The 230132-nt window shown below is 56.1% G+C and carries 216 protein-coding genes, 3 tRNA genes, 1 other RNA gene and 2 pseudogenes (2 of these 222 cut by a window edge); 143 read left to right on the top strand and 79 right to left on the bottom strand.

Annotation, left to right across the window (positions count from 1 at the left end):
• Positions 1 to 372, bottom strand: the 5' portion of a protein-coding gene (locus SK47_RS18250; RefSeq protein ID WP_003862452.1) for a DUF554 domain-containing protein. The gene continues 342 nt to the left of window position 1, outside the view; only the first 372 of its 714 coding nucleotides appear in the window; its start codon is at positions 370 to 372; the stop codon falls past the left edge of the window.
• 181 nt (positions 373 to 553) lie between these two features.
• Between SK47_RS18250 and SK47_RS18245 the strand changes: the two genes are divergently transcribed.
• On the top strand, positions 554 to 2689 hold the full coding sequence (locus tag SK47_RS18245) for an ornithine decarboxylase (RefSeq protein ID WP_032610279.1): 2136 nt from the start codon (positions 554 to 556) through the stop codon (positions 2687 to 2689).
• Between the two features lie 93 nt (positions 2690 to 2782).
• On the opposite strand, the gene SK47_RS18240 is transcribed toward SK47_RS18245, so the two are convergent.
• On the bottom strand, positions 2783 to 3475 hold the full coding sequence (locus tag SK47_RS18240; RefSeq protein ID WP_003862448.1) for a response regulator: 693 nt from the start codon (positions 3473 to 3475) through the stop codon (positions 2783 to 2785).
• Entirely contained in the window at positions 3465 to 5102 is a 1638-nt protein-coding gene (locus SK47_RS18235; RefSeq protein WP_003862446.1) for an ATP-binding protein, read from the bottom strand. Before SK47_RS18235 ends, SK47_RS18240 begins: the two co-directional genes overlap by 11 nt.
• Positions 5103 to 5447: 345 nt before the next feature.
• On the opposite strand from SK47_RS18235, the gene SK47_RS18230 reads away from it, so the two are divergent.
• Genes SK47_RS18230 through citG form a run of 8 tightly spaced genes read left to right on the top strand, consistent with a single transcriptional unit; the run spans position 5448 to position 12759 of the window.
• A complete protein-coding gene (locus tag SK47_RS18230; RefSeq protein WP_022651841.1) occupies positions 5448 to 6809 on the top strand; it encodes a 2-hydroxycarboxylate transporter family protein in 1362 nt (453 codons plus the stop codon).
• Positions 6810 to 6826: 17 nt separating this feature from the next.
• Entirely contained in the window at positions 6827 to 7690 is an 864-nt protein-coding gene (locus SK47_RS18225) for a fumarylacetoacetate hydrolase family protein (protein ID WP_023314832.1), read from the top strand.
• Between the two features lie 13 nt (positions 7691 to 7703).
• Entirely contained in the window at positions 7704 to 8726 is a 1023-nt protein-coding gene (gene citC, locus SK47_RS18220) for a [citrate (pro-3S)-lyase] ligase (protein ID WP_045337263.1), read from the top strand.
• Positions 8727 to 8742: 16 nt separating this feature from the next.
• Entirely contained in the window at positions 8743 to 9036 is a 294-nt protein-coding gene (citD, locus tag SK47_RS18215) for a citrate lyase acyl carrier protein (protein WP_003862439.1), read from the top strand.
• Positions 9033 to 9908 (top strand): citrate (pro-3S)-lyase subunit beta, encoded by an 876-nt coding sequence (citE, locus tag SK47_RS18210; protein ID WP_003862436.1) that lies wholly within the window; start codon positions 9033 to 9035, stop codon positions 9906 to 9908. Before citD ends, citE begins: the two co-directional genes overlap by 4 nt.
• A gap of 10 nt (positions 9909 to 9918) precedes the next feature.
• Positions 9919 to 11442, top strand: a complete 1524-nt coding sequence (gene citF / locus SK47_RS18205; RefSeq protein ID WP_003862435.1) for a citrate lyase subunit alpha — start codon at positions 9919 to 9921, stop codon at positions 11440 to 11442.
• Positions 11439 to 11978 (top strand): citrate lyase holo-[acyl-carrier protein] synthase, encoded by a 540-nt coding sequence (citX, locus tag SK47_RS18200; protein ID WP_003862433.1) that lies wholly within the window; start codon positions 11439 to 11441, stop codon positions 11976 to 11978. The genes citF and citX overlap by 4 nt, the downstream gene beginning before the upstream one ends.
• The gene (gene citG / locus SK47_RS18195; RefSeq protein ID WP_003862431.1) at positions 11956 to 12759 is read left to right on the top strand and encodes a triphosphoribosyl-dephospho-CoA synthase CitG; all 804 of its coding nucleotides are present in this window, start codon (positions 11956 to 11958) and stop codon (positions 12757 to 12759) included. Before citX ends, citG begins: the two co-directional genes overlap by 23 nt.
• A 79-nt stretch (positions 12760 to 12838) precedes the next feature.
• On the opposite strand, the gene SK47_RS18190 is transcribed toward citG, so the two are convergent.
• From SK47_RS18190 to mutY, 4 genes are all read right to left on the bottom strand, one after another.
• A complete protein-coding gene (locus SK47_RS18190; protein ID WP_003862429.1) occupies positions 12839 to 14095 on the bottom strand; it encodes a nucleoside permease in 1257 nt (418 codons plus the stop codon).
• A gap of 291 nt (positions 14096 to 14386) precedes the next feature.
• Entirely contained in the window at positions 14387 to 15463 is a 1077-nt protein-coding gene (gene mltC, locus SK47_RS18185) for a membrane-bound lytic murein transglycosylase MltC (protein ID WP_003862427.1), read from the bottom strand.
• A gap of 124 nt (positions 15464 to 15587) precedes the next feature.
• The gene (locus SK47_RS18180; protein ID WP_003862425.1) at positions 15588 to 15860 is read right to left on the bottom strand and encodes an oxidative damage protection protein; all 273 of its coding nucleotides are present in this window, start codon (positions 15858 to 15860) and stop codon (positions 15588 to 15590) included.
• Between the two features lie 26 nt (positions 15861 to 15886).
• Positions 15887 to 16939, bottom strand: coding sequence for an A/G-specific adenine glycosylase (gene mutY, locus SK47_RS18175; protein WP_023314826.1), 1053 nt, complete (start codon positions 16937 to 16939; stop codon positions 15887 to 15889).
• A 144-nt stretch (positions 16940 to 17083) separates the two neighbouring features.
• On the opposite strand from mutY, the gene trmB reads away from it, so the two are divergent.
• The 3 genes from trmB to SK47_RS18160 are packed head-to-tail and all read left to right on the top strand — an operon-like array spanning position 17084 to position 18903.
• Positions 17084 to 17803 (top strand): tRNA (guanosine(46)-N7)-methyltransferase TrmB, encoded by a 720-nt coding sequence (gene trmB / locus SK47_RS18170; protein WP_015571843.1) that lies wholly within the window; start codon positions 17084 to 17086, stop codon positions 17801 to 17803.
• Positions 17803 to 18129 (top strand): YggL family protein, encoded by a 327-nt coding sequence (locus tag SK47_RS18165; protein ID WP_003862421.1) that lies wholly within the window; start codon positions 17803 to 17805, stop codon positions 18127 to 18129. The genes trmB and SK47_RS18165 overlap by 1 nt, the downstream gene beginning before the upstream one ends.
• A 57-nt stretch (positions 18130 to 18186) precedes the next feature.
• Positions 18187 to 18903, top strand: coding sequence for a YggN family protein (locus SK47_RS18160; protein WP_003862419.1), 717 nt, complete (start codon positions 18187 to 18189; stop codon positions 18901 to 18903).
• A 221-nt stretch (positions 18904 to 19124) separates the two neighbouring features.
• Here the strand turns inward: SK47_RS18160 and hemW are convergent, their stop codons facing one another.
• The 5 genes from hemW to SK47_RS18135 are packed head-to-tail and all read right to left on the bottom strand — an operon-like array spanning position 19125 to position 22445.
• A complete protein-coding gene (gene hemW / locus SK47_RS18155; RefSeq protein ID WP_045895100.1) occupies positions 19125 to 20273 on the bottom strand; it encodes a radical SAM family heme chaperone HemW in 1149 nt (382 codons plus the stop codon).
• The gene (locus tag SK47_RS18150; RefSeq protein ID WP_022651831.1) at positions 20266 to 20859 is read right to left on the bottom strand and encodes an XTP/dITP diphosphatase; all 594 of its coding nucleotides are present in this window, start codon (positions 20857 to 20859) and stop codon (positions 20266 to 20268) included. The genes hemW and SK47_RS18150 overlap by 8 nt, the downstream gene beginning before the upstream one ends.
• Positions 20860 to 20862: 3 nt before the next feature.
• Entirely contained in the window at positions 20863 to 21159 is a 297-nt protein-coding gene (gene yggU / locus SK47_RS18145; protein ID WP_003860023.1) for a DUF167 family protein YggU, read from the bottom strand.
• On the bottom strand, positions 21156 to 21722 hold the full coding sequence (locus tag SK47_RS18140; RefSeq protein WP_003860024.1) for a YggT family protein: 567 nt from the start codon (positions 21720 to 21722) through the stop codon (positions 21156 to 21158). Before SK47_RS18140 ends, yggU begins: the two co-directional genes overlap by 4 nt.
• Before the next feature lie 21 nt (positions 21723 to 21743).
• A complete protein-coding gene (locus tag SK47_RS18135) occupies positions 21744 to 22445 on the bottom strand; it encodes a YggS family pyridoxal phosphate-dependent enzyme (protein WP_032610102.1) in 702 nt (233 codons plus the stop codon).
• Positions 22446 to 22462: 17 nt separating this feature from the next.
• Between SK47_RS18135 and SK47_RS18130 the strand changes: the two genes are divergently transcribed.
• Positions 22463 to 23443: a type IV pilus twitching motility protein PilT gene (locus SK47_RS18130; protein ID WP_045332866.1), complete on the top strand. Its 981-nt coding sequence runs from the start codon at positions 22463 to 22465 to the stop codon at positions 23441 to 23443.
• A gap of 10 nt (positions 23444 to 23453) precedes the next feature.
• Here the strand turns inward: SK47_RS18130 and ruvX are convergent, their stop codons facing one another.
• The 8 genes from ruvX to metK form a co-directional block, all read right to left on the bottom strand.
• Positions 23454 to 23870: a Holliday junction resolvase RuvX gene (ruvX, locus tag SK47_RS18125; protein ID WP_003860030.1), complete on the bottom strand. Its 417-nt coding sequence runs from the start codon at positions 23868 to 23870 to the stop codon at positions 23454 to 23456.
• Positions 23870 to 24430, bottom strand: coding sequence for a YqgE/AlgH family protein (locus SK47_RS18120; protein ID WP_003860031.1), 561 nt, complete (start codon positions 24428 to 24430; stop codon positions 23870 to 23872). The genes ruvX and SK47_RS18120 overlap by 1 nt, the downstream gene beginning before the upstream one ends.
• Before the next feature lie 74 nt (positions 24431 to 24504).
• A complete protein-coding gene (gene gshB / locus SK47_RS18115; RefSeq protein WP_003860032.1) occupies positions 24505 to 25452 on the bottom strand; it encodes a glutathione synthase in 948 nt (315 codons plus the stop codon).
• A 31-nt stretch (positions 25453 to 25483) separates the two neighbouring features.
• Positions 25484 to 26215 (bottom strand): 16S rRNA (uracil(1498)-N(3))-methyltransferase, encoded by a 732-nt coding sequence (gene rsmE / locus SK47_RS18110; protein WP_022651829.1) that lies wholly within the window; start codon positions 26213 to 26215, stop codon positions 25484 to 25486.
• Positions 26216 to 26266: 51 nt separating this feature from the next.
• Entirely contained in the window at positions 26267 to 26974 is a 708-nt protein-coding gene (gene endA, locus SK47_RS18105) for a deoxyribonuclease I (protein ID WP_022651828.1), read from the bottom strand.
• A 94-nt stretch (positions 26975 to 27068) separates the two neighbouring features.
• Positions 27069 to 27566: a SprT family zinc-dependent metalloprotease gene (locus SK47_RS18100; protein ID WP_003860035.1), complete on the bottom strand. Its 498-nt coding sequence runs from the start codon at positions 27564 to 27566 to the stop codon at positions 27069 to 27071.
• A gap of 58 nt (positions 27567 to 27624) precedes the next feature.
• A complete protein-coding gene (galP, locus tag SK47_RS18095) occupies positions 27625 to 29022 on the bottom strand; it encodes a galactose/proton symporter (protein WP_015571832.1) in 1398 nt (465 codons plus the stop codon).
• Between the two features lie 416 nt (positions 29023 to 29438).
• The gene (gene metK / locus SK47_RS18090) at positions 29439 to 30593 is read right to left on the bottom strand and encodes a methionine adenosyltransferase (protein ID WP_003860037.1); all 1155 of its coding nucleotides are present in this window, start codon (positions 30591 to 30593) and stop codon (positions 29439 to 29441) included.
• Between the two features lie 660 nt (positions 30594 to 31253).
• On the opposite strand from metK, the gene yqgB reads away from it, so the two are divergent.
• From yqgB to speB, 3 genes are all read left to right on the top strand, one after another.
• Positions 31254 to 31385: an acid stress response protein YqgB gene (yqgB, locus tag SK47_RS23440; protein WP_057979949.1), complete on the top strand. Its 132-nt coding sequence runs from the start codon at positions 31254 to 31256 to the stop codon at positions 31383 to 31385.
• An 8-nt stretch (positions 31386 to 31393) separates the two neighbouring features.
• Positions 31394 to 33370: a biosynthetic arginine decarboxylase gene (gene speA / locus SK47_RS18080; protein WP_017382922.1), complete on the top strand. Its 1977-nt coding sequence runs from the start codon at positions 31394 to 31396 to the stop codon at positions 33368 to 33370.
• A 209-nt stretch (positions 33371 to 33579) separates the two neighbouring features.
• On the top strand, positions 33580 to 34500 hold the full coding sequence (gene speB / locus SK47_RS18075) for an agmatinase (protein WP_017382921.1): 921 nt from the start codon (positions 33580 to 33582) through the stop codon (positions 34498 to 34500).
• A 3-nt stretch (positions 34501 to 34503) separates the two neighbouring features.
• Here the strand turns inward: speB and SK47_RS18070 are convergent, their stop codons facing one another.
• Positions 34504 to 35715 (bottom strand): MFS transporter, encoded by a 1212-nt coding sequence (locus tag SK47_RS18070; RefSeq protein WP_032610101.1) that lies wholly within the window; start codon positions 35713 to 35715, stop codon positions 34504 to 34506.
• Between the two features lie 415 nt (positions 35716 to 36130).
• On the opposite strand from SK47_RS18070, the gene SK47_RS18065 reads away from it, so the two are divergent.
• From SK47_RS18065 to SK47_RS18000, 14 genes are all read left to right on the top strand, one after another.
• Positions 36131 to 36454, top strand: coding sequence for a Rieske (2Fe-2S) protein (locus tag SK47_RS18065; protein WP_003860044.1), 324 nt, complete (start codon positions 36131 to 36133; stop codon positions 36452 to 36454).
• Positions 36451 to 36759: a recombinase-like helix-turn-helix domain-containing protein gene (locus SK47_RS18060; protein WP_022651826.1), complete on the top strand. Its 309-nt coding sequence runs from the start codon at positions 36451 to 36453 to the stop codon at positions 36757 to 36759. The genes SK47_RS18065 and SK47_RS18060 overlap by 4 nt, the downstream gene beginning before the upstream one ends.
• 10 nt (positions 36760 to 36769) lie before the next feature.
• A complete protein-coding gene (locus tag SK47_RS18055) occupies positions 36770 to 37792 on the top strand; it encodes an aromatic ring-hydroxylating oxygenase subunit alpha (protein ID WP_003860047.1) in 1023 nt (340 codons plus the stop codon).
• Positions 37792 to 38541, top strand: a complete 750-nt coding sequence (locus tag SK47_RS18050) for an SDR family oxidoreductase (protein ID WP_003860050.1) — start codon at positions 37792 to 37794, stop codon at positions 38539 to 38541. The genes SK47_RS18055 and SK47_RS18050 overlap by 1 nt, the downstream gene beginning before the upstream one ends.
• A 12-nt stretch (positions 38542 to 38553) precedes the next feature.
• Complete coding sequence (locus SK47_RS18045; RefSeq protein ID WP_003860053.1) at positions 38554 to 39342, top strand: IclR family transcriptional regulator; 789 nt, start codon at positions 38554 to 38556, stop codon at positions 39340 to 39342.
• Positions 39343 to 39420: 78 nt separating this feature from the next.
• The gene (locus tag SK47_RS18040) at positions 39421 to 40347 is read left to right on the top strand and encodes a VOC family protein (protein WP_003860055.1); all 927 of its coding nucleotides are present in this window, start codon (positions 39421 to 39423) and stop codon (positions 40345 to 40347) included.
• Entirely contained in the window at positions 40344 to 41531 is a 1188-nt protein-coding gene (locus tag SK47_RS18035; protein ID WP_045342421.1) for an NAD(P)/FAD-dependent oxidoreductase, read from the top strand. The genes SK47_RS18040 and SK47_RS18035 overlap by 4 nt, the downstream gene beginning before the upstream one ends.
• A gap of 25 nt (positions 41532 to 41556) precedes the next feature.
• A complete protein-coding gene (locus SK47_RS18030; protein WP_003860059.1) occupies positions 41557 to 42813 on the top strand; it encodes an MFS transporter in 1257 nt (418 codons plus the stop codon).
• A gap of 10 nt (positions 42814 to 42823) precedes the next feature.
• The gene (locus SK47_RS18025) at positions 42824 to 43354 is read left to right on the top strand and encodes a cupin domain-containing protein (RefSeq protein ID WP_003860061.1); all 531 of its coding nucleotides are present in this window, start codon (positions 42824 to 42826) and stop codon (positions 43352 to 43354) included.
• A gap of 9 nt (positions 43355 to 43363) precedes the next feature.
• Positions 43364 to 44134 carry an alpha/beta fold hydrolase gene (locus tag SK47_RS18020; protein ID WP_023314814.1) on the top strand — a complete coding sequence of 257 codons (771 nt, stop codon included), beginning with the start codon at positions 43364 to 43366 and terminating at the stop codon, positions 44132 to 44134.
• Positions 44118 to 44912, top strand: coding sequence for an SDR family oxidoreductase (locus SK47_RS18015; RefSeq protein ID WP_048244888.1), 795 nt, complete (start codon positions 44118 to 44120; stop codon positions 44910 to 44912). Before SK47_RS18020 ends, SK47_RS18015 begins: the two co-directional genes overlap by 17 nt.
• A gap of 9 nt (positions 44913 to 44921) precedes the next feature.
• The gene (locus SK47_RS18010) at positions 44922 to 45692 is read left to right on the top strand and encodes an aspartate dehydrogenase (RefSeq protein ID WP_048244887.1); all 771 of its coding nucleotides are present in this window, start codon (positions 44922 to 44924) and stop codon (positions 45690 to 45692) included.
• A gap of 9 nt (positions 45693 to 45701) precedes the next feature.
• On the top strand, positions 45702 to 47171 hold the full coding sequence (locus SK47_RS18005) for an aldehyde dehydrogenase (protein ID WP_045345623.1): 1470 nt from the start codon (positions 45702 to 45704) through the stop codon (positions 47169 to 47171).
• 13 nt (positions 47172 to 47184) lie between these two features.
• Entirely contained in the window at positions 47185 to 48825 is a 1641-nt protein-coding gene (locus tag SK47_RS18000; protein WP_022651819.1) for a thiamine pyrophosphate-binding protein, read from the top strand.
• Positions 48826 to 48870: 45 nt separating this feature from the next.
• Here SK47_RS18000 and SK47_RS17995 read toward each other — a convergent pair whose 3' ends face one another.
• Positions 48871 to 49629 carry a metalloprotease LoiP gene (locus SK47_RS17995; RefSeq protein ID WP_048244885.1) on the bottom strand — a complete coding sequence of 253 codons (759 nt, stop codon included), beginning with the start codon at positions 49627 to 49629 and terminating at the stop codon, positions 48871 to 48873.
• Between the two features lie 272 nt (positions 49630 to 49901).
• Here SK47_RS17995 and tkt point away from each other — a divergent pair, with 272 nt between their 5' ends.
• The 13 genes from tkt (at position 49902) to SK47_RS17930 (ending at position 63913) form a co-directional block, all read left to right on the top strand.
• The gene (tkt, locus tag SK47_RS17990) at positions 49902 to 51893 is read left to right on the top strand and encodes a transketolase (RefSeq protein ID WP_003860074.1); all 1992 of its coding nucleotides are present in this window, start codon (positions 49902 to 49904) and stop codon (positions 51891 to 51893) included.
• A 314-nt stretch (positions 51894 to 52207) separates the two neighbouring features.
• A complete protein-coding gene (gene cmtB / locus SK47_RS17985) occupies positions 52208 to 52651 on the top strand; it encodes a PTS mannitol transporter subunit IIA (RefSeq protein ID WP_045337278.1) in 444 nt (147 codons plus the stop codon).
• 27 nt (positions 52652 to 52678) lie between these two features.
• A complete protein-coding gene (locus SK47_RS17980) occupies positions 52679 to 54058 on the top strand; it encodes a PTS mannitol transporter subunit IICB (RefSeq protein WP_048244882.1) in 1380 nt (459 codons plus the stop codon).
• A 23-nt stretch (positions 54059 to 54081) separates the two neighbouring features.
• The gene (locus tag SK47_RS17975; protein WP_047654184.1) at positions 54082 to 55359 is read left to right on the top strand and encodes a zinc-binding dehydrogenase; all 1278 of its coding nucleotides are present in this window, start codon (positions 54082 to 54084) and stop codon (positions 55357 to 55359) included.
• The gene (gene glpX, locus SK47_RS17970; protein WP_047654183.1) at positions 55356 to 56327 is read left to right on the top strand and encodes a class II fructose-bisphosphatase; all 972 of its coding nucleotides are present in this window, start codon (positions 55356 to 55358) and stop codon (positions 56325 to 56327) included. Before SK47_RS17975 ends, glpX begins: the two co-directional genes overlap by 4 nt.
• Before the next feature lie 15 nt (positions 56328 to 56342).
• Positions 56343 to 56852, top strand: coding sequence for an MltR family transcriptional regulator (locus tag SK47_RS17965; RefSeq protein ID WP_045337282.1), 510 nt, complete (start codon positions 56343 to 56345; stop codon positions 56850 to 56852).
• Positions 56849 to 57559: a nucleoside/nucleotide kinase family protein gene (locus SK47_RS17960; protein ID WP_048244880.1), complete on the top strand. Its 711-nt coding sequence runs from the start codon at positions 56849 to 56851 to the stop codon at positions 57557 to 57559. The genes SK47_RS17965 and SK47_RS17960 overlap by 4 nt, the downstream gene beginning before the upstream one ends.
• Positions 57560 to 57852: 293 nt before the next feature.
• The gene (gene epd, locus SK47_RS17955; protein ID WP_003860076.1) at positions 57853 to 58872 is read left to right on the top strand and encodes an erythrose-4-phosphate dehydrogenase; all 1020 of its coding nucleotides are present in this window, start codon (positions 57853 to 57855) and stop codon (positions 58870 to 58872) included.
• A 49-nt stretch (positions 58873 to 58921) separates the two neighbouring features.
• Positions 58922 to 60085: a phosphoglycerate kinase gene (gene pgk, locus SK47_RS17950; protein WP_045350802.1), complete on the top strand. Its 1164-nt coding sequence runs from the start codon at positions 58922 to 58924 to the stop codon at positions 60083 to 60085.
• Positions 60086 to 60177: 92 nt separating this feature from the next.
• Complete coding sequence (gene fbaA / locus SK47_RS17945) at positions 60178 to 61257, top strand: class II fructose-bisphosphate aldolase (protein ID WP_003860079.1); 1080 nt, start codon at positions 60178 to 60180, stop codon at positions 61255 to 61257.
• A gap of 187 nt (positions 61258 to 61444) precedes the next feature.
• Entirely contained in the window at positions 61445 to 62299 is an 855-nt protein-coding gene (gene mscS / locus SK47_RS17940) for a small-conductance mechanosensitive channel MscS (protein WP_003860082.1), read from the top strand.
• 145 nt (positions 62300 to 62444) lie between these two features.
• Complete coding sequence (gene argO / locus SK47_RS17935) at positions 62445 to 63080, top strand: arginine exporter ArgO (protein ID WP_003860085.1); 636 nt, start codon at positions 62445 to 62447, stop codon at positions 63078 to 63080.
• Positions 63081 to 63172: 92 nt separating this feature from the next.
• Complete coding sequence (locus tag SK47_RS17930) at positions 63173 to 63913, top strand: oxidative stress defense protein (RefSeq protein WP_023314807.1); 741 nt, start codon at positions 63173 to 63175, stop codon at positions 63911 to 63913.
• 48 nt (positions 63914 to 63961) lie between these two features.
• On the opposite strand, the gene argP is transcribed toward SK47_RS17930, so the two are convergent.
• Positions 63962 to 64855 (bottom strand): DNA-binding transcriptional regulator ArgP, encoded by an 894-nt coding sequence (argP, locus tag SK47_RS17925; protein ID WP_003860089.1) that lies wholly within the window; start codon positions 64853 to 64855, stop codon positions 63962 to 63964.
• Positions 64856 to 64982: 127 nt separating this feature from the next.
• Here argP and rpiA point away from each other — a divergent pair, with 127 nt between their 5' ends.
• Positions 64983 to 65642 carry a ribose-5-phosphate isomerase RpiA gene (gene rpiA / locus SK47_RS17920; protein WP_003860091.1) on the top strand — a complete coding sequence of 220 codons (660 nt, stop codon included), beginning with the start codon at positions 64983 to 64985 and terminating at the stop codon, positions 65640 to 65642.
• A 266-nt stretch (positions 65643 to 65908) separates the two neighbouring features.
• Positions 65909 to 67141: a phosphoglycerate dehydrogenase gene (serA, locus tag SK47_RS17915; RefSeq protein ID WP_003860093.1), complete on the top strand. Its 1233-nt coding sequence runs from the start codon at positions 65909 to 65911 to the stop codon at positions 67139 to 67141.
• Positions 67142 to 67243: 102 nt separating this feature from the next.
• Here the strand turns inward: serA and SK47_RS17910 are convergent, their stop codons facing one another.
• The 3 genes from SK47_RS17910 to zapA form a co-directional block, all read right to left on the bottom strand.
• Positions 67244 to 67840: a 5-formyltetrahydrofolate cyclo-ligase gene (locus tag SK47_RS17910; protein WP_048244879.1), complete on the bottom strand. Its 597-nt coding sequence runs from the start codon at positions 67838 to 67840 to the stop codon at positions 67244 to 67246.
• A 24-nt stretch (positions 67841 to 67864) separates the two neighbouring features.
• Positions 67865 to 68048: non-coding RNA, 6S RNA (ssrS, locus tag SK47_RS23430), on the bottom strand.
• Positions 68049 to 68089: 41 nt separating this feature from the next.
• A complete protein-coding gene (gene zapA / locus SK47_RS17905) occupies positions 68090 to 68419 on the bottom strand; it encodes a cell division protein ZapA (protein ID WP_003860096.1) in 330 nt (109 codons plus the stop codon).
• 167 nt (positions 68420 to 68586) lie between these two features.
• Here zapA and SK47_RS17900 point away from each other — a divergent pair, with 167 nt between their 5' ends.
• The 8 genes from SK47_RS17900 to SK47_RS17865 all read left to right on the top strand — a co-directional run bounded on the left by SK47_RS17900 (position 68587) and on the right by SK47_RS17865 (position 78618).
• Complete coding sequence (locus SK47_RS17900; RefSeq protein ID WP_003860099.1) at positions 68587 to 69165, top strand: YecA/YgfB family protein; 579 nt, start codon at positions 68587 to 68589, stop codon at positions 69163 to 69165.
• Positions 69166 to 69196: 31 nt separating this feature from the next.
• Positions 69197 to 70510: a Xaa-Pro aminopeptidase gene (pepP, locus tag SK47_RS17895; RefSeq protein WP_086527952.1), complete on the top strand. Its 1314-nt coding sequence runs from the start codon at positions 69197 to 69199 to the stop codon at positions 70508 to 70510.
• A complete protein-coding gene (ubiH, locus tag SK47_RS17890; RefSeq protein ID WP_003860103.1) occupies positions 70507 to 71685 on the top strand; it encodes a 2-octaprenyl-6-methoxyphenyl hydroxylase in 1179 nt (392 codons plus the stop codon). The genes pepP and ubiH overlap by 4 nt, the downstream gene beginning before the upstream one ends.
• Before the next feature lie 12 nt (positions 71686 to 71697).
• On the top strand, positions 71698 to 72900 hold the full coding sequence (gene ubiI / locus SK47_RS17885) for an FAD-dependent 2-octaprenylphenol hydroxylase (RefSeq protein ID WP_048244877.1): 1203 nt from the start codon (positions 71698 to 71700) through the stop codon (positions 72898 to 72900).
• 397 nt (positions 72901 to 73297) lie between these two features.
• On the top strand, positions 73298 to 74392 hold the full coding sequence (gene gcvT, locus SK47_RS17880) for a glycine cleavage system aminomethyltransferase GcvT (RefSeq protein WP_003860107.1): 1095 nt from the start codon (positions 73298 to 73300) through the stop codon (positions 74390 to 74392).
• A 23-nt stretch (positions 74393 to 74415) separates the two neighbouring features.
• Positions 74416 to 74805 (top strand): glycine cleavage system protein GcvH, encoded by a 390-nt coding sequence (gcvH, locus tag SK47_RS17875; protein ID WP_006811885.1) that lies wholly within the window; start codon positions 74416 to 74418, stop codon positions 74803 to 74805.
• Positions 74806 to 74930: 125 nt separating this feature from the next.
• Entirely contained in the window at positions 74931 to 77804 is a 2874-nt protein-coding gene (gcvP, locus tag SK47_RS17870) for an aminomethyl-transferring glycine dehydrogenase (protein ID WP_047654181.1), read from the top strand.
• 70 nt (positions 77805 to 77874) lie between these two features.
• Positions 77875 to 78618, top strand: coding sequence for an SDR family oxidoreductase (locus SK47_RS17865; RefSeq protein WP_045342400.1), 744 nt, complete (start codon positions 77875 to 77877; stop codon positions 78616 to 78618).
• A gap of 2 nt (positions 78619 to 78620) precedes the next feature.
• Here the strand turns inward: SK47_RS17865 and SK47_RS17860 are convergent, their stop codons facing one another.
• The 6 genes from SK47_RS17860 to SK47_RS17835 form a co-directional block, all read right to left on the bottom strand.
• Positions 78621 to 79121, bottom strand: coding sequence for a protein disulfide oxidoreductase (locus SK47_RS17860; protein ID WP_003863422.1), 501 nt, complete (start codon positions 79119 to 79121; stop codon positions 78621 to 78623).
• Positions 79111 to 79713 (bottom strand): DsbA family protein, encoded by a 603-nt coding sequence (locus tag SK47_RS17855; protein ID WP_003863423.1) that lies wholly within the window; start codon positions 79711 to 79713, stop codon positions 79111 to 79113. Before SK47_RS17855 ends, SK47_RS17860 begins: the two co-directional genes overlap by 11 nt.
• Before the next feature lies 1 nt (position 79714).
• A complete protein-coding gene (locus tag SK47_RS17850; protein ID WP_047654180.1) occupies positions 79715 to 81724 on the bottom strand; it encodes a protein-disulfide reductase DsbD family protein in 2010 nt (669 codons plus the stop codon).
• 48 nt (positions 81725 to 81772) lie between these two features.
• The gene (locus SK47_RS17845) at positions 81773 to 82132 is read right to left on the bottom strand and encodes a hypothetical protein (RefSeq protein WP_003863427.1); all 360 of its coding nucleotides are present in this window, start codon (positions 82130 to 82132) and stop codon (positions 81773 to 81775) included.
• Positions 82133 to 82256: 124 nt separating this feature from the next.
• Positions 82257 to 83690, bottom strand: a complete 1434-nt coding sequence (bglA, locus tag SK47_RS17840; protein WP_003863430.1) for a 6-phospho-beta-glucosidase BglA — start codon at positions 83688 to 83690, stop codon at positions 82257 to 82259.
• A 116-nt stretch (positions 83691 to 83806) separates the two neighbouring features.
• A complete protein-coding gene (locus SK47_RS17835; protein WP_048244875.1) occupies positions 83807 to 84538 on the bottom strand; it encodes a MurR/RpiR family transcriptional regulator in 732 nt (243 codons plus the stop codon).
• Between the two features lie 266 nt (positions 84539 to 84804).
• On the opposite strand from SK47_RS17835, the gene SK47_RS17825 reads away from it, so the two are divergent.
• A complete protein-coding gene (locus SK47_RS17825) occupies positions 84805 to 85464 on the top strand; it encodes a PAQR family membrane homeostasis protein TrhA (RefSeq protein WP_003863433.1) in 660 nt (219 codons plus the stop codon).
• Between the two features lie 85 nt (positions 85465 to 85549).
• On the opposite strand, the gene ygfZ is transcribed toward SK47_RS17825, so the two are convergent.
• Positions 85550 to 86530 carry a tRNA-modifying protein YgfZ gene (gene ygfZ, locus SK47_RS17820; protein ID WP_003863435.1) on the bottom strand — a complete coding sequence of 327 codons (981 nt, stop codon included), beginning with the start codon at positions 86528 to 86530 and terminating at the stop codon, positions 85550 to 85552.
• Between the two features lie 294 nt (positions 86531 to 86824).
• On the opposite strand from ygfZ, the gene sdhE reads away from it, so the two are divergent.
• Both sdhE and SK47_RS17810 read left to right on the top strand, forming a co-directional pair.
• Positions 86825 to 87091 carry an FAD assembly factor SdhE gene (sdhE, locus tag SK47_RS17815; protein WP_003863437.1) on the top strand — a complete coding sequence of 89 codons (267 nt, stop codon included), beginning with the start codon at positions 86825 to 86827 and terminating at the stop codon, positions 87089 to 87091.
• The gene (locus tag SK47_RS17810) at positions 87072 to 87482 is read left to right on the top strand and encodes a protein YgfX (protein ID WP_003863439.1); all 411 of its coding nucleotides are present in this window, start codon (positions 87072 to 87074) and stop codon (positions 87480 to 87482) included. Before sdhE ends, SK47_RS17810 begins: the two co-directional genes overlap by 20 nt.
• A gap of 1 nt (position 87483) precedes the next feature.
• On the opposite strand, the gene fldB is transcribed toward SK47_RS17810, so the two are convergent.
• Positions 87484 to 88005: a flavodoxin FldB gene (fldB, locus tag SK47_RS17805; RefSeq protein WP_003863440.1), complete on the bottom strand. Its 522-nt coding sequence runs from the start codon at positions 88003 to 88005 to the stop codon at positions 87484 to 87486.
• A gap of 101 nt (positions 88006 to 88106) precedes the next feature.
• Between fldB and xerD the strand changes: the two genes are divergently transcribed.
• From xerD to lysS, 5 genes are all read left to right on the top strand, one after another.
• Positions 88107 to 89003, top strand: a complete 897-nt coding sequence (gene xerD / locus SK47_RS17800) for a site-specific tyrosine recombinase XerD (RefSeq protein WP_003863442.1) — start codon at positions 88107 to 88109, stop codon at positions 89001 to 89003.
• A gap of 28 nt (positions 89004 to 89031) precedes the next feature.
• Positions 89032 to 89745: a bifunctional protein-disulfide isomerase/oxidoreductase DsbC gene (gene dsbC, locus SK47_RS17795; protein ID WP_003863443.1), complete on the top strand. Its 714-nt coding sequence runs from the start codon at positions 89032 to 89034 to the stop codon at positions 89743 to 89745.
• Between the two features lie 5 nt (positions 89746 to 89750).
• Positions 89751 to 91484: a single-stranded-DNA-specific exonuclease RecJ gene (gene recJ, locus SK47_RS17790; RefSeq protein ID WP_047654179.1), complete on the top strand. Its 1734-nt coding sequence runs from the start codon at positions 89751 to 89753 to the stop codon at positions 91482 to 91484.
• Between the two features lie 90 nt (positions 91485 to 91574).
• Positions 91575 to 92673, top strand: a protein-coding gene (gene prfB, locus SK47_RS17780; RefSeq protein WP_096147815.1) for a peptide chain release factor 2 whose coding sequence is annotated in 2 segments (ribosomal slippage) — positions 91575 to 91649 and positions 91651 to 92673 — 1098 coding nt in all. Because the reading frame shifts where the segments join, the coding sequence is not laid out codon by codon here.
• 9 nt (positions 92674 to 92682) lie between these two features.
• Positions 92683 to 94200 (top strand): lysine--tRNA ligase, encoded by a 1518-nt coding sequence (gene lysS / locus SK47_RS17775; RefSeq protein ID WP_048244873.1) that lies wholly within the window; start codon positions 92683 to 92685, stop codon positions 94198 to 94200.
• A gap of 48 nt (positions 94201 to 94248) precedes the next feature.
• Here the strand turns inward: lysS and idi are convergent, their stop codons facing one another.
• A complete protein-coding gene (gene idi / locus SK47_RS17770; RefSeq protein WP_003863454.1) occupies positions 94249 to 94791 on the bottom strand; it encodes an isopentenyl-diphosphate Delta-isomerase in 543 nt (180 codons plus the stop codon).
• A 163-nt stretch (positions 94792 to 94954) separates the two neighbouring features.
• Between idi and actS the strand changes: the two genes are divergently transcribed.
• The 3 genes from actS (at position 94955) to SK47_RS17755 (ending at position 96684) form a co-directional block, all read left to right on the top strand.
• A complete protein-coding gene (gene actS / locus SK47_RS17765) occupies positions 94955 to 95695 on the top strand; it encodes an amidase activator ActS (protein ID WP_022651807.1) in 741 nt (246 codons plus the stop codon).
• Positions 95696 to 95775: 80 nt separating this feature from the next.
• Positions 95776 to 95849, top strand: a tRNA-Gly gene (locus SK47_RS17760).
• A 520-nt stretch (positions 95850 to 96369) separates the two neighbouring features.
• Positions 96370 to 96684 carry a hypothetical protein gene (locus SK47_RS17755; protein ID WP_003862882.1) on the top strand — a complete coding sequence of 105 codons (315 nt, stop codon included), beginning with the start codon at positions 96370 to 96372 and terminating at the stop codon, positions 96682 to 96684.
• On the opposite strand, the pseudogene SK47_RS17750 reads toward SK47_RS17755, so the two are convergent.
• Positions 96681 to 97490, bottom strand: a pseudogene (locus SK47_RS17750) (DUF4225 domain-containing protein). The gene SK47_RS17755 and the pseudogene SK47_RS17750 sit on opposite strands and share 4 nt — an antisense overlap.
• Before the next feature lie 412 nt (positions 97491 to 97902).
• Between SK47_RS17750 and SK47_RS24170 the strand changes: the two are divergent.
• The 5 genes from SK47_RS24170 (at position 97903) to SK47_RS17725 (ending at position 101778) form a co-directional block, all read left to right on the top strand.
• Complete coding sequence (locus SK47_RS24170; RefSeq protein WP_015571788.1) at positions 97903 to 98046, top strand: hypothetical protein; 144 nt, start codon at positions 97903 to 97905, stop codon at positions 98044 to 98046.
• Between the two features lie 259 nt (positions 98047 to 98305).
• On the top strand, positions 98306 to 98974 hold the full coding sequence (locus tag SK47_RS17740) for an isochorismatase family protein (protein WP_017382881.1): 669 nt from the start codon (positions 98306 to 98308) through the stop codon (positions 98972 to 98974).
• A gap of 223 nt (positions 98975 to 99197) precedes the next feature.
• Positions 99198 to 100373 (top strand): OmpP1/FadL family transporter, encoded by a 1176-nt coding sequence (locus SK47_RS17735; protein ID WP_023323708.1) that lies wholly within the window; start codon positions 99198 to 99200, stop codon positions 100371 to 100373.
• Positions 100374 to 100436: 63 nt separating this feature from the next.
• Positions 100437 to 101066, top strand: coding sequence for a winged helix-turn-helix transcriptional regulator (locus SK47_RS17730; RefSeq protein ID WP_003862875.1), 630 nt, complete (start codon positions 100437 to 100439; stop codon positions 101064 to 101066).
• 100 nt (positions 101067 to 101166) lie between these two features.
• Entirely contained in the window at positions 101167 to 101778 is a 612-nt protein-coding gene (locus tag SK47_RS17725; RefSeq protein WP_003862873.1) for an outer membrane beta-barrel protein, read from the top strand.
• A gap of 59 nt (positions 101779 to 101837) precedes the next feature.
• On the opposite strand, the gene SK47_RS17720 is transcribed toward SK47_RS17725, so the two are convergent.
• Positions 101838 to 102236 carry a hypothetical protein gene (locus SK47_RS17720; protein ID WP_023314790.1) on the bottom strand — a complete coding sequence of 133 codons (399 nt, stop codon included), beginning with the start codon at positions 102234 to 102236 and terminating at the stop codon, positions 101838 to 101840.
• A gap of 171 nt (positions 102237 to 102407) precedes the next feature.
• Here SK47_RS17720 and SK47_RS17715 point away from each other — a divergent pair.
• Positions 102408 to 104391, top strand: a pseudogene (locus SK47_RS17715) (alkyl/aryl-sulfatase).
• 33 nt (positions 104392 to 104424) lie between these two features.
• Here SK47_RS17715 and SK47_RS17710 read toward each other — a convergent pair.
• Complete coding sequence (locus SK47_RS17710) at positions 104425 to 105309, bottom strand: SDR family oxidoreductase (RefSeq protein ID WP_022651800.1); 885 nt, start codon at positions 105307 to 105309, stop codon at positions 104425 to 104427.
• Positions 105310 to 105370: 61 nt separating this feature from the next.
• Positions 105371 to 105760 carry a YdeI family stress tolerance OB fold protein gene (locus SK47_RS17705; protein WP_003862868.1) on the bottom strand — a complete coding sequence of 130 codons (390 nt, stop codon included), beginning with the start codon at positions 105758 to 105760 and terminating at the stop codon, positions 105371 to 105373.
• A gap of 139 nt (positions 105761 to 105899) precedes the next feature.
• Here SK47_RS17705 and SK47_RS17700 point away from each other — a divergent pair, with 139 nt between their 5' ends.
• Genes SK47_RS17700 through SK47_RS17685 form a run of 4 tightly spaced genes read left to right on the top strand, consistent with a single transcriptional unit; the run spans position 105900 to position 108391 of the window.
• On the top strand, positions 105900 to 106403 hold the full coding sequence (locus tag SK47_RS17700) for a hypothetical protein (protein WP_023323705.1): 504 nt from the start codon (positions 105900 to 105902) through the stop codon (positions 106401 to 106403).
• A 9-nt stretch (positions 106404 to 106412) separates the two neighbouring features.
• Positions 106413 to 106859, top strand: a complete 447-nt coding sequence (locus tag SK47_RS17695) for a DUF421 domain-containing protein (RefSeq protein WP_023323704.1) — start codon at positions 106413 to 106415, stop codon at positions 106857 to 106859.
• 10 nt (positions 106860 to 106869) lie between these two features.
• A complete protein-coding gene (locus SK47_RS17690) occupies positions 106870 to 107388 on the top strand; it encodes a 2-oxo-tetronate isomerase (protein WP_023323703.1) in 519 nt (172 codons plus the stop codon).
• 16 nt (positions 107389 to 107404) lie between these two features.
• Positions 107405 to 108391: an SDR family oxidoreductase gene (locus tag SK47_RS17685; protein WP_023323702.1), complete on the top strand. Its 987-nt coding sequence runs from the start codon at positions 107405 to 107407 to the stop codon at positions 108389 to 108391.
• Here SK47_RS17685 and SK47_RS17680 read toward each other — a convergent pair whose 3' ends face one another.
• The 7 genes from SK47_RS17680 to SK47_RS17650 form a co-directional block, all read right to left on the bottom strand.
• Entirely contained in the window at positions 108392 to 110017 is a 1626-nt protein-coding gene (locus SK47_RS17680; RefSeq protein WP_023323701.1) for an alpha-amylase family protein, read from the bottom strand.
• A gap of 8 nt (positions 110018 to 110025) precedes the next feature.
• Complete coding sequence (gene cydB / locus SK47_RS17675) at positions 110026 to 111036, bottom strand: cytochrome d ubiquinol oxidase subunit II (RefSeq protein ID WP_015571779.1); 1011 nt, start codon at positions 111034 to 111036, stop codon at positions 110026 to 110028.
• Complete coding sequence (locus SK47_RS17670) at positions 111036 to 112439, bottom strand: cytochrome ubiquinol oxidase subunit I (RefSeq protein ID WP_003862857.1); 1404 nt, start codon at positions 112437 to 112439, stop codon at positions 111036 to 111038. Before SK47_RS17670 ends, cydB begins: the two co-directional genes overlap by 1 nt.
• Before the next feature lie 70 nt (positions 112440 to 112509).
• Positions 112510 to 113382: a manganese catalase family protein gene (locus tag SK47_RS17665; RefSeq protein WP_048244869.1), complete on the bottom strand. Its 873-nt coding sequence runs from the start codon at positions 113380 to 113382 to the stop codon at positions 112510 to 112512.
• Positions 113383 to 113399: 17 nt separating this feature from the next.
• Positions 113400 to 113906, bottom strand: a complete 507-nt coding sequence (locus SK47_RS17660) for a ferritin-like domain-containing protein (RefSeq protein WP_003862853.1) — start codon at positions 113904 to 113906, stop codon at positions 113400 to 113402.
• 62 nt (positions 113907 to 113968) lie between these two features.
• Positions 113969 to 114466: a YciE/YciF ferroxidase family protein gene (locus tag SK47_RS17655; protein WP_003862851.1), complete on the bottom strand. Its 498-nt coding sequence runs from the start codon at positions 114464 to 114466 to the stop codon at positions 113969 to 113971.
• Positions 114467 to 114556: 90 nt separating this feature from the next.
• The gene (locus SK47_RS17650) at positions 114557 to 114745 is read right to left on the bottom strand and encodes a con-10 family general stress protein (RefSeq protein WP_022651794.1); all 189 of its coding nucleotides are present in this window, start codon (positions 114743 to 114745) and stop codon (positions 114557 to 114559) included.
• Between the two features lie 453 nt (positions 114746 to 115198).
• Between SK47_RS17650 and yjdI the strand changes: the two genes are divergently transcribed.
• Both yjdI and SK47_RS17640 read left to right on the top strand, forming a co-directional pair.
• Positions 115199 to 115429: a 4Fe-4S mono-cluster protein YjdI gene (yjdI, locus tag SK47_RS17645; RefSeq protein ID WP_003862849.1), complete on the top strand. Its 231-nt coding sequence runs from the start codon at positions 115199 to 115201 to the stop codon at positions 115427 to 115429.
• Between the two features lie 10 nt (positions 115430 to 115439).
• On the top strand, positions 115440 to 115712 hold the full coding sequence (locus tag SK47_RS17640) for a GNAT family N-acetyltransferase (protein ID WP_003862848.1): 273 nt from the start codon (positions 115440 to 115442) through the stop codon (positions 115710 to 115712).
• A 33-nt stretch (positions 115713 to 115745) separates the two neighbouring features.
• Here the strand turns inward: SK47_RS17640 and SK47_RS17635 are convergent, their stop codons facing one another.
• Both SK47_RS17635 and SK47_RS17630 read right to left on the bottom strand, forming a co-directional pair.
• Positions 115746 to 116975: an amino acid permease gene (locus SK47_RS17635; protein ID WP_048244867.1), complete on the bottom strand. Its 1230-nt coding sequence runs from the start codon at positions 116973 to 116975 to the stop codon at positions 115746 to 115748.
• Between the two features lie 115 nt (positions 116976 to 117090).
• Complete coding sequence (locus SK47_RS17630; RefSeq protein ID WP_022651793.1) at positions 117091 to 117555, bottom strand: multidrug/biocide efflux PACE transporter; 465 nt, start codon at positions 117553 to 117555, stop codon at positions 117091 to 117093.
• A 101-nt stretch (positions 117556 to 117656) separates the two neighbouring features.
• Between SK47_RS17630 and SK47_RS17625 the strand changes: the two genes are divergently transcribed.
• From SK47_RS17625 to SK47_RS17615, 3 genes are all read left to right on the top strand, one after another.
• On the top strand, positions 117657 to 118523 hold the full coding sequence (locus tag SK47_RS17625) for a LysR family transcriptional regulator (protein WP_003862845.1): 867 nt from the start codon (positions 117657 to 117659) through the stop codon (positions 118521 to 118523).
• Positions 118524 to 118615: 92 nt separating this feature from the next.
• Positions 118616 to 119794: an acetyl-CoA C-acetyltransferase gene (locus SK47_RS17620; RefSeq protein ID WP_003862843.1), complete on the top strand. Its 1179-nt coding sequence runs from the start codon at positions 118616 to 118618 to the stop codon at positions 119792 to 119794.
• 318 nt (positions 119795 to 120112) lie between these two features.
• Entirely contained in the window at positions 120113 to 120796 is a 684-nt protein-coding gene (locus SK47_RS17615; RefSeq protein WP_003862842.1) for an oligogalacturonate-specific porin KdgM family protein, read from the top strand.
• A 187-nt stretch (positions 120797 to 120983) separates the two neighbouring features.
• On the opposite strand, the gene SK47_RS17610 is transcribed toward SK47_RS17615, so the two are convergent.
• The gene (locus SK47_RS17610) at positions 120984 to 122159 is read right to left on the bottom strand and encodes an oligogalacturonate lyase family protein (protein ID WP_045332841.1); all 1176 of its coding nucleotides are present in this window, start codon (positions 122157 to 122159) and stop codon (positions 120984 to 120986) included.
• A 300-nt stretch (positions 122160 to 122459) separates the two neighbouring features.
• Between SK47_RS17610 and kduI the strand changes: the two genes are divergently transcribed.
• The 3 genes from kduI (at position 122460) to SK47_RS17595 (ending at position 125849) form a co-directional block, all read left to right on the top strand.
• Positions 122460 to 123296: a 5-dehydro-4-deoxy-D-glucuronate isomerase gene (kduI, locus tag SK47_RS17605; protein ID WP_003862837.1), complete on the top strand. Its 837-nt coding sequence runs from the start codon at positions 122460 to 122462 to the stop codon at positions 123294 to 123296.
• Between the two features lie 63 nt (positions 123297 to 123359).
• Positions 123360 to 124121, top strand: coding sequence for a 2-dehydro-3-deoxy-D-gluconate 5-dehydrogenase KduD (gene kduD, locus SK47_RS17600; protein ID WP_003862835.1), 762 nt, complete (start codon positions 123360 to 123362; stop codon positions 124119 to 124121).
• A gap of 312 nt (positions 124122 to 124433) precedes the next feature.
• Complete coding sequence (locus tag SK47_RS17595) at positions 124434 to 125849, top strand: arabinose-proton symporter AraE (protein ID WP_003862834.1); 1416 nt, start codon at positions 124434 to 124436, stop codon at positions 125847 to 125849.
• 82 nt (positions 125850 to 125931) lie between these two features.
• Here SK47_RS17595 and SK47_RS17590 read toward each other — a convergent pair whose 3' ends face one another.
• Genes SK47_RS17590 through SK47_RS17575 form a run of 4 tightly spaced genes read right to left on the bottom strand, consistent with a single transcriptional unit; the run spans position 125932 to position 130157 of the window.
• Positions 125932 to 127218 (bottom strand): ABC transporter substrate-binding protein, encoded by a 1287-nt coding sequence (locus SK47_RS17590; RefSeq protein ID WP_003862832.1) that lies wholly within the window; start codon positions 127216 to 127218, stop codon positions 125932 to 125934.
• 13 nt (positions 127219 to 127231) lie between these two features.
• Positions 127232 to 128359 (bottom strand): ABC transporter ATP-binding protein, encoded by a 1128-nt coding sequence (locus SK47_RS17585; protein WP_045332840.1) that lies wholly within the window; start codon positions 128357 to 128359, stop codon positions 127232 to 127234.
• Positions 128360 to 128371: 12 nt separating this feature from the next.
• On the bottom strand, positions 128372 to 129274 hold the full coding sequence (locus SK47_RS17580) for a carbohydrate ABC transporter permease (protein WP_003862827.1): 903 nt from the start codon (positions 129272 to 129274) through the stop codon (positions 128372 to 128374).
• The gene (locus tag SK47_RS17575) at positions 129267 to 130157 is read right to left on the bottom strand and encodes a carbohydrate ABC transporter permease (protein WP_003862825.1); all 891 of its coding nucleotides are present in this window, start codon (positions 130155 to 130157) and stop codon (positions 129267 to 129269) included. Before SK47_RS17575 ends, SK47_RS17580 begins: the two co-directional genes overlap by 8 nt.
• A gap of 544 nt (positions 130158 to 130701) precedes the next feature.
• Between SK47_RS17575 and wzz(fepE) the strand changes: the two genes are divergently transcribed.
• Positions 130702 to 131838, top strand: coding sequence for an LPS O-antigen length regulator Wzz(fepE) (gene wzz(fepE) / locus SK47_RS17570; protein ID WP_023314779.1), 1137 nt, complete (start codon positions 130702 to 130704; stop codon positions 131836 to 131838).
• A gap of 33 nt (positions 131839 to 131871) precedes the next feature.
• Here wzz(fepE) and SK47_RS17565 read toward each other — a convergent pair whose 3' ends face one another.
• The gene (locus tag SK47_RS17565; protein WP_003862821.1) at positions 131872 to 132195 is read right to left on the bottom strand and encodes a cupin domain-containing protein; all 324 of its coding nucleotides are present in this window, start codon (positions 132193 to 132195) and stop codon (positions 131872 to 131874) included.
• Positions 132196 to 132330: 135 nt separating this feature from the next.
• Between SK47_RS17565 and SK47_RS17560 the strand changes: the two genes are divergently transcribed.
• On the top strand, positions 132331 to 133023 hold the full coding sequence (locus tag SK47_RS17560) for an aspartate/glutamate racemase (protein ID WP_023323698.1): 693 nt from the start codon (positions 132331 to 132333) through the stop codon (positions 133021 to 133023).
• On the opposite strand, the gene SK47_RS17555 is transcribed toward SK47_RS17560, so the two are convergent.
• Entirely contained in the window at positions 133018 to 133944 is a 927-nt protein-coding gene (locus SK47_RS17555; RefSeq protein WP_023295367.1) for a LysR family transcriptional regulator, read from the bottom strand. The two genes, SK47_RS17560 and SK47_RS17555, sit on opposite strands and share 6 nt — an antisense overlap.
• Positions 133945 to 134064: 120 nt before the next feature.
• Here SK47_RS17555 and lysA point away from each other — a divergent pair, with 120 nt between their 5' ends.
• On the top strand, positions 134065 to 135327 hold the full coding sequence (gene lysA / locus SK47_RS17550; protein ID WP_048244864.1) for a diaminopimelate decarboxylase: 1263 nt from the start codon (positions 134065 to 134067) through the stop codon (positions 135325 to 135327).
• Here lysA and SK47_RS17545 read toward each other — a convergent pair.
• Complete coding sequence (locus tag SK47_RS17545; RefSeq protein ID WP_023314776.1) at positions 135297 to 136334, bottom strand: LacI family DNA-binding transcriptional regulator; 1038 nt, start codon at positions 136332 to 136334, stop codon at positions 135297 to 135299. The two genes, lysA and SK47_RS17545, sit on opposite strands and share 31 nt — an antisense overlap.
• A gap of 299 nt (positions 136335 to 136633) precedes the next feature.
• On the opposite strand from SK47_RS17545, the gene SK47_RS17540 reads away from it, so the two are divergent.
• The 4 genes from SK47_RS17540 to SK47_RS17525 all read left to right on the top strand — a co-directional run bounded on the left by SK47_RS17540 (position 136634) and on the right by SK47_RS17525 (position 140719).
• A complete protein-coding gene (locus SK47_RS17540; RefSeq protein ID WP_003862812.1) occupies positions 136634 to 137959 on the top strand; it encodes a PTS sugar transporter subunit IIC in 1326 nt (441 codons plus the stop codon).
• A 7-nt stretch (positions 137960 to 137966) separates the two neighbouring features.
• The gene (locus SK47_RS17535; protein ID WP_048244862.1) at positions 137967 to 139394 is read left to right on the top strand and encodes a glycoside hydrolase family 1 protein; all 1428 of its coding nucleotides are present in this window, start codon (positions 137967 to 137969) and stop codon (positions 139392 to 139394) included.
• Between the two features lie 78 nt (positions 139395 to 139472).
• Positions 139473 to 140246, top strand: a complete 774-nt coding sequence (locus SK47_RS17530; RefSeq protein WP_003862809.1) for a GntR family transcriptional regulator — start codon at positions 139473 to 139475, stop codon at positions 140244 to 140246.
• Positions 140243 to 140719, top strand: a complete 477-nt coding sequence (locus tag SK47_RS17525; protein WP_003862808.1) for a GNAT family N-acetyltransferase — start codon at positions 140243 to 140245, stop codon at positions 140717 to 140719. Before SK47_RS17530 ends, SK47_RS17525 begins: the two co-directional genes overlap by 4 nt.
• Here SK47_RS17525 and galR read toward each other — a convergent pair.
• Positions 140674 to 141696: an HTH-type transcriptional regulator GalR gene (galR, locus tag SK47_RS17520; protein ID WP_003862806.1), complete on the bottom strand. Its 1023-nt coding sequence runs from the start codon at positions 141694 to 141696 to the stop codon at positions 140674 to 140676. The two genes, SK47_RS17525 and galR, sit on opposite strands and share 46 nt — an antisense overlap.
• A 617-nt stretch (positions 141697 to 142313) precedes the next feature.
• Between galR and aas the strand changes: the two genes are divergently transcribed.
• Complete coding sequence (aas, locus tag SK47_RS17515) at positions 142314 to 144473, top strand: bifunctional acyl-ACP--phospholipid O-acyltransferase/long-chain-fatty-acid--ACP ligase (RefSeq protein WP_023314771.1); 2160 nt, start codon at positions 142314 to 142316, stop codon at positions 144471 to 144473.
• Positions 144466 to 145659: a lysophospholipid transporter LplT gene (lplT, locus tag SK47_RS17510; protein WP_003862801.1), complete on the top strand. Its 1194-nt coding sequence runs from the start codon at positions 144466 to 144468 to the stop codon at positions 145657 to 145659. Before aas ends, lplT begins: the two co-directional genes overlap by 8 nt.
• A 93-nt stretch (positions 145660 to 145752) precedes the next feature.
• Here the strand turns inward: lplT and SK47_RS17505 are convergent, their stop codons facing one another.
• From SK47_RS17505 to mutH, 3 genes are all read right to left on the bottom strand, one after another.
• Positions 145753 to 146793 carry an NADP(H)-dependent aldo-keto reductase gene (locus SK47_RS17505; protein WP_003862795.1) on the bottom strand — a complete coding sequence of 347 codons (1041 nt, stop codon included), beginning with the start codon at positions 146791 to 146793 and terminating at the stop codon, positions 145753 to 145755.
• A gap of 132 nt (positions 146794 to 146925) precedes the next feature.
• Positions 146926 to 147144, bottom strand: coding sequence for a YgdI/YgdR family lipoprotein (locus SK47_RS17500; protein WP_003862794.1), 219 nt, complete (start codon positions 147142 to 147144; stop codon positions 146926 to 146928).
• A gap of 128 nt (positions 147145 to 147272) precedes the next feature.
• Positions 147273 to 147965, bottom strand: coding sequence for a DNA mismatch repair endonuclease MutH (gene mutH, locus SK47_RS17495; RefSeq protein WP_003862792.1), 693 nt, complete (start codon positions 147963 to 147965; stop codon positions 147273 to 147275).
• Positions 147966 to 148648: 683 nt separating this feature from the next.
• Between mutH and rppH the strand changes: the two genes are divergently transcribed.
• The 12 genes from rppH (at position 148649) to recD (ending at position 167010) form a co-directional block, all read left to right on the top strand.
• Positions 148649 to 149179, top strand: a complete 531-nt coding sequence (gene rppH, locus SK47_RS17490) for an RNA pyrophosphohydrolase (protein ID WP_003862791.1) — start codon at positions 148649 to 148651, stop codon at positions 149177 to 149179.
• Positions 149180 to 149191: 12 nt separating this feature from the next.
• On the top strand, positions 149192 to 151438 hold the full coding sequence (gene ptsP / locus SK47_RS17485) for a phosphoenolpyruvate--protein phosphotransferase (protein ID WP_045894997.1): 2247 nt from the start codon (positions 149192 to 149194) through the stop codon (positions 151436 to 151438).
• Between the two features lie 227 nt (positions 151439 to 151665).
• Positions 151666 to 152541, top strand: a complete 876-nt coding sequence (gene lgt, locus SK47_RS17480) for a prolipoprotein diacylglyceryl transferase (protein ID WP_003862787.1) — start codon at positions 151666 to 151668, stop codon at positions 152539 to 152541.
• Between the two features lie 6 nt (positions 152542 to 152547).
• On the top strand, positions 152548 to 153342 hold the full coding sequence (thyA, locus tag SK47_RS17475; protein WP_023314769.1) for a thymidylate synthase: 795 nt from the start codon (positions 152548 to 152550) through the stop codon (positions 153340 to 153342).
• Positions 153343 to 153526: 184 nt separating this feature from the next.
• A complete protein-coding gene (locus SK47_RS17470; protein WP_023314768.1) occupies positions 153527 to 153991 on the top strand; it encodes a prepilin peptidase-dependent protein in 465 nt (154 codons plus the stop codon).
• Positions 153982 to 154542 (top strand): prepilin peptidase-dependent protein, encoded by a 561-nt coding sequence (locus tag SK47_RS17465; RefSeq protein ID WP_003862779.1) that lies wholly within the window; start codon positions 153982 to 153984, stop codon positions 154540 to 154542. The genes SK47_RS17470 and SK47_RS17465 overlap by 10 nt, the downstream gene beginning before the upstream one ends.
• Positions 154539 to 154937, top strand: coding sequence for a DUF2509 family protein (locus SK47_RS17460; RefSeq protein ID WP_003862778.1), 399 nt, complete (start codon positions 154539 to 154541; stop codon positions 154935 to 154937). Before SK47_RS17465 ends, SK47_RS17460 begins: the two co-directional genes overlap by 4 nt.
• Positions 154922 to 155245, top strand: a complete 324-nt coding sequence (locus tag SK47_RS17455; RefSeq protein ID WP_003862776.1) for a prepilin-type N-terminal cleavage/methylation domain-containing protein — start codon at positions 154922 to 154924, stop codon at positions 155243 to 155245. Before SK47_RS17460 ends, SK47_RS17455 begins: the two co-directional genes overlap by 16 nt.
• 12 nt (positions 155246 to 155257) lie before the next feature.
• Positions 155258 to 158632 (top strand): exodeoxyribonuclease V subunit gamma, encoded by a 3375-nt coding sequence (gene recC, locus SK47_RS17450; RefSeq protein WP_048244860.1) that lies wholly within the window; start codon positions 155258 to 155260, stop codon positions 158630 to 158632.
• A gap of 139 nt (positions 158633 to 158771) precedes the next feature.
• Entirely contained in the window at positions 158772 to 161654 is a 2883-nt protein-coding gene (ptrA, locus tag SK47_RS17445; RefSeq protein WP_032610060.1) for a pitrilysin, read from the top strand.
• Positions 161651 to 165193 (top strand): exodeoxyribonuclease V subunit beta, encoded by a 3543-nt coding sequence (recB, locus tag SK47_RS17440; protein ID WP_048244857.1) that lies wholly within the window; start codon positions 161651 to 161653, stop codon positions 165191 to 165193. Before ptrA ends, recB begins: the two co-directional genes overlap by 4 nt.
• Positions 165190 to 167010, top strand: coding sequence for an exodeoxyribonuclease V subunit alpha (gene recD / locus SK47_RS17435; RefSeq protein ID WP_023323692.1), 1821 nt, complete (start codon positions 165190 to 165192; stop codon positions 167008 to 167010). The genes recB and recD overlap by 4 nt, the downstream gene beginning before the upstream one ends.
• 33 nt (positions 167011 to 167043) lie before the next feature.
• Here the strand turns inward: recD and argA are convergent, their stop codons facing one another.
• Positions 167044 to 168375, bottom strand: a complete 1332-nt coding sequence (gene argA / locus SK47_RS17430) for an amino-acid N-acetyltransferase (protein ID WP_003862767.1) — start codon at positions 168373 to 168375, stop codon at positions 167044 to 167046.
• A 227-nt stretch (positions 168376 to 168602) separates the two neighbouring features.
• Here argA and amiC point away from each other — a divergent pair, with 227 nt between their 5' ends.
• Positions 168603 to 169856 carry an N-acetylmuramoyl-L-alanine amidase AmiC gene (gene amiC, locus SK47_RS17425; RefSeq protein ID WP_003862766.1) on the top strand — a complete coding sequence of 418 codons (1254 nt, stop codon included), beginning with the start codon at positions 168603 to 168605 and terminating at the stop codon, positions 169854 to 169856.
• An 89-nt stretch (positions 169857 to 169945) separates the two neighbouring features.
• Here amiC and SK47_RS17420 read toward each other — a convergent pair.
• Both SK47_RS17420 and SK47_RS17415 read right to left on the bottom strand, forming a co-directional pair.
• Positions 169946 to 170022 (bottom strand) — tRNA-Met (locus SK47_RS17420).
• Between the two features lie 171 nt (positions 170023 to 170193).
• Positions 170194 to 170270, bottom strand: a tRNA-Met gene (locus SK47_RS17415).
• 208 nt (positions 170271 to 170478) lie between these two features.
• Here SK47_RS17415 and mltA point away from each other — a divergent pair.
• Together mltA and tcdA are read left to right on the top strand one after the other, a co-directional pair.
• Positions 170479 to 171576 (top strand): murein transglycosylase A, encoded by a 1098-nt coding sequence (gene mltA, locus SK47_RS17410; RefSeq protein ID WP_003862765.1) that lies wholly within the window; start codon positions 170479 to 170481, stop codon positions 171574 to 171576.
• 75 nt (positions 171577 to 171651) lie between these two features.
• Entirely contained in the window at positions 171652 to 172458 is an 807-nt protein-coding gene (gene tcdA / locus SK47_RS17405; RefSeq protein WP_006811804.1) for a tRNA cyclic N6-threonylcarbamoyladenosine(37) synthase TcdA, read from the top strand.
• On the opposite strand, the gene csdE is transcribed toward tcdA, so the two are convergent.
• A complete protein-coding gene (gene csdE, locus SK47_RS17400; RefSeq protein WP_003862762.1) occupies positions 172449 to 172895 on the bottom strand; it encodes a cysteine desulfurase sulfur acceptor subunit CsdE in 447 nt (148 codons plus the stop codon). The genes tcdA and csdE overlap by 10 nt on opposite strands.
• Positions 172895 to 174100, bottom strand: a complete 1206-nt coding sequence (gene csdA / locus SK47_RS17395) for a cysteine desulfurase CsdA (protein ID WP_048244855.1) — start codon at positions 174098 to 174100, stop codon at positions 172895 to 172897. The genes csdE and csdA overlap by 1 nt, the downstream gene beginning before the upstream one ends.
• A 191-nt stretch (positions 174101 to 174291) precedes the next feature.
• On the opposite strand from csdA, the gene SK47_RS17390 reads away from it, so the two are divergent.
• The 4 genes from SK47_RS17390 to rlmM all read left to right on the top strand — a co-directional run bounded on the left by SK47_RS17390 (position 174292) and on the right by rlmM (position 177315).
• Positions 174292 to 174519 carry a YgdI/YgdR family lipoprotein gene (locus SK47_RS17390; protein ID WP_003862759.1) on the top strand — a complete coding sequence of 76 codons (228 nt, stop codon included), beginning with the start codon at positions 174292 to 174294 and terminating at the stop codon, positions 174517 to 174519.
• 350 nt (positions 174520 to 174869) lie between these two features.
• The gene (gene gcvA, locus SK47_RS17385; RefSeq protein WP_003862758.1) at positions 174870 to 175787 is read left to right on the top strand and encodes a glycine cleavage system transcriptional regulator GcvA; all 918 of its coding nucleotides are present in this window, start codon (positions 174870 to 174872) and stop codon (positions 175785 to 175787) included.
• 39 nt (positions 175788 to 175826) lie between these two features.
• On the top strand, positions 175827 to 176222 hold the full coding sequence (locus tag SK47_RS17380) for a DUF423 domain-containing protein (protein ID WP_003862756.1): 396 nt from the start codon (positions 175827 to 175829) through the stop codon (positions 176220 to 176222).
• Positions 176215 to 177315: a 23S rRNA (cytidine(2498)-2'-O)-methyltransferase RlmM gene (gene rlmM, locus SK47_RS17375; RefSeq protein WP_048244852.1), complete on the top strand. Its 1101-nt coding sequence runs from the start codon at positions 176215 to 176217 to the stop codon at positions 177313 to 177315. Before SK47_RS17380 ends, rlmM begins: the two co-directional genes overlap by 8 nt.
• 57 nt (positions 177316 to 177372) lie before the next feature.
• On the opposite strand, the gene xni is transcribed toward rlmM, so the two are convergent.
• The 5 genes from xni to queF all read right to left on the bottom strand — a co-directional run bounded on the left by xni (position 177373) and on the right by queF (position 183788).
• Positions 177373 to 178128, bottom strand: a complete 756-nt coding sequence (xni, locus tag SK47_RS17370; RefSeq protein ID WP_003862753.1) for a flap endonuclease Xni — start codon at positions 178126 to 178128, stop codon at positions 177373 to 177375.
• Between the two features lie 112 nt (positions 178129 to 178240).
• Positions 178241 to 179608, bottom strand: coding sequence for an L-serine ammonia-lyase (locus tag SK47_RS17365; RefSeq protein WP_003862751.1), 1368 nt, complete (start codon positions 179606 to 179608; stop codon positions 178241 to 178243).
• A 62-nt stretch (positions 179609 to 179670) separates the two neighbouring features.
• Positions 179671 to 180960, bottom strand: a complete 1290-nt coding sequence (locus SK47_RS17360; protein ID WP_003862749.1) for an HAAAP family serine/threonine permease — start codon at positions 180958 to 180960, stop codon at positions 179671 to 179673.
• A 504-nt stretch (positions 180961 to 181464) separates the two neighbouring features.
• Complete coding sequence (gene ppnN / locus SK47_RS17355; protein ID WP_003862748.1) at positions 181465 to 182829, bottom strand: nucleotide 5'-monophosphate nucleosidase PpnN; 1365 nt, start codon at positions 182827 to 182829, stop codon at positions 181465 to 181467.
• A 116-nt stretch (positions 182830 to 182945) separates the two neighbouring features.
• Positions 182946 to 183788, bottom strand: a complete 843-nt coding sequence (queF, locus tag SK47_RS17350; protein ID WP_023323687.1) for an NADPH-dependent 7-cyano-7-deazaguanine reductase QueF — start codon at positions 183786 to 183788, stop codon at positions 182946 to 182948.
• Positions 183789 to 183857: 69 nt separating this feature from the next.
• On the opposite strand from queF, the gene syd reads away from it, so the two are divergent.
• From syd to SK47_RS17305, 8 genes are all read left to right on the top strand, one after another.
• The gene (gene syd, locus SK47_RS17345) at positions 183858 to 184403 is read left to right on the top strand and encodes a SecY-interacting protein (protein ID WP_048244850.1); all 546 of its coding nucleotides are present in this window, start codon (positions 183858 to 183860) and stop codon (positions 184401 to 184403) included.
• Positions 184404 to 185034: 631 nt separating this feature from the next.
• A complete protein-coding gene (locus SK47_RS17335; protein ID WP_003862740.1) occupies positions 185035 to 185364 on the top strand; it encodes a YqcC family protein in 330 nt (109 codons plus the stop codon).
• On the top strand, positions 185361 to 186146 hold the full coding sequence (gene truC, locus SK47_RS17330; protein ID WP_045337384.1) for a tRNA pseudouridine(65) synthase TruC: 786 nt from the start codon (positions 185361 to 185363) through the stop codon (positions 186144 to 186146). Before SK47_RS17335 ends, truC begins: the two co-directional genes overlap by 4 nt.
• A 15-nt stretch (positions 186147 to 186161) precedes the next feature.
• Complete coding sequence (locus tag SK47_RS17325; RefSeq protein WP_048244848.1) at positions 186162 to 186611, top strand: flavodoxin; 450 nt, start codon at positions 186162 to 186164, stop codon at positions 186609 to 186611.
• Positions 186612 to 186919: 308 nt separating this feature from the next.
• Positions 186920 to 188275 (top strand): galactarate/glucarate/glycerate transporter GudP, encoded by a 1356-nt coding sequence (gudP, locus tag SK47_RS17320; protein ID WP_003862734.1) that lies wholly within the window; start codon positions 186920 to 186922, stop codon positions 188273 to 188275.
• Positions 188275 to 189615, top strand: a complete 1341-nt coding sequence (locus SK47_RS17315; protein WP_003862733.1) for an enolase C-terminal domain-like protein — start codon at positions 188275 to 188277, stop codon at positions 189613 to 189615. Before gudP ends, SK47_RS17315 begins: the two co-directional genes overlap by 1 nt.
• A gap of 15 nt (positions 189616 to 189630) precedes the next feature.
• Positions 189631 to 190968: a glucarate dehydratase gene (gudD, locus tag SK47_RS17310; RefSeq protein WP_048244846.1), complete on the top strand. Its 1338-nt coding sequence runs from the start codon at positions 189631 to 189633 to the stop codon at positions 190966 to 190968.
• A gap of 77 nt (positions 190969 to 191045) precedes the next feature.
• Entirely contained in the window at positions 191046 to 192191 is a 1146-nt protein-coding gene (locus SK47_RS17305; RefSeq protein WP_003862729.1) for a glycerate kinase, read from the top strand.
• Positions 192192 to 192241: 50 nt separating this feature from the next.
• Here the strand turns inward: SK47_RS17305 and barA are convergent, their stop codons facing one another.
• A complete protein-coding gene (barA, locus tag SK47_RS17300; protein WP_003862726.1) occupies positions 192242 to 195001 on the bottom strand; it encodes a two-component sensor histidine kinase BarA in 2760 nt (919 codons plus the stop codon).
• A gap of 57 nt (positions 195002 to 195058) precedes the next feature.
• Here barA and rlmD point away from each other — a divergent pair, with 57 nt between their 5' ends.
• The 5 genes from rlmD to eno all read left to right on the top strand — a co-directional run bounded on the left by rlmD (position 195059) and on the right by eno (position 202741).
• Complete coding sequence (gene rlmD, locus SK47_RS17295) at positions 195059 to 196357, top strand: 23S rRNA (uracil(1939)-C(5))-methyltransferase RlmD (RefSeq protein ID WP_048244844.1); 1299 nt, start codon at positions 195059 to 195061, stop codon at positions 196355 to 196357.
• 51 nt (positions 196358 to 196408) lie between these two features.
• On the top strand, positions 196409 to 198640 hold the full coding sequence (relA, locus tag SK47_RS17290; protein WP_003862722.1) for a GTP diphosphokinase: 2232 nt from the start codon (positions 196409 to 196411) through the stop codon (positions 198638 to 198640).
• 67 nt (positions 198641 to 198707) lie between these two features.
• Positions 198708 to 199499, top strand: a complete 792-nt coding sequence (gene mazG / locus SK47_RS17285; RefSeq protein ID WP_048244842.1) for a nucleoside triphosphate pyrophosphohydrolase — start codon at positions 198708 to 198710, stop codon at positions 199497 to 199499.
• Between the two features lie 223 nt (positions 199500 to 199722).
• The gene (pyrG, locus tag SK47_RS17280; RefSeq protein WP_003862718.1) at positions 199723 to 201360 is read left to right on the top strand and encodes a glutamine hydrolyzing CTP synthase; all 1638 of its coding nucleotides are present in this window, start codon (positions 199723 to 199725) and stop codon (positions 201358 to 201360) included.
• Positions 201361 to 201442: 82 nt separating this feature from the next.
• A complete protein-coding gene (gene eno / locus SK47_RS17275) occupies positions 201443 to 202741 on the top strand; it encodes a phosphopyruvate hydratase (RefSeq protein ID WP_006811784.1) in 1299 nt (432 codons plus the stop codon).
• A 52-nt stretch (positions 202742 to 202793) separates the two neighbouring features.
• Here the strand turns inward: eno and SK47_RS17270 are convergent, their stop codons facing one another.
• Positions 202794 to 203618, bottom strand: coding sequence for a MurR/RpiR family transcriptional regulator (locus tag SK47_RS17270; RefSeq protein WP_015571725.1), 825 nt, complete (start codon positions 203616 to 203618; stop codon positions 202794 to 202796).
• A gap of 166 nt (positions 203619 to 203784) precedes the next feature.
• Here SK47_RS17270 and SK47_RS17265 point away from each other — a divergent pair, with 166 nt between their 5' ends.
• Genes SK47_RS17265 through queE form a run of 3 tightly spaced genes read left to right on the top strand, consistent with a single transcriptional unit; the run spans position 203785 to position 206777 of the window.
• Positions 203785 to 205344: a maltose/glucose-specific PTS transporter subunit IIC gene (locus SK47_RS17265; RefSeq protein ID WP_048245104.1), complete on the top strand. Its 1560-nt coding sequence runs from the start codon at positions 203785 to 203787 to the stop codon at positions 205342 to 205344.
• Positions 205344 to 206051: an N-acetylmannosamine-6-phosphate 2-epimerase gene (locus SK47_RS17260; RefSeq protein WP_045343914.1), complete on the top strand. Its 708-nt coding sequence runs from the start codon at positions 205344 to 205346 to the stop codon at positions 206049 to 206051. Before SK47_RS17265 ends, SK47_RS17260 begins: the two co-directional genes overlap by 1 nt.
• 54 nt (positions 206052 to 206105) lie before the next feature.
• Positions 206106 to 206777 (top strand): 7-carboxy-7-deazaguanine synthase QueE, encoded by a 672-nt coding sequence (gene queE / locus SK47_RS17255; RefSeq protein WP_006811780.1) that lies wholly within the window; start codon positions 206106 to 206108, stop codon positions 206775 to 206777.
• Positions 206778 to 206794: 17 nt separating this feature from the next.
• On the opposite strand, the gene SK47_RS17250 is transcribed toward queE, so the two are convergent.
• Positions 206795 to 208192 (bottom strand): MFS transporter, encoded by a 1398-nt coding sequence (locus SK47_RS17250; RefSeq protein ID WP_045343916.1) that lies wholly within the window; start codon positions 208190 to 208192, stop codon positions 206795 to 206797.
• Between the two features lie 27 nt (positions 208193 to 208219).
• Complete coding sequence (locus SK47_RS17245; protein ID WP_023314746.1) at positions 208220 to 209389, bottom strand: M20 aminoacylase family protein; 1170 nt, start codon at positions 209387 to 209389, stop codon at positions 208220 to 208222.
• A 171-nt stretch (positions 209390 to 209560) separates the two neighbouring features.
• Between SK47_RS17245 and SK47_RS17240 the strand changes: the two genes are divergently transcribed.
• Entirely contained in the window at positions 209561 to 211915 is a 2355-nt protein-coding gene (locus SK47_RS17240; RefSeq protein WP_048244840.1) for a helix-turn-helix domain-containing protein, read from the top strand.
• Here SK47_RS17240 and queD read toward each other — a convergent pair.
• Positions 211900 to 212265, bottom strand: a complete 366-nt coding sequence (gene queD, locus SK47_RS17235; RefSeq protein WP_006811776.1) for a 6-carboxytetrahydropterin synthase QueD — start codon at positions 212263 to 212265, stop codon at positions 211900 to 211902. The two genes, SK47_RS17240 and queD, sit on opposite strands and share 16 nt — an antisense overlap.
• 303 nt (positions 212266 to 212568) lie before the next feature.
• Here queD and cysJ point away from each other — a divergent pair, with 303 nt between their 5' ends.
• Genes cysJ through cysH form a run of 3 tightly spaced genes read left to right on the top strand, consistent with a single transcriptional unit; the run spans position 212569 to position 216836 of the window.
• A complete protein-coding gene (cysJ, locus tag SK47_RS17230) occupies positions 212569 to 214374 on the top strand; it encodes an NADPH-dependent assimilatory sulfite reductase flavoprotein subunit (RefSeq protein WP_048244837.1) in 1806 nt (601 codons plus the stop codon).
• Positions 214374 to 216086 carry an assimilatory sulfite reductase (NADPH) hemoprotein subunit gene (cysI, locus tag SK47_RS17225; RefSeq protein WP_003862696.1) on the top strand — a complete coding sequence of 571 codons (1713 nt, stop codon included), beginning with the start codon at positions 214374 to 214376 and terminating at the stop codon, positions 216084 to 216086. Before cysJ ends, cysI begins: the two co-directional genes overlap by 1 nt.
• Positions 216087 to 216101: 15 nt before the next feature.
• Positions 216102 to 216836, top strand: coding sequence for a phosphoadenosine phosphosulfate reductase (gene cysH, locus SK47_RS17220; protein ID WP_003862694.1), 735 nt, complete (start codon positions 216102 to 216104; stop codon positions 216834 to 216836).
• Between the two features lie 543 nt (positions 216837 to 217379).
• On the opposite strand, the gene SK47_RS17215 is transcribed toward cysH, so the two are convergent.
• Positions 217380 to 218423 (bottom strand): aminopeptidase, encoded by a 1044-nt coding sequence (locus SK47_RS17215; RefSeq protein ID WP_023314743.1) that lies wholly within the window; start codon positions 218421 to 218423, stop codon positions 217380 to 217382.
• Positions 218424 to 218660: 237 nt separating this feature from the next.
• Here SK47_RS17215 and cysG point away from each other — a divergent pair, with 237 nt between their 5' ends.
• The 11 genes from cysG to SK47_RS17160 all read left to right on the top strand — a co-directional run bounded on the left by cysG (position 218661) and on the right by SK47_RS17160 (position 227369).
• Entirely contained in the window at positions 218661 to 220019 is a 1359-nt protein-coding gene (gene cysG, locus SK47_RS17210) for a siroheme synthase CysG (RefSeq protein ID WP_048244835.1), read from the top strand.
• 9 nt (positions 220020 to 220028) lie between these two features.
• The gene (gene cysD / locus SK47_RS17205) at positions 220029 to 220937 is read left to right on the top strand and encodes a sulfate adenylyltransferase subunit CysD (protein WP_006811770.1); all 909 of its coding nucleotides are present in this window, start codon (positions 220029 to 220031) and stop codon (positions 220935 to 220937) included.
• Between the two features lie 9 nt (positions 220938 to 220946).
• On the top strand, positions 220947 to 222371 hold the full coding sequence (gene cysN, locus SK47_RS17200) for a sulfate adenylyltransferase subunit CysN (RefSeq protein ID WP_045331308.1): 1425 nt from the start codon (positions 220947 to 220949) through the stop codon (positions 222369 to 222371).
• On the top strand, positions 222371 to 222976 hold the full coding sequence (gene cysC, locus SK47_RS17195) for an adenylyl-sulfate kinase (RefSeq protein ID WP_022651775.1): 606 nt from the start codon (positions 222371 to 222373) through the stop codon (positions 222974 to 222976). Before cysN ends, cysC begins: the two co-directional genes overlap by 1 nt.
• 58 nt (positions 222977 to 223034) lie before the next feature.
• The gene (locus tag SK47_RS17190) at positions 223035 to 223361 is read left to right on the top strand and encodes a DUF3561 family protein (RefSeq protein ID WP_006811767.1); all 327 of its coding nucleotides are present in this window, start codon (positions 223035 to 223037) and stop codon (positions 223359 to 223361) included.
• A 79-nt stretch (positions 223362 to 223440) separates the two neighbouring features.
• Positions 223441 to 223752: a cell division protein FtsB gene (gene ftsB, locus SK47_RS17185; protein ID WP_003862095.1), complete on the top strand. Its 312-nt coding sequence runs from the start codon at positions 223441 to 223443 to the stop codon at positions 223750 to 223752.
• A 19-nt stretch (positions 223753 to 223771) separates the two neighbouring features.
• Positions 223772 to 224482, top strand: coding sequence for a 2-C-methyl-D-erythritol 4-phosphate cytidylyltransferase (gene ispD / locus SK47_RS17180; protein WP_022651774.1), 711 nt, complete (start codon positions 223772 to 223774; stop codon positions 224480 to 224482).
• Positions 224482 to 224961: a 2-C-methyl-D-erythritol 2,4-cyclodiphosphate synthase gene (gene ispF, locus SK47_RS17175; protein ID WP_003862097.1), complete on the top strand. Its 480-nt coding sequence runs from the start codon at positions 224482 to 224484 to the stop codon at positions 224959 to 224961. Before ispD ends, ispF begins: the two co-directional genes overlap by 1 nt.
• Positions 224958 to 226007: a tRNA pseudouridine(13) synthase TruD gene (gene truD / locus SK47_RS17170; protein ID WP_048209531.1), complete on the top strand. Its 1050-nt coding sequence runs from the start codon at positions 224958 to 224960 to the stop codon at positions 226005 to 226007. The genes ispF and truD overlap by 4 nt, the downstream gene beginning before the upstream one ends.
• Positions 225988 to 226749 carry a 5'/3'-nucleotidase SurE gene (surE, locus tag SK47_RS17165; RefSeq protein WP_017382816.1) on the top strand — a complete coding sequence of 254 codons (762 nt, stop codon included), beginning with the start codon at positions 225988 to 225990 and terminating at the stop codon, positions 226747 to 226749. Before truD ends, surE begins: the two co-directional genes overlap by 20 nt.
• Positions 226743 to 227369, top strand: a complete 627-nt coding sequence (locus SK47_RS17160) for a protein-L-isoaspartate(D-aspartate) O-methyltransferase (RefSeq protein WP_015571709.1) — start codon at positions 226743 to 226745, stop codon at positions 227367 to 227369. Before surE ends, SK47_RS17160 begins: the two co-directional genes overlap by 7 nt.
• 94 nt (positions 227370 to 227463) lie before the next feature.
• Here SK47_RS17160 and SK47_RS24500 read toward each other — a convergent pair whose 3' ends face one another.
• Positions 227464 to 227595 (bottom strand): peptidase, encoded by a 132-nt coding sequence (locus SK47_RS24500; RefSeq protein WP_306173474.1) that lies wholly within the window; start codon positions 227593 to 227595, stop codon positions 227464 to 227466.
• Here SK47_RS24500 and nlpD point away from each other — a divergent pair.
• Together nlpD and rpoS are read left to right on the top strand one after the other, a co-directional pair.
• Positions 227537 to 228610 (top strand): murein hydrolase activator NlpD, encoded by a 1074-nt coding sequence (nlpD, locus tag SK47_RS17155; RefSeq protein WP_306173475.1) that lies wholly within the window; start codon positions 227537 to 227539, stop codon positions 228608 to 228610. The genes SK47_RS24500 and nlpD overlap by 59 nt on opposite strands.
• Positions 228611 to 228669: 59 nt before the next feature.
• The gene (gene rpoS, locus SK47_RS17150) at positions 228670 to 229662 is read left to right on the top strand and encodes an RNA polymerase sigma factor RpoS (RefSeq protein WP_013098493.1); all 993 of its coding nucleotides are present in this window, start codon (positions 228670 to 228672) and stop codon (positions 229660 to 229662) included.
• A 50-nt stretch (positions 229663 to 229712) separates the two neighbouring features.
• Here rpoS and SK47_RS17145 read toward each other — a convergent pair whose 3' ends face one another.
• Positions 229713 to 230090, bottom strand: coding sequence for a DUF4440 domain-containing protein (locus SK47_RS17145; protein ID WP_023314738.1), 378 nt, complete (start codon positions 230088 to 230090; stop codon positions 229713 to 229715).
• A protein-coding gene (locus SK47_RS17140) for an MFS transporter (RefSeq protein WP_048244833.1) crosses the window boundary here: on the bottom strand, positions 230087 to 230132 show its 3' portion. Its footprint extends 1157 nt past the window's final position; only the last 46 of its 1203 coding nucleotides appear in the window; the start codon falls outside the window, past its right edge — the gene reads right to left on this strand; the stop codon is at positions 230087 to 230089. The genes SK47_RS17145 and SK47_RS17140 overlap by 4 nt, the downstream gene beginning before the upstream one ends.

Below are 230132 nucleotides of genomic sequence, written 5' to 3'. Positions count from 1 at the left end.
ACCGAATATCCCCGTGCCGCTGGCGCAGAACAGAATAATGATCGCAACGTAGTTCTGAATAAACGACTCGTGCGTGCCGTGCTTCGCCTTGCCCGGTCGGGCAATCAGATTTTTGGCTTTGCCTACCGCGTGATTGATGCCCTTTTCCAGATAGCAAAATTCGCCGATCAGTGCCCCGAGCAGCGTCGCCAGTACCATCACCGGCAGGTTGGCGCATTTCACCACTAAAAGGATACCAATCCCTAACGACGCCAGGCCAAAAATGGAGGGCATGGAGACGCGAATACGCTCCGGCAACCGCTGGCTTAATACTGCCCCAAGTACACCGCCCAGCAATACGGCTCCCGCATTGATAAAGGGTCCAATTACCACGTTTAACTCCTGTTATTTAAGCACTGGCATTGCATCATTATGGCACGTTCGTCCCTGATTACGCTTAGCTTTGGGAGGCGTAACGCATACTGATTCCTTCTTGCACCTGAAAATAAAAGGTGACATGATTGCGCGAATTTTCTCCTTCCTGTCTCACCGTTCGGTGAGGGTATTTGCGCCTATGAAAACCATGAAAATTGCCGTCAGCCGCGAGCTGGTATCCAAAGTTTCTACGCATCGCGAAAAGGTTATGTTGGATAACACTGATTTCACCGATGTGGCGGCAGTCGTCATTACGGTTGTTGAAAGCTACAGCGGCATTCTCGCGTTGCTGAAGCGTACGGGCTTTCAGCTACCGGTATTTATGTTCTCAACAGAGCCAGGAGAGGTGCCAGAGGGTGTCACGGCGATCATCTCGGGCAAAGCACAGGAATTGCTGGAACTGGAATCTGCCGCCTGCCGGTATGAAGAGAACCTGCTGCCACCCTTTTTTGACACCCTGAGCCAGTATGTGGCGATGGGAAACAGCACCTTTGCCTGTCCGGGTCACCAGCACGGCGCCTTTTTCAAAAAACACCCGGCGGGGCGGCAGTTTTACGACTTCTTCGGTGAAAACGTGTTTCGTGCCGATATGTGCAATGCCGACGTGAAGCTCGGTGATTTGCTGATCCACGAAGGTTCTGCCAAGCACGCGCAAAAGTTCGCGGCGAAAGTGTTCAACGCGGATAAAACCTACTTCGTGCTGAACGGCACGTCGGCGGCCAATAAAGTGGTGACCAATGCGCTGCTGACTCGTGGCGATCTGGTGCTGTTCGATCGTAACAACCACAAGTCCAACCATCATGGGGCGCTGATCCAGACCGGGGCAACGCCTGTCTATCTTGAGGCAGCCCGTAATCCGTTTGGTTTTATCGGCGGGATTGATGAGCACTGCTTTGATGAGGCCTGGCTGCGGGAACTGATCCGTGACGTCGCGCCGCAGAAAGCCGCCGAGGCGCGCCCGTTCCGTCTGGCGATCATTCAGCTCGGCACCTACGATGGCACGATCTACAACGCCCGTCAGGTGATCGACAATATCGGGCACCTTTGCGACTACATCCTCTTTGACTCCGCCTGGGTCGGCTACGAGCAATTTATCCCGATGATGGCGGAAACGTCTCCGCTTCTGCTGGAACTGAACGAGAACGATCCGGGAATTTTCGTGACCCAGTCGGTCCACAAGCAGCAGGCCGGGTTCTCACAAACGTCGCAGATCCATAAAAAGGATAACCATATTCGCGGTCAGTCGCGCTTCTGCCCGCACAAGCGGCTGAACAACGCGTTCATGCTGCATGCCTCCACCAGCCCGTTTTACCCGCTGTTTGCGGCGCTGGACGTGAACGCCAAGATCCACGAGGGCGAAAGCGGACGCAGGCTGTGGGCGGAGTGTGTCGAGTTGGGCATTGAAGCGCGCAAGGCCATCATCGCTAACTGCCATATGATCAAACCGTTTATCCCACCGGTGGTGGCGGGGCGGCCATGGCAGGATCACCCCACGCAGGCCATCGCCAGCGAACGTCGCTTCTTTAGTTTTGAACCGGGTGCAAAATGGCACGGTTTTGAAGGCTATGCCCGCGAGCAGTATTTCGTCGATCCGTGCAAGCTGCTGCTGACCACGCCGGGCATTGATGCTGAAACAGGGCACTATACCGATTTCGGCATTCCGGCGACCATTCTCGCCCACTACCTGCGCGAGAACGGCATTGTGCCGGAGAAGTGCGATCTCAACTCCATCCTGTTCCTGCTGACGCCAGCCGAGAGCGCGGAGAAGCTGATGCAGCTGGTGGCGATGCTGGGGCAGTTTGAACAGCATATTGAAGACGACACACCGCTCGCGGATGTGCTTCCTACCATCTATCAGAAATACCCGGTGCGTTACCGCGACTATACGATCCGCCAGCTATGCCAGGAGATGCACGATCTCTACGTCAGCTTTAACGTGAAGGATTTACAGAAGGCGATGTTCCGTCAGGAGAGCCTGCCTGCCGTGGTGATGAACCCCCAGGATGCCAACCAGGAGTACATTCGCGGGAACGTCGAACTGGTGCGTATTCGTGACGCCGAAGGACGCATTGCCGCCGAAGGTGCGCTGCCATACCCGCCGGGCGTGCTGTGCGTGGTGCCGGGGGAAGTCTGGGGTGGAGCAGTACAGCGCTACTTCCTGGCACTGGAAGAGGGCATTAATATGCTGCCGGGTTTCTCCCCAGAGTTGCAGGGCGTTTACAGCGAGAAGGATGCGGACGGGATCAAGCGGCTGTATGGGTACGTATTGAAGTAGGGACCCTCACCCTCTCCCCAAAGGGGAGAGGGGATTGCACGGAGCCGTCTTTTCACCCTCGCCCCTTTGGGGAGAGGGCCGGGGTGAGGGGAGTTAAGTCGCACTACGCCTGTACATCCTTCTCGGATGTCCAATCTTACCGTACAGCATCTCCACCGTCAGAAAACCCACCTCCACGCAGTGTTCCAGATAGCGCCGGGTGGTGGTTTTACTCAGGCCCGTCTCGCTCACCACCTCATCCACCGTAAAACAGTGCGCCGCCTTGTTGTTAAACAGCATTTGCACCCGCGCCAGCGTGTTCTCCTCTATCCCTTTGCTGCCGTTGTCCAGACGATAGTTTTTCGCCTGTAACTGATAGAGTGAATCCACGTTCTGCTGGTCGACAATCTTCCAGACGCGCTGCTGTTCGGCAAACTGCACAAAACGCTCCAGCGACTGGCTGAGCCGCTTCCAGGAGACCGGCTTAAGGATATAGTCGAACGCGCCGTTACGAATGGCCTGGCTACAGGTGTCCATATCGCTGGCGGCGGTGATGAAAATCACCGAGCAGTTGGCGCGGGTGAGCATCGGGTTGCTGATAAGGGTGATGCCTTTGCCGTCCGGCAGGTAGTTATCCAGCAGCATCAGCTTCGGCTGTTTGCTCTCCAGTTGTACCTGCGCGTCGGCCAGCGACGCGGCAATCCCCACCAGCCTCAGACGCGGATGTTTACCGATAAGCTCCGCATGCAGTTGCGCCAGTTCGTTCTCGTCTTCAACAATCAGTACGTCGATAAGTTCATGTTGCATAGTCGGTATCTTCCAGTTCCTGTACGGGGTGCCGGGCCGTTCCCGTGGCGGGAATAAACAGTGAGAAAATGGCACCGCGTGGGGTGTTATCGGCAACTTCAATTGCACCGCCAGCCTGTGTGACATAGCTTTCAATCAGATACAGGCCAATACCATGATCGCCGCGCGTTTTGGTGGTGATGCCGCGCTCAAAGATCCGGTCGCGGATCTCCGGTGTGATGCCGACGCCCTGGTCGGCGACTTCAATAATCAGTTCCTGCTCGTTCAGCTTTATCAGCACGTCCACCGGGGCATGCGGGAGCGGTGCGCGCTGGGTCGCTTCAATGGCGTTATCCAGCAAGTTCCCGATGATCGAGATAAGTTCCGATTCGAGCAGCGGCAGGAACGGTTTATCCACCCGGCAGGCCGGATCGAAACTCAGCTCAACGCCTTTTTCACGCGCGCGGGCGGCCTTTCCAAGCAGCAAACCACACAGCGTCGGAGAGCTAAAGCGGGACGAGATAAAGTCCAGCAGCTCCTGAGCGTGTTCCGACTGCGCCTGTATGTAGCGAATTGCCTCGTCATAACGGCCCATATGCAGCAGGCCGGACAGCGTAGTCATGCGGTTCAGCTGTTCATGGCGCATGATGCGCAGGTTATCAACGTAGCGCTTCACCTGGCTGAGCTGGGCGCTGAGCGAGTCGATCTCGTTGCGATCGCGAAAGGTGATCACCCAGCCCTGCAATGCATCTTCCAGCATTATCCGCACCCGGCTGGCAATGACCGTGAGATCGTTAAAGCGACAGATCTCATCGTGGGTGTCTTTCGCAAGCATGGTTTGCGCGTTGAAGAACGGGACGGGCGCGATCACCTGGCTGATGAGTTGACCCCGCAGTTCGCGGGCGGGCTGGCGTAAGCCTAATAATTTACGCGCCGCCTGGTTGATCACCTCAATGCGGAGATCGTCATCGATGGCAATCACCCCTTCATAAATGGATTCCATCATCGCCTTTTGCTGGCGCACCAGCAGGCCGATTTCGCGCGGCTCCAGAGAGAATATCTGCTTCTTGATGCTGCGGGTGAAGAACCAGGAGAAAATAAACAGGGCGATAAGCAGCAGCACGGCGGCAATCAGGATATTAACCACCTTGCTGACGGTGATGGTGTCCAGATAGCTTGTGAGATAGCCTACCGAAACAATCCCCACCACCTGCCCGGCATCATTAAAAATGGGCGCTTTGCTGCGCAGTGAAATGCCTAACCCGCCCTTGCGGATGGTGATGGTACTTTTGCCGTGTAATACCTCGTCGTTATCTCCGCCAACCAGCGTTTTGCCTACCCGGTCGGCAAACACGGAGTGGAAAAGATGCAGCCCCTTATTGTCACCAATCACAATAAAACTGGCGTCGCTGCGGGCGGCTATTTTCTGCATAAAGTCATGGATGCCCTGGATATCCTTTTGTTCGACTTCTTTTCGCAGGGTTGGAATAAGCGCAATTTCTTCAGCCTGTATTTTTGCGCGCGCGCTCATTTCCTGATAAAGCTGCCTGCCGACATCGACATAATAATATCCGCCCAGTAATGCGAACAGCACTGAGAAAAAGGCGACCAGCGAAATAAACAGCTTGATCTGAAACGATACTTTCATAACTATCACGCGAGATATCAACAGGTCGGCTGAATATATCATCTTTTAAGGCCAGGATGCCCGCTTTGCCGAAAACTTGTGATCCCTTGCACAGCGTAGCCTGTAAAAGATTTTTCCGAAAGTCTCATCCTCTTAAGGTTAAATGAATAAATGTTATTTCTTTGTTCAGTTAAGAAAAGAAACCATAAAAACCACGGCAATAAATAAGGCATAAATCACATTAAATAAAAGAAACCATTAAAACCATAGCGTCCATTAAAACTTCGCTTTTAATATGCCATCCCTCACATAAAGTAAGCCTTTGTGACTCTAAGCTGAACACACAAAATAACTAAGGGGCTTATTATGAGCACAACTGACGATTCATTCTCTGTTACCCACGACCCGATTGATATTCAGCGGCCATCGCTCAAAGAGCGCTGGTGGCATATTATGGATACCTGGAAAATCGGCATTATACCTCTGCCGCTGTTCGTTCTGGCGGGCGCGCTGATTGCGATTGATTGCCTGGGCGGAAAACTACCGAGCGACATTGTGGTCATGGTGGCCACGCTGGCCTTCTTCGGCTTTGCCTGCGGTGAATTCGGTAAACGCCTGCCGATTGTCGGCAAGCTCGGCGCGGCGGCAATTTGCGCCACCTTTATCCCTTCCGCGCTGGTCTATTACGGCCTGCTGCCGGATGTAGTAGTGGAATCCACCACTAAGTTCTATAAATCCACCAACATTCTTTATCTCTATATCTGCTGCATTATCGTCGGCAGCATCATGAGTATGAACCGCACCGTGCTGATCCAGGGCTTCCTGCGCATCTTCTTCCCGATGCTGTGCGGTGAAATCGTCGGCATGATTGTCGGCATGGGTGTTGGGCTGGCGCTGGGCCTCGAGCCGTTCCAGATCTTCTTCTTTATCATTCTGCCGATCATGGCGGGCGGCGTCGGGGAAGGGGCAATCCCGCTTTCCATCGGCTATGCCACCCTGTTGCATATGGATCAGGGCGTGGCGCTCGGCCGCGTACTGCCGATGGTGATGCTCGGCGGCCTGACGGCGATCATTATCTCCGGTTGCCTCAACCAGCTCGGGAAACGCTACCCGCACCTGACCGGTGAAGGCCAGCTGATGCCGAATCGCGCCAATGCCGATGCCACTGTCTCTCAGCCTGCGTTCTCCGGCAAAGCGGACGTGACGACGATCGCCTCCGGCGCGCTGCTGGCGGTGCTGCTGTACATGCTGGGCATGCTCGGCCACAAGCTGATCGGTCTGCCAGCGCCGGTGGGCATGCTGTTTATGGCGGTGCTGGTGAAGCTCTGCAACGGTGCCTCTCCGCGTCTGCTGGAGGGCTCTCAGGTGGTTTACAAATTCTTCCAGACCTCTGTGACCTACCCGATTCTCTTTGCCGTTGGCGTAGCCATCACCCCATGGCATGAACTGGTGGCCGCCTTCACGCTGACCAACCTGCTGGTGATTATCAGCACCGTCTCCGCGCTGGTGGCAACCGGGTTCTTCGTCGGCAAAAAGATTGGTATGCACCCGATTGATGTCGCCATCGTCTCCTGCTGCCAGAGCGGCCAGGGCGGTACTGGTGACGTGGCGATCCTGACCGCAGGCAACCGCATGAGCCTGATGCCGTTCGCCCAGATTGCTACCCGTATCGGCGGGGCGATTAACGTCTCCATCTCTCTGCTGATTCTGGGCAACTTCCTCGTTTAAGTTTTCAGGAAAGAACAATGAAACTCGCAAGCTTTTTATACCAGGGAAAACGCAGCTACGGCATCGTTCAGGCCGACGGCGTGATTGATTTAGGCCGCCGCCTCGGCGACCGCTATGGCGACCTTAAAGCGCTGTTGCAGGGGAACGGGCTGGCGCAGGCCACCCGATTCCTGAACGACGCGGTGGACGTGCCGCTGAACGCCATCACCTTCTTACCGGTGATTGTCCAGCCGGAAAAAATCCTCTGCGTGGGCATGAACTATGCCGACAAGCGCAAGGAGTTTGACCAGCACAACCCGGCCCCGACGCTGTTTGTCCGCTTCCCGGACTCACAGACCGGCCACAACGAGCCGGTGCTGAAGCCGCGCCACTCCAGCGAATTCGACTACGAAGGCGAGCTGGCGGTGATCATCGGCAAAGGCGGGGAGAACATCAGCCGCGACGACGCCCTTCGCCATGTGGCGGGCTACAGCTGCTACATGGACGGCTCCGCCCGCGACTGGCAGCACACCTGGTTCACCGCCGGGAAAAACTGGCGGCAGACCGGGGCGTTCGGCCCGTGGATGGCGACGGCGGATGAGATCCCCGATCCGCACCAACTGGCAATCCGCACCTGGCTGAACGGCCGCATGGTGCAGGAAGACAACACCAGCAGCATGATCCACAAGGTGGCGGAGCTGATCGAGTACATCAGCACCTTCACCCGCTTAAGTCCTGGCGATGTGATCATCACCGGATCCCCAGGTGGGGTGGGTAAAAAGCGTAACCCGCCGCTGTTTATGAAAGAGGGGGATCGCATTGAGGTGGAGATCGAGCATATCGGTCATCTCAGCAACGTGATCGTGGAAGCGCCAGCCGTCGGGCTTGCGGCAGCACATTAAGTAAGGCGGCAGCATGCAATCGCAACCCATCGATTTTCGCCACACGCTGGTGGCGAAACACCCGGAACGCTTAAGCCAGATCCGCTACCTGCTGGCAGACAGCGGCCTTGGCCTGGACAACGACATCACGCTGTTTGTCGAAGCCTGGTCCGGCGCGCAGCTGGTGGGTTGCGCCGGGCTGGCTGCCAACGTCATCAAATGCGTGGCGGTCAACGAGCAGCTTCGTGGGGAAAACCTCAGCGCGCGTCTGCTGGCAGAGGTGGAAAATGCGGCGCTGGAGCGCGGCCATTTTCACCTCTTCCTCTGCACCCGTCCGTGCAATAAGGAGCGCTTTGGCCGCAGCGGTTTCTGGCCGATTGCCCAGAGCGGGAACAACGCGGTGCTAATGGAGAACACCCCGCAGGGGATCGCGCGCTACTGCCGTACCTTAAGCCGGATGCGAAGGGGCGGGGAAAAAATTGGTGCCATTGTGATGAACGCCAACCCATTCACCCTCGGCCACCGTCATCTGGTGGAGCAGGCGGCGGCGCAGTGCGATGCCCTGCATCTGTTTGTGGTGCGTGAAGACGCCTCGTTCTTCCCGTTCAGCGCGCGCCTTGAGATGGTGCGCGCGGGCGTGGCGCATCTGCCGAACGTGGTGGTGCATGAAGGCTCGCAGTACATCATCTCCCGCGCCACGTTTCCGGCCTACTTCCTGAAGGAGACCGGCAAAGTGCAGCAGGCGTGGAGCGAGATCGACGTGCTGATCTTCCGGGACTTCATCGCCCCGGCGCTGGGCATCACGCACCGCTTCATCGGCTCGGAGCCGTTCTGCGATATCACCCGCCAGTACAACCAGACGCTGCACGACCTGCTGGCCTCGCATATCGAGGTGGTTGAAATGCCGCGCATCAAGGCCACCGGTAACGCCATATCGGCGTCCGAAGTGCGCCGCTTACTGAAGACACAGCAGTTTTCCCGGATCCGGGAGATTGTCCCGGACTCCACCTTCGCGCACCTCGAAACGCATTACCGTGCGAGTGCCGAAGTCGCTTAACTACCAGGAATTTATCATGAAAATTGTAAGGGAGGCGCTGGCCGGAACGCAGGAGTCCAGCGACCTGATGGTGAAAATCGCCCCCGCTCACGGTGAGCTGGAGATCGTCATCCACAGCGAAGTGATTAAGCAGTTTGGCGAGCAGATTCGCCAGGTGGTCAACGACACATTGCGCGCCATGAACGTGCACCAGGGATTAATCATTATTGAAGACAAAGGGGCGCTGGACTGTGTTATTCGTGCCCGCCTGCAAAGCGCGCTGATGCGTGCCGCCGATGAACAGGCCATCAACTGGGAGGCGCTGAAATGAGCAAACTCCGCCGCAGTATGCTGTTCCTGCCAGGCGCCAATGCCGCCATGCTCTCTACCGCCTTTATCTACCGTCCCGACTCCATCATGTTTGACCTTGAGGACGCCGTGGCCCTGCGCGAGAAAGACACCGCACGCATGCTGGTGTTCCACGCGTTGCAGCACCCGATGTATCAGGATATCGAAACCGTGGTGCGCATTAACCCGCTGAGCACGCCGTTTGGCCTGCTGGATCTGGAAGCCGCCGTGCGCGCGGGCGTGGACGTGATACGCCTGCCGAAAACCGACACCCCGGACGATATTTACGAGCTGGAAGGCCACCTCGAGCGTATCGAGCAGGCGTGCGGCCGCGAGGTGGGTTCCACCCGCGTGATGGCGGCGATTGAATCGGCCATTGGCGTCATCAACGCCGTGGCGATTGCCCGCAGCTCTCCGCGCCTCATCGGCATTGCGCTGGCCGCCTTTGACTACGTGATGGACATGCAGACCGAGCGCGGCGACGGCACCGAGCTGTTCTACGCCCGCTGCGCCGTGCTGCACGCCGCCCGCGCGGCAGGCATCGACGCCTTCGACGTGGTGTGGTCAGACGTTAACGATGAAGCCGGGTTCCTGCGCGAGGTCGACCTGATCCGCAAGATGGGCTTTAACGGCAAATCGCTGATTAACCCGCGCCAGATAGACCTGCTGCACAACGCCTACGCCCCGACACGGGAAGAAGTGGAACACGCGAAACGGGTGATTGAGGCGGCAGAAGAGGGCGAGCGTAACGGCCTGGGCGTGGTGTCGCTCAACGGCAAAATGGTGGATGCACCGATTATTAACCACGCGCAGGTGGTGCTGGAGCGCGCGGCGGCCTCCGGCGTGCGTCGGTAAGGATGACATAATGAATCAGACAGAACTTCTCCATATGAATTTCCCCCATCTGCGGGATCTGAAACCCTTTGATACCGCCCACAGCGCGACGCCGTGGCTGGCGGACAGCGAGGCGAAGCACAGCCGCAAGCTCTGCGCCTCTATTGAAGAGGCGGTTAAGCGCTGCGGCTTGCAGGACGGGATGACCATCTCCTTCCACCACGCCTTTCGCGAAGGCGACCGGGTGATCAACACCGTCGTGGCGCTGCTGGCGCGGATGGGCTTCAAAAATCTGACCCTGGCTTCCAGCTCGCTGATGACCTGCAACGACGCGCTGATCGAGCATATCGAAAGCGGCGTCATCACCCGGATTTACACCTCCGGCATGCGCGGCAGGCTGGCGGATGCCATCTCTCACGGGCTGATGGACGAGCCGGTACAAATTCACTCCCACGGCGGGCGCGTGAAGCTACTCCAGGACGGCGAACTGAACATCGACGTGGCGTTTCTCGGCGTGCCGTGCAGCGATGAGTTTGGCAACGCCAACGGCACGCACGGTAAATCATGCTGCGGCTCGCTGGGCTACGCGATGGTGGACGCGCAGTTTGCCCGTAAGGTGGTGCTGCTGACCGAAGCGCTGGTGCCGTTCCCCAATATGCCCGCCAGCCTGGTGCAGGATCAGGTGGACTACATCGTGCAGGTGGAGAGCGTGGGCGACCCGGCGAAAATCAGCGTCGGCGCAGCGCGCGTCACCAGCAACCCGCGCGAGCTGATGATCGCCCGCTATGCGGCGGACGTGATTGAACACTCCGGCTACTTCAAACCGGGCTTCTCGATGCAGACCGGCTCCGGCGCGGCGGCCACGGCCTGCACTCGCTTTATGGAAGAGAAGATGGAGCGCAGCGGCGTGAAGGCGCGCTTTGCGCTCGGCGGCATCACCGGCAGCCTGGTGGATCTGCACGAGAAGGGGCTCATCGAAAAGCTGCTCGACACTCAGTGCTTTGACGGCCAGGCAGCGGCCTCGCTGGCGCGCAACCCGAACCACGTGGAGATCTCCACCAACGTCTACGCCAACCCCGGCAGCAAGGCGGCAAGCTGCGACCAGCTCGACGTGGTGATCCTCAGCGCTCTGGAAATCGACGTCGACTTTAACGTCAATGTCATCACCGGCTCCGATGGCGTGATGCGTGGCGCATCCGGCGGACACTGCGACGTGGCGGCGGCAGCCAACCTGACCATTGTGGTCGCGCCGCTGCTGCGAAGCCGCATCCCGACCGTCGTGAAGCGCGTTACCACTCGCCTCACGCCGGGGGAGAGCATTGACGTGCTGGTCACCGACCACGGTATTGCGGTCAACCCGGCGCGCCCGGAGATCCGCGAACGACTCATGGAAGCAGGGATGAAGGTTGTAGATATCAACGCGCTGTATGAGCGAGCGATTTCGTTGACAGGCGTACCGAAACCGATTGAGTTCACCGACAAAATCGTCGGGGTGATCCGCTACCGCGACGGCAGCGTGATCGACACTGTGCGACAGGTGAAGGAGGAAGTATGACTTTAGCGACACCCGTGCGGGCGGGTGTCAGCCTGGAGGAACTGCTGGCGGCGAAAGAGCGCCGCGCAGCCCGTCAGGCTGACTGGCTTACGCACTATCAACAACCGGTGATCTCCCTCACGCTGGTCACGCCCGGGGAAATCAAAGACAGCCTGCGCTACCGCAACACCATGGGGGTGGCGTTACAGATGTGCGACCAGCTGCTGTGGGAAAACCGCTGGCAGGTGCTGGACCGCCTGGTGCTCTGGCTACCCACCGGACCTGAAGCATTGTGGTGCGTCGCGCATCCGGCGGCGGAAATCAAAGCGCACTGTGCAGAACTGGAGCAGACGCACCCGCTCGGCAGACTGTGGGATCTGGACGTGATCTGCCCTGAAAACGGCCTCGTGGGCCGTCAGTCGCTGGGTTCACACCTCAGACGCTGTCTGATTTGCGACGAGCCCGCCCACGCGTGTTCCCGTTCGCGCCACCATCCCGTTGAGCAGGTGGTTTCCCGCGTGGAGAAGATGATCGATGACTGGTTTGCTCGCGACTAAACCGCGCCCGGTTGACGTGCCTGCGCTTGCCGAAGCGGCGCTGTGGCAGGAGCTGGAGCTGACGCCCAAGCCGGGGCTGGTGGACAGGCTCAATAACGGCTCGCATCGGGATATGGACCATGCCTTGTTTGTCCGCAGCATTATGGCGATTACGCCGTGGTTTGCCCGGTTTGCGGAACTGGGTGAAGCACATGCGGCCAAACCTGCCGATCGGCAGTTGCGGATTCTCCGCCCAATGGGAATGGCCTGCGAGCAGGCAATGTACGCCGCCACGGGCGGGGTAAATACCCACAAGGGCGGTATTTTTGCTCTTGGTTTGCTCTGCTTCGCCGCCGGTCGTGTGAAAAATATCTCTGCGGATAGCCTCTGTTGTGAGGTAAGTAACATCTGTCGCGGGCTGGTGGCGCGGGAGCTGGCCGGGCGCAGCGGGCAAGCAACGGCGGGGGAGCGGCAGTTTCAGCATTACGGCTTAACCGGGGCTCGAGGCGAGGCGGAGAGCGGCTTTGCGACGGTGCGTAAGGCGCTGGGGCAGTGGAACGGACAGTTGCTTCACGACCTGCTGTTGCGCCTGATGGCGGTCAATCAGGACAGTAATCTCGTGTCACGCGGCGGCATTCAGGGGCTGCGCTATGTTCAGGGCTACGCGCGTGAATTACTGGCAAGTGGCTGGGATCGCGAGGCGCTGCTTAAGATGGATAAGGCACTGATTGAACGAAACCTGAGTCCGGGCGGCAGCGCGGATTTGCTGTCGGTGGGGTGGGTGCTGTCTGCTATAAAATAGCCGGGTGGCGGCTTCGCCTTACCCGGCCTACGGTCTGGTTTTGTAAGCCCGGTAAGCGCAGCGCCACCGGGCACAACAATCAATGCGCGATCGGCTGCGCACCATTCGGCACGCGAACATGCTTGTACTTGAACAGCGCGATGAACGCGAAGAACAGCACCAGCGAGTACCCGGCGAAGATCAGCCACACCGGCTGCCAGTCTGTAATGCCGTTGGTGGTGTACATCTCAACCACTTTACCGCTTACCACGCCGCCCAGAATACAACCGAAGCCGTTGGTCATCATCAGGAACATGCCCTGCGCACTGGCGCGGATTTCAGGCTTCACCTCTTTTTCCACAAACACCGAGCCGGAGATGTTGAAGAAGTCGAAGGCACAGCCGTAAACAATCATCGACAGAACCAGCAGCACGGTGCCGAACGCGCTTGGGTCGCCATAGGCGAACAGACCGAAGCGCAACATCCAGGCGGCGATACTGATCAGCATGACGTTCTTGATGCCGTAGCGGCTCAGGAAGAACGGGATGGTCAGGATGAACAGCGTCTCGGAGATCTGCGAGATGGACATCATCACCGACGCGTGTTCGACGATAAAGCTCCCGGCAAACAGCGGATCGTTATCGAAGCTGTGCAGGAAGGTATTACCGAACATGTTGGTGATTTGCAGTTCCGCGCCCAGCAGCATGGAGAAGATAAAGAAGATCGCCATGCGCTTGTTTTTAAACAGTGCGAAAGCGTCCAGGCCAAGCATGGTGCTCCAGCTCTGGTTTTTCTGCTGGTTAGACACCGGAATGGTGGGCAGCGTCAGGGTGAACAGCGCCAGCAGCACGGAGAGCGCGGCACCAATATACAGCTGCATATGGCTCAGCTCGAAGCCCGCGAAGCTCACGCCCCACATCGCCATGATAAAGCCGATGGTGCCCCAGATACGGATAGGCGGGAAGTCGGTGACGATATCCAGTCCGGCAGATTTCAGGCGGTAGTAGGAGATGGTGTTGATCAGGCCAAGCGTTGGCATATACGCCAGCGAGTTAAGCAGGATCACCATAAACATCGCCCCCGGCGTGGTCACTTCGGCCGCCATAAACAGCGTCCCCGCACCCACCAGATGGCAAAGCATGTATAGCCATTTCGCACTTAACCATTTATCCGCCACGATACCGAGCAGCGTTGGCATGAAAACAGCCGCAATGCCCAGCGAGCTGTAAACGGCACCGATCGACGCACCATCGAACTTGAGCGTCACAAACATATAGGAGCCGAGTGTAGTCAGCCAGCTACCCCACAGGCAGAACTGCAGAAACGACAAGATTTTAAGCTGCAGCTTAAGGTTCATGTTACTTTCCTCACAAGTGAGCGGGAGATATGTTGTTATAGGAACATTCAGGGTTGTTATTTGATGCAATTCTATCAGTTGGCAACGTTATGTTTTGTTACCTCCCGCAAAAAAATGCAATCCACATTAATTTGCAGTCTGGATTGTGATGCAAATAGCATTTTCGTATGGGTGGGGTGGATGAGTGCGGCCTGATGCCCCCTCACCCTAACCCTCTCCCCAAAGGGGAGAGGGAACTTGAACACCCTCTCCCCTTTGGGGAGAGGGCAGGGTGAGGGGTGGTGTTGGTTTTTAGCGGCGACGATAGTTCTTCTGCGCCGTATTCACCTTATACAGATAGCGGCGGGATTCCGCAGACGGGTGGCGGGTGGTGAGGGTAGCGTACACATCCCCCGGCGCCATGCTGTTGATGATGTTCGCGGCCTGCACTTTGTCATTCGAGAAGACGCGCAGCACGCTGCCCGCCCCGCCGTTGTAGGCGGTGATCACCGCATAGCGACGTGAGGTTGGGTTATCAATCCCGCCGAGATAGACATTGTTCAGCATCGCCAGATAGGCCGTGCCGGTATCAATGTTGCTCTGCGGGTCAAACAGGTAGCTGCGGCTCGGCGTGCCGGATTTCCCCTGCGCGCGGAACACGTCTTTACCGGCGCTGTGCTGCACAACCTGCATCAGCCCCAGCGCGTCGGAACGGCTTACCGCGTAGGGGTTGAACGAGGACTCGGTCTGCATAATCGCCAGGATCAGCGACTCATCCACGCCATACTTACGCGACGCCTGACGCACCATGCCCAGATACTTATGCGCACGCTTGTCGAGGTGGTTCGGCACCAGGTTGATGGTGACGCTGTAGATCACTTTCAGGCCGTTGGTACGGCTTTTCAGGCGCGTTTGCAGCAGATAGTCGGCAAATTTCGTGGCGCGGCCTTCCCAGCGGATCGGCTGACCGGTCTGGTCAACGACCTGGCCATACAGGAACGGCTCTTTGGAGATGGTGATGTCATCGGCATCAGAGTAGAGGTCGATAGACCCCGGATCGTCGCCCATCAGCAGGGTTTTAATGATGGCCTGACGTAAATGCGCCGCAGGTTCAGTCCCCGCGATGGTTTCAACCGTAATCGTACCGTCATCAAAGTTGATGTGGCTACGGGTCTGATAGGCGTCGGTGTACTTAACGTAGTCCTTCGGTCCGGCAATAAGAACTTCGTTAAATCCCCATATGTTCTCGATGTTGTGGGCAAACTGCCCCATCAAAATGTCAAAACCGTTGGTGTCCTTGACCCAGGCTTCGTTGTATTCATCGCCTTTTTTGGAAGAACAAGACACAAGCAACGGCGCAACAAGGGCTAGCGCTAAAAGTTTTTTCATCATTCCGGGAGTGCGTGTTGTGTTTGCTTTGGGGTTGCTGTTGCCGGGCGGCGCTGCGCTTACCCGGCCTACATAACCGTAGGCCCGTGCAAGCGCAGCGCCGCCGGGCAGCAGCTGCGCGTTATTATTTTTCCGGTGGCGTATAGCCTTCGATGTGGACGTCTTTACCCTCGAACAGGAAGTTCACCATCTCCTGTTCCAGCAGTTTGCGGTGTTCCGGGTTCATCATGCTGAGCTTTTTCTCGTTGATCAGCATGGTCTGTTTTTTCTGCCACTGTCCCCAGGCTTCTTTGGAGATCTCGTTGTAAATGCGCTTACCCAGGTCGCCCGGGTAGAGCTGGAAATCCTGGCCTTCAGCGTCGCGCTGTAGGAAAGTACAAAAAATGGTTCTGGCCATACTCATTCCTCTTTGTCTTGCCGATGCTAAACCATTGCACCGACACGTAATTGCTGTAACAGGCGCTCCACGGGAGCCGCCAGCCCGACTGATGGCGGTTGCGCTAAGTTATACCAGAGAGCGGTGCCTTCATCCATGCACGACGTGAATGAGGACACGGGAAGCCACATCGGCACAATGTCCAGATGGAAATGGCTGAAGGTATGACGGAACGCGTTGAGTTGCGTCAGGGTTTCGGCCGCAATGCCGCGCTGTTCAAGCCATGCCCGAAGCGAGGCTTCATCCTCAAACTGTGGGAAGCAGTATAGACCACCCCACAGGCCACTCGGCGGGCGCTGAGCGAGAAACACCTCGTCGCCATGCTGCATCAGCAGCATGTACCCGGTGCGTTCAGGCAGCGTCTGCTTCGGTTTTTTCCCCGGATACTGCGCCCAGGTGTGGTTCGCATAGGCCACGCAGAGGTTGTTTACCGGGCAGAGTTCGCACTTCGGTTTTGAACGGGTACAGACCATCGCGCCCAGATCCATCATCGCCTGGTTAAAACGCTCCACCCCTTTCGCCGGAGTGACCGCTTCACTTATCTCCCACAGGCGTTTCTCAACCTCTTTCTTACCCGGCCAGCCATCTACGGCGTAGCAGCGTGCGAGCACGCGCTTGACGTTGCCGTCGAGAATAGGGAAATGTTTGCCTAAAGAGAGGGAGAGAATGGCGCCTGCGGTCGAACGCCCGACGCCGGGCAAATCCGCCACCTCGTCGAAGGTTTCCGGGAATTTACCATTGTGGCGCGTCGCGACCTGCTGTGCGGCCTTGTGCAGGTTGCGCGCGCGGGCGTAATAGCCAAGCCCGGTCCACAGGTGCAGCACCTCGTCCAACGGGGCGTTCGCCAGATCGGTGACTGTCGGGAAGCGCGCCATAAAACGCTCGAAGTAAGGAATGACCGTCGCGACCTGCGTTTGTTGCAACATCACCTCGGAGAGCCATACTTTGTACGGCGTTTTTTCAATTTGCCAGGGCAGGGTTTTACGCCCGTATTTGTCGTACCAGTCCAGCACCTGGGCTGAAAATTGAGAGGCTTGCATGGTCATCGATTCGCTTAATCAGGGACGCAGATTGCAGCACAGCGTCAATCTGCTGTAAACCGGATCTTTCCCATGCTTGCATAGAAGCCTTAACTTTGGATAATGCCCGTTTCCCGAACATTCTCACAAGCAGACAACTCTTTTATGAAAAACGACGTCATTTCACCGGAATTTGATGAAAACGGTCGCCCGCTGCGCCGTATTCGCAGCTTTGTCCGCCGTCAGGGGCGCCTGACAAAAGGGCAGCAACACGCGCTGGACAACTACTGGCCGGTGATGGGCGTTGAGTTCAGCGAGCAACCGCTCGACTTCACCGACCTGTTTGGCCGCGACGCGCCAGTGACCCTGGAGATCGGCTTTGGTATGGGCACCTCGCTGGTCACTATGGCGAAAGCGCGCCCGGAGCAGAACTTCCTCGGTATTGAAGTACATTCGCCGGGCGTCGGCGCATGCCTGGCAACGGCCCATGAAGAGGGCGTTGAGAACCTGCGCGTCATGTGTCACGACGCGGTGGAAGTGCTGCACAAAATGATTCCTGACAATTCTTTGAACATGGTTCAGCTCTTTTTCCCTGACCCATGGCACAAAGCGCGTCATAATAAACGCCGTATCGTTCAGGCACCGTTTGCCGAGCTGGTGAAAAGTAAGCTCAAGCTGGGCGGCGTTTTCCACATGGCAACCGACTGGGAACCTTATGCGGAACATATGCTGGAAGTGATGTCGTCCCTGGACGGGTATAAAAATCAGTCTGAAAGCAACGACTACGTACCGCGTCCGGATTCACGTCCGGTGACAAAATTTGAACAGCGTGGCCATCGTCTTGGTCACGGCGTATGGGACTTAATGTTCGAGAGGGTGAAATAATGGCAAAGAATCGTAGCCGTCGTCTGCGTAAAAAGATGCACATCGAAGAATTCCAGGAAGTGGGTTTCTCCGTTGCCTGGCGTTTCCCGGAAGGCACCAGCGTTGAGCAGATCGATCAGGACGTTGATGCGTTCATCAACGAGGTGATCGAGCCAAACAAGCTGGCCTTCGACGGTAGCGGCTATCTGGCGTGGGAAGGTCTGATTTGCACCCAGGAAGTGGGGAAATGCACCGAAGAGCATCAGGCGCTGGTACGCAAATGGCTTGAAGACCACAAACTGGAAGATGTCCGCGTTAGCGAACTTTTCGACGTTTGGTGGGACTAATAAAGCAAGAACGGGGCCAGCATTAGCTGGCCCATTTTGTCTGAGGGAGTGTTTAAGATGCGCAAAACGTTGCTGGCTGTTGCTTTACTGGCAATCGGATCCACCGCCCATGCGGAGTATAAATGTAGCGTCACCCCGCGTGATGACGTGGTGCTGAGTCCGCAAACCGTGCAGGTTAAGGGCGAGAATGGCAATCTGGTGATTACGCCGGATGGCAACGTGACCTTTAACGGCAAACCGCAAAACCTGACGGCCGCCCAGCGCGAGCAGGCGATGGACTACCAGGCCGAGTTGCGTACCGCGCTGCCCTGGATCAACGATGGCGCGCTGACCCGCGTTGAAAAGAGCCGCGTGGCGCTGGATAAAATCATCACCAAAGAGGTGGGGGAGAGCAGCAATATGCGCACCCGCCTGACGAAGCTGGATAAGCAGCTGAAAGAGCAGATGAACCGTATTATCGAGACGCGCTCTGATGGCCTGACGTTCCACTATAAGGCGATCGATCAGGTGCGTGCCGACGGTCAGCAGCTGGTGAACCAGGCGATGGGCGGCATTCTCCAGGACAGCATCAACGAGATGGGCGCCAAAGCGGTGCTGAAGGGTGGCGGTAATCCTTTGCAGGGTGTACTGGGTAGTCTGGGCGGACTGCAAACCTCGATTCAGAACGAGTGGAAGAATCAGGAAGCCGATTTCCAGCAGTTCGGCAAAGACGTGTGTAAACGCGTGGTGTCGCTGGAAGACAGCCGGAAGGCGCTGGTGGGGACGCTGAAGTAAGATCTCTGCGCGCTGGGCCCCTCACCCTGACCCTCTCCCCATGGGAGGGTGTAATCGTTCCCTCTCCCTGTGGGAGAGGGTTAGGGTGAGGGCATCAGGCATTGCAATCGTTGCAAAATAGCCATCAGCACCTGCTCTTCATTAGCCCTGAATTCATTTTTCCGTCCCCACACTCTGCCAGCCTTTCCCTCAGCCAGCAGAACGGGATGTAAAATTCTGAATCAGCCTTCAGGATTTTCAGCGAGGAACAACTCAAGAAGGGAGTTCAGGAACAGCTTGCCGTGCTCGGTGATCTGCCAGGACACATCACACTCGGTCAGATACCCCTGCGCCAGCGCCTCGTCAATCTGCGGGCGAATCACTGACTCCGACAACCCGGTGTAGAGCGCAAACTCCGCGCGCGGAGCGGCTTCCAGCAGACGGAAGCGGTTCATAAAGAACTCAAACGGCTTATCCACCGCCTCGACGTCGTGCTGACGCTCCAGGTAGCGGCCTTCCATATACCCGCGTGGATGACGCGTTTTGGCGGTACGCAGAATGCGTCCGTCCGGGAAGGTCACCTTGCCGTGCGCACCGCAGCCAATTCCGAGATAGTCGCCAAAACGCCAGTAGTTCAGATTGTGCTGACACTGATAGCCCGGCTTCGCATACGCCGACGTTTCGTATTGCTGATATCCCGCCGCGGTCAAAAGCTGGTGGCCCTGCTCGAAGATATCCCACAGCGCGTCGTCGTCCGGCAGCACCGGCGGGCGCGAACCAAACAGGGTGTTCGGTTCAATGGTCAACTGATACCACGACAGATGCGGCGGGTTCAGTTCAATCGCCTGACGCAAATCGTCAAGCGCTTCTTCGAGCGACTGATCCGGCAGGCCGTGCATCAGGTCGAGGTTAAAGCTGCGCAGCCCAAGCCCCGTTGCCAGGTTTGCCGCGCGCTTTGCCTCTTCCGGGCCGTGAATGCGCCCCAGACGCTTCAGCTTTGGCTCGCTAAAGCTCTGCACGCCGATAGAGATACGGTTCACGCCCGCACGCTGGTACTCGACAAAACGGTCGGCCTCAACGGTGCCGGGGTTGGCTTCCATCGTAATTTCAGCATCCGCTGCCAGGTTCAGGCGTGCGCGCACACCGTCCAGCAGCGTCTGCATCGCCGGGCCTGAAAGCAGGCTCGGCGTACCGCCACCAATAAAAATGGTCTTCACTTCACGTCCCTGTGCGTACGGTACATCGGCATCCAGATCGGCCAGCAGATGCGCGACGTAATCATCGTGCGGCACTTCACCCTTCAGCGCGTGCGAGTTGAAATCACAGTACGGACATTTCTGCACGCACCATGGGATGTGAATATAAAGACTCAGAGGCGGCAAATTAGCCATTACGCAGTGCTTCCAGTAACAGTTTCAGGGCGCGTCCACGGTGGGAGATCGCGCTTTTCTCTTCGCGGGTGAGTTCCGCAGCGGTTTTGCCCTCGGTCGGGACAAAGAAAATCGGGTCGTAACCAAAGCCGCCGTTGCCCGCCGCTTCACGGGTGATCACGCCCGGCCAGCTGCCGTGACAGACAATCGGCGTGGGATCTTCCGCGTGACGCATGTAGACCAACACGCAGTGGAACTGCGCGGTACGCTGTTCGTCAGGAACGTCTTTCAGGGCCACAAGCAGCTTTTCCAGGTTCTGCTGGTCGGTGGCGTCCGGCCCGGAATAGCGGGCGGAGTAAATCCCCGGCGCACCGCCCAGAAAATCCACGGCCAGACCGGAATCATCGGCAATCGCGGGCAGTCCGGTTACCTGCGCCGCATGGCGCGCTTTCAGAATGGCGTTTTCGATAAACGTCAGGCCGGTCTCTTCGGCGGAGTCCACGCCCAGCTCGGTCTGAGCCACCACGTCCAGCCCAAAATCATTTAATAGCGAGGCCAGCTCGCGCACTTTACCGGCGTTACCGGTGGCGAGAACAACTTTCTGCATGGTTTAGTCCTGTTCTGTCAGAGCCGCGACTTCCGTCGGGATAGATTGCGGGTTAAGGATTTTTACCTGTTTATGCCGGCCAAGTTCACCTTTCTCAATGATGACCTGGCTTTTAGCGACGCGAAACTGTTTAGCCAGATATTTGGTCAGATGCGCATTCGCCTGGCCGTCAACCGGCGGGGCCGTGATGGCGACTTTTAGCTCGTCGCCATGCAGCCCAACAATACTGTCGCGGCTGGCTTTCGGCTGAATGTACAGCCGTAAAACCAGCCCGTCGGCGCAGGGGCTAACTGCACTCATAACGCCATCCACAGCCCCGGCAGCAGCATATTACCCGTCGCCTGTAACAGTTCCGCGATACCCATATTCAGCACGTACAGCAGCAGAACGAGAAGCATCGGTGAGAAGTCGATTCCGCCCATCGCAGGCAGCAGGCTACGAATTGGACGCAGCAACGGTTCTGTCAGCTGAATCAACGCGTACTCCACCGGGCTACGGCCCCGGCTTACCCAGCTCATGATCGCCATCACCAGCAGGACCCAGAAGATCAGCGAGCCGACGGTTTTAACCAGGATCAGAACGGCTGAAATCCAGATAATCGGCTGGAAAGTGATGACCATAAACAGCACGATCGCTTTGATAACGCTCAGAATAAACGCCATCAGCAGAGATGAACTGTCAATCGGCCCCATTGCCGGAATGATGCGGCGAAGCGGCCCCACAATGGGCTGCGTGATTTTCACGATAAATTGTGAGAATGGATTGTAAAAATCACAACGGGCCCACTGCATCCAGACGCGCAACAGCAGCGCCATCGTATACAGTTCAATGACCGTTGAAAGCAGGAAAGTCAACGTCTTCATGGCGTTCCTCAGGTTTCCTTATTATTGGGGGTAATCGCGCGCACCGAAAATTGCTGTGCCGATGCGCACCATGGTGCTGCCTGCCGCGATGGCGGCTTCCATATCATCCGACATGCCCAGAGAAAGCGTGTCTACCGTGTCATAGCGCGCTTTAAGCGCCTCAAATGCTACAGCCATTTGCTGTGCTACGGCAAACTGCCTTTCATAACTTGACTCTGGCGCCGGGATAGCCATCAGCCCGCGCAGGGTTAAGCGCGGCAGCGCCGCCACGTCCGCCGCCAGCGCATCCAGTTCGCTCAGCGTAATGCCGGACTTGCTGTTTTCATCGCTGATGTTGATTTGAATTAGCACGTTAAGCGCTGGCATCTCAATAGGGCGCTGGTCGCTCAAACGGGTAGCGATACGCAGACGATCGATGGTGTGACACCAGTCGAAGTGCTCTGCTACCAGACGGCTTTTGTTCGACTGTAGCGGACCGATAAAGTGCCATTGCAGGTCTGCATTTCCCCGTTCCCGGAAAGCGAGAATCTTATCTACGCCTTCCTGCACATAGTTTTCACCAAAGGCACGATGACCGGCGGCTATCGCTTCTGCGATGGCGCTCGCAGGCTTGGTTTTGCTGACTGCAAGCAACGTAATTTCTTCTGGAGCACGGCCGCAACGTGTTGCCGCGGCTGAGATTTTGTCCCGGACCTGTGCCAGGTTATGCGCAATGTCGTTCATTTTCCGAGGAGTAGTCTATGGATGTGGAAGAAATTGTGGCCCTTAGTGTAAAGCATAACGTCTCCGATCTACACCTGTGCAGTGATTCACCTCCGCGCTGGCGCAGGTCAGGCCGTCTTGAACCTGCGCCGTTTCCGCCCCCGGATGTGGAGGCGTTATTAAAAGCGTGGCTCAACGATGAACAGCAGGGCGCCTGGTGGGCAAATGGGCAGGTTGATTTTGCCGTTACCCTCGCAGACCGTCAGCGCCTGCGCGGCAGTGCGTTTAAGCATATGCACGGCGTTTCGATCGCGCTGCGCCTGTTGCCGCTGACGTGCCCGCAGCTCTCTGCGTTAGGCGTGCCGCGCGCGATCCCGGAGCTTTTGTCCAATGACAATGGCCTGATTCTGGTCACCGGCGCCACCGGCAGTGGGAAATCGACCACCCTGGCCGCGATGGTCGATTTCCTCAATCACCAGACGGACGGGCATATTCTGACCCTTGAAGATCCGGTGGAGTTTATGTACCAGAGTGAACGTTGCCTGATCCAGCAGCGGGAGATAGGCCTGCACAGCCCGTCCTTTGCCGAGGCCCTGCGCAGCGCGCTGCGTGAAGATCCGGATGTGATTCTGCTTGGTGAGCTGCGCGACAGCGAGACGATACGCCTGGCGCTGACGGCGGCGGAAACCGGCCATCTGGTGTTGGCCACGCTGCACACGCGCGGTGCGGCGCAGGCGATCGAGCGCCTGGTCGATACCTTTCCGGCGCAGGAGAAAGATCCGGTGCGTAATCAACTGGCGGGAAGCCTGCGTGCGGTTCTGGCGCAGAAGCTGCGTCAGGATGTCCAGGGCGGGCGCGTGGCGCTGTATGAGCTACTGGTGAATACGTCGGCGGCGGCAAACCTGATCCGCGAAGGCAAAACCTGGCAACTGCCGGGCATTATTCAAACGGGGCAGCAGGCGGGGATGCAGAACTTTGAGCAGAGTCTGGCGGAGCGACGGGCGCAGGGGCGGCTGTAGGCCCCGGCGCTCAGTAACCCTGGTCGAAATAGCTTTCGAGGATAATGACGGCTGAAGCTGAATCCACGCTGCCTTTGTTCAACGCCCGGAAGCCACCGTGCTCGAACAGGCCAGCGCGTGCCTCGACGGTGCTCAAACGTTCATCGTGCAGCTTAACGGAGACACCAAAGCGGCCATGGATTTTGTTCGCGAACTTGCGCGCGCGGGCGGTAAGCGGCTGCTCGGTGCCGTCCATGTTCAGCGGCAGACCGACAATCACGTCGTCCGGCTGCCACTCTTTGAGCAAGCGCTCAATAAGGTTCCAGTCCGGCGTGCCGTCGTTAGCTTTCAGCGCAGTGAGCGGGCGAGCGGTGCCGGTGATCCGTTGACCCACAGCGACGCCGATGCTTTTGGTGCCGAAGTCGAAGGCGAGAAGGGTGCCGCTCATTACGCGTGCCCCGCAACGCCAGGCATGGTCAGAATATCAATGCCAATCAGTTTTGCCGCGTCACGCCAGCGATCGGCGATAGGGGTTTTAAACAGGATATTCATATCCGCAGGGGCCGTCAGCCAGGCGTTATCCAGAATTTCTTGTTCCAGCTGCCCTTTTTCCCAGGAGGCGTAACCGAGCGCAACCAGCACCTCAGAAGGCTGACTGGCAGTGCCCAGCGTTTCAAGCACATCGCGAGAGGTGGTGACGACGGTGTTATCGGAGATACGAATGCTGGACGAGAAAACCGGCGGGGTATGCAGGATAAAACCACGATCTTCTGCAAGCGGGCCGCCGAGCATCACCGGTTTATCGAGACGGATTTCCGGCAGCCGCGCTTCAGCAGGGATTTTCAGCTTGTCCAGAATCCCTTCAACCTGAAGGTTTTCCAGCGGCTTATTGATGATAATCCCCATCGCGCCGTCTTCGTTGTATTCACAAATATAGACCACGGCGCGGCGGAAAATCGGATCCTGGAGAGCAGGCATGGCAATAAGAAAGTGATGCTGTAAATTCATTGTCAGAGGTACTGTTTCCTGGTTTAAAAAGCGACAGCGCCCAGTATGGGGATAAACACAGGCGCTGTCACAGGTTATTTCTGTAAACGTTTTTCGATAGCGTCCATCAGCATTCCGGTGATCGAGATCGGGAATTCCGCTTCGATTTCACGAATGCAGGTTGGGCTAGTGACGTTCACTTCGGTCAGACGATCGCCGATGATATCGAGGCCAACGAAGATCAGGCCTTTGGCTTTAAGCGTAGGGCCGACGCGGCGGGCAATTTCCCAGTCGCTTTCGCTTAACGGACGCGGTTCGCCACGGCCGCCAGCCGCCAGGTTGCCACGGGTTTCCCCTCCCTGCGGGATACGCGCCAGGCAGTAAGGCACCGGCTCGCCGTCTACGACCAGCACACGCTTGTCGCCGTCTTTAATGGCTGGCAGATAGTTCTGTGCCATACAGTAGCGGGTTCCCAGCTCGGTCAGCGTTTCGGCAATCACGCCAATGTTCGGATCGCCTTCTTTCACCCGGAAGATCGACGCGCCGCCCATGCCGTCCAGCGGTTTCATGATGATGTCGCCGTGCTTCTGCCAGAATTCTTTCAGCTGCGTTTTGCTGCGGGTGACGAGCGTTTCCGGCGTCAGGTCAGAGAACCATGCGGTATAGAGCTTCTCGTTGCAGTCGCGCAGGCTCTGCGGCTTGTTGACGATCAGCGTGCCTTTCTCTTCGGCACGCTCAAGGATATAGGTGGAATAAATGTATTCGGTGTCGAACGGCGGATCTTTACGCATCAGGATGACGTTGAGGTCGGCCAGGGCAATATCCTGCTCGGTACCGAATTCGTACCATTTTTCGTAGTTCTGCTCGACGTTAACGATGCGGGTGCGTGCGCGGGCTTCACCGTTGATCAGGTAAAGATCGTTCATCTCCATGTAGTGGAGTTCATAGCCGCGACGCTGCGCTTCCAGCAGCATAGCGAAGCTGGAGTCTTTCTTGATGTTAATGTTTGCGATGGGGTCCATCACGATGCCGAGCTTAATCATCTTCTTCTCCGGTTATGGGTCAGGCTTTGCTTCAACCCAGATCGCCAAATCGCACCTGTAGCGCGGTAATGGCGGTGAGTGCCGTTGTCTCAGTGCGCAGAACGCGAGGTCCCAACAGAATATCAGTAAACTGGTAACGCGCCGTCATGGCAATTTCGTCAGCCGACAGGCCGCCTTCCGGGCCAATCAGCAGGCGTACACGCTCAACGGGCAGCGGCAGCGTATTGATGCTGGCGCTGGCGCGCGGATGAAGATTGAGCTTAAGCCCGCTTTCCTCTTCTGCACACCAGTCCTCCAGATCCATCGCCGGGCGGATCTCCGGGATACGATTGCGGCCGCTCTGTTCGCAGGCCGCAATGGCAATTTTTTGCCACTGCTGGATCTTTTTGTTCAGACGTTCCGCATCCAGTTTAACGCCGCAGCGCTCAGAAAAAAGTGGCGTAATGAGGCTTACACCCAGTTCAATGGATTTCTGAACGGTGAACTCCATCTTTTCCCCACGCGACATCACCTGGCCCAGGTGAATGTGCAGCGGCGATTCCCGGTCATCCACGTCGCCACGCAGCACCTTCACGTGCACGCTTTTTTTATCGGCGCGCGTAATTTCAGCGTCGAAAACCTGATTAGAGCCGTCAAAGAGCTGAATCGCCTGGCCTGCACCCATGCGCAGCACGCGACCTACATGGTTTGCAGCATCATCAGACAGGGCGATTTCGCCGCCTGGGGTAATCAGTTCAGGGTGATAGATGCGAGGGATGCGCATAGTCAGAAATTCCATGTGTCATGCGATATAAGCGAATTGCCGTAGTGTAGGTTAGCTCTTTTGCGCCTGGCAAGCCCGCTGGACGTAAGGGTTGTGATTCCCCTGGACTTTGGCGATACGTTCGTCGCGCTGGCATTCCCAGTCCGTCACCGGGTAGAGCTTGTCCCAGGCATTGAAGAGCTGCGTCTGCTGGCGGGAAAGTTTGAGATCGTAGCGGTCGCGCATATAGAAATAAGTGCGGGCGATGCTACCGCGCGCGCGGGCAGGCGGTTCGGCGACTTTCTCTTTGAAATCGACCTTCATGGCGCACTGGCCGTACTGGCCTTCGCCACCGTTCCACTGGCTGTACATGAAGTTTCCGCGGTCGCCATTGACCTCACCCACGGCGGGTTGCAGGTTGTGCATATCGCTTTCCATCTGGCGGTAGACCGGATCTTTTGCGCAATTTTTACGTCCACCGTCCTGCCAGCACTGGCGCTGGTGGCCAAACTGCCAGGCCGGAACGACGTGTTCCCATTCGATTCGGCTGGCGCGGTTCTCGTTCTTGCGCACCTTATAGCCGCAGGATCCCAGATCCACGACCCCTTTCTTACCCTGCCAGTTAATTTTACAGCCGCAGTAGAAATCACCCGGTACGTCGGCGTTAATCTTTACGCCTGCGGTTTTTGCCTGAGAGAAACTGTGAATACCGTCGGCCAGAGCATGGCCGGAGAGCGCTGTCGCCAGAAAAGCGACCGCGAGAGAAACATTACGGGACATCTTACACTCCGTGTCAAAACGAGCCCGCAACGTAACGAATGTTGTTCCCGTATGCAATCAGTCAGATCAGGAAAGTTCCTGAAAGTTCGCGTGATTATTCCGCAACCAGCGGTTCGCCGCATTTAACGCAGCGGTAGGTCGCCTCGCCCCGCACTACGCGGTTATGGCGGCGGACGGTAAGCTGGTGCTGCTGGCACTGGCAGCGGTAGGGGAAGGTATTGCGGCGTACCGATTCCAGCTCGAACTGATGGGTGCGACGGGCCGGAACGCCGAGCACCGCCTCCATCATCCACTTCCACTCTTTGCCGTGCGGCGCGACGCGGCCAAAGTGCTTCCACACCAGCAGATGCGCCAGCTCGTGCGGCACCACTTCTTCGATAAACGCCTGCTGATTTTCCATCATCAACACCGGGTTGAGGCGGATCTCATACGATTCCAGCCAGGCGGTACCTGCCGCGGTGCCACGCTGCTGATAGACCAGCTTCGGTTCAGGATAATTGCGGCCGAGCTTCAGGTTGGCCTGGGCGAGTTTTTCCCGCAGGCTGCGCATAACGGCTTGCTGAATGGCGATGGGGAGACGGGGTGCTTTCATAGGGGCAGAGCATAAAGCGGGAAGCGGGGAGGCGCAAGAGGCGCCTCCCGCAGGAGGATCAGTCGTGTGCGCCGATTTCGCGCAGAGGACGACCTTTCATCAGGTTACGTTCAATGTGTTCCAGTGAAACATGTTTGGTTTCAGGAACCAGCCAGATAGTGAGAACAATAAAGAAAAGGTTCAGACCGGCGTAGACCCAGAAGGTGTTGGCATTACCCAGAGTATTAAGCATGGTCAGGAACGTTGCGCCGACGATCATGTTGGCAATCCAGTTGGTCGCGGTAGAGCAGGTGATGCCAAAATCACGTCCTTTCAGCGGCTGGATCTCAGAGCACAGCACCCAAATCAGCGGACCGGCGCTCATCGCAAACCCAATGATAAACATCAGCAGCATCGCCACGGCGAAGTACTGTGCCGTTGGGGAGTGAATGCCCATGTGCATCATGGTACCCAGCACGCCCATCCCGACGGCCATCACCAGGAAGCCCAGCGTCAGGGTTGGCTTACGTCCCCAGCGGTCCACCAGACCGATAGCGATAAAGGTCGCCAGCACGTTGGTCAGGCCAACGATCACGGTGCCCCACATCTGCTCGGTGGTGTTGGTGTAGCCCGCCAGTTCGAAGATTTTCGGCGCGTAATACATGATGACGTTCATCCCGGTGAACTGTTGCATGATCTGTAACAGCACGCCGAGGAACACCGCGCGGCGGAAGTTGCTGTTCTCTTTGAACAGCGCCCAGCCGGACTGTTTGACCTTCAGGCTTTCGCGGATCTCTTCCAGCTCGTTTTTGGCTTCGGCGCTGGTATCACGCAGGCGTAAGAGCACGCGTTCGGCATCATGGAAGCGGCGTTTGGCGGCGAACCAGCGCGGACTGTCCGGCAGGAAGAAGACGCCAATCAGCAGCAGGATGGCAGGAATGATGATGACGCCCAGCATCCAGCGCCATGCGCCGCTGTAGCTGAATGCGGTATCGGAGAGATAAGCCCCCAGAATACCGATAGTGATCATCAGCTGATACATGGAAATCATGCTGCCGCGGATTTTTTCCGGAGCGATTTCAGACAGGTACAGCGGGGCAGTATAAGACGCCACGCCCACTGCCAGACCGAGCAGCACGCGGGAGATGATCAGCACTTCAACATTAGGCGCAGCGGCAGAGAACAGTGAGCCGGCAACGAACAGGATCGCGCCAATCATCAGGCTCTTTTTACGCCCGAGCTTAAAGGAGAGCCAGCCGCTGCCGACCGCGCCGACGGCGGCACCGAACATCATGGAGCTAACCACCCATTCCTGAGTGTGTGCGCTAATCTGGAACTCATCGGTGATGAAAGGTAATGCACCGGCAATTACGCCAATATCCAGGCCAAAGAGTAATCCTGCCAGAGCGGCGAGGAAGCAGACGAAGAACGTCATTGCCTTATTGGACGTACGCCCCTGTTTATTATTGTCAGGCATTATGCCCTCCAGTTGGGTTATCAGTTTTTACGATATAAAGAGTAGGTGAGCGGCTCATAAAAATATGTGAGTCAAATCACAACGGTGTAATCGGTTACACTGGCTTGTAACCGTAAAAATAATTAAAGCTTTGAAAATATAGAGGTAAATTAATTGATGTGCATCGCGTTTGCACAAATTTCAGACTTAACTGAAAGGGAATGTAACAGCAGAAGAAATGCGATCATGCAAAGAGAATATTCTGAAAGCGGGGTATAGAGAGTGAGGTGTAAACGGTTCCAAACATTGTCGGGTGGCTGCTGCGCCTTACCCGGCCTACAAAAACTCACTACCCGTAGGTCGGGTAAGGCATAGCCGCCACCCGACATAAAAAAGGCCAGCACAAAGGCTGGCCTGTTTAAGCTGCTGGCAGTCGATTATTTCAGACCGGCAGCATCACGCAGCAGGGCGGCTTTGTCGGTTTTTTCCCATGGGAAATGTTCGCGACCAAAGTGACCGTACGCTGCGGTTTCCTGGTAGATTGGGTGCAGCAGATCCAGCATCTGAATCAGACCGTATGGACGCAGGTCGAAGAACTCACGCACCAGCAGGGTCAGCTGTTCAGAAGGCACTTTTTCAGTACCGAAGGTTTCCACCATGATGGAGGTTGGCTCAGCCACGCCGATGGCGTAGGAAACCTGAATTTCACAGCGGTCAGCCAGACCGGCAGCAACGATGTTTTTCGCCACATAACGTGCAGCGTACGCGGCAGAACGGTCAACTTTAGACGGATCTTTACCGGAGAATGCGCCGCCGCCGTGACGTGCCATGCCGCCGTAGGTATCTACGATGATTTTACGACCGGTCAGACCGCAGTCACCCATTGGGCCGCCGATAACAAAGCGTCCGGTTGGGTTGATGAAGAATTTGGTCGCAGAGCTCAGCCATTCAGTTGGCAGAACCGGCTTGATGATCTCTTCCATCACCGCTTCTTGCAGGGATTTCTGGTCAATCTCTTCAGCATGCTGCGTGGAAAGAACCACGGCATCAATACCGACGATTTTCCCGTCGTCATACTGGAAGGTCACCTGGCTTTTCGCATCCGGACGCAGCCACGGCAGGGTGCCGTTTTTACGTACTTCAGCCTGACGCTGCACCAGACGGTGTGCGTAGGTCACCGGCGCTGGCATCAGCACGTCGGTTTCGTTGGTTGCGTAGCCGAACATCAGGCCCTGGTCGCCCGCGCCCTGTTCCAGCGGATCGGCACGGTCAACGCCCTGGTTGATGTCCGGAGACTGTTTGCCAATCGCGCTCAGTACGGCGCAGGAGTTGGCATCAAAGCCCATATCAGAATGTACATAGCCGATCTCACGCACCGTGTTACGGGTGATCTCTTCGATATCAACCCATGCGCTGGTGGTGATCTCACCGCCAACCAGAACCATGCCGGTTTTGACATAGGTTTCACACGCTACGCGCGCCTTTGGATCCTGCGCGAGGATCGCATCCAGCACCGCATCGGAGATTTGGTCAGCAATTTTATCAGGATGTCCTTCTGATACGGACTCGGACGTAAACAGGTGTTTTGCCATGTTTTATTTCACCTAAGAGGAATTTGGTTAGCTCAAGCTGCTGTGTGGAATAGCCATAGGAGATAATTCTACCAAGGCCTACAGGATTTTGACACTGGCAGTCTGAGTGTTAATCGGTATGGATGGATTAACATCTGGACGTCTATTTTAGGTCACTTCTTCACCCGATTTCCAGTTTTTTTTGACTCACCTCTCATTGCGTTGAAAACACGGCTGGAAATTTTTCCTGACGACGCTGGCAACCTGCGCATTTTTGTTTTGCTTTTTAGCGACCTTCTCGGTATAAAACGCGGCGCGCGGCTCATATAAAATAAGCGCTCGATGAACACATCGTGTCGCCACTTCCAGCCGGGTTAAGCAGTGAACTTTTAGCTTTGGCTTGTGGTCCGTTTCAGCAGAGGCGGCCGTGGAGGTGATACCAGATAATGAACCATCGTTTTCCGCTCATTCAGCGCAGCCGTTCTGGCGCGCATTTGATTCCCACCCGCACTTCTGGTCTAAACACCTGCCGATGTTATACCCATCTCGGTGCTTCTCAGGATTCCAGAGCCGGTCACGCTTTGTGAAAACTGAACAAGGGCGCTCTTGTTAATACAGGAGTTTTCTCGTGGTTTCGCCGAACCTTGTCATACAGAGTTCGGATACGTGTTTTACAATGATATGAATAAGAAACCGGTCGCACGGTCTGGATTTCAGCATACTCTGCTGGGAAATGGAGCCGTTAATGGGTTGTTATCGCCGTATAACGCTGCGATAGTAGTCAACTGTTTTACACTTAATACAAAGAGTTGAGGTTCGCTATGTCTGACGACATGTCTTCGCTTTCGCCTTCGTCAGCAGGCGAACAGGGTGTACTACGTTCTATGCAGGAGGTTGCGATGAGCTCCCAGGAAGCCAGCAAGATGCTGCGCACTTACAATATTGCCTGGTGGGGCAATAACTACTACGACGTTAACGAGCTGGGCCACATCAGTGTCTGCCCGGATCCGGACGTCCCGGAAGCGCGCGTGGATCTCGCTAAACTGGTGAAAACCCGTGAAGCGCAGGGTCAGCGCTTGCCTGCACTGTTCTGCTTCCCGCAGATCCTGCAACATCGCCTGCGTTCTATTAACGCCGCGTTCAAACGCGCGCGGGAATCGTATGGTTATAACGGCGACTATTTCCTCGTTTACCCGATCAAGGTCAACCAGCACCGTCGCGTGATTGAGTCCCTGATCCACTCCGGCGAGCCGCTGGGCCTGGAAGCAGGCTCTAAAGCGGAGCTGATGGCGGTTCTGGCGCACGCGGGCATGACCCGGTCGGTGATCGTCTGTAACGGCTATAAAGATCGCGAATACATTCGTCTGGCGCTGATTGGCGAGAAGATGGGCCACAAGGTCTATCTGGTGATCGAGAAGATGACCGAAATCGCGATCGTGCTGGAAGAGGCCGAGCGTCTGAACGTGATCCCGCGCCTTGGCGTGCGTGCGCGACTGGCGTCGCAGGGTTCCGGTAAATGGCAGTCTTCCGGCGGTGAAAAATCCAAGTTCGGCCTCGCGGCGAACCAGGTGCTTCAGCTGGTGGAAATTCTGCGCGAGCGCGGTCGTCTGGACAGCATTCAGCTGCTGCACTTCCACCTCGGCTCGCAGATGGCCAACATTCGCGACATCGCCACCGGCGTGCGTGAATCGGCACGTTTCTACGTTGAGCTGCATAAGCTCGGCGTGAATATTCAGTGCTTTGACGTGGGCGGCGGCCTGGGCGTGGACTACGAAGGGACCCGCTCGCAGTCTGACTGTTCGGTAAACTATGGCCTGAACGAATATGCCAACAACATCATCTGGGCGATTGGCGATGCCTGCGAAGAGCACGGCCTGCCGCACCCGACGGTGATCACCGAATCCGGCCGCGCGGTCACGGCGCACCATACGGTACTGGTCTCTAACATCATTGGCGTTGAGCGTAGCGAAATCACCGAAGCCACGCCTCCGGCAGACGATGCCCCACGTTCCCTGCAAAGCATGTGGGAAACCTGGCAGGAGATGCACGAGCCGGGCACGCGTCGTTCCCTGCGCGAATGGCTGCACGACAGCCAGATGGACCTGCACGATATTCACGTCGGCTACTCGTCAGGCACATTCAGCCTGCAAGAGCGCGCGTGGGCCGAGCAGCTCTACCTGAATATGTGCCACGAAGTGCAGAAACAGCTCGACCCGAGCAACCGCGCGCACCGTCCGATTATCGACGAGTTGCAGGAGCGTATGGCGGACAAAATGTACGTCAACTTCTCCCTGTTCCAGTCGATGCCGGATGCCTGGGGTATCGACCAGCTGTTCCCGGTTCTGCCGCTGGAAGGGCTGAACCACGCCCCGGAACGCCGCGCCGTGCTGCTGGACATCACCTGTGACTCTGACGGCGCGATTGACCATTACGTCGACGGCGACGGTATTGCGACCACTATGCCAATGCCGGAGTACGATCCGGAGAACCCACCAATGCTGGGCTTCTTTATGGTGGGGGCGTATCAGGAGATCCTCGGCAACATGCACAACCTGTTCGGTGATACCGAAGCGGTTGACGTGTTTGTCTTCCCTGACGGCAGCGTGGAGGTTGAGCTGTCCGACGAAGGGGACACCGTGGCGGACATGCTCGAATACGTTCAGCTGGATCCGAAAAAACTGCTCACCCAGTTCCGCGATCAGGTGAAAAACACCGGTCTGGACGACGCGTTACAGCAGCAGTTCCTGGAAGAGTTTGAAGCGGGTCTGTACGGGTACACCTACCTGGAAGATGAGTAGGTAAACTCCCTCTCCCGGTGGGAGAGGGGCGGGGTGAGGGCAACAGACCGCACAATGCCCTATACTCACTTGAACCCGTATGAATTAACGGCGATAATTCGCCCCAATTAGCGATTTACGAATCAATCCCTTCCTCGTCGGGTTTAACGACGCGGAGGGGATTTTTTTTCATCTGTTTTTAATGTATCGACTTTATAAGAGGTCAGGACATGAGCACTTTAGGTCATCAGTACGATAACTCTCTGGTATCTAACGCGTTTGGTTTTTTACGCCTTCCGATGAACTTCCAGCCGTACGACAGCGATGCGGACTGGGTGATCACCGGCGTACCGTTCGACATGGCAACGTCCGGTCGCGCGGGTGGTCGTCATGGTCCGGCGGCGATCCGTCAGGTTTCCACTAACCTGGCCTGGGAGCACAACCGCTTCCCGTGGAACTTCGACATGCGCGAGCGCCTGAACGTGGTGGACTGCGGCGATCTGGTGTACGCCTTCGGCGACGCGCGTGAGATGAGCGAAAAATTGCAGGCGCACGCCGAGAAGCTGCTGGCGGCCGGTAAACGCATGCTCTCCTTCGGCGGTGACCACTTCGTGACCCTGCCGCTGCTGCGCGCCCACGCGAAGCACTTCGGCAAAATGGCGCTGGTGCACTTCGATGCGCACACCGACACCTACGCGAACGGCTGCGAGTTCGACCACGGCACCATGTTCTACACCGCGCCGAAGGAAGGCCTGATCGATCCGAACCACTCCGTGCAGATCGGCATCCGCACCGAGTTCGACAAAGACAACGGCTTCACCGTACTCGACGCGGGCCAGGTGAACGATCGCGGCGTGGACGATATTCTGGCTCAGGTTAAGCAGATCGTCGGCGACATGCCTGTCTATCTGACCTTCGACATCGACTGCCTGGATCCGGCATTCGCACCGGGTACCGGTACGCCGGTGATCGGCGGCCTGACATCAGACCGCGCCATCAAGCTGGTGCGCGGCCTGAAGGATCTGAACATCGTCGGGATGGACGTGGTGGAAGTGGCTCCGGCCTATGACCAGTCCGAGATCACCGCGCTGGCCGCGGCGACCCTGGCGCTGGAAATGCTCTATATCCAGGCGGCGAAAAAAGGCGAATAAGCCTTACGCGCTGATTGCTGCTGCGCGCCGCATGCGCAGCAGCAACATTCCCCCGGCAAGCAGGGTGACAACCTGCGAGACGACCAGCACCGAAAAGCCTGAACTGACCGACCCCACCGATCTCATCACCATCCCCATCAGCAGCGGAATAAACGCCGCGCAGATATTGCCGATCCCATTGATTATGCCGTAAGCGCTGCCCACCGCTTCCCGCGCGGCGTGATGCTGGATCACCGCCGGAATAGCCGCCCCCTGTAGCCCCCAGAAGACATTAGCCGAAAGCATAAACAGCGCCAGCCAGGCAGGCTGATGGCTGAGCATCAGCGCGACCACGGACAGCGCCGTCATCGCCCCACCCGCCACAAACAGCATCGGTGCCTGTTCCGGACGCATTTTGTCGAGCAGCACGCCGCCCAGAAACTTTGACCCCAGGCTGAGCAGGAAGGGGATCGCCGCAAGCCAGCCCGTGGCATGCAGCGAGAAATGATGCTCGTCACGCAGCCACGCGGGCAGCCAGGCGCTGCTCCCCCAGAGATAGCTCAGGGTGGCGATTTCAACCACCATGATCCAGCCCAGCAGCGGCGTCTGCCAGGCCAGCGTGAAGGTGTGGACAAACCCCGGTTTTTTCGCGGTCGGGAGCTTGCGCGGCGCGGGCAGAAAACGCCAGATTAAGCTGCCCCCGAGGAGAAGGTTGATTGCCGCCAGTGCATAAAACGATCCGGCCCAGCCCAGATGCGACATCAGCCAGGTCACCAGCGGAAAGCCCACGGCCAGCCCGAGCGAGACGCCCAGCGCGGTCACGGCGTTGGGTTTACCGATCTCTTGCGCGCTAAAGTTATCGCTGATAAAGCGCGTTTTCAGCGAAAATAGCGGACCCTCCGCGATCCCCAGAATCACGCGGGCGATGAGCATTCCCGTCAGCGAGCCGAGCAAAGGTGAAGCCGCGCAGACCGCGGCCCAAATCGCAATGCTGCTTAATAATCCCTGCCGATAATGAAGTTTGCTTTCAATAACCGGCGTTAATAATAGAGCGGAAAAACCATAACCCAGAAGAAAGCAGGTCATGAGCAGGCCCTGTAACATTCTGTTTTCATTTAACTGAAAATGTTCGGCAAATTCCGGGTTTAAAATCATTACCGAGATATTTACCCGATCGACGTACGAAATAATAATGAGTAATAAAAGCGCAATCGTGCCTTGCCATCTTGCCGTCATCATGTCCGCCTTACGTTTTTTGTAACTTATATTTTTCATCAATGTGATTGTCACGGAGCTAAAATGGTTCACCTGTGAAACTCTTTGTTTAGTAAAGATAAATTAAAAATGAGTTTCACAGGTGAAACGCGAAAGAGGTGACGTTCATTTATTTTTAAAGAGTAAAAAGAAAGGAAGTCAATATCTTTTATTCAAAATAAGAGGCCATTAAAAAAACGTATTTCTCACGCTGCAATAATGAAAATTTCATATCGCTGCATTTTTTCGTGATCCCTTGCACACTTAGTTAATTAATTGCTGATAAATTAACAAATTCGTCACATTGTCGCTTGACGAAACATTCATCGCTTTTATATTGACCGTATTAAATAAGAAACAGAGTTTCATATATGAAACAAAAGCCTGGAGGATCGTGATGAGCTGGATAGGCGTATGTGACGCAGAGCAAGTACAGGAAGATTTCCCTTTTAGCGGCAACGTCGACGGTAAAGAGATCGGCGTTTACCTGATCGACGGTGAATATTACGCGCTGGAGGACGTATGCCCGCACGCCTATGCCCTGCTGAGTCAGGGCTTCGTGGAAGACGGCAAGGTGGAATGCCCGCTGCACGAGGCGGTATTCGACGTCAAAACCGGTCAGTGCCTGCACGGCCCCGGCGGGCGCAACCTCAACCGCTACCCGGTTCGGGTCTTTGAAAACCAGATTCAGATTACCTTCGTCGAGGAGACCGTGGCATGAGCGACACCCTGAACTTCAACCCGGCGCTGCCGGAAAGCCGCCAGTTTACCCCACCGGCAGAGGGCGGTAATGGCGCCATTCATAAGCCGGGTGATTACACCAACCTGATCTGGCAAACCCGCAGCCGCGAGCCGGAAAGCTGGGAAGTGAAGCTGATTGCGACGCTGGAAGATCTCTTCGAGCAGGGCGTTGAAACCTTGCCGGAGCTGGTAAGCGGGCTGAACGCGGTGCGCATGCACGACCAGCAGGGCGAGCCGTGGAGCGACGCCAGCTTCCAGGCATTCTTACAGGTTAACGGCTACTGAGGGCAACGCGATGACGACGACCGTACAACATTATCTGGATAAAGGCCTGCGTGGCCTCTGGTATCCGGTGCTGGCGAGCTGGGAAGTGCAGTCTGCGCCGGTGGGCATCACCCGCCTGGGCGAGCAGATTGTGGTCTGGCGCAATAAAGATGGCCAGGTGCAGGCGCTGGAGGACCGCTGCCCGCACCGCGGCGCGCGCCTGTCGATGGGCTGGAACCTCGGGGACCGCATTGCCTGCTGGTATCACGGCGTAGAGGTGGCGGGCAACGGCGAAGTGAAAGACGTGCCCGCCGTAGATAAATGTCCGCTGGTCGGCCAGCAGTGCGTACGCAGCTATAACGTGCAGGAGGCGCACGGCGCCATCTTCCTCTGGTTTGGCGTCACCGCGGACCAGCAGCCGGACGAGCTGACCTTCCCGGACGAGCTCGCCGATACGGACAGCTTCAGCAACTTCCTCTGCACCGCCGCGTGGAAATGCAATTACCAGTACGCGCTGGAAAACGTGATGGACCCGATGCACGGCACCTATCTGCACTCCTCGTCGCACTCGATGGCGGAAGGGGATCGCAAGGCCGACATGGTGCTCCAGCCGACCAAAACCGGTTTTATTTTCGAGAAGAAAGGGCAGAGCGGCGTCAATTTTGACTGGGTGGAGCTGGGCAACAGCGGCACCTGCTGGATGCGCCTCTCCATTCCGTACAAGAAGCGCTTCGGGCCGGGCGGCCACTTCTTTATCGTCGGCATGGTGGTGCCGGAAGATAACGACAACTGCCGCGTCTTCTTCTGGCGCATTCGCCGGGTGCAGGGCTGGCAGCGCGATATGTGGCGTTTCATGTACCGCAACCGTCTGGAAAAACTGCACTGGGAAGTGCTGGAGCAGGACCGCGTGGTGCTGGAAAGCCTGGCGCCAAACGCGCGCGATCATGAGTACCTGTATCAGCACGACGTCGGTCTTTCGCGCCTGCGCCGCATGATGCAAAAGGCCGCCAAAGAGCAGCTGGCGATGCGTGAAGCACAGCAGGGAGCCGCCTGATGAACGGGCTGCTGAGCGGCAAGCGCATCGTCATAACCGGCGCCGCGCGCGGGCTGGGCTTTCACTTTGCCAAAGCCTGCGCGGAGCAGGGCGCGGCGGTGGTGATGTGCGACATCCTGAAGGGCGAGCTGGCCGAAAGCGCCCACGCCCTGAGCGAGCGGGGCTATGCGATCGAACCGCACGTTATCGATCTGGCCGATCCACAGTCCATTGAGCAGGTGTTCAGCGCCATTGGCGAGCAGGGTCAGATCGATGGCCTGGTGAACAACGCGGCGATGGCGACGGGCGTCGGCGGCAAAAACATGCTCGATTACGATCCGGATCTCTGGGATCGGGTGATGAGCGTCAATGTCAAAGGCACCTGGCTGGTGACGCGCGCCGCCGTGCCACTGCTGCGTGAAGGGGCGGGCATTGTGAACGTGGCGTCCGACACCGCGCTGTGGGGCGCGCCGCGCCTGATGGCCTACGTCGCCAGCAAGGGGGCCGTCATTGCCATGACCCGATCAATGGCGCGCGAACTGGGTGAAAAGCGTATACGCATTAATGCCATCGCGCCGGGGTTAACCCGCGTCGAGGCGACGGAATATGTCCCCGCCGAACGGCATCAGCTCTACGAAAACGGACGCGCGTTAACCGGCGCGCAGCAGCCGGAAGATGTCACCGGCAGCGTGGTCTGGCTGCTAAGCGATCTGTCTCGGTTCATCACCGGACAGCTGATCCCGGTCAACGGCGGTTTTGTCTTTAACTAAGGTAGGGCGATGATGGCAAACGATCAGGAAGTGAAGTATCTGGTGCCGGGGCTGGAGCGCGGTTTACAGCTGCTGTTGGCCTTTGGCGAGCAGCATCGCGATCTGACTTTTGCCGAGCTGCACCGGCTGGTGGATATGCCGAAGGCGACCGCCTATCGCGTGGTGCAGACGCTGGAGTACATGGGCTTTCTGGAGCGCAACACGCGCACCAATACCTTTTCGCTGGGCATGAACGTGCTGCGTCTTGGCTTTGAGTACATCGCCTCGCTGGACGTGGCGCAGGTCGGCCAGCCGGTGATCGAGCAACTGCGCGACGTGAGCCAGTGCAGCAGCCATCTGGCGATCCGCGACGGGCGCGACATTATCTACATCGCCCGCGTCAGCGCCGCCGGGTCGCGTATCAACCAGGTCAGCATTGGTACCCGTCTGCCGGTGCACTGTACCTCGCTGGGCCGCATGCTGTTGACCGATATTTCCCGCGCTGATTTCGAACAGCTGTTCCCGCATGAGCGTCTGCCGGGCAACACGCCGGGGCAGCTTCACGACCGTGAAGCCCTGTGGCAGATGGTGCAGCAGGACAAAGCCCGCGGGTATGTCATCGGCGAATCCTTCTTCCGCCACGGCATCTCTTCTATCGTCTACCCGGTGTATGACCGAAGCGGCCGCGTGGCGGCGGTAGTCAGCATTCTGGTGCCGTCGGAGGAGATCCCGCAGAGCGACCGCGAGCGCCTGCAAAACGAGGTTCGCCTTGCGGCGGATAAAATTTCTGGCTTCTTAGGGTATCTATCACAGGCCAGTTAAATCAGTGAGTTAACGTCAGGCGCTTGACTGCGTCGGGCATGTTTTACGCCCAATCTGGGCCAGATGAGGCAACGAACGATGAGTGTAACCGGAATTGAAAAGCTGGAATTTGGTGTGGAAGACCTGACGCACTGCGCCAAATTTATGCGTGATTTTGGCCTGACGGGCGATGCCAGCGGCCAGCGTTTCACCACCCTGAGCGGCGCGCGCGTGGAGCTTAACCCGATCGACAGCCCCGACCTGCCGCCCGCGTTTGAAGCGGGCAACACCCTGCGCCGCATGACCTGGGCGGTTGCCGCACAGTCCGATCTCGACGCGCTGCGCCCGAAGCTGGCGCAGCAGCCCGGCTTTCGCGAAGTGGGCGACGCGCTGGAATGCCTCGATCCGAACGGCATGACGCTGCGCGTGCAGGTGACCCAGCAGACCGACGTGGAGCTTAACGTCGAGCCAATAAACCAGTGGGGCGACGCCCGCCGTATCGACACCCCCAGCCCGGTTTACGATCGCGCCCAGCCGATCAACGTGGGGCATGTGGTGTTCTTCGTGGAGGAGCTGGCGGCGGTGGAAAAATTCTACCGCGAGGTGCTCGGCTTCCAGGTCTCGGATCGCTATATCAACCGCGCCGTGTTCCTGCGCTGCGGCGTGCGTGGCGGCCATCACAACCTGTTCCTGCTGCAACTGCCGAACCGCAAGCGCGGCCTTAACCACGTGGCCTTCACCGTGCGCGACATCCACGAGGTGATCGGCGGCGGTATCGCGATGAATAAACATGACTGGAGCACCTTTATCGGACCGGGACGTCATCCGGTGTCGTCGGCGTACTTCTGGTACGTCAACAGCCCGACCGGCGGCGCGTTTGAGTATTACACCAACGATGATTACCTGACGGAAAACTGGCAGCCGCGCGAGCTGGAGCATTCCCTGGTCTCCTTCACCGAGTGGGCGGTGGAAGGCGGGATTGACCACGACACGCGCCGTCAGCAGAAAAAGCCGGAGGCGGTATGACATCGCGCATTGTCATTATCGGCGGCGGCCAGTCAGGCGGCTGGGCGGCGAAAACCCTGCGTGACGAGGGCTTCGACGGCGAGATTTGCGTGGTAGCGGAAGAGGAATGGGATTTCTACGAGCGGCCGCCGCTGTCAAAAGCGTCTCTGCTGGAACCGGACGCGGCGCTCCCAAGGCTGTTTACCGACGAGGTGCAGCAGGCGCTGGACCTGACCTGGTACCGACCGCTGCGCGCTGAATCTGTCGATCGCGATGAAAAAAAAGTCCTTCTTAGCAACGGCGAGCAGCTTAGTTACAACATCCTTTTAATCGCTACCGGCGGTCGGGCGCGCCTGCCTTCGCAGGCGTGGGCCAGCCATCCGCAGGTCTATACCCTGCGCCACTGGCAGGACGCGCAGCGCCTGAAAAGTCGCCTGATGGAAAGTCACAAACTCGCGATTATCGGCGGCGGCTGGATTGGCCTTGAGATTGCCGCTTCCGCGCGGAAAAGCGGCGTGGCGGTCACGCTGTTCGAGCAGCAGCCTGCGCTGTGCATGCGCTCGGTGAGCGGCGAGGTGTCGCAGCGCCTGGAGGCCATCCACCGCGAGCAGGGGGTGGAGATCCGTACCGGCTGCGGCGCGCTGGAGCTGGAGGACGACGGCGGCCTGCCGGTCGTCCACTGCGACGGCAACCGTGAAACCTTTGATGCAGTGGTGGTGGGGATCGGCGTCGATCTCAATCTGGAGCTGGCGCGTGACGCGGGGCTGAAAACCGGGCGCGGGATCGTGGTGGATGCCCAGGGACGCACCTCGGATCCGTTCATCTTTGCCGCAGGAGATGTCGCCCAGCACCATCACTACGGCTTGTGCATCCAGTCCTGGGCCTTCGCCCAGAATCAGGCGGTGGCGACGGCGAAAGCGATGCTCAATCCCGATGCGCCAGGTTATGACGACGCGCCGTGGCTGTGGTCGGATCAATACCAGCACAACATTCAGATCCTCGGCATTCCGCAGGCAGGCTGCCGAACGATATTGCGTGAAGAGGCGCTGTACTTCTCGCTGGACGACAACGGGCGGCTAACGCAGCTTGTGGCGTTCAACGATGCGCGCACCGTCAAGCTGGCGAAGCGCTGGATGGCGGCAGGGCGGGATCTGTCGGACGTACCGCTTGCCGACCCGACATTTTCACTGATGTCACTGCGATAGCTAACCCGCACCCGTAGGGGGAGAAATGACCACACTAGAGACTAACACCGCGCCGGTTGAGGCGAGCGGTGAGGGGACCCGCACGCCCGAAAAAGCGGTGCGCTGGGCCATCCCGCTGTCGCTGCTGGCCTGCGTGCTGCTGGCGTTTTTCGACAAAATCAGCATCGCGGCGCTCTTTTCAGATACCCATTTCCAGCAGGCGATGGGCATTGATTTCGACACCACGCGCCTCGGCATTCTGATGAGCGCTTTCCTGCTGAGCTACGGCTTCTCATCGGTGTTTTTAAGCGGTTTAGGCGACAAAATCGCGCCGCTGCGCCTGCTCACCGGGATGATGGCAGTGTGGTGCGTGCTGATGGTGGCGATGGGCTTTACCCATAACTACACGCTGATGATCGTCCTGCGTATTCTGCTGGGCGTGGCGGAAGGACCGCTGTTCCCGCTGGCCTTCGCCATTGTACGCCACAACTTCCCGCAGCATTTGCAGGCACGCGCCACCATGCTGTGGCTGCTGGGCACCCCGGTGGGCGCGGCGATTGGTTTCCCGCTCTCCCTCTGGCTGCTAAACACCTTTGGCTGGCAGAGCACTTTCTTTGTGATGGCCATGCTTACCGTGCCGGTGCTTATCTTTGTGCGCATTGGTCTGCGCGGTATCCGCCTGGAGGCAAAACCCGGTACCTCGCAGGCATCACAGGACGAGCGGCGCGCCGCACGGCGCGAGCTGTTTGTCAGCCCGCACTTCTGGATCATCTGCATCTTTAACATCGCTTTCCTGACCTACCTGTGGGGCATCAACGGCTGGTTGCCTGGCTACTTAATTAAGGGCAAAGGCATCCACCTGGAGCATGCGGGCTGGCTGTCGTCGATGCCGTTCATCGCCATGCTGGCAGGGGAAGTGATTGGCGCGTGGCTCTCTGACCGGGTCGATAAGCGCGCGGCGGCCTGCTTTATCTCGATGGCGGGGGCGGCGGTAGGCCTGGCGGCGGTGATGCACCTCGACACCCCGCTTGCCATCATTGCGGCGATGAGCTTCAGCACCTTTATGTGGGGCACCGGCGCACCCAACATTTTCGCCCTGCTGGCGAAGGCCACCCATCCCCGGGTGAGCGCCACGGCGGGCGGTATCTTCAACGGGCTGGGAAACTTTGCGGGCGCGCTGTCGCCGGCGGTGATGGGCGCGCTGATCGCCTTTACCCACAGCATGGATTCCGGGCTGATTTTTCTGGCGGTGATGGCGGCGGTGGGCTGCGTCCTGTTACTGCCGCTGCTGAGACGTTACTGAGGAGAGTGTCATGACTGATTCAATCGTAACCAACAAAACAGGCATCAAACCTGACCATCTGACGATGGAAGAGTGGGTCGAGTCGCGCATCGCGCGCTTCGAAGGCCGTAAATACGACTGGAACGCGCTGAAGTTCCAGGCCGATTTTGATCCGAAATATCGCCGGGCGCAGATGCGCTACATCGGCACCGGCGCAACCGGCGTGGCGAACGACACCAACACCGTGCAGGCGGACCATTTTACCTTCTCCACCATGGTGCTGCCGTCGAAGTGCGAAGGGCCGCTGCACCTGCACGACGACGTGGAAGAGGTGTTCTTCATGCTCAAGGGGCAGATCACGCTGATGATCCAGGACGGCGACAACTACACCGAAACCGTGCTGCGCGAGCGTGACCTGATCTCCGTTCCGCCGGGCATCTATCGCGGCCTGTTTAACCACGGCGAAGAAGAAGCGCTGATGTGCGTCATGCTGGGGACCAATAAGCCGGAAATCCCGACCTATCCGTCCGACCATCCGCTTTCCAAAGTGAAGCGGAACTAAGGGGGCATGATGACGGGTTTTCGTGAACAGGGAAGCGGCATTCCGCTGATGCTGCTGCACGGGATCAGCTCCGGCGCCGCCTCCTGGCACAAGCAGATGGCGCTGAACGGTTTTCGCGTGCTGGCGTGGGACATGCCGGGCTATGGCGAAAGCCCGATGCTGGCCGTAGCGCGGGCAAACGCGGGGGATTACGCCGACGCGCTGGCGGCCATGCTGGATCGCGCCGGTGTCTGGCAGGCAGTGCTGGTCGGCCATTCCCTGGGGGCGCTGGTGGCCAGCGCCTTCGCGGCAAAGTTCCCGGATCGCGTCATTCATCTGGTGCTGGCCGACGCGGCGCAGGGGTACGGCAATGCCGCGCCTGAGCAGCGGGAGCAGGTCTGGCGCAACCGCGAGCAGCAGATGGCGCTGGGGGGCGAAATCCTCGCCCAGACCCGCGCCCCGAAGCTGCTGCGCCCCGGCGCGCGCGCGGAAGATATCGCCACCGTCGCGGCGGGCATGCGGGTGCTGCGCCCGGAAGGCTACCTTGCCGCCTCGTGGATGCTGGCGCATGACGACATCCACGGCTGGCTGAAGCGTTATTCCGGCAGTTTTGAAGTCTGGTGCGGCGAGCAGGATGCCATCACCCAGCCGGAGCTGGTTCAGGGTCTGGCGCTGCGCTACGGCATGCCGTTTATCGCCATTCCGCAGGCCGGGCACGCCAGCTATCTCGATAACGGCGCGTTTTTCAACCAACAGCTTTTACGCATTAACGAAGAGGTGCGCGATGAATGCACAAATTGACGGGCGCGTAGCGGTAGTCACCGGCGGTTCTTCCGGCATTGGCTTTGAAACGCTGCGCCTGCTGCTGGGAGAAGGGGCGAAAGTCGCCTTCTGCGGCCGTGACGAGGACCGGCTCGCCAGCGCCCATGCGACGCTGCAAAACGAATTTCCCCACGGGGAGATTTTCGCTTTCCGCTGCGACGTGCTGAATGCCGACGAAGTTCAGGCCTTCGCGGATGCGGTGCAGGCGCGTTTTGGCGCGGCGGATATGCTGATCAACAACGCCGGGCAGGGCTACGTGGCGCACTTCCATGACACCCCGCGCGAGGCGTGGCTGCACGAAGCCGAACTCAAACTGTTCGGGGTGATTAACCCGGTGCAGGCGTTTCAGCCGCTGCTGGAACGGTCCGACATCGCCTCCATCACCTGCGTGAACTCCCTGCTGGCGCTTCAGCCGGAAGAGCACATGATCGCCACGTCGGCAGCCCGCGCCGCGCTGTTGAACATGACGCTGACGCTGTCGAAAGAGCTGGTGGGCAAGGGCATTCGCGTCAATTCCATACTGCTCGGCATGGTGGAATCCGGTCAGTGGCAGCGCCGCTTTGAACGCCGGGCGGACAAAAGCCAAAGCTGGCCGGAGTGGACGGCGGATATCGCGCGCAAGCGTGGCATTCCAATGGCGCGCCTCGGCAAGCCGCAGGAGCCCGCGCAGGCCCTGCTGTTCCTCGCCTCGCCGCTGGCCTCGTTTACCACCGGCGCGGCGCTGGACGTTTCCGGCGGCTTCTGCCGCCATCTGTAAGGACACATCATGAAAAAGGTAATGTTGATTGGTTTTGGCGCCATGGCGCAGGCGGTGATTGAGCGCCTGCCCGCCGGTGTGGCTATTGGCTGGATCGTGGCGCGCGCGTCTCACCATCCCGCCATTCACGACCAGTTTGGCGATGCGGTTGAGGCGCTGACGTCGCCGATGGCGTGCGCACAAACGCCGGATCTGGTGCTGGAATGCGCCAGCCAGCAGGCGGTGGCCCAGTACGGGGAAGAGATCCTGCGTCGCGGCTGGCATCTGGCCATCATTTCCACCGGCGCGCTGGCGGACAGCGCGCTGGAGCAGCGTCTGCTCGCCGCGGGCGGAAAACTGACCCTGCTTTCCGGTGCGGTGGCCGGTATCGACGGGCTGGCGGCGGCGAAAGAGGGCGGGCTTGAGCGCGTCACCTATCAGTCGCGCAAAAGCCCGGCCAGCTGGCGCGGCAGCTATGCCGAGCAGCTTATCGATCTGAATGCGGTGTCAGAGGCAAAGGTTTTCTTCGAGGGCAGCGCCCGCGAGGCGGCGCGCCTGTTCCCGGCGAACGCCAACGTGGCGGCGACCGTGGCGCTCGGCGGCGTCGGGATGGACGACACCCGCGTGCAACTGATGGTTGACCCGGCAACGAAACGTAACACCCACACGCTGCATGTCGAAGGATTATTCGGCGAGTTCCGTCTGGAACTGAGCGGACTGCCGCTGGCTTCTAATCCTAAAACCTCCACCCTGGCGGCACTGAGCGCGGTGCGCGCCTGCCGCGAGCTGGCCCTGAGCTGAGGAGTGACGATGGACGATCTGAAGATTTTTATCGGCGGCCAGTGGCGACGCGGCGGCGGCAACCCGATGCAGAGCCACTTTCCGGCAGACGGGTCGCTCAACGCGACGCTGAATGCCGCCAGTCTGGATGACCTGGAGGAGGCGGTAGCCGCCGGAGAGCGCGCCTGGCGCGATCCCGCATGGCGTAACAGTCTGCCGCACATGCGCGCGAAGATCCTGCATAAAGTTGCCGATCTTATTGAATCCCGCGTCGATGCGCTGGCGCAGATGCAGAGCCGTGATAACGGCAAGCCGCTGGCGGAAGCGCGCGGGCTGGTGATGAGCGCGGCGGGAACGGCGCGCTACTTTGCCGCCGCCTGCGAGCTGCTGGAAGGGGAACTTCCGACGCCGCGCCAGCCGGATCTGCTGACGCTGAGCTGCTACGAGCCCCTTGGCGTGGTGGCGGCCATCACGCCGTGGAACTCGCCGATTGCCAGCGAAATGCAGAAGGTCGCACCGGCGATTGCCGCCGGGAACGCGGTGATCCTCAAGCCCGCCGAAGCCACGCCGCTGATGGCGCTGGAGCTGGCGCGGATTTTTGAACAGGCCGGGCTGCCCGCCGGGCTGCTGAGTGTCCTGCCGGGCAAAGGCTCGGTGATTGGCGATGCGCTGGCGCGTCATCCTCGCGTGCGGAAAATTTCCTTTACCGGCGGCACCACCACGGGCCGTCATCTGGCGCACGTGGCGGCGGAAAAACTGATCCCGGCCTCGCTGGAACTGGGCGGCAAATCGCCGACCATCGTGCTGGAGGATGCCGATATCGAACAGGCCGCGCGCGGGATCTGCTACGGCATTTTCAGCTCGGCGGGGCAGGCGTGTATCGCCGGGTCGCGGCTGTTTATCCACGAGAGTATTTACGCCCCGCTGATGGCGAGGCTGCTGGAATTAACACGCGGGCTGCGCGTCGGACATCCGTTTACCGACGGCGTCCATGTAGGACCGCTGATCAACGAAAAACATCGCCAGAGCGTGATCCAGTACGTCGAACTGGCGAAGCGTGAAGGGGGCCGCGTGCTGTGCGGCGGCGAGATCCCCGCCGATCCCGCTCTGGTAAACGGCAGCTTCTTTCTGCCAACCATTATCGAAGGGCTGAGCAACAGCGCCCGCGCCTGTCAGGAAGAGATCTTCGGCCCGGTGCTGGTGGCGATGCCGTTTGGCGATGAAGCCACGCTTATCCACGAGGCGAACGACTCGGTGTACGGCCTGGCGGCGGGGATCTGGACGCGCGATACCGGTCGCGCCCTGCGTCTCAGCGAGCAGCTGGAGGCAGGCACGGTGTGGATCAACACCTACAAGGTTTTTGCGATTTCGACCCCGTTCGGGGGCTTTAAAGAGAGCGGTCTGGGCCGCGAGAAGGGTATCCAGGGGCTGAAAGCCTGGATGCAACAAAAGAGCATTTATCTGGCGACGGGTAACAGCGTCAACCACTGGTGCGACTGAGAAAGGGTGAGCAATGAGCGAAATGATAACCGTCGGCGACGCCATCGCCAGAACGCTGGAGCAGTATCAGGTTGAGGCCATCTACGGCGTCATCTCCATTCACAACCTGCCGATCGCGGATGCGGTTGGGCAGCGGGGCAATATCCGCTTTGTGCCCGCGCGCGGTGAAGCCGGTTCCGTCACCATGGCCGATGCTCACGGGCGCTTTTCCGGCCTCGGCGTGGCGCTGACAAGCACCGGCGCGGGGGCCGGGAACGCGGTAGGCGCGCTGGTGGAAGCCATGAATGCCTGCACGCCGCTGCTGCATTTAACCGGGCAGGTTGAGAAAGCCTGGCTGGACGCCGACACCGGGTTTATCCATGAAACCCGTGACCAGCTGACCTTCCTGAAGGCCAGCTCAAAACGGGCGTACCGCATCAGCAATGCGAATCAGGCGATAGCGATTCTGCATAAAGCCATCCAGGACGCGCAGACCCCGCCGTGCGGACCGGTCTCGGTGGAAATCCCGATTGATATTCAGAGCGCCAAAATTCCGCTGTCGCTGGTAACCGCTCCGATCAAACCGGTATCGGCTCCGGCCGTGGATACCGGAATGGTTGACGCGCTGTGGGCGCAGCTCAAACAGGCGAAACAGCCGCTGCTGTGGCTGGGCGGCGGGGCGCTGGGTAGCGCTGAGGCAGTGAAAAAACTGGCGGATGCGGGCATCACCGTGATTTCCAGCACCCACGCGCGCGGCGTGCTGCCGGACAACCACCGCGCCAGCCTTCGCGCGTTCCATAATTCGCCGTCGGTTGAGGCGCTGATTGCGCAGTGTGATTTTACGTTGGTGGCCGGTTCTCGCCTGCGCAGCAACGAAACCCGATCCTGGACGCTTGAGCTGCCTTCCCCGCGGGTGCAGCTCGATATCGACCCGGCGGCAGCAAGCCGTAACTATCTGATGGATAGCACGTTGATAGCCGATTGTTCCGCGCTGCTTGGCGCGCTGGCTGAAAAAGTGCAGGGCCGCGAGTGGGGCAACGCCCAGTGGGATACGCAGGTACAGCAGGCTGTCGGGCAAGCTGAGCAGGGGCTGCGCGAGCAGTGCGGCGCCTATGCGAAGCTTAACGACGCCATTGAGAAAGCCCTGCCGAAAGACGGCCTGCTGGTGCGCGATATCACCGTGTCCGGCAGCCTGTGGGGTAGCCGCCTGTTCAGGGCTAACGGTCCGCTGATGAATATTCACTCCCTCGCCGGGGCGATTGGCATGGGCCTGCCGATGGCTATCGGCACCGCGATTGCCAACCCACAGCGCAAGGTGGTGGGGCTGGTGGGCGACGGCGGCCTGAGCCTCAATTTAGGCGAACTGGCGACGCTGGCGCAGGAGAAAGCCAACGTGACGCTGCTGATCATGAACGACGGGGGCTACGGCGTAATGCGTGGTATTCAGGATAAATATTTTGGCGGGCGTCAGTATTATAACGCGCTGCATACGCCGGATTTTACCCTGCTGGCGCAGGCGATTGGTCTACAGGCCTGGAGCGTTGAGCAGGCCGAGGATTTTGACGCGGTGATGATGGAAGCGTTAGCGATGCCGGGGCCGTCGGTGGTAGAGGTGCGGATGGGGCAGATTGGCGCCCTTAAGTTTGCCGGGCCGCCACAGAAAACGCTGTACTGATTGAGTCTTGTTGCCCGGTAGCGCGGCGCGCACCGGGCCGGAGTATTATATAATACCGTCTGCCGCCATGCGGTCACGGATATGCTGCGCGCGTTCAACGGAGGCCGGGTGATCGTCAAACATGGAGCTTTGACGGCCTTCCTCCAGTTTCGCCAGTTTTTCGAAGCTGGTGGCTAAACCTGATGGGTTGATGCCGCGCTTGCGCAACAGATCGTAAGAATAGTCATCCGCTTCCGACTCCTGACGCTGGGAGAACTGGGAGTTAACCAGTTTCTCACCCACGTCGCCCAGCTGCGACTGGGACAGGCTGCCGACAATGCCGCCCGCAGAGGCCGCCGCTGCACGCACGGCATTGGTGCCCAGCGCAACCTGCATCCCTTTCTTCACGTGACCCAGAGCAACGTGACCCATTTCATGGCCGATGACCGCTTCCACTTCGTTGTCGGTCATCATGTCCATCAGGCCGCTGTATACGCGGATACAGCCGTTAGCCATCGCGAAGGCGTTGACGTCTTTCGCCATATACACCTTGTAGTTCACCGGCTGACCGTTAATGTTGTCGCCCAGCGCGGAAGCAATCTTGTTCAGACGCTGCGTGTAGGTGCTGTTTGCCGGGGCAAGCGTAGCTTTTCCATCCATATCCTTACAGGCCTCGTCGCTCAGCGCTTTCACCTGCGCATCGCTCAGTGAGTAGGCCTGAAAAGCTTCTGCGCCTGAGGTCATCAGGCCGTTAGAATCCATATTCTGACAGCCGCTTAGCAGGAGCGTTGTTCCCACAGCCAGCCCGATTGCACGCATTTTCATGATGTTGCTTCCGTACTCGTTAATCTGAATTAATTCCGAAAAATGCACCGTCAACGAAGCCGGTGTCGGGCTAAGTATAAGGAATATCTACAGGGGCGGGCGAGCAGATTGCGCAACATGCGAGCATGATCCAGAGATTTCTTAAGCAGCAAAAGAATGCTCCATGTACATGCCCTGCGGCTTGGGTTACATTGTTGGCACTTTTTTCCGGCGTAGCCCAAAACGCGCTGTCGTCAAGGGCATGGCCTTTAACAGTCCGATCTGGAGTTAAAATGTCCTCACGTAAAGAGCTTGCTAATGCTATTCGTGCGCTGAGCATGGACGCAGTACAGAAAGCCAAATCCGGCCACCCGGGCGCCCCTATGGGCATGGCTGACATCGCCGAAGTCCTGTGGCGTGATTTCCTGAACCATAACCCGCAGAACCCGGCATGGGCAGACCGCGACCGTTTCGTGCTGTCTAACGGCCACGGCTCTATGCTGATCTACAGCCTGCTGCACCTCACTGGCTACGATCTGCCAATCGAAGAGCTGAAAAACTTCCGTCAGCTGCACTCCAAAACTCCAGGTCATCCGGAAGTAGGCTACACCGCTGGCGTTGAAACCACTACCGGTCCGCTGGGTCAGGGCATCGCTAACGCCGTAGGTATGGCGATTGCAGAGAAGACCCTGGCGGCGCAGTTTAACCGTCCTGGCCACGACATCGTTGACCACTTCACCTACGCCTTCCTGGGCGACGGCTGCATGATGGAAGGCATTTCTCACGAAGTGTGCTCCCTGGCAGGCACCCTGAAGCTGGGTAAACTGGTTGCGTTCTACGACGACAACGGCATTTCCATCGACGGCCACGTTGAAGGCTGGTTCACTGACGACACCGCCGCACGTTTCGAAGCCTACGGCTGGCATGTTGTGCGCGGCGTTGATGGCCACGATGCTGACTCGATTAAACGTGCCGTAGAAGAAGCGCGCGCCGTGACCGACAAACCGTCCCTGCTGATGTGCAAAACCATCATCGGCTTCGGTTCTCCGAACAAAGCGGGCACTCACGACTCCCACGGCGCACCGCTGGGCGACGCGGAAATTGCACTGACCCGTGAAGCGCTGGGCTGGAAACACCCTGCCTTCGAAATCCCGTCTGAAATCTACGCTCAGTGGGATGCGAAAGAAGTGGGTCAGGCGAAAGAAGCGGCCTGGAACGAGAAGTTCGCGGCTTACGCGAAAGCCTTCCCACAGGAAGCGGCTGAGTTCACCCGTCGTATGAAAGGTGACATGCCGTCTGACTTCGACGCCAAAGCGAACGAGTTCATCGCGAAGTTGCAGGCGAACCCAGCCAAGATCGCCAGCCGTAAAGCATCTCAGAATGCGATCGAAGCGTTTGGCCCTCTGCTTCCAGAATTCCTCGGCGGCTCCGCTGACCTGGCGCCATCAAACCTGACCCTGTGGTCCGGATCTAAGCCAATCAACGAAGATACTGCCGGTAACTACATCCATTACGGTGTACGTGAGTTCGGTATGACTGCGATTGCCAACGGTATCGCTCTGCACGGTGGTTTCCTGCCGTACACTTCTACCTTCCTGATGTTTGTGGAATATGCACGTAACGCCGTGCGTATGGCTGCGCTGATGAAACAGCGTCAGGTGATGGTCTACACCCACGACTCCATCGGTCTGGGCGAAGATGGTCCAACTCACCAGCCAGTAGAGCAGGTGGCTTCCCTGCGCGTGACCCCGAACATGAGCACATGGCGTCCATGTGACCAGGTTGAATCTGCGGTGGCGTGGAAATACGGCGTTGAGCGTCAGGACGGTCCAACCGCGCTGATCCTCTCCCGTCAGAACCTGGCGCAGCAGGAGCGTACTCCAGAGCAGCTGGCGAACATCGCGCGCGGTGGTTACGTGCTGAAAGATTGCGCAGGCCAGCCTGAGCTGATCTTCATCGCGACCGGTTCTGAAGTTGAACTGGCCGTTGCCGCATGGGAAAAACTGACTGCCGAAGGCGTGAAAGCGCGTGTGGTTTCTATGCCTTCTACCGATGCGTTCGACAAGCAGGATGCCGCGTACCGCGAATCCGTACTGCCTAAAGCGGTCTCCGCTCGCGTGGCAGTGGAAGCGGGTATCGCAGACTACTGGTTCAAATACGTGGGTCTGAACGGCGCTATCGTCGGTATGACCACGTTTGGTGAGTCTGCGCCAGCTGAACAGCTGTTTGAAGAGTTCGGCTTCACCGTTGAGAACGTTGTCGCTAAGGCGAAAGAACTGCTGTAACTCTCCCAGTGATGCAAAACGGGTCGCTCAGGCGGCCCGTTTTTATTTTGGAGGTATTTTTTTTGGTGTTAACAACATATAATTGGTGATTCCCATCACAAATACGCAAAGTCATAATATGTTTAATTTGCAATGGATATCACATATATAGACTTGCTTTTTGATTTTTTGTTTTTAACGATCTGTTTTTGTTCGTTTTATTAAAATGTACTCTGACACGCTCGCTATTTTGTCTCCGTTTGATTTCATTTTCCCGCAGGCGTATTTTGTTTTTAGTGATACGTTGTACCCTAAAAATAAAATAAGGATGATATATGCGGTTAATTGATTATTTCCCTGAATCCTCAATATCAATAAAATCCGCAGCAAAGGACTGGCAGGAAGCCATTGATTTTTCCATGTCGTCTTTGCTGCAAAATCATTATATTAACGCTGATTATATTGAAGCAATTAAAACCTCGACGCTTACTAATGGCCCTTATTACATTCTCGCTCCGGGTGTGGCAATGCCTCATGCCCGTCCGGAGTGCGGTGCCTTAAAAACAGGTATGTCATTAACGCTTCTTAAACAGGAAGTGCAGTTTGCCGACGACGATGAGCCCGTAAAATTACTCATTGGTTTATCGGCGGCGGATGCGGATTCACATATCGGCGCTATCCAGGCATTAAGCGAATTATTATGTGAAGAAGACAGGCTGTCGGCGTTGTTAACCGCTAAGTCAGAAAAGCAGTTGGCGGATATTATCGCTCACGCATAATTATTCTCTCCTTTACAGGATATTATTATGGAACACAAGTCTGCTCGTGCAAAGGTCCAGGCTTTTGGGGGCTTTTTGACTGCAATGGTCATCCCGAATATTGGCGCTTTTATTGCCTGGGGATTTATTACCGCATTATTTATTCCAACCGGCTGGATGCCAAATGAGCATTTCGCCAAAATTGTTGGTCCGATGATCACCTATTTATTGCCGGTGATGATTGGCTCTACCGGCGGACACCTGGTTGGCGGCAAACGTGGGGCAGTGATGGGGGGGATCGGCACTATCGGCGTGATTATCGGCGCGGATATTCCTATGTTCCTCGGCTCAATGATCATGGGGCCACTCGGCGGTCTGGTAATTAAGCACATCGATCGGCTGCTGGATAAACGCATTCCCGCTGGTTTTGAGATGGTCATCAACAACTTCTCGCTGGGTATTGCGGGTATGCTCCTCTGCCTGCTGGGATTTGAAGTGATCGGTCCTGCGGTGTCGATTGCCAATAACTTTATTAAAGAATGTAGTGAATCACTGGTACATGCGGGCTACCTGCCGCTGTTGTCGTTGATTAACGAACCGGCAAAAATCCTGTTTTTAAATAACGCTATCGATCAGGGTGTTTATTATCCGCTGGGGATGCAGCAGGCTTCCGAGACGGGTAAATCCATCTTCTTTATGGTGGCCTCCAACCCCGGGCCGGGTTTAGGTCTGCTGCTGGCTTTTGCTTTTTTCGGCAAAGGAATGGCGAAGAAGTCAGCCCCCGGCGCGATGATCATTCACTTCCTGGGCGGCATTCATGAGCTCTATTTCCCTTACGTACTGATGAAACCGCTGACGCTGATTGCGATGATTGCTGGCGGCATGAGCGGGACGTGGGTGTTTAACCTGTTAGGCGGTGGTCTGGTGGCTGGCCCAAGTCCGGGTTCGATTTTCGCCTACCTCGCGTTAACGCCTAAAGGCGCATTCCTCGCCACGATTGCTGGCGTAACGACAGGCACGCTGGTCACCTTTGCGGTCGCCTCTTTTATCCTGAAGATGGATAAAAATAACGAAGCTGAAACGGAAGATACTTTCAATGATTCTGCCAACGCCGTAAAAGCCATGAAGCAGGAAGGCAAGTTTACTTACCAGGATGTTAAGCATATCGCTTTTGTCTGCGATGCCGGAATGGGCTCCAGCGCTATGGGCGCGACGACATTCCGGAAGCGTCTGGAAAAAGCCGGACAAAACATCGAAGTAAAACATTATGCCATCGAAAATGTGCCTGACGACGCGGACATTATTGTTACCCATGCCAGCCTGGAGGGGCGCGCTAAACGGGTCAGTGACAAACCGTTAGTGTTGATAAAAAACTATCTCGGCGATCCTAAGCTTGACGAGTTATTTAAGCATCTAACGGCGAATTAATCTATCTGGTTCCTGGAGTCATTATGAAAACGAAAGTGGCTGCCATTTATGGCAAGCAGGATGTTCGTATCCGCGAATTCGAACTGCCCGAAATAAGCGACAATGAACTGCTGGTGAGCGTAATTTCCGACAGCGTTTGTTTATCAACCTGGAAGGCGGCGAAATTAGGCAGTGAACATAAACGTGTGCCGGACGATCTGGAAAATCATCCGGTCATAACCGGACATGAATGTGCCGGGGTGATTGTTGAGGTCGGAAAAAACCTTACCGGGAAATTTAAAAAAGGTCAGCGCTTTGTTTTACAACCGGCAATGGGATTGCCGAGCGGTTATTCTGCTGGCTACAGCTATGAATATTTTGGCGGCAATGCGACGTATATGATTATTCCAGAAGTCGCAATTAATCTGGGCTGCGTTTTACCTTATCACGGCTCCTATTTTGCGGCGGCTTCGCTGGCGGAACCCATGTGCTGCATTATCGGCGCGTATAACGCCAATTATCATACGACACAATATGTCTATGAGCACCGGATGGGCGTGAAACCGGGAGGTAATATTGCGCTTCTGGCCTGCGCCGGGCCGATGGGAATTGGCGCTATTGATTATGCGATTAACGGCGGGATTCAGCCGTCGCGCGTTGTGGTGGTGGATATCGATGAGGCACGCCTTACGCAGGCGGAAAAACTCCTGCCGGTTGAGCTGGCGGCACAAAAGGGCATTGAGCTTATCTATGTTAATACCTCCGAACTGGAGAACCCTGCCGCTACGTTACGCGCATTAACTGACAATGCAGGCTTTGACGACGTGTTTGTCTATGCCGCGGTTCCGGCGGTCATTGAACTGGCAGACGATCTTCTCGCCGAGGACGGGTGCCTGAATTTCTTCGCCGGACCAACGGACAGCAATTTCAAGGTGCCGTTTAATTTTTACAACGTCCATTACAACAGTACCCACGTGGTGGGCACCTCCGGCGGCTCGACGGAGGACATGAAAGAGGCGATTGCGCTGAGTGCGACAGGCCAGCTCCAGCCGTCGTTTATGGTGACCCACATCGGCGGTCTGGATGCGGTGCCGCATACGGTACTCAATCTGCCGGACATTCCTGGGGGCAAGAAGCTTATCTATAACGGTGTCACCATGCCGTTAACGGCCATTGCCGATTTTGCCGAAAAGGGTAAAACCGATCCGCTTTTCCGGGAGCTGGCAAGGCTTGTGGAAGAGACTCACGGCATCTGGAATGAAAAAGCAGAGCGCTATCTGCTGGCGAAGTTTGGGGTGGATATTGGGGAGGCGGCCGCATGATGTCTCTGGCATGGCCGCTCTTTCGCGTCACGGAACAGGCGGCGCTGGCCGCCTGGCCGCAAACCGGGTGCGGCGATAAAAACCGAATCGACGGGCTGGCGGTAACCGCCATGCGCGAGGCGCTAAACGCGATAGCGATTCGCGGGCGTATCGTCATCGGTGAAGGTGAGATCGACCATGCGCCAATGCTGTGGATTGGCGAGGAGGTCGGAAGCGGCGTCGGCCTGGCGGTGGATATTGCCGTCGATCCCATTGAGGGGACCCGCATGGTGGCGATGGGACAAAGCAATGCGCTGGCAGTGATGGCGTTTGCGCCTGAGGGCAGCCTGTTTCATGCCCCTGATATGTACATGAAAAAACTGGTGGTTAACGCAGCGGCAACCGGGGCAATCAGCCTCGATCTCCCGCTGGCAGAAAACCTTCACAACGTTGCCCGGGCGCTGGGTAAGCCGCTGGAGCATCTGCGGATGGTAACGCTGGACAAACCGCGCCTGCATAATGCAATTGCCGAGGCAAGGCAGCTGGGCGTGAAAGTGTTCGCGCTGCCCGATGGCGACGTCGCCGCCAGCGTTCTGACCTGCTTACAGGATAATCCCTATGATCTGATGTACACCACAGGCGGCGCGCCGGAAGGGGTGATCTCTGCCTGCGCGGTGAAAGCGCTGGGTGGCGAAATGCAGGCGGAGCTGATCGATTTTTGTGAAGCGAAAGGGGAGAGTCCTGAGAACCGTCGGGTCGCCGTGCAGGAGCACCGTCGCTGTGCGGAGATGAAGGTGGAAGTCAATCGTATCTATACCCTTAGCGAACTGGTAAAGGGCAATGACATCCTGTTCAGCGCGACGGGCGTGACGGGTGGCGAACTGGTTAAAGGTATTCAACAGGTTGCGGAGGGTGTGCGCACGCAAACTTTACTGATCGGCGGCGCAGATCGAACGTGTAATATAATAGACTCTCTGCATTCACGGTGATTTATCGAGATACAAATGACGACGCTGACAGAAGACGACGTGCTTGAGCAACTGGATGCTCAGAATAACCTCCTCGCATTCATGACGACGGCACAGTCTTTTTTGCTCCAGGGCATTAAATGTTTTCTGCCGTCGCTGTTTGTCGATAACGATGAAGAGATCGTGGAATATGCAGTGAAGCCGTTACTCGCCCGGAGTGGGCCGCTTGATGACATCGACGTGGCGTTACGCCTGATCTATGCGCTGGGGAAAATGGAAAAATGGCTCTACGCCGACATTACGCATTTTTCACAGTTTTATCAGTATCTGAAAGAGCAGGATACCCTCCCTGGCTTCGCCGATGACATCACCTGGGATTTTATCAGCAACGTTAATTGCATCACCCGTAACGCGACGTTATTCAGCGCGCTGGAGTCGATGAAATTTGCTGACTTTGCCGCATGGTCTGAGGTGCGCTTTACCGCAATGATCAAGACGGCGCTCACCCTGGCGGTAACGACAATTTTAAAGGAACTTACGCCGTGAAAATTGGGCTAACGGTTAACGGGCTACATGTAGAAGCACATTATCCTGACGACGAAATTGAAAATGTTCATAAGCCTTTGCTGCGGCAACTGGCGAAACGGCATTTCGCCAGCGCCAGCAGACGTACGATTGTTTTTCTCAGCGCGCCGCCCGGGACGGGCAAATCCACGCTGACCGCCTTCTGGGAATTCCTCTCTCGTCAGATGGAGGGGATGCCGCCGATCCAGACGTTGCCGATGGATGGATTTCATCACTACAACGTCTGGCTGGAAGCGCATAACCTGCGCGCGTACAAAGGCGCCCCGGAAACCTTTGATGTCGACAGGCTGGCGCAACATCTGCGGCAGATAAAAGAGGGCGACAGTACCTGGCCGCAGTATGACCGACAAACGCACGATCCTGTCGAAGAGGCAATCGTGGTAACGGCCCCTGTCGTGATTGTTGAGGGTAACTGGCTGCTGCTTGATGACGAACGATGGCGAACGCTGATGGAATACTGCGATTTTTCATTGTTTATTCGCGCCCCCGCCGAAGCGTTACGTACGCGCCTGGTGGGACGTAAGCTGGCCGGCGGACTTTCTCAGGCCGACGCCGACGCGTTTTATGCGCGCACCGACGGGCCAAACGTGGAGCGTGTTTTGCGTCACAGCTGTCCTGCCAATGTGGAACTGATGATGTCGTCAAATGGCGAATACCGACTCGTCTGATCCTCCGCAGCTTTCAGTGGGAACACCGGTCGACCCGCCGCGTTTTTACGTGGCGGGATGGAAAGGGATTATTCCGGAAAAATGTGATGGAGATCAGATAAAATCGCTCTTAATCTGGACAGAGATTCCTTTTATTCCCCGATTCGCTTATTCTTGCTGAAGCGTTTCAGTCGATTAAATGTTCGACAATTGACCAATCAATCGCAGTTTGTGACAGCAAGGATTCCCCTTCGGGCGTCGCTGGATTACTCTTTCAGCCACCTCAAACTCAGGGATAGCTTTGCAGGAGATCTATGACCGTACGCGTAGCGATTAATGGCTTCGGTCGCATCGGGCGCAACGTGGTTCGTGCTTTATATGAATCCGGGCGTCGTGCGGAAATCACCGTGGTGGCAATCAATGAACTGGCGGATGCTGCGGGCATGGCACATTTGTTGAAATATGACACCAGCCACGGTCGCTTTGCCTGGGATGTTCGCCAGGAAAGGGAACAGCTGTTCGTCGGTGACGATGCCATCCGCGTGCTGCATGAGAACAGTATTGAAGGGCTGCCCTGGCGCGAACTGGGTGTGGATGTGGTGCTGGACTGTACCGGCGTGTACGGTAACCGTGAACATGGCGAAGCGCATCTGAATGCTGGCGCGAAAAAAGTGCTGTTCTCCCATCCCGGCAGTAACGACCTCGACGCCACCGTCGTGTTTGGTGTTAACCAGCACGAGCTGCACGCTGAACACCGCATTGTCTCCAACGCCTCCTGCACCACCAACTGCATTATTCCGGTCATTAAACTGTTAGACGATGCTTATGGCATTGAATCCGGCACCGTGACCACGATTCACTCCGCCATGCACGATCAGCAGGTAATCGACGCCTACCATCCGGATTTACGACGCACTCGCGCGGCGAGCCAGTCAATCATTCCGGTGGATACGAAACTGGCTGCCGGGATCACCCGTATTTTCCCGCAGTTTAACGACCGTTTTGAAGCGATTGCCGTGCGCGTTCCGACGATAAACGTCACCGCAATCGATCTTAGCGTGACGGTGAAAAAACCGGTAAAAGCCTGTGAAGTCAACCTGTTGCTGCAAAAAGCGGCACAGGGAGCATTTCATGGTATAGTTGACTATACGGAATTACCGTTGGTCTCAGTAGATTTTAACCACGACCCGCATAGCGCCATCGTGGATGGCACGCAGACGCGAGTCAGTGGTGCGCACCTCATCAAGACGCTGGTCTGGTGTGATAACGAATGGGGCTTTGCTAACCGAATGCTCGACACCACGTTAGCCATGGCCGCGAAAGGTTTCAGGTAGAGCGCACCTTGCGCTTGCAAAACTTTAAGAATCAACGAGAGGATTCACCATGTCTGTAATTAAGATGACCGATCTGGATCTGGCAGGTAAACGCGTTTTCATCCGTGCCGATCTGAACGTACCGGTTAAAGATGGCAAAGTGACCAGCGACGCGCGTATCCGTGCATCTCTGCCAACCATTGAACTGGCTCTGAAGCAGGGCGCTAAAGTGATGGTCACCTCCCACCTGGGCCGTCCAACTGAAGGCGAGTACAACGAAGAGTTCTCTCTGCTGCCGGTTGTTAATTACCTGAAAGACAAACTGTCCAGCCCGGTTCGCCTGGTGAAAGATTACCTGGACGGCGTGGAAGTTGCCGAAGGTGAGCTGGTTGTTCTGGAAAACGTTCGCTTCAACAAAGGCGAAAAGAAAGACGACGAAACCCTGTCCAAAAAATACGCTGCGCTGTGCGACGTATTCGTGATGGATGCATTCGGTACGGCTCACCGTGCGCAGGCATCTACCCACGGTATCGGTAAATTCGCAGACGTCGCCTGTGCAGGTCCGCTGCTGGCTGACGAACTGGAAGCGCTGGGTAAAGCACTGAAAGAACCTGCTCGTCCAATGGTCGCTATCGTTGGTGGTTCTAAAGTTTCTACCAAACTGACCGTACTGGATTCTCTGTCCAAAATCGCTGACCAGCTGATCGTTGGCGGTGGTATCGCGAACACCTTCGTTGCTGCGCAAGGCCACAACGTGGGTAAATCCCTGTACGAAGCGGATCTGGTTGACGAAGCCAAACGTCTGCTGGGTACCTGTGATATCCCGGTTCCAACTGACGTTCGCGTGGCAACCGAGTTCTCCGAAACTGCTACCGCAACCCTGAAATCTGTTAGCGACATCAAAGATGAAGAGCAGATTCTGGACCTGGGCGACGTTTCTGCACAGAAACTGGCTGAAATCCTGAAAAACGCAAAAACTATCCTGTGGAACGGTCCTGTCGGCGTGTTCGAATTCCCGAACTTCCGCAAAGGGACTGAGATCGTGGCTAACGCAATCGCAGACAGCGAAGCGTTCTCTATCGCAGGCGGTGGTGACACCCTGGCAGCAATCGACCTGTTCGGTATCGCTGACAAGATCTCCTACATCTCCACTGGTGGCGGCGCATTCCTCGAATTCGTGGAAGGCAAAGTTCTGCCAGCAGTAGCAATGCTCGAAGAGCGCGCTAAGAAGTAAGCCATTCAGGGGCAGGGAAACCTGCCCAATTTTCAGCGCGCTTATCAGAGCTCGCACCATTTCTAACGGCCGAAGATACAGGACTAAGCAACATGTCTAAAATTTTTGATTTCGTAAAACCTGGCGTTATCACTGGTGATGACGTACAGAAAGTGTTCCAGGTAGCTAAAGAAAACAACTTCGCTCTGCCAGCAGTTAACTGCGTGGGTACCGACTCCATCAACGCCGTACTGGAAACTGCTGCTAAAGTTAAAGCTCCAGTTATCGTTCAGTTCTCTAACGGCGGCGCTGCGTTCATCGCAGGTAAAGGCGTGAAAACTGACATTCCTCAGGGTGCTGCAATCCTGGGCGCTATCTCTGGCGCACATCACGTTCACCAGATGGCTGAGCACTACGGTGTTCCGGTTATCCTGCACACTGACCACTGCGCGAAAAAACTGCTGCCATGGATCGACGGTCTGCTGGACGCAGGCGAAAAACACTTCGCAGCAACCGGTAAGCCACTGTTCTCTTCTCACATGATCGACCTGTCCGAAGAGTCTCTGGAAGAAAACATCGAGATCTGCTCTAAGTACCTGGCGCGTATGTCCAAAATGGGCATGACCCTGGAAATCGAACTGGGTTGCACCGGCGGTGAAGAAGACGGTGTGGACAACAGCCACATGGACGCTTCTGCACTGTACACTCAGCCAGAAGACGTTGATTACGCTTACACCGAGCTGAGCAAAATCAGCCCACGCTTCACTATCGCAGCGTCCTTCGGTAACGTACACGGCGTATACAAACCAGGTAACGTGGTTCTGACCCCGACCATCCTGCGTGATTCTCAGGAATACGTGTCCAAAAAACACAACCTGCCGCACAACAGCCTGAACTTCGTCTTCCACGGCGGTTCCGGTTCTTCTGCTCAGGAAATCAAAGATTCCGTAAGCTACGGCGTAGTGAAAATGAATATCGATACCGACACCCAATGGGCAACTTGGGACGGTATCCTGCAATACTACAAAACCAACGAAGCTTACCTGCAAGGTCAGCTGGGCAACCCGAAAGGCGAAGACCAGCCGAACAAGAAATACTACGATCCACGCGTATGGCTGCGCGCTGCCCAGACTTCTATGATTACTCGTCTGGAGCAGGCATTCAAAGAACTGAACGCGGTTGACGTTCTGTAATTTGAGCTGTTCATAGCGTCAAGAAGGTCCGCATATGCGGGCCTTTTTTTATGCTTTTTCAATATCCTGCAATACCTGATTTTGTGATCTGTTTGGCAAAGCCGGTGCTTTTTGTTTACCCTTTACTGACCTGCCTGTCTCCATGGGGGATGGATTTTGTGTTTTGGTTTAACAAAAGGAAGAATAAATGGAACAACTTGATGTTGTAGACAGCATCAATAACGCGGGTAACTGGCTGGTGCGCAACCAGGCGCTACTGCTGAGCTACGCCGTGAATATTGTTGCCGCTATTGCCATCATCATTGTCGGGATGATCGTGGCGCGTATCGTTTCGAACGCTGTCAACCGGGTGATGGTCGCACGACACATTGATGCCACAGTCGCCGATTTCCTCTCCGCGCTGGTCCGTTACGGCATTATCGCCTTTACGCTGATTGCGGCGCTGGGGCGTGTCGGCGTGCAGACGGCATCCGTCATCGCTGTGCTCGGTGCTGCCGGTCTGGCCATTGGTCTGGCATTGCAGGGTTCGCTGTCTAACCTGGCGGCGGGCGTATTGCTGGTGACCTTCCGTCCGTTCCGTTCCGGTGAGTATGTGGATCTGGGCGGTATTGCCGGTACCGTGTTGCAGGTTCAGATTTTCTCCACGACCCTGCGTACCGTGGATGGTCGCATTGTGGTAGTCCCGAACGGGAAAATCATTGCGGGCAATATCATTAACTTCTCCCGCGAGCCGGTGCGTCGTAACGAGCTGATCATCAGCGTGGCGTACGACTCCGATATCGATCAGGTGAAGTCGCTGATCGCCAACATCATTGCCTCTGACGATCGCATTCTGAAGGACCGCGAGCAGACCGTTCGTCTGAACGAGCTGGGCGCGTCATCTATTAATTTTGTGGTGCGCATCTGGAGCAAAAGCAGCGATCTGCAAAACGTTTACTGGGATGTGCTGGAGCGCATCAAGCGTGATTTCGATGCCAACGGCATCAGCTTCCCGTACCCGCAGATGGACGTAAACGTCAAAAAAGTCAAAGAAGCAGAGTAACGTCTCCCGTAGGCCCGGTAAGCGTCAGCGACACCGGGCTTTTCTTTTATTAGCCCAGCTAATACCCAATTAATATTATCCATTTCCTCTAATGACGTTCCCGCAGTATAGTCTGCCTCCAGGACAACTCTGCGAGAATTACGTCATGTTATCTTATTATTTTCAGGGGCTTGCGTTAGGTGCGGCCATGATCCTTCCCCTTGGACCACAAAATGCGTTCGTGATGAACCAGGGCATTCGCCGCCAGTATCATCTGATGATTGCCCTGCTGTGTGCGGTGAGCGATCTGCTGCTGATTTGCGCCGGGATTTTTGGCGGCAGCGCCCTGTTGATGCAGTCGCCGTGGCTGCTGGCGCTGGTTACCTGGGGCGGCGTAGCGTTTCTGCTGTGGTACGGGTTTGGTGCCCTGAAAACGGCCATGAGCAGCAATCTTGAGCTGGCTAGCGCCGAAGTGATGAAGCAGGGGCGTTGGAAGATTATCGTCACCATGCTCGCCGTGACGTGGCTTAACCCGCACGTCTACCTTGATACCTTTGTGGTACTGGGCAGCCTGGGCGGACAGCTGGACGTTGAGCCGAAACGCTGGTTTGCGCTCGGTACGGTCAGCGCCTCCTTCCTCTGGTTCTTCGGTCTTGCGATCCTGGCGGCGTGGCTGGCGCCACGACTGCGTACCGCCAAAGCACAGCGCATTATCAATACCCTGGTGGGGCTGGTGATGTGGTTTATTGCCTTCCAGCTGGCGAAAGAGGGCATTCATCACGTACAGGGATTGTTCAACTAAGCGTTGTCTTATGGACATCTGGACAAGACCCGCTAAGCTTGCTGGCATGAGCCCTGTTAACAGGGCACTCTTCGCAACATGGAGGAATGACAGTGAAGTTTAAGGTGATGGCCCTGGCGGCATTAGTAAGTTTAGGTGCGGTGTCGGTGCAGGCGAATGAACTGCCAAACGGCCCGCACATTGTCACTTCAGGCACGGCAAGTGTGGATGCGGTACCGGATGTTGCAACCCTGGCAATTGAAGTGAACGTGGCGGCGAAAGATGCTGCTTCCGCCAAGAAACAGGCAGACGATCGTGTTGCGCAATACCTCTCTTTCCTGGAACAGAACGGTGTCGCGAAAAAAGACATCAGCTCTGCGAACCTGCGTACCCAACCGGATTACGACTACCAGAACGGCAAAAGCATCCTGAAAGGCTATCGCGCCGTGCGTACTGTGGAAGTGACTGTACGCCAGCTTGATAAGCTCAACGGATTGCTGGATGGTGCGCTGAAGGCAGGGCTGAACGAAATTCGTTCCGTCTCGCTGGGCGTTGCGCAACCGGAGAAATATAAAGACGAAGCGCGTAAAGCGGCGATAGATGATGCCATTCATCAGGCGCAGCAGCTGGCTTCCGGCTTCAAGACCAAGCTCGGTCCGGTTTACAGCGTGCGCTACCACGTTTCAAACTACCAGCCAAGCCCGATGGTGCGGATGATGAAGGCGGACGCCGCGCCGGTTTCTGCTCAGGAAACCTACGAGCAGCCAACCATTCAGTTCGACGATCAGGTTGATGTGGTGTTCCAGCTGGAGCCGACTGAAACTCAGCAAACTGAGGCGGCTAAGGCGCAGTAGTTTGCCCTCACCCTAACCCTCTCCCACAGGGAGAGGGAATTCAAGCGATTAATCCTGTCTCAACACCTTATGCCCAAACGCCAGCAGCGCGTCGGTGACGTTGCGCATCATGCGGCTTTCCGGGGCAAAACGGTGCCAGTATAGCATCCGGCGCTGATACAGCCCCGGGGTTAAATCAATCAGCTCACCGCTTTTCAACTCTTTCTCAATCTGCAAATGCGGGATCATGCAGCAGGTGGTGCCCTGACGCGCGAGCTGTACGAAGGCTTCGGACGAGTTAACGATATGACACGGCACGCTGCCCGGCGGCAAATCGAAGTTTTGTTGCAGGAAGGCCTGATGCATATCGTCCAGATGGTCGAACGCCACGGCCGGCGCTTTCAGCAGCGCTGCGCGGGTGACGCCGTTCGGGAAGTAGCGCTCCGCAAAGGCTTTTGAACCCACGAACAGGTAGTCCAGCGCGCCCAGCTGATCGACAAGACAGCTTGGCAGCGCCTGCGGCTGAATACTGACCGCCCCAACCACTTCGCCACGGCGCAGGCGTTCCTGAGTGCGGGTCTCGTCTTCAACCTGAAGGTTCAGGCGGATAGGGGAGTCGGCCAGCACCGGCGCAAGGGCTGGCAGCAGCCAGGTTGCCAGACTGTCGGCGTTCACCGCCAGCGACAGCAGCAGCGGCGTAGAGCCGGTTTGTTCATCGCCCAGCCATTCATCTTCCAGCAGTTCAACCTGACGCAGCAAGGCGAGGAGCTTTTGTCCTTGCTCCGTCGGACGCGGCGGTACGGTACGCACCAGCAGCGGCTGCCCGAACATGTTTTCAAGCTGTTTGATACGCTGTGATACGGCGGACTGGGTGATGCACAGCTTTTGCGCCGCGCGCTCAAAACCGCGTTCACGAATAACTGCATCAAGTGCCTGTAGTGTTCTGTAGTCCGGACGTTTCATTGCTCTGGCTGACTCCTTAATTTTGCTTAATCTGCACTATGACACAATTTTCCCTTCGTGGCAGACGAAATCCATTCGACGTGTTCTATAATGCGCCCTGAGTTTTCACACCACAGGCAAAACGATCATGACGCAGGATGAACTGAAAAAAGCAGTAGGATGGGCCGCTCTCCAGTACGTACAGCCGGGTACCATTGTCGGTGTTGGTACGGGGTCGACGGCGGCGCACTTTATCGATGCGCTGGGCACGATGAAGGGGCAGATCGAGGGCGCGGTTTCCAGCTCCGATGCTTCCACGGAAAAGCTGAAAAGCCTCGGCATCACCGTTTTCGACCTCAACGAAGTGGACCGTCTGGGCATTTACGTTGATGGCGCGGATGAAATCAACGGCCACATGCAGATGATCAAAGGCGGTGGCGCGGCGCTGACCCGCGAAAAAATCATCGCTTCCGTGGCGGATAAGTTCATCTGCATCGCGGACGCCTCCAAGCAGGTCGACATTCTGGGGAATTTCCCGCTGCCGGTCGAAGTGATCCCGATGGCGCGCAGCGCGGTTGCCCGTCAACTTGTGAAGCTGGGCGGTCGTCCGGAATACCGTCAGGGTGTGGTGACCGACAACGGCAACGTGATCCTCGACGTTCACGGCCTTGAGATCCTCGATGCCATTGCGCTGGAAAATGCGATCAACGGCATTCCAGGCGTTGTTACCGTAGGGTTATTTGCCAACCGTGGCGCGGATGTGGCGCTGATCGGCACCGCTGACGGCGTGAAAACCATCGTAAAATGATCTGACGGGGGGAACGCTCCCCCCGCTAAAAAAATTTTGAAAAGCTAAATTCGGTGACTTGTGTCACGTTTTTCCGCCTCTTTTGCCGATCCTGCCACGTTCGTAATTTTCCGCAGCATTTTCCTCTGCCATTTTGCTCTGTATGACTTTTCTTCAGAGTGCCGACGCAAACGTTCATATTGCTGCAATAGTTTTTTTTGATATGTTGGCTGCACGGGATTTATATCCAGCACAACATCAGTTCAGATAAAAACAGGGTCGGGTAAATGGCAAAGGTATCACTGGAGAAAGACAAGATTAAATTCCTGCTGGTCGAGGGCGTGCATCAAAAAGCAATCGATAGCCTTCGTGCGGCAGGTTACACCAACATCGAATTTCACAAAGGCGCGCTCGATACCGAAGAGCTGAAAGCGTCCATCCGTGATGCCCATTTCATTGGCCTGCGATCCCGTACCCAACTGACTGAAGACGTTATTGCTGCGGCGGAAAAGCTGGTGGCGATTGGCTGTTTCTGCATCGGCACCAACCAGGTTGATCTGAATGCCGCCGCAAAACGCGGTATCCCGGTCTTTAACGCGCCGTTCTCTAACACCCGTTCCGTGGCGGAGCTGGTAATTGGCGAGCTGCTGCTGCTGCTTCGCGGCATTCCGGAGGCTAACGCCAAAGCGCACCGCGGCGTGTGGAATAAGCTGGCTGCGGGCTCCTACGAAGCCCGTGGGAAAAAGCTCGGGATTATCGGTTACGGCCATATCGGTACGCAGCTCGGTATTCTGGCGGAATCTCTCGGTATGCATGTCTATTTTTACGATATCGAAAGCAAGCTGCCGTTAGGCAATGCCACCCAGGTTCAACACCTGTCTGACCTGCTGAATATGAGCGACGTGGTAAGCCTGCACGTGCCGGAAAATGCGTCCACCAAAAACATGATGGGCGCAGAAGAGCTGGCGCTGATGAAGCCGGGCTCTCTGCTGATCAACGCCGCGCGCGGTACCGTAGTTGACATTCCTGCACTGTGCGACGCGCTGAAGCGTAAACATCTGGCGGGTGCGGCGATTGACGTGTTCCCGACGGAACCGGCCACTAACAGCGATCCGTTCACCTCTCCGCTGTGCGAGTTCGACAACGTGATCCTGACGCCGCACATCGGCGGTTCTACTCAGGAAGCGCAGGAGAATATCGGCCTGGAAGTGGCGGGTAAACTGAGCAAATATTCCGACAACGGTTCAACGCTCTCTGCGGTGAACTTCCCGGAGGTGTCTCTGCCGCTGCACGGTGGGCGTCGTCTGCTGCACATCCACGAAAACCGTCCTGGCGTGCTGACCGCCATCAACCAGATCTTTGCCGAGCAGGGCGTTAACATTGCTGCGCAGTATCTGCAAACTAACTCGCAGATGGGTTATGTGGTTATTGATATTGAAGCGGATGAAGACATCGCCGAGAAAGCATTGCAGAGCATGAAGGCCATTCCGGGGACGATTCGCGCGCGTCTGCTGTACTGATGGTGCGGTCTGTGGTGTCGGGTGGCGCTTACGCTTACCCGACCTACAATGTTCGAGGATTTATGTAGGCCGGGTAAGGCGTAGCCGCCACCCGGCTTTATCCTACCAGACCCATATTTTGCTGGGCGTCACCACCGCCGGTAACGGCACATCCCATTTCTCCACCGGCAACGCCTCCACGCCCTGGCAATCATGCGCGTAGCCTACCGGCTGCAATTCGTACTGCTGCCAGTTTTGTAGCGTCCTGTCGTAGAACCCCCCGCCCATGCCTAATCGCTGGCCCTGCTCGTCAAACGCCACCAGCGGCGTAATCAGCACATCCAGTTCAGATAGCGGCAGCACGTCGCGCACGTCGAGTTTGGGTTCGGTGATTTTCAGACGATTTACCACCAGCTCGCTGTGCGGATGGTAGTGCAGAAACAGCAGATTGCCCGGGCTAAAGGGATGTAGCACCGGCAGATAAACTTTTTTCCCGGCGCGCCAGAGCTGGTCGATAAGCGGTTGGGTATCCAGCTCACCATCAAACGAGAGAAACAGGGCGACGGTGTTTGCCATCACCACAGGCGGATAGGCCATCATGCGGGCGGCGGCCTGCTGGGCAAAATGTGCCTGTTGCTCGGCGCTTAAGGCGCGACGACGCTGGCGAATAAGCTGACGGATGTCCTGGCGTGAAGCAGAAACTTCAGGGAATTGAGTCATGGTAGTCGGTAGAAGAAAAGAGAGGGAATCTCCGAGATGCCGCCGCAGGCTGTAACCCTTGAACCCTTGGTTCAAGGTGAATGTGTCGTCATAGTTTTAAGGCTTCTCGGACGGACCGAGCATGCTCACCAACCATGGAGCGCCACATTCTTGTGGTATGAAATATCGGCTCAGGGGACTGGCCCGCTTGCGAACATCTCAGAGAAATTTTGTCTTCACAGTTACTCTACCATAGTCAACTGAGAAGTGTTATTCAAACTTTGGTCCCGGTCTTTCGGGACTGCGACCTTGATCAAGCAATGCCTGTTCTATGGTCTGCTGGAGCATTTTAATGCGCTGCTCCATGCTTGCCGCGTAATCGCGGGTCTTCGCTTTTTCCTGAGTCAGTTCATAGCTGATGTTCAACGCGGCGATGAAAACCAGCTGCTCAGTATTTGTGACTCTAGTGCGTTCTTTTAGATCTTGCAACCGCTGATTCAAATCGTCCGCAGCCTGATTCAAGGCATCCCTTTGTTCAGGCGGACAATTCACTCGCAGTGAACGGCCAAAAATCTGGAGATCGACGGGTTGTGCAGACATGCCACCTTCCTGCTGATTGACTGCGCTGCCTTCGCTTACTGCCCCGGGGGCTGCGAAGGGGCGACACTATAGCTACCCTGATGTGAAGATACAAGCCCTTTTCTGGTATCACCAGGGTCCAAAGTGGTAGCATATCATGAATATCCTCCCTTTGATGACGAATGCGTATGTCTATACAGAACGAAATGCCTGGTTACAAGGATTTAAACCAGTTACTGAACCAGCAGGGAGTCGGTCTGACCCCTGCCGAAATGCACGGTCTGATCAGCGGCATACTGTGCGGCGGAAACAGCGACAGCTCATGGCAGCCGCTGATCCACGACCTCACCAACGAAGGGCTGGCGTTTGGCCACGAACTGGCGGAAGCGCTGCGTAAAATGCACGCCGCAACCAGCGATTCCCTGGAAGACGATGGCTTTCTTTTTCAGCTTTATCTGCCTGAAGGCGACGATGTCAGCGTCTTCGATCGCGCCGATGCGCTCGCGGGTTGGGTAAACCACTATCTTCTTGGCCTGGGCGTAACCCAGCCTAAACTGGATAAAGTGACCGGCGAAGCGGGTGAAGCGATCGACGATCTGCGTAATATCGCCCAGCTCGGCTACGATGAAGACGAAGACCAGGAAGAGCTGGAAATGTCTCTCGAAGAGATTATCGAGTACGTGCGCGTGGCGTCTCTGCTGTGCCACGACAACTTTACGCGCTCGCAGCCGACCGCGCCGGAAGTTCGCAAGCCAACATTACACTAAGAAAAATAACGCACAGGAGGGTGTCATGGTTATCTCCAGTCAAGAGTATTCTCGCCGTCGTCAGGCGCTGCTGGCAAAAATGCAGCCGGGAAGCGCTGCCCTGATTTTCGCCGCGCCGGAAGTGACGCGCAGCGCCGACAGCGAATACCCCTATCGCCAGAGCAGTGATTTCTGGTACTTCACCGGGTTTAACGAGCCGGAAGCGGTACTGGTGCTGATTAAAAGCAATGACACCCACAACCACAGCGTGATTTTTAACCGCGTGCGCGATCTGACCGCGGAAATCTGGTTTGGCCGCCGCTTAGGGCAGGAGGCGGCGCCGGAAAAACTGGGCGTGGACCGTGCGCTGGCCTACAGCGAAATCAACCAGCAGCTTTACCAACTGCTGAATGGCCTGGACGTGCTCTATCACGCGCAGGGCGAATACGCGTATGCGGATGACATTGTCTTCACCGCGCTGGATAAGCTGCGTAAAGGCTCACGTCAGAATTTGTCTGCACCCGCCACCCTGACGGACTGGCGTCCGATGGTGCATGAGATGCGTCTGTTTAAGTCTGAAGAAGAGCTGAACGTGATGCGCCGCGCGGGCGAAATCAGCGCCCTGGCGCATACCCGCGCCATGGAAAAGTGCCGTCCCGGTATGTTCGAGTACCAGCTTGAAGGCGAAATTCACCATGAATTTAACCGTCACGGCGCGCGCTTCCCGTCCTATAACACCATCGTAGGCGGCGGTGAAAACGGCTGCATTCTGCACTACACCGAAAACGAAAGTGAACTGCGCGACGGCGATCTGGTGCTGATTGACGCGGGCTGTGAATATCAGGGTTACGCGGGCGACATCACCCGTACCTTCCCGGTGAACGGTAAATTCACCACCGCGCAGCGTGAAATCTATGACATCGTGCTTGAGTCTCTGGAGACCGCGCTGACGCTGTTCCGCCCTGGCACCTCCATCCAGGAGGTTACGGGCGAGGTGGTGCGCATCATGATTACCGGGCTGGTGAAGCTCGGCATTTTGAAAGGCGATGTGGACACCCTTATAACCGAAAACGCCCATCGTCCGTACTTTATGCACGGCCTGAGCCACTGGCTGGGGCTGGATGTGCATGACGTCGGGGCATACGGTCCGGAACGTTCGCGCGTGCTGGAGCCAGGCATGGTGCTGACCGTTGAGCCTGGGCTGTACATCGCGCCGGATGCCGACGTGCCAGAACAGTACCGCGGGATCGGCATTCGTATTGAAGATGACATCGTCATCACCGAAACCGGTAACGAAAACCTGACCGCGACCGTGGTGAAAAAAGCCGACGACATCGAGGCGCTGATGGCGGCGGCACGCGTATGAGCGTGATCATCGTTGGCGGAGGCATGACCGGCGCTACTCTGGCGCTGGCCATTTCGCAGTTAACCAAAGGCCAGCTTCCGGTGCATCTTGTTGAGGCGGTTGCGCCGCAGGCGGCCGATCATCCCGGCTTCGATGCCCGCGCCATCGCGCTGGCCCAGGGAACCTGCCAGCAGCTTGCGCGCATTGGGATCTGGCAGGCGATAGCGGACTGCGCGACGGCCATCGGCACCGTTCACGTCAGCGATCGCGGCCACGCCGGGTTTGTGACGCTGGATGCCCACGATTACCGAATTGAGGCACTGGGGCAGGTCGTCGAGCTGCATGACGTGGGGCTGCGGCTGTTCCGTCTGTTACAGGATGCCCCTGGCGTCACGCTGCACTGTCCGGCGCGCGTCGCCAGCTTCAGCCGCCGTGACGAGGCCGTCAGCGTGACGCTGGACAACGGCACCACGCTGGAGGGGCAACTGCTGGTGGCGGCAGATGGTTCACGCTCCGCGATCGCCACGCAGTGCGGCGTCGAATGGCGCTCTGAACCCTATGGACAGGCGGCGGTCATCGCTAATGTCTCTACGGCTGGCGCGCATAACGGCAGGGCATTTGAGCGCTTCACGGAGCACGGCCCGCTGGCCATGCTGCCGATGTCGAACGGGCGCTGCTCGCTGGTATGGTGCCATGCGCAGGATCGGGCCGATGAGGTTCTCTCCTGGTCCGACGAACGTTTTTGTTCCGAGCTGCAAAAGGCCTTCGGCTGGCGGCTTGGGCGCATCACCCACGCCGGAAAACGCGTGGCCTATCCGCTTGCGCTGACGACCGCATCGCAGACTGTCTCCCATCGCGTCGCCCTGGTCGGCAACGCCGCGCAGACGCTACACCCCATCGCCGGGCAAGGCTTCAACCTTGGCCTCCGTGACGTGATGAGCCTGGCCGAGCTCCTGGCCCGGACGTGGAGCGAACAACAGGATTGTGGCGCATACTCAGTGCTGAGCCATTACCAGAAACGACGCCAGGCGGACAAAGCGGCGACCATTGGCGTCACCGACGGTTTAGTCCACCTGTTTGCCAATCGCTGGGCACCGCTGGTTGCGGGTCGCAACCTTGGGCTTATGGCGATGGAACTGTTCATTCCGGCACGTGACGTGCTGGCGCAGCGGACCCTGGGTTGGGTCGCGCGTTAAGGAGTATTGACCGTGCAAAATGTTGATGTCGCCATTGTGGGCGGCGGAATGGTAGGACTGGCGCTGGCTTGTGGTTTACAGGGCAGCGGCCTGCGCGTGGCCGTGCTTGAGCAAAAAGCGCCGCAGCCTGTGGCGCAGGATGCACCGCCAGAGCTTCGCGTCTCGGCGATCAATGCCGCCAGCGAAAAGCTACTGACGCACCTTGGCGTCTGGTCTGAAATCGTGGCGCTCCGTGCCAGTTGCTATCACGGGATGGAAGTGTGGGACAAAGACAGCTTTGGCCGTATCGCGTTTGACGATGAAAGCATGGGGTACAGCCACCTTGGACATATCGTTGAAAACGCGGTGATCCACCACGCGCTGTGGCAGAAAGCGCAGCAGTGCAGCGACGTCACGCTGATCGCACCGGCGAAACTTCATCAGGTGGCGTGGGGCGAAAACGACGCGTTTATCACTCTTGAAAGTGGCGATATGCTGACTGCGCGTCTGGTAGTGGGTGCCGACGGCGCTAATTCCTGGCTCCGTAACAAAGCGGATATTCCGCTGACTTTCTGGGATTACCGTCATCACGCGTTGGTGGCCACAATCCGCACCGAAGAGCCGCACGGCGGCGTGGCGCGCCAGATTTTCCATAATGACGGCATTCTGGCCTTCCTGCCGCTTGCCGATCCGCATCTCTGCTCCATCGTCTGGTCCTTAGAGCCGGAGAAAGCGCAGCAGATGCAGGAGGCGACGCCGGATGCCTTCAGTCAGGCGCTATGCGTGGCGTTTGATAACCGTCTGGGCCTGTGCGGGCTTGAAAGCGAACGCCAGACGTTTCCGTTAACCGGTCGCTACGCGCGTCAGTTTGCCGCGCACCGTCTGGCGCTGGTGGGGGATGCGGCGCATACCATTCATCCGCTGGCCGGGCAGGGAGTGAACCTCGGCTTTATGGACGCGGCTGAGCTGGTTGAAGAGCTGCGTCGCCTGCATCGGGAAGGCAAAGATATTGGTCAGCATCTGTATCTGCGTCGCTACGAGCGCAGCCGCAAACACAGTGCGGCTATGATGCTGGCGGGTATGCAGGGCTTCCGCGAGCTGTTTGCCGGAGCGAACCCGGCGAAAAAACTGCTGCGCGATATTGGCCTCAAACTGGCCGACACCCTTCCCGGCGTAAAACCGCAGCTTCTTCGTCAGGCAATGGGCCTCAACGATCTTCCCGACTGGTTACGTTAATCTCGATCCCCGTCACACTTTATTTTCCCGGCCTGCGCGTCGGGGAAATTCCCTCGTTTGAAATAATCTAATTTCACGTCATTTTTCGCATTAGAAAATCTAATCTTACTATTTTTATGTTACGGAAATTCGGCCCATTTTTCCGCATGAAATATCAGCATCTGCTAAATCCTGTTAGATCATTGTTAATTTTATGCGGGTTTAATCGCATTTTCCCAGTGAATAACTCTGTAGGCTTTTCAGCGATTTTTGGTCATAAGCTAATGTGATGACCCGTTTTACCTTATGGTTAACCGCCGGTTTCGGTGGTAAGTTCAGGTAAAAGAGAACGTTTGCGTCGGCCCCCGATCGCGAGGCCGACACCGGGTTTCACGGTGAATTTTTCAACGAGGAAAAGATGGCTCAACAGACTCCTTTGTACGAACAGCACGTGTTATGCGGTGCCCGCATGGTGGACTTCCACGGCTGGATGATGCCGCTGCACTACGGCTCGCAGATTGATGAGCACCACGCGGTGCGCACCGATGCCGGTATGTTCGACGTGTCTCATATGACGATTGTCGACCTGCGCGGTAGCCGCACCCGGGAGTTTTTGCGTTATCTGCTGGCAAACGACGTCGCCAAACTGAAGACGCCGGGCAAAGCGCTCTATACCGGTATGCTCAATGCCTCTGGCGGCGTGATTGACGACCTCATCGTCTACTACTTCACCGAAGATTTCTTCCGCCTCGTTGTAAACTCCGCCACCCGCGAAAAAGACCTCTCCTGGATTTCCCAACACGCTGAACCTTACGCCATTGACATCACTGTCCGTGACGATCTGTCGCTGATTGCCGTACAGGGGCCAAACGCCCAGGCGAAAGCCGCGTCTCTGTTTAGCGACGAGCAGCGCAAAGCCACCGAAGGCATGAAGCCATTCTTCGGCGTGCAGGCGGGGGATCTGTTTATCGCCACCACCGGCTACACCGGTGAAGCGGGCTATGAAATTGCCATGCCAAACGAGAAGGCCGCTGATTTCTGGCGTGCGCTGGTGGAGGCAGGTGTGAAGCCTGCGGGCCTGGGCGCGCGCGATACGCTGCGTCTGGAAGCGGGGATGAACCTCTACGGTCAGGAGATGGACGAAGGCGTCTCTCCGCTGGCCGCCAACATGGGCTGGACCATCGCATGGGAACCGGCTGACCGTGATTTTATTGGTCGTGAAGCGCTGGAGATGCAGCGCGAGAAGGGCACTGAACAGCTGGTAGGCCTGGTGATGAAAGAAAAAGGCGTGCTGCGCGGCGAGCTGCCGGTGCGCTTCACCGATGCCGATGGCAATCATCGCGAAGGCGTGATCACCAGCGGAACGTTCTCCCCGACGCTCGGCTACAGTATTGCCCTGGCACGCGTGCCGGCGGGGATTGGCGAAACGGCGGTGGTGCAGATCCGCAACCGCGAAATGCCGGTCAACGTGACCAAACCGATTTTTGTTCGCGCCGGTAAGCCGGTCGCCTAACTATTTTTATCAGGAGAACTTCAATGAGCAATGTGCCAGCAGAACTGAAATACAGCAAAGAACACGAGTGGCTGCGCAAAGAGGCGGACGGCACTTACACCGTTGGGATCACCGAGCACGCGCAGGAGCTGCTGGGCGACATGGTGTTTGTTGACCTGCCGGAAGTGGGCGCAACCGTGAGCGCAGGCGATGACTGTGCGGTGGCGGAATCCGTTAAAGCGGCCTCTGACATCTACGCCCCGGTAAGCGGTGAAATTGTTGCCGTGAACGACGCGCTCAGCGACTCCCCGGAGCTGGTGAACAGCGAACCGTATGAAGGCGGCTGGATCTTCAAGATCAAAGCCAGCGACGAAGCGCAGGTTGCCGCGCTGCTGGATGCGACCGCGTACGAAGCACTACTGGAAGACGAATAAGCCATTTCCCTCTCCCCTTTGGGGAGAGGGTAGGGTGAGGGGAACAGACGATACCCTCACCCCAGCCCTCTCCCTTAGGGAGAGGGAGAAAACACATTCACTGCACGTTTCAGGAATCATCGCTCATGACACAGACTTTAAGCCAGCTTGAAAACCGTGGCGCCTTCATTGAACGTCACATTGGGCCGGATGCTCAGCAACAGCAGGAGATGCTGAAGACAGTTGGCGCGGATTCATTAAACGCACTGATCGGCCAGATCGTGCCAAAGGACATCCAGCTTGCCACGCCGCCGCAGGTAGGCGAGTCCACGACGGAGTTCGCCGCGCTGGCGGAGCTTAAGGCCATCGCCAGCCTTAACAAGCGCTATAAGTCTTACATTGGCATGGGCTACACCAACGTGCAGTTACCGCCGGTGATCCTGCGTAACATGCTGGAAAACCCGGGCTGGTACACCGCTTATACCCCATATCAGCCAGAAGTCTCCCAGGGCCGTCTGGAAGCGCTGCTGAACTTCCAGCAGGTGACGCTGGATCTGACCGGTATGGATATCGCCTCTGCCTCGCTGCTGGATGAAGCCACCGCCGCCGCCGAAGCGATGGCGATGGCGAAGCGCGTGAGCAAACTGAAAAACGCCAACCGCTTCTTCGTCGCGGCGGACGTGCATCCCCAGACGCTGGACGTGGTGCGCACCCGTGCGGAAACCTTCGGCTTTGAGGTGATTGTCGACGACGCTGAAAAAGTGCTGGATCACCAGGACGTCTTCGGCGTGCTGTTGCAGCAGGTGGGCACCACCGGGGAAGTACACGACTACGGCGCACTGATCGCCGAGCTGAAATCCCGTAAGATTATTGTTAGCGTCGCCGCTGATTTTATGGCGCTGGTGCTGCTGACGGCGCCAGGTAAACAGGGCGCGGATATTGTCTTCGGCTCAGCCCAGCGTTTCGGCGTGCCGATGGGCTACGGCGGCCCGCACGCGGCGTTCTTTGGCGCGAAAGATGAATTTAAACGCTCCATGCCAGGCCGTATTATCGGCGTATCGAAAGATGCCGCCGGTAACACCGCGCTGCGCATGGCGATGCAAACCCGCGAGCAGCATATCCGCCGCGAGAAAGCGAACTCCAACATCTGTACCTCGCAGGTACTGCTGGCTAACATTGCCAGCCTGTACGCGGTGTTCCACGGTCCGGCTGGCCTGAAGCGCATTGCCAGCCGCATCCACCGTCTGGCCGATATCCTGGCCTGCGGTCTGCAACAGAAAGGTCTCAGACTGCGTCATGAACACTATTTCGACACCCTGTGCGTCGAGGTGGCAGACAAAGCGGCCGTGCTGGCGCGCGCCGAGGCAGCGCAAATCAACCTGCGCAGCGACATTCACAATGCGGTCGGCATTACGCTGGACGAAAGCACCACCCGTGACGATATCCTGACCCTGTTCAACGTATTGCTGGGTGACGCACACGGTCTGGACGTTGATACGCTCGACAAAGAGGTTGCGCTCGACAGCCGCTCCATTCAGGAAAGCATGCTGCGCGACGACGCGATCCTGACTCATCCGGTGTTCAACCGCTATCACAGCGAAACCGAGATGATGCGTTACATGCACTCACTGGAACGTAAAGATCTGGCGCTGAACCAGGCGATGATCCCGCTGGGCTCCTGCACCATGAAGCTGAACGCCGCGGCTGAGATGATCCCAATTACCTGGCCTGAATTCTCTGAGCTGCACCCGTTCTGCCCGGCTGAGCAGGCGGAAGGGTATCACATGATGATCAACCAGCTCTCCGACTGGCTGGTGAAGCTGACCGGGTACGACGCGCTCTGCATGCAGCCGAACTCCGGCGCGCAGGGTGAATACGCCGGTCTGCTGGCAATCCGTCACTATCACGAAAGCCGCAACGAAGGCCATCGCGATATCTGCCTGATCCCAAGCTCCGCCCACGGTACCAACCCGGCTTCTGCCCAGATGGCAGGAATGGAAGTGGTGGTTGTGGCGTGCGACAAAAACGGCAACATCGATCTGGCCGACCTGCGCGCGAAAGCCGAGCAGGCGGGCGACAAACTCTCCTGCATCATGGTGACCTACCCATCCACCCACGGCGTGTACGAAGAGACCATCCGTGAAGTGTGTGAAGTGGTGCATCAGTTCGGCGGCCAGGTTTACCTCGACGGCGCAAACATGAACGCCCAGGTGGGCATCACCTCTCCGGGCTTTATTGGCGCGGATGTGTCGCACCTGAACCTGCACAAAACGTTCTGCATTCCGCACGGCGGTGGCGGCCCGGGCATGGGTCCTATCGGCGTGAAGGCGCACCTGGCGCCGTTTGTCCCAGGCCACAGCGTGGTGCAGATTGAAGGCATGCTGACCCGTCAGGGCGCGGTCTCCGCGGCACCGTTCGGCAGCGCCTCTATCCTGCCAATCAGCTGGATGTACATCCGCATGATGGGCGCGGAAGGGCTGAAGCAGGCCAGCCAGGTAGCGATCCTTAACGCCAACTACATCGCAACGCGTCTGAAGGACGCCTATCCGGTGCTCTATACCGGCCGCGACGGTCGCGTGGCGCACGAATGCATCCTCGATATTCGTCCTCTGAAAGAAGAGACGGGCATCAGCGAGCTGGATATTGCCAAGCGCCTGATCGACTACGGCTTCCACGCGCCAACCATGTCCTTCCCGGTTGCGGGAACGCTGATGGTTGAGCCGACTGAATCTGAAAGCAAGGTGGAGCTGGATCGCTTTATCGACGCCATGCTGGCGATCCGCAGCGAAATCGACCGCGTGAAAGGCGGGGAGTGGACGCTGGAAGATAACCCGCTGGTTAACGCGCCGCATACCCAGAACGAACTGGTGGCAGAGTGGAACCACGGTTATACCCGCGAGCTGGCTGTCTTCCCGGCAGGTGTGGCAAACAAATACTGGCCAACCGTGAAACGTCTTGATGATGTTTACGGCGACCGTAACCTGTTCTGCTCCTGCGTACCGATGAGCGAATACCAGTAACGTTGTTCCTGTAGTAACGTAGGCCGGGTAAGGCGAAGCCGCCACCCGGCTTTTTTATTGGGAGAAAAGAATGGCAATTGCACTGGTCACCGGCGCCAGCCGGGGTATTGGTAAAGCCACCGCGCTACAGCTGGCAAGCGAAGGCTACACCGTTGCGGTGAATTTTCATCACAACATCAAAGCCGCGACAGAGGTCATTAATCAGATCGTGGACGCGGGCGGTAAAGCCTTTGCCGTGCGCGCGGACATCAGCGATGAGGCGCAGGTGATGGCGATGTTCGCCAGCCTCGATCGCGAAGGTGAGCCGCTCGCTGCACTGGTGAACAACGCCGGAATTTTGTTTGAACAATCCACCATCGAAAACCTCTCCGCTGAACGTATTAACCGCGTGCTGGCTACCAACGTCACCGGCTATTTTCTCTGCTGCCGTGAAGCGGTGAAGCGCATGTCGCATAAACACGGCGGCAAGGGCGGCGCGATTGTGAATGTCTCCTCGGCGGCATCACGGCTGGGCGCGCCGGGGGAATATGTGGATTATGCCGCCTCAAAAGGGGCGGTGGATTCCCTGACTACCGGCCTCGCGCTGGAGGTGGCGGCACAGGGCATTCGCGTTAACTGCGTGCGGCCAGGCCTGATTTATACCGATATTCACGCCTCCGGCGGCGAGCCGGGGCGTGTGGATCGGGTGAAGTCGATGTTACCGATGCAGCGTGGCGGTCAGCCGGAGGAGGTCGCCCAGGCCATTGCCTGGCTGCTGAGCGACAAAGCCTCCTATGTTACCGGTAGCTTCCTGGAGCTGGCTGGCGGGAAGTAACGCTAAGACGCCAGCCACAGCCGCAGGCGCATTCCCCAGCCGCTGGTCCAGCCGGTGGTGATCGACTTCACTTCGCCGTGAGAGATCACCACCAGCGTTGGCGTCACCTTAACGTCCCACTCACGCGCCAGTTCTCCGCTGGCGTCGTTGACCGTGGGCATCATCGCCTTCTTCTTCCTCATCCATGTTTCGAGCGTCGCGTTATCGCCCGAGCGCAGCGCAACCGACATCACGTTACCCCCGTCCGCGGCAAGCGCCGCCACCGACGGCGTGGTGTAGCGGCAAACGCCGCACCATGTCGCCCAGACGTAGACCAGCAGCGGTCGCTCCTTACTCATGGCGATAAGATCGACGGGCTGACCGTCGAGGGTGTGCAGTGCCGTCGCGGAGAAATTCTGCGGCAGCGCGGGCTGGCGGAAATAGTCCACCGCCAGGCTCACGGCTATGCCAATCAGCAGCCACACGCCCAGTTCGCGCAGCAGGCGCGGAAGCTTACTTGCCACGGACGTTTGCCAGCTGTTCTTTGACCAGCCCCTCCAGGTCGTCATACGGAATGGCGCCCGCCACCATCTGGTCGCCGATAATGGTCGCCGGGGTACCCTGAATATTCAGCACCTGCGCCAGGATGAGGTTCATCTTTAAGCTGTCCATGGTTTTATCATCCGTTTTAATGCCGTCCGTTCCGGTCTTGACCTTCGCGGCGGCGATGCTGGCGTCATCGTGATAGCCCTTTTTCATCATCAACCGCTGGTGCAGCGCCCAGAATTTATCCGGCGCCTGCTGCCACGTCGAGAGCGCCGCTTTCGCGGCATTTACCGAGCTTTGTCCCTTAAACGGCAGCAGTTTGACGATGAGCTGCACGTCGGGATTTTCCTGCACGATTTTCTCCAGCATTGGGTCGAACTGCTTGCAATACGGGCAGTTGTAGTCCGTGAAGGAGACGATGGTCAGCTTCGGCGATGCCGCGCCGGTTCGCGGGCTGTTGGTGTCGTTAAACAGCAGTTTTGCCAGCTGGTCGCTGGAAGCGTCATCTGACGGTGCGGCGAAACCGAACGTTGATAACGACAGCAGAAGTAAGGCTATTAAGGCTCTCATGTTATTTTCCTTTTGCATCGGACAGGGTGCTCAGCACCGCTTCGCGGCTTAACAACGCAGGCAGCACGTGGCCCTGCGGTAATCCCGGTCCGTAGATCTGGTTAAACGGCACGGCGGCGCTGCCGCGCGTGGTTAAGAACTGGCTGATGGTATCTGAGGGGCGGCTCCAGTCGCCGCGCAGGGCGACAACGTCCGGGGCGGAGAGCGCATCCTGCACGTCGTCGCGCAGCAGCACGTTGTATTTATTGGCTTTACAGGTCACGCACCAGTCGGCGGTCACGTCGACGAACACCCGTTTGTTCTCCGCCAGCGCGCGGGCAATGGCCTGCTCGCTGAGCGGTTGCCAGTGGATACGATCGCGGCGGGAACCCTCGCCGCCGGAGCCGGATACAAACGCGACTGCTCCGGCCACCACTACAGCTAATACCCCGGCGCGCAGTGCCGTTTGCCAGCGGTAGCGCCAGGCGGTGACCAGCAGCAGCGTAAGGATCAGGAGCACGCCCAGCGTGATGACGGGCAGGCTGCCAATGTGCACCGTCAGCAGGCTCAGCAGCCACAGCGATGAGCCGAGCATCATTATCCCCAGCACTACGCGTACGACGTTCATCCAGCGTCCCGGACGCGGCAACCGCTGGGCCAGCCCCGGCCAGGCCGCCACCAGCAGCCACGGCAGGCTCATGCCGATACCCATCGCCAGGAAGATCCCCCACAGCAGGGGAAGCGGCGCCGCCAGCGCGACCGAGACCGCCGTACCCAGGAACGGCGCGGTGCAGGGTGTCGCCAGCAGCGTGGCAAACGCGCCTTGCCAGAAATGACCCGCAAGCCCGTTACCGCCGCGCGTGGCGAGGAAGGTGCTGGCGCCGGAAGGGAGACGGATTTCAAGCAACCCCAGCAGGCTGGCGCTGAAAAGCACCATCACCATCGCCATCGCACCAATAAACCACGGGTTCTGGAACTGGATCCCCCAGCCGAGTGCCTGATTGCCTAAGCGTAAAACCGTCATCATCAGCGCCAGCGCGAGGAACGAGATCACGATCCCGGCTACCGACGCAAGAAACTGTCGGCGTACCTGACTCCGCGCCTGCCGTTCGGTTTGCATCAGCGTGCCCAGCTTCATGGCCAGCACGGGCAGTACGCAGGGCATGACGTTAAGGATCAGACCGCCCGCCAGCGCCATCAGCAGCACCCAGCCTAACGAGAGCGTCGGCGCGGCGTTCCCCGGCTGAATGCTCAGGCTGGACTCCTGCGCCTGCCCGCTAGCGGCCAGAACCAGCGACAGGGTTTTGCCGCTGAGGTTGGGCGCGGCCTCGCCCCAGCTGTCCGTCACGGGCACGGTGGCGACCAGCGAATCACCGCGCACGGTGAGGGCCGGTTTGCCGAAATCAACATCATCCATACCGTCGATAAACAGGGACGGCGCCTGCCAGCCTGCGTCACGCTGCGCCGTTACGGTCAGCTTGCCGGGGGCATAGGTGGCGTTAAGCGTTGAGGTCAACCCGCCGCTGAGCGGAAGGGTGCCCATGGCCCGACTGAAATCGTAATCAAAACCGGCGCCTGCGGATGCGGTCATGTTCAGTGAAAACGGGTAGTCGGTAAGAATACAGACGTTGCTACAGGTGGAGAGCGTAAGCACGCCGCTCAGGATCTTCGGGACGTCGCCCCGCAGGGTGATGGGAAAGCTGACATCGCCGTGATAGCCCTGCGTGGTGATACCCGCGACGTCGAAACGCTGCGGCACAGGCCAGCGCCATTTCGCCTCGACGGGCTGATGCCATTTAATCGCGGGTGCGACGCCCCCTTCGCCCGGCGAGCGCCAGTAGGTTTTCCAGCCTTTTTGCAGGGCGACGTCCAGAAGCAGGCGGGTTTCGCCAGTGCTTTCGGGTTGCGCACGCAGCCTGACGCTGGCGTGCTGATTATCGGCGGCGCGCAGCCAGCCGCTGTCGGCAGCCTGGCTGAGGGGCAGCCATAGCCAAAGCAGGCAGACCAGCAGTCGCCTGAATACAGTAAACATAAATTATCTCCGTAAATGATGAATTAACCTGAAGTAACAGGCGAAGGCTCATTCACGGAAGACGCATAATCGCAGATGCACCCTTAACCGGGGCGGGGAGATAACGCGGGGAGGCCACTGCCGTTCGCGGCGCGGCGGGCTGGCTGCCAGCAACGCCAGCAGCAGGGTGACGGCAATCAGGGCGCCTTCAAACAAAACAGGCGGGACCGACATCAGCGACTTGGCGCTAAGCTCACACGGGGTTACCGGTGCGTCGGTACTCTCCTGCCCCTGCTGGACAGACTGGCTCGTGGCGGTGACGTTCATGACAAGCGCGTGCATCCCGGCCATCCGCTGGGCGGTGCATATCAGCACCACCAGGCAGGCCAGGGCTACAAGCAGGATAGCGTTGCGTTGTCGCTTGATCATGTTCGCCTCAAATATTCAGGACGCCTATATTATCGGGCGAACATATTTTGGCAACGCAAAAGCTGTAAAGAAGTGTCTGGAAGATAAGCGGTTTGCCCTCTCCGCTTGCAGAGAGGGCGAGCCATTACAGCGTTTCGCCGTTGCTGGCAATGACGGTTTTATACCACTCAAAGCTCTTCTTACGGGAGCGGGACATGTCACCGGTACCGTCGTCGTGCTTGTTGACGTAGATAAAGCCGTAGCGCTTGCTGTACTGGCCGGTGGTGAAGGAGACGCAGTCAATGCAGCCCCACGGGGTATAGCCCATCAGATCCACGCCGTCCCAGGTCACGGCCTTCATCATCTCTTCCACGTGGGCGCGCAGGTAGTCGATGCGGTAGTCATCGTTGATGCTGCCGTCCTCTTCCACTTTGTCGTAGGCGCCGAAACCATTTTCGACGATAAACAGCGGCTTCTGATAACGTTCGTACAGTTCACAAAGCGAATAGCGCAGGCCTACCGGATCAATCTGCCAGCCCCAGTCGGACGCCTTGACGTGCGGGTTCGGCACGCTGCCCTCGAAGCCGGAAATGGCGTCACCGGTGCCGCCTTCCGCTTTGACCGCGTTGGTCATGTAGTAGCTGAAACCTAAGTAGTCGCAGGTGCCCTCACGCAGGATCTGCTCGTCGCCCGCTTCCATCCTGATGGAGAACCCACGGCGCTCCCACTCGTTCAGTACGTAAGACGGGTAGTAGCCGCGCAGCTGCACGTCGGTAAAGACGTAGCGCTCGCGCATGGATTCCTGAGCAAACATGACGTCCTCTGGCTTGCAGGAGTAAGGATAGAGCGCCACCATCGCCAGCATGCAGCCGACTTTCATCTCCGGGTTAATGCGGCGTGCGGCTTTCACCGCCAGCGCGCTGGCCACGAACTGGTGGTGCAGCACCTGGTACATGGTCTCTTCCGGATTGTCGTGCTCGGTATAGACCACGCCAGAGCAGCAGTAGCCGAACAGCGGTGCACGCCAGTTGCGCTGGTTGTTGATTTCGTTGAAGGTCATCCAGTATTTGACCTTATTTTTGTAGCGCTCAAATACCACTTCCGAGAAGCGCACAAAGAAATCGACCACTTTACGGTTGGTCCATCCGCCATATTCCTGAACGAGATGCAGCGGCATTTCAAAGTGGGAGAGGGTGATCACCGGCTCGATGTTGTACTTCAGCAGTTCATCGAACATGTCGTCGTAAAACTTCAGCCCCTCTTCGTTGGGCTGAGTTTCGTCGCCTTTCGGGAAGATGCGCGTCCAGGCGATGGAGGTACGGAAACATTTGAAGCCCATCTCGGCAAACAGCTTAATGTCTTCTTTGTAATGGCCATAGAAGTCGACGGCTTCGTGGTTCGGGTAATATTTGCCTTCAATCACTTCCTGCGTGATTTCACGCGGAACGCCGTGTGCGCCGCCGGTGAGCACGTCGCAGATGCTTGGCCCTTTGCCGCCTTTGTTCCAGCCGCCTTCAACCTGGTGCGCCGCCACCGCGCCGCCCCATAAAAAATCTTTCGGTAAGGTGAGTTTTTTCATCTTTGCTATTCTCAATTCAGGACTTATTGATTTCGAGTCTAGCAAAGCGGAATTAAATGTCACGATATAACAATTTGTGGAAATTGTAATTTGTCACATCAAAAAAACAAGATGTTTTATTCTGTTAATTTCTTCGCCAGTTTTCGGCCTAATGATTCCAGAATATAGATGACGGGAATTTGCGTGGTGATATCGTAAACGCCGCCAATACGCGTTTGCGGGACATGCCAGGAGAGGTTAAAGTCCGCCAGCTTTGCGAGACGAGAATGTTCATGGCTGGTGACGGAGAGCACTTTGCAGTGGTGCAGGCTGAACTGGCTGGCGAAGCGCAGGATCTCCTGGGTTTCGCCGGAGACGGAGAGTACAATGGCCAGCGCATTTTTAGCCATGTCGTTAGTGACCGGGAAATAAGGATCGTCGATATGGTTACTGAATTTGCCGATATTTGAAAAGAAACGTGCGCCATATTTTGCCAGCGATCCGGAGGTGCCCGCACCGACAAAAATAATTCGTTCAGATGATAAAATAATATCGACGGCTTTATCTAATAGCGCGTCAAACTCTTCGTTATTTACGCTTTTAAAGAAGCTGATAATTTCACTGGCACCAAAATTCGCCTGCTGCGGCTCGTTCTGCTCCAGATAGAGTTTAAAGCGCACCCGAAATTCCGAGTAACCATCGCAGTTGAGCTTGCGGCAGAAGCGCAGGATAGTGGTAGTGGAGACCCCAGCAGCATCCGCCAGCTCGCGGATGGTCATGTACATCACTTTATCGCGGTTCTTAATGACATAGTTGTAGACCATCATTTCCAGATTGTTGAGGCTGGCAATGGCGGAATGGCTGAACATACTCACAATGGCTAAACTCGCTGTCGGACACTATTCCTGAAGCATACCATGATGACGAAGGGCGGGAGACGGATTTATCTCCTTGATTACTCAGGTGTTAATGAAATCATTTACACCTGTGCGGTGGATTTATTTTTCATTACACTGATTTATAAGGATAAATCTTGATTATAGATTTATTTTAGCTAACAGGTGTTCACTGGAATCATTCTCAGTTAGCATAGACTGGCGATGAATAATCATCTTTTGTTTTCCCGGAGTTAAGTATGGTGAGCAGACCATTAATCGCACAGGGATATTCGCTGGCTGAGGAAGTAGCCAACAGTATAAGCCATGGCATTGGCCTGGTTTTTGGGATTGTCGGCTTAGTGTTATTGCTGGTACAGGCAGTGGATACCAACGCCAGCGCGATGGCCATTACCAGCTACAGCCTGTATGGCGGGAGTATGATCCTGCTTTTCCTTGCCTCAACGCTGTATCACGCGATTCCGCATCAACGGGCGAAGATATGGCTCAAGAAATTTGACCACTGCGCTATCTATCTTCTTATTGCGGGTACCTATACGCCGTTTTTGCTGGTGGGGCTCAACTCACCGCTGTCGCGTGGCCTGATGATTGTGATCTGGAGCCTGGCGCTGCTGGGGATCCTGTTTAAGCTGACCATTGCGCACCGGTTTAAAGTGTTGTCGCTGGTTACCTATCTGACAATGGGCTGGCTGTCGCTGATTGTGGTGTATCAGTTAGCCATTAAGCTGGCGGTGGGGGGCGTGACGCTTCTGGCGGTGGGCGGTGTGGTCTACTCGCTGGGCGTGATTTTCTACGTCTGCAAGCGTATTCCGTACAACCATGCCATCTGGCACGGCTTTGTGCTGGGCGGCAGCGTGTGTCACTTCCTGGCAATTTATCTGTATGTTGGGCAGGTGTAGTTTTTTTGTAAGGTGCGGTCTGATGCCCTCACCCCGACCCTCTCCCACAGGGAGAGGGTGAATATCAACACCGGGCGATACAGCATCAATCTTCCAGTGAATACGGCAGCGGCTCAATGCTGAGCGTGTTTGCATCATCACGCACGCGGAACACGCTGTCGGGCTCCATATCATTATTCATGACAACCTGCACCAGCAGGCGGCCATCATCGAGCTGGACGGCGGCTAACACGGTGCCGGTACGGCGCCAGTTTTCGCCCATCTTCATCTCAAGATCTTCACCCGCTTCCGGCACACGGCTGGCGTGACCAGCCAGCGTCCACAGGGCGCGTTTGTTCGCGCCGCGGAATTTCGCACGCGCCACCATTTCCTGACCGGTGTAGCAGCCCTTCTTAAAGCTGATACCACCCAGCGCCTGGATGTTTGTCGCCTGCGGGATAAACTGCGCGCTGTTTGCCGCGTCAATGACCGGCAGGCCCGCTTCGATGTTCAGCGCCAGCCACTGCTGGCTGTTGTTGAGCTGTGCTTCACCGCGCAGGGCGTCAGTGACGCGTTCCGCCGTTGCTTCGTCGGTTACCAGCAGGAAGCGCTCCGTCGGGTGCTCGAACCACAGAATGGAGGTCGCTCCCTCGCTGACCAGCTGTTTTTCAGCATCCGGTAGCTCGGCAAACAGGTTTTTCAGCGCTGCACGCGCCTGGAAACCCGCGACCCCCAGCAGAACGTGTTCATCGTCCGGGGCGATGGTGACTTTAGAAAAGACCGCGTATTTTTTTAGCTCTTTAAGCTGGGCGTCACGCAGGCTGCGGCGCTCAATAAAGGCGAATCCGTCCTGACGGCGGAACAGACGCAGGTTGCTCCACATTTTGCCTTTTGGATCGCAATGCGCGGCCAGCAGATGCTGGTGCTCAGTCAACTGCGCCACGTCCGCCGTGACCTGGCCTTGCAGGTATTTTTCACTGTCCGCACCGGTCAGTGTCGCCAGTGCCCAGTCATCAAGAGTAATCAGCGTCAGCGGCAGACGCGCAGAGGCGGCGGGCTGGCGAGGAGAAAATGGTGTAAATGCCATAGTGATGTCCTGAATTGCTTAACGCTTTGATAATACCTAATGGTAAAAGAGACTGTATTCAATGCAAGCGCTTTCAGCAGGCCATTCGTGCCATTACGCGGTTATACGTGGCGCTACGCAAAATAGTGTAATCCGCTGTCTTTATAAGGATTATTCAGGAAGCCTGCTCGAGGTTCGCAATATTCCAGTAAAGAAACGGTCAAAAACACGTTACACTAGCAGGTGTTCCCGGAGAGCAATAATGAATACCGAACGGGATACCGACTGTGCCAAACGTAATGCAGGAAACAGAACATGGATATTAACAACAAGGCCCGTATTCACTGGGCGTGCCGTCGCGGCATGCGTGAACTTGATATCTCCATCATGCCTTTCTTCGAGTATGAGTACGACAGCTTAAGCGATGACGATAAGCGCCTGTTTGTCCGTCTGCTTGAGTCTGACGATCCGGATTTATTCAACTGGCTGATGAATCACGGCAAGCCCGCCGACACCGAGTTGCAACGGATGGTGCAATTAATTCAAACACGGAATCAGGAACGTGGTCCTGTGGCAATCTGATCTTCGCGTCTCGTGGCGCTCACAGTGGATGTCCTTACTGCTCCACGGTCTGGTCGCGGCAATGGTGTTATTGGTGCCGTGGCCGCTAAGCTATACCCCTCTGTGGCTGCTTTTGCTGTCGTTTGTGGTGTTTGATAGCGTGCGCAGCCAGCGTCGAATCAACGCCCGTCAGGGTGAAATTAAGCTGCTGATGGATTCTCGCCTGCGCTGGCAGGGAAAAGAGTGGGAGATGATGGGGACGCCGTGGATGCTTAACACCGGGATGATGCTACGGCTGCGTCGGGTCGAGGACAACCGTCGCCAGCACCTGTGGCTGGCCGCAGACAGTATGGATCCCGCGGAGTGGCGGGATCTGCGCCGGCTAATCGTGCAACAGCCGACGCAGGAATAAATCAGCTAAACTGCTCGGCCATCTCACCCAGAATTTGTTCGCACCAGGTCTGGAGGCGCTCGTCGCTGAGATCGTACTGGTTGGTTTCATCCAGCGCGAGCCCGACAAACAGCTGGCCGTCGGCAATGACGGGTTTTGGGCTGGTGAACTCATAGCCTTCCGTAGGCCAGTAGCCGATAAACGTCGCGCCCTTTGGCGCCAGTTTGTCATGCAGCATGCCGAGCGCGTCGAGGAACCACTCCCCGTAGCCCAACTGGTCGCCCATGCCATACATCGCAATGATTTTGCCTTCAAAATTGACTGAATCGAGCTGATCCCAGATGGCTTCCCAGTCTTCCTGAATCTCACCAAAGTCCCAGGTAGGGATACCCAGAATCAGCACATCGTACTGCTCCATCAAGGCAACCGCGTCATCTTTCAGGTTATGCAACGTCACCAGTTCCGGGCCAATGATGTCACGAATTTTCTCCGCCGCCATTTCGGTGTAGCAGGTGCTGGAACCATAGAACAGACCAATATTCATCGCGTAACTATCTCAATTCTTGCTATGACTTTGCGCGTAGTGTACCAGAAACCGATGGCAATCAGGCATAATGGCCAGATTGCAGAACCAAAGGGGCTGATGTGGAAAAGGATCTCGCACTCATCGAACAGTTTCTCGACGCGCTGTGGCTGGAGAAAAACCTCGCTGAAAATACGCTCAGCGCCTATCGTCGGGATCTCACGCTGCTGGTCGAGTGGCTGGCGCATCGGGGGCTGACGCTTGAAAGCGCGCAAAGCGATGACCTGCAAGGGTTGCTGGCTGAGCGGATGGAAGGGGGGTACAAAGCCACCAGCTCCGCGCGTCTGCTGAGCGCCATGCGCCGCCTGTTCCAGCACCTGTACCGCGAGAAGATCCGCGCGGATGACCCCAGCGCACTGCTGGCATCGCCTAAACTGCCTCAGCGGCTGCCAAAAGATCTCAGCGAAGCACAAGTTGAGAGATTATTACAGTCGCCCGCAGTTGACCTTCCGCTGGAGTTACGCGATAAAGCCATGCTTGAACTATTGTATGCCACGGGCTTGCGCGTTTCCGAGCTGGTGGGCCTGACGATGAGCGATATCAGCCTGCGTCAGGGCGTGGTGCGCGTTATCGGTAAAGGGAACAAAGAAAGGCTGGTGCCGCTGGGTGAAGAGGCGGTCTACTGGCTGGAGACGTATCTGGAACACGGGCGTCCGTGGCTGCTGAACGGCGTCTCCATAGATGTATTGTTCCCGAGCCAGCGCGCGCAGCAGATGACGCGACAAACGTTCTGGCATCGCATTAAACATTACGCCACACTGGCGGGTATTGACAGTGAGAAGCTGTCGCCGCACGTTTTGCGTCACGCCTTCGCGACGCATCTGTTAAACCACGGCGCTGATTTACGCGTGGTGCAGATGTTGCTTGGACACAGCGATCTTTCAACGACGCAAATATACACCCATGTCGCGACGGAACGCCTGCGGCAGCTACACCAACAGCACCACCCTCGCGCGTGAGTGCCGACGAATTGTTACAGGAACATATATGAAAAAGTCTTTAGCGCTGTTCACCCTGCTGGCAGCTTCGGTTTCCGGTTTTGCCCATGCGGATGATGCCGCCATTAAACAGTCTCTGACGAAACTCGGCGTCGCCAGCAGCGAGATCCAGCCAGCGCCGGTGGCTGGCATGAAAACGGTGCTGACCAACAGCGGCGTGCTGTACGTGACCGAAGACGGTAAGCACATCATTCAGGGACCCATGTACGACGTGAGCGGCGCGCAGCCGGTGAACGTCACCAACCAGCTGCTGATGAAAAACCTGAACGCGCTCGAAAAAGAGATGATTGTCTACAAAGCGGCGCAGGAAAAGCACGTTATTACCGTCTTCACCGACATCACCTGCGGCTACTGCCACAAGCTGCATGAAGAGATGAAAGACTACAACGCGCTGGGCATTACCGTGCGTTACCTGGCTTTCCCACGCGCTGGCGTGCAGAGCCAGCCTGAGCAGGATATGAAAGCGATCTGGTGTGCGAAAGACCGCAACAAGGCCTTTGATGACGCGATGAACGGCAAAGGCGTGAAGCCCGCGTCCTGCGATATCGACATCGCTAACCATTACGCGCTGGGCGTACAGTTTGGCGTGAGCGGTACGCCAGCCATTGTGCTGAGTAACGGCTATGTGGTGCCGGGCTACCAGGGGCCAAAAGAGATGAAAGCGTTCCTCGACGAGCACCAGAAACAGATGGGTGGTAAATAATTCGCGTGAAAGCCCCGATAAAACTGCGCCGCCGCGATGCGGGTGAAACCGCGGATTTACCAGACACGCTTCCGCTGCTGCTAAAGCGGCTGTACGCCAGCCGTGGCGTGCGTACGGCAAGCGATCTTGAGCGCAGCGTCAAAGGCATGCTGCCCTGGCAAGCGCTGAGTGGCATCGAACAAGCGAGTGAAATGCTCTGCGACGCGTTCCGGGAAGGCACGCGGATTGTCGTGGTGGGCGATTTCGATGCCGACGGCGCAACCAGTACCGCGCTGAGCGTGCTCAGCCTGCGTGCGCTGGGCTGTGATAACGTGACTTACCTGGTGCCGAACCGGTTTGAAGACGGCTACGGCCTCAGCCCGGAAGTGGTCGATCAGGCCCATGCCCGTGGCGCACAGATGATCATGACCGTGGATAACGGGATCTCTTCTCATGCGGGGGTCGATCATGCCCATGCGCTGGGGATCCCGGTACTGGTCACCGATCACCACCTGCCAGGCGAAACTCTGCCTGCCGCCGAAGCCATCATTAACCCGAACCTGCGCGACTGCGATTTCCCGTCGAAATCGCTGGCCGGAGTAGGGGTGGCGTTTTATCTGATGCTGGCGTTACGCACGTTGCTGCGTGATAAGGGCTGGTTCGAATCGCGCGGGATTGCCGTGCCGAACCTCGCGGAGTATCTCGATCTGGTGGCGCTGGGAACCGTGGCGGACGTGGTGCCGCTCGATACCAATAACCGTATTCTCACCTGGCAGGGCTTAAGCCGCATTCGGGCAGGTAAATGCCGTCCGGGGATTAAGGCGCTGCTGGAAATTGCCAACCGCGATCCGCTGAAGCTCGCGGCAAGCGATTTGGGTTTTGCCCTCGGCCCACGCCTGAACGCGGCGGGGCGGCTGGACGATATGTCGGTTGGCGTCGCGCTGCTCCTGTGTGACAACATCGGCGAAGCGCGCGTGCTGGCCAGTGAGCTGGACGCACTCAACCAGACCCGTAAAGAGATTGAGCAGGGGATGCAGGCCGAAGCACTGACCCTGTGCGAAAAGCTGGAGCGCAGCGGTGACACCCTGCCGGGCGGGCTGGCGATGTATCACCCCGAATGGCACCAGGGCGTGGTGGGCATTCTGGCGTCGCGTATTAAAGAGCGTTTCCACCGCCCGGTGATCGCGTTCGCCCCCGCCGGGGACGGCACGCTGAAAGGCTCCGGTCGTTCCATTCAGGGGCTGCATATGCGCGATGCGCTGGAGCGTCTGGATACGCTGCATCCGAACCTGATGATTAAGTTCGGCGGTCACGCGATGGCGGCAGGCCTGTCGCTGGAAGAGGCGAAGTTCGACGAGTTCCAGCGTCTGTTTGGCGAACTGGTCACCGAGTGGATCGATCCGGCTCTGTTGCAGGGTGAAGTGGTTTCTGACGGTGAGCTTTCACCGGCTGAAATGACCATGGAGGTGGCGCAGATGCTGCGCGATGCCGGCCCGTGGGGGCAGATGTTTCCGGAGCCGCTTTTCGACGGACGTTTTCGTTTGTTGCAACAGCGCATCGTGGGCGAACGCCATCTCAAAGTGATGGTGGAACCGGTCGGCGGCGGACCGCTGCTCGACGGCATCGCCTTTAACGTTGATACCTCCATCTGGCCGGACAACGGCGTGCGCGAGGTTGAGCTGGCCTATAAGCTGGATATTAACGAGTTCCGTGGTAACCGCTCCCTTCAGCTCATCATCGACAATATCTGGCCAATTTAGCGTCAGTAATCTCTATAAAAAAGGGCGTGGATTCGGTACAATCCCGCTCTTATCACCGCATTTTGACAAGCTCATAAAAGAAAACAGACCATGTTTGAAATTAATCCGGTAAAAAACCGCATTCAGGACCTCACGGAGCGCTCTGACGTTCTTAGGGGGTATCTTTGACTACGATGCCAAGAAAGAGCGTCTCGAAGAAGTAAACGCCGAGCTGGAACAGCCGGACGTCTGGAACGAACCTGAGCGCGCGCAGGCGCTGGGTAAAGAGCGTTCTTCCCTCGAAGCCATCGTAGATACGCTGGATCAAATGGCGCAGGGTCTGGAAGATGTTTCTGGGCTGCTGGAGCTGGCTGTCGAAGCCGACGACGAAGAAACCTTTAACGAAGCCGTGGCAGAGCTCGACGTGCTGGAAGAGAAGCTGGCGCAGCTGGAATTCCGTCGCATGTTCTCCGGCGAATACGATAGCGCTGACTGCTATCTCGATATTCAGGCAGGTTCTGGCGGTACCGAAGCACAGGACTGGGCGAGCATGCTGATGCGCATGTACCTGCGCTGGGCGGAAGCGCGCGGTTTCAAAACCGAGATTATCGAAGAATCCGAAGGTGAAGTGGCGGGTATCAAATCCGTCACTATCAAGATTATTGGCGATTACGCCTACGGCTGGCTACGTACTGAAACCGGCGTTCACCGCCTGGTGCGTAAGAGCCCGTTCGATTCCGGCGGCCGTCGTCACACCTCCTTCAGCTCCGCGTTTGTCTACCCGGAAGTGGATGAAGATATCGATATCGACATCAACCCGGCGGACCTGCGTATCGACGTTTACCGCGCATCCGGCGCGGGTGGTCAGCACGTTAACCGTACGGAATCTGCGGTGCGTATTACCCACATTCCAACCGGGCTGGTAACACAGTGCCAGAACGACCGTTCCCAGCATAAGAACAAAGACCAGGCCATGAAGCAGATGAAAGCGAAGCTTTATGAGCTGGAGATGCAGAAGAAAAATGCTGAGAAGCAGGCGATGGAAGACAACAAGTCCGATATCGGCTGGGGCAGCCAGATCCGTTCTTACGTCCTTGATGACTCCCGCATCAAAGACCTGCGCACCGGGGTTGAAACCCGTAACACGCAGGCGGTGCTGGACGGCAGCCTGGACCAATTTATCGAAGCAAGTTTGAAAGCAGGGTTATGAGGAACCAACATGTCTGAACAACAAGCACAGGGCGCTGACGCGGTAGTCGATCTTAACAACGAACTGAAAAACCGCCGCGAGAAGCTGGCAGCGCTGCGCGAGCAGGGCGTGCCGTTCCCGAACGATTTTCGTCGTGACCACACCTCAGACCAACTGCACGCAGACTTCGACGGTAAAGAGAACGAAGAGCTGGAAGCGCTGAACGTTGAAGTGTCCGTGGCGGGCCGCATGATGACCCGTCGTATCATGGGTAAAGCGTCCTTCGTGACCTTACAGGACGTTGGCGGCCGCATTCAGCTGTACGTCTCTCGTGACGACCTGCCGGAAGGCATCTACAACGAGCAGTTCAAGAAGTGGGACCTGGGCGACATCCTGGGCGCTAAAGGTAAACTGTTCAAAACCAAGACCGGTGAACTGTCTATCCACTGCACCGAGCTGCGTCTTCTGACCAAAGCCCTGCGCCCGCTGCCGGACAAGTTCCACGGTTTGCAGGATCAGGAAGCGCGCTATCGTCAGCGTTACCTGGATCTCATCTCTAACGATGAATCCCGTAAGACCTTCAAAATTCGCTCCCAGATCATGGCCGGCATTCGCCAGTTCATGGTTAACCGCGACTTTATGGAAGTAGAAACCCCGATGATGCAGGTGATCCCAGGCGGAGCCTCCGCTCGTCCGTTCATCACCCATCACAACGCCCTGGACCTGGACATGTACCTGCGTATCGCGCCGGAACTGTACCTGAAGCGTCTGGTGGTCGGCGGTTTTGACCGCGTGTTTGAGATCAACCGTAACTTCCGTAACGAAGGTATCTCCGTACGTCATAACCCAGAGTTCACCATGATGGAACTCTATATGGCCTATGCGGATTACAAAGATCTGATCGAGCTGACCGAATCCCTGTTCCGCACCCTGGCGCAGGACATTCTGGGCACCACCCAGGTACCTTACGGTGAAGAGGTGTTCGACTTCGGCAAGCCGTTCGAAAAACTGACCATGCGCGAAGCGATCAAGAAATACCGTCCTGAAACCAATATGGCGGATCTGGATAACTTCGACTCTGCGAAAGCGATCGCTGAAAGCATCGGTATTAAGGTTGAGAAGAGCTGGGGTCTGGGCCGTATCGTCACCGAGATCTTCGAAGAAGTGGCCGAAGCGCACCTGATTCAGCCTACCTTCATCACCGAATACCCGGCGGAAGTGTCTCCGCTGGCGCGTCGTAATGACGAGAACCCGGAAATCACTGACCGCTTCGAATTCTTCATCGGGGGCCGCGAAATCGGTAACGGCTTTAGCGAGCTGAACGATGCAGAAGATCAGGCGCAGCGCTTCCAGGATCAGGTTAACGCGAAAGCGGCAGGCGATGACGAAGCGATGTTCTTCGACGAAGACTACGTGACCGCGCTGGAGCACGGCCTGCCGCCGACGGCTGGCCTGGGTATTGGTATCGACCGTATGGTGATGCTGTTCACCAACAGCCACACCATTCGCGACGTGATCCTGTTCCCGGCGATGCGTCCGGTGAAATAAGCCGTTAAGACGTAAAAAAAGCCCCGTGCGTTTATCGCCGGGGCTTTTTTATTGCGCCGCGAAGGCGCTGAGTTTTTCACGCGCAGTGTTCGCTTCTTGCACCATCCACGGGCTAAATGCCCACGGTGTGGCGTCCAGCGCGCGGAATAGCGCGTCCAGCTCCACCCACTGATACTCCATCACTTCATCGTCATTGATTGCGAGGGTATTCGTTACGCGGGCGGCATAGACCGGGCAGATTTCGTTTTCAACGATCCCTGACGGGTCGGCTTCACGGTAGCGGAACTCCGGGGCAATGGGGGTGATGTCTGTGATTTCGGCGCCGACTTCAAAGCGGCAGCGGCGGATAATCGCCTGCTCTGTCGCTTCGTCGGCCTGTGGATGACCGCAAACGGAGTTGGTCCATACGCCGGGCCAGGCTTTTTTACTTAAGGCGCGACGGGTGATCAGACATTCTCCGTTAGCGTTAAACAGCCATGAAGAGAAGGCCAGGTGTAGCGGGGTGTGTGACGTGTGCGCGGCGTACTTCTCCTGAGTGCCAATCACTTTTCCCTGGTCATTTACCAAAATAACGTGTTCTTGAATACTCATTGATGCTCCAGTGCCAAAATGCTTAATGGTTCAGCACCATCAGCGGAATTATTATACTGCATTCTTATGCGAACGGTTTGGCCCACAGAGCGGAAAAGGGCATGACCCGCATCAGTTTGGGCTGCTATCATAGTGCGCCATTCACGCTGACCGAGGAGCTGTTTTGTTTGCAGGAAGCCTGACGAGAAACCCGATCATTGCCGTTTTCTGCCTGACGCTGACGCTACTTGTAGCAGGATGCTCGGGGAGTAAATCTTCGGATATGGGCAGTTATTCCGGTGCAGTCTATACCGTTAAGCGCGGGGACACGCTCTACCGCATCTCACGCGCCACGGGAACCAGCGTGAAGGAACTGGCGCGCCTGAATAATATTTCTCCACCGTATACTATTGAGGTAGGGCAGAAGCTCAAGGTTAACGGCGGTTCTTCCTCAGGGAAAAAGTCCTCAACGCGTAAAACAGCCAAAGTCACGCCATCCTATCAGGTGCCTAAATCATCCTGGCCGCCGGTCGGTCAGCGCTGCTGGATCTGGCCTGCAAGCGGAAAAGTGGTTGCGCCGTACTCGCTCTCGGAAGGTGGCAATAAAGGTATTGATATCGCTGCCGCACGCGGTACACCGGTTTACGCTTCAGGGGCCGGGAAGGTGGTCTATGTCGGTAACCAGCTTCGTGGATACGGTAACCTGATCATGATTAAGCATGGTGAGGACTACATTACTGCTTATGCGCATAACGACACGATGCTGGTCAATAACGGGCAGAACGTGAAGGCGGGGCAGAAGATTGCGACTATGGGCAGTACCGGGACGGATACGGTGAAGCTGCACTTCCAGATCCGCTATAAGGCCACAGCCATCGATCCGCAGCGTTATCTTCCGGCGCAGGGCAGTAAGCCGAAGTGCTAAGTGATTATTTAATCGCCACTTAGTGGGGTAAAGGCTTGTATGAAGAGGCGTAAGGTCTATAATGCCTTACGCACCTCAAAGCGGGCGTAGTTCAATGGTAGAACGAGAGCTTCCCAAGCTCTATACGAGGGTTCGATTCCCTTCGCCCGCTCCAGTCTCCTCATAAATTAACAAGTTATAATTTATCAGTTAGTTACTTTGCTCCGCTTTAGCAGGTACAACTAAAACTACCCAATGTTCTATGCCCGTATCTGGCGTCGCGTGACAGGGTCTGTAGTTCAAGGAAACATATCATCCACGCTGGCGGTGGTTCCAGTTTCTTACCGCGACAGCACAACAACGAACTAAAAGCCGCATATCTGGCATAACTCCCGAAAACAGGTTTATGGTGATAACGTACCTACAAACGACATGTAGGATCTATCAGCGTTTCAGCCACGCTCCCGCAAGGGTACACGGTTATCCTGATAAGGTGTGATCCCTCTGACAGTCTGATGTTGTCGCCTAACGGCTCCACTTGTTGCTGTATCACCAACGGGGCTTTATGGCTTCTATTGTCTGAAATCTGATTCATTGGACAAACATCATGTGGATTGCTGTAAAGTTCATCAGTATGATTGCTTGCACAATCAGCGATTGGGAAAACACTTCTGGGAGATAAGGGACGAGACGATATGAAAGTGACTGATGAGGCTTTGTTACGTTCAGGGTTTACGCAGCCCGAATTGCAGAAGATAAAAAGCAACATTGAAAAATATGGAGGAACGCTTGGAGAGGCCATAAATGACCTCGCTAGGCGATTTGTTACCTTGGCGGGAGTGGTGGCTGTGTGTGCCTTAATCCTACTGCTACTTATCGTCTTCAGCTCACCTGATAGAGCAGTTGCATGGGGGCTGGCGATGATCTTTGGGGTTGCCATTATGTCCTTCGCGCAGCCGCCGGTAATTTCCTATAAATCCTGGCGTTACCGAAAAACTATCAAGGATTAACTGGTTCCATTTTCGGTTGTCAATAGATCGAAAATCACTTTTGCTTTAACACCATAACCGACAATCTTCATTGTTAGCTTAGGAGTGCTCATTGTGCTGACTTTGCGATAGTAATCGTGTGGAAGCCAGCGAAATAATCTCCAGGCTCCAGTTTTTCGAGCGAGTCCTACAATGCTGTACACACTGGCACCGAGAGTAACACCATTATAGAGAGCCAAGCCCTTGTTAGGATTAAATCCCATGAACTGGGCCGTATGCATCGCGGAGTCAGCAATGATACCTTGCGAGGGTTTATGTCCTTCTGGCTGATCAAAGTTGAGCACTTCTTTCGTTAATCCGTTCATTCCATCGGCAATCAGGACTGCCCCAGCCAGCATACCAATCGGCCCCATAGTGGATAACATCATAAAGCCACCAAAGAGAACCACGCCTGATAGCACCACGTTTACGGCGGATATAACATAACCGACGATTTTATTATTTTCCTTAACAAACTCGACCGTCGCGTAAAGCTGTGCGGCTCTGGTTCTTTACAGGCGTTCTTGTTCGTGTAGATTATCTGTTTCAGCACGCAGATTTTTGATGCATGCAATGCATTCTTCATCGGTTTTAGCTCGTCGTGCTGTTTCAAATTCTTTATCTACAACCTGTTTTATCTCTTCGACAAACTTGATACGTGTAAGACCATCTTGCAAATAGAATGCTGACAGCCGGTTTGCTGTTTCGACGAGTTTCCGGGCCTCTAGATTCACCATGGTATCTGACCATGTTCTGTTCCAGCCCCTGTTAAGCAACGCAATATCCATTAAAGACTCCTTCCCAAAATGTGTCTGGTCATTTTAGGTGCAATAAGGTCGAAGACCATAGGAAATACTTTCACAACCCACCCCCGTGGGTGTCCCGTCTCTTTATCCTCCCAGTTTACTTCCTCCTGCTTAAAATATCCCCGGCTCTATTATAGATCCGCTGAGTGGAACGATTAACCGCCTAATAATTTCACTGGATCTGCATGAAATATTCTGGTGTTGCCACTGCGTCACACCGCTTTGCTTACGCTGCAATTTGCCTCGCTTTATTGCAACAGGCACAAAGCTCTCTTTTCGTAGTAAAAAGCCTTCTTTTGCTAAACAAGGAATCACCCATGGCATAACACGCTAAGTTGCACATTTCCTATACCCTGGATACCCTGAGATTAATCCTAATAACTCAAGGGTGAGTATGGCTACCGGGAAGAGAAAGAACCAAAAGGAATCACCTGAAGAAGAGTTAGATCGCTTGCTGGATGAGCTTGAACTCACAGAGGAGCAACGGGAGTTTATCGAATCCATGCGGGAGGATAAGGGCGATCCCAGTAGTGAGTAACGCTTGCCTTCAGCCGAACGAATACGAATGGCCGCATAACGGCATTGTAAAGATTTTTTCTCCTCACGAGGGCTTTCCGTCAGCGTCGATGGCTCAGCGTACCGTGCCAGAAATTGTCCTGAAATGATGCGGTATTCAGACCGGATCGAACTACTATTCATTATGATTTATCAATGCATTATACCCTGACCATGTGCATGTAAAATCGCGGAGCCGGGAGAGTTGACGGCAATGTAAAAGAAATCATGAGGAAAGAAATATGGCTGCTACAAACGGTATGATTGATACTGATGACGCTGTAATTTTACTCATCGACCATCAGAGTGGCTTATTCAACACGGTACGTGATGTGCCTGTACCAGACCTTCGTAATTATGTGACAGCGATAGCCAAAGTTGCCACGCTTTTAAATATCCCGGTGATCACCACGGCCTCTGTTCCTGACGGTCCCAATGGCCCGCTCATCCCGGAAATTCACAAATATGCACCCCATGCCGTGTATGTTCCACGCACCGGGCAGATTAATACCTGGGATAATCCGGCGTTTGTGAAGGAAGTGGAAAAGACGGGCAGAAAGACCCTGATTATTGCCGGCACGCTCACCAGCGTCTGCATGGCGTTCCCTGCGGTTAGCGCTGTCCAGGAGGGGTATAAGGTTTACTGTGTTGTGGATGCCTCGGGGAACTGGTCCAAAATCGCGACCGATACCACCATCGCGCGCGTGGCTCAGGCGGGGGCGATCCCTACCGATACGTTTGCCATTGTCGCTGAATTAATGAGAACCTGGAACCGCGAGGAAGGTTCTCGCTTTGCTGAGATCCTGGCAGAGCATGTCTGTCCGGAATATAAGTGCCTGATTGAAAGTTTCGGCAAAGCTCAGGAAATTGCCAGAACGGGCCCGGAAACCAATCTGGAGCATTATAAGTAAGTCCTAATAAACCTGTATAAAAGTTGCTGGATTTTATCGTCCTGTACCTGAGCGTATTACAGGTGCAGGACGTAGCGGCGTCGTATTCCGGACGTCGCTGAATTGTCAGAGATATTAAGAGGGGCTGAACCGCGCATAATTTAAAATTAAACCCTCTTTCTTTTTACGTAATCAATCGCCCCTGTTATATCTGTCGGCAAATTTTTTATTTCCCGGACCACAGATGAAAACACGACTCCTCCTGTGCGCTGGCGTATTAGCTGCCTCCAGTGCCCATGCCAGCGCCCTCTATTTTTATGAAGCCGGCACCGAAGATACCGCGCTTGCCGGAGCAGGGCAGGCGGCTCGTGCGCAGGATGCCTCTACAATTATGACCAACCCGGCTGGCATGACGCGCTTACCGGATCATATGGTCACCGGTGGGTTACAGGTTATGGATGGCTCCATCGACAACCAGCTGGATAACGATGCCCATCAAAGCCCCGGCGATGTGATGAAAACCATCCCGAATGCCAGCGCCTTTTATAGCCAGAAGGTGACCGATAATCTTTATGCCGGGGTCGGGCTTTACGGTAATTACGGCCTGGGGATCGACTACGGTAGCTGGGCGGGCGACAGGTTGATTAAAAAGAGTACCATGGTAGCCATGACGCTCAGCCCCTCGCTGGCCTATAAGCTTAACGACCGTCTTTCGATTGGCGCGTCCGCCAACGTTAACTACGGTTACTTCTCGCTGACTCGCAGCGTTAACGATGATGACTACCAGCGACGCGATGAAGACCTGGCCATGAGCTATCGGCTTGGGCTGCTGATGCAGCTAACTGACCAGACCCGAGCCGGTATTACCTGGAACAGCGAAACGGACTTCAGCTTCAATATTGACGGCAACGCGCGTCTACAGAACGGCACCTACGACCTGCCGTTGTCGGCACAGATCAGCGCGCCGCAGCAAATCATGCTCAGTCTGGTGCATGATATTAACCCGCGGTGGTCGGTTATGGGCGATCTCGGCTGGCAGGACTGGAGCCAGTTCGGCGCGCCGCAAATCGTCGTCGGGGACCAGCAGCTGAACAACGTCAGCCGCCTGAAGGACACGTGGCACGGTGCGGTGGGCGTGCAGTATCGTCCAACGCCTCAGTGGCGACTGAATGCCGGTGTGGCGTTCGACAGCTCGCCGTATGAAAGCCAGAGCGATGTGGCCTTAACCTTACCTACCGGCGATGAGTGGCGATTTGGCACGGGGGCCCAGTATCAGATCACCCCGGCCAGCAATATTGGTATTGCCGTGTCGTATCTTCATATGCAGTCGTCGCATGTGAAATCGCCGGTGGCGTTTGCCGGAAGTTACGACCATCCTTATCTTTGGTTTGCCAGCGTCAACTACAGCTATCAGTTTTGATCGGCTAACCGCTTAAAATATATGGTCTATAATGGCAGATATTGAATGTCAGAAGGTTGTACCATGCATATTTTACCGCCTGTTCGACCCGAAAAATCCATCGAACGACTGACCGCTATCCTTGAGCCGATAGCGGAGAAAGTGCACGTTGTTCCGCGTAAGCGACTCACCTGGTTACGGAAGGGGAAACAGCAGATGTACCTCTTTCTGGAAGGGGAGTTATCCCTGCTGCGGGCCTCGGATGGACTGGTGGTAGTAACCGTTTACGAGCCGCATTTGTTTGGTATCGCAGAGATGATCCAGCCTACCCAGGGGCATCTTCTCCGTGCGGAAAGGGAGTCGACTATTTTACGTCTTGATGCGGACAAGGCGGCTGAGTTGTTTCGCGCCGAGGGCGTCTGGGAGGATGTCGCCGCGCTGCTTTCATACCATACGGCCTATTTAATATTTCGTGATGCACAGGTACTCCAGCAGCGTACCTATTCCGTTATTCGTAACCACCTTCAGGAAATGATTTTGCTCCCGGAAGAGACGCGTCTGCGTACCACGATTCTGGAATATATTCAGGATCGTACGCTGCTCTCTCGCAGCAGTATACTCAATGTATTATCCGCCCTTAAGCAGGGAGAATATATCTCCTTTAAGCGCGGCGGATACCTGCTTGAAGTCAGACATTTACCCGAATCATTCTAGCGGAAGTTTAAAATTAAACAGAAATGGAATTAACGCTGCCGTTAATTTTCTATATCGTTTGCTTTCTCAGATTTAACTTTATCAAGTAAACGGTATTTTTATGAAAAAGACAGTTATCGCATTAATTGTGGCTAATGTATTTACCGCCACTTCCGCCTTCGCCGCCGCGGATGCGGGCACCTGGTATAGCGGGGCGAAATTCGGCTGGTCTCACTATTTTGATACCAATATGGGTTCAAAAGCGTTTGAGAACACGCATTCCGATCACTTCGATTTTGACCATGATAATGTCGGCGGGGGTGTTTATACGGGTTATCAGATTACCCCATGGCTTGCGGTAGAAGGTGGTTATGATTATTTAGGCAACATGCAGATTAAAGGCCAGCATGGCGCAGGGGCGCAAATGAAGACGCAGGGCCTGCAACTGTCTCTGAAGGCCAGTTATGCCCTGACCAATGACTGGGATATTTACGGCCGTGCCGGCGCAATGGGCTATCGCGCTGAATCCGATGTAAGTGGTCACAATCGTTTTGAAACAGGTGTGCGCCCGCTTGCTGCCGTGGGTACTGAATACGCCTTCAATAAAAACTGGGCGGGCCGCCTGGAGTATCAGTGGGTAAGCAACGTGGGCAATGTTAACCAGATCGGCGTGAGCAGCGACCTGAGTTCCGTCACCGCAGGGCTTAGCTATCGCTTTGGTCAGTACGACTGATGTCCGTGATATGCCCATTAATAAAAACCCGGCTGCTTAAGTTGCCGGTTTTTTTGTTTTCAGCTGGTGAATAATGGTTCAAGAACGATATGAATATTTTGCAGGCCCGTGACATTATTATCTTTCAGGTATTGCTGGTTAACCATATCTAGCTGTTCCAGCTTGGTCAGCGAGGCATAGACGCGTTGAACGGCACTGTCCGCAACAAAAATTTCTTTTGCGGTGGTGTCCTGTAGATACTGTGATTTTACGCTGCGCGTTAGGGTCTCGATCTGCTGTTTATTTTCCTGATAAAGAGACGCGATATGCGATATCTGTACCTGCGGTGGTTTTTCCCCCGGCAACACCAGTGGAATTTGCAGATGATTAATTTTTTCAACATTGTCTGGTTGGGGAGAACTACAGGCTGTTAATGTGCTGAGGGTTAATACAGCGAAAAAGAACGGCAGGCTTTTCATCGAATCACTCCGGGGAAATAACTGGACTCAGCATTATCCCTGAAGGCCGCAGCGACGAAAGAATTAACTTATTTATTTATAAACGTTAATTTCATAGGTTAAAGATAAGCCTGGTGATAGCCTCCTTTCCCCCCATGTACCGCCAGCGTAAATATAACTCCTCGAGGAAGTATGAAATTTAAAACTCTCGTTAGTGCGATGGCCGTTGCTGGTCTGCTATTAGTCTCGTTGACCTCATTGCCTGTCCTGGCACAAAAGGAAGGGAAGGGAGCCACTGCCCATACGAAAGAGATGAATGATGCACTTTATGGTCAACTGCCCTTCTTTGATAAGACCGTTTTCCGAAATGCGCACAAAGGCTTTATTGCCCCGCTGCCAGCCGCGGTGATTAAAGACGAAAAAGGCGCCGTTATCTGGAACCCCCAGAAATACGCTTTTATCAAAGAAGGGCAAAAAGCGCCGGATACCGTCAACCCGAGCCTGTGGCGTCAGGCGCAGCTGAATAATATTGGCGGTCTGTTTGAGGTCACGGAAGGCGTCTACCAGATCCGCAACCTCGATCTGTCGAATATGACGATTATAGAGGGCAAAGAGGGGATCACGGTTATCGATCCGCTGGTGTCTGCGGAAACGGCCAAAGCGGGCATGGATCTTTACGTTCAACATCGTGGCAAACGCCCGGTTGTTGCCGTTATTTATACCCATAGTCATGTCGATCATTATGGCGGCGTGCGTGGCGTGGTCGATGAAGCGGGAGTGATGACCGGCAAAGTGAAAGTCTATGCTCCAGCAGGTTTTATGGAAGAGGCGGTATCGGAAAATATCATGGCCGGAAATGCCATGAGCCGCCGTGCCAGTTATATCTACGGAAACCTGTTAAAGGCCAATGTAAAAGGTCAGATAGGGGCGGGTCTGGGGACGACCACCTCAGCGGGGACGGTCACGCTTATCGCGCCCACTCACGCCATTACCAAAGACGGGCAGAAAGAGATCATCGACGGTCTCACCTATGATTTTATGCTGGCGCCGGGGTCGGAAGCGCCGTCTGAAATGCTCTGGTATGTGGAAGAGAAAAAACTGATTGAAGCAGCAGAGAACGTCACTCACACCCTGCACAATACTTATTCGCTGCGCGGGTCGAAGATACACGATCCGCTGGCATGGTCAAAATACATCAATAACGCTCTCGATCGTTGGGGGGGATAAAGCGGAAATTATTATCGCGCAGCACCACTGGCCCACATGGGGTAATAAGAAAGTGGTGAAGCTGATGAAAAGCCAGCGTGATATCTACCGCTATATCAACGACCAGACGCTCAGACTGGCGAATAAGGGGCTGACGAGGGATGAAATAGCCGCAAATTTCGCCCTGCCTTACGGACTGGCTAAATCCTGGGCAGGCCGTGGCTATTACGGCTCGGTAAGCAACAACGTCAAAGCCACCTATGTCTACTATCTTGGCTGGTTCGACGGCAATCCGGCGACGCTCGATGAACTGCCTCCGGTCGAGGCGGCGAAAAAGTATGTCGATTACATGGGCGGAGCCCGCGCGATCCTTGAAAAAGCTCGTGTCGATTATGCCCGGGGGAATTATCGCTGGGTGGCTCAGGTGGTCAGTAAAGTCGTTTATGCCGATCCGAATAATAAGGCAGCGCGCGAACTGGAAGCGGACGCGTTTGAACAGCTGGGATACCATGCGGAGTCAGGGCCGTGGCGTAACGCCTACCTCACCGGTGCGCAAGAGTTGCGTAACGGCGTGAAGATAAAGCCGACGCCCAAAACCGCCAGCCCGGATGCGGTCCGTGCCATGTCAACTGAGATGATTTTTGACTACCTCGGCGTTCACCTTAACGGCGTCAGAGCGGCGAATGCCAGAGGCATTTTTAACGTTGATTTAGGCCGCGAGGGCGGCAGGTATAAGCTGGAGCTGGAAAATGGCGTGCTGAACCATAGCGCCAACGCTTAGGCAGAAGATCCGGATGCAACCATTACGCTCAGCCGCGAAACGCTGAACAAAATCATCCTTAAGGAAACCACGCTGAAAAAGGCGCAACAGGCAGGAGAGGTGACGATCGTCGGCAACGCCGCGAAGGTGAACGAAATGCTGCGCTGCATGGAGAGCTTCGGCTTCTGGTTTCCTGTCGTCACCCCTTAAAAGTAAAAAAGGCTGCTTTCGCAGCCTTTTTCGTCAAATGACGCCGTCGCCGCCGTCTGAACACCAGACCTGCCCGGAGGTGTATGAACACTCATCCGAGGCCAGAGTGACATACAGCGGTGCGATCTCCACGGGCTGTCCCGGGCGTCCCAGAGGGGTACTCTCGCCAAAATGTTTCACTTTTTCCTGTGGCTGCCCACCGCTGGGCTGGAGCACGGTCCAGTAAGGTCCGGGCGCTACCGCGTTCACGCGGATCCCTTTCGGACCCAGCTGTTTCGCCAGCGCTTTGGTAAACACCGCGAGACAGGCTTTGGTCTGCGCATAGTCAAGCAGTACGGCGCTCGGTTTAACCGCCTGAACGGAGGAGGTGTTAATGATGGAAGCGGGAGCTTTCATGTGGCGCAACGCCGCCTTTGTGATCCAGAAAGGCGCATAGACGTTGGTCTTAAAGGTCGCGTCAAAATCTTCCGTAGTCAGTTCTTCCAGCGACTCACGATACTGCTGGCGGCCTGCGTTATTCACTAGGATATCCAGCCCGCCCAGTTTTGAGACGGCCTGCTCCACCAGGTTCTGACAAAAAGTTTCGTCGCGCACATCGCCCGGAAGCGCGACGGCGTTCCGTCCTTCCGCTTTAATCAGGGCGATGACTTCCGCTGCGTCTTCTTCCTCTTCCGGCAAATAGTTAATGGCGACATCTGCCCCTTCGCGGGCATAGGCAATGGCTACCGCGCGTCCGATGCCGGAATCGCCCCCGGTAATTAGCGCCTTCTTACCGGCAAGACGTCCATGCCCTTTGTAGCTCTTCTCGCCGTGGTCGGGTACGGGTTCCATTTCTGAGGACAGGCCCGGCGGCGTCTGGGGTTGCTCCGGGAAAGGTGGCGTTGGGTAAGCGTTCGTACGTTGTTCATTATCACTCATAGCTAACTCCTTGTTAGGGGTGAGATTTGATGGATAGTTACAGCGTTAACGCTTCGCTGAATTATTTTTGCAAGTGGCTGACCCGGACTACGGGTGGGGATGATTTTTTATCGAGCGAGCCGCTAATACTGATCATGTTGTCAGGTTCCACGGTTCTGTCGTCAAATACGGCTTTCGGGATAATAACGTCGATTTTCCCGGTTTTATCCTGGAATACGTATTTATCGCCATTGCCATCAATAAGATTGCCGCGCAGTGAAATAGAGGCGCCATCATGCATCTCTTTCGCCTGAGTAATGGTCATAATGCGCGCATCATCGGTACCACGATAACCGCTGTCCAGCGCATGCGGCGGTGGCGGCGCGTCACCCTTTTGTAACCCGCCGTTATTATCTGCCCAGGCAGTAGGGATAATTAATATTAACAAAGCTGAAATCACTGATAATTTCATCTGATATCCTTCATTTTGGATGTCTTGACTTATTAAGTATTGTTGCTATTTCTTTATGTGGCAAATGTGATAAGTCTTAAAAGCATTTTCACAGAGAAATCAAAAATTTCGGCAATTAAGCGAAACGGTGACGACTGCCATGGAACCAAAAAATGAAAAAGTGCCTGGGATAAAAGAGAGTTATCGTTTACTGACGTTTGAGTACGCATTTCGTCAGGTGGGTTTTATTGTGCTGTTAGCTATTATCGTGGCGGCAATTGCCGGGCTGTTTTCAAGCGGTGTGGTCAGTGACGTGGAGAAAACAAACGATGCAAAATCCCTGACCCTGAGCTATGAGCGCTTCGGTCGCCGCCAGACCGAATCGCGGATGGCGCTGACGTTTCCGGTGACGTCTGAGAGCAAATATACCCTCAGCCTGACCAGCGAAAGCAGCGACGCGTATGAGCCCGGCAGCGTCTGGCCACAACCGGACAGCATGTACAGCCGGGGGAATACCCTGTTTCTCGTCTACGATCGTTTACAACAGACCGATAAATTTACCGTTCTATTATTCATCACGCCGTCAAAAGCAGGGAAGTGGGCAAACAGCATCCGCGTAAACAACGAGCCAGATATCCGTTTCTGGCAGTTTATTTACCCCTAGGAGTCGAATATGGACATGGTTTTTCGTGCCCTGGCAATTTACCTGTTTCTGGTCATTGTGTTTAAAGTTGCCGGGCGGCGCGCCCTGTTACAAATGACCAGTTTTGACCTTATTTTGCTCTTAATTATCAGTGAGGCGACACAGCAGGCGCTGCTTGGCGAAGATTTTTCCATCACCGGTGCGATGATTACAATAACAACGCTGGTGGTGGTGGATATTATTTTTGGCCTCCTGAAAAAATATTTTTCCACTGTTGAGAATATTCTTGATGGCACGCCGGTGATATTGGTGGAGAACGGTGTCCCCCTTGCCGATAAACTGAAAAAGGTCGATGTATCCTGTGATGATATATTGGTATCAGCCCGCCAGAATCACGGTATTACAGAATTGAAGGAGATAAAATACGCTATTCTTGAGCGTAATGGTCATATTTCTATTATTCCTGACGAAAATTAAGGGCAACGCGATGAGCAATCTTATTCACGACAGTAACAACACCATCAGCGAGCTGACGAAAAAGCTCGCCACTCAGCTTACGGACAGAGGTTTGCGGTTAACTACCGCAGAGTCCTGTACCGGCGGCAATCTCGCGGTTGCGCTTTGTGCCGAAGAGAACACGGCGGAATTTTATGACGTTGGCATGGTGGTGTTCAGCGATGCGGCGAAGGAGAGGATCCTCGGCGTGCGGCACGAAACCATTGAGCGCTTCACCGCCGTCAGTGAACAAACGGTGACCGAGATGGCCGCTAAAATTCGCGAAATTGCCGAGGCGGATATTGGCCTTGCCATCAGCGGCTATGCGGGACCGGAAGGCGGAGACGATGGCACCGCAGCCGGTACGGTCTGCTTCGGCTGGAATATTCGCGGACAGACGGAAACCCGCACCGTGCTGTTTTCCGGTGAATGTCAGGATGTGGTGGATAAAGCGGTGCGTTATTCCTTGTCTGAACTGATCGAAATACTCTCCGGCTGGGATAACGTCTGAAACAAGGGGAAAGGCTATGGCTGTCATCGTTATTACCGGCGGTACGGCGGGCGTGGGGAAGGCCACGGCGCTGCACTTTGCCAAAGCGGGCTACGATGTGGGCATCATTGCCCGCGATGAGCAGAGCCTGCGCTCCACAGAAGAGGAGTTGCGCCGTTTCGGGATCAACGCCTGTGCCGTTCAGGCCGACGTGGCGGACAGCAAGGCGGTGACCGATGCTGCTAACGAGATTGAATACCGGCTTGGAGCCATCGATGTGTGGGTGAATAACGCCATGGGCGGGATGCTGGCGCCGTTTCGCACCATGTCGCCTGAGGAGTTTCGCCGCGTCACCGAGGTGACCTATCTGGGCTATGTTAACGGTACCCGCGCCGCGCTGGAGTTAATGACCCCACGCGATCGCGGAACGATTATTCAGGTTGGCTCCGCGCTGGCCTACCGCTCCATTCCCTTGCAGTCAGCCTACTGCGGGGCGAAGGCCGCGATCCGCGGGTTTACCGACGCCGTGCGCACCGAGCTGATGCATGAAAACAGCCGGGTGCAGATCGCAATGGTACAGATGCCGGGCCTCAATACGCCGCAGTTCGAGTGGGCGAGGAATACATTTGCCTGGGCGATGCGACCGGTTCCCCCCGTGTTTCAGCCGGAAGTGGCTGCCAGCGCGATTTTCAAGGTAGCGCAAAAACCGGTGCGGGAGCTGTGGGTGGGCAGCAGCACCGTCCAGTCGATTGTCGGGCAATTTCTTTTTCCCGGCTTTCTGGATCGGCTGATGGTTAAAAAGGCCTGGGAAGGGCAGATGACCGATACACTAAATGCGGATGACCGTCAGGACTATCTGGATCAGCCGGTTAACGATCTGCATAAAATCCACGGGCACTTCACCGACGAAGCAAAAGAGCGCGCCACCAGCGTTACCTCCGGCATGCCGGGGAAAGTGCTGCTCGGCTCCCTCGCCGTCACGGGTGCGATCGTGGCGCGTCTTCTGCTCTCGCGGAGACGATAATCAGCGCAGTGCGGTACGATCGGTCCAGAACCAGCGGTACCCATAGCCGCTGAGGTTAAGCGCGACGGTTTTGCCGCACACCAGCGCGTCGTTGTAGCGTTTGTCCGCCAGGCAGGCGGTCCAGGTCGCATGCCGGATCCCTCTGGCGGTAAAATTAACGGGCTTATCGCTAAAGTTAACGAAGGTCAGAATGCTGCGCGTGTCGGTTTCGTAATAGATCCCCAGCACCGCATCGCTGTCGATATTAATAAGACGAAACGGCGCGACGCCGATCTCAGGGAACTCCGAGCGCGTATTGGCGATATCGATAATGCAGTGCAGGAGTGAGTTGCGGTGCAACAGCGAATCCGCCACGTTGATTTTTTGATAGCGGTACGGGCCGCGGTCAATCATCGGGGCGATAAAAGTTTCCGGGTCGGCGTCTGAGAAACCGCCGCCTTGCGATCCGGCCCACTGCATCGGGGTGCGTACGGCGTAACGCTCCTCCAGTTCCAAATCATCTCCCATGCCAATCTCATCCCCGTAGCGCATGACCGGTACGCCCGGCAGCGAAAACAAGACCGCATGGCAAAAGGCCAGCCGCTTACGATCGCCATTAAGCATCGGCGCCAGACGGCGGCGGATACCTCGCTGATACACACTCATTTCTTCGTCAGGGGCAAAGGCATCAATGACGGTCTGCTTCGCTTTTTTTCCTATCCCTTCCAGATCCAGCTCATCATGATTGCGCAGCCAGTTGGCGAAGCAGCAGGAGTCAGGCGGCACAATCATCTTCTTCACCGCGTTGCGCAGCGGTCGTGCGCTTTTCTCCGCAAGGCTGACGTAGAAGTACTTATTGAGCCAGAAATTCAGCACCAGGTTGAGCCGGTCGTTCTGACCAAAATAATCTTTGTAGGCCTCGACCTCCACGTCGACTTCGCCGAGCAGGATCGCATCCGGGTTACGCTGCTCGATAAGACGGCGCAGATGCTCCAGGATCCACAGGCCGCGTTTTTCATCCCCACGTCCGGCCTGTTTTGTCAGGTGCGACGCCGCATCCAGGCGAAAGCCCGACACCCCGAGCTTTAGCCAGAAGATGATGATGTTCTCAACCTCCTTCAGCACCGCAGGGGAGGCCAGATTGAGATCCGGCTCGTGGTGATAAAACATATGCCGATAGTATTGCCCCGCCTCGTCGTCCCATGTCCAGATACTCTTCTCCACGCCGGGGAACATCGGCGGCGTATCGTCGTCGTCCGTGTCGGACCACAGGTAATAGTCACGATAGGGTGATTGAGGGTTGCGGCGGGCCTGTTGAAACCAGGGATGCGCATCCGAGGTATGCTGGATCAGCAGCTCAATAATGACCTGCATCCCCAGCTCCCGCGCCTGTTCAATAAAGGCGATGATATCGTTGAGCTTGCCGAAGCGGGGATCGACCTGCAAATGGTCGCTCACGTCATAGCCTTCATCGAGAAAAGGCGTGAGGTAAAACGGAGTGATCCAGATAACCGTCGCGCCCATCCGGCGGATGTAGCGTAGCTTCGCGGCGATTCCGGCGATGTCGCCACAGCCATCGCCGTTCAGATCGTAAAACAGGGCAGTATCTATCTGGTAAATAATGGCGCGTGTATGCCAGCCTGCCATAGTAATCCTTAGTGATAACCTTCGGTATCAGACACTTTGCCCCGGAAGACGTAATAGCTCCAGGCGGTATAAACCAGGATCACCGGGATGATTAACAGCGTGCCGATCAGCATAAACAGCTGGCTGGCAGGCGGCGCGGCGGCTTCCCACAGGGTGATGTGCGGCGGAATTATGTGTGGCCACAGGCTGATGCCCAGGCCGCTAAAGCCGAGGAAGATCAGGCCCAGCGTTAACAGGAACGGACGGGCATGGCTGTCGGGATTACGCGTCAGCCGCCAGATCCACAGGCTGAATACCGCCACAAGAACCGGAACCGGCAGGAACCAGAAGAAGTTAGGCAGAGTAAACCAGCGTTCGGCGACAAACTGCCAGCCGAGCGGGGTCCAGATACTTACCACCGCAATGACGGCAATCAGCGCCAGCAGAACGTGGCGGGTCAGCTCGCGCATCCGGTTTTGCAGCGCGCCTTCGCTTTTCATGATCAGCCACGTGGTGGCCAGCAGGGTATAGGCGACAATTAAGCCCAGCCCGCAGAACAGGTTAAACGGGGTGAACCAGTCCAGCGAGGAGCCCACAAAGCGACGCCCTTCCACGTCAAAGCCGTTGATCATCGCGCCAACCACGATCCCCTGGCTGAAGGTTGCGAGCAGGGAACCGCCAGCAAAAGAATAGTCCCAGAATTTGCGGTGGGAAGGGGTCGCCTTAAAGCGAAACTCAAATGCCACGCCGCGGAAAATAAGCCCGATCAGCATGGCCGTCAGCGGGATGGTCAGGGCATCGATTATTACCGCGTAGGCCAGCGGAAACGCGCCGAACAACCCTGCGCCGCCGAGAACCAGCCAGGTTTCATTTCCGTCCCAGACCGGGGCGACGCTGTTCACCATCACGTCGCGCTCTTTGGCATCACCCACAAAGCTGAACAGCATGCCGATACCGAGATCGAAACCGTCCATGATGATGTACATCAGCGTGGCGAAGACAATAATGGCAAACCAGATGACCGGGATATCGACGCCCATCAGATCTTCTCCTCTTCCGGAACAGACTCGGCGGCGGACAGCGGACGGGCAGGGGTGCCCGATGTATTAGACGTTAGCGTGCCCACAGGCTGCGGACCTTTTTTAATCAACCGGGCGAGATACACATATCCCACGCCAAATACCGAACAGTAGACCACGATAAAGGCCAGCAGGCTGATGCTCATCTGCAACGTGCTGTGCAGAGACACCGCATCTATCGTGCGCAGATAGCCGTAAACGACCCACGGCTGGCGGCCCACTTCGGTGGTGACCCACCCGGCGAGCAGCGCGAGTAATCCGGCAGGCCCCATACAGAGGGCAAACCAGTGGAATGGCCGTGAGTGATAGAGTCGACGGCGATAGCGCAGCCAGACGCTCAGTACGCCAAGGGTAATCATCAGCAGCCCCATGCCGACCATAATGCGGAAGGACCAGAAGACGATGAGCGAGTTAGGGCGGTCCTCTTTCGGGAAATCCTTCAGCGCCGGGACCTGTTTATCCAGGCTGTGCGTCAGGATCAGGCTGCCGAGCGCGGGAATTTCAAGCCCGTATTTGGTGCGTTCCTCTTCCATATCCGGTACGCCAAACAACAGCAGCGGGGTGGCCTCGCCGGGCGGGTTTTCCCAGTGGCCTTCAATCGCGGCGATTTTGGCAGGCTGGTGCTCAAGCGTATTCAGCCCGTGCATATCACCAACCACGGCCTGAATGGGCGCGACCAGCAGCGCCATCCACATGGCCATGGAGAACATCTTGCGGATCGCGGGCGTATCGTTACCGCGCAGCAGATGCCATGCCCCGGACGCGCCCACAAACAAGGCGCTGCACAGGAAGGCGGCGATGGACATATGGATCAGTCGGTAAGGGAATGAGGGGTTAAAGATAATGGCCAGCCAGTCTTCGGGAATGACCTGACCGTTCTGAATACTGAAGCCCTGCGGGGTGTGCATCCAGCTGTTAGAGGCGAGGATCCAGAAGGTGGACATCAGCGTGCCCAGCGCCACCATGCAGGTGGCAAAGAAGTGCAGGCCGGGGCCAACCTTGTTCCAGCCGAACAGCATCACGCCTAAGAAACCGGCTTCCAGGAAGAAGGCGGTTAAGACTTCATAGGTGAGCAAAGGGCCGGTTATGCTGCCCGCGAACTGGGAAAAGCCGCTCCAGTTAGTCCCAAACTGGTAAGCCATCACCAGCCCGGAAACCACGCCCATACCAAAGTTGACGGCGAAAATTTTTAGCCAGAAATGGTATAGCGAGCGCCAGACATCATTTTTTGTGCGAAGCCACATGCCTTCGAGAACCACCAGATAGCTCGCAAGCCCGATGGTGATCGCCGGGAAGAGAATATGAAAAGAGACGGTAAAGGCGAACTGTATCCTGGCCAGATGAAACGCATCAAGCTCGAACATGCTCCGTACCTCTGGAACTGATAGCGCACAAGGCATTGCCAGACAGCCTCAGGCTGCCTGGCAAAACCGGTTACGGTTTTTTCTTACCTGCGCCAAGCTCGGCACCGGTAAGCGGATCGGCGTTAGGGTCGGATTTCGTACGTGCGCACATCGCTTTGACCAGCGTTTCCTGCTCTGTCGTGAGCGTTACTCTTGCGCCGCCGTCACCGCCATCGACCGCTGGCTGAGGAGATTCCACGTAGTCGAAGTGCTTATCGCTGTTCCAGCTGCCGCGAACTTCTCCCCCCTCAGACATATTGTAGTACTTGTTGGTGTACTCTTCGATTGGTGGCAATTTACCCGGTGGGAAATTGTTACGGATCGACTGGAGCGCCTTCTCAAACGAGAGCTGGTGTGCTGCCTCACGCGTCATTAAAAACGCCAGCGCATCTTTAACACCCGGATCGTCCGTTACGTTAATAAGCCGTTCGTAGATAATTTTGGCGCGCGCCTCGGCCGCAATGTTAGAGCGCAGATCGGCGGTGGGCTCGCCAATAGTATCCACATACGCCGCCGTCCATGGTACGCCCCCGGAGTTGGTCAGTGGAGTACCACCGCCGTAGAGCAGGGAGGTGATATGACTGTCGTTGCCGTTCTCGGTCATGGAGCGGTACAATTCCGCTTCATTTTCAACGCCTTCCGCCAGTTCACCTTTCGCACCCTTATTCAGCATACCCACCAGGGTGCCGATGATTTCCAGGTGACTTAATTCTTCGGTCGCGATATCCATCAGCATATCTTTACGACCGGGATCGTCGTCGCTCAATCCTTGCGTAAAGTAACGACATGCCGCGGCAAGTTCGCCCTGTGGCCCGCCAAACTGCTCAAGCAGAAGATTGGCCAGGCCCGGATTCGGTTCGGCTACGCGTACCGTGTATTGCAGCTGTTTTACGTGTCGAAACATAGTTTCTCCCTCTTTCGTTATTTTTTCGCTTCAACACCGTCCGCATCGGAGCGCAGCAGGAACTGTTCCGTCGTCTGTGGAATATGCTGGAGCAGCCAGTCAGCCATCTGGCGCTCTTCTTCCAGAATGGACTCAATGGCAGGAATGGAGGCGGTATCGCCCGCTTGTTTGGCCGCAGCCAGCAGAGAGGTGTAGCAGGCAATTTCAAACTGCTCAAAAACGTAGCCGCTGATGGAGCCTTTAACAATTTCGTCGGAAGGGAACATGCCGCCAATGGACTGGCCGAGCGCCGCCATTTTGCTCATGGAATCTTTTATGACCGAACGGGAAATATCATTGCGGTCGAGAATTTCTTCCAGCACGGTAATTTGGTGTTTAGTCTCATTAACGTGTTGTTCAATTCGTGCACGTAAGTCGGGATAATTATCAATACGGCTGGCCATAGATTCCAGCATGGATTCGGCTTGCTTTTCCATCGCATGGGCATCGCGTAGCCAATCATGGTAGTGTTCTACATGATTCATAATTAACTCCTGTGATTTATTATCTGGTTAATTTTTGTTGCTGATGCTCATCAAATTAATATTTATCCTTTCTGGGCTTTTTGATTAATATTGCCGACAGCCAGATCGGTTAATTTGAGATCGGTTTCTTTTTCTTCTTCCAGCGTTTCGGCAAGAAGTTTAACGGCTTTTTTATAGCCTAATTGTTCAGCCAGGGTGGCCAGGGTGCCGTAGCTGGCAATCTCGTAATGCTCGACTTTTTGTGCTGCGGCAATTAATGCAGCGTCACGCACTTCATTTTTCTCAGTGCTCTCAATAACTTCGTTGGCTTCTTCAATTAAGCCTTCCATCGCAACGCATTTCATGCGCTTCAGTTTGAGGCCGGATTCCTGCTCAATAATCTGATCGATACGCTCGATTTGTCCCTGAGTCTCTTCGAGGTGGGCCGTGAACGCGGCACTCAACTTCTCGCTGGATGCGGCGCGAGCTAACTTGCTTAGAGCGCGGGTCAGCTGCTTCTCAGCGCTGTAGGTGTCTGATAACAGGTGAATAAATACATCTTCAACAGTTTTCATATTCATATTTTCGCTCCAGTGAAATAAAGGGAAGGTACTGCGAGCCGACGGGCCCGCAGCATGCTCTCGGTATATTTATAAGAGCTTTAAATAAGATCAGGAGTTATCAGATTTACGGCCTCCGCCGTGACTGTTCTGGCCCCCTTTCTTACCCGCTTCAGATGCGCGTTGCGGATCGTTTTTGAAATTACCGCCGCTGTGCTGGCCGCCTTTACGTCCAGCTTCTGATGCCTTTTCACGGTCTTCAGCGAAATTACCGGAACCACCACGATGTTGCTCTGCCATATATCAACCCTCATGTTGCGTTTATGTCAGGAGATACGATAAGTAATTCGTATCAGTTGTCGTTCAGGAATTAACATTAGTCGTTATGTGAGAAGAGTCAAATTTCATGTCTGGGTTGTTTTGCGGTAATTTTGCAGGTGTTCAGGAAATACCGCTTCGTTACGAACTTTAAAAACGGACGGTAAATCCACTGGTTAGGGAGAAATAAATCTGGATGTTGGGAGTTCGCTTAGCTAATAATCCTAATGTGAACGTGGCGTGAATTATTACAAGAGTTGACACAACGCAAAAATATATCGTCGCAACGGGTGCTTCTGTATTCGGAATAATCTTAAGTGCCTGGCGAAATAACGTGTTGAAAAGAAGGTGGCCAAACCTCGTTTTTGACGTGGTCAGGCGGATCGGCTGAGGGTATGCTTCTTTTGTCACCACAATAATTACAGAGGCAATATCATGGATCAGGAGCTACTGGATGCGGGGTACCGGGCCTACACCGGTGAGAAAATTGATGTTTACTTCAACACCGGGATCTGCAAACACTCGGGCAACTGCGTGCGCGGCAGCGCGGCGCTGTTCGACCTGAAGCGTAAACCATGGATCGCGCCGGATGAAGTAGATGCAGAAACGGTTGTGCGCGTAATTGATACCTGCCCGAGCGGTGCGCTGAAGTACCGCCAAAAATAAGTGAGGAACCATGGAAATTCTTGAAGGCCATAACAAGTTTTACGTCAACGACGCCGAAGGCAATCAGGTAGCGGAGATTGTCTTTGTCCCAACCGGCGAGCATCTGAGCATCATTGAGCACACCGATGTTGATCCAAGCCTGAAAGGGCAGGGTGTGGGTAAGCAGCTGGTGGCGAAGGTGGTAGAGAAGATGCGCGGGGAGAACCGTAAAATTATCCCGCTGTGTCCGTTTGCGAAGCATGAGTTTGATAATACGCGGGAGTATGACGATATTCGGGCGTAAAACAGATGCCCGGCATTGCGCCGGGCAGCACACTCAACCGACAAACATCACCGACACACACAGCACACCCACAATCAGCGTCAGCAGGTTACCGATGGAGCGGTACGGTTTTAACGACGGGATCAGGTACGTCGACAGCGTCGGCATGATGAACAGGATCATGGCGATAAGCGGACCGCTGATGGCGTAAATCATCGAGATCGCATTCGGGTTGATGCAGCAGACCGCAAAGGTAATCAGCGACACGCCGAGAATCGAAACCGCGCGGTTAAAGGCGCGGCTTTTCTTCACACCCACCTGATTCAGCGACGATTTCACAATTTCCGTTGCCCCTTCAATCACGCCAAAATAGGTGCCGAGGAACGATTTCGACATCGCAATAATCGCCACGATAATGCCGGAAATGCCCAGCCATGCCGGGGACGAAGGCATCATCGACAGCGCGGACAGGATCGTCACCCCTTCCTCTTTTGCCGCCATGATATACGACGGTGGAATCGAAAGCAGGCAGCTGAACACAAAGAACAGCACGCTGAGGCAGATGATCAGATACGCCACTTTCATGATTTTTTTGCATTTACCCATCGCCTCTTCACCGTATTTCTCGCGACGGTCCACGGCGAAAGTCGAGATGATCGGAGTATGGCTAAAAGCGAAAACCATCACCGGGATCGAAATCCACACCTGGTGCAACGTATGCTGGTCGAAGGCCATCTGGCTCGTCAGAAGCGACGGCTGCCAGCTGCCCGTCAGATACAGCGAGACAAACAGGAAATAGGCGATCAGCGGAAAAACAAGGAAACCCATCACCTTAATGGTGATGTGCCGCCCCATCAGGAAGATCAGATTCAAAATCAGCACCACGCCAAAACTCACCAGCATCCGCATGCCGGTATCCACCGTCATCCGTTTCGCCAGCTGTTCAGTGAGTGAGTTAGTTATCGCCACCGCATAAATCAGAACCACCACAAAGAAAGCCACAAAATAGAGCGTGGTGATCAGGTTGCCGATCTTTTTGCCGTAGTAATGGGAAACGGCACCGGTGATCCCTTCGTTGCCTTTCGTCTTCGACGACAGAATAAATTGCGCCAGCGCTTTATGCGGCCAGTAGGTTAAGGGATACGCCACAAGGGCGGTGATCAGCAGGACAATCGCGCCAGCAGAGCCGAGCTGAATGGGCAAGAACAGGGTTCCTGCGCCCACGGCAGTGCCGTAGAGGGCGAAACTCCAGAGAGTCTCTTCTTTTGACCAAATTTTCGACATTAGAGCAACGTATCAACTATAAAACGAACAAAAAGGAGTGCAATTTACCATAATTATGCGTTGAGGTCGCCGTTGCTTCGCAGGGGTGGGCCGGAGCAGGTCTCCGGCCGGAAGGTTATTCGCTTGCCAGGGCGCGGCGTTGCTGGCGGCGCTTGATGATTTTCTCCCGCAGGGTGTCGTACGCCCAATTGTAGAGCATGGTGTACGGCAGGAAGAACAGGAAGAAACCAATTTCCAGCGTAAAGGCCTGGAGCAGCGTCACGCCCAGCACGGCGGCAACGATGGTTACGCCAATCACAATAAAACCGCATTCAAAACCCAGCGCATGCAGGGCGCGCACTTTCGCCGTGCGCTTCACCCGCTGGACGGGCCAGAAACGGTCGAAGCCAAAGTTATAGATAATGTTCCAGAGCATTGCCGTGGTCGCCAGAATTATGGTGAGACCCCCCATCTCAACCACCGAGCGCTGCATTAGCCACGCGGCCGTCGGGGCGAGGATCGCCGTAGCAATGCCTTCAAAACAGACGGCATGGAAGATCCGCTCCGGCAATTTACGTTGGAGTGCATCCTGATGTTGCATATTTACCTCATATTGACGCCAGTATGGGCGTTGATGCGGTCTATTCTTATCGTTTAAGGTGATATATAAAAGATGGTATCCATCGATAAAGTAGATACATCATGCGTTATTCTCCCGAAGCACTGACCGCGTTTGTTGAAACTGTCGCCGCAGGTTCGTTTTCTGCTGCGGCACGGCGGCTGCGTAAAAGCCAGTCCACCATCAGCACCTCCATCGCCAACCTTGAAGCTGACCTTGGCTTTGAGCTGTTCGATCGCTCGGCGCGTCACCCGGTGTTGACCGCCCAGGGTGAACAGGTGCTGGGCTATGTCCAGTCGATACTCGCCGCCAGCGCGCGCCTGGATGAGCTGGCCGTATCCTTAACGGCGCAAACGGAGGCGCGTTTTACCTTTGTTCTCTCCGATACGCTTAACCCGGCCGTGCTGGAACAGATGATGAGCCAGTTCGACCAGCGTTTTCCGCACACGGAATTTGAGTGCCTGATTGGGGAAGAGGAGGACGTGATCGATCTGCTGCAAAAGGAGCGGGCGCAAATTGGCCTGACGGAAGCGCGCGACAGCTACCCGACCGATATTGGCGCGACCCGTCTGCCTATGCAGACAAGGATGGCTATTTACGTTTCTGCCGGACATCCTCTGGCAGGGCAACATGAGACGCAGGCGGACGAGCTGCATGGCTGGCGCGAGCTGCGGCTGAGTACCTATCTTGAACGGGAAGCGCCCCTTGCGCGCGGGCCGGTCTGGTCTGCGCCGAATTACCTGTTACTGCTGAGTATGGCGGTACAGGGCTTTGGCTGGTGCGCGTTACCCTGCGCGCTGGTCGACGAATTTGCCGCGTCGAAATCGCTGGTGCAGCTGAACGTGCCGGGCTGGCCGAGGTCGATTGCCATCGATCTGGTATGGAACAAACGAACCCCACCCGGCGTCGCCGGAAGCTGGCTGCGCCAGTACTTGCAGGACGCACGATAATCCTGTGACTAAACTCACTAATTTTAAACATTTGCGTCAATTGTTGATAACAATCCTCTACTATCGTCATGTCATTTTGCACAGAGGTCGTGATGAAAGATGTCGTTATAGTGGGTGCGTTACGTACGGCTATCGGCTGTTTTCAGGGAGCGCTTGCGCGTCACTCTGCGGTTGATCTCGGCAGCGTGGTGGTAAGAGCGCTGGTGGAACGCAGCGGGATTGCCGCACATGAAATTGATGAGGTGATCCTTGGCCAGGTGCTGACCGCTGGCGCGGGACAAAACCCTGCGCGCCAGGCAGCGCTGAAGGGCGGCCTGCCCAATACCGTTTCGGCAATTACCATCAACGACGTCTGTGGTTCAGGTTTGAAAGCGCTCCATCTTGCGACGCAGGCCATCCAGTGCGGTGAAGCGGACGTGGTTATTGCCGGCGGGCAGGAGAATATGAGCCGCGCCCCGCACGTCCTGACCGACAGCCGGACCGGCGCGCAGCTCGGGAACAGTCAGCTGCTTGACAGTCTGGTTCACGACGGGCTGTGGGACGCCTTCAACGACTACCATATGGGCGTAACGGCGGAAAACCTGGCGCGGGAATACGGTATCAGCCGCGAGCTTCAGGATGCATATGCCCTCAGCTCACAGCAAAAAGCGCGTGCAGCGATCGACTCCGGGCGTTTTCGCGATGAAATTGTCCCGGTCAGTACCCAGCGCCAGAACGGCGAAGCGCTCATCGTCGATACCGACGAGCAGCCGCGCACCGATGCCAGCGCAGAAGGGCTGGCAAAACTCGATCCGGCCTTTGAAACGCTCGGTTCTGTAACGGCAGGCAACGCCTCATCCATTAACGACGGTGCGGCGGCGGTGATGATGATGAGTGAAAGCAAAGCCCAGGAGCTGGCGCTGCCGGTGCTGGCGCGCATCAAAGCGTTTGCCAGCGTGGGTGTTGATCCTGCGTTAATGGGGATCGCCCCGGTCTATGCCACGCGCCGCTGCCTGGAGCGGGCGGGCTGGGAGCTGAGCGATGTGGATCTGATTGAGGTCAACGAAGCCTTTGCTGCACAGGCGATCTCGGTCGGGAAAATGCTGGAATGGGATCCGCTGCGGGTCAACGTCAACGGCGGTGCAATTGCGCTGGGTCATCCCATTGGCGCCTCCGGCTGCCGCATTCTGGTGTCGCTGGTCCACGAAATGAAAAAGCGTAACGCCCGAAAAGGGATCGCAACGCTCTGTATTGGCGGAGGGCAGGGGGTGGCCCTGGCTATCGAACGGTAGTTTCCCCTCTCTGTGCACAGAAAACCTCCCACGGGAGGTTTTTTTGTGTCCGCAGAATCCTTTTTTAACACTTCTGCGTTCTTTCTGAAGCCCGCAATAATTATTGCGCGGTTAATTATTTGCTTTGTGAAGTGCTTAATGTGATCTCCACCCTGAAATTTACGGTTAATGCCCTTTTTTTGTTGATGGGGTTCACGTCGATCTTTGCCAAAAAAAATGAAACAAATAATTTCGATCCTTGTCACTAAAATAACGGTGCATAAAAAATAAACTCAGGTTTCATAAAAACGAAACGTTATTTTAATTGAGGGTTTTTTCATGTTTAAGAAATCTCTGCTCCTTGCTTCCCTTATTAGTGCCTCTTTTGCGGCTAGCGCCGTTACCGTCGATCTGCGTCACGAATATATTGACAGCGGCTCGAATGCCGACCGTGTTGCCGTCTCGCACCGCTTTGATAATGGCTTCGGTTTTTCAGTCGAGGCGAAGTGGAAATCAGGCGGGGACAAGGCAGATCAGCCATTCGCGGATGTAGTGGGGAACGGTCACGAAGATCAGATTAGCTGGCGCTGGAAAGCGACAGACAATATCGCCCTGACCCCTGCGTTTACGATTGAAAGCACAGACAGTCGCACCATTTATAAACCGAATCTGCATGTGCAATATAGCTTCGATAATGGCTTCTACGTGGCTGCGCGTTACCGTTACGAATATACTCGCTACCCGTCAAGCTCAAATAAGGACGATGATAAAGTTAACCGAGGCGATGCGTGGGTCGGTTGGGTATTAGGTGACTGGCGTACCGAGCTGAACTATGTTTACGCGAAAAGTTCTGAAGGCGTGGCCCGAAATAATAATAAAGATTATTCCAACGAATATAACGCCAAGCTGGCCTACAAATGGGATAAAAACTGGGCACCGTATGTGGAGGTGGGGAACGTGGGGGTTAAAGACACGGACGAACGCCAGACCCGTTTCCGTTTAGGTGTGGCGTACTCCTTCTGATAATTCAGTTCCTTCGCTAAAAACCGCCGGGTGGCGCTAACGCTTACCCGGCCTACACATTCTTTCCAATCCATTTTTTCGTAGGCCGGGTAAGCGAAGCGCCACCCGGCAAAAAGCGCCGCGCAATCACCCAAAAAAAAGCCCTCCGAATCGGAGGGCAAGGCCAGTTACAGAAACACTAACTCATTCAGGCATGCAACATTTCAGGTTGCTCGGGGAGTTTCGCGATATAGAGGGCCGGTTTGCCGTCTTTATCGGAACTGTACAGCACCGCTTTTTCGTCCGGGGTGAAGGACGGATGCGGGTGGGTTACCTGGCGGCTGTTCGCCACCGTAGCCCATGAGGTGTCATGACGGGCGATGCGGTAATAAGATTTCTTCGCCACGTCAAAGGCATACAGATAAGGATCGTTATCAATGGTGTAGCCGCCGGTGTCTTTCACGTCAACAGGCGTACCGGAACCGTCGCCAACCAGCATGCTGCCGTCAACGTTGCTCATCAGATGCGAACAGGCGGGCATGTTCATTACCGCTTCATTCACGCCGGTGTCCGGGTTGAAGCGGGAGATGGTACGCCCTTGCTGACCTTTCAGATAAGAGACGTAGATCAGCGCGGACCCGTCCGGCACCCAAAATTCATGTGTACAGCTTTCACCTTCCGCGTGCGTTTTCACTTTCCGCACGTTGCTGCCATCTTCGTTGACCAGCCACATGCGGGCGTCGACCAGGTCGTGCGGCCCTTCATGACAGAAGGCCACGGTATTGTCATCGAACGGACGATAAATCGGATGTCCCAGCCAGATCTTCTCGTCATGAATGGTGGTGCTTTCACCCGTTTTCAGATCAACGCGCAGCAGGCGGCAGTGCGGCCCTTTGTGGAAGAAGTCGTGGAAAATTTTCCAGTCGTTGAGTGGCGTCCAGTCACATCTGGCAATCTCAATACCCACCAGTTTGGTGCAGTCGCTGTTCGCGACCCAGGTGCCGTAGCCGACCCACTCTTCCGGAACGCGGTACACTTCGCGCTCTGCCAGCGTCTGTAAATCCACCTCCAGCAGGGTGCGATCGTTCTTCACATAGTAGAGGGATTTATCGTCCGGAGAGAGGAACCCGCCAAAGGTATTATCGCCCGCGCCTTCGGTCAACTGTACCGCTTCGGCGTTTTTCAGATCCAACAGGTAATAGTTCCAGTGACCGTCGAACTCCCCGGCGAACAGCAGGTGGCTGCCATCGTTAAAGAAGCACTTCTGGTAAAAGTAGTTGCGATGACAGGTTACTTCCGGTGGGGTCAGGCGGGTGACTTCCACGCCTGTATCCGGATCGCGGCTGACCTCATAGTTCAGCTTGACCCGCATACCTTTAGCCATAATGCACTCCTTTGAACGCGTAATGTAGGTTGAAAACTAGGTGATAAATTATCAAAACGTTGTTTCATTATGTGTGACTGACAGCGCACTTTCTCATTTTCATTAACCAGATTGAGGGTCTTAAAGATTTATCGTGATCGAAACTCCATTTCTGGCATAAACAGGCAGAAAAAATGAAACGTTGTTTTAAATGCAATTGAAAACCCCGTTGTCAGGGGATAATATGTGTTCATCACGAAAACGGAACGTTGTTTCGTTATTTATCTTTGCCTTCGGGCACGATCAATTCTGGAGGTTTACGTGGACGTCAGACAAAGCATCCACAGTGCGCACGCTAAAATGCTGGATACTCAGGGGCTGCGCAGTGAGTTTTTAGTTGAGCAAGTGTTCGAAGCCGACAAGTACACCATGGTCTACAGCCATATTGACCGCATTATTGTGGGCGGGATTATGCCGGTGGCGAAAACCGTCTCCGTGGGCGGTGAAGTGGGCAAACAGCTGGGCGTGAGCTACTTCCTCGAACGCCGTGAACTGGGCGTGATTAACATCGGCGGGCCGGGCACCATTACCGTCGATGGCCAGTGCTACGAAATTGGTCACCGCGACGCGCTGTACGTCGGCAAAGGCGCGAAAGAGGTGGTGTTCGCCAGCATTGATGCCAGCAAACCGGCGAAGTTTTACTACAACTGCGCCCCGGCTCATACGACTTATCCAACCAAAAAAGTCACGCCAGCGGATGTTGCCCCGGTGACCCTTGGCGATAACCTCACCAGCAACCGTCGCACCATCAACAAATATTTTGTTCCGGATGTGCTGGAAACCTGCCAGCTCAGCATGGGGCTGACCGAGCTTGCGCCGGGCAACCTGTGGAACACCATGCCGTGCCATACCCACGAGCGCCGCATGGAAGTCTACTTCTATTTCAACATGGATGAAGACGCCTGCGTGTTCCACATGATGGGACAGCCGCAGGAGACGCGCCATATCGTTATGCACAACGAGCAGGCAGTCATTTCGCCGAGCTGGTCCATCCACTCTGGCGTGGGAACGAAAGCCTATACCTTTATCTGGGGGATGGTCGGTGAAAACCAGGTCTTTGATGACATGGACCACGTCGCTGTTAAGGATCTGCGCTAGTCGCAGGCAGTTAAGCATACATCTGCCTGTTGCTGACAGGCGCTGAACGATTAAGGAACAAACATGATTCTGGATGCATTTTCTCTGCAAGGTAAAGTGGCTGTGGTTTCCGGTTGTGACACCGGGCTGGGGCAGGGTATGGCGTTAGGTCTGGCGGAAGCGGGCTGCGATATCGTCGGGATTAACATCGTTGAGCCAACGGAAACCATCGAGCGCGTCACCGCGCTGGGCCGCCGTTTCCTGAGCCTGACCGCGGACCTGCGCAAAATCGATGCGATCCCTGAGCTGCTGGATCGCGCGGTGGCGGAGTTTGGGCATATCGATATTCTGGTCAACAACGCCGGCCTGATCCGTCGTGAAGACGCGATTAACTTCAGCGAAACGGACTGGGACGACGTGATGAATCTGAACATCAAGAGCGTGTTCTTTATGTCCCAGGCGGCTGCGAAGCACTTCATTGCTCAGGGGAAAGGTGGCAAGATCATTAATATTGCCTCCATGCTCTCTTTCCAGGGCGGCATCCGCGTGCCGTCTTACACCGCATCGAAGAGTGCCGTGATGGGCGTGACCCGCCTGCTGGCGAACGAGTGGGCGCAGCACAACATCAACGTCAACGCGATTGCGCCGGGCTACATGGCCACCAACAATACCCAGCAGCTGCGTGCGGATGAAGAGCGCAGCGCGGCAATCCTGGAGCGTATTCCAGCGGGTCGCTGGGGTCTGCCGAGCGATCTGATGGGCCCGGTTGTATTCCTGGCGTCCCCGGCTTCGGACTACATTAACGGCTACACCGTTGCCGTAGACGGCGGCTGGCTGGCACGTTAAGTCAGCCCGAATAAAGAACCTCTGCCCTCGGGTAGAGGTTTTTTTTGCGTCAAAATTGGCTTTATCCATATCCTTAAAGATGAAAAATCCATACTGAAAAGGAATAAATGACGGGTGTCACACATTTATTGCTTAAATATTAACTAATTAATCAAAAATAAGGTTAAACCATCCAGATTTGAAATTGTAATGTCCATCACAGATCGGTGTGTCGTAGCGAAATAATCCATATCTTCACCATTTCCGGCCTGACACTTTCTTCCGGTATCTCGTAATTTCACTTAACGAATTTCGCTGTTGAGGCAGGAAACAATGACATCTGTAAATGACTCTACCCTTATGCCCGCTGCGCTGCGCGATACCCGACGCATGAACCAGTTTGTTTCTGTTGCGGCCGCCGTAGCCGGTTTACTGTTTGGTCTGGATATCGGCGTTATCGCGGGCGCACTGCCCTTTATTACCGACCACTTTACGTTAAGCAACCGCCTGCAAGAGTGGGTGGTGAGCAGCATGATGCTGGGTGCGGCCATCGGCGCACTGTTTAACGGCTGGCTGTCGTTCCGTCTCGGGCGCAAATACAGCCTGATGGTCGGGGCGATCCTGTTTGTTGCTGGCTCTCTTGGTTCGGCGTTTGCCACCAACGTTGAAGTGTTGCTGCTTTCCCGCGTGCTGCTGGGCGTGGCGGTAGGTATCGCGTCCTACACCGCGCCGCTTTACCTCTCCGAAATGGCGAGCGAAAACGTGCGCGGGAAGATGATCAGCATGTACCAGCTGATGGTGACGCTCGGTATCGTGCTGGCGTTCCTGTCGGATACGTACTTCAGCTACAGCGGCAACTGGCGGGCAATGCTTGGCGTGCTGGCGCTGCCTGCGGTGCTGCTGATTGTGTTAGTCATTTTCCTGCCGAACAGCCCGCGCTGGCTGGCGCAAAAAGGGCGTCACGTGGAGGCGGAAGAGGTGCTGCGCATGCTGCGCGACACGTCCGAAAAAGCGCGTGAAGAGCTGAACGAAATCCGCGAAAGCCTGAAGCTGAAGCAGGGCGGCTGGTCCCTGTTTAAGGCGAACCGCAACGTGCGCCGCGCGGTGTTCCTCGGCATGCTGTTACAGGCGATGCAGCAGTTCACGGGGATGAACATCATCATGTATTATGCCCCACGCATCTTTAAAATGGCTGGTTTTACCACCACCGAACAGCAGATGATCGCCACGCTGGTGGTGGGGCTGACCTTTATGTTCGCCACCTTTATCGCGGTGTTCACCGTCGATAAGGCCGGACGTAAACCGGCCCTGAAAATTGGCTTTAGCGTAATGGCGCTCGGCACCTTGATCCTTGGTTACTGCCTGATGCAGTTCGATAACGGCACGGCGTCAAGCGGCCTCTCCTGGCTCTCCGTTGGCATGACCATGATGTGCATCGCCGGTTACGCGATGAGCGCCGCACCGGTGGTGTGGATCCTGTGCTCTGAAATTCAGCCGCTGAAATGCCGCGACTTTGGTATCACCTGTTCCACCACCACCAACTGGGTGTCGAATATGATCATTGGCGCGACCTTCCTGACGCTGCTGGATGCGATTGGCGCGGCAGGCACCTTCTGGCTGTATACGGTGCTGAACGTGGCGTTTATCGGCGTGACGTTCTGGCTGATCCCGGAAACCAAAGGCGTGACCCTGGAGCATATTGAACGCAAGCTGATGAAAGGGGAGAAACTACGTAATATCGGCGTGTAATGTCATTGCCCGGTGGCGCTTCGCTTACCGGGCCTACGATACCGTGTAGGCCGGGTAAGCGAAGCGCCACCCGGCTTTGTTTTTACCGCATCGCACGTCTCAAAATACGCTCCGCCTGACGCTGGAAGTCAGCGGCCGTCTCTTCCACGGTTTTCTGCCCGTAGTCGATATACTGCAAAGAGGTACCGAACTGCGCCACAATCTGTGGGTCGTCAAAGTATGGCGAGACGGTGAGTTTCGCCGGCAACGACTGCGCCAGACGCAGGCCTGCCACGGAAGGATCGTCCTCTTTAATGGTGCCGTCTTCGGTCAAATACTGCACCGCCACTTTGCTCAGCGGCACGCCGCGCTCAAGACCCAGCGTATCGACCCCTTCTTTGCTGTTGAGCAGGAAGTTAATCAGCTTCGCTGCCGCCTCCGGGTTTTTGGTCGTCTTACCAATCGACAGCATCTGCGCCGGTTTGAAGAACAGACCTGCGTCGGTGGCGCCCGGCAGCATTGGGTAGTTGCCCAGCTCCAGTTTCGCCGGTGGCTTCAGGTTGTCGGAATATTTGTTGATGGTGGAGTTCCACATGTAGGTGCCGCCCCATTCACCCTGGATCCACGGCTTCATCTCATACATGTTGCTCTTACCGAACGAGGCATAGTATTTGGTGTCCGGCATGACGTGGCTGTCGATCAGCTTTTTGTAGGTCTGGAAAAACTCTACCCACTGTTCCTTTGTGTAGCTGAACTTTTTGGTTTTCTCATCCACCGCAGGAATGTTGTACTTCTGGATCATGTACGAATTCAGCAGCGCCAGCGTATCCTGATGCTCCAGGATCACCGGATAGTATTGCTTGCCGAGCTTGCTCTCGAAGGTTTTACCGGCCGCCATCAGCTCGTCCCAGGTTTTCGGGTACGCAATACCCGCTTTTTTCCAGGTTTCGTCATTGAAGTAGAACACGCGCGCCGTCACCGAGATCGGAATGCCGTTCAGCTTGCCGTCCACGGTGGTGGTTTGCAGCTCTTTGGGATCGAACTGCGACAGGTCAATCACGTCCTTCATCTTGTTCAGATCGTAGAAGCCGTCACCGGTTTTCGAGAAGATCGGCAGCCAGTTCCAGTTCGTCTGCATTACGTCCGGCTCGGTGCCGCCCGCAATCTGGGTGGTCAGACGGGAGAGGTGACCATCCCAGCCGGTGTATTCCGCTTTCACGTTGATGTCCGGGTTCTGCTTATGGAACTCTTCCAGCGCTTTCAGGGTGACCTGGTGACGGCCGTTGCCGCCCCACCAGGACATCCGTAAATCCACATTCTGCGCCATCGATGGCAAAGCGGTAAGACCCAGGGTCGCGGAGATTGCTGCGCTTAAAAGCACTTTTTTCATTTTTATCACTCCATCAGAGAGAGAGGTTCTGTTCAGTTTTTGCGTCAAAAATATGACACTTGTTCATCTCAAACGTGAAATACACCTTACGATGAAGCCCCTTATCAATCATTGGTTTAGCTTCATCGGACGGGATTCTGGCGGTCAGTTCGTAGTCCGCGACCTTCAGGTACACAAAGAATTCGTGGCCCATGTTCTCAACGCGCACCATCTCCCCGCTACAGCCGCCGTTCGGGAAGGGCTCATCAGAGAGCGACACAAATTCCGGACGCACGCCGTAGTAAATCTCCTGACCCGCGTAGGCCGCGACTTTCTCCTGCTTCTCCGCGTTCAGCGGCATGGTTTCATCGCCAATGGCGATGTGCAGCTGGCCCGCTTTTTCGACCAGCACGCTTTTGCGTATATTCATCTCCGGCGCGCCGATAAAGCCCGCCACGAACATGTTCCTCGGCTTGTGGTAGAGGTTGTCCGGCGTATCCACCTGCATGATATGGCCGAGCTTCATCACGCAGATGCGGTCGCCCATGGTCATCGCTTCGGTCTGGTCGTGTGTCACGTAAACGGTGGTCGCCGGTTTTCCGGATTTCTTCAGCTGCTTGTGCAGGTCGGAAATACGAATACGCATCGAAGCGCGCAGTTTGGCGTCGAGGTTTGAAAGCGGCTCATCGAACAGGAATACATCCGGTTTTTTCACAATCGCACGGCCTACCGCCACGCGCTGCGCCTGGCCGCCGGAAAGCTGGCGCGGCAGGCGGTCGAGCAGCTCTTCCAGTTCAAGAATTTTGGCAGCTTCATTCACCTGAGACTCAATCTGATCTTTCGGCAGTTTGCTCAGCTTGAGACCAAAGGCCAGATTCTCGCGCACCGTCATGTGCGGATAGAGGGCATAGTTCTGGAACACCATTGCAATACCGCGCTCTTTCGGCGCGAGGTTGTTCACGATCTTGTCGCCAATGCGCACCTCGCCGCCGCTGATGGTTTCGAGCCCCGCCAGCATGCGCAGGGTCGTGGATTTGGCGCAGCCGGATGGGCCGACGATCACCATGAATTCCCCTTCAGCAATTTTAAGATCGATAGCGTGTACCGCTTTAAAGCCGTTGGAGTAGACCTTTTCCAGCTTGTTGAAAATAACTTCAGCCATGGTATTTCCCTCTTAACCTTTAATTCCGCTGCTGGTGACGCCCTGTACGAAGTAGCGCTGTGCCAGGAAGAAGACAATGATGGATGGCAGAATGGAGATGCTCGCCATTGCCAGAATTTCGTTCCACGGCGCGCCTTCGGTGACATCGATGGACATTTTCAGCGCCAGTGCGATGGGGTATTTATCCACGCTGTAGACGTAAATCAGCGGCCCGATAAAGTCGTTCATGGACCACATGAACTGGAACAGGGCGACGGAGATAATGGCCGGTTTCAGGATCGGCACTACCACGTACCACAGCACCTGAATGGAGTTACAGCCGTCAATCTGCGCCGCCTCTTCCATGTCACGCGGGACGCCGCGCAGGAACTGGATCAGCATGAAGACGAAGAACCCCTGAGTGGCGAAGGCCAGCGGCAGGTACAGCGGCATATAGCTGTTGAGCATGCCCATTTCACGGAACATCAGGTACTGCGGGATCAGCAGCACGGTGCTGGGCAGCAGCATGGTGGTGATGAGCGTGGCGAACCAGAACTTCTTCCACGGGATCTCGAAGCGGGCAAAGCCGTACGCCACGATGGTGGAGGAGATAATGGTCAGGATCACTTTCGGGATCACATACTTAAAGGTGTTCAGCATGTAATGGCCGAAGTTGTACTCGGTGCCGGTTTTCCAGCCGTTTACGAAACCATCCCAGGTGGCGTGGGCAGGCCACAGGCTCAATGTGGTGAAGATCTCGTGGTTCGGTTTGAACGACGCGGAGAACATCCACACCAGCGGGTAAAGCATCAGCAGGCCGACAACCAGCAGAATCACATAGCGAACGGAGGCGTTGATTTTCTCTCTGCGCAGCGTGCGGGCCACTTCGCGTTCGGCGACGCTTCTTGCCGTGGAGAGTTGTTGAATATCAGCCATTTTTGCCTCCTTTATCGGCGGAGTAGAACACCCAGTATTTCGACGACTTAAAGGCGATACCGGCGAAGACGGCCACCACCAGGAACAGGATCCACGCCAGCGCCGCGCCATAGCCCATATCGAAATACTTAAAGGCGGTGTCGTAGATGTAGAGCGAGAACAGATAGGTCGAATAGGTTGGCCCGCCGCCGGTAATCACGTACGGCCCGGTAAATTCCTGGAACGCCTGCGTGGTCTGCATGATGAAGTTGAAGAAGATCACCGGCGTAATCAGTGGCACGGTCACCTTCATGAACATCTGCCATTTCGATGCGCCATCGATCATTGCCGCTTCATACTGGGACTGCGGTACGTTTTGCAGCGCGGCCAGGAAGATGACCATCGCGGAACCGAACTGCCAGACGCGCAGCAGGGTAACGGACATCAGCGCCAGCGACGGCTCGCCCAGCCAGTTCACCGGATCAAAGCCAAAAACGCCGATAAAGCTGTTCAGCAGGCCATCGATGGCAAATAAGGCGCGCCACAATACGGCAATGGCGACGGAGCTGCCGAGGATCGACGGAATATAGTAGGCCGTTCGGAAAAAGCCGATGCCGCGTAATTTAAAGTTCAGGACAAAGGCAATTCCTAATGCAAAGGCGAGCTTTAGCGGGATGGTTAAAAATACATAGGCAAAGGTCACGCCCATGGATTTCCAGAAGAGCGTGTCTTCGGTAAACATGTAGCGATAGTTTTCGATGCCGTTAAACACCGGCGGACTCATCAAATCGTAATCCGTAAAGCTGAGGAAAAACGATGAGACGAAGGGGAATGCCGTAAAGAGTATCAGCCCGATGATATAGGGTGATATCCATGCGAGCCCCAGCAGCTTGTTTTCATTCATACATACCTACCTGGCAATCAATGGTTTAATACGAAATCTGCTTTGTTACATTTTCCCAGGCCTGCGATGCGCGGCATGGGAGCTGAAATTCAGGGTGCAACGTCTGGTAACGGCAAAACCTACGTTTGTTTTTTAACGCTTTTTTGTCTTTCGTCGTGGTGTAAGCGCTTCGGGTTTCAAAAGAGCTGAACCGGTGTTCTTGGATACTAAAACATCGTTTTATTTTATATTATTGCGATTTATTTCTGCGTCATTCGCTTAATGGTGGAAATGTGATCAGCGTCGAAACGCTGTTTCAATATAGTGAGGGAGGTGGCATTTTTGACTTTCCACGGACGTTCGCCGCGGCCCATGAGGAAGAGATAATGAAGCAAAAGGGGAGCAGGAATAACAATAGTCACGCAGCGTGGCTAACTACCAGATCTGATAGCAGGTCTACAGATGTACCAATTCGTCATTCAGATAATTCTTACATTCTTGTATGATTTGTTACACCGGAACCAGTCAGGCAGAATTTCACTGCATCCTTAAAAGAAGAACAGTTATGTCAGCGATGGATTTCAAAAAACATACGGATCTCAATTTTCCTCACTATGCTCCCCCGGCGGTCAGCGCTAAAGAAATAGATCTTCTGGGTCTGCTGGACGTCCTGCTGGCAGCAAAAAAACGCATCATCACCATTGTCTTTGCATTTGCACTGGTCGGCCTGGCAATCGCCTTTCTGATACCGCAAAAATGGACCAGTAAAGCGGTCATTACGCCCGCGGAACAGACGCAGTGGAGTTCGCTGCGCCAGATGATGGTGGCGCTCCAGGTGCTTGATGTCGACGTGAAAATTACCCGTGCGGATGTGTTTAATCTGTTTATCAAAAAGTTTCAGTCCCAGTCTCTGCTTGAAGAGTACATGAAGAGCTCACCTTACGTGATGGCTCAGCTCGATGGCGCTGAGGTTGACCCGCTGGAGCTGCACCGCGCGGTGGTCAATATTGCCGAAAAGATGAAGGCTGTTGATAACACGCAGGAAAAAAATGCCGATAAAGCACCATACCTCTCCTGGACGTTAAGCTTCACAGCCCCAACGGCAGAGGATGCGCAGAAAGTGTTGAATGGTTACATTCAGTACATCTCCCGCATCGTCGAGCAGGAGACCATGCAAAACATTCGCGATCAGCTGATCCTGAGAACCAAAACGGTACAGCAGCAGCTGGAGTTGGATCGGGTCCGTCTGACCAATATCCACAATACCAACCTGCAACGCCTGAACTACTCGCTGGAAGTGGCGAACGCGGCTGGGATCAAAAAGCCGGTTTACAGCAATGGACAGGCGGTGAAAGACGATCCGGATTATTCCGTCGCCCTCGGTGCGGACGGGATTGCGCAGAAATTGCAGATTGAAAAAAATCTCAAGGACGTTTCTGAGCTGAACGCCGATTTCCAGAACCGCGAATACTATCTGGCACAGCTGCAAAAACTCTCCTTCGAAGATGTGAGCCTGGAGCCGTTCAAATACCAGCTTTCACCTTCTATGCCGGTGAAAAAAGATGGCCCGGGCAAAGCCCTCATCGTGCTGCTGGCGTGTATTCTGGGTGGACTGTTCGCCTGTGGCAGCGTGCTGCTGCGCGAGGCTATGAGCACCCGCAACCCGCTGCCGGAACAACTTCCTGAGCCGGTAACGGAATAACATAAAAAAAGGCGCTCAACTGAGCGCCTTTTTTTATTTCAGGAAATCTTCGCGTACCGGCGTAAAGGTATCCAGCAGGGTGCCGGGTTTCAGGCAAACGCAGCCGTGCATCACGTGCGGCGCTTTATAGAGGGTGTCGCCCGCGGTCACCACATGCTTCTCCTCGCCAATGGTGAACTCAAATTCCCCCGAGAGAACGTAGGTGAGTTGCTCATGCGGGTGGTTATGCATCGGGCCAATCGCGCCTTCCTCGAAATTCACTTCCACCGCCATCATCCTGCCGTCGTGCGCCAGAATACGACGCGTCACGCCGTTGCCCAGATCCTCAAGCGTGGTCTCTTTATGGAAAATAAACATATTTTCGCCCTGTTGTGTAATGAAACATTGTTTCAATTAACTTATCTCACCCGCCGAGAAAAGGAAACGTTTAGCCAAATAACTGGAAAGGCGATCACAAGTTTGCTTCACTGGGTGAAACGCACAGGAGGAAAGATGAAAACGATCGGTCTGTTAGGGGGCATGAGCTGGGAATCAACGATCCCGTACTACCGCCTGATTAATGAAGGCGTTAAACAGCGTATGGGCGGTCTGCATTCGGCCAGCCTGCTGCTGCACAGCGTGGATTTCCATGAAATAGAAGCCTGCCAGTCGAGCGGGGAGTGGGACAAAGCGGGGCAGATACTGGCGGACGCCGCGCTCGGGCTGGAGCGTGCGGGCGCGCAGGGTATTCTGCTGTGTACCAACACCATGCATAAGGTGGCGTCGCACATTGAAGACCGCTGTTCGCTGCCGTTCTTACATATCGCGGATGCCACCGGGCGTGCCATACGTACCGCCGGCATGACGCGCGTGGCGCTGCTGGGGACGCGCTACACCATGGAACAGGATTTTTACCGCGGGCGGCTGAGCAGCCAGTTCGGGATTGAAAGCCTGATCCCGGAGGAGGCTGACCGGGCGCGCATTAACCAGATTATTTTTGATGAGCTGTGTCTGGGCACCTTCAGCGAAGCTTCGCGCGCCTGGTACGTCAGCGTGATAGAGAAACTGGCGCAGCAGGGAGCGGAAGGGGTCATCTTCGGCTGTACCGAAATCGGTCTGCTGGTGCCGGCAGACCGAAGCCCGATACCGGTCTTCGATACCGCCGCCATCCATGCCGCGGATGCGGTGGAGTTTATGCTGTCATAAAGGTTTTTGCAGGTCAGGTAAGCGAAGCGCCACCTGACGCGCGTGCGCAATCAGATGTTCACTAAAGGCATCAACCAGCGCTGAGGCGGGCCGGTGCAGCGGGCGGATCAGGCTCACGGTAAAGGGAACGGAAACGCTAAAACGGCGCAGAACCACGCCGCTGCTGGCGTAGTCCATGGCCGTGAGCGGGTTCACCACCGAAATACCCACGCCCGCGCGCACCATCGCGCAAATTGACGCCGCACTGTGCGTTTCCATCACCATCCGCCGCTTCACCTGATGTTCGGCAAACAGGCCATCCAGAAGCTGCCGGTAGCTGTCGGTCTGCGACAGGCTGATATAGTTCTCACCGTGAAAATCCGCCGGTGTCAGCACGGTTTTGTGGGCAAGCGGGTGGCTGGCAGGCAGCACGCAGACCTCATCCAGCGACAGCAGCTCCGTGCGTTCCGTTCCCGCTGGCGTGACGAGGGTTTCAGTCAGACCCAGATCGTGGCGCTGGGCCGAAAGCCACTCCTCCAGCAGCGGCGACTCCTGCGGCACGATGGTCAGGCTGACCTCCGGATAGCGGGCCAGAAACGGCTGTAACAGTACCGGCAGGAATGACTGGGAAAAGACCGGCAGGCAGACGATGGACAGTTCGCCCTGGCGGAACTCCCTCAGGCTCTCTGCCGCGCTCACGATCCTGTCCAGCCCGTACCAGGAGCGCTGAACCTCCTCAAACAGACGTAAACCCTGCACCGTTGGATGCAGCCTGCCGCGGGTGCGTTCAAACAGCTTCAGCCCCAGCACTTTCTCAAAACGCGCCAGCTCGCGGCTGACCGTCGGCTGCGAGGTGTGCAGCATGTGCGCGGCTTCAGTGAGATTGCCGGTGGTCATCACCGCATGAAAAATCTCGATATGGCGTAGGTTAACGGCGGGCATAGGGCACCTGATGGCTGAGCGTGTTCCATATCATTTTTGCATAGACTCACGATAAAACGATATTTTTTATTCTCTTCAGGCTATGGCGTAATGATAAAAAACAGATTTCCGGAGACGACCATGCCACGCCCGCTCAACCAGACCGAAACCGATTTAAACGCCGATAACCTGCTGCGCCTGCCTGCCGAATTCGGCTGTCCGGTGTGGGTTTACGATGCGCAGATTGTCCGCGAGAAGATCGCCGCGCTGCATCAGTTTGACGTGGTGCGTTTTGCGCAGAAGGCCTGCTCCAATATTCATATTCTGCGCCTGATGCGCGAGCAGGGCGTGAAGGTTGACTCCGTATCGCTGGGTGAGATCGAACGTGCGCTGGCGGCCGGGTTTGATCCGAAAGCCGACAGCGACGCGATCGTCTTCACCGCTGACCTGATAGACGACGCCACGCTGGCGCGCGTGCACGAGCTGCAAATCCCGGTCAATGCTGGTTCGGTGGATATGCTGGAACAGCTTGGGCAGGTCTCTCCTGGCCATCGCGTCTGGCTGCGCGTCAACCCGGGCTTTGGTCACGGCCACAGTCAGAAAACCAACACCGGGGGCGAAAACAGTAAACACGGGATCTGGTATGCCGATATGCCTGCGGCGCTGGAGGTTTTACAACGCTACAACCTCAAGCTGGTGGGCATTCACATGCATATCGGGTCCGGCGTGGATTATGGCCATCTTGAGCAGGTCTGTGGCGCAATGGTGCGTCAGGTTATCGATTTTGGTCAGGATCTGAAGGCGATCTCCGCCGGGGGAGGGCTTTCGATCCCTTACCGCGAAGGAGAAGAGGCGATCGACACGGATCACTATTACGGCCTGTGGAGCGCCGCGCGTGACAGGATCGCTGCCCATCTGGGCCATGCGGTGAAGCTGGAGATTGAGCCGGGTCGTTTCCTGGTCGCCGAAGCTGGCGTGCTGGTGGCGCAGGTGCGGAGCGTGAAGGAGATGGGAAGCCGTCACTTTGTGCTGATTGATGCTGGCTTCAACGACCTGATGCGCCCGTCCATGTACGGCAGCTATCATCACATTACCGCGCTTGCCGCCGATGGCCGCGATCTGGTCAACGCGCCGCGCATCGAGACCGTTGTTGCCGGCCCGCTGTGTGAATCCGGTGACGTCTTTACTCAGCAGGAAGGCGGGAAAGTCGAAACCCGTTCGCTGCCAGAGGTAAAACCGGGAGATTATCTGGTGCTGCATGATACCGGTGCGTACGGGGCGTCTATGTCTTCCAACTACAATAGCCGCCCGCTGCTGCCGGAAGTGCTGTTTGATAACGGCGTGGCGCGGCTGATTCGCCGTCGCCAGACCATTCAGGAGCTGCTGGCGTTAGAGCTGGTCTGATAAAACCACGGCCCTGTTGTCACCGAATCGCGTAAAACCAGCGTGCCGGTGAACGGCGGGATCGCTTCAACCGGCTGGTTTTTTGCCAGCCGGATCGCCTGGTCGATTGCCGTGACGATCATGTTGTCGATCGGCAAATATACCGACGACAGGGCAGGCTCCAGCCACTTTGCGCTGGGGGCATCGTCAAAACCAAACAGCGAAATATCCTGCGGGATCTTCAGCCCGGCCTGGTGTAATGCTTTGGAGGCGCCCAGGGCCATATCATCATTACAGGCAAACAGGGCGCTGAACGATGTCTTTTCCGCAATCAGCTCCTTGCACAGCTCGTAACCCCGCGTCATGCCTGCATCGCCGTATTTAATCCGCCGCTCGTCGAGACGAATACCGTGCTTCTCCAGCGCCTTACGGTAGCCCATCAGCCGCGCTTTACCCGTTGGGGTGTGGATCGGGACGGTGATACAGGCGATCTCCCGATGACCCTGGCTTATCAGGTAATCCACCGCTTTGAAGGCCGCGTCCTGCTGTTCAAAGAAGACGCAGCGATCCGCCGCCTGGCTCACTTCACGGTTAATGATCACCAGCGGCGTCTGCACGCTGTTGATCAGCTTCAGGATCGTCTTTTCGCTCATGTATCGCGTGTACAGCACGATGGCGTCGCACTTGCGGTCGGCGAGCATCTGCACCGCCTGTTCTTCCTGTTCAGGGGCGTCGTGACCGTCGGTAACAATCAGCTGTTTTCCGTGCTTTTCGGTCTGCCGTGACGCCTGCTGTAGCAAACGACCAAAGTAAAAACCGTCGAACGTCGAGACGACAAGACCAATGCTGTTGCTGGTCTGGTTAGCCAGCGAACGCGCGAGAAAGTTCGGACGATAGCCCAGCTCCTCCATCGCGCGAAATACCTGCTGACGCGTGCTCTCTTTAACCTGACCTGTGCCGTTCAGCACGCGCGAAACGGTGGCCTTCGACACGCCCGCACGCAGTGAGACATCCAGCATTGTTGCCATTCGAAATTCCTGTTTCCACGTAATGGTTTGCAGTTTAACACAGACCATCCGGCGCATAAGCGACGTGGGAAGGGCAAAACCCCATAACGATCACGCTTTTCGGTAACGATCCTCGCCAGCGGGATAAATGCCTGTCATTGGCATGCCAAAATGGTGATAAATCGCAATCTGGAATACCTCTTACCTCATTGAGAGCTTAATCACAGAACAAAACGCCTGTGGGCGCTATTTTTGGCATACCAATAGTATCCGGCTGTCCATCTTATTCAATAAAAGCCCTTTTACTGAGGTATTACCCTATGGCATTTCAGGAAAAACTGATCGACGCTCTGGGCAGTTTTGCCACCACGTTCAACAGCTATCGCTATATCCAGGCGATCAAGTCTGCGTTTATTACCTTAATGCCGGTCATCATTGTGGGGGCGTTCTCGGTACTGATCTCCAATATGGTGCTGGATCCGAAAAACGGCCTGGCGAGCTTTCAGTCGCTGTCGTTTCTGGCGGCGTTAAAGCCGATCACCAGCGCGCTCAACTATGCCACGCTTAACTTTCTCAACATCGGTGCGGTGTTTTTAATCGGCATTGAGCTGGGGCGTATTAACGGCATTAAGTCCCTGTTCCCCGGCCTGCTGGCGGTGATCTGCTTTATCTGCGTGACGCCAACCACGGTGGAAATGCTGGTGGACGGCGAGATGCACGTGGTGAAAGACGTGCTGCTGCGCCAGTTCTCCGATACCCGCAGCCTGTTCCTCGGCATGTTTATCGCCATCCTGTCAGTGGAGATTTACTGCTGGCTGGAAAACCGCAAGGGGCTGAAAATCAGGATGCCGGACACGGTGCCGCCGAACGTCGCCGCGTCGTTCTCTGCGCTGATCCCGGCCATTATCACCACCACCGCCATCGCCACCTTTGGCTTCGTGTTTCATCAGATTACCGGCATGTATCTCTACGACGCGGTTTACCAGGTGGTGCAACAGCCGCTGGAGCGCGTGGTGCAAAGCCTGCCGGGGATCCTGCTGTTGATGTTTGTCGCCCAGCTGTTCTGGGTGATTGGTATTCACGGCAACCAGATGATCAAGCCGATCCGCGAGCCGCTGTTGCTGGGGGCAATCACCGTTAACATGAGCGCGTTCGAGCAGGGCAAAGAGGTGCCAAACATCATCACCATGCCGTTCTGGGACGTCTATATGAGCATCGGCGGCTCCGGCCTGACCATCGGCCTGCTGATCGCCGTCATGATTGCCACCAAACGTAAAGAGATGAAGGAGATCGCTAAGCTCTCCATCGGCCCGGGTATTTTTAACATCAACGAGCCGGTGATCTTCGGGATGCCAATCATGCTCAACCCGATCCTGGCTATCCCGTTCATCATCACGCCGCTGGTGACGGGCTCGATTGGCTACTTTGCCACCGTGACCGGATTTGCCGGGAAAGCCGTGGTGATGGTGCCCTGGACCACGCCGCCGCTGATCAACGCCTGGCTGTCAACCGCGGGCTCCATGGGGGCGGTGATCACCCAGTTTATCTGCATCGTGACCGCGGTGATTATCTATCTGCCGTTTGTGAAAATTGCCTCACGCCGCGCAGAGCAGGCCGCGCTGCAACAAGCCACCGATAACGCATGAGGACCGGATGAGCATAAAACAGATAACTATACCGCAGGATTTTATGCTGGGCGCGGCGGCATCGGCCTGGCAGACCGAGGGCTGGAGCGGCAAAAAGCCAGGGCAGGATTCGTGGATCGATCTCTGGTACAAGAACGATCGTCACGTCTGGCACAACGGCTATGGCCCGGCGGTGGCAACCGACTTTATTAATCGCTTCCGTGAAGATGTGGCGCTGATGAAGCAGGCGGGCCTGACGCACTATCGCACCTCGATCAACTGGTCGCGCTTTTTGACCGACTATGAAAACGCCACCGTAGATGAAGAGTACGCCGCCTATTACGACGCGCTGTTCGATGAAATGCACCGTCAGGGCATTGAGCCGATGATCTGCCTGGAACACTACGAATTGCCGGGCGTGCTGCTGGAAACCTACGGCGGCTGGGCGTCGAAGCACGTCGTCGAGCTGTTCGTTCGCTATGCGGAAAAAGTGTTTGAGCGCTTTCACGGCAAAGTCACCCGCTGGTTTACCTTCAACGAGCCGATTGTGGTCCAGACGCGCGTCTACCTTGACGCACTGCGCTGGCCCTATGAGCAGAACACCAGCACCTGGATGCAGTGGAACCACCATAAAGTGCTGGCGACGGCGAAAGTGGTGAAGCTGTTTCGCGAGAAAGGGTATGACGGCTCAGTGGGTTGTATTCTTAACCCGGAAGTGACCTATCCACGCTCGCGCGCACCGCATGACGTGCGAGCGGCAGAGATGTACGATCTGTTCTACAACCGCGTCTTTCTCGACCCACTGGTGCACGGGCGCTATCCGCAGGCGCTCTTTACCCTGCTGGCGCAGCATCAGGTGCAGTGGGACTACACGGCTGACGAGCTGGCGCTGATTGCCGACAACACCGTCGACGAGCTGGGCATTAACCTCTATTACCCGCATCGCGTCAAAGCCCCGTCCCGCGCCTGGCACCCGGAGACGCCGTTCCACCCGGCGTATTACTACGAGCCGTTCGAGCTGCCGGGGCGGAGGATGAACACCTCCCGCGGCTGGGAGATCTTCCCGCGCATTATTTACGACATGGCGATGCGGATTAAAAACGGCTATCGCAACATTGACTGGTTTGTAGCGGAAAGCGGGATGGGTGTGGAGAACGAAGCGCAGTTTCGCAATCGCGACGGCATTATCGATGACGCGTACCGCATCGCGTTTATCAGCGAACATCTTTATTACACGCTGCTGGCGCGGGAGGCGGGGGCAAACTGTCACGGTTATATGCTGTGGGCCTTCACCGACAACGTCTCGCCGATGAACGCGTTCAAAAACCGCTACGGGCTTATTGAGATCGACCTTGAAAACCATCGCGCACGGCGGGCAAAGAAATCGGCGTCCTGGTTCCGCCAGCTGCGCGATGAGCGTGTGCTGACGCTCAGTGTTGACGATGAATGGAAGTAAGCCTTCTGGTAAAATAGCGCACAAACTGGCCGGGAGGACGTCCGGCCCGCGCATTAACTGAAAAACACAGGTGAAAACGTGGATAAGGCTGTCATCCTGCCGGAAAAAAAACAGTACCAGGAGATTGGCGAGGATTTACGGGCGCAGATTATCCAGGGGCATTATCCCGTGGGATCGCGTCTGCCGCCGGAGCGCAACATCGCCGAGACGTATGGCGTGAGCCGCACTATTGTGCGCGAGGCGCTGCTGATGCTTGAGCTTCAGGGGACGGTGGATATTCGCCAGGGGTCTGGCGTGTACGTGATGCGCATTCCGGAGGAGCATGAAAACGAGGAAGAGCGTTTTCTGAACAGTGACGTGGGGCCGTTTGAAATTCTCCAGGCGCGTCAGCTGCTTGAAAGCAACATTGCCGCCTTTGCCGCAAAAATGGCGACGCGGGCGGATATCGACAACCTGCGCCGCATCATCGAGCAGGAGCAACGGGCGATTGCCGCCGACGATCGCAGCCAGGACAACAACAAAATGTTCCACCTTGTACTGGCGGGGGCCACACAAAACCAGATGCTGCTGGCGACCGTTGAAAGCGTCTGGCATCACATGGACAGCAGCCCACTGTGGCAGCAATTCAACGGCCACATCGCCAGCCGCGCATGGCGGCTGAAATGGCTCGGCGACAGGCAAACCATTCTCGCTGCGCTCCGCCGCCGCGACGTGATGGGGGCGTGGCAGGCGATGTTCCAGCATCTTGAAAACGTCAAAAAGAGCCTGCTTGAGCTGTCAGACGAAGACGCACCCGATTTCGACGGCTATCTCTTCGAATCGGTCCCTCTTTTCCAGGGGAAGCTGGTGTGAATATACTGCCGCTTCACGCTGCGCCGCAGTTTACACAGCAGGTGATCGACTGGATCTGGTACGCGTTTGGTGAAGGTATGCCGCGTGCCTTTTTCCAGAGCATTGTCGAGCATAGCCTGACGCCGGGCGAGTTACCGCTCACCTTTATTGCCGTTGAGGATGACCAGCTGCTGGGCACCGTTGGGCTGTGGCGTTGCGATTTAATTTCCCGACAGGATCTCCACCCCTGGCTGGCTGCGCTGTATGTCGATGAAGCCGCCCGGGGAAACGGGCTGGCGGGAAAACTTCAGCAGCATGTTATCGGCTACGCGCGACGCGCCGGGTATCACGAGCTTCATCTCTGGTCTGCCTGCCGCGACTTCTACGAACGTTACGGCTGGCACTACATCGGCGATGCGCTGGAATACCCGGATAAAACCGTCCATCTCTATCGCTGTTCGCTCACGGCTTCCGCGGGCGATACCACCGAGTGACGGCGCACTAAGGTTGGGCTGAACAGGTGGGTAATTTCCGGCGGCGGGCGATGCTCGGCCAGCGCTAACGCCAGTTCTGCCGCCTGCGTTGCCATGGTTACAATCGGGTAACGCACGGTGGTCAGGCGAGGGCGCACGTAGCGCGACACCAGCACATCATCAAAGCCAATCAGCGAAATTTCTGCCGGGACGTCGATCCCGTTATCATTCAGCACGCCCATTGCGCCGGCGGCCATGGAGTCGTTATAGCTGGCCACGGCGGTGAAATTCCGCCCGCGTCCCAGCAGCTCGGTCATCGCCTGCTCGCCGCCACTCTCATCCGGTTCTCCGTACGCCACAAGACGATCGTTGCAGGGCAGACCGGCTTCGCGCAGCGCGTCGTAATAGCCCTGAAGGCGATCTTCCGCATCGGAAATTGGGTGGTTGGAGCACAGATAACCAATTCGGGTATGGCCCTGCTGGATCAGGTGACGGGTTGCGAGCCATGCGCCGTAACGGTCGTCGAGCGCCACGCAGCGGGTTTCAAAACCGGGAATAATACGGTTGATAATCACCATCCCCGGCATCTGTTTCATCAGATGGATCAGCTCGGCGTCGGGGATCATTTTGGCATGGACCACCAGTGCCGCACAGCGATGACGGATCAGCTGCTCAATGGCCTGGCGCTCTTTCTGTTCATTGTGGTAGCCATTACCAATCAGCAGGAAATTTCCGGTGTGATAAGAGACTTGTTCTACGGCTTTGACCATCGCACCGAAAAACGGATCGGATACATCCCCGACCACCAGCCCGATGGTTTCTGTCGACTGCTGGGCAAGGGCGCGCGCGTTGGCGTTAGGGTGATAATTCAGGTTTTCCATGGCGTCCTGCACGGCCTGGCGCGATGCATCACTCGCTTTAGGGGAGTTGTTGATTACGCGGGAGACGGTCGCGACGGAAACACCGGCCAGACGAGCCACATCCTTAATTGTCGCCATTCAATACCTTCTTATAGGGGTAAGCGTTTACACACTAACTAGTGTTGCGGAAAAGCGGCGCGCATTCAAGGGGAGCGGGTGAGCGTCCTCTGCAAACGTGAAGCAGAACATCCCTCGCGGTGTAATCGTTACACGGCCAGTCATGTCTGAATAATGGTAATCTGAACCTTTAGTTACACTTTGCCTCAGGCTGTTGCGATTGTCCGTTAGCAACGATGCGTTATGAATTGCTAGAGTCGAGATCCCAGAGGTATTGATAGGTGGAATCAACTTCGGTTGATTAACACGATTTACACCAACCTGCGTTTTACGCAGGTTTTTTTTTGCCTGTAAGTTCAACCTGTAACAGCAAAAGAGAATATTCACACCTGGTTGCACTTCGGCTCATTCCCTTGCGTTTTCCCGCTGGCGAAGCCTGTCGCCGGAGGCCACAATCAAGATCCCAGAGGTATTGATTGGTGAGAATTCCTGGTACGTTTTCGTACTCTTCTCTTGCACCAACCTGCGCGGATGCGCAGGTTTTTTTTCGCCTCTGTTTTTGCTATCGCTCCCTCACTACTTCTCGTGTAATCTGCCACCATTTATACCTTTCACACTGGCTGGCAAAGGGAGTTGAAATGCTTTTTGGGTTCTTCCGCACACTGTTTCGTGTCCTGTTTCGCATCCGCGTGACTGGCGATACGCAGGCACTCTATGGCGAGCGTGTTCTTATCACACCGAATCACGTCTCTTTTCTTGATGGCGTATTGCTGGCGCTGTTTTTGCCCGTGCGGCCCGTCTTCGCGGTGTACAGCTCCATCAGTGAAAAATGGTACATGCGCTGGCTCAAACCGCTGATTGATTTTGTCCCGCTCGATCCAACCAAACCGATGATGATTAAACATCTGGTGCGTCTGATTGGGCAGGGGCGTCCGGTGGTTATCTTCCCGGAAGGGCGGATTTCAGTGACGGGCTCCCTGATGAAAATTTACGATGGGGCCGGTTTTGTCGCGGCGAAGTCTCAGGCCACCGTCGTGCCGCTACGCATCGACGGGGCTGAGCTGACCTTTTTCAGTCGTCTGAAAGGGCTGGTGAAGCAGCGTCTGTTCCCGAAAATTACGCTGCATATATTACCGCCGACGTCACTGCCGATGCCCGAGGCGCCGCGTGCGCGCGACCGCCGTAAAATCGCCGGGGAAATGCTGCACCAGATTATGATGGAAGCGCGCATGGCCGTTCGCCCGCGCGAGACGCTGTATGAATCGTTGCTGTCGGCCCAGTATCGCTACGGTGCGAAGAAAAACTGCATTGAAGACATCAACTTTACGCCGGATACCTACCGTAAGCTGTTGACCAAAACGCTGTTTGTCGGGCGTATCCTGGAAAAATACAGCAAACAGGGTGAAAAGATCGGCCTGATGCTGCCAAACGCGGGTATCAGCGCGGCGGTGATCTTTGGTGCCGTCTCCCGGGGCCGCATTCCGGCGATGATGAACTACACGGCGGGCGTGAAAGGGCTCTCCAGCGCGATTACCGCGGCGCAAATCAACACCGTCTTTACCTCCCGCCAGTTCCTGGATAAAGGCAAGCTGTGGCACCTGCCGGAACAGCTGACGCAGGTGCGCTGGGTGTTCCTGGAAGATCTGAAAGCAGACGTCACGACCGCCGACAAGCTGTGGATTTTCGCGCACCTGCTGATGCCGCGTCTGGCGCAGGTTAAGCAGCAGCCGGAGGATGATGCCATTATCCTCTTTACCTCCGGCTCTGAAGGCAACCCGAAAGGTGTGGTTCACAGTCACAAAAGCATTCTGGCGAACGTCGAACAGATTAAAACCATTGCTGACTTTACCGCCAACGATCGCTTTATGTCGGCGCTGCCGCTGTTCCACTCATTTGGTCTGACCGTGGGGCTCTTTACGCCGCTGCTGACCGGTGCCGAGGTGTTCCTCTACCCAAGCCCGCTGCACTACCGCATTGTGCCGGAACTGGTTTATGACCGTAACTGCACGGTGCTGTTCGGGACGTCCACCTTCCTCGGAAACTACGCGCGCTTCGCCAACCCGTATGATTTCTTCCGCGTGCGCTACGTGGTGGCGGGGGCGGAAAAACTCCAGGACAGCACGCGCCAAATCTGGCAGGACAAGTTTGGCCTGCGCATTCTGGAAGGCTATGGCGTGACGGAGTGCGCGCCGGTGGTCTCCATCAACGTTCCGATGGCGGCAAAACCCGGAACGGTTGGCCGCATTCTGCCGGGGCTGGACGCGCGTCTGCTGGCGGTGCCGGGTATTGAAGACGGCGGACGTCTTCAGCTGAAAGGGCCGAACGTCATGAACGGCTATTTGCGTGTGGAAAACCCGGGGGTGCTTGAGGCGCCGACGGCTGAGAACGTCAATGGCGAGGTTGAAACGGGCTGGTACGACACGGGCGATATCGTGCGCTTCGACGATCAGGGCTTCGTGCAGATCCAGGGACGCGCAAAACGCTTCGCCAAAATCGCCGGGGAAATGGTCTCTCTTGAAATGGTCGAGACGCTGGCGACCGCAGTCTCAGCAGAGAAAATGCATGCGACCGTGGTGAAAAGTGATGCCAGTAAAGGCGAGGCGCTGGTGCTCTTCACGACAGACGGTGAACTGAAGCGTGACGCGCTGCTCAGGTATGCACGCGAACACGGTATCCCCGAGCTGGCGGTCCCCCGCGATATTCGTTACCTCAAACAGTTACCGGTGCTGGGCAGCGGTAAACCCGATTTCGTGACCCTGAAGGGCATGGTTGAAGAGGCAGAACAGCAAAATGCGTGAGTCAGTGCACACTAACACTTCAATCTGGTCGAAAGGCATGATGGCGGTTATCGCCGCCCAGTTTCTTTCCGCGTTCGGCGATAACGCGTTGCTGTTTGCCACGCTGGCATTGCTGAAAGCTGAGTTTTATCCCGACTGGAGCCAGCCGATCCTACAGATGGTGTTTGTGGGTGCTTACATCGTATTTGCGCCGTTTGTCGGCCAGGTGGCGGACAGCTTCCCGAAAGGTCGTGTCATGATGTTTGCCAACAGCCTTAAGCTTCTGGGCGCGGCAAGTATCTGCTTTGGTATCAATCCTTTCGTCGGCTACACGCTGGTGGGCATTGGTGCGGCAGCCTACTCCCCGGCGAAGTACGGCATTCTGGGTGAGCTCACCACCGGTGATAAGCTGGTGAAGGCCAACGGCCTGATGGAGTCCTCCACCATTGCGGCTATTCTGCTGGGTTCGGTGGCGGGTGGCGTACTGGCAGACTGGCATGTGCTCGCCGCGCTTGGCATCTGCGCCCTGATGTACGGTGGCGCGGTGATCGCCAACCTGTTTATCCCCAAACTGGCCGTGGCGCGTCCGGGGCAATCCTGGCGCTTCGGGCCCATGACCGGCAGCTTCTTCAACGCCTGCCGCGTACTGTGGCGTAACGGTGAAACACGCTTCTCGCTGATGGGCACCAGCATGTTCTGGGGGGCCGGCGTTACGCTGCGTTTCCTGCTGGTGCTGTGGGTGCCGGTGGCGCTGGGCATTACTGACAACGCCACGCCGACTTATCTGAATGCCATGGTCGCCGTCGGGATTGTTGTCGGGGCCGGGGCTGCGGCAAAACTGGTGACGCTGGAAACCGTCGCGCGCTGCATGCCTGCGGGGATCCTGATTGGCGTCGGCGTTCTGTTCTTCTCCCTGCAACATGCTCTATTGCCTGCCTATGCCCTGCTGCTGCTGATCGGCATGTTAGGCGGTTTCTTTGTGGTGCCGCTAAACGCGCTGTTGCAGGAGCGCGGCAAACAGACCGTGGGGGCGGGCAACGCCATTGCGGTGCAAAACCTTGGCGAAAACATGGCGATGTTGCTGATGCTGGGGATTTACTCGCTGGCGGTAAAAGCAGGTGCGCCGGTTGTGGCAATCGGGGTAGGATTCGGCGCGCTGTTCGCGCTGGCGATTAGCGGGCTGTGGGTCTGGCAGCGTCGTCGTTGAATTGTGCGGCCTGATGCCCTCACCCCGGCCCTCTCCCACAGAGAGAGGGTGAAAACCCTAAAAACGGCAACGTGCGTTGCCGTTTTGCTTTTATTACGGTGCCGGGTAGGTATAAACCTGATGCACCGCTTCTATCTCCGCTAATACCTCTTCACTCAGGTTCAGATTGAAACTCTCAATATTGGTTTTCAACTGATCCATCGTCGTTGCGCCGAGCAGGGTACTCGCCACAAACGGCTGACGACGCACGAAGGCCAGCGCCATCTGCGCCGGATCGAGTCCGTGGCGTTTCGCGATATCCACGTAGGCCGCAACGGCTTTTTGCGTCTGCTCGCCGCTATAGCGGGTGAAGCGGCTGAAAAGCGTGTTACGCGCGCCAGCCGGTTTCGCGCCGTTCAGGTATTTGCCCGTCAGGGTACCGAAGCCCAGACAGGAGTAGGCGAGCAGCTCCACCTCTTCGTACTGCGTCACCTCCGCCAGACCCACTTCATAACTGCGGTTCAGCAGGCTGTACGGGTTCTGAATGGTCACGATGCGCGGCAGATCGTGTTTATCGGCCAGATGCAGATAGCGCATCACGCCAAACGCCGTCTCGTTGGAAACGCCGATGTAGCGGATCTTACCCGCCCGCTGGCACTCCGTGAGCGCTTCCAGCGTTTCCAGCAGGGTAACGGCCGGAGCACTTTCGTTCCAGGTGTAGCCAAGCTTACCGAAGCAGTTCGTCGGACGCTGCGGCCAGTGCACCTGATAAAGATCGAGATAGTCGGTTTGCAGGCGCTTGAGGCTTGCATCCAGCGCCGCACGGATATTCTTGCGATCGAGGATCTGATTAGGGCGGATCCCGGCATCGTTATTACGGGAAGGTCCGCTGACTTTGGAGGCAATGACCAGCTTTTCGCGATTGCCGCGTTTCGCCAGCCAGTTGCCGACATACGTTTCAGTAAGACCTTGTGTTTCCGGGCGGGGAGGAACGGGGTACATCTCCGCCACGTCAATCAGGTTAATGCCCTGGCTGACGGCGTAATCGAGTTGTGCATGGGCATCGGCTTCGCTGTTTTGTTCACCAAATGTCATGGTGCCCAACCCCAGTTGGCTGATCTCCAGAGCGCTGTGGGGGATACGATGATAATGCATAGCCGGTTTCCTTTTTTAGACATACAGACTGCGTCAGGAACCTCCCGACAAAGGAATATAAACATGGCAGAGGGAAGGCAAAAGGGGAAGGAAAAAATCAAAAAGGCCAGCAAGCTACTGACCTTTATCTGTTTAGCGCTCGATGATCTGGGAGACTTCGTCGCGATTAATCTGCATTTGATTGCCTTCGCGATCGCGGTAACTCACCAGACCGGTATCGTCGTCGACTTCGGGTTTGCCATCGGTCAGGATCATACGACCATCTTTCGTTGACATGACATAGTCGCTGCTACAACCCGATACCGCAAACGCTAAACCGACTGCTGAGATAATTACTGCCCATTTTTTCATCGTTCTCATCCTCACCTGGCTCGTATCAAATCATAGTGTAGTAATAACCTGATATTACGACAGGTGAAAGGGGGGAAATCTTAAAAAGGAGGAGATTATGTTAGCCGGAGCGCAAAATTAGTAAAAAACTATGTTTTCAACAGGAAGTGGCGTGCCAGCAGTGCCCCGGTGAAATTCTTTTTAAGATAGAAACCGCGCGGCAGCGTGAGGATCGGTTCGCCCTGTGCGCCTACCGCTTCAGTGAGCGCTTTGCTATTGGCGGCTTTAGGACGAAGTTGCAGCACTTCGCCATGCCGGGCGGTGATCCGCTCAACCTGTCCCAGCACAATCATGTCCATCAGCTCTTCCCAGTCCTGGGAAAGCAGTCTCTCCTCTTCATCATTCGGACTCCAGAGCAGCGGGGCGCCAACGCGACGCTCTGCCAGCGGGATCTGCCTGTCGCCCTCAACGGGTACCCACAACACCCGCTTCAGCTTATGCCTGACGTGGCTGGTTTCCCAGGTCACTCCGCTGTTACCCGTGAGCGGCGCAACGCAGACAAAGGTGGTTTCCAGCGGCCGCCCCTGGCTATCGATGGGGATCGTCTTCAGTTCCACCCCCAGCGCCGCAAAATCTTGTTCGGGTTTACTGCCCGCGCTTGCGCCCAGCCAGCGTTCCAGCAACACGCCGATCCAGCCCTTATCACGCTTTAGATCGTTGGGTATCGTCAACCCCGCCATCACGGCCAGCTCGCCCAGTGAATAACCTGCCAGACGTTGTGCCTGCTGGAGCAACTGGGCTTCACTGACGGGAGGGGAGAGCAGTGGGGCGAGAGAATGCATGCTAACAACCTTTTGATTAAAAAATGAGCTGATATTTTATCCCTTGTGGACAGAGTTTACCTTTTTCTGTGCACCTATTCCATGTGGATGATTTATTTAATCTTTTTTAGACTATAGTCCGTCGCGCCGCGGCTAAAAAACAGGTTGTGCAATTCTGGTCACTGACAATAAACAGGATCTTACACCATGTTATCCACAGAAAAATGGGATAACTGGGAATAACTGCCACTACTGTTTCAATTTACAGCCTTGACGTGCGATGAAAATCGAATTTTCACACAAATTGTGCCTAACTTATTGGCACAATCTGTGGATAAAACCGACGCTGTTCGATCTTTCATCAGCAGGAGGATCTTTGATGTGACGATCGTCACGTTAATCGCCTCTGGTACCCTTAATTCCAATCTAATATTATGAATTTAAATGATTTATTATTGGCAGGGTAAATTGGCGTTTCGTCGGGTTACAAGGTTGTTCATCGGTAATTCCGCACTTCTTCACAACTATATCCACAGAAAAGGTGAATAAAAATGGTCTCTGTCGCCCGCATCTGTTTATAACTCCTCACTAAATTGTGAGTTATTCAAATGTTATTAGGTTGCAGGCCTGTAAGAGAGTGGTTTACCGCCTCCCTGTAGTGTGAAACAATCATTCATATATCAGATTTAGTTTGGGGTAGTCCGGTGATTGATGACGATGGCTACCGCCCAAACGTAGGAATAGTAATTTGTAATCGTCAGGGCCAGGTGATGTGGGCCCGGCGATATGGTCAGCACTCCTGGCAGTTCCCGCAAGGCGGGATCAATCCTGGAGAGTCCCCAGAACAAGCGATGTACCGGGAGCTGTTTGAAGAGGTTGGTTTAAGCCGAAAAGATGTTCGTATTCTGGCTTCGACCCGCAACTGGTTGCGTTACAAGTTACCGAAACGTTTGGTGCGTTGGGACACAAAGCCGGTTTGTATCGGCCAGAAACAGAAGTGGTTTCTTTTGCAGTTGGTGGGCAACGATTCAGATATCAATATGCAAACCAGCAGCACGCCAGAGTTTGATGGCTGGCGCTGGGTAAGCTACTGGTATCCGGTTCGTCAGGTCGTGTCATTTAAGCGCGATGTATATCGTAGGGTGATGAAAGAGTTCGCAAGTGTCGTGATGCAGCTTCAGGAGACGCCTCCGAAGCCACAGAGCGCACCTGCCTGGCGACGTAAAAGAGGTTAAGCTACGCAAATCATGCTCACCCGCTTGCGAGAAATAGTTGAAAAGGTTGCCAGTGCGCCTCGCCTCAACGAGGCGCTGAATATTCTGGTGACGGACATCTGTCTTGCGATGGAAACCGAGGTCTGTTCGGTCTACCTGGCCGATCATGACCGACGTTGCTACTACCTGATGGCAACCCGCGGTTTAAAAAAACCACGGGGACGCACCGTCACGCTCGCGTTTGATGAAGGTATTGTTGGCCTGGTCGGGCGACTGGCGGAGCCAATCAACCTTGCCGATGCGCAAAAACACCCCAGCTTCAAATATATCCCTTCCGTCAAAGAGGAGCGGTTCCGCGCTTTCCTTGGCGTGCCTATTATTCAGCGCCGCCAACTGCTTGGCGTGCTTGTTGTCCAGCAACGAGAGTTGCGGCAGTACGACGAAAGCGAGGAGTCTTTCCTCGTCACGCTGGCAACGCAGATGGCTGCTATCCTCTCCCAGTCTCAGCTGGCAGCCCTTTTTGGGCAGTATCGTCATACCCGCATCCGCGCGCTTCCGGCCTCGCCGGGCGTCGCGATTGCCGAAGGCTGGATGGATGCCACGCTCCCGCTGATGGAGCAGGTCTACGAAGCCTCGACGCTGGATGAAGCGCTTGAGCGCGAACGGCTTACCGCTGCGCTGGAAGAGGCGGCGAATGAGTTTCGTCGCTACAGCAAACGCTTTGCCGCTGGCGCGCAAAAAGAGACGGCGGCTATTTTCGATCTCTACTCACACCTGCTTTCCGATGCGCGTTTGCGTCGTGAGTTATTTGCCGAGGTCGATAAAGGGTCGGTGGCAGAATGGGCGGTTAAAAAGGTCATTGAAAAATTTGCTGAGCAGTTTGCGGTGCTGACTGACGGTTATCTGAAAGAGCGCGCCGGCGATTTACGCGCGCTTGGGCAACGTCTGCTGTTCCACCTCGATGATACTATTCAGGGGGCGAACGCCTGGCCGAACCGGTTTGTGCTGGTGGCCGATGAACTCTCAGCGACGACGCTGGCTGAATTACCGCAGGACAGGCTGGCGGGCGTGGTGGTGCGCGATGGCGCTGCTAACTCCCATGCCGCCATTATGGTGCGCGCGCTCGGTATTCCGACCGTGATGGGGGCGGATATTCAGCCCTCCGTACTGCATCGCCGTACGCTGGTGGTGGACGGATACCGTGGTGAGTTGCTGGTGGATCCTGAACCGGTTCTCCTTCAGGAGTACCAGCGTCTTATCAGCGAAGAGAATGAATTAAGCAAGCTGGCGGAAGATGACGTCAACCTGCCCGCGCAGCTCAAGGGCGGTGAGCGGGTGAAGGTGATGCTCAACGCTGGCTTAAGCCCCGAGCATGAAGAGAAGCTCGGCAGCCGCATCGATGGCATCGGCCTCTACCGCACTGAAATACCGTTTATGCTGCAAAGCGGCTTCCCGTCAGAAGAGGAGCAGGTGGCGCAGTATCAGGGCATGTTGCAGATGTTTAATGACAAACCCGTCACGTTGCGCACCCTGGACGTCGGCGCGGATAAGCAACTGCCCTATATGCCCATCAGTGAAGAGAATCCCTGCCTCGGCTGGCGTGGGATCCGCATAACCCTCGATCAGCCGGAAATCTTCCTTATCCAGGTTCGTGCCATGCTGCGTGCCAACGCGGCCACGGGGAATCTCAGCATTTTGCTGCCGATGGTCACCAGTATTGACGAGATCGACGAAGCGCGGCGGTTGATAGAACGTGCAGGGCGCGAAGTGGAAGAGATGATCGGCTATGCGATCCCTAAACCCCGTATCGGCGTGATGCTTGAAGTGCCTTCGATGGTCTTTATGTTGCCGCAGCTGGCGACCCGCGTTGATTTTATCTCCGTTGGTACCAACGACTTAACGCAATACATTCTGGCAGTCGATCGCAACAATACGCGTGTTGCCAGCATCTACGATAGCCTGCATCCGGCGATGCTTCGTGCCCTGGCGATGATCGCCCGCGAAGCCGAGCAGCATAATATCGACCTGCGCCTGTGCGGTGAAATGGCCGGCGATCCGATGTGCGTGGCGATCCTGATTGGTCTCGGTTTCCGTCACCTGTCAATGAACGGACGTTCCGTTGCGCGTGTGAAATACCTGTTACGTCACATCGAACAAGATGAGGCGCGCGAACTGGCCGCGCGTAGCCTGGAAGCACAGCTGGCAGCCGAAGTGCGCCATCAGGTGGCTGCGTTTATGGAGCGACGCGGCATGGGCGGTTTGATCCGCGGTGGCCGCTGATCCCCACAAAATAATGACTGCTCGGACGACCCCTCTCCCTTGAGGGAGAGGGATGGGGTGAGGGAGAACTGCGCGCATGAACCCCTATACACATCTTTTACATCTCAGGCGCATCCTCCGCGCCTGCCTTATGCTATGATTCGCAACTTTGGAGCACCTGCCAACGGCGGGAATGCAATTCACCCGCTGTCCACTTTCAGCGGAATAACAACATCTTGTGGTGACAGATGAACAGTGGTTATCTGCATTTTCCGGAATTCGATCCGGTTATTTTCTCAATAGGACCTGTAGCGCTGCACTGGTACGGTCTGATGTACCTGGTGGGCTTCGTTTTTGCCATGTGGCTTGCTGGCCGTCGCGCCAGTCGTCCGGGCAGTGGATGGACGAAGAACGAAGTGGAAAACCTGCTTTATGCCGGCTTCCTCGGCGTATTCCTGGGAGGTCGCATCGGTTATGTCCTGTTCTATAATTTCCCGGTATTCCTGAACGACCCGCTCTATCTGTTCCGCGTCTGGGACGGCGGTATGTCCTTCCACGGCGGACTGATTGGTGTGATCCTCGTGATGGTGATCTTCGCCAGACGCACCAAACGCAACTTCTTCCAGGTGGCTGATTTTATTGCGCCGTTAATCCCGTTTGGGTTGGGCGCAGGGCGTCTGGGCAATTTCATCAACGGTGAGCTGTGGGGGCGTGTCGATCCGAGCGTGCCGTTTACCATGCTGTTCCCGGGCTCCCGCGCAGAGGATATCGCGCTGCTGCCTTCGCATCCTGAGTGGCAGTCCATTTTCGATACCTACGGCGTCCTGCCGCGCCATATGTCACAGCTCTATGAGCTGGCGCTGGAAGGCGTGGTGCTGTTCATCATCCTGAATCTTTATATCCGCAAACCGCGTCCAATGGGGGCTGTCTCCGGTCTGTTCCTGATTGGCTACGGCGCGTTTCGTATCATCGTCGAGTTCTTCCGCCAGCCGGATGCGCAGTTTACCGGTGAATGGGTACAGTACATCAGCATGGGGCAGATCCTCTCCATCCCGATGATTGTCGCGGGTGCCATTATGATGATTTGGGCGTATCGTCGTCGTCCACAGCAACAACTTTCCTGAGGAATCATGAAACAGTATCTTGAATTGATGAAAAAAGTGCTCGACGAGGGCACGCCGAAAAACGACCGCACCGGCACCGGTACGCTCTCCATTTTTGGCCACCAGATGCGCTTCAATCTGCGAGAAGGCTTTCCTCTGGTGACAACGAAGCGCTGCCATTTGCGCTCGATCATTCATGAACTGCTCTGGTTCCTGCAAGGCGATACCAACGTTGCTTATCTACATGAAAACAATGTCTCCATCTGGGACGAGTGGGCAGATGAGAACGGCGACCTGGGTCCGGTCTACGGCAAGCAATGGCGCGCGTGGCCTACCCCGGACGGCCGCCATATCGACCAGATCACGACCGTCATAAACCAGCTGAAAAATGATCCGGACTCGCGCCGTATCATTGTCTCTGCCTGGAACGTGGGTGAACTGGATAAAATGGCGCTGGCGCCTTGCCACGCGTTTTTCCAGTTTTACGTGGCGGACGGCAAGCTCTCCTGCCAGCTCTATCAACGCTCCTGCGACGTGTTCCTCGGCCTGCCGTTTAACATCGCCAGCTACGCGCTGTTGGTGCACATGATGGCGCAGCAGTGCGATCTTGAAGTGGGCGATTTTGTCTGGACGGGCGGTGATACCCACCTCTACAGCAATCATATGGAACAGACGCATCTCCAGCTGACGCGCGAACCGCGTGCATTGCCGAAGCTGGTGATCAAACGTAAACCGGACTCGATCTTCGATTACCGTTTTGATGATTTCGAGATTGAGGGTTACGACCCGCATCCCGGCATTAAAGCTCCTGTCGCCATCTGATACGGCAAATCCTGACACAACCGGTGCTCTTTAGCGCCGGTTTTTTTTCACGCCCGTTTTGTTTTTCGAGCCTGTTTCCAGAGATGATGCAACGCGTTGCAACGGGTGAAATTCTCCTGAAAGCGGCTCGTAAAGTTCTGGTTTGACGCTCGCACCGTTTCTGCTATTCCTCCACACTCCCGCCATGAAAAACGAACAAGGCTTTACGCTTATCGAAACCCTTATCGCCGTTTCGCTGGCAGTGATCCTCAGCGCCACAGGACTCTATGGCTGGGACAGCTGGCAGCAGCGGCAGCGGCTTTGGCAAACCGCCTGCCAGGTGCGGGATTACCTGGTGTTTTTGCGCAATGACGCCAACCGTCACAACAGCGAGCACAGGATCGCGCTGTATAACGACGGTGAAAAGAACTGTCTGACCAGTTCAGCGGTGACCGGTTGTGACAGCGGCGGACCGTTCGTGATGAAGCCGATGTGGCCAGGGGTCACGATAAGCGACATAACACCTGCGCTGGGATTTTACGGTTTAAGAGATACCGCGTGGGCCGGACATATCCGGGTGCAGAGCCGCGCTGGTGGGTGGTGGGTTATTGTCTCAAATGGCGGACGTATCAGGCTGTGTAATGCCGCAGGAGAAGGTGCATGCCAGTAAATCGAAAAGGGTTTTCCCTGCTGGAAGTGCTGATTGCGATGACGATAAGCAGCATTCTGTTACTCAGCACGTCACGTTTTTTACCGGGGCTACAGCGGGGGGTTTTACTGCAATCCGGGCAGCAGGAGCTGGAGGATGAGGTCTGGCAACGTCTGTTCGCGGTCGGTAAACAGTTTCAGAGAGCAGGATACTGTGCAGGGCATTGCCAGGGACAGGGGATGATCATCGGCAGGCAAGGACGATGTGCGATTGTGCAATGGGATGCGAACAGCAACGGCCAGTGGGATAGCACCGCGTCGGAAAACGACAGTACGGGATTCCGGCTTGAGTCCGGATCGCTTGAAACGCTGCGGGGCGCCACATCCTGTGACGGTAAGGGATGGGATAAGCTCACCGACCCGGATCGGGTCCTGATAGAGCAATTTATGGTCACTAAAACCGATCGTGCTGGCTTTGCGCCGGTCATCAGTATCGAGCTGCGTGCCCGCCGTAAAGGTGAACTGACCGCCCCCTTTTCGGCTCGCCATACCGTAACGGGGTTTAATCTGTGAATCGTCAGCGGGGCATGTCATCGCTGGCGCTGGTCCTGCTATTGCTGGTGCTCGGCACGCTGATCCTCACCGGATTAAATCAGCAGTTGCAAACCTTTAGCACGCTGGTAAGTGGCGAGAGTTTGTCTGTTCGCCAGCAGGCTGCCGTGCAATCTGCACTGGAGTGGGGGCGCGTTCAGGAATGGGCTTTACAGCCAGAGGTTCAGTGCAAACAGACACAGCGTTTGCGGGTCTGTGTAAGGCTGTTTGGGGAGCGTGTTTTGCTTATTGCCGGCAATGACGATCTGTTGCTATGGCAAGGCGGGGACATCGCGGAAGGGCAGATACGCTTTTCCGCCCACGGCTGGAGTGATTTCTGCCCCCTTAAGGAAAGTACGCTATGTCAGTTACCCTGAGCAGACAAAAAGGATTTAGCATGGTTGAGGTTTTGCTGGCAATGATGTTGCTGGTTGTGGTTGTGACGGCGTTATCCGGATATCATCGCGCGCTGGCAGCCCGGTATGCGGCGCTTAGCCAGTATCGTCAGCTATGGCATCATGCGTGGAATCAATCGCAGATCTCAACATTAACGCTCCCGCCGGGCTGGCAAGTCAGTCGGGGGCAGACAACACAGTCCGGATGTGTCAGCATCACGGTCACACTTATTTCTCCTATGGGGCGGCAGGGCGCGTTAACGCGTCTGCACTGCCCGGTTAGCCGCTAGTCGGGAGCGTTTATGCTAAGGGTTTACCACTCAAATCGTCTGGATGTGCTGGAAGCACTGATGGAGTATATCGTTGAGCAAGAGCGTCTTGACGATCCGTTTGAGCCAGAAATGGTGCTGGTGCAGAGCACCGGTATGGCGCAGTGGCTGCAAATGTCCCTTTCGCAGAAATTTGGCATTGCGGCGAACATCGATTTTCCGCTGCCCGCGAGCTTTATCTGGGAGATGTTTGTTCGCGTCCTGCCGGACATCCCTGAGCAGAGCGCCTTCAACAAACAAAGCATGGCCTGGAAACTGATGACGCTGCTGCCGGACATGCTGGCGCGTGATGAGTTTGCCATGCTGCGGCACTACCTGAATGACGACACCGACAAGCGTAAACTTTTCCAGCTGGCCTCACGTACTGCCGACCTCTATGACCAGTATCTGGTTTACCGTGCAGACTGGCTGATTCGCTGGGAAGCGGGAGAATTAGTCGATGGGTTACCGGAAGCGCAAATCTGGCAGGCGCCGCTCTGGAAAGCGCTGGTCGAGCATACCGGGAAACTCGGTCAGCCTAAGTGGCACCGTGCTAACTTGTACGATCGCTTTATCTCGATACTTGAGAACAGCGCAGAACGGCCAGCCCGTTTGCCGTCACGCGTGTTCATTTGCGGTATCTCCGCGTTGCCGCCTGTCTACCTGAACGCGCTAAAAGCGCTCGGTAAGCACACTGATATCCATATCCTCTTTACCAACCCGTGTCGGCACTATTGGGGGGATATTCAGGATCCGCGCTGGCTTTCACGGCTGGTCACCCGTCAGAGAAAACGTCTCTTTGAAGAACGCGCGGTGCCGCTGTTTAAAGACAGTGAAAACGCGGCGCAGCTTTTTGATGAAGAGGGGATTCAGAACCTGCCGAACCCGCTGCTTGCCTCGTGGGGCAAGCTCGGACGTGACTATATTTATCTGCTTTCAGATATCACCTCCTCGGGAGAAGGAGATGTGGATGCGTTTGCCGATATTACGCCGGATAGCCTGCTGCACAATATTCAGCTTGATATTCTGGATTTAGAGAACCGTGCCGTTGCCGGGATCACTGCCGAGGAGTTTGCGCGAAGCGATAAGAAGCGAAAACTGGATCCTGACGATCGTAGTATCGCGATCCACGTTTGTCACAGCCCACAGCGTGAAGTTGAAATTCTTCATGACCGCCTGCTGGCCATGTTGCAGGACGACCCAACCCTGACACCGCGCGATATCGTGGTGATGGTGGCGGATATCGACAGCTACAGCCCGTTTATTCAGGCGGTATTTGGCAGCGCAACGGGCGACCGCTATCTGCCCTACGCAATCTCTGACCGTCGCGCTCGTCAGTCACACCCGGCGCTACAGGCCTTTATCAGCCTGCTTTCGCTGCCTGATAGCCGGTTTATCTCTGAGGATGTGCTGGCACTGCTGGATGTGCCAGTTCTGGCCGCACGTTTCAACATTAACGAAGAGGGGTTGCGCTATCTGCGCCAGTGGGTCAACGAATCCGGTGTCCGCTGGGGTATCGACGATGATAACGTCCAGGAGTTCGAACTGCCAGCAACCGGCCAGCATACCTGGCAGTTTGGGCTGACGCGCATGCTGCTGGGGTATGCAATGGAGAGCATCCACGGCGAATGGAATGACGTGCTGCCGTACGATGAATCCAGTGGGTTGATCGCGGAACTGGTTGGTCACTTAGCCTCGCTGCTTATGCAGCTCAACCGCTGGCGCCGTGCATTGATGCAGCCCCGCCCGCTCGAAGAGTGGCTGCCAGTTTGCCGCGAAATGCTGAATGATTTCTTCCTGCCGGACAGCGAAACTGAAGCCGCCATGGCGCTTATCGAGAAGCAGTGGCAGGCCATCGTTGATGAAGGGGTTAATTCGCACTATCACGAGGCGGTTCCCCTTTCGCTTCTGCGTGATGAGCTGACGCAACGTCTCGATCAGGAGCGCATCAGCCAGCGCTTCCTTGCGGGGCCGGTGAATATTTGTACCCTGATGCCAATGCGTTCAATCCCGTTCAAAGTGGTCTGTCTGCTTGGCATGAACGACGGTATTTATCCGCGTGCGCTGCCGCCTCTGGGCTTTGATCTTATGAGCGCACAACCGAAGCGGGGTGACCGCAGCCGCCGCGATGATGACCGTTATCTCTTCCTTGAGGCGCTGATGTCTGCGCAAAGCAGGCTGTATATCAGCTATATCGGACGTTCAATTCAGGATAACAGCGAGCGTTTCCCGTCTGTGCTGGTGCAGGAGCTAGTGGACTACATTGGACAGAGCCACTATCTGCCGGGCGATGAAGCCTGCAACTGCGACGAAAGCGAACGTCGGGTGATAGCGCATATCACTTGCCACCATAGCCGTATGCCGTTCGATCCTGTCAACTACGTTCCTGATGAACTGCAAAGCTATGCCCGCGAGTGGCTTCCCGCCGCGAAGAAAGCGGGGACGCCGCAAACCGATTTTATTCAGGCGCTCGAACCGCGCGCTATAGACACCCTCACGTTTGAGCAGCTACAGCGCTTTTGGGCACACCCGGTTCGGGCGTTTTTCCAGCAACGCTTGCAGGTGAATTTCCGCTCTGAAGAGAGCGAAATCCCCGATGCGGAACCGTTTATTCTTGATGGGCTGGAGCGTTTTAAGCTTAATTCCCAGCTTCTGAATGCGCTGGTTGACGAAGAAGACGCCAGTAAACTGTTTCGACGTTACAGGGCGTCGGGATTACTTCCGTATGGTGCATTCGGCGAAATCGTCTGGGATGCCCAGTGCGAGGAGATGCGAGCGCTAGCTGACCGCGTTATCGCGTGTCGGCAGCCGGCGAGCAGCATTGAAATCGATCTCGATTGTAACGGTATGCACCTTAGCGGCTGGCTCACGCACGTGCAGTCTGACGGGCTGCTGCGTTGGCGCCCATCCATGCTCAGCGTTTCACATGGCCTGCAACTCTGGCTCGAACATCTTGTCTACAGTGCGAGTGGTCACGAAGGTGAAAGCCGGTTGTTTGTACGTAAGGACGGCGAATGGCGTTTCCCGCCGATGGAGCCTGAGCAGGCGTTGACGTATCTGTCGCTTTATATTGAAGGCTACCGGCAGGGCATGAACAAACCCCTGCTTTTGCTGCCTGAAAGTGGGGGGGCATGGATAAAAGCCTGTTATGACGCGCAGAATGATGCCATGTTAACGGATGAGGCTTCGCTCCATAAAGCGCGCAGCAAGTTTTTGCAGGCCTACGAAGGGAACATGATGGTACGTGGCGAAGGTGACGATGTCTGGTATCAACGTTTATGGCGAACGCTGGAGCCAGAATATTTCGACATTATCACCCAGGAGGCGCAACGCTACCTGTTACCGTTATACAAATTTAATCAGTCCTGAGTGCTGTATAAAAATTGCGCAGTATGAGGTGTTCATTTATGATGCACCTCTTATCACGGACTGATGTACCCAAAGAAAGAGATGCTGGCGTGTCCAGCACGCACGTTGTTAATGATGTAGCCGTGATAAAGAGGTCGTAATGCCAGGCAGCACCTTGTTCAAAGCGTTTGTTTTGTTTATCGCCCTTTGGGCTCCCGTCACACAGGCCGATTCCGGTTGGCAACCTGTCAAGGAAACAATCCGTAAGAGCGATAAGGACACCCGTCAGTATCAGGCGATTCGTCTTGATAACGGGATGACCGTACTGCTGGTTTCCGATCCTCAGGCGGTGAAATCGCTCTCCGCGCTGGTTGTGCCGGTGGGTTCGCTGGAAGATCCTGACGCCCATCCGGGACTGGCGCACTACCTTGAGCACATGACGCTGATGGGCTCTAAAAAATACCCACAGCCTGACAGCCTGTCCGAATTTCTGAAAATGCATGGCGGCAGCCACAACGCCAGTACCGCGCCGTATCGCACCGCGTTTTACCTGGAAGTGGAAAATGATGCGCTTGATGGGGCGGTGGACCGTCTGGCGGATGCCATCGCCGCACCGCTGCTGGATAAAAAATACGCTGACCGTGAACGTAATGCCGTGAACGCCGAACTGACGATGGCGCGCACGCGAGACGGTATGCGCATGGCGCAGGTTAGTGCTGAAACCATCAATCCGGCGCACCCGGGTTCGCGCTTCTCAGGCGGCAACCTTGAAACGCTGAGCGACAAGCCAGGTAGCCCGGTGCTCGATGCGCTGCATGCGTTTCGTGAAAAATACTATTCCGCCAATCTGATGAAAGCGGTTATCTACAGCAATAAACCGTTGCCGACGCTGGCAAACATGGCCGCGCAGACCTACGGCAGGGTGCCAAATAAAAATATCGATCTGCCGCAGATTAACGTGCCGGTTGTCACGGACGCGCAAAAAGGCATTGTTATTCACTATGTGCCGGCCTTGCCGCGCAAGGTGTTACGCGTTGAATTCCGTATTGATAACAACACGGCGCAGTTCCGCAGCAAAACCGACGAGCTGGTGACTTATCTTATCGGCAACCGCAGCCCGGGTACGCTCTCCGACTGGCTGCAAAAGCAGGGGCTGGTGGAAGGTATTCGCGCTGACTCCGATCCCGTTGTAAATGGGAATAGCGGCGTGCTGGCCATCTCCGCGACGCTGACCGATAAAGGGCTGGCTCACCGGAACGACGTCGTTGCGGCCATTTTCAGTTATCTCTCTCTGCTGCGCGACAAAGGCGTCGATAAACGCTACTTTGACGAGCTGGCGCATGTGCTGGATCTCGATTTCCGCTATCCCTCTATCACGCGTGATATGGACTACGTTGAGTGGCTGGCAGATACCATGATCCGCGTGCCGGTGGAACATACGCTGGATGCGGTAAATATTGCCGACCAGTTTGACGCCGGAGCGCTCAAAGCGCGTCTGGCGATGATGACTCCGCAGAATGCCCGCGTCTGGTATATCAGCCCGAACGAACCGCATAACAAAATGGCCTACTTCGTTGATGCCCCGTATCAGGTTGAAAAAATCAGCGAACAGACCTTCGCGGGCTGGCAGAAAAAGGCGGGGGAAATTGCGCTGAAGTTACCGGAGCTTAACCCCTACATCCCGGACGATTTCTCGCTGATCAAACCCGCAAAGGCGTATCCGCACCCGGAGCTGATTGTTGATGAGCCGACGCTGCGCGTGGTCTACACCCCAAGCCGCTATTTCGCCGACGAGCCAAAAGCGGATGTCAGCGTGGTGCTGCGTAACCCCAAAGCAATGGACAGCGCCAGAAACCAGGTGCTGTTTGCGCTTAATGATTATCTGGCCGGTATTGCCCTCGATCAGCTCAGCAACCAGGCTGCCGTTGGTGGTATCAGTTTCTCCACCAACGCCAATAACGGCCTGATGGTGAATGCCAACGGCTATACCCAGCGTTTGCCGCAGCTGTTCCAGGCGCTGCTGGACGGTTATTTCAGCTATACGCCTACGGAAGAACAGCTCGAGCAGGCTAAGTCCTGGTATGCCCAGATGATGGATTCTGCCGAGAAGGGTAAAGCCTACGATCAGGCGATTATGCCAGCACAGATGCTGTCGCAAATTCCGTACTTCCAGCGCGAAGATCGCCGCGCGATATTGCCCTCAGTCACCTTAAAAGAGGTGCTGGCTTACCGTGATGCGCTGAAAACCAATACCCGTCCGGAGTTCCTGGTTGTAGGGAATATGAGCGAAGATCAGGCTAAAACGCTGGCGCAAAACGTCCGTGCGCAACTGGGTTCAAAAGGCGATGAGTGGTGCCGTAACCAGGATGTGCTGGTAGAGAAAAAGCAGAACGTGATCTTCGAAAAAGCGGGAAGCAGCACGGATTCCGCGCTGGCCGCGGTGTTTGTCCCTGTCGGTTATGACGAATTTACCAGCTCTGCCCAGAGTGCTGTGCTTGGTCAAATTATTCAGCCGTGGTTTTACAACCAGCTGCGCACCGAAGAGCAGCTGGGCTATGCGGTGTTCGCTTTCTCCATGAATGTGGGCCGTCAGTGGGGGCTGGGCTTCCTTCTGCAAAGCAGTGACAAGCAACCCGCTTACCTGTGGCAGCGTTATCAGGCGTTCTTCCCGCAGGCGGAAGCAAAACTGCGCGCCATGAAGCCGGAAGAGTTTGCCCAAATCCAGCAGGCGGTTATCGCCCAGGTGATGCAACCGCCGCAGACGCTGGGTGAAGAGGCCTCGCAGCTGAGCAAAGATTTTGATCGCGGTAATATGAAATTTGATTCGCGTGATAAAATAGTGGCCGAAATAAAACAGCTGACGCCACAAAAGGTTGCCGATTTCTTCCATCAGGCGGTAGTAAAACCGCAGGGTATGGCCATCCTGTCTCAGGTTTCTGGCAGCCAGAACGGGAAAACGGACTACGTAAAATCAAAAGAGTGGACCGTCTGGAAGAGCGTCAGCGCGCTGCAACAAACAATGCCCTGGAGTAAGAAAGAATGACCCATACCGCTGAGCCGCTTGATCCCCTAAGTTTACCTCTACAGGGTGAGCGACTGATTGAAGCCTCAGCGGGAACGGGAAAAACCTATACCATCGCCGCGCTCTATCTGCGTCTGCTGTTGGGGCTCGGCGGCAACGCCGCTTTTTCGCGCCCGTTAAGCGTGGAAGAGCTGCTGGTGGTAACCTTCACCGAAGCGGCCACTGCCGAGCTGCGTGGCCGTATTCGCAGCAACATTCATGAGCTGCGCATTGCCTGTCTGCGTCAGACGACGGATAACCCCCTCTACGCGAGCCTGCTGGACGAGATTGCGGATAAGCAACAGGCCGCGCAATGGCTGCTGCTGGCCGAACGGCAAATGGATGAAGCGTCCGTCTTCACCATTCACGGTTTTTGTCAGCGCATGCTGAGCCTGAATGCGTTTGAATCCGGCATGCTCTTTGAGCAGCAGCTTATTGAAGATGAATCCGAGCTTCGCTATCAGGCCTGTGCGGATTTCTGGCGTCGACACTGTTATCCGTTGCAGCGCGACATTGCCGAAGCGGTTCACGCCCTGTGGAAAGGTCCGGAAGAGCTTCTTCGCGCCATCGACCGTTACCTGCAAGGCGAGGCGCCGGTCATTAAATCTCCTCCGCCTGCCGATGAAACGCTGGCCTCGCGCCATGAAAATATCGTCGCCAAAATTGCCGCGCTTAAGCAGAAGTGGAATGAGTCGGTCGGTGAAATTGATGCAATCATCGAAAACTCAGGCATCGACAGACGCAAGTTCAACCGTGGGAACCAGGGGAAGTGGATCGAAAAGATCAGCGCCTGGGCCCAGGAGGAGACGCGGGGCTACCAGCTTCCGGACGCACTGGAAAAATTTTCGCAGCGCTTTTTGACCGAGCGAACCAAAGCCGACGGCATTGTGCCTGAGCATCCCCTGTTTGTGGCGATTGAAGCGCTGCTTGCGGAGCCATTAACGCTCAATGACCTGATGATCACCCGCGCCATGACGGAGATCCGCCAGGCCGTCGCGCGCGAAAAACGTCGCCGGGGCGAGCTGGGGTTTGATGACATGCTGAGCCGCCTGGACGAAGCCCTGTCCAGCGAGAATGGTGAAGCGCTCGCCAGCGCGATCCGTACCCGTTTTCCGGTGGCGATGATTGACGAATTTCAGGACACCGACCCCCAGCAGTACCGCATTTTTCGCCGCATCTGGCGACAGCAGCCCGACACTGCCCTGTTGTTGATTGGCGACCCTAAACAGGCGATTTACGCCTTCCGTGGGGCAGATATCTTCACCTATATGAAAGCCCGTAGTGAAGTTGTCGCGCATTACACGTTAGACACCAACTGGCGTTCCGCTCCGGGGATGGTTGAGAGCGTCAATGCGCTGTTCAGCCGTATGGAGACGGCGTTCATGTTCAAGGAAATCCCTTTTCTGCCGGTGAAATCCGCCCCAAAAAACGCATCCCTGCGCTTCGAAGTCAGTGGCGCGGAGCAGCCCGCCATGACCTTCTGGCTGCTTGAAGGGGAAGGCTATGGCGTTGCTGATTATCAGGCGGCGATGGCCCAGCACTGCGCCGCGCAAATCCGTGACTGGCTGAGCGCAGGCAACCGCGGCGAGGCGCTGCTGTGGAAGGGGGAACAGGCAAATCCTGTTAAAGCCTCTGATATTACCGTGCTGGTGCGCAGTCGTCAGGAAGCGGCGTTAATCCGCGATGCGCTAACATTGCTGGATATTCCGTCAGTGTATCTCTCTAACCGTGACAGCGTGTTCGACACGCTGGAAGCCCAGGAAATGCTCTGGCTGCTTCAGGCGGTACTGGCGCCGGAGCGCGAAAATACGCTTCGAAGCGCGCTGGCCAGCTCTATGCTGGGGTTGAACGCGCGCGATATTGATGAGCTCAACCATGACGAAAACGCATGGGATGCGGTGGTTGAAGAGTTTGTCCATTACCGTGAACGCTGGCAAAAACGCGGCGTCATGGCGATGCTGCGCGAATTGATGACGCGGCGTCAGATTGCCGAAAATATGCTGGCGTCATCCGGCGGTGAAAGGCGTCTTACCGATATTTTACACATTAGCGAACTGTTGCAGGAAGCCGGCACCCAGCTTGAAAGTGAACATGCCCTCGTGCGCTGGCTGGCGCAGCAAATCGCGGATCCAAACAGTAACGCCTCAAGCCAGCAGATGCGTCTTGAGAGCGATAAGCATCTGGTGCAAATCGTCACCATTCACAAATCGAAAGGTCTCGAGTATCCGCTGGTCTGGCTGCCCTTTATCGCGAACTACCGCGTTCAGGATCAGGCCTATTATCATGACCGCGAGACTTTCGATGCGGTGCTCGATCTCAGCAAGGCGGAAACCAGCGTTGAGCTGGCGGAAGCGGAGCGTCTGGCGGAGGATTTGCGCCTGCTTTACGTGGCGCTGACCCGTTCTGTCTGGCATTGCAGCCTGGGCGTCGCGCCGATTTTCCGCCGTCGCGGGGAGAAAACAGGGGAGAGCGATTTCCATTTAAGCGCCTTAGGGCGGCTTATTCAGCGTGGTGAGCCGAAAGATGCGGCGGGGTTGCGCCTCTGTATTGAGTCGCTTTGCGGTGACGATATCGCCCTGCATATCCCCTCCCTGCCAGACAACAGCCGCTGGGAAATGGCGCAAGAGCCCGCGACCGATCTTAACGCGCGCCAGATCACACGGGTGCTTGCCGACGACTGGCGCGTCACCAGCTACTCTGGCCTGCAACAGCACGGGCAAAGTATTGCGCAGGATCTCATGCCGAAGCTGGACGTGGATGCCGCAGGGGTAGGCGATGTTCCGGTTGAACCGACGTTAACTCCGCATCAGTTCCCACGCGGCGCGTCGCCGGGCACCTTTTTGCACAGCCTTTTTGAAGAGCTTGATTTCACCCAGCCTGTCAGTGAGGAGTGGGTGCTGAAGATGTTGCAGAGCGGAGGCTATGACGCGCACTGGCAGCCCGTTCTCACTGACTGGATCAACGCCATTTTGCAAGCGCCGCTGACGGCGCAGGGCTTCTCTCTTCGCCAGTTAACGGCCAAAAATAAGCAGGTTGAGATGGAGTTTTATCTGCCCGTCGCAGGCCCGCTTAAGGCCGACGCGCTCGATGCGCTTATCCGTCAGTACGATCCGCTGTCAGCCGGTTGCCCGCCGCTGAACTTCCGTCAGGTGCAGGGCATGCTGAAAGGGTTTATCGACCTGGTCTTCCGTCACGAAGGACGGTACTACCTGCTGGATTACAAATCAAACTGGCTGGGCGAGAACAGCGAAGCCTATACCCAGCAGGCGATGGCGGCCGCCATGCAAATGCATCGCTACGATCTGCAATATCAGCTCTATACCCTGGCGCTGCACCGCTATTTGCGCCACCGTATTGCGGATTACCGCTACGACGATCATTTTGGCGGTGTCATCTACCTGTTCCTGCGCGGGGTTGATGCTGCCGATCCGCGCTCCGGGATCTTCAGCACTCGTCCGGATGCGGAATTGATTAATAAAATGGATAACCTGTTTGCAGCAAACACGGAGGAGATGGCATGACGATGCAGGACTTATTGCTGGATGCGGTAGAGCAACGCGTGCTGCGTCAGCTGGACGTGCAGTTTGCCATGATGATTGCCGCTGACCAGCCCGCCGTGATGCTTGCCGCTGCCCTGTTGAGTAAAGATGCCGGAGAGGGGCATGTGTGTCTGCCGCTCTCGCGTCTGGTGGTTGACGAGAAAATGCCGCCTGTCCTCCAGTCCTGCTTTGCGCTGCTGGGAGATAAGGTGGACTGGCAGAAAATCTTGCGGGAATCGTCAGCCGTTGGGCCGGGAGACAACCAGGCACCGCTGATCCTGACGGGGGAGCGCTTATACCTGAACCGCCTGTGGCGAAATGAACTGACGGTAGCGCGTTTCTTTAGTGAGACCAATGCGCCGCTTCCCTGCGACGAAGCACAGCTTCGCCAGACGCTGGACAGGCTGTTTGACTCCGGTGAGGACACAGACTGGCAGAAAGTGGCGGCGGCCGTCGCCCTGACGCGGCGGATCTCGGTGATATCCGGCGGCCCGGGAACGGGGAAAACAACGACCGTCGCAAAGCTGCTGGCAGCCCTGATACAGCTTTCAGGAGAGCAGCGATGCCGTATTCGTCTGGCGGCGCCCACCGGGAAGGCTGCGGCGCGTCTGACCGAATCACTGGGCGGCGCGATGCAACAGCTGCCGCTCACTCAGGAGCAGCTTGCGCTTTTCCCGGGTGAAGCAAGTACTCTGCACCGTCTGCTCGGCGCGCAGCCGGGTAGCCAGCGGCTGCGCTACCATGCGGGTAATCCGCTGCATCTGGACGTGCTGGTGGTGGATGAAGCCTCCATGATCGACCTGACCATGATGTCGCGCCTGATTGATGCTCTGCCACCCCATGCGCGGGTGGTTTTCCTGGGCGATCGCGACCAGCTCGCCTCTGTAGAAGCCGGGGCGGTGCTGGGAGATATCTGTACCTACGCCAGTTACGGTTATACCGCCGCGCGGGCGCAGGAGCTCGCCCGTCTGACCGGCTGCTCGCTTGAACCCGATCACACGCCGATCGCGGGCGCACTGCGTGACAGCCTGTGCCTGCTGCAAAAAAGCTACCGTTTCGGTAGCGACTCCGGCATCGGCCAGCTGGCTGCGGCGGTCAACCGTGGCGACAGGCACGCCACGCGCACGGTGTTTGACGGTACCTTCACTGACATTGAAAAGAAATCGCTGCAAAGCGGGGAAGAGTATCAGGCTATGCTTGAGGAGGCTCTCCAGGGATACCAGCATTTTCTGAGCTGCGTGCAGCAGCGCAGTCAGCCCGGACAGGTCATCGCCGCATTTGGCGAATACCAGCTTCTGTGCGCATTGCGGGAAGGGCCGTTTGGCGTCACGGGCCTGAACGACAGGCTGGAGCAGTTGCTGGTGCAGAAACGCAAAATTAACCGTCAGCTGCATTCGCGATGGTATGAAGGCCGGCCAGTGATGATCTCCCGCAACGATAGTGCGCTGGGGCTGTTCAACGGGGATATCGGCATTGCGCTCGATCGCGGTAACGGTCTGCGCGTCTGGTTCCAGCTACCGGACGGTAGCGTGAAGTCCGTCCAGCCCAGCCGCCTGCCAGAGCATGAAACGGCATGGGCGATGACGGTACATAAATCTCAGGGCTCCGAGTTCAACCATGCGGCGCTGATCCTGCCGACACAGCTGTCGCCGGTAGTGACCCGCGAACTGGTCTACACAGCCATTACCCGTGCGCGCCAGCGCCTGTCGCTATATGCGGATGAGCGCGTGTTGAGCCAGGCTATTGCCACCCGTACCGAGCGCAGAAGCGGATTAAGCGCGATATTTGAATCTGTCTGAGTGAACGCCCTCTCCAACAGGAGAGGGTGACTGTTATCCCAGGTCCGCCATTAACACCTTCGAGCGGCGCTGGTAGTTGTACATCTCTTTCTTACTTTCCGGCAGGGAATCAATATCCACCGGCGTGAAGCCGCGCTCCTGGAACCAGTGAATGCTGCGCGTGGTGAGCACGAACAGCTTGCTCAGACCCATCTGGCGCGCCTGTGCCGCCACGCGTTCAAGCAGCAGTTCCCCCCGCGAGGAGCTACGGTAATCCGGGTGCACGGCAACGCACGCCATTTCGCCAATCTGCTCTTCCGGGAACGGATAAAGCGCCGCACAGGCAATGGTCAGGTTATCGCGCTGAATGATGGTGAACTTGTCGATCTCCATCTCCAGCTGCTCCCGGGAGCGGCGAACCAGAATGCCCTGTTGTTCCAGCGGACGGATCAGCTCCAGAATGCCGCCGATATCGTTGATGGTGGCACGGCGGATCTGCTCGGCGCTCTCCATGACGATCTGCGTACCGATCCCGTCCCGGGAGAACAGTTCCTGCAACAGCGCACCGTCTTCCTGATAGCTGATCAGGTGGCTGCGGCGCACCCCGCTGCGGCACGCTTTAACGGCGCCGCGCAGAAAACGCACGGTACCGGAATAGTAATCGCCTTCTGCTTCCAGCGCTTCCACGCGCGCCTGGGCTTCATTCGGAAAAAGTTCTGGCACAATTACGCCCTCATCGTTCACGACACCCTGCGAGGAGCAAAAGCCGATCATTTTTTCCGCTTTCAGCTTGATGGCCAGCTGGGTGGCAATCTCTTCTGAGGTCAGATTAAAACTTTCACCCGTTACGGAGACGGCAACGGGCCCCATCAGGACGATCGCGCCATTGTCTAACTGGCGGTGAATGGCGTCTTCATCAATACGGCGGATGCGGCCGCTGTGGCAGTAATCCACGCCATCGTCCACGCCGAGCGGCTGAGCAATGATAAAGTTGCCGCTCACCACGTTAATGTGCGCGCCCTGCAACGGCGTATTATTCAGGCTCATCGACAGGCGGGCGGTGATATCGAGCTGCAACAGACCCGCCGCCTGTTTGACCAGTTCGAGGGTTTTCGCATCCGTCACGCGCGTGTGTTTGTGGTAGATCGGCTCATGGTGATGGGCGGCCAGGTTGGCTTCGATTTGCGGACGTGCGCCATACACCACCACCAGACGGATGCCGAGGCTGTGCAGCAGGCCGATATCATTGACGATGCTGGAAAAGTTTTCATGCTCAATGGCTTCGCCGCCAAGCATGATGACAAACGTTTTTCCCCGATGGGTGTTGATATAGGGAACAGAATGGCGGAATCCCTGGACCAGTTCGGTTCTGCGTTCCTTAACCATGACACAACCCTTAGTGAATGTTTATTCGTAATTTATGTATTTTTATTCGATCGTGGCCGCGTGTGCAAGCCTAAATTTTCTGCGACCCACAGAAAATAATAAGTAATCCGTGCGTTAACGTATGATTGTTTACCCTTTTATAGATGACAGTTTATGCGTCATTCGTTAAAGTTTTCGGTCAATTTGGGCGTTTTGTTCATCAATCAGATTTCTTGCTCGGGAGAAGCATGTCGGGATCCAATTCAGCAATAAGCCGCCGCCGCCTGTTAAAAGGGGCCGGGGCGATGTGGTTGCTTAGCGTCAGCCAGGTGGGTCTTGCCGCCACAAGCCAGGTAGTCGCGGTGCGCGTCTGGCCGTCGTCGACCTATACGCGCGTGACGGTCGAGTCCAATCGCGTGCTGAAATACAAGCAATTTGCCCTCAGCAATCCTGAACGTGTGGTGGTTGATCTCGAAGGTGTGAACCTCAACTCCGTGCTTAAAGGCATGGCAGCACAAATCCGTGGCGACGATCCGTTTATCAAATCGGCGCGCGTCGGGCAGTTCGATCCGCAAACCGTGCGCATGGTGTTTGAGCTGAAGCAGAACGTGAAACCGCAGCTCTTTGCCCTTGCGCCTGTTGCCGCCTTTAAGGAGCGTCTGGTGATGGATCTCTATCCGGCGAATGCGACGGATATTCAGGATCCGCTCCTGGCATTACTTGAGGATTACAACAAAGGCGATCTCGACAGCCAGGTTCCGCCAGCGCAAAGTGGTCCAAAGCCTGGCAAGGCGGGGCGCGATCGCCCGATTGTGATCATGCTCGATCCTGGCCACGGCGGAGAAGATTCCGGCGCCGTCGGGAAATATCGCACCCGCGAAAAAGATGTGGTGCTGCAAATTGCCCGTCGTCTGAAGGCGTTGATCGACAAAGAGGGCAATATGCGCGCCTATATGACGCGCAACGAAGATGTCTTTATTCCGCTGAAGGTCCGCGTGGCAAAAGCGCAAAAGCAGCGCGCGGATCTGTTTGTCTCTATTCATGCGGATGCCTTCACCAGCCGCCAGCCGAGCGGATCCTCAGTGTTTGCCCTGTCAACAAAAGGGGCGACCAGCACCGCGGCGAGATACCTGGCGGACACGCAGAACGCCTCGGATTTAATCGGTGGTGTGAGCAAAAGTGGCGACCGTTACGTCGACCATACGATGTTTGATATGGTGCAGTCGCTGACTATTACCGACAGCCTGAAGTTTGGTAAAGCGGTGCTGGGCAAACTGGGCCGGGTCAACAAGCTGCACAAAAACAGCGTCGAGCAGGCCGGATTTGCGGTACTGAAAGCGCCGGATATTCCTTCCATTCTGGTCGAAACCGCGTTTATCAGTAACGTGGAAGAGGAACGTAAGCTCAAGACGGCTAAATTCCAGCAGGAAGTGGCGGAGTCGATTCTGGCGGGGATCCGGGCCTACTTCTCAGACGGGGAAACGCTGGCGCGGCGGGGGTAGGGCATTAAGCCGGGTATCATGCCCGGCATTTTCACAAACGCCAGATACAAAAAAACACCCTTCAGGGTGTTTATTGTTTTAAGAAGTGTTGGTTGCGGGGGCCGGATTTGAACCGACGACCTTCGGGTTATGAGCCCGACGAGCTACCAGGCTGCTCCACCCCGCGTCCGTCTTTTTGCTTCGTATTTCAAACCACATCTGCGTTGACTTTCCTCGTTCACCTCAGTCACTTACTGGAGTAAGCTCCTAAGGATTCACTGCGTCGTCGCCTCGCTGTGATTCGAACTACTTCGCAAAAACTTCTACAGTCGTAGAAGATACTTCATCAAATTTTAATTGGTTGCGGGGGCCGGATTTGAACCGACGACCTTCGGGTTATGAGCCCGACGAGCTACCAGGCTGCTCCACCCCGCGTCCGTGGAAGCGCACTATACTCGGATAGGTTTGTGATGCAACCCCTTTTTCACATAATTCATTATTTTGTATGCAAAATGAACGGCAAAAGCCACTTTGGACTATTTTTTGTGCAGAATTTGCCAAAGGGAAGGCGATTGCATTTCATTAACACGGTGGGTTTGTTATCTTCATCTCGCGGAATTGGGCAACTAAAAGACGAGATATAATGAAAGGACGTTGGGCGAAGTATCTGATGACAGGCGCAATGGTGGCGATTCTTGCGGCCTGCTCTTCCAAACCGACCGATCGCGGTCAACAGTATAAAGACGGGAAGTTATCCCAGCCTTTCTCTTTAGTTAACCAGCCCGATGCCGTGGGTGCTCCAATCAATGCCGGGGATTTCTCCGAGCAGGTGTACCAGATCCGCAAAGCGTCGCCGCGCCTGTATGGCGCACAGAACAACGTTTATAGTGCCGTGCAGGACTGGCTGCGTGCAGGCGGTGATACCCGCAATATGCGCCAGTTTGGTATCGATGCCTGGCAGATGGAGGGGGCGGATAACTACGGTAACGTCCAGTTTACCGGTTACTACACCCCGGTTGTCCAGGCGCGACACACGCGCCAGGGCGAGTTCCAGTATCCCATTTACCGTATGCCGCCGAAACGCGGTCGTCTACCGTCCCGCGCCGAGATCTACGCCGGCGCGCTGAGCGAAAATTATGTTCTGGCCTACAGCAACTCGCTGATGGACAACTTCATTATGGACGTGCAGGGCAGTGGCTATATTGATTTTGGCGACGGCTCGCCGCTGAACTTCTTTAGCTATGCCGGTAAAAATGGCCATGCCTATCGCAGCATCGGTAAGGTGCTGATCGACCGTGGCGAAGTGAAACGAGAAGATATGTCGATGCAGGCTATCCGCGAGTGGGGCGAAAAGCACAGCGAAGCGGAAGTGCGTGAGCTGCTTGAGCAGAACCCATCGTTTGTCTTCTTCAAACCGCAGAACTTTGCGCCGGTGAAAGGGGCGAGCGCCGTCCCGCTGATTGGCCGCGCTTCTGTGGCATCGGATCGTTCGATTATTCCGGCGGGTACCACTCTGCTGGCGGAAGTTCCACTCCTCGACAACAACGGCAAATTCAACGGCAAGTATGAATTACGCCTGATGGTGGCGCTGGACGTGGGTGGGGCGATTAAAGGCCAGCACTTCGACATTTATCAGGGCATCGGCCCGGATGCCGGCCATCGTGCAGGCTGGTATAACCACTACGGACGCGTGTGGGTGCTGAAGACAGCGCCGGGTACCGGAAACGTATTCAGCGGCTGATTGTGGTATTCTGAGCGCAAGACGGATTACGGTTCAGGGTGAGGAATACCTCACCCTTTTTACATCTGAGGTTTTATGTCTGTGGTAATCAGCGATGCCTGGCGCCAGCGTTTCGGCGGCACGGCACGGTTATATGGTGAAAAAGCCCTGCAACTGTTCGCGGATGCGCATGTCTGCGTGGTGGGCATTGGTGGCGTGGGTTCGTGGGCGGCAGAAGCGCTGGCGAGAACCGGCATTGGCGCAATTACGTTGATTGATATGGATGATGTCTGCGTGACTAACACTAACCGTCAGATCCACGCCCTGCGTGATAACGTCGGTCTGGCGAAGTCCGAGGTGATGGCGGAGCGTATTCGTCTCATCAACCCGGAGTGCCGGGTGACGGTGATCGACGACTTTGTGACGGCAGATAACGTCGCGGAGTACATGAGCAAAGGCTACAGCTATGTGATTGACGCCATCGACAGCGTGCGGCCAAAAGCGGCGCTGATCGCTTACTGTCGTCGTTACAAGGTGCCGCTGGTCACGACCGGCGGCGCGGGCGGGCAAATCGATCCGACGCAGATCCAGGTGGCGGATCTGGCGAAAACCATTCAGGATCCGCTGGCTGCCAAGCTGCGTGAACGCCTGAAGAGCGACTTCAATGTGGTGAAGAACAGCAAGGGCAAGCTGGGCGTCGACTGCGTGTTCTCCACCGAAGCGCTGGTCTACCCGCAGGCGGATGGTTCAGTTTGTGCGATGAAAAGCACGGCGGAAGGGCCAAAGCGGATGGATTGTGCCTCTGGGTTTGGAGCGGCCACCATGGTGACCGCCTCCTTCGGCTTTGTGGCGGTCTCTCACGCCCTGAAGAAGATGATGGCGAAGGCGGAACGTCAGGCCTGAGCCTGACGGGCGGCATCCAGCACCGCGTCGTTTAGCGCAATCAGTCCCTGACCGCGCGAGGCGCTAAGCTGCGCGCGAAGCCCCAGCTCATCAAACAGCGCCAGCGGAGAATGCGCCAGCAGCTCTGCGGCGCTTTTCCCTTCGATTGCGGTCAACAGCACCGCCAGCAGACCGCGAACAATGCGTCCCTCGCTGTCGCCGAAGAAATGCAGTTTCTCACCGGATACGCTAAACCCAAGCCAGACGCGGTTCTCGCAGCCTGCGATCTCCTTCGCCTGTAATTTCAGCTCGTCTGACAGTGCAGGCAACTGTTTGCCCAGCAGGATCAGCTGACGATATTTATCTTCCCACTGCGTGAGCGGGACAAAGGTCTGTTTTAACGTCTCTTCAGTAATAACGGTGCCGAACGGGTGTCCGGCTAAAGCTGAACTTGTCATTAATCCACCAGTAATTCCAGGGCGCGGTCGACGGCGGAAACCAGCGCATCGACGTCACTTTTTGTATTGTACGGTGCAAACGAGGCGCGCAGAGTACCGCTCACGCCAATAGCCGCCAGCAGCGGCTGGGCGCAGTGCTGTCCGGCACGCAGGGCAATGCCGTATCCGGCAAGTAGCGTTACCATGTCGCTATGGTGCACGCCCGCGAAATCAAAGGCGAGCAGGCTGGAGTCCTGCACGCGGAACGAGCGAAAACCCGGACGTTTTTTCAGTTCTTCTTCCGCCAGCGTCGCCAGACCCCGGCTCCAGCTTTCAGCCTGAACCACGTCCGTTTCTGTGAGCCATTCGAGCGCCGCGCTCAGGCCAATAACCCCGGCCACGTTCGGTGTACCGGCTTCCAGGCGGTAGGGCACATCCTGCGTTTTAAAACCGTCGAAGGTGACTTCGGTAATCATCTTGCCGCCGCCGAGCCACGGCGTCATCCGGGCCAGCAGTTCAGGTTTGCCGTACAGCGCGCCGATACCGGTTGGCCCGTACAATTTGTGCCCTGAGAAGGCATAGAAGTCGATATCCAGCGCCTGCACATCAGCCGGAAAATGCACCACACCCTGCGCACCGTCGACCATCACCACCACGCCGCTGGCATGGGCAATCTCAATGGCACGCGCCAGATCCGGACAGCCGCCGGTGACGTTGGACATCTGCCCCAGCGCCAGAATACGGCTGCGCGGCGTAATCAGCTCAGGCAGACGCGCCACGTCAGGCAGGAAGTCCGCACCCAACGGGAGCTTTACAACCTGTGCCCCGGTTTGTTCGGCCACCATTAGCCAGGGCACCAGGTTGGCGTGGTGTTCCGCCTCGCTGACGATGATCTCATCCCCGGGCTGCAACAGCGGACGCGCGTAACATTGCGCCACCATGTTAATGGCCTCGGTGGTGCCCCGCGTCCAGACGATGTTCTTACCGCTGTCAGAATTGATCAGGCGCGCGACCTGATCCCGTGCGGCTTCGTATTGCGCCGTTAAGCGCTGCGCATCGGCATACTGGCTGCGGTGCACGTTCCCGGCGCTCAGGCTGTAAAACTGGCGGGTTGCCTCAATCACCGCCTGCGGTTTAAGGGCCGTGGCAGCGCTATCAAGATAAATGCCGGCATCGGCCAGCGCGGGAAACTGTGCGCGAAACTGCGCAGGACTGAAAGCGTTCATGGAATTCCTCATATCGATTCTACGATCGTCGCGCAAATTCATCGGCAGGGCAAGGAAGTTGATATCTATCAGATTTGTCTGCTTATCCTGGCGAGTCTGAAAAAGCAGGTTATGCTAAATAGTGTTAGGCGGATGTTTTAGCCTGTTATAAATCGAGGTTTGAATAGCATTAATTGCTAAAGGAGATAATCATGAAAAAGACAGCTGCAATCATTTCTGCCTGTGCGTTGACCTTTGCCCTGAGCGCCTGTTCTGGAAATAACTACGTAATGCATACCAACGATGGTCGATCTATCGTCTCTGAAGGGAAACCGACAACCGATAATGATACCGGGATGATTTCATACAAAGATGCTAACGGGAACAAACAGCAGATCAATCGCACTGACGTGAAAGAGATGAAGGAAATCGAGCATTAACAGTTAGATAAGCGAAAAAAAAGCACCGCAAGTTGGCGGTGCTACATTAATCACTATGGACAGACAGGGTAAATGTACAGGAAGTGAAAAATTGGTAGCGTTGCTACCGTGGTCTGAATCGCAGACCAATTGCAAACACAACAACACAACATCACAACCGTAAGCCAAAAGCCCTTCAGAACACGCATTCCAAAAAAAGCTTTTCGTTCCGGCTCAGGAAGTGCCGCCACTATAGGTATTTGCTGGTAGTTCCTCAACGGACAAATTATAATGGCTCAGATAAAAAAAACTAATAGGTTAAACGTTGTTTCCTATATGTTAAATCTCGTTAACATCTAAGCCAGATAACCATGTCCAAGCGATTGCCACCCCTTAATGCATTACGTGTTTTTGATGCAGCAGCACGCCACCTCAGCTTCACCCGCGCAGCCGATGAGCTTTTTGTGACACAGGCCGCAGTAAGTCATCAAATCAAGTCTCTGGAGGATTTTCTGGGGCTTAAGCTGTTCCGTCGACGCAACCGTTCGTTGCTGTTGACCGAAGAGGGGCAGAGCTATTTTCAGGATATTAAAGAGATTTTTTCCCAGCTGACGGAAGCCACTCGCAAGCTTCAGGCCCGGAGCGCAAAAGGCGCCCTGACTGTGAGTTTATTGCCCAGTTTTGCCATTCAGTGGCTGGTGCCGCGACTCTCAAGCTTTAACTCAACTTATCCGGGAATCGATGTCCGAATCCAGGCGGTGGACCGTCAGGAAGACAAGCTTGCAGATGATGTGGACGTGGCGATTTTTTACGGTCGCGGTAACTGGCCGGGCTTGCGTGTGGAAAAATTATACGCAGAATATCTGTTGCCGGTCTGTTCACCGCTGCTGCTGACGGGGGATAAAGCGCTCAAAACGCCCGCCGATCTGGCGCAACATACGCTTTTGCACGATGCGTCGCGTCGCGACTGGCAAACTTATACCCGCCAGTTAGGTCTTAATCATATAAACGTGCAGCAGGGGCCCATTTTTAGCCACAGCGCGATGGTGCTACAGGCTGCCATTCACGGGCAGGGCGTGGCGTTGGCAAACAACGTTATGGCGCAGTCCGAAATTGAGGCAGGCCGTCTGGTTTGCCCATTTAACGATGTACTGGTCAGCAAGAATGCATTTTATCTGGTTTGTCATGACAGTCAGGCAGAACTGGGTAAAATAGCCGCTTTCCGGCAGTGGATACTGGCGAAAGCGGCAAGCGAGCAAGAAAAATTCCGCTTCAGGTATGAACAATAACGTTTGTGTGCCGGGCACGCATCAATTCAGGACTTAAACATGACCAGCCGATTCATGCTGATTTTCGCCGCGGTGAGTGGCTTTATTTTTGTAGCTCTGGGCGCGTTTGGCGCGCATGTCTTAAGCAAATCTCTGGGCGTTGTGGAGATGGGGTGGATCCAGACCGGCCTTGAATATCAGGCGTTCCACACGCTGGCAATTTTTGGGCTGGCGGTGGCGATGCAGCGCCGCATCAGCATCTGGTTTTACTGGAGCAGCGTCTTTCTGGCGCTGGGTACCGTACTGTTCAGCGGCAGTCTTTACTGTCTGGCGCTGTCGCATTTACGCCTGTGGGCGTTTGTTACACCTGTCGGCGGCGTCAGCTTCCTGGCGGGTTGGGTGTTAATGTTTATCGGAGCTATCCGTCTGAAACGCAAGGGCGTTGTTCATGAATAAGGTTGTTTTATATTGTCGCCCGGGGTTTGAGAAAGAGTGCGCCGCGGAAATCACCGATAAAGCGGCGAAGCGTGAAGTCTTTGGATTCGCTCGCGTCAAAGAGAACGCGGGCTATGTGGTATTTGAATGCTATCAGCCTGATGATGCCGACAAGCTGGCGCGCGAACTGCCGTTCAGCTCATTGATTTTCGCCCGTCAGATGTTTGTCGCGGGTGAACTGCTGAAAGATCTTCCGCCGGAAGATCGCATCAAGCCGATTGTTGGCCTGTTGCAGGGCGTGGTGGAGAAGGGCGGCGATTTGCGCGTGGAAGTGGCCGACACCAACGAAAGCAAAGAGCTGATGAAGTTCTGCCGTAAGTTCACCGTGCCGCTGCGCGCGGCGCTGCGTGATGCGGGTGTGCTGACAAACTACGAAACGCCAAAGCGCCCAGTCGTGCATATCTTCTTTATTGCGCCAGGATGTTGTTACGCAGGCTACTCGTATACCACCAATAACTCGCCGTTCTTTATGGGGATCCCGCGTCTGCGCTTCCCGGCAGATGCGCCGAGCCGTTCAACCCTCAAGCTGGAGGAGGCGTTTCACGTCTTTATCCCGGCGGACGAGTGGGACGAACGGCTGGCAAACGGCATGTATGCCGTCGACCTTGGCGCGTGCCCGGGCGGCTGGACCTATCAGCTGGTGAAACGCAACATGTGGGTATCGTCCGTTGATAACGGCCCAATGGCGCAAAGCCTGATGGACACCGGACAGGTCACCTGGCTGCGTGAAGACGGTTTCCGCTATCGCCCGAACCGCAACAACATCTCCTGGATGGTGTGCGACATGGTTGAGAAACCGGCGAAAGTGGCCGCGCTGATGGCCTCCTGGCTGGTGAACGGCTGGTGTCGCGAGACCATTTTCAACCTCAAGCTGCCGATGAAAAAGCGCTATGAGGAGGTGTCGCAGAACCTGGCCTACATTCAGCAGCAGCTGGATGAACACGGGATTAACGCGGAAATCCAGGCGCGTCAGCTTTATCACGACCGCGAAGAAGTGACGGTGCATATCCGTCGCTGGTGGGCGGCCGTGGGGGGGCGTCGCGACGAGCGATAACGTTTGTAACGCCCGGTGGCGCTGCGCTTACCGGGCCTACAAAATCGTGTAGTTGTTTTAACGCTCTAACCTTAACTGCTGTAAATTCCCGTCCAGTTGTAAATCCGTCTGTAGCGTCGCCACCTCCCGGCAGATAAACGCCATTTCTTTATGCGCCTCCAGCTTTTTGCGCCATTTATCCGGCACCTCGTTCAGCCGGGCGTACATCCCTTCCAGACTCTGAAACTCCGTCAGCAGCTGTGCGGCGCTTTTGGGTCCAATACCGGCGACACCCGGCACTTTAGAGCTGCTGATCCCCGCCAGCCCCCAGTAATCCGGCAGTTGCTCAGGCGATACGCCAAACTCGCTGGCAATGAACGGCGCGTCCAGCCAGCGTTTTTGAAAATAGTCGCGAATACGGATAGTGGGGGAGAGCAGCTGGCAGTAGCCTTTGTCGGTTGAAACGATAGTCGCCTGATGTCCGGCGCTCGCGACTTTAACCGCCAGCGTTGCGGCTAAATCGTCAGCCTCATTACCGTGGGCGCCCCAGCACGGAACGCCGCGCTGCTCAAAGGCCGCGCGGATAGCGGGCATTTCTGCGTGCAGATCGTCCGGCATCGGCGCACGCCCGGCTTTGTAGTCCGGCAGGCGCTGGTGCCGCCAGCCCGTGTTGCGGGCTTCGTCATCAAAAACCGCGACCGCATGGGTGGGTTCACTGTGGCGGATAAGCTGCTCCAGCGCGTGTAAACAGGTGTCCTTGCAGGGTGTGCCCTGTACCGCATGAATACGGCGAATCAGGTTAAGAGCATCGACGATAAGCAAATGAACGGCCACAGATAATCTCCCTTCTGTCTAATGGGTGAAGGGTAACACTGAGCGCAGCATGAAACTATGAATGGTGGGGAAAACAGGAAGAAGCCTCGCAAAACGAGGCTTCCTGAGAGGCTTAATCGCAGGTGACGATCTTCATCGCCAGGCCACCGCGGGAGGTTTCGCGGTATTTGGCGTTCATATCTTTGCCGGTTTCGTACATGGTTTCGATAACCTTGTCGAGGCAGACGCGCGGTTCGCTGGTACGACGCAGCGCCATACGGGCCGCGTTCACTGCTTTCACCGAGGCGATGGCGTTACGTTCGATGCATGGCACCTGGACCTGTCCGCCGACCGGATCGCAGGTCAGCCCCAGGTTATGTTCCATGCCGATTTCCGCCGCGATACAAACCTGCGCAGGGCTTGCGCCCAGCAATTCGGCCAGACCCGCCGCCGCCATAGAGCAGGCTACGCCCACTTCACCCTGACAGCCTACTTCCGCGCCAGAAATTGAGGCGTTCATCTTGTACAGTGAGCCAATCGCACTGGCGACCAGCAGGTAGCGTGCAAGTGAGTTTGCGTTCACTTCACGGATAAACTTGTCGTAATACGCCAGGACCGCCGGAACAATGCCGCACGCCCCGTTGGTTGGTGCGGTGACGACGCGGCCGCCCGCGGCGTTCTCTTCGTTCACCGCCAGCGCGAACATGTTGATCCAGTCGACGACGGCCATCGGATCGGTGGTGGTTTTGTCGGCGCTGACCAGCATGCGGCGCAGCGCAGCCGCACGACGCGGAACACGCAGTTTACCCGGCAGCACGCCTTCGGTGGTGATCCCGCGCTCAATGCCGCTGCGCATCACTTCCCAGACGTTAGCGAAGTGCTGTTCCAGTTCCTCTTTGCTGTGCAGGGCCAGCTCGTTTTTCATCATCAGGCCGGAGAGAGAAAGCCCTGTCTCCTGGCAGTGACGCTGTAAGTCGGCCGCGTTTTTGTAAGGGTACGGCACATCAACAGCAGAATTGGTGCTTTGACCAAAATGGTCCTCGTCGACGATAAACCCGCCGCCGATGGAGTAATACGTCTGGCTGTAAACCGCTTTGTCGCCGGCCAGCGCGGTAATGCGCATGCCATTTTCGTGCAGCGACAGGTTATCCGCATGGAAATTCATGCAGTGATCAACCGGGAATTCAACCTCATGCTCGCCGTTCGCCAGCAGCAAACGACCGTGGGTGTTCACGTCCTGGATAAAGCCAGGTATTGCATCAATATCAACGGTATCCGGCAGATTACCCGCCAGCCCCATGATAATGGCAATATCGGTATGGTGGCCTTTACCGGTCAGGGAAAGGGAACCATATACATCGACAACCACGCGGGTGATGTCGTGCAAAATGCCGCGTGCAATCAAGTCATCCGTGAATTGTTTACCGGCTTTCATTGGTCCGACGGTGTGAGAGCTGGAAGGACCAATACCGATTTTGAAGATATCGAATACGCTAATCATGATGCGTCCATTGCTTCAGTCAGAGGGGAGAAGTGCGCCGTCCGCAGACGGCGCAGGAGGTATTAGCTGAACAGCGAGTAGAAAATAGCGGAGATGGCAATCAGGCCCATCACAACAACGAACACGTTGCTGATATGGCCGCTGTATTTGCGCATCGCAGGCACTTTCTGAATCGCGTACATCGGCATCAGGAACAGGATCATCGCGATAATCGGGCCGCCCAGGGTTTCAATCATGCCCAGAATGCTTGGGTTCAGGGTGGCTACCGCCCAGGTGGTCACCAGCATGAACAGTGCAGTGATTTTGTTCAGACGGTTGATTTCAATGGTCTTGCCTTTACCACGCAGAGATTTAATCACCATGCCGTTGAAGCCTTCACGTGCGCCCAGGTAGTGGCCCAGGAAGGATTTGGTGATGGCGATAATCGCGATGATCGGCGCCATCCACGCAATCAGCGGTGCGTTAAAGTGGTTTGCCAGGTAAGACAGAATAGAGATGTTCTGCTCTTTCGCCGCCGCCAGATCCGCCGGGGAGAGGCTCAGCACGCAGCTGAACACGAAGAACATTACGGTCAGTACCATCATGATGTGCGCGCGAGCCAGGATGCTGGAGCACTTCTTCTCTGCGCCATTGCCGTACTCTTCACGCTTCGCTACTGCGAAGGAAGAGATGATTGGCGAGTGGTTGAAGGAGAATACCATCACCGGGATCGCCAGCCACAGGGTCAGCAGCAGACCGTTGCCGGTCGTGGATGCGCTGCTCAGAGACAGGGTTTCCAGCGCAGCGCCGTTCCACTGTGGGATCAGGTACAGAGCCAGCACCATCAGAGCCGCAACAAACGGGAACACCAGCACGCTCATCGCTTTCACAATCATCTGCTCGCCGAAGCGCACGATGGTCATCATACCGACGATCAGGATCAGGGACAGAATCGCACGCGGCGGCGGGGTCATCTGAAGCTGGTGCATCATAAAGCTTTCAACGGTGTTGGTAATAGCAACGCTGTACACCAGCAGAATCGGGTAAATCGCGAAGAAGTAGAGCAGGGTAATCAGCTTACCTGCGCCGACGCCGAAGTGTTCTTCAACGACTTCAGTGATGTCTTCGCCCGGATTTTTACCGGACAGCACGAAGCGGGTCAGGCCGCGGTGTGCAAAGAAGGTCATCGGGAAAGCGATGAGGGCCATGATGATCAGCGGGATCATACCGCCGACACCTGCGTTGATAGGAAGGAACAGTACACCAGCGCCGATTGCTGTGCCGTACAGGCCAAGCATCCACATGGTATCCGTTTTGCGCCAACCGCTTCGGGATTCAATCGAAGCAACGGTGCTGGTTTGAGTGGTTTCCATCTGTATCTCCTGGAGGAAGCAAATTGTCAGGTTTTTAGTCAAATCCGATGAAAAAGTGCCTGACGGTAATATGAAATTCGTTCAGTGACGGTTTTTTAATAATTTTTGCCCGTAACTATTGGCGGGCGGAAAGATACATTCTAGTTATGAATCTATCAGTGATCGCGATCCCAAATGCAATAATCCACTTGTGATGTGGGTATCTTTAGACCATTTATCTGTTAAAAAAACATCAAAGAGAATTTACGGGCGCGAAGGCTACCATTAACGACATGTTTTCGAAAAGGTCGACCCGCGAGATAGGTGTCTTTCGCTGTAAAGAAATGGGATTTTAGGATTTTCTGGCGGGTAATTTCGATTAAGGCTGATTATTTACGGTTTCAAAATCGAGGTAATCGTTTGCGCAGGCGTCAGATTTGTTAATAACATTGAAGATCGCTATGAATTGCATCACTAATAAAAAAGCCGGATGACGATCCGGCTTGAGAGGAAAGAAATGTCGCTTTACTTGATGATTTCGTAACACGGAATATAGGCAGAGCCTGGAAGCTTCATGCGGTGCTGAGCGACAAAGCCCTGCAACATGTCATCCATGCGGCGCATCATCTCCGGGTCACCGTGGATCTTATACGGCCCGAACTCTTCAATTGCGCGGATCCCTACCTCTTTCACGTTCCCCGCCACGATGCCAGAGAAGGCGCGACGCAGGTCGGCAGCCAGCACTTCCACCGGCTGATCCGGATAGAGTTTGAGGTTCGCCATGTTCTCATGCGACGGCTCGAAGGGTATCTGAAGATCCGGTGCGATACGGATGGACCAGTTAAAACTGTAGGCATCCCCGGTATCACGACGATTCTCTTTCACCAGCGGCATCGCTTTTTTCATCTGACGGGCCACTTCTGCGGCATCGTCAATAATAATGCGGTAGTGACGGCGCGCATCTTCGCCCAGCGTATGCACGATAAACTCGTCCAGCACGCGGAAGTAGTCGGCGCTCTCTTTCGGGCCGGTCAGGATCAGCGGCAGAACCTGATCTTTGTTGGCCGGGTTCATCAGGATCCCCAGCAGATAAAGCAGCTCTTCCGCCGTGCCTACGCCGCCCGGGAAGATGATGATGCCGTGCGCGATACGGACAAACGCCTCAAGACGTTTTTCGATATCCGGCATAATAATCAGTTCGTTAACCAGCGGGTTAGGCGGCTCAGCGGCGATGATCGATGGCTCGGTCATGCCGATAAAACGGCCTTCTTTATAGCGTTGCTGTGCGTGTCCTACTGCCGCGCCTTTCATCGGCGCTTCCATCGCGCCAGGACCGCAACCGGTACAGATATTCAGTTCGCGCAGGCCGAGCTGCGTCCCTACGCGGCGGGCATACAGGTATTCGGTTTCGTTAATGGAGTGACCGCCCCAGCAGACGACCATGTTCGGCGCTTCGCCCACGTGCAGGGCACGGGCGTTACGCAGAATGGAGAAGACCAGGTTGGTGATATGAACGGAACTTTCCAGGTCAAGATGCTGGAAACGTCCGGCATTGCTGATCTGTCCGTTAACAAACAGAATGTCGCGCAGCACGGCAAACAGGTTTGCCTGAAGTGAGCGAATAATACGCCCGTCGACAAAAGCGTCTTCCGGCGGGTTGATCACTTCGAGCTTCACCCCGCGCTCGCGGCGCAGCACGTTGATATCAAAACTTTCGAAGCGGGACAGCAGCTCTTTACTGTTGTCGGTCAGGCTTCCGGAGTTCAGTACGGCAAGTGAACAGTTACGAAACAGTTGATAAAGGTCGCTACTGGCGGTGCGTTTAAGCATGTCCACTTCCAGTTGCGACAACATATCCATAGAGCCAAGCGGGCTAATATGTGTAATCAAGTGAGCTCCTTATGGGACGATTATCGTCTTTCCCTGTTGATTACAATAGCCCTGGCTTATGACGTTTCACAACACTTCGGGCGGAATACCGCCCGCATATTGTGAAAATATTTATCTTACTGGCGCACAAGTCGTCCGGTGGCAGGCACAAAATCGGTATTGGTGCGCCACGGGTTGATATCCAGACCGCCGCGACGGGTGTAGCGGGCGTAAACGCTCAACTTTTCGGGCTGGCAGAAACGCTGGATGTCGTTGAAGATGCGCTCCACGCACTGCTCGTGGAATTCGTTGTGATGACGGAATGACACCAGGTAACGCAGCAGCTTTTCACGGTCAATCTGCGGGCCGCGGTACTGGATCTGTACCGAGCCCCAGTCCGGCTGATGGGTGATAAGGCAGTTGGATTTCAGCAGATGGCTAACCAGCGTCTCGTTGACCACTTTTCCGCCCGCCGCGTTTTCCAGGTAGTCGCTGCTAAATTCATAGCTTTCCACCTCAATGTCCTGATCGTCGATGCAGGTGCCGTGGAAATGGGCGATGGGCTGACCTTCCAGCTCATGCAGACGGTATAACGAGACGGTTACGTTCCCCTGCGCGCACGCGCTTAAATCACGTTCAAGCGTCTGTTGCACCTCGTCCCAGCTGTTAAATTTGGTCTGGTTAAAGCTGTTGAGATAGAGCTTAAAGCTCTTGGATTCGACCAGGTTTACGCTGGCGTAATCCAGCTCGACGTGGCCCACGGCCACCTGCGGCAGACCGCGCGCATTCAGCCAGGAGAGTTCGTACAGCGTCCAGATGTCGCCGCCGACAAACGGCAGCGCGTCAGCGTGCAGCCCGAGCGGATCGCGGTTCAGACTACGCGGCACGCCCTGCAATAGGCTTGCATCGTAGGTGTCGCGGTAATCGGTCGATTTTCCCAGCGTTAAGCCCGTTAACGCCTGATGATTTTCGTAAGACATGTTTCATAGCCACTTTACAGGTACACTTATGGGCTGAGTTTATCCTGTCTTACAAGAAGAGAGAAATCGGTGGATATCGAAACTGCAAATGCCCTGACGTCCTTCACGACCCGCTATTGCGATGCCTGGCATGAAAAGCGGGGGACGTGGCCGCAAAGTACTGACTTATATGGCGTGCCGTCACCGTGCATTATCGCTTCGCAGGATGATTACGTTATCTGGCAACCGAAACCGTTCATGGGCGAGCAGAATGTAAATGCGGTTGAACGCGCGATGGACCTTGTGATACAACCTGCGCTTCATGCATTTTATACCACGCAGTTTGCCGGGGATATGACTGCATGTTTTGCAGGACAGCCGCTGACGCTGCTGCAAACCTGGAGCGAAGACGATCTGCAACGCGTTCAGGAAAACCTCATTGGTCACCTGGTCACGCAAAAACGGCTTAAGCTCTCTCCGACTCTCTTTATTGCGACGCTCGACAGTGAACTGGACGTCATTTCTGTCTGCAACCTGTCTGGCGAGGTCATTAAAGAGACGCTCGGCACCCGCAATCGCGACGTTCTCGCGCCTTCACTTGCGGATTTCCTTATCCGAATTGAGCCGCTTCTGTAATCCATGATGCTAGTGGGCGTGTGAGAGATCTCTTACACGCGCTGTGAGACATCGCCGAAACAATTAGCATTGTCTTAGGAATTTCAGATTAATATTAACTTCTCTTTCAATAAGTTAGTGGTTTTCTGAAAGGAAATCCCCCGTTTCGCCTGGCTTACATTGCTCACAAGGTGGGTTGTAAGACGAAGCAGAATAGCGGATTCTATCTGTGTCGACAGGATGCCGACACGAGAAACGAACATCAGGATGATGGCGTTTCTTACCAGGGACACGTCAGGATGACGCCGCAGGAAGGCTTCAGGATGAAGCAAAGTGGATCACGCAGGATGCGTAAGGGACACCTCCAGGAAGGAGAACGAGAGCCGGTCAGGATGGTCGGTGGGTCAGGATGGCCAGGACGTTTCAGGATGAAACCTACACATCAGGACGATGTGAGCAGGAAGCAAAAGGTAAAGGGATGACCAGGCCTTCGGGCATCAGGAAAAGTTGTCACGGATGAGCAGGGAGCACGTATTGTAGCTGGAATGCTGCGAAACGAACCGGGAGCACTGTTTTTACAGTGCTCCCTTTTTTATTTCTGTCTTCCGCAATGCTATGCTTCGCGCCATTCCGTTTTTCAGTTGAGGTATATATGTCGCATCATGACAGCGTTCGTGCGCAGTTGCACGCCATCGAAGCCCTTATGCGCCAGCATCAGCTGTGGCAGGATAACGCGCCGCAGCCAGACGCGTTCGCCAGCACCCAACCGTTTTGTCTGGATACGCTGGACCCGTTCGAGTGGCTCCAGTGGGTCTTAATTCCGCGTATGCACGCGCTGCTGGAAGGTGGCCACGCGTTGCCCGCGTCTTTTGCCGTCTCTCCCTATTACGAAATGGCGCTGGAAGCGACCCACCCGGCGCGTGCCATGATGCTGGTGGAGCTGGAGAAGCTGGATGCGCTTTTCGCCGGTGACGATGCATGACGCTTGAGATCCTTTATCAGGATGAGTGGTTAGTGGCGGTGAATAAACCGTCCGGCTGGCTGGTGCACCGTAGCTGGCTCGATCGCGATGAGAAAGTGGTGGTCATGCAAACCGTGCGCGATCAAATCGGTCAGCACGTTTTTACTGCCCATCGTCTCGATCGGCCAACCTCTGGTGTTCTGCTGATGGGGCTTTCCAGTGAGGCCGGGCGCCTGCTGGCGCAGCAGTTTGAACAGCACCAGATCCAGAAACGCTACCACGCCATCGTGCGTGGCTGGCTGATGGATTCCGCCACGCTTGATTATCCCCTGGTGGAGGAACTGGATAAAATCGCCGATAAATTTGCCCGCGAAGATAAAGGCCCGCAGCCAGCGGTGACCGACTATCGTGGTATGGCGACCACAGAACTGCCGGTGGCGACCAGCAAATTTCCGACCACGCGATACAGTCTGGTGGAGCTTTTGCCCAAAACCGGGCGCAAGCACCAGCTTCGCCGTCACCTTGCACATCTGCGCCACCCCATTATCGGCGACAGCAAGCACGGCGATCTGCGCCAGAACCGCAGCGCGGCCGAGCACTTTGGCTGTAACCGGCTGATGCTGCACGCCAGCGAGCTACGCCTGACGCACCCGTTTACCGGCGAACCGCTGACTATTCGCGCGGGGCTGGACAAGGTCTGGATGCAGGCGCTGTCACAGTTTGGCTGGCTGGGACAACTCCCCGAAAATGAAAGGGTTGAGTTTGCCGCAGGCAACGTTCAGGATGAACAGCAAGCGCAATAATTACGGGAGCAAAGCATGGCTGAAGTAGGCATTTTTGTCGGGACAATGTACGGCAACTCGCTGCTGGTGGCGGAGGAAGCGGAAGCAATCCTCGTAGACCAGGGCCATAAAGCAACGGTCTATGAAGATCCGGAGCTGGCGGACTGGGAAAAGTATAAAGATAAATACATCCTGGTGGTGACCTCCACCACCGGGCAGGGCGATCTACCGGACAGCATCGTCCCGCTTTTCCAGGGCATTAAAGACCAGCTTGGCTATCAGCCAGATGTTCACTATGGCATCATTGCCCTCGGCGATAGCTCTTACGCCAATTTCTGCGGCGGCGGTAAACAGTTCGACGCGCTGTTGCAGGAACAGAGCGCTCAGCGCGTCGGAGAGATGTTGCTGATTGATGCGGGTGAACACCCTGAGCCAGAAAGCGAGTCAAATCCCTGGGTTGAACACTGGGCCACGCTCCTGAACTAACCCTGTACTAAACGAACGCCAGGCCGGGTAAGGCGAAGCCGCCACCCGGCAACGAAGCCGCATCCTATCCTCAATTCCGTGAAGTATCTTCCACCACTTTGGGCTTATGCCCCAAACCACGTTCCCCACGCCCGTCAATGTTGTGTTCCTGCACGGTGAGAGAACCGGTCACTCCTTCATATACTTTTCCCGTCACTATAAAACGGCTTCTGGCCGTACCAAAACCAAACACAAATCTCTCATTCTGATTACCCTACAGGTGCTGTACAGAATGAACCAGGCGAAAGCTATGTTTCAGGAGTGCAACAATGAGTACATTAAGCCACGCGGCGAGCAGCGCTGAGAAGCGCACCAACGCCCGCTACTGGATAGTGGTGATGCTGTTTATCGTCACCTCTTTCAACTACGGCGACCGTGCCACGTTATCCATTGCCGGCTCTGAGATGGCAAAGGACATCGGACTTGATCCGGTGGGTATGGGTTATGTTTTCTCCGCATTTTCATGGGCCTACGTAATCGGCCAAATCCCTGGCGGCTGGCTGCTGGACCGCTTTGGCTCAAAACGGGTCTATTTCTGGTCCATTTTCATCTGGTCGATGTTTACCCTGTTACAGGGCTTCGTGGATATCTTTAGCGGCTTCGGCATTATCATTGCGCTCTTTACCCTCCGCTTCCTGGTGGGCTTAGCGGAAGCGCCATCATTCCCTGGCAACAGCCGTATTGTGGCCGCCTGGTTCCCGGCGCAGGAGAGGGGAACGGCGGTAGCGATCTTTAACTCGGCGCAATACTTTGCGACGGTTATTTTCGCGCCAATCATGGGCTGGCTGACGCATGAGGTGGGCTGGTCACACGTCTTCTTCTTCATGGGCGGGCTGGGGATCGTCATCAGCTTCATCTGGCTGAAAGTGATCCACGAACCAAACCAGCATCCGGGCGTGAACAAGAAAGAGCTGGACTACATTGCTGAAGGCGGGGCGCTGATCAACATGGATCAGAAAACCCAGAAAGCTAAGGTCCCGTTCAGCCAGAAATGGGGGCAGATCAAACAACTCGTCGGCTCACGAATGATGATCGGTATCTATCTCGGCCAGTATTGCATTAACGCCTTAACCTACTTCTTTATCACCTGGTTCCCGGTTTACCTGGTGCAGGCGCGCGGCATGTCGATTCTGAAGGCGGGGTTTGTCGCCTCCGTGCCGGCCATCTGCGGCTTCGTGGGTGGAGTGCTTGGCGGGGTCATCTCCGACTGGTTGATGCGTCGTACCGGTTCGCTGAATATTGCGCGTAAAACGCCAATCGTGCTCGGCATGCTGCTCTCCATGACCATGGTGTTCTGTAATTACGTCAGCGCGGAGTGGATGATTATCGGCTTTATGGCGATGGCCTTCTTCGGTAAAGGCATTGGCGCACTGGGCTGGGCGGTGATGGCAGATACCGCGCCGAAAGAGATCAGCGGCCTGAGCGGCGGTCTGTTCAACATGTTTGGCAACATTTCCGGCATTGTCACCCCAATCGCTATCGGTTACATCGTCGGCACCACCGGCTCCTTCAATGGTGCGCTGATTTATGTAGGCGTCCATGCGCTGGTGGCGGTACTCAGTTACCTGGTGCTGGTGGGTGACATCAAACGAATCGAACTGAAACCTGTTGGGGAGCGCGGATGATGACAACGCAATCAAGCCCGATCGTGACGGAGATGAAGGTCATCCCGGTGGCGGGGCAGGACAGCATGCTGCTCAACATTGGTGGCGCGCATAACGCCTGGTTCACCCGCAACATTGTGGTGCTGACCGACAGCGCAGGGAACACCGGCGTCGGGGAAGCGCCTGGCGGAGAGGTGATTTACCAGACGCTGGTCGACGCCATCCCGCAGGTGGTTGGGCAGGAGGTCGCCCGTCTCAACAAGGTGGTTCAGCGGGTGCATAAGGGCAACCAGTCGGCGGATTTTGATACCTTCGGCAAAGGTGCCTGGACGTTTGAACTGCGCGTTAACGCGGTGGCGGCGCTGGAGGCGGCTCTCCTCGATTTACTGGGCAAGGCGCTGAACGTGCCGGTCTGCGAACTGCTGGGGCCAGGCAAACAGCGTGATGCGGTAACGGTGCTGGGCTATCTGTTCTACGTTGGCGACCGGACTAAAACCGATCTGCCGTATCTGGAACGCTCGCCGGGTAGCCACGAGTGGTATCACCTGCGTCATCAGGAGGCGCTCTCTGGCGAGGCGGTGGTACGCCTGGCAGAGGCGGCGCAGGATCGCTACGGCTTTAAAGACTTCAAGCTGAAAGGCGGCGTTCTGCCGGGCGAGCAGGAGATTGACAGCGTGCGCGCGTTGAAAAAACGCTTCCCGGAGGCACGCATCACCGTCGATCCGAACGGCGCCTGGCTGCTGGATGAAGCTATCGCGCTGTGCAAAGGGCTGGGCGACGTGCTGACCTACGCGGAAGATCCGTGCGGCGCCGAGCAGGGCTTTTCTGGCCGCGAGGTGATGGCCGAATTCCGCCGCGCTACCGGGCTGCCGGTTGCGACCAACATGATCGCCACCAACTGGCGCGAAATGGGCCATGCGGTGATGCTGAATGCGGTGGACATACCGCTGGCGGACCCGCACTTCTGGACCCTTTCCGGCGCGGTGCGCGTGGCGCAGCTGTGCGATGACTGGGGCCTCACCTGGGGCTGCCACTCCAATAATCATTTCGACATTTCGCTGGCGATGTTTACCCACGTTGGCGCGGCGGCGCCGGGCAACCCGACCGCCATCGATACGCACTGGATCTGGCAGGAAGGCGAAGCGCGCCTGACCAAAAATCCACTTGAAATCAAAAACGGCACAATTGCCGTACCGGATGCGCCGGGGCTGGGCGTGGAGCTTGACTGGGATCAGATCCACAAGGCGCATGAAGCGTATAAAAAACTGCCGGGCGGCGCGCGCAACGACGCAGGCCCGATGCAGTACCTTATCCCCGGCTGGACATTTGACCGTAAGCGCCCTGTATTTGGACGTCACTGATAAAAGGATCGAACGATGAGCACATTTTCTACCCCTGTAGTTACCTCCATGCAGATCATTCCTGTCGCGGGACATGACAGCATGCTGATGAACCTGAGCGGCGCCCATGCGCCGTTCTTCACCCGTAATATTGTGGTGATCAAGGACAACTCAGGGCATACCGGTGTCGGTGAAATCCCGGGCGGGGAGAAGATCCGTAAAACGCTGGAGGACGCCATTCCGCTGGTGGTTGGTAAAACGCTGGGCGAGTACAAAAATGTGCTGACTCGCGTGCGCACGACCTTTGCCGATCGTGATGCGGGTGGCCGTGGTCTGCAAACGTTTGATCTGCGCACCACTATCCATGTGGTCACGGGCATTGAAGCCGCGATGCTGGATCTGCTGGGCCAGCATCTGGGCGTCAATGTCGCCTCCCTGCTGGGCGACGGCCAACAGCGCAGCGAAGTGGAAATGCTCGGCTACCTGTTCTTTATCGGCAACCGCAAACTCACCCCGCTGCCGTACCAGAGCCAGCCGGACGAAAAATGCGACTGGTATCGTGTGCGTCACGATGAAGCGATGACCCCGGACGCGGTGGTGCGCCTGGCGGAAGCCGCGTATGAAAAATATGGCTTTAATGACTTCAAGCTGAAAGGCGGCGTACTGGCGGGTGAAGAAGAAGCAGAGGCGATCGCCGCGCTGGCGAAGCGCTTCCCGCAGGCGCGCGTCACGCTGGATCCGAACGGTGCCTGGTCGCTTGATGAGGCGATCAAAATCGGTAAGCAGCTTAAAGGCGTGCTGGCCTACGCGGAAGATCCGTGCGGCGCCGAGCAGGGGTTCTCCGGACGTGAAGTAATGGCGGAGTTCCGTCGCGCCACCGGGCTGCAAACCGCCACCAACATGATCGCGACCGACTGGCGTCAGATGGGGCACACGCTCTCGCTGCAATCGGTGGACATTCCGCTGGCAGACCCGCACTTCTGGACGATGCAGGGCTCGGTTCGCGTGGCGCAGATGTGCCATGAGTTCGGCCTGACCTGGGGCTCCCACTCCAACAACCACTTCGACATCTCGCTGGCGATGTTCACCCACGTGGCGGCCGCTGCGCCGGGCAACATTACCGCCATCGACACCCACTGGATCTGGCAGGAGGGCAACCAGCGCCTGACCAAACAGCCGTTTGAAATCAAAGGCGGCATGGTGCAAGTTCCTGCTACACCGGGGCTGGGCGTTGAGCTGGATATGGACCAGGTCATGAAAGCGCATGAGCTTTACCAGAAACACGGCCTGGGCGCGCGTGATGACGCGCTGGCGATGCAATACCTGATCCCAGAGTGGAGATTCGACAATAAACGTCCGTGCATGGTACGATAAGCTCATTGGGACCGCTCCCATGAGTGGTCCCTTACGTGGTGTATGCTTAACGTAACTAACATGCGTAAGGATGGCTTATGAAAATTGTTATCGCTCCGGACTCGTATAAGGAAAGCTTGAGCGCGCTGGAGGTGGCGACAGCGATAGAGGTCGGTTTTCGCGAAATTTTCCCGTCAGCGGACTATGTCAAATTACCGGTTGCCGATGGTGGTGAAGGGACGGTGGAAGCGATGGTGGCAGCCACGCATGGGCGTCTTGTCCATGTTCCTGTTACCGGGCCTTTGGGTGAACGCGTGGAAGGGTTTTTCGGGTTATCCGGAGACGGGAAAAGCGCCTTTATCGAGATGGCGGCAGCGAGCGGTCTGGAGCTTGTTGCTCCTGCAAAGCGTAACCCGTTAATCACCACCTCCTGGGGAACTGGGGAACTGATCCGTCATGCGCTGGATGCGGGCGTTAAGCATATCATTATTGGCATTGGAGGCAGCGCGACCAATGACGGTGGCGCAGGCATGGTGCAGGCGCTGGGTGTAAAACTGCTGGATGCGAAAGCGCAGCCCGTTGGGCCGGGCGGCGGCGAACTGGCAAGCCTTGCGCATATCGATCTTAGCGGGCTGGATAAGCGGCTGGCAGCCTGTCGAATTGAAGTGGCCTGCGATGTGACCAACCCCCTGATCGGCGAGACTGGCGCTTCTGCGGTATTCGGTCCGCAGAAAGGGGCGACGCCGGAGATGGTCAGGACGCTGGACAACGCGCTTGCGCATTACGCAAAAATTATCGCCCGGGATCTGGATATTGACGTCTTAAACCTGGCGGGCGGTGGTGCGGCCGGTGGAATGGGGGCGGCGCTGTATGCATTTTGCGGCGCACAGCTCCGTCAGGGGATTGAGATTGTCACCGATGCCCTGCATCTCGATGAACAGGTCGCGGACGCCGATCTGGTGATCACGGGCGAAGGGCGTATCGACAGCCAGACGATCCACGGAAAAGTGCCCGTTGGCGTGGCGAGAGTCGCGAAACGCTATAACAAGCCGGTTATTGGCATTGCCGGCAGCCTGACGGCGGATGTTGGCGTGGTGCATGAGCACGGACTGGATGCCGTATTCAGCGTGATTTACACCATCTGCTCGCTGGAGGATGCGCTGGAAAATGCGCAACAGAATGTACAGATGGCCGCAAGGAATATTGCGGCGGTGATAAAGATGGGGCAGGGGATGTCGCGTTAACGTTCGTGCTCCTGTAGGCCCGGTAAGCGAAGCGCCACCGGGCTTTGGTCTTAACTCCCCAACACCTTCATTGCTTCCCGCGTCACGTTGTCCATCTCATCCAGCAGCTCCAGGAACTCCGGTTCGAGATCGGATTCTGGCGTACCCGCGCGAAGCTGCTGTTCAAGCAGCTGGCAGAGATTTTTCAACCGCGGTACGCCGCTGTAGCCGCAGCTGCCGTGCAGTTTATGGATAGCCTCCAGCAGCCCTTCAGGGTTTTCACCCACCAGCTGTTCTTCAACCTTGTTACGGATCTCAGGCAGGAAGTCCACCAGCATTTGCAGCATATCGCGGGCCAGATCGGGTTTGCCCGCCGCCTGGCGCAGCGCCAGTTGCCAGTCAAACGTGGCATTCTGGTTAACGCTAATTTCCGGCGATTCAGCTGTAATAGTGTATGTCCCGCCAATGTGTCCCGGCTTGTAGCGCAGCAGCAGGCTGTGCAGCTTCTCTTCGTCGATCGGTTTCGCCAGATAATCGTTCATACCCGCACCCAGCAGTTTCTCCTTTTGCCCCGCCATCGCGTGCGCCGTCACGGCAATCACCGGCGTCTGCTGCTGGTGCGGAAGCTGGCGAATCAACTCGCAGGCGCGGATGCCATCCATGCCCGGCATCTGAATATCCATCAGGATCAGGTCGAACTGCATCTGTTTGGCTTGTTCCACGGCTTCGGCGCCGCTGGTACACAGCTCAACGTGCTGAACCTGATCCTCAAGCAGCACGCCAATCAGCTTCAGGTTCGCCGGGTTATCGTCCACGGCCATCACCGTCATCGGCAGCTTATGTTCGTCATTTTCCAGCGGCAGGGACTGATGCGTCAGACGGCAATATTCAGTCAACGCAGGTAACAGCCGTGTGGCGGTGAGGGGTTTCAGCAGACACGCCGCCGCTCCGTCGTTTTTCAGCTCTTCGGCGTTGATTTGGGCGTGGCACGGCAGCGCCAGCAGCAGGTAGTCCGTCATTGAGGCCGCCTTCGCCAGGCGTTCCTGCTGCATGGTCAGTTCTCCGGTAAACGTCACCGGAATCCCCAACAACAGGATATCGTAATGATCGTTCGCCAGCGCGGAGAAGGTCGGGCTGTAGATGACCTCCAGCGGCGTGCTGCTTAATACATCCAGCGTACACTGCGCCGCCGCGGCGTTCGGTTCCACATAGGCCAGACGCATCCCTTTCAGGCAGCCGGTGACCGGGCCGTCGGTCTGCACGTTCGGGTTAAGATCAAGGTTGATATGGAACCAGAAGGTTGAGCCCCGGTTAGGCTGGCTGTGGAAGGAGATATCGCCTCCCATCTCTTTCACCAGCTTTTGGGTGATCACCAGCCCCAGGCCCGTTCCGCCGTGACGACGGGAAATGCTCGCATCGGCCTGGCGGAAAGCCTGGAACAGACGCGTCTGATCGCGCTCCGGAATACCAATGCCGGTATCCCGGATCTGCACTTCAATCTGGACTTTGTTATTACTGAGCGCCCTTTTTTCGACCAGAATGTCGATGTTGCCGCTCTCGGTGAACTTAATCGCGTTGCCCACCAGATTGGTAATGACCTGTTGCAGGCGCAGCGGGTCGCCAATGACGTTATCCGGCACATCATTTTTAATATTGAGCGTCAGTTCCAGACCCTTATCATGCGATGAGTGGGCAAGAAGCGTGACCACGTCATCCAGCGTGCTGCGCAGCGGGAAGGGAATACTCTCCAGAATCAGCTTGCCCGCTTCCAGCTTCGAGAAGTCCAGTACGTCGTTAATAATGGTCAGCAGGTTATTGGCTGAGCGTTCAATGGTATGCAGATGGTCACGCTGGGTTGGGTTAAGCTCGCTTTTGAGCGTCAGACGGGTAAAGCCAATCACCCCGTTCAGCGGCGTGCGCAGCTCGTGCGACATGTTCGCCAGGAATTCAGACTTAATACGCGCCGCCTCCTGAGCACGTTTTTTCGCCAGATCCAGCTCCACGTTCTGGATCTCCATCTGCTCCAGCGTTTCGCGCAGGTCAGAGGTGGCCTGGTCAACGTTGTGCTGCATCTCTTCGTGATAAGCCGCCAGCGACATCGCCATTGAGTTGATGCCGTTTTTCAGCATATCCAGCTCGCCGAGCATAAAGCCTTCCACGCGGCTGTCGAGCTGACCCCGGCGGATCCGGTCAACGGTATTCACCATGTTGCGGATAGGCCCCGTGACGTCGCGCATCAGTCGCCAGCCGAAGATCAGCGCGATGCCAATACAGAACAGCATCATCACGCCGGAGATGAAAATTTCTTTGTACTGCTGGAGCCGCACCGACTTGAGATCCAGCTCCAGCGCCACATATCCAAGCATATTATTGCTGGACTTCGCATCGGACTGGGCAGATTCGTCGGGTGAATAGCTTTCGGAGATAATCGGCGTGCGCAGGATCATGATATCGCCTCGCCGCAACACCGTAAGATGACGCGGGAAGGGGGTACCATCCGGGATTTTCAGCGACGTGGGATCCAGATGGAAATTCGAGGTGACGAACAGACGGTTATGCTCATCATAAACGGAAATGGCGCGTACGATCTCTGAATGACGGCGGTGCAATACGCTGATTAACTGACCAATGGATTCACGGTTTTGCAGGTTCATGCCGTACTCGCTGGAGACGGCCAGCGGTTCGATAATACTGGCCCCGGCATCTTCAAGCTGTCTCTGCAAATCGTTATAGCGATGCACCACAAAGAAAATGCTCAGCAGCAAACCGATGAGAACGGTAGGAGCGAGGATCAAAATCATCATGCGCGCGCGCAGGCTGTAGTTGGTCATGGAGTTCCGTTATGGGACAATCAGGCTAATTATGTTTATTTGAGAACAATCTCGGCGATGGCGCAATTCTACTCTGCAAAACGACGCGTGACGACGCGTCAGATCATAACTGTTGAAGCCTCTGACCTCGATCCTTTTGGACAGGGGGTGGCGCGTCACAAGGGTAAAACACTGTTTATCACAGGTTTGCTGCCAGGAGAACGTGCAGATATTACGCTGACGGAAGACAAACGTCAGTATGCGCGCGGTCAGGTCAAGCGCCGTCTTAATGATAGCCCGGAGCGCGTGACGCCTCGCTGCCCCCATTTTGGCGTCTGCGGTGGCTGCCAGCAACAGCATGCCAGCACTGAATTACAGCAAAAAAGTAAAAGCAGCGCGCTGGCCCGCCTGGTCGGACACGACGTGAATGACATCATTGCCGATCGGCCCTGGGGCTACCGTCGCCGCGCTCGCCTGAGCCTCAGCTACCAGCCCAAAACCGAGCGGCTGGAGATGGGGTTTCGCAAAGCCGGCTCCAGCGATATCGTCTCTGTCACGCAGTGCCCTGTTTTGGTGCCCCATCTTGAGGCATTGCTCCCGGACGTGCACCACTGTCTTGCATCGCTGGATGGCGTGCGTTCGCTCGGCCATGTCGAACTGGTGCTGGCCAACAGTGGCCCGCTGATGGTGCTGCGCCACACCGCGCCGCTGTCAAAGGCGGATCGCGAAAAACTGGAACGCTTTTCGCATTCTCATGAGCTTGCGCTTTTCCTCGCGCCGCAAAGCGAGATACTTGAGCAGGTCAGCGGAGAAGCGCCCTGGTATGCGTCAGACGGGCTACGCTTAACGTTCAGCCCGCGGGATTTTATCCAGGTTAACGACGGCGTGAACCAGCAGATGGTGGCGAATGCGCTGGAATGGCTCGACGTACAGCCCACTGACCGGGTGCTCGATCTGTTCTGCGGCATGGGGAACTTTACCCTGCCGCTGGCCCGCAGAGCAGCAAGCGTGGTCGGAGTGGAAGGCGTTGAGGCGCTGGTGGCGAAAGGCCAGGAGAACGCCCAAAAGAACGGTTTGCAAAATGTGACATTCTTTCATCAAAATCTTGAGGATGATGTCACTCAGCAACCGTGGGCTAAGCAGGGCTTTGATAAGATCCTGCTCGATCCGGCGCGCGCAGGTGCGCCGGGCGTGATGCAGCATATAATTAAACTCGCGCCTGAACGCGTGGTCTATGTTTCCTGTAACCCGGCGACGCTTGCCCGTGACAGCGAAGCATTATTGAGCGGGGGTTACCAGATTCGACGTCTGGCAATGCTGGACATGTTCCCGCACACTGGTCATCTGGAATCGATGGTGTTGTTCGAGCACATCTAATGAGTTTGGCTTGTCGACTTCGACAGGCCCTTGTCCCTAAAGGAGAGGACGATGGTTGCGGTAAGAAGTGCACATTTAAATAAAGCTGGTGAGTTTGACCCTCAAAAATGGATCGCAAGTCTGGGGATTTCCAGCCAGCAGTCGTGTGAACGCTTAACCGAAACCTGGGCCTATTGTTTACGCACAACGCAGGGGCATCCGGACGCTGAACTGCTGTTGTGGCGCGGCGTGGAGATGGTTGAAATTCTCTCCATGCTGAACATGGACATCGAAACGCTACAGGCCGCACTGCTGTTCCCCCTGGCGGACGCCGACGTGGTGACGGAAGACGTCCTGCGTGAAAGCGTCGGCCAGTCCGTCGTGGCGCTCATCCACGGCGTGCGTGATATGGCAGCCATTCGTCAGCTTAAAGCCGCGCAAACTGACTCTGTCTCTTCCGAGCAGGTGGATAACGTTCGTCGTATGCTGCTGGCGATGGTAGATGATTTCCGCTGCGTGGTGATCAAGCTGGCCGAACGGGTTGCCCATCTGCGTGAAGTAAAGGATGCGCCGGAAGACGAGCGCGTCCTGGCCGCCAAAGAGTGTACGAATATCTATGCGCCGCTGGCGAACCGTCTGGGTATCGGGCAACTGAAGTGGGAGCTGGAAGATTACTGCTTCCGCTACCTGCATCCGGCGGAATACAAACGCATTGCAAAATTGCTGCACGAACGCCGCATTGACCGCGAGCACTATATCGAGGAATTTGTCAGCGGGCTGCGCCAGTCGATGAAAGAGGAGAATGTGCGCGCCGAGGTCTACGGGCGTCCAAAGCACATCTACAGCATCTGGCGCAAAATGCAGAAGAAACACCTCGCCTTTGACGAGCTGTTTGACGTGCGCGCGGTGCGTATCGTGGCGGAGCGTCTTCAGGACTGCTATGCCGCGCTGGGGATAGTGCATACTCACTTCCGCCATCTGCCGGATGAGTTCGATGACTACGTCGCGAACCCCAAACCAAACGGCTATCAGTCTATTCATACCGTGGTGCTCGGCCCTGGCGGCAAAACGGTGGAAATTCAGATCCGTACCAAACAGATGCACGAAGACGCCGAGCTGGGCGTGGCGGCGCACTGGAAATACAAAGAGGGTACCTCCGGCGGCGGTCGCTCCGGTCACGAGGACCGTATCGCCTGGCTGCGTAAGCTGATTGCGTGGCAGGAAGAGATGGCCGACTCCGGCGAAATGCTCGACGAAGTGCGCAGTCAGGTCTTCGACGATCGCGTCTACGTCTTTACCCCGAAAGGGGACGTGGTGGATTTGCCGGCAGGCTCCACGCCGCTCGATTTCGCCTACCACATCCACAGCGATGTGGGGCACCGTTGCATCGGGGCGAAGATCGGCGGACGTATCGTACCGTTTACCTACCAGCTCCAGATGGGCGATCAGATTGAAATCATCACCCAGAAGCAGCCAAACCCAAGCCGCGACTGGCTGAACCCGAACCTCGGTTACGTTACCACCAGCCGTGGGCGCTCAAAAATTCACGCCTGGTTCCGTAAGCAGGATCGTGACAAGAACATCCTTGCCGGTCGCCAGATCCTGGACGACGAGCTGGAACATATTGGCATTAGCCTGAAAGAAGCGGAGAAGTTCCTGCTGCCGCGCTACAACTTCAACGAGCTCGACGAACTGTTAGCGGCGATTGGCGGCGGTGATATCCGCCTGAACCAGATGGTGAACTTCCTGCAAGCGCAGTTCAACAAGCCAAGCGCGGCAGAGCAGGATGCGGCAGCCCTGAAACAGCTCCAGCAGAAAACCTACGCTCCGCAGCAGCGCAGCAAGGACAATGGCCGCGTGGTGGTTGAAGGGGTGGGTAACCTGATGCACCACATTGCCCGCTGCTGCCAGCCGATCCCGGGAGATGATATTGTCGGCTTTATCACCCAGGGGCGCGGGATCTCAATTCACCGCTCCGACTGCGACCAGCTTGCAGAGCTGCAATCGCATGCGCCGGAACGTATCGTGGAAGCCGTCTGGGGGGAGAGCTACTCGGCGGGTTACTCGCTGGTGGTGCGCGTCACTGCCAACGACCGCAGCGGCCTGCTGCGCGACATCACCACCATTCTCGCCAACGAGAAGGTCAACGTGCTGGGCGTTGCCAGCCGCAGCGATACCCGCGAGCAGCTTGCCACCATCGATATGACTATCGAAATCTATAACCTTCAGGTGCTGGGCCGCGTACTCGGCAAACTGAACCAGGTGCCGGATGTGATTGACGCGCGTCGTCTGCACGGCGGCTAAACATCCTCTTCTGTAGGCCGGGTAAGGCAACGCCGCCACCCGGCTCAGGCATTTAATGGAATCTGTTATGACTCAAATCGACCGCCTGCTCGGCATCATGAAACGCCTGCGCGACCCGGAAAACGGCTGCCCGTGGGATAAAGAGCAGACTTTCGCCACCATTGCGCCTTACACGCTGGAAGAGACCTACGAAGTGCTGGACGCCATTTCGCGAGAGGATTTCGACGATCTGCGCGGTGAGCTGGGCGACCTGCTGTTCCAGGTGGTGTTCTACGCGCAGATGGCGCAGGAAGAGGGGCGCTTTAACTTTGACGATATCTGCGCCGCTATCAGCGACAAGCTGGAGCGTCGTCATCCGCATATCTTTGGTGATGCCTCCGCAGGTAACAGTGTGGAAGTGCTGGCGCGCTGGGAGCAGATAAAAAGCGCTGAACGCGCTGAAAAATCCCAGCACTCGGCGCTGGACGACATTCCCCTGAACCTTCCCGCGCTGATGCGCGCGCACAAAATTCAAAAGCGCTGCTCGGCGGTAGGGTTTGACTGGACCTCTCTCGGCCCGGTGCTGGGAAAAGTACACGAAGAGATCGACGAAGTGATGCATGAAGCGCAGCAGGCCGTTGTGGATGAAGCAAAGCTGGAAGAGGAGATGGGCGATCTGCTGTTTGCAACCGTCAACCTTTCACGCCACCTCGGTGTAAAAGCGGAAACCGCCCTGCAAAAAGCGAACATTAAATTCGAGCGACGCTTTCGCGAAGTTGAGCGGATTGTGGCCTCGCGCGGCCTGGAAATGAGCGGGATTGACCTCGACGCGATGGAAGAAGTCTGGCAGGAAGTAAAACGCCAGGAACATGATCTCTAACGAGATTTTGCGATCAAGCGCAATTTGTGTGATTTTTTAAATGACAAGCGCTTGATTTGCGTCAAAAACATTTACCCAAAAGGGGCTATTTTCTCACTCCTTATGTTTGTCATGGCCTGGAATGGAGACGGAGAATGAAAGTTTGTGGCGCTCGTCGTGTTCGGGTATACTACTTTCCCGTCCTGGTTATTCCATCGTTTCACCCTAACTTCTCAGGTTCAGCATGACAACGAACTATATTTTTGTGACCGGCGGGGTCGTATCCTCTCTGGGTAAAGGCATTGCCGCAGCCTCCCTCGCAGCCATTCTTGAAGCCCGTGGCCTCAATGTGACCATGATGAAACTGGATCCGTACATCAACGTCGATCCTGGCACCATGAGCCCAACCCAACACGGGGAAGTGTTCGTTACTGAAGACGGCGCTGAAACCGATCTGGATCTTGGCCACTACGAGCGTTTCATCCGTACCAAAATGACTCGTCGTAACAACTTTACGACTGGTCGTATCTACTCTGACGTTCTGCGTAAAGAGCGCCGTGGTGACTACCTGGGCGCGACCGTGCAGGTCATCCCACACATCACTAACGCCATCAAAGAGCGTGTCCTTGCCGGTGGCGAAGGGCATGACGTTGTGCTGGTTGAAATCGGCGGTACCGTGGGGGATATCGAATCCCTGCCATTCCTCGAAGCGATTCGTCAGCTGGCGGTAGATATTGGTCGTGAGCACGCGCTGTTCATGCACCTGACGCTGGTGCCTTACATGGCGGCAGCTGGTGAAGTGAAAACCAAACCGACTCAGCACTCTGTTAAAGAGCTGCTCTCCATCGGTATTCAGCCTGACATCCTGGTTTGCCGTTCCGATCGCGCGATTCCGGCGAACGAACGTGCGAAAATTGCATTGTTCTGTAACGTGCCTGAAAAAGCCGTTATTTCAATGAAAGATGTCGATTCCATTTATAAAATCCCGGGCCTGTTGAAATCACAGGGTCTGGACGATTATATTTGTAAACGATTCAGCTTGAACTGTCCGGAAGCTAACCTGTCTGAATGGGAGCAGGTGATTTACGAAGAAGCCAATCCGGGCGGCGAAGTGACTATCGGTATGGTCGGCAAGTACATCGAACTGCCAGATGCCTATAAGTCAGTTATCGAAGCGCTGAAACACGGTGGTCTGAAGAATCGCGTCTCTGTGAACATCAAGCTGATTGATTCGCAGGATGTGGAGACGCGCGGCGTCGAAATTCTCAAAGATCTGGATGCGATTCTCATCCCTGGCGGCTTCGGCTACCGTGGTGTTGAAGGCAAGATCGCCACTGCACGCTATGCGCGTGAAAACAATATTCCATACCTCGGTATCTGCCTGGGTATGCAGGTTGCGCTGATTGAATTTGCGCGCAACGTAGCGGGAATGGAAAACGCGAACTCTACGGAATTTGTGCCAGACTGTAAGTACCCTGTTGTGGCGCTGATTACGGAATGGCGCGACGAAGACGGTAACGTCGAAGTCCGTACCGAGAAGAGCGATCTGGGTGGCACCATGCGTCTTGGCGCACAGGCCTGCCAGCTGTCCGACGATAGCGTGGTACGCAAGCTGTACGGCGAGCCGGTCATCACCGAGCGCCATCGTCACCGCTATGAAGTCAACAACATGTTGTTGAAACAAATTGAAGCTGCGGGTCTGCGTGTTGCGGGCCGTTCCGGGGATGATCAGTTAGTCGAGATCATCGAAGTGCCTAACCATCCGTGGTTCGTGGCCTGCCAATTCCACCCGGAATTTACTTCAACGCCGCGTGACGGGCATCCGCTGTTTGCAGGCTTCGTGAAAGCCGCCAGCGAGTACCAGAAGCGTCAGGCGAAGTAAAAAAAGTTAGAACGGCAACGCGTACCTTTGGTACGCGTTGTTTGTCTGGAGTTTTAGTTTAACTTGTACTGAGGAAAATCTAATGTCCAAAATCGTTAAAGTCATCGGTCGTGAAATCATCGACTCCCGTGGTAACCCGACCGTTGAAGCTGAAGTTCATCTGGAAGGTGGTTTCGTCGGTATGGCAGCGGCTCCATCAGGTGCTTCTACAGGTTCCCGCGAAGCGCTGGAACTGCGTGATGGCGACAAATCCCGTTTCATGGGCAAAGGCGTACTGAAAGCGGTTGGCGCTGTTAACGGTCCTATTGCTCAGGCTATCGTTGGCAAAGATGCTAAAGATCAGGCTGGCATCGACAAGATCATGATCGATCTGGACGGTACTGAAAACAAATCTAACTTCGGTGCGAACGCAATCCTGGCCGTTTCCCTGGCGAACGCCAAAGCGGCAGCAGCAGCTAAAGGCATGCCACTGTTCGAGCACATCGCTGAACTGAACGGCACCCCAGGCAAATACTCTATGCCTGTACCAATGATGAACATCATCAACGGTGGTGAGCACGCAGACAACAACGTTGATATTCAGGAATTCATGATTCAGCCAGTTGGCGCGAAAACCCTGAAAGAAGCGGTACGTATGGGTTCTGAAGTGTTCCACAACCTGGCTAAAGTTCTGAAAGCTAAAGGTATGAACACGGCTGTTGGTGACGAAGGCGGCTACGCGCCAAACCTGGGTTCTAACGCAGAAGCACTGGCTGTTATCGCTGAAGCGGTTAAAGCAGCAGGCTACGAGCTGGGCAAAGACATCACCCTGGCGATGGACTGCGCAGCATCTGAATTCTACAAAGACGGTAAATACGTTCTGGCTGGCGAAGGCAACAAAGCGTTCACCTCTGAAGAGTTCACCCACTTCCTGGAAGACCTGACCAAACAGTACCCAATCGTTTCTATCGAAGACGGTCTGGACGAGTCTGACTGGGATGGTTTCGCATACCAGACCAAAGTACTGGGCGACAAAATCCAGCTGGTTGGTGACGATCTGTTCGTAACCAACACCAAGATCCTGAAAGAAGGCATCGAGAAAGGCATCGTTAACTCCATCCTGATCAAATTCAACCAGATCGGTTCTCTGACCGAAACGCTGGCTGCGATCAAAATGGCGAAAGACGCTGGCTACACCGCGGTTATCTCTCACCGTTCTGGCGAAACTGAAGACGCTACCATCGCTGACCTGGCTGTTGGTACCGCTGCTGGCCAGATCAAAACCGGTTCTATGAGCCGTTCTGACCGTGTTGCTAAATACAACCAGCTGATTCGTATCGAAGAAGCGCTGGGCGAAAAAGCACCTTACAACGGTCGTAAAGAGATCAAAGGCCAGGCATAAGCCTGAACCTTCGTTCTTACGAAAAAACCCGCTTCGGCGGGTTTTTTGTTTTCTATAGCAGAAGCGGCAACGTGGCGCTTGCCGTTTGCTGGCTAACGTCACCGTAATGGCTGTCTACTGCAATAAGGGAAGTGGTTAGCAGTTCAACCAGCAGCATCACGCCAACCTTGGCATTGAGCGCACCCGCGCTCAGCGGTCCCTCGGGTTTGGCTGCAACCAGCTGTAAATCGCTCAGGGAGGCCAGCGGGCTGCGGGGCGTATTGCTGAGCGCCAGTACCTTAACGCCCCGCTTGCGGGCTAGCTTCACGACGTGGAGTAAATCGCGGGTCGATCCCGAACTTGAGATGGCCACCACCAGCGTCTCTTTCGAGAGCGTCGTCGCATTCATGGCGGCGCGATGCATATCGCTAAACAGCTGTGCAGGTTTGCCGAGTCGCAGCAGCTTGTAATGCAAATATTCCCCCAGAATCGCGCTGGCCGCCACTCCGTAAATTTGCACTGACTGCGCCTGATGCAGGGCCAGTGTCGCCTGTTCAAGCTGGGCCCGGTCGAGGAGTTTTGCGGTATCTTGCAGCGCCTGGACAGACTCATCCACCACGTTATCTATTGCATCTCCTGCCTGACGCTCCGGCAAACCCTGCTGAATATCCAGCGCAAGCGCCATTTTAAATTCGTTATATCCCTTACAGCCCAGCGTGCGGCAAAGGCGTGTGACGCTGGCCTCGCTGGTGCCGCTTTCACGCGCCAGCTCGGTGATCGTCAGGTAGAGCACCCTGGCAGGATCGTTGAGGACAAACTCCCCCAGTTTTTGTTGCGTTGGGCTGTACCCGGAAGCCTCCTGGCGTAGCTTCAGCAGCAGGTTTTCATGGTCCGACATGCTAGATCCTTAATGCGTTTCTCTGCCAACTAGTGTGGCGGAAAGCGGGGGAGGGATGCCAGTCATTTCGAAAAAGTATGATCGGTGTCCTGGTTTTTGGTGGTAATTTTCACAATTAAAAATATATGTGGTAAAAATTTTCATCAATAACCAGGGGGATAAAAAAATGATGCAAATGTTCAGCGGAGCGTCTTCCGGCGGATGGTTTGAAAAAGCGCAGCGCTTTGGCAAATCCTTTATGTTACCCATCGCCATACTGCCCGCAGCAGGTCTGTTGCTGGGGATCGGCGGGGCGCTATCGAATCCGAATACGCTTACCGCGTATCCATTTTTAGACGTTGGCTGGCTACAGGCCATCTTTACCATCATGAGCAGCGCAGGCTCGATTGTGTTCGCAAACCTGTCGGTACTGTTCGCTGTTGGGGTCGCCGTTGGGCTGGCAAAAAACGATAAAGGCACGGCGGGGCTGGCGGCATTACTCGCTTATCTGGTGATGAATGCCACTATCAATGCGCTGCTGATCCTGACCGGAAAACTGGCGCATGAGAACCCGGGCGCCGTAGGGCAGGGCATGACGCTGGGTATTCAGACGCTTGAAACGGGCGTGTTTGGTGGGGTAGTTATTGGGCTGGTGACCTGCGCACTGCATCATCGATTTAATAAAATCGCGCTTCCGCAATTCCTGGGCTTTTTTGGCGGCTCACGCTTCGTTCCCATTATCAGCTCACTGGCGGCGATACTCGTCGGCGCGCTGATGACCGTGGTCTGGCCGCATTTTCAGAAGCTGATCTTTGGCCTCGGCGGGCTGGTGGATGCCACCGGCTATCTGGGGACTTTGCTGTACGGCTTCATCCTGCGCATGCTTGGCCCGTTTGGTTTGCACCACATCTTCTATCTTCCGTTCTGGACCACCGCGCTTGGCGGCAGTGAAATTGTTAACGGTCACCTGGTTGAGGGCACGCAGCGGATCTTCTTCGCCCAGCTCGCCGACCCGAACACGCAGCATTTCTATGAGGGCACGTCGCGCTTCATGTCCGGGCGCTTTATTACCATGATGTTTGGTCTGCTGGGCGCCTGCCTTGCGATGTACCACACGGCCAGGCCGGAGAACAAAAAGCGGGTTGCCGGGCTGCTGCTCTCTGCGGCGTTAACCTCATTCCTGACGGGAATTACCGAGCCCATAGAGTTCTCATTCCTGTTTATTGCCCCGGTGCTGTACGTCATTCATGCGCTGTTTGACGGGCTGGCGTTCATGCTCGCGCACATTCTGCACATCACCATCGGACAAACTTTCTCCGGCGGGTTTATTGATTTCGTGCTGTTCGGCATTTTGCAGGGGGAAGCGAAAACTAACTGGATGTTCGTCCCGCTGGTGGGCGTACCGTGGTTCTTCCTTTACTACTGTACCTTCCGCTATCTGATCAAACGTTTTGATTTTGCCACGCCGGGCCGTGAAAAGGAGGCGTTGGCTGACGAGGCTACCCTGCCGCAAAGCGAGCGCGCCGCGGCGGTGATCGCCGGGCTGGGAGGAAAAGACAATCTGGATGACGTTGACTGCTGCGCCACGCGCCTTCGCGTCACGGTGAAAGACGGTAGCAAAGTCAATGAATCTGCACTGAAAGCGACCGGCGCGCGCGGCGTCATCGTGCGCGGTAACGGGGTTCAGGTCATCTATGGCCCGCACGTCACCATTATCAAAAACGAAGTGGAAGAGATCTTATCGTAATGAAAACTGTACTGGATAACCTGAAAGGAAAACTGGTCGTCTCCTGCCAGGCGCTGGAAAACGAACCGCTGCACAGCCCGTTTATTATGTCGCGAATGGCGCTGGCGGCGGCCCAGGGCGGTGCCGCTGCGATCCGCGCCAATAGCGTGGTGGATATCGAGGCTATCAAAGGGCTGGTCTCACTGCCGGTCATCGGCATCATCAAACGAGACTATCCGGACAGCGAGGTGTTCATCACCGCGACGCTCAAAGAAGTGGATGAGCTGATGGCGGTCGCCCCGGAGATCGTTGCGCTGGATGCGACCGCCCGGAAACGGCCCGGTGGCGTATCGCTGGACATGCTGATCGCGCAGATCCGCACCCGTTACCCGTCGCTGCTGCTGATGGCGGATATTGCCACCGTGCAGGAGGCCGTGACCGCGCAGGCGCTGGGATTTGATTGTGTCGGAACCACCCTTTACGGTTATACGGCGGAGACCGCGGGCCATTCGCTACCGGAAAATGACTGCGCGTTTTTGAAAGAGGTGCTGTCTGCCGTCACGATCCCCGTGATAGCCGAAGGTAACGTGGATACCCCCGATCGCGCGGCCAGGTGTCTGGCGCTGGAGGCGCACACGGTTGTCGTCGGCGGGGCGATCACCCGACCACAGCAAATTACGGAACGGTTTATGGCGGCAATTGGCGCGCAAAGCACCGATGGAGCATGATCATCTGACGGGGATCTGCGATACTTATCGTTTATCCCCTTAACAGAGTTGACTATGCAGTACCCGATTAACGAGATGTTCCAGACCCTTCAAGGCGAGGGTTACTTTACCGGCGTTCCCGCTATCTTTATTCGTTTACAGGGATGCCCGGTTGGCTGCGCCTGGTGTGATACCAAACATACGTGGGATAAGCTCGCAGATCGGGAAGTGTCGCTGTTCAGCATTCTGGCGAAAACCAAAGAGAGCGATAAATGGGGCGCGGGCAGCGCGGAAGATCTGCTTGCCATTATTGGTCGTCAGGGCTGGACGGCGCGGCATGTGGTGATCACCGGCGGGGAACCCTGCATTCACGATCTGATGCCGCTCACCGAACTGCTCGAGAAGAACGGCTATAGCTGTCAGATCGAAACCAGCGGCACCCATGAAGTGCGCTGCTCCCATTCAACGTGGGTCACGGTTTCACCAAAAGTGAATATGCGCGGCGGGTATGACGTACTGTCGCAGGCGCTTGAGCGTGCTGATGAGATCAAACATCCGGTGGGGCGCGTGCGTGACATCGAAGCGCTGGATGAACTGCTGGCGACGCTGACGGACGAAAAGCAGCGCGTGATCGCGCTACAGCCTATCAGCCAGAAAGACGATGCGACCCGTCTGTGCATTGAAACCTGTATCGCCCGCAACTGGCGGCTGTCGATGCAGACGCACAAATATCTGAACATTGCCTGATACTTTTGTGGCCCCGCTTAACGCGGGGCTTTTGTTGTTGGCAGTAAAGCCCAGGTCACGACTGCCGACCCAAGGCAAATCGCACTGTTGAAAAGCAAGGCATACTGCGCGGCACTGGCCGTTCCCATCGGCAGCCATAGCGCGTACAGCGATGCGGTGACCGCGATACCCATTGCGCCGCCCAGGGAACTGCCCATCTTATAGATCCCTGAAGCCACCCCCACTTTGTTTTCAGGGGCATTCATTACCGCCGTGTCCGTTGAGGGCGTGGCGTAACATCCGAGCCCCAGCCCAAATAAAATATTGCTCAGAAAAACGGTAACAATGTAGACCTCTTTGCTTAAGAAGGTGCATGAAATCAGCGAAATACCTGTTGCGGTCAGCAGCGGGCCGGTCATCATCGGCAGCCTGGCGCCATAGCGCTGAAGCAGTTTTTCACCCACCCGGATCATCGCCAGTACGGTAACCAGATACCCCAGCGTCATCATGCCTGTCTGTAGCGGTGACAGATGATGGCCCTGCTGCAACCAGATGCTGGCGATCATCATGGTGCCAATGCAGCCGTTGAGCAGGAAATTTGAGAATACCGAGGCGCTATAGGCCCGGTTTTTAAACAGGGCGAAATCGATCAGCGCCGCATCGCCTTTTCGCCGCCCGGTAACGACAAAGCACATCAGTGCAATCACGGCTCCACACAGTACAAGAAGCGATAAACTGCTGCTCCAGCCCCAGCTGTGTCCTTTGCTGATAAACAGATTGAACAGCACCAGCATAAGGACAAAACTCACCAGGCCGCTGATATCCAGTTTGTGTCGACACGCATCAGGGCTGCGGCTTTCCGGGGTGGCGCGGATAAGCAATAGCGCGGCCAGAGCCACCACCATGGAGAAAATAAATATCCAGCGCCAGCCCAGCGTGGTAGCGATGGCGCCTCCCACAAACGAGCTCAGGCCACTGCCGCCCCAGGAGCCGATAACCCAAAAGCTGATGGCCCGCTGGCGTGCTTTACCGTCATACCAGGTCTTAATCAGCGCCAGCGTGGCGGGCATGATGCAGGCCGCTGATAGCCCCTGTATCGCTCTTCCCAACAGAAACAGGACGGGCTCCCATGAAATGAACAGCAGACCACTCCCGATCATGCTCAGGATCAGGCCAATCATGGTCAGTCGCATGCGCCCAAACTTATCGGCAAACCCACCGCAGGCGACGACAAAACAGCCGCTGAACAACGCGCTAAGGCTGACGGCCAGCGTAAGGGTTTCGAGGGCAATATCGAGGCTATTCTGCATGGCCGGAACCACGTTGATAACCGACTGGGCAAACAGCCAGAAGGTCAGAACGCTCATGACGATACCCGCCAGCAGCCGATCGTTACCGGCGTAGGCGGATGCGCCTGTCAGGGAAACGGTACTCATAGTGCAGCCCTCCCGGGAAGGTGCGAATCAGCGCAGATAGTGTTCGGTCAGTGCGGCCCACAGCGCCGCGCCGGTGAGGAGAATGTTGTCGTTAAAGTCGTAACCCGGGTTATGTACCATGCAGCGGTCAGGCTCATCGCCGGCGCCAAGGGTGAAATAGCATCCATTGGGATTTTTCTCGAGCATGAAAGCAAAGTCTTCGCTGCCCATAAACGCATTCACCTCCGCGACGGAATCCTGACCGAACAGATCGGTGGCGACGTTGCGCACCATCTCATTGGCTTGCGGATTGTTTTTCAGTACCGGGCTGCCGTTAATGTGTCGAATGGTGGCCGTCGCATTGAAACTTTCCGCCTGTGCAACGGCGATATCATGGATACGCTGTAGCACGGTTTGCCGCACGCGTTCATCCAGCGTGCGCACGGTAAGTTTCATCAATACTTTGTCGTTGATAATGTTGGGGGCATGTCCGGCCTGAATGCTGCCTACGGTAACGACGGCAGGCTGGAAGGGGGTAATGTTGCGCGAAACAATCGACTGTAAAGCGATAGTGATATGACAGGCAACCAGGGTGGCGTCAACGGTATGTTCTGGCACCGCACCGTGACCCCCCACGCCGTTAACCTCAATATGAAGGGTGTCGGAAGAGGCCATCATGGCGCCATCGCGCAGACCAATTTTTCCGAGGGGCTGTGACGGCATATTGTGGAGACCAAAGATGTGGTCGCAGGGGAACAGGTCAAACAAACCGTCCTCTACCATAACGCGTCCGCCATACAGAAGTTCTTCCGCGGGCTGAAAAATAAGGTGCAGCGTGCCGTTAAAATTACGGGTGCGTGCCAGGTACTCCGCTGCATACAGGAGCGTTGTGGTGTGGCCGTCATGACCGCAGCCGTGGAATTTACCCTCAACGGTACTGCTCCACGCCTTGCCGTTGTTTTCCTGCATTGGCAGCGCATCCATATCGGCGCGCAGGCCCAGGCGTTTATGCCCGTTACCCACCTTCAGTGTGCCGACCACACCGGTTTTCGCCAGCCCGCGATGAACCTCATATCCCCATTCCTGAAGCAGCGCAGCAACGCGATCGCTCGTGTTGTGCTCCTCAAAACCAATTTCAGGATGCTGATGAAAATAGCGCCGTAATTCAGTGAACCGAGCTTCGTTGCCACGCAGAGCTTCGATAATTGGATGTGTCATTTTTGTTATCCTTTTTCTGCCAAACGATGATAATTTCGAGTCTATGACGATCGTCCCGCCTGAAAATGCATTTTTTTGTTGTAAAGCGACGGCTTTATTTTGATTGTTTTTCATACAATTCAGTTATGACAAAAAAGAGCAGGTCATTATTTGTCTTTGATGAGGGGTAAGATGGCGCAACGGGGAGATGAATTTTGGATAGAGATTCAGGACATTCGCCACTGCGTGGAGGATGAAGGCGATACGCTAACGTTGCTCTGGGTGCTGGAAGGGCGGGCAGAGCTGAACACCGATGCGGGACGTGACATCCTGGAGGCCAATACCCTTGCCATCATAAACCGTCATCGGCGCTGGCAGTTCACGAGCGAAACGGCAAATGTCACCCTGCGCGTAACCCTTTCCGGGCGCTGGGTCGTCCAGCTCTGCAATGATTTTTTTGCCCATGATTATGCTGTACCGGCAGAAGCCGGAGGCGTCTGGCCCCAGTGCGATGCGCTTCGCGATCTGCTGCGCCAGCTTCTTGTGGTCACCCTCATCAACGACCCGCACCGCTACCGGCTGGAGGCGTACCGCTGGCTGAGCGAGATTTTGCTGTTGCTGACCAGCCGCTTTCAACAGCCCGCCCGTATGCTGTCCCGGGAACTTTCCTCAGCGCACAGCAAACGCATCGCCCGGGTGATAGAGCGGATCAATGCCAGTTATTCCCGCCGTATTACGCTTGCGGAAATCGCCGCGAGTGAATATGTTTCTGAAGCCTGGCTCTCTCGTCTCTTTCGCAAGGAGGTGGGGATCAGTTTCATGCAGTACATCACCCGCCTGCGGCTGGAAAAGGCGGCCAACGCTCTCCGGCTGACGAACCGACCGCTGCACCAGATTGCGCTTGAGCAGGGTTTCGCCAGCACGCGCATGATGAGCGATCGGTTCAGGCGTGTTCACAATATGTCTCCGGGTGAGTTTCGTAAGGCCCGACGCCAGCACCCGGAGGCGGCACGTATTCGGACGGACAGGCGTGAGCAGCGCTATCCGGTCGCCGTGGACAAGCTGTTTAGCCTGCTCAATGAACCGGTGGCGCGCGGTTGGGGAGCCTCGCCGCTCGTCGTTCACCCGCAGCAGGAGCAGAGACTGGATCTTGAGCAGCTCAATCCTCTTTCTGCCTCGCTGCGCCGTATGCGGGTGGTCATTACCCTGCGTGAGCTCGACGATTTGCTCCGTGAGGACGTTCGACAAAATCTGGAGGCGATAAATGAGGCTATTCCCATTGAGGGAATTGATATCGCCGAACCTTTTCTCAGCAGTCGTCTGTTTGCTACCGGGTGGGATGACCCCCAGATGGCAGGCTACGCCTGCTGGTACAATCTGCATCAGCTCTTCACCTGGCTGGCAAAAAAGCAGTGGACGGTGCTACTGCACACCGGCGTAACGACCCGCCGCGATCTTCTCACCCGCTTTTTACAACAGTCGGTTAATCATTTTGCGCCAGAGATCACCGCGGGCTGGCACTTCGTCATGCACTGGTCAACACAGGCGAGTGAGGAGACCCGGGAGCAGGTCTGGCTGGCCCAGCAAAAGGCAATACGAACTTATCTTCCGCAGGCAAAGTTTGGTTTATGGCACCGATTTGCCCCCGTCAGCGCGGGCGTAAGCGACGATACCCTGTTCAGTTCAGCCATCCTGATGCAGGCCGATTTTCTTGCCTGTTCTGCCGATGCCAATGAACTTCTCGATCCCGCGCAGCTGGAGGTAACCCCTCTCTCCTCAACGGAAAATTATCCGATACTGAAGGTCCGCCAGATCCTCGCTGCCCTTCGCCTGCGAAAATGTTCGCTTCCCGTCTGGCTTCTCTCCTGGAATACCCTCACCGGCAACACGCGGGCGACAAACGGCTGGTTTTTCCGTGGGGCGCTGCTGATGCAGAACCTGCTCGGGCTTTCGGAGCAGGTCTGGCTGGCGGGATTCTGGCTCAATTCGGGTCTTCAGGGAGAAGCCCGTGCGAACAACACCATCGATACCTCAAGCCTTGCGCTACAGTATAACCATGGTCTGCCGCGTCCGGTTTATTGGGTACTCTGGCTCTGGCAACGTCTGCGGGGCGAGGTGCTGGTCAATGATAAGCGTGTCCTGCTTACGCGCCATCGCAATGGTTATCAGCTGTTGCTGCGTAATGTGGTGGTTTTTAATCCGCTCCTATCCAGTGAAGAAGCCTTCATCCAGCGTTTTCGCCAGCAGTATCATTTACACCTGAAGGGAATGCGCGGTAAATGGCGAATTAAATGCCATCTGTTTGATCAGCACAACGGCGCGCTCTATCCGTTGCTTGAAGGGGTTGGCAGCGAAAGCGGCCCTGATGAAGAGATGTGGCGCTGGATAGCGCATAAAGCGCGTCCAACGCTTTCCGTACGCGATGAACGCCTTTATGACGGCTGGCAACTGAGTGAATCACTGGAGAGTAATGCGCTGGTGCTCTACGAGTTTACGCCGCTCGTGCCTCGTGAGGCCGAAACGGAGGAGATTCACTCCCCGCGGTAGACGCAGCCTGCCGTGCAGGTCTCTTTGATCATCACCGCACTCAGCAGCGGCACCAGCGGTTTCATCTGATCCCAAATCCATTTCGCCAGCACCTCGCTGGTCGGGTTTTCAAGGCCCGGAATATCATTCAGATAGTAGTGATCGAGACGATCGTAGGTCGGCTTAAACGCGGCCTTCAGTTCGGCAAAGTCCATGATCCAGCCCGTATGGGGATCGACTTCACCGGTGATTTCAAGACGCACCATAAACGAGTGTCCATGCAGGCGGCCACATTTGTGCCCGGCAGGAACGTGTGGAAGGTGGTGTGCGGCTTCGAAGGTGAAATCTTTAAACAGTGTGGTGGACATCATAGCTCTCAGGAATGCGGAAAAAACCGCCGCATAGTACCGGAAAGCACAATTTTTATCATTAACTAAAACGGCTCTGAACTGTCGCCGCCTCGTATTCATGGTGTTTATCGACTTTTGTTGTTTTATTTCAGATAGTTGTTTAATCGCTTTTATCGTTAAGAACGATAACTAAAACAGGTTAGTCCATTTGGTTATTTATTATTTCCATCCCTTCTTTAATTGTTATTATCCCCGCCGTTAACCTTATCTTCAGTTTGGATTTATTCGCTTAAAGTCCGCTTTGCTACTGGAACATAACGACGCATGACAACACAGGCCCCACCTTCAAATTTGCTTCCCCTTAACCCGGAGCAACTGGCGCGCCTCCAGGCCGCGACTTCCGATTTTTCACCCACCCAGCTCGCCTGGGTCTCCGGCTATTTCTGGGGAATGCTGAACCAGCAGCCGGGTGCTGTGGCTGGCGTCCCGCCAACGGCCGTTGAAATTCCTGCCATCACGCTTATCTCCGCTTCGCAAACGGGTAATGCCCGTCGTGTGGCCGAAGCGCTGCGTGATGACCTGCTCGCCGCGAAGCTGAACGTTAACCTGGTCAACGCCGGGGATTATAAATTCAAACAGATCGCGTCAGAAAAACTGCTGGTGGTGGTGGCGTCAACGCAGGGCGAAGGCGAGCCTGCGGAAGAAGCTGTCGCGCTGCATAAGTTCCTGTTCTCGAAAAAAGCGCCAAAGCTCGAGGGCACCGCCTTTGCCGTCTTCGGCCTCGGTGATACGTCCTATGAATTTTTCTGCCAGTCCGGTAAAGATTTCGACAGCAAGCTGGCGGAGCTGGGCGCAGAGCGCCTGCTGGATCGCGTAGACGCTGATGTCGAATACCAGGCCGCCGCCGCCGAATGGCGGGCGCGCATCGTTGAGGTGCTGAAGGCCCGCGTCCCGAAAGAGACGCCAGCGCAGGCCGCCGTTACCGCAGCGGGCACCGTCAACGAAATCCACACCAGCCCTTACACGAAAGAGGCGCCGCTGACGGCGAGCCTGTCGGTAAACCAGAAAATCACGGGCCGTGATTCGGAAAAAGACGTGCGCCATATCGAAATCGATCTCGGTGACTCCGGCCTGCGTTATCAGCCTGGCGATGCGCTTGGCGTCTGGTATCAGAACGATCCGGCGCTGGTGAAAGAGCTGGTCGAACTGCTGTGGCTGAAAGGCACGGAGCCGGTCCAGGTGGAGGGTAAAACCTTACCGCTCTCTGAGGCGCTTCAGTGGCATTTCGAGCTGACGGTGAACACCGCCAACATCGTTGAAAACTACGCCACCTTAACCCGCAGCGAATCGCTCCTTCCGCTGGTCGGGGATAAGGCGAAGTTACAGCAATACGCGGCGACAACGCCGATTGTCGATATGGTGCGTTTCTCACCGGCACAGCTGGATGCCGACGCGCTGATCGGCCTGCTGCGTCCACTGACGCCGCGTCTTTACTCCATCGCCTCCTCACAGGCGGAAGTGGAAAACGAAGTCCACATCACCGTTGGCGTGGTGCGTTACGACATCGAAGGCCGCGCGCGGGCGGGCGGGGCCTCGGTCTTCCTGGCCGACCGCGTGGAAGAAGAGGGCGAGGTGCGCGTCTTTATCGAGCACAACGACAACTTCCGTCTGCCGGCGAACCCGGAAACGCCGGTGATCATGATTGGCCCGGGCACCGGCATCGCACCGTTCCGCGCCTTTATGCAGCAGCGTGCAGCGGACGAGGCACCGGGTAAAAACTGGCTGTTCTTCGGCAACCCGCATTTTACCGAAGATTTCCTCTACCAGGTTGAATGGCAGCGCTACGTCAAAGAGGGCGTGCTGACCCGCATCGATCTGGCCTGGTCTCGTGACCAGAAAGAAAAAGTATACGTACAAGACAAACTGCGCGAACAGGGCGCAGAGCTGTGGCGCTGGATCAATGACGGTGCCCACATTTATGTCTGCGGCGACGCCAATCGCATGGCGAAAGACGTTGAGCAGGCACTGCTGGAAGTGATTGCCGAATTCGGCGGTATGGATGCCGAAACGGCGGATGAATTTTTAAGTGAGCTGCGCGTAGAGCGCCGTTATCAGCGAGATGTCTACTAATGAGCGAAAAACATCCTGGCCCACTGGTGGTCGAAGGCAAACTGTCTGATGCCGAGCGCATGAAGGTAGAGAGCAACTACCTGCGCGGTACCATTGCCGAAGATTTAAATGACGGCCTGACCGGCGGTTTCAAAGGCGACAACTTCCTGCTGATCCGTTTCCACGGTATGTACCAGCAGGACGACCGCGATATCCGCGCCGAACGTGCCGAGCAGAAGCTGGAGCCGCGTCACGCGATGCTGCTGCGCTGTCGTCTGCCGGGTGGCATCATCACCACTAAACAGTGGCAGGCGATCGACAAGTTTGCCCATGACAACACGATTTACGGCAGCATTCGTCTGACCAACCGTCAGACCTTCCAGTTCCACGGCATTCTGAAGAAGAACGTCAAGCCGGTTCACCAGATGCTGCACTCCGTGGGTCTGGACGCGCTGGCGACCGCCAACGACATGAACCGTAACGTGCTCTGCACCTCGAATCCGTACGAGTCCGAACTGCACGCCGAAGCGTACGAGTGGGCGAAAAAAATCTCCGAACATCTGCTGCCACGCACGCGTGCCTATGCGGAGATCTGGCTCGATCAGGAGAAAGTCGCCACCACCGATGAAGAGCCGATCCTCGGTCAGACCTACCTGCCGCGTAAGTTCAAAACCACGGTGGTGATCCCGCCGCAGAACGATATCGACCTGCACGCCAACGACATGAACTTCGTGGCGATTGCCGAAAACGGCAAGCTGGTCGGCTTTAACCTGCTGGTGGGCGGCGGTTTGTCCATTGAGCATGGGAACAAGAAAACCTACGCCCGCACCGCGAGCGAGTTCGGCTTCCTGCCGCTGGAGCACACGCTGGCAGTGGCTGAGGCGGTGGTTACTACCCAGCGCGACTGGGGTAACCGTACCGATCGTAAAAACGCGAAAACCAAATACACTCTGGAGCGCGTAGGCGTCGAGACGTTCAAAGAAGAAGTGGAGCGTCGCGCGGGCATCAAGTTTGAGCCGATCCGCCCTTACGAATTTACCGGTCGCGGCGATCGCATCGGCTGGGTTAAAGGTATCGATAATAAATGGCACCTGACGCTGTTTATCGAAAACGGCCGTATTCTTGATTATCCGGGCCGTCCGCTGAAAACCGGCCTGCTGGAAATCGCGAAGATCCACAAAGGCGAGTTCCGTATCACCGCTAACCAGAACCTGATCGTCGCCAGCGTGCCGGAAAGCGAAAAGGCGAGAATTGAAGAGCTGGCCCGCGAGCACGGGTTGATGAATGCGGTGAGCGCGCAGCGTGAAAACTCGATGGCCTGCGTGTCGTTCCCGACCTGTCCGCTGGCGATGGCCGAAGCCGAGCGTTTCCTGCCGTCCTTCACTGATAAAGTGGAAGCGATTCTGGAAAAACACGGTATTCCGGACGAGCATATTGTTATGCGCGTGACGGGCTGCCCGAACGGCTGCGGTCGCGCGATGCTGGCCGAACTCGGTCTGGTAGGGAAAGCGCCGGGTCGCTATAACCTGCACCTGGGCGGTAACCGTATCGGGACGCGTATTCCGCGTATGTTCCGCGAGAACATCACCGAGCCGGAAATTCTCGATTCCCTCGACGTGCTTATCGGACGCTGGGCGAAAGAGCGCGAAGCGGGTGAAGGCTTCGGCGACTTTACGGTACGTGCGGGCATCATTCGCCCGGTGCTCGATCCCGCAAGGGATTTCTGGGAGTAACCACGAGAGGTATTTATGTCCGTACTCGATCTAAACGCGCTTAACGCATTGCCAAAAGTCGAACGCATTCTGGCACTCGCAGAAACTAACGCCCAACTGGAAAAGCTGGACGCCGAAGGGCGCGTGGCGTGGGCGCTGGAAAACCTGCCGGGAGACTATGTGCTTTCGTCGAGCTTTGGCATTCAGGCGGCGGTCAGTCTGCATCTGGTGAATCAGATCCGTCCGGACATTCCGGTGATCCTCACCGATACCGGCTATCTGTTCCCGGAGACCTATCAGTTTATCGACGAGCTGACGGATAAGCTCAGGCTGAACCTGAAAGTCTACCGTGCGACGGAAAGCGCGGCCTGGCAGGAGGCGCGTTACGGCAAGCTGTGGGAGCAGGGCGTTGAGGGCATTGAGAAATACAATGAGATCAACAAGGTCGAGCCGATGAACCGGGCGCTAAAAGAACTGAACGCTCAGACCTGGTTTGCGGGCCTGCGCCGCGAGCAGTCCGGGAGCCGGGCAACGCTGCCGGTGCTGGCGGTGCAGCGCGGCGTGTTCAAAGTGCTGCCGATCATCGACTGGGATAACCGCACGGTGTACCAGTATCTGCAAAAGCACGGGCTGAAGTACCATCCGCTGTGGGATCAAGGCTACCTGTCGGTAGGCGACACCCACACCACGCGTAAATGGGAACCGGGAATGGCGGAAGAAGAGACGCGATTCTTCGGGCTGAAGCGCGAGTGCGGGCTGCACGAAGGGTAATGTTTTTTTGCCCGGTGGCGCTGCGCTTACCGGGCCTACAAAGGCTTAATTCTCCCTCTCCCCGTGGGTGGTTCCCCAGTAATTCGAAAGCAAAAGCGATAACGTTGCCTCAGAATAACTGAGGGCTTTCAGCGATGCTTCGGTCCGGCTGTAAATCGCTGAGGCGTTTCCTGTAGGCCGGGGCGAGGCGCAGGGATGCGCCGAGAGGGCGGGCTTTACAGGGATGTTACCTCCGCCCGTCCCCGATAAGCCGGAATGAATAAGCCGAAGGCACCGCGAAGCGGCGATTTTCCGCCGGAAGCCCGGGTCGCCAGGGTGGTGGCGACTGAGCCACCCTGGCACGTTCACCGGTCATGTCGTGACAGAGTAGCAAGGAACATAAAGTGAACGGAATGACCACCAGAGCCGTATGTTCCCCCTCACCCCAGCCCTCTCCCTCAAGGGAGAGGGGGCCGTCTGTGCAGGCATTATTTTGTGGGGAACCCTCAGCCCCGTGGGAGAGGGGTGGGGTGAGGGCGTCAGGCCGCACTATGCTTAACGACCTCAGGCTTTCCCCGCTTTCGCCAGCTCCTTCACCAGCGGCAGCATTACTTTCACGACATCCCGGCTGCGGTGCTCAATCCGCTGCGGCAGCGCTTTATCAATGTGCTGCTGATTATCCAGCCGCACATCATGCCAGCTGGTCCCGTCCGGGAAGGCTTTCGATTTGCTGCGCTGCTGATAGCCATCTTTTTTGCCCAGCGCCCAGTTCGTCGCCTCGACGTACAGCACCGGAATGCCCGCCTTATCAAACACTTCACCGTCATTACAGCAGCCTGTGCCTTTAGGATACTCCGGGTTACCGCCCGGATTTGTCGCGGCATAGACACCATGCGTGCGGGCAAGCGCCAGCGCGCGGTCGCGGGTGAGTTTACGTACGCTGCTCGGCGTGCTCTGTCCGCTATTAAAATAGAGCTTATCCCCCACGATCAGATTATCGAGGTTAATCACCAGCAACGTATTTTTCTTCTCCTCAGCGCTCATGCGCTTAAGGAGATTCTCAGCGCCGAGTTTTCCTTCTTCTTCGCCGCTGGTCGCAACAAAGCGAATGCTGTATTTCGTCGGAATATTCTTCAGGCGTTCGGCCAGCTCAAGCATCACGCCCAGACCCGCCGCATTATCATCCAGTCCCTGAAGCGTCAGCCCGCCGAGATTATTATCGACATCGGCATCGCTCAACGGCGTGTAGGTATCAAGGTGCGCCATAATAATAATCTGCTCAGCCGCCTTTCCTTCGTGCGCCGCAATAACCGTGCTGCCAGTTACGTTATGCCAGTTTTGCGTTTTATTGCGAGTGGTATAGATGTAGCGGCTGTGGAAAGCGCGAATGTCGCTTTCATAGCCCATATCCGCAAACTGCTGACGAATATAGTCTGCCGAGAGCATCTCGGCTGGGGTTCCGGTCATACGGCCCGGAAAGACCGTCGCAATATGCCGCGCCTGCATACTGGCTATTTCACCGTAAGATGGATTTTTTGCCTGAGCCGGAAGGATAAAGCAAACGCCGAGCGCCAGGGCAACGAATCGGTGGCGCATTGCGGAAAACATAGTGAGTCCTTAAAAACAGAGCAAAATTTTAACCCGCATAGTATGAAACTGTGATCGGGTAGACACAATTTGAATTGCTCTTAAATGCCCGAAATTTCGCGTGTTAAGCACTTTTTGATATTTGCTTTTCCACGGCGTTATTCCATTGAGTAACTACTCATTCCAATTCGTAATTTCATTCGATCTAAGCCGCCCCCTATAGTCCCTTTATTCGTGGTTGTTAGTGAGTTGTTGCCTGTGGACTATCTCCCCCTTTTTGCTGCCTTAAAAGACCGACCGGTATTGGTTGTCGGGACGGGTGAAATTGCCGATCGCAAAATCGCCTTCCTGCAACGCGCCGGGGCGCAGGTGCAGATCGTTGCAGAGGCGGATTTTGCAGAGTCTCAGATCGACAGCGTGGTACTGGTGATTGCGGCAACCGAAGATCGGGCGCTCAACAGCCGAATCTCCGACGCAGCCCAGGCCCGTCACCGCCTGGTGAACGTGGTAGACGACCAGCCGTTATGTTCATTTATCTTCCCGTCGATTGTCGACCGCTCGCCGCTGCTGGTGGCGATCTCCTCCGGCGGCACCGCCCCGGTGCTGGCGCGCGTGCTGAGAGAAAAAATCGAAGCGCTGCTGCCGACCAGCCTCGGACGCATGGCGGAGAAGGCCAGCTACTGGCGCAACCATCTGAAAACGCGTCTGACCAGCGTGACGGAACGCCGTCGCTTCTGGGAGCGTGTGTTTCGCGGCCGCTTTGCCAGCCTGATGCAGGCCGGTAACGAGACGGCGGCGCAACAAATCCTCGAAGACGAACTGGATAACCCCGGCAGTACGGGCGGGGTGATCATTCTGGTGGGCGCCGGGCCGGGCGATGCCGGGCTGCTCACGCTGCGTGGCCTCCAGGTTCTTCAGGATGCGGATGTCGTGTTCTACGACCACCTGGTCACCGACGGTATTCGCGAGCTGATCCGCCGTGACGCGGAGCAAATCTGCGTCGGCAAACGTGCCGGCGAGCACTCCGTGCCGCAGCACGACACCAATCAAATGCTGATTGCCGCTGCGAAAGCGGGCAAAACCGTGGTGCGCCTGAAAGGGGGCGATCCGTTTATCTTCGGTCGTGGTGGCGAGGAGTTGCAGGCGGCAGCCGAAGCGGGCGTCCCGTTCCAGGTGGTTCCCGGCATTACGGCGGCGTCTGCCGTCACGGCCTACGCCGGTATTCCGCTGACCCATCGCGATTACGCCCAGAGCGTGACCTTTGTGACCGGGCACTATAAAGCCGACAGCACGCCGTTTGACTGGTCGCATCTCGCCCAGAGCCGACAAACGCTGGCGATTTATATGGGCACGATGAAAGCGGCAGACATCAGCGAACAGCTTATTCAGCACGGTCGCGATGCGGCAACGCCGGTAGCGGTGATCTCCCGCGGGACACGCGTCGATCAGCATGTCGCCATCGGCACTTTACAAGACCTTGCAACCCTGGCGAAAGACGCCCCAATGCCCGCCCTGATTGTGGTGGGAGAAGTGGTGCAGCTGCACAGCACGCTCGCCTGGTTCCAACACACAACCGACACAGAAGGCTTTGGCGCTTCTGTTATAAATTTGGCTTAAGGAACGGTTATGGACCAAAAACGACTTACTCACCTGCGGCAGCTCGAAGCGGAAAGTATCCACATTATCCGCGAAGTGGCCGCCGAGTTTTCTAACCCGGTGATGATGTACTCCATCGGTAAAGATTCCAGCGTCATGCTGCACCTGGCGCGTAAAGCGTTTTATCCGGGTACGCTGCCGTTCCCGCTGCTGCACGTGGATACCGGCTGGAAATTCCGCGAGATGTACGAGTTTCGTGACCGTACCGCCAAAGCCTACGGCTGCGAGCTGCTGGTGCACAAAAACCCGGAAGGGGTGGCGATGGGCATCAACCCGTTCGTGCACGGCAGCGCCAAGCATACCGACATCATGAAAACCGAAGGGCTGAAGCAGGCGCTGAATAAATACGGTTTTGATGCGGCCTTCGGCGGCGCGCGCCGTGACGAAGAGAAATCCCGCGCCAAAGAGCGTATCTACTCTTTCCGCGACCGCTTCCACCGCTGGGACCCGAAAAACCAGCGTCCGGAGCTGTGGCACAACTACAACGGCCAGATCAACAAGGGCGAAAGCATTCGCGTCTTCCCGCTCTCCAACTGGACCGAGCTGGATATCTGGCAGTACATCTATCTGGAAAATATTGAGATCGTTCCGCTGTATCTGGCGGCCGAGCGCCCGGTGCTGGAGCGCGACGGCATGCTGATGATGATCGACGACGATCGCATTGATTTACAGCCGGGCGAAGTGATCAAAAAACAGATGGTCCGTTTCCGTACTCTCGGCTGCTGGCCGTTGACCGGCGCGGTGGAATCCAGTGCGCAGACGCTGCCGGAGATCATCGAGGAGATGCTGGTGTCGACTACCAGTGAGCGACAGGGCCGCGTGATTGACCGCGACCAGGCAGGCTCCATGGAGCTGAAGAAACGTCAGGGTTATTTCTAAGGAGCCGCCATGAATACGACTATTGCCCAACAAATTGCCGATGAAGGCGGCGTAGAAGCTTATCTGCACGCCCAACAGTACAAAAGTCTGCTGCGTTTCCTGACCTGCGGCAGCGTGGATGACGGGAAAAGCACCCTGATAGGTCGTCTGCTGCACGACACGCGCCAGATCTACGAAGATCAACTCTCTTCTTTGCACAACGACAGTAAACGCCACGGCACCCAGGGCGAAAAACTCGACCTGGCGCTGCTGGTAGACGGCTTGCAGGCGGAGCGCGAGCAGGGCATTACCATTGATGTCGCCTATCGCTACTTCTCTACCGAAAAGCGCAAATTTATTATCGCCGACACCCCGGGGCACGAGCAGTACACTCGTAACATGGCGACCGGCGCGTCCACCTGTGATCTGGCGATCCTGCTGATTGACGCCCGTAAAGGTGTGCTGGATCAGACTCGTCGTCACAGCTTTATCTCTACGCTGCTGGGGATCAAACATCTGGTGGTGGCGGTGAACAAAATGGATCTGGTGGACTACAGCGAAGCGCGATTCGACGAGATCCGTCAGAGCTACCTGACCTTTGCTGAACAGCTGCCGGGCAACCTCGATATTCGCTTTGTGCCGCTGTCGGCGCTGGAAGGGGATAACGTCGCCTCTCAGAGCGGGAACATGCCGTGGTACAGCGGCCCGACGCTGCTGGAAGTGCTGGAAACCGTTGAAATTCAGCGCGTGGTTGATACCCAGCCGATGCGCTTCCCGGTGCAATACGTGAACCGTCCGAACCTCGATTTCCGCGGCTTCTCGGGCACCATTGCGTCCGGCTCGGTCAAAGTGGGCCAGCGCGTGAAGGTGCTGCCGTCCGGTGTGGAATCGGCCATTGCCCGAATCGTCACCTTTGATGGCGATCTGGAGGAAGCCGGAGCAGGTGAAGCGGTAACCCTGGTACTGAAAGACGAAATTGATATCAGCCGCGGCGACCTGCTGGTCGACGCGCAGGAAACGCTGGCGGCGGTGCAGGGCGCATCCGTGGACGTGGTGTGGATGGCGGAACAGCCGCTGACCGCAGGCCAGAGCTATGACATTAAAATCGCCGGCAAGAAAACCCGCGCCCGCGTGGACGGCATTCAGTTCCAGGTGGACATCAACAACCTGACCCACCGTGACGTGAGCGAGCTGCCGCTGAACGGCATCGGTCTGGTGGATATGACCTTCGACGAGCCGCTGGTGCTGGATCCGTATCAGCAGAACCCTGTTACGGGCGGGCTCATCTTCATTGACCGCCTGACTAACGTTACCGTCGGTGCCGGCATGGTGCGCGAGCCTGACGCGCAGGCGAGCGTGACGTCTGAGTTCAGCGCCTTCGAGCTGGAACTGAACGCGCTGGTGCGTAAGCACTTCCCGCACTGGGGCGCACGCGATCTGCTGGGAGGCAAGTGATGGCCGCCCATGATGAGAACGTCGTGTGGCATCCTCATCCGGTCACCGTCGCCCAGCGCGAACAGCTCCACGGTCACCGTGGGGTTGTGCTGTGGTTTACCGGGCTGTCTGGCTCCGGTAAATCCACGGTGGCAGGCGCACTGGAAGAGGCGCTGCATCAGCAGGGGGTGAGCACCTACCTGCTGGACGGCGACAACGTGCGTCACGGCCTGTGCAGCGATTTAGGGTTCAGCGATGAAGATCGTAAAGAGAACATTCGTCGGGTGGGGGAAGTCGCCAGCCTGATGGCGGATGCCGGGCTGGTGGTGCTGACGGCGTTTATCTCACCGCACCGCGCCGAACGTCAGATGGTGCGTGAGCGCGTGGGGCAGAATCGCTTTATTGAAGTGTTTGTGGATACCCCGCTGGCAATCTGCGAAGCGCGCGATCCTAAAGGGCTGTACAAAAAAGCCCGCGCGGGAGAGCTGCGAAACTTCACCGGCATTGACTCCGTTTACGAAGCGCCTGAATCCCCTGAGATTCAGCTGGAAGGTCAACAATTGGTAACAAATTTAGTAAGCCAATTATTAGACCTGCTCAGACGGGACGATATTATCAGATCCTGAGACGGTATCGTTCGGGAGCTGTCTTCCCGAGCGATGAGTCACGGTCACAGGATTAGCTATGCGCAACAGTGAAAACTACATGATTACCACCGGGTCGGAACCGTTAACGACCGACGACGAGACGACCTGGTCCTTCCCTGGGGCGATAGTCGGCTTTGTGTCGTGGCTACTGGCGCTGGGTATCCCGTTTTTGATCTACGGTGGTAACACCCTCTTTTTCTTCCTCTATACCTGGCCTTTCTTTTTGGCGCTGATGCCCGTTGCGGTGGTTGTGGGCGTGGCGCTGCACTCCCTTTTCAACGGCAAGCTCCTGTATAGTACGCTCATCACTATCGCCACCGTTGTGGTCATCTTTGGCCTGCTGTTTTTATGGCTGATGGGCTAACTTACGGCATAATTAAAACCCCGCAGTAGAGTCCAGCGGAAAGTTATGGGATGATGATGCCGTTTTTTCAGGGGGCAGGATGGGTAAACTAACGCTGCTGTTGCTGGCTTTGCTGGTCTGGCTGCAATATTCGCTGTGGTTCGGCAAAAACGGACTGCACGACTACAGCCGGGTGAGCGATGACGTCGCGGCACAGCAGGCGACAAACGCCAAACTTAAAGCGCGTAACGATCAACTTTTTGCTGAAATTGATGACCTCAATGGCGGCCAGGAGGCGATTGAGGAGCGCGCACGCAATGAACTCAGTATGACTAAGCCGGGCGAAACGTTTTATCGCCTGGTTCCGGATGCGTCTAAACGCAATCAGGGCTCCGCACAAAACAATCGATAATCAGGCCCAGGATTACGACATGGCAGCAACTTTTTCGGACGTCTGTGCCGTGGTGCCGGCCGCAGGTTTTGGCCGGCGCATGCAGACAGAATGTCCTAAGCAGTACCTCTCAATTGGCGATAAAACGATCCTCGAGCACGCCGTGGCGGCGCTGCTGGCGCATTCTCGGGTGAAACGCGTTGTTATTGCCATCAGCCCCGGCGATGCACGTTTTGCTCAGCTCCCGCTGGCGAATCACCCTCAGATTACCGTCGTTGACGGCGGCGCAGAGCGGGCTGACTCCGTTCTGGCGGGCATTCAGGCTGCCGGGAACGCGCAGTGGGTGCTGGTGCACGATGCCGCGCGTCCCTGTCTGCATCACGACGATCTGTCACGTCTGCTGGCTCTGAGTGAAACCAGTAACGTGGGCGGCATTCTGGCCGCCCCGGTGCGTGACACCATGAAGCGTGCCGAACCGGGTAAACCGGCGATTGCCCACACCGTCGAGCGCGTCGATCTATGGCACGCGCTGACGCCACAATTTTTTCCCCGCGAATTACTCCACGACTGCTTAACGCGTGCGCTTAAAGAAGGTGCGACCATTACGGACGAAGCCTCGGCGCTGGAGTATTGCGGTTTCCACCCCACGCTTGTTGAAGGGCGCGCTGATAATATAAAAGTGACGCGCCCGGAAGACTTACAGCTCGCGGAATTTTATCTTACCCGTACGACCCCTCAGGAGAAGGCATAATGCGTATTGGACACGGTTTTGATGTACACGCCTTTGGCGGCGTTGGCCCAATTATCATTGGCGGCGTGCGCATTCCTTACGAAAAAGGTCTGCTGGCGCATTCTGATGGCGACGTGGCGCTGCATGCGCTGACCGACGCGCTGCTGGGTGCCGCCGCGCTGGGCGACATTGGCAAACTGTTCCCGGACACCGATCCTGCTTTTAAAGGCGCAGACAGCCGCGAACTGCTGCGCGAAGCCTGGCGTCGTATTCAGGCCAAAGGCTACACCCTTGGCAACGTTGATGTGACGATCATTGCCCAGGCACCGAAGATGTTGCCGCACATCCCTCAGATGCGTGTGTTTATCGCTGAAGATCTGGGCTGCCATATGGACGACGTCAACGTCAAAGCGACCACCACGGAGAAGCTGGGCTTTACCGGTCGTGGCGAAGGCATTGCCTGTGAAGCCGTGGCGCTGCTGGTGAAGGCGGCCAAATGACGGATTTCGACAACCTGACGTATCTGCACGGTGAACCGCAGGGCAAGGGGCTGCTGAAAGCCAACCCTGAAGATTTCGTGGTAGTGGAAGATCTCGGTTTTGAGCCGGACGGCGAAGGCGAGCACATCCTGGTGCGCATTCTGAAAAACGGCTGCAACACCCGCTTCGTGGCGGACGCGCTGGCAAAATTCCTCAATATTCACGCCCGCGAAGTGAGCTTTGCCGGTCAAAAAGATAAACATGCCGTGACCGAACAGTGGCTTTGCGCCCGCGTGCCCGGCAACGGCATGCCCGATTTAAGCAAATTTGAGCTTGAGGGCTGTAAGGTACTGGAGTACGCCCGCCATAAACGCAAATTGCGTCTGGGAGCGTTAAAAGGCAATGCCTTTACTCTGGTGTTGCGCGAAGTGACCGAACGCGAAGACATTGAAAAACGCCTGAAGGCCATTAACGAACGCGGCGTGCCAAACTATTTCGGCGCACAGCGCTTTGGCATTGGTGGCAGCAACCTGCTGGGTGCGCTGCGCTGGGCGCAAAGCGGTGCACCGGTGCGCGATCGTAATAAACGCAGTTTTTGGTTGTCGGCGGCCCGCAGTGCGTTGTTTAATCAGATTGTGAGCGAACGGCTGAAAAAACCGGACGCGAATCAAGTTGTTGTCGGCGATGCGCTACAATTAGCGGGACGCGGAAGCTGGTTTGTGGCAACGGCCGATGAGATGGCCGATGTCCAGTCGCGCGTGGACGCTAAAACGCTGATGATTACCGCCGCCTTGCCGGGTTCAGGCGACTGGGGAACCCAGGGCGAGGCGCTGGCCGCTGAGCAGTCAGCGGTGGCGGATGCGCCAGAATTACAATCGTTGCTGGTGCGGGAAAAGGTCGAGGCGGCGCGCCGTGCGATGCTCCTCTACCCGCAACAGCTGAGCTGGAACTGGTGGGATGACGTAACCGTCGAGTTACGCTTCTGGCTGCCGGCAGGTAGCTTTGCCACCAGTGTTGTCAGGGAACTTATCAACACGTCGGGTGATTATGCGAATATTGCTGAGTAACGATGACGGGATCCATGCGCCAGGTATTCAGACGCTGGCGAAACACCTCCGCGAATTTGCGGATGTGCAGGTCGTGGCTCCCGATCGTAACCGCAGTGGCGCGTCTAACTCATTGACGCTGGAGTCTTCACTTCGCACCTTTACCTTTGAGAATGGCGATATTGCCGTCCAGATGGGGACGCCGACCGACTGCGTGTTTCTGGGCGTAAATGCGCTGATGCGCCCTCGGCCGGATGTTGTGGTCTCCGGCATCAATGCCGGGCCAAATCTTGGCGATGATGTGATTTACTCCGGCACCGTGGCCGCGGCGATGGAAGGGCGTCACCTGGGTTTCCCGGCGCTGGCGGTCTCGTTAAACGGCCACACCCACTATGACACTGCCGCCGCGGTGACCTGCTCCATTCTCCGTGCGCTTGGCCGCGAGCCACTGCGTACCGGACGTATCCTTAATATTAACGTGCCGGATCTCCCACTGGACGAGATTAAAGGGATCCGCGTGACGCGCTGCGGCAGTCGCCACCCGGCCGATCAGGTTATTCCCCAGCAGGATCCGCGTGGCAATACCCTGTACTGGATCGGCCCGCCGGGAGATAAATGCGATGCCGGGCCAGACACCGACTTCGCTGCGGTGGATGAGGGTTACGTTTCCGTAACGCCGTTGCACGTAGATTTAACCGCTTATAGCGCGCATGATGTGGTGTCGGACTGGTTAGATCGGGTCGGAGTGAACGCGCAATGGTAAGTAAACGTGTACAAACTCTTCTGGAACAATTACGCGCACAGGGGATTGCCAACGAGCAGGTGCTGGATGCGCTTGCCCAGGTTCCCCGTGAGAAGTTTGTAGATGAGGCGTTTGAACACAAAGCGTGGGAAAACGTGGCGCTGCCCATCGGGCAAGGCCAGACGATTTCGCAGCCCTACATGGTGGCGCGTATGACGGAGCTTCTGGAGTTAACGCCAGACTCCCGGGTGCTGGAAATTGGCACCGGTTCAGGGTATCAGACCGCGATCCTGGCCCACCTTGTGCACCATGTCTGTTCCGTGGAACGGATTAAAGGGTTGCAGTGGCAGGCGCGCCGTCGCCTTAAACAGCTTGATTTACATAATGTATCGACACGCCACGGCGATGGATGGCAGGGTTGGCAGGCTCGCGCCCCGTTTGACGCCATCATTGTCACGGCAGCGCCACCTGAAATCCCCGCTGCACTTCTCTCGCAGCTGGACGAGGGCGGCATTCTTGTTTTGCCCGTCGGCGATGAGCAGCAGCTTTTAAAGCGCGTTCGTCGACGCGGCGGCGAGTTTATTATCGATACCGTGGAAGCCGTACGCTTTGTGCCCCTGGTTAAGGGCGAGCTGGCCTGAGACTCGGATTTTTCCAGGGTTATTAAGGCAAATTCAGCGTATGGTGTGGCGCGATAGGTTCGTGCCATCACGGTTATTTTTAAGTCACTGGTAGTTAACACATTCCTGGGGGATAAATGAGCGCGGGAAGCCCAAAATTCACCATCAGCCGTGTTGCGGCATTATCACTGGTTTCGCTCTGGCTGGCAGGCTGTACAAGTTCAAATAACGCGCCTGCGCCCGTCAGTTCCGTTAATGGAACCAGCGGCTCGGGTAACACGTCCAGCGGAATGTTGATCACCCCTCCGCCTAAAATGGGCACCTCAACGGCGCAGCAAACGCCGCAGATCCAGCCGGTTCAGCGTCCAGTTACGCAGCCTACGCAGATACAGCCAGTGGAACAGCCTGTTCAGACTGAAAATGGCCGCATAGTGTATAACCGTAAGTATGGGAACATTCCGAAAGGTAGCTATACCGGCGGCAGTACCTATACCGTGAAGCGCGGCGATACGCTGTTCTATATTGCCTGGATCACCGGGAACGATTTCCGCGATCTGGCACAGCGAAACAACGTCCAGGCCCCGTATGCTCTGGAAGTCGGGCAAACGCTTCAGGTTGGCAACGCGACGGGGACACCGCTTACGCCAGGCAACACCGTTTCAGCAGCCGACGTAACTGCGCAAAATAACAGCGTCACCCCTGCACAAAAAACCACCACGGTGGTTGCTTCACAACCTGTAATTACGTATTCTGAGGATTCAGGTGATCAGAGTGCTAACAAAATGTTGCCGAATAATAAAGGTACTGCGACTGTTGTCACAGCACCGACTACGGCACCTGTGGTTAGCTCTACTGTACCGACTGCAAGCAGTCAGAATGCCAGCTCGTCAATTACCACCTGGCGTTGGCCAACTGACGGCAAGATTATCGAGAACTTCGCTACCTCTGAGGGGGGCAACAAAGGGATCGATATCGCAGGCAGTAAAGGACAGGCAATCATCGCGACCGCAGACGGACGCGTTGTCTATGCCGGTAACGCACTGCGCGGTTACGGTAATCTTATTATCATCAAACATAATGATGATTACCTGAGTGCCTACGCCCATAACGACACAATGCTGGTCCGGGAACAACAAGAAGTTAAGGCGGGGCAAAAAATCGCTACCATGGGTAGCACCGGAACCAGTTCTACACGCTTGCATTTTGAAATTCGTTACAAGGGGAAATCCGTAAACCCGCTGCAATATTTACCGCAGCGATAAATTGACGGGGCATGCCAGCCAGGGTGTCTCGTCCAGGGATCACGGGTAGGAGCCACCTTATGAGTCAGAATACGCTGAAAGTTCATGATTTAAATGAAGACGCGGAATTTGATGAGAACGGAGCAGAGGCTTTTGACGAAAAAGCCTTAGTAGAAGAGGAACCCAGTGATAACGATTTGGCTGAAGAAGAGCTGTTATCGCAGGGTGCCACACAGCGTGTGCTGGACGCGACTCAGCTTTACCTTGGGGAGATTGGTTACTCCCCACTGCTAACGGCCGAAGAAGAAGTCTATTTCGCACGTCGTGCTTTGCGTGGTGATGTTGCCTCGCGTCGTCGCATGATCGAAAGTAACCTGCGACTGGTCGTGAAAATTGCCCGCCGTTACGGCAATCGTGGTCTGGCTCTGCTGGATCTGATTGAAGAGGGCAACTTAGGTCTCATCCGCGCAGTTGAGAAGTTTGACCCGGAACGCGGGTTCCGTTTCTCAACCTACGCGACCTGGTGGATTCGTCAGACCATCGAACGGGCTATTATGAACCAGACCCGTACGATTCGACTGCCGATCCACATCGTCAAAGAGTTGAATGTTTATCTGCGTACCGCGCGCGAGTTGTCCCATAAACTGGACCACGAGCCAAGTGCGGAAGAGATCGCAGAGCAACTCGACAAACCGGTTGATGACGTAAGCCGTATGCTGCGTCTCAACGAGCGCATTACCTCGGTTGACACCCCGCTGGGTGGCGACTCCGAAAAAGCGCTGCTGGACATCCTGGCCGATGAAAAAGACAACGGCCCGGAAGACACCACGCAGGACGATGACATGAAACAGAGCATCGTCAAATGGCTGTTCGAACTGAACGCCAAACAGCGTGAGGTGCTGGCACGTCGTTTCGGTTTACTGGGGTATGAAGCTGCGACACTGGAAGATGTCGGCCGTGAGATTGGCCTGACCCGTGAACGTGTTCGTCAGATTCAGGTTGAAGGCCTACGCCGCCTGCGTGAAATCCTGCAAGGGCAAGGTCTGAATATCGAAGCGCTGTTCCGCGAGTAAGCAACCATTCGTCAGAAAAGGCCCGTCGTGAGACGGGCCTTTTTTATGCCTTACGGCTGCGCCGTTTCGTGCAGCAAACGCCAGGTGATGTTATCCCCTTCCTGATTAAGCACCGCGGTTGACCAGCGCACGTTGACGGGCTGGCCTGGCCGGGTTTGCGTCTCCCGGTAATGGAGCACCGCGCCGTTGTCCCATGTCTGAAGCGTTGTTAACGCATCAATACCGATCCTGAGCCCGGGTCGGGTTCCCCGCTGCGCATTTAAAAATTGGGCAAGCGCGTGATGATCTAACGGGTTGCCACTCGGTGGAACCATCAGAAAATCCGGACGGAAACGGGCGAGCAGGGCGTCCCGATCGCCTTCGCCTGCACCTAACCAGTTTTCAAGGGCGACGTGAATGTCGAGGATCTCTTGTTCGAAATGGGTCATGGTTGCTCCTGTTGCAGTTGCGCAAGTAACTGCGTGTTGTTA

The sequence above is a fragment of the Enterobacter sp. BWH52 genome (genome assembly GCF_001037565.1).
GTDB lineage: Bacteria > Pseudomonadota > Gammaproteobacteria > Enterobacterales > Enterobacteriaceae > Enterobacter > Enterobacter hormaechei_C.
Note: the sequence above shows the minus strand (reverse complement) of the source record. Positions and strands in the feature narration are given on the sequence as shown.

Bases quoted from the DNA above. Each gene is read 5' to 3' on its own strand.
- SK47_RS18245 (WP_032610279.1), top strand. From the start codon at position 554: ATGAAAACCATGAAAATTGCCGTCAGCCGCGAGCTGGTATCCAAAGTT.
- SK47_RS18240 (WP_003862448.1), bottom strand. From the start codon at position 3,475: ATGCAACATGAACTTATCGACGTACTGATTGTTGAAGACGAGAACGAA.
- SK47_RS18235 (WP_003862446.1), bottom strand. From the start codon at position 5,102: ATGAAAGTATCGTTTCAGATCAAGCTGTTTATTTCGCTGGTCGCCTTT.
- SK47_RS18230 (WP_022651841.1), top strand. From the start codon at position 5,448: ATGAGCACAACTGACGATTCATTCTCTGTTACCCACGACCCGATTGAT.
- SK47_RS18225 (WP_023314832.1), top strand. From the start codon at position 6,827: ATGAAACTCGCAAGCTTTTTATACCAGGGAAAACGCAGCTACGGCATC.
- citC (WP_045337263.1), top strand. From the start codon at position 7,704: ATGCAATCGCAACCCATCGATTTTCGCCACACGCTGGTGGCGAAACAC.
- citD (WP_003862439.1), top strand. From the start codon at position 8,743: ATGAAAATTGTAAGGGAGGCGCTGGCCGGAACGCAGGAGTCCAGCGAC.
- citE (WP_003862436.1), top strand. From the start codon at position 9,033: ATGAGCAAACTCCGCCGCAGTATGCTGTTCCTGCCAGGCGCCAATGCC.
- citF (WP_003862435.1), top strand. From the start codon at position 9,919: ATGAATCAGACAGAACTTCTCCATATGAATTTCCCCCATCTGCGGGAT.
- citX (WP_003862433.1), top strand. From the start codon at position 11,439: ATGACTTTAGCGACACCCGTGCGGGCGGGTGTCAGCCTGGAGGAACTG.
- citG (WP_003862431.1), top strand. From the start codon at position 11,956: ATGACTGGTTTGCTCGCGACTAAACCGCGCCCGGTTGACGTGCCTGCG.
- SK47_RS18190 (WP_003862429.1), bottom strand. From the start codon at position 14,095: ATGAACCTTAAGCTGCAGCTTAAAATCTTGTCGTTTCTGCAGTTCTGC.
- mltC (WP_003862427.1), bottom strand. From the start codon at position 15,463: ATGAAAAAACTTTTAGCGCTAGCCCTTGTTGCGCCGTTGCTTGTGTCT.
- SK47_RS18180 (WP_003862425.1), bottom strand. From the start codon at position 15,860: ATGGCCAGAACCATTTTTTGTACTTTCCTACAGCGCGACGCTGAAGGC.
- mutY (WP_023314826.1), bottom strand. From the start codon at position 16,939: ATGCAAGCCTCTCAATTTTCAGCCCAGGTGCTGGACTGGTACGACAAA.
- trmB (WP_015571843.1), top strand. From the start codon at position 17,084: ATGAAAAACGACGTCATTTCACCGGAATTTGATGAAAACGGTCGCCCG.
- SK47_RS18165 (WP_003862421.1), top strand. From the start codon at position 17,803: ATGGCAAAGAATCGTAGCCGTCGTCTGCGTAAAAAGATGCACATCGAA.
- SK47_RS18160 (WP_003862419.1), top strand. From the start codon at position 18,187: ATGCGCAAAACGTTGCTGGCTGTTGCTTTACTGGCAATCGGATCCACC.
- hemW (WP_045895100.1), bottom strand. From the start codon at position 20,273: ATGGCTAATTTGCCGCCTCTGAGTCTTTATATTCACATCCCATGGTGC.
- SK47_RS18150 (WP_022651831.1), bottom strand. From the start codon at position 20,859: ATGCAGAAAGTTGTTCTCGCCACCGGTAACGCCGGTAAAGTGCGCGAG.
- yggU (WP_003860023.1), bottom strand. From the start codon at position 21,159: ATGAGTGCAGTTAGCCCCTGCGCCGACGGGCTGGTTTTACGGCTGTAC.
- SK47_RS18140 (WP_003860024.1), bottom strand. From the start codon at position 21,722: ATGAAGACGTTGACTTTCCTGCTTTCAACGGTCATTGAACTGTATACG.
- SK47_RS18135 (WP_032610102.1), bottom strand. From the start codon at position 22,445: ATGAACGACATTGCGCATAACCTGGCACAGGTCCGGGACAAAATCTCA.
- SK47_RS18130 (WP_045332866.1), top strand. From the start codon at position 22,463: ATGGATGTGGAAGAAATTGTGGCCCTTAGTGTAAAGCATAACGTCTCC.
- ruvX (WP_003860030.1), bottom strand. From the start codon at position 23,870: ATGAGCGGCACCCTTCTCGCCTTCGACTTCGGCACCAAAAGCATCGGC.
- SK47_RS18120 (WP_003860031.1), bottom strand. From the start codon at position 24,430: ATGAATTTACAGCATCACTTTCTTATTGCCATGCCTGCTCTCCAGGAT.
- gshB (WP_003860032.1), bottom strand. From the start codon at position 25,452: ATGATTAAGCTCGGCATCGTGATGGACCCCATCGCAAACATTAACATC.
- rsmE (WP_022651829.1), bottom strand. From the start codon at position 26,215: ATGCGCATCCCTCGCATCTATCACCCTGAACTGATTACCCCAGGCGGC.
- endA (WP_022651828.1), bottom strand. From the start codon at position 26,974: ATGTCCCGTAATGTTTCTCTCGCGGTCGCTTTTCTGGCGACAGCGCTC.
- SK47_RS18100 (WP_003860035.1), bottom strand. From the start codon at position 27,566: ATGAAAGCACCCCGTCTCCCCATCGCCATTCAGCAAGCCGTTATGCGC.
- galP (WP_015571832.1), bottom strand. From the start codon at position 29,022: ATGCCTGACAATAATAAACAGGGGCGTACGTCCAATAAGGCAATGACG.
- metK (WP_003860037.1), bottom strand. From the start codon at position 30,593: ATGGCAAAACACCTGTTTACGTCCGAGTCCGTATCAGAAGGACATCCT.
- yqgB (WP_057979949.1), top strand. From the start codon at position 31,254: ATGAATAAGAAACCGGTCGCACGGTCTGGATTTCAGCATACTCTGCTG.
- speA (WP_017382922.1), top strand. From the start codon at position 31,394: ATGTCTGACGACATGTCTTCGCTTTCGCCTTCGTCAGCAGGCGAACAG.
- speB (WP_017382921.1), top strand. From the start codon at position 33,580: ATGAGCACTTTAGGTCATCAGTACGATAACTCTCTGGTATCTAACGCG.
- SK47_RS18070 (WP_032610101.1), bottom strand. From the start codon at position 35,715: ATGACGGCAAGATGGCAAGGCACGATTGCGCTTTTATTACTCATTATT.
- SK47_RS18065 (WP_003860044.1), top strand. From the start codon at position 36,131: ATGAGCTGGATAGGCGTATGTGACGCAGAGCAAGTACAGGAAGATTTC.
- SK47_RS18060 (WP_022651826.1), top strand. From the start codon at position 36,451: ATGAGCGACACCCTGAACTTCAACCCGGCGCTGCCGGAAAGCCGCCAG.
- SK47_RS18055 (WP_003860047.1), top strand. From the start codon at position 36,770: ATGACGACGACCGTACAACATTATCTGGATAAAGGCCTGCGTGGCCTC.
- SK47_RS18050 (WP_003860050.1), top strand. From the start codon at position 37,792: ATGAACGGGCTGCTGAGCGGCAAGCGCATCGTCATAACCGGCGCCGCG.
- SK47_RS18045 (WP_003860053.1), top strand. From the start codon at position 38,554: ATGGCAAACGATCAGGAAGTGAAGTATCTGGTGCCGGGGCTGGAGCGC.
- SK47_RS18040 (WP_003860055.1), top strand. From the start codon at position 39,421: ATGAGTGTAACCGGAATTGAAAAGCTGGAATTTGGTGTGGAAGACCTG.
- SK47_RS18035 (WP_045342421.1), top strand. From the start codon at position 40,344: ATGACATCGCGCATTGTCATTATCGGCGGCGGCCAGTCAGGCGGCTGG.
- SK47_RS18030 (WP_003860059.1), top strand. From the start codon at position 41,557: ATGACCACACTAGAGACTAACACCGCGCCGGTTGAGGCGAGCGGTGAG.
- SK47_RS18025 (WP_003860061.1), top strand. From the start codon at position 42,824: ATGACTGATTCAATCGTAACCAACAAAACAGGCATCAAACCTGACCAT.
- SK47_RS18020 (WP_023314814.1), top strand. From the start codon at position 43,364: ATGACGGGTTTTCGTGAACAGGGAAGCGGCATTCCGCTGATGCTGCTG.
- SK47_RS18015 (WP_048244888.1), top strand. From the start codon at position 44,118: ATGAATGCACAAATTGACGGGCGCGTAGCGGTAGTCACCGGCGGTTCT.
- SK47_RS18010 (WP_048244887.1), top strand. From the start codon at position 44,922: ATGAAAAAGGTAATGTTGATTGGTTTTGGCGCCATGGCGCAGGCGGTG.
- SK47_RS18005 (WP_045345623.1), top strand. From the start codon at position 45,702: ATGGACGATCTGAAGATTTTTATCGGCGGCCAGTGGCGACGCGGCGGC.
- SK47_RS18000 (WP_022651819.1), top strand. From the start codon at position 47,185: ATGAGCGAAATGATAACCGTCGGCGACGCCATCGCCAGAACGCTGGAG.
- SK47_RS17995 (WP_048244885.1), bottom strand. From the start codon at position 49,629: ATGAAAATGCGTGCAATCGGGCTGGCTGTGGGAACAACGCTCCTGCTA.
- tkt (WP_003860074.1), top strand. From the start codon at position 49,902: ATGTCCTCACGTAAAGAGCTTGCTAATGCTATTCGTGCGCTGAGCATG.
- cmtB (WP_045337278.1), top strand. From the start codon at position 52,208: ATGCGGTTAATTGATTATTTCCCTGAATCCTCAATATCAATAAAATCC.
- SK47_RS17980 (WP_048244882.1), top strand. From the start codon at position 52,679: ATGGAACACAAGTCTGCTCGTGCAAAGGTCCAGGCTTTTGGGGGCTTT.
- SK47_RS17975 (WP_047654184.1), top strand. From the start codon at position 54,082: ATGAAAACGAAAGTGGCTGCCATTTATGGCAAGCAGGATGTTCGTATC.
- glpX (WP_047654183.1), top strand. From the start codon at position 55,356: ATGATGTCTCTGGCATGGCCGCTCTTTCGCGTCACGGAACAGGCGGCG.
- SK47_RS17965 (WP_045337282.1), top strand. From the start codon at position 56,343: ATGACGACGCTGACAGAAGACGACGTGCTTGAGCAACTGGATGCTCAG.
- epd (WP_003860076.1), top strand. From the start codon at position 57,853: ATGACCGTACGCGTAGCGATTAATGGCTTCGGTCGCATCGGGCGCAAC.
- pgk (WP_045350802.1), top strand. From the start codon at position 58,922: ATGTCTGTAATTAAGATGACCGATCTGGATCTGGCAGGTAAACGCGTT.
- fbaA (WP_003860079.1), top strand. From the start codon at position 60,178: ATGTCTAAAATTTTTGATTTCGTAAAACCTGGCGTTATCACTGGTGAT.
- mscS (WP_003860082.1), top strand. From the start codon at position 61,445: ATGGAACAACTTGATGTTGTAGACAGCATCAATAACGCGGGTAACTGG.
- argO (WP_003860085.1), top strand. From the start codon at position 62,445: ATGTTATCTTATTATTTTCAGGGGCTTGCGTTAGGTGCGGCCATGATC.
- argP (WP_003860089.1), bottom strand. From the start codon at position 64,855: ATGAAACGTCCGGACTACAGAACACTACAGGCACTTGATGCAGTTATT.
- rpiA (WP_003860091.1), top strand. From the start codon at position 64,983: ATGACGCAGGATGAACTGAAAAAAGCAGTAGGATGGGCCGCTCTCCAG.
- serA (WP_003860093.1), top strand. From the start codon at position 65,909: ATGGCAAAGGTATCACTGGAGAAAGACAAGATTAAATTCCTGCTGGTC.
- SK47_RS17910 (WP_048244879.1), bottom strand. From the start codon at position 67,840: ATGACTCAATTCCCTGAAGTTTCTGCTTCACGCCAGGACATCCGTCAG.
- zapA (WP_003860096.1), bottom strand. From the start codon at position 68,419: ATGTCTGCACAACCCGTCGATCTCCAGATTTTTGGCCGTTCACTGCGA.
- SK47_RS17900 (WP_003860099.1), top strand. From the start codon at position 68,587: ATGTCTATACAGAACGAAATGCCTGGTTACAAGGATTTAAACCAGTTA.
- ubiH (WP_003860103.1), top strand. From the start codon at position 70,507: ATGAGCGTGATCATCGTTGGCGGAGGCATGACCGGCGCTACTCTGGCG.
- gcvT (WP_003860107.1), top strand. From the start codon at position 73,298: ATGGCTCAACAGACTCCTTTGTACGAACAGCACGTGTTATGCGGTGCC.
- gcvH (WP_006811885.1), top strand. From the start codon at position 74,416: ATGAGCAATGTGCCAGCAGAACTGAAATACAGCAAAGAACACGAGTGG.
- gcvP (WP_047654181.1), top strand. From the start codon at position 74,931: ATGACACAGACTTTAAGCCAGCTTGAAAACCGTGGCGCCTTCATTGAA.
- SK47_RS17865 (WP_045342400.1), top strand. From the start codon at position 77,875: ATGGCAATTGCACTGGTCACCGGCGCCAGCCGGGGTATTGGTAAAGCC.
- SK47_RS17855 (WP_003863423.1), bottom strand. From the start codon at position 79,713: ATGAGAGCCTTAATAGCCTTACTTCTGCTGTCGTTATCAACGTTCGGT.
- SK47_RS17850 (WP_047654180.1), bottom strand. From the start codon at position 81,724: ATGTTTACTGTATTCAGGCGACTGCTGGTCTGCCTGCTTTGGCTATGG.
- SK47_RS17845 (WP_003863427.1), bottom strand. From the start codon at position 82,132: ATGATCAAGCGACAACGCAACGCTATCCTGCTTGTAGCCCTGGCCTGC.
- bglA (WP_003863430.1), bottom strand. From the start codon at position 83,690: ATGAAAAAACTCACCTTACCGAAAGATTTTTTATGGGGCGGCGCGGTG.
- SK47_RS17835 (WP_048244875.1), bottom strand. From the start codon at position 84,538: ATGTTCAGCCATTCCGCCATTGCCAGCCTCAACAATCTGGAAATGATG.
- SK47_RS17825 (WP_003863433.1), top strand. From the start codon at position 84,805: ATGGTGAGCAGACCATTAATCGCACAGGGATATTCGCTGGCTGAGGAA.
- ygfZ (WP_003863435.1), bottom strand. From the start codon at position 86,530: ATGGCATTTACACCATTTTCTCCTCGCCAGCCCGCCGCCTCTGCGCGT.
- sdhE (WP_003863437.1), top strand. From the start codon at position 86,825: ATGGATATTAACAACAAGGCCCGTATTCACTGGGCGTGCCGTCGCGGC.
- fldB (WP_003863440.1), bottom strand. From the start codon at position 88,005: ATGAATATTGGTCTGTTCTATGGTTCCAGCACCTGCTACACCGAAATG.
- dsbC (WP_003863443.1), top strand. From the start codon at position 89,032: ATGAAAAAGTCTTTAGCGCTGTTCACCCTGCTGGCAGCTTCGGTTTCC.
- lysS (WP_048244873.1), top strand. From the start codon at position 92,683: ATGTCTGAACAACAAGCACAGGGCGCTGACGCGGTAGTCGATCTTAAC.
- idi (WP_003863454.1), bottom strand. From the start codon at position 94,791: ATGAGTATTCAAGAACACGTTATTTTGGTAAATGACCAGGGAAAAGTG.
- SK47_RS17755 (WP_003862882.1), top strand. From the start codon at position 96,370: ATGAAAGTGACTGATGAGGCTTTGTTACGTTCAGGGTTTACGCAGCCC.
- SK47_RS24170 (WP_015571788.1), top strand. From the start codon at position 97,903: ATGGCTACCGGGAAGAGAAAGAACCAAAAGGAATCACCTGAAGAAGAG.
- SK47_RS17740 (WP_017382881.1), top strand. From the start codon at position 98,306: ATGGCTGCTACAAACGGTATGATTGATACTGATGACGCTGTAATTTTA.
- SK47_RS17735 (WP_023323708.1), top strand. From the start codon at position 99,198: ATGAAAACACGACTCCTCCTGTGCGCTGGCGTATTAGCTGCCTCCAGT.
- SK47_RS17730 (WP_003862875.1), top strand. From the start codon at position 100,437: ATGCATATTTTACCGCCTGTTCGACCCGAAAAATCCATCGAACGACTG.
- SK47_RS17725 (WP_003862873.1), top strand. From the start codon at position 101,167: ATGAAAAAGACAGTTATCGCATTAATTGTGGCTAATGTATTTACCGCC.
- SK47_RS17720 (WP_023314790.1), bottom strand. From the start codon at position 102,236: ATGAAAAGCCTGCCGTTCTTTTTCGCTGTATTAACCCTCAGCACATTA.
- SK47_RS17710 (WP_022651800.1), bottom strand. From the start codon at position 105,309: ATGAGTGATAATGAACAACGTACGAACGCTTACCCAACGCCACCTTTC.
- SK47_RS17705 (WP_003862868.1), bottom strand. From the start codon at position 105,760: ATGAAATTATCAGTGATTTCAGCTTTGTTAATATTAATTATCCCTACT.
- SK47_RS17700 (WP_023323705.1), top strand. From the start codon at position 105,900: ATGGAACCAAAAAATGAAAAAGTGCCTGGGATAAAAGAGAGTTATCGT.
- SK47_RS17695 (WP_023323704.1), top strand. From the start codon at position 106,413: ATGGACATGGTTTTTCGTGCCCTGGCAATTTACCTGTTTCTGGTCATT.
- SK47_RS17690 (WP_023323703.1), top strand. From the start codon at position 106,870: ATGAGCAATCTTATTCACGACAGTAACAACACCATCAGCGAGCTGACG.
- SK47_RS17685 (WP_023323702.1), top strand. From the start codon at position 107,405: ATGGCTGTCATCGTTATTACCGGCGGTACGGCGGGCGTGGGGAAGGCC.
- SK47_RS17680 (WP_023323701.1), bottom strand. From the start codon at position 110,017: ATGGCAGGCTGGCATACACGCGCCATTATTTACCAGATAGATACTGCC.
- cydB (WP_015571779.1), bottom strand. From the start codon at position 111,036: ATGGGCGTCGATATCCCGGTCATCTGGTTTGCCATTATTGTCTTCGCC.
- SK47_RS17670 (WP_003862857.1), bottom strand. From the start codon at position 112,439: ATGTTCGAGCTTGATGCGTTTCATCTGGCCAGGATACAGTTCGCCTTT.
- SK47_RS17665 (WP_048244869.1), bottom strand. From the start codon at position 113,382: ATGTTTCGACACGTAAAACAGCTGCAATACACGGTACGCGTAGCCGAA.
- SK47_RS17660 (WP_003862853.1), bottom strand. From the start codon at position 113,906: ATGAATCATGTAGAACACTACCATGATTGGCTACGCGATGCCCATGCG.
- SK47_RS17655 (WP_003862851.1), bottom strand. From the start codon at position 114,466: ATGAATATGAAAACTGTTGAAGATGTATTTATTCACCTGTTATCAGAC.
- SK47_RS17650 (WP_022651794.1), bottom strand. From the start codon at position 114,745: ATGGCAGAGCAACATCGTGGTGGTTCCGGTAATTTCGCTGAAGACCGT.
- yjdI (WP_003862849.1), top strand. From the start codon at position 115,199: ATGGATCAGGAGCTACTGGATGCGGGGTACCGGGCCTACACCGGTGAG.
- SK47_RS17640 (WP_003862848.1), top strand. From the start codon at position 115,440: ATGGAAATTCTTGAAGGCCATAACAAGTTTTACGTCAACGACGCCGAA.
- SK47_RS17635 (WP_048244867.1), bottom strand. From the start codon at position 116,975: ATGTCGAAAATTTGGTCAAAAGAAGAGACTCTCTGGAGTTTCGCCCTC.
- SK47_RS17630 (WP_022651793.1), bottom strand. From the start codon at position 117,555: ATGCAACATCAGGATGCACTCCAACGTAAATTGCCGGAGCGGATCTTC.
- SK47_RS17625 (WP_003862845.1), top strand. From the start codon at position 117,657: ATGCGTTATTCTCCCGAAGCACTGACCGCGTTTGTTGAAACTGTCGCC.
- SK47_RS17620 (WP_003862843.1), top strand. From the start codon at position 118,616: ATGAAAGATGTCGTTATAGTGGGTGCGTTACGTACGGCTATCGGCTGT.
- SK47_RS17615 (WP_003862842.1), top strand. From the start codon at position 120,113: ATGTTTAAGAAATCTCTGCTCCTTGCTTCCCTTATTAGTGCCTCTTTT.
- SK47_RS17610 (WP_045332841.1), bottom strand. From the start codon at position 122,159: ATGGCTAAAGGTATGCGGGTCAAGCTGAACTATGAGGTCAGCCGCGAT.
- kduD (WP_003862835.1), top strand. From the start codon at position 123,360: ATGATTCTGGATGCATTTTCTCTGCAAGGTAAAGTGGCTGTGGTTTCC.
- SK47_RS17595 (WP_003862834.1), top strand. From the start codon at position 124,434: ATGACATCTGTAAATGACTCTACCCTTATGCCCGCTGCGCTGCGCGAT.
- SK47_RS17590 (WP_003862832.1), bottom strand. From the start codon at position 127,218: ATGAAAAAAGTGCTTTTAAGCGCAGCAATCTCCGCGACCCTGGGTCTT.
- SK47_RS17585 (WP_045332840.1), bottom strand. From the start codon at position 128,359: ATGGCTGAAGTTATTTTCAACAAGCTGGAAAAGGTCTACTCCAACGGC.
- SK47_RS17580 (WP_003862827.1), bottom strand. From the start codon at position 129,274: ATGGCTGATATTCAACAACTCTCCACGGCAAGAAGCGTCGCCGAACGC.
- SK47_RS17575 (WP_003862825.1), bottom strand. From the start codon at position 130,157: ATGAATGAAAACAAGCTGCTGGGGCTCGCATGGATATCACCCTATATC.
- SK47_RS17565 (WP_003862821.1), bottom strand. From the start codon at position 132,195: ATGTTTATTTTCCATAAAGAGACCACGCTTGAGGATCTGGGCAACGGC.
- SK47_RS17560 (WP_023323698.1), top strand. From the start codon at position 132,331: ATGAAAACGATCGGTCTGTTAGGGGGCATGAGCTGGGAATCAACGATC.
- SK47_RS17555 (WP_023295367.1), bottom strand. From the start codon at position 133,944: ATGCCCGCCGTTAACCTACGCCATATCGAGATTTTTCATGCGGTGATG.
- lysA (WP_048244864.1), top strand. From the start codon at position 134,065: ATGCCACGCCCGCTCAACCAGACCGAAACCGATTTAAACGCCGATAAC.
- SK47_RS17545 (WP_023314776.1), bottom strand. From the start codon at position 136,334: ATGGCAACAATGCTGGATGTCTCACTGCGTGCGGGCGTGTCGAAGGCC.
- SK47_RS17540 (WP_003862812.1), top strand. From the start codon at position 136,634: ATGGCATTTCAGGAAAAACTGATCGACGCTCTGGGCAGTTTTGCCACC.
- SK47_RS17535 (WP_048244862.1), top strand. From the start codon at position 137,967: ATGAGCATAAAACAGATAACTATACCGCAGGATTTTATGCTGGGCGCG.
- galR (WP_003862806.1), bottom strand. From the start codon at position 141,696: ATGGCGACAATTAAGGATGTGGCTCGTCTGGCCGGTGTTTCCGTCGCG.
- aas (WP_023314771.1), top strand. From the start codon at position 142,314: ATGCTTTTTGGGTTCTTCCGCACACTGTTTCGTGTCCTGTTTCGCATC.
- lplT (WP_003862801.1), top strand. From the start codon at position 144,466: ATGCGTGAGTCAGTGCACACTAACACTTCAATCTGGTCGAAAGGCATG.
- SK47_RS17505 (WP_003862795.1), bottom strand. From the start codon at position 146,793: ATGCATTATCATCGTATCCCCCACAGCGCTCTGGAGATCAGCCAACTG.
- SK47_RS17500 (WP_003862794.1), bottom strand. From the start codon at position 147,144: ATGAAAAAATGGGCAGTAATTATCTCAGCAGTCGGTTTAGCGTTTGCG.
- mutH (WP_003862792.1), bottom strand. From the start codon at position 147,965: ATGCATTCTCTCGCCCCACTGCTCTCCCCTCCCGTCAGTGAAGCCCAG.
- ptsP (WP_045894997.1), top strand. From the start codon at position 149,192: ATGCTCACCCGCTTGCGAGAAATAGTTGAAAAGGTTGCCAGTGCGCCT.
- lgt (WP_003862787.1), top strand. From the start codon at position 151,666: ATGAACAGTGGTTATCTGCATTTTCCGGAATTCGATCCGGTTATTTTC.
- thyA (WP_023314769.1), top strand. From the start codon at position 152,548: ATGAAACAGTATCTTGAATTGATGAAAAAAGTGCTCGACGAGGGCACG.
- SK47_RS17470 (WP_023314768.1), top strand. From the start codon at position 153,527: ATGAAAAACGAACAAGGCTTTACGCTTATCGAAACCCTTATCGCCGTT.
- SK47_RS17465 (WP_003862779.1), top strand. From the start codon at position 153,982: ATGCCAGTAAATCGAAAAGGGTTTTCCCTGCTGGAAGTGCTGATTGCG.
- SK47_RS17455 (WP_003862776.1), top strand. From the start codon at position 154,922: ATGTCAGTTACCCTGAGCAGACAAAAAGGATTTAGCATGGTTGAGGTT.
- recC (WP_048244860.1), top strand. From the start codon at position 155,258: ATGCTAAGGGTTTACCACTCAAATCGTCTGGATGTGCTGGAAGCACTG.
- ptrA (WP_032610060.1), top strand. From the start codon at position 158,772: ATGCCAGGCAGCACCTTGTTCAAAGCGTTTGTTTTGTTTATCGCCCTT.
- recB (WP_048244857.1), top strand. From the start codon at position 161,651: ATGACCCATACCGCTGAGCCGCTTGATCCCCTAAGTTTACCTCTACAG.
- recD (WP_023323692.1), top strand. From the start codon at position 165,190: ATGACGATGCAGGACTTATTGCTGGATGCGGTAGAGCAACGCGTGCTG.
- argA (WP_003862767.1), bottom strand. From the start codon at position 168,375: ATGGTTAAGGAACGCAGAACCGAACTGGTCCAGGGATTCCGCCATTCT.
- amiC (WP_003862766.1), top strand. From the start codon at position 168,603: ATGTCGGGATCCAATTCAGCAATAAGCCGCCGCCGCCTGTTAAAAGGG.
- mltA (WP_003862765.1), top strand. From the start codon at position 170,479: ATGAAAGGACGTTGGGCGAAGTATCTGATGACAGGCGCAATGGTGGCG.
- tcdA (WP_006811804.1), top strand. From the start codon at position 171,652: ATGTCTGTGGTAATCAGCGATGCCTGGCGCCAGCGTTTCGGCGGCACG.
- csdE (WP_003862762.1), bottom strand. From the start codon at position 172,895: ATGACAAGTTCAGCTTTAGCCGGACACCCGTTCGGCACCGTTATTACT.
- csdA (WP_048244855.1), bottom strand. From the start codon at position 174,100: ATGAACGCTTTCAGTCCTGCGCAGTTTCGCGCACAGTTTCCCGCGCTG.
- SK47_RS17390 (WP_003862759.1), top strand. From the start codon at position 174,292: ATGAAAAAGACAGCTGCAATCATTTCTGCCTGTGCGTTGACCTTTGCC.
- gcvA (WP_003862758.1), top strand. From the start codon at position 174,870: ATGTCCAAGCGATTGCCACCCCTTAATGCATTACGTGTTTTTGATGCA.
- SK47_RS17380 (WP_003862756.1), top strand. From the start codon at position 175,827: ATGACCAGCCGATTCATGCTGATTTTCGCCGCGGTGAGTGGCTTTATT.
- rlmM (WP_048244852.1), top strand. From the start codon at position 176,215: ATGAATAAGGTTGTTTTATATTGTCGCCCGGGGTTTGAGAAAGAGTGC.
- SK47_RS17365 (WP_003862751.1), bottom strand. From the start codon at position 179,608: ATGATTAGCGTATTCGATATCTTCAAAATCGGTATTGGTCCTTCCAGC.
- SK47_RS17360 (WP_003862749.1), bottom strand. From the start codon at position 180,960: ATGGAAACCACTCAAACCAGCACCGTTGCTTCGATTGAATCCCGAAGC.
- queF (WP_023323687.1), bottom strand. From the start codon at position 183,788: ATGTCTTACGAAAATCATCAGGCGTTAACGGGCTTAACGCTGGGAAAA.
- SK47_RS17335 (WP_003862740.1), top strand. From the start codon at position 185,035: ATGTCGCATCATGACAGCGTTCGTGCGCAGTTGCACGCCATCGAAGCC.
- truC (WP_045337384.1), top strand. From the start codon at position 185,361: ATGACGCTTGAGATCCTTTATCAGGATGAGTGGTTAGTGGCGGTGAAT.
- SK47_RS17325 (WP_048244848.1), top strand. From the start codon at position 186,162: ATGGCTGAAGTAGGCATTTTTGTCGGGACAATGTACGGCAACTCGCTG.
- gudP (WP_003862734.1), top strand. From the start codon at position 186,920: ATGAGTACATTAAGCCACGCGGCGAGCAGCGCTGAGAAGCGCACCAAC.
- SK47_RS17315 (WP_003862733.1), top strand. From the start codon at position 188,275: ATGACAACGCAATCAAGCCCGATCGTGACGGAGATGAAGGTCATCCCG.
- gudD (WP_048244846.1), top strand. From the start codon at position 189,631: ATGAGCACATTTTCTACCCCTGTAGTTACCTCCATGCAGATCATTCCT.
- SK47_RS17305 (WP_003862729.1), top strand. From the start codon at position 191,046: ATGAAAATTGTTATCGCTCCGGACTCGTATAAGGAAAGCTTGAGCGCG.
- barA (WP_003862726.1), bottom strand. From the start codon at position 195,001: ATGACCAACTACAGCCTGCGCGCGCGCATGATGATTTTGATCCTCGCT.
- rlmD (WP_048244844.1), top strand. From the start codon at position 195,059: ATGGCGCAATTCTACTCTGCAAAACGACGCGTGACGACGCGTCAGATC.
- relA (WP_003862722.1), top strand. From the start codon at position 196,409: ATGGTTGCGGTAAGAAGTGCACATTTAAATAAAGCTGGTGAGTTTGAC.
- mazG (WP_048244842.1), top strand. From the start codon at position 198,708: ATGACTCAAATCGACCGCCTGCTCGGCATCATGAAACGCCTGCGCGAC.
- pyrG (WP_003862718.1), top strand. From the start codon at position 199,723: ATGACAACGAACTATATTTTTGTGACCGGCGGGGTCGTATCCTCTCTG.
- eno (WP_006811784.1), top strand. From the start codon at position 201,443: ATGTCCAAAATCGTTAAAGTCATCGGTCGTGAAATCATCGACTCCCGT.
- SK47_RS17270 (WP_015571725.1), bottom strand. From the start codon at position 203,618: ATGTCGGACCATGAAAACCTGCTGCTGAAGCTACGCCAGGAGGCTTCC.
- SK47_RS17265 (WP_048245104.1), top strand. From the start codon at position 203,785: ATGATGCAAATGTTCAGCGGAGCGTCTTCCGGCGGATGGTTTGAAAAA.
- SK47_RS17260 (WP_045343914.1), top strand. From the start codon at position 205,344: ATGAAAACTGTACTGGATAACCTGAAAGGAAAACTGGTCGTCTCCTGC.
- queE (WP_006811780.1), top strand. From the start codon at position 206,106: ATGCAGTACCCGATTAACGAGATGTTCCAGACCCTTCAAGGCGAGGGT.
- SK47_RS17250 (WP_045343916.1), bottom strand. From the start codon at position 208,192: ATGAGTACCGTTTCCCTGACAGGCGCATCCGCCTACGCCGGTAACGAT.
- SK47_RS17245 (WP_023314746.1), bottom strand. From the start codon at position 209,389: ATGACACATCCAATTATCGAAGCTCTGCGTGGCAACGAAGCTCGGTTC.
- SK47_RS17240 (WP_048244840.1), top strand. From the start codon at position 209,561: ATGGCGCAACGGGGAGATGAATTTTGGATAGAGATTCAGGACATTCGC.
- queD (WP_006811776.1), bottom strand. From the start codon at position 212,265: ATGATGTCCACCACACTGTTTAAAGATTTCACCTTCGAAGCCGCACAC.
- cysJ (WP_048244837.1), top strand. From the start codon at position 212,569: ATGACAACACAGGCCCCACCTTCAAATTTGCTTCCCCTTAACCCGGAG.
- cysI (WP_003862696.1), top strand. From the start codon at position 214,374: ATGAGCGAAAAACATCCTGGCCCACTGGTGGTCGAAGGCAAACTGTCT.
- cysH (WP_003862694.1), top strand. From the start codon at position 216,102: ATGTCCGTACTCGATCTAAACGCGCTTAACGCATTGCCAAAAGTCGAA.
- SK47_RS17215 (WP_023314743.1), bottom strand. From the start codon at position 218,423: ATGTTTTCCGCAATGCGCCACCGATTCGTTGCCCTGGCGCTCGGCGTT.
- cysD (WP_006811770.1), top strand. From the start codon at position 220,029: ATGGACCAAAAACGACTTACTCACCTGCGGCAGCTCGAAGCGGAAAGT.
- cysN (WP_045331308.1), top strand. From the start codon at position 220,947: ATGAATACGACTATTGCCCAACAAATTGCCGATGAAGGCGGCGTAGAA.
- cysC (WP_022651775.1), top strand. From the start codon at position 222,371: ATGGCCGCCCATGATGAGAACGTCGTGTGGCATCCTCATCCGGTCACC.
- SK47_RS17190 (WP_006811767.1), top strand. From the start codon at position 223,035: ATGCGCAACAGTGAAAACTACATGATTACCACCGGGTCGGAACCGTTA.
- ftsB (WP_003862095.1), top strand. From the start codon at position 223,441: ATGGGTAAACTAACGCTGCTGTTGCTGGCTTTGCTGGTCTGGCTGCAA.
- ispD (WP_022651774.1), top strand. From the start codon at position 223,772: ATGGCAGCAACTTTTTCGGACGTCTGTGCCGTGGTGCCGGCCGCAGGT.
- ispF (WP_003862097.1), top strand. From the start codon at position 224,482: ATGCGTATTGGACACGGTTTTGATGTACACGCCTTTGGCGGCGTTGGC.
- truD (WP_048209531.1), top strand. From the start codon at position 224,958: ATGACGGATTTCGACAACCTGACGTATCTGCACGGTGAACCGCAGGGC.
- surE (WP_017382816.1), top strand. From the start codon at position 225,988: ATGCGAATATTGCTGAGTAACGATGACGGGATCCATGCGCCAGGTATT.
- SK47_RS17160 (WP_015571709.1), top strand. From the start codon at position 226,743: ATGGTAAGTAAACGTGTACAAACTCTTCTGGAACAATTACGCGCACAG.
- rpoS (WP_013098493.1), top strand. From the start codon at position 228,670: ATGAGTCAGAATACGCTGAAAGTTCATGATTTAAATGAAGACGCGGAA.
- SK47_RS17145 (WP_023314738.1), bottom strand. From the start codon at position 230,090: ATGACCCATTTCGAACAAGAGATCCTCGACATTCACGTCGCCCTTGAA.